The organism is Photorhabdus africana, assembly GCF_035181445.1.
Classification (GTDB): Bacteria; Pseudomonadota; Gammaproteobacteria; order Enterobacterales; family Enterobacteriaceae; genus Photorhabdus; species Photorhabdus laumondii.
In genome coordinates this window covers 1-202,671 of the sequence record NZ_JAXBVE010000003.1, presented here as the reverse complement: position 1 = coordinate 202,671, position 202,671 = coordinate 1, and the positions used below count along the sequence as shown (strand labels likewise).

At 40.8% G+C, this 202,671-nt stretch carries 210 protein-coding genes and 9 pseudogenes; 109 read left to right on the top strand and 110 right to left on the bottom strand.

The genetic code is table 11. From position 1 onward, the window contains the following. On the bottom strand, window positions 1-457 hold a 457-nt coding region (locus SLS51_RS03110), incomplete at its 3' end, for an IS4/Tn5 family transposase DNA-binding protein (protein ID WP_323835405.1). A 301-nt stretch (window positions 458-758) separates the two neighbouring features. Between SLS51_RS03110 and SLS51_RS03105 the strand changes: the two genes are divergently transcribed. The 5 genes from SLS51_RS03105 (at window position 759) to SLS51_RS03085 (ending at window position 3,225) form a co-directional block, all read left to right on the top strand. Continuing rightward, window positions 759-1,001, top strand: a complete 243-nt coding sequence (locus tag SLS51_RS03105; RefSeq protein WP_112877769.1) for a type II toxin-antitoxin system ParD family antitoxin — start codon at window positions 759-761, stop codon at window positions 999-1,001. Further along, window positions 994-1,278: a type II toxin-antitoxin system RelE/ParE family toxin gene (locus SLS51_RS03100; protein WP_323835403.1), complete on the top strand. Its 285-nt coding sequence runs from the start codon at window positions 994-996 to the stop codon at window positions 1,276-1,278. Before SLS51_RS03105 ends, SLS51_RS03100 begins: the two co-directional genes overlap by 8 nt. 879 nt (window positions 1,279-2,157) lie before the next feature. Continuing rightward, window positions 2,158-2,436 (top strand): type II toxin-antitoxin system RelE/ParE family toxin, encoded by a 279-nt coding sequence (locus SLS51_RS03095; RefSeq protein ID WP_166287717.1) that lies wholly within the window; start codon window positions 2,158-2,160, stop codon window positions 2,434-2,436. Then, window positions 2,436-2,750 (top strand): HigA family addiction module antitoxin, encoded by a 315-nt coding sequence (locus tag SLS51_RS03090; protein WP_323835400.1) that lies wholly within the window; start codon window positions 2,436-2,438, stop codon window positions 2,748-2,750. Before SLS51_RS03095 ends, SLS51_RS03090 begins: the two co-directional genes overlap by 1 nt. A 199-nt stretch (window positions 2,751-2,949) precedes the next feature. After that, window positions 2,950-3,225, top strand: coding sequence for a helix-turn-helix domain-containing protein (locus tag SLS51_RS03085; RefSeq protein ID WP_323835398.1), 276 nt, complete (start codon window positions 2,950-2,952; stop codon window positions 3,223-3,225). On the opposite strand, the gene SLS51_RS03080 is transcribed toward SLS51_RS03085, so the two are convergent. From SLS51_RS03080 to SLS51_RS02995, 18 genes are all read right to left on the bottom strand, one after another. After that, on the bottom strand, window positions 3,179-4,384 hold the full coding sequence (locus tag SLS51_RS03080) for a phage tail sheath protein (protein ID WP_323835396.1): 1,206 nt from the start codon (window positions 4,382-4,384) through the stop codon (window positions 3,179-3,181). The genes SLS51_RS03085 and SLS51_RS03080 overlap by 47 nt on opposite strands. 313 nt (window positions 4,385-4,697) lie before the next feature. After that, window positions 4,698-5,144, bottom strand: coding sequence for a tail fiber assembly protein (locus SLS51_RS03075; RefSeq protein ID WP_323835394.1), 447 nt, complete (start codon window positions 5,142-5,144; stop codon window positions 4,698-4,700). Continuing rightward, window positions 5,145-6,668 carry a phage tail protein gene (locus SLS51_RS03070; protein WP_323835392.1) on the bottom strand — a complete coding sequence of 508 codons (1,524 nt, stop codon included), beginning with the start codon at window positions 6,666-6,668 and terminating at the stop codon, window positions 5,145-5,147. After that, window positions 6,665-7,273: a phage tail protein I gene (locus tag SLS51_RS03065; protein ID WP_323835390.1), complete on the bottom strand. Its 609-nt coding sequence runs from the start codon at window positions 7,271-7,273 to the stop codon at window positions 6,665-6,667. Before SLS51_RS03065 ends, SLS51_RS03070 begins: the two co-directional genes overlap by 4 nt. Next, a complete protein-coding gene (locus SLS51_RS03060; protein WP_323835388.1) occupies window positions 7,266-8,174 on the bottom strand; it encodes a baseplate assembly protein in 909 nt (302 codons plus the stop codon). Before SLS51_RS03060 ends, SLS51_RS03065 begins: the two co-directional genes overlap by 8 nt. Before the next feature lie 2 nt (window positions 8,175-8,176). Next, entirely contained in the window at window positions 8,177-8,518 is a 342-nt protein-coding gene (locus SLS51_RS03055; RefSeq protein WP_323835386.1) for a GPW/gp25 family protein, read from the bottom strand. After that, window positions 8,515-9,153: a phage baseplate assembly protein V gene (locus SLS51_RS03050; RefSeq protein WP_323835384.1), complete on the bottom strand. Its 639-nt coding sequence runs from the start codon at window positions 9,151-9,153 to the stop codon at window positions 8,515-8,517. Before SLS51_RS03050 ends, SLS51_RS03055 begins: the two co-directional genes overlap by 4 nt. A gap of 37 nt (window positions 9,154-9,190) precedes the next feature. Further along, a complete protein-coding gene (locus SLS51_RS03045; RefSeq protein WP_323835382.1) occupies window positions 9,191-9,856 on the bottom strand; it encodes a phage virion morphogenesis protein in 666 nt (221 codons plus the stop codon). A gap of 1 nt (window position 9,857) precedes the next feature. Beyond that, window positions 9,858-10,274, bottom strand: a complete 417-nt coding sequence (locus SLS51_RS03040) for a phage tail protein (protein ID WP_323835380.1) — start codon at window positions 10,272-10,274, stop codon at window positions 9,858-9,860. Further along, entirely contained in the window at window positions 10,267-10,443 is a 177-nt protein-coding gene (lysC, locus tag SLS51_RS03035; RefSeq protein ID WP_254361150.1) for an Rz1-like lysis system protein LysC, read from the bottom strand. Before lysC ends, SLS51_RS03040 begins: the two co-directional genes overlap by 8 nt. Further along, on the bottom strand, window positions 10,415-10,795 hold the full coding sequence (locus tag SLS51_RS03030; protein WP_323835377.1) for a hypothetical protein: 381 nt from the start codon (window positions 10,793-10,795) through the stop codon (window positions 10,415-10,417). The genes lysC and SLS51_RS03030 overlap by 29 nt, the downstream gene beginning before the upstream one ends. Then, the gene (locus SLS51_RS03025) at window positions 10,792-11,187 is read right to left on the bottom strand and encodes a structural protein (protein ID WP_323835375.1); all 396 of its coding nucleotides are present in this window, start codon (window positions 11,185-11,187) and stop codon (window positions 10,792-10,794) included. Before SLS51_RS03025 ends, SLS51_RS03030 begins: the two co-directional genes overlap by 4 nt. Beyond that, window positions 11,180-11,503, bottom strand: a complete 324-nt coding sequence (locus SLS51_RS03020; protein ID WP_113049722.1) for a phage holin, lambda family — start codon at window positions 11,501-11,503, stop codon at window positions 11,180-11,182. Before SLS51_RS03020 ends, SLS51_RS03025 begins: the two co-directional genes overlap by 8 nt. A gap of 3 nt (window positions 11,504-11,506) precedes the next feature. Next, on the bottom strand, window positions 11,507-11,710 hold the full coding sequence (locus SLS51_RS03015) for a tail protein X (protein ID WP_323835372.1): 204 nt from the start codon (window positions 11,708-11,710) through the stop codon (window positions 11,507-11,509). Beyond that, window positions 11,710-12,174, bottom strand: coding sequence for a head completion/stabilization protein (locus SLS51_RS03010; protein ID WP_110085761.1), 465 nt, complete (start codon window positions 12,172-12,174; stop codon window positions 11,710-11,712). The genes SLS51_RS03015 and SLS51_RS03010 overlap by 1 nt, the downstream gene beginning before the upstream one ends. 82 nt (window positions 12,175-12,256) lie before the next feature. Then, window positions 12,257-12,922, bottom strand: a complete 666-nt coding sequence (gpM, locus tag SLS51_RS03005) for a phage terminase small subunit (RefSeq protein WP_323835369.1) — start codon at window positions 12,920-12,922, stop codon at window positions 12,257-12,259. Beyond that, window positions 12,922-14,025 carry a phage major capsid protein, P2 family gene (locus SLS51_RS03000; protein WP_323835367.1) on the bottom strand — a complete coding sequence of 368 codons (1,104 nt, stop codon included), beginning with the start codon at window positions 14,023-14,025 and terminating at the stop codon, window positions 12,922-12,924. Before SLS51_RS03000 ends, gpM begins: the two co-directional genes overlap by 1 nt. A gap of 12 nt (window positions 14,026-14,037) precedes the next feature. Beyond that, window positions 14,038-14,874 (bottom strand): GPO family capsid scaffolding protein, encoded by an 837-nt coding sequence (locus SLS51_RS02995; RefSeq protein WP_323835366.1) that lies wholly within the window; start codon window positions 14,872-14,874, stop codon window positions 14,038-14,040. A gap of 142 nt (window positions 14,875-15,016) precedes the next feature. Between SLS51_RS02995 and SLS51_RS02990 the strand changes: the two genes are divergently transcribed. Both SLS51_RS02990 and SLS51_RS02985 read left to right on the top strand, forming a co-directional pair. Then, window positions 15,017-16,774 carry a terminase ATPase subunit family protein gene (locus SLS51_RS02990; protein WP_323835364.1) on the top strand — a complete coding sequence of 586 codons (1,758 nt, stop codon included), beginning with the start codon at window positions 15,017-15,019 and terminating at the stop codon, window positions 16,772-16,774. Then, window positions 16,774-17,808 carry a phage portal protein gene (locus SLS51_RS02985; protein ID WP_323835362.1) on the top strand — a complete coding sequence of 345 codons (1,035 nt, stop codon included), beginning with the start codon at window positions 16,774-16,776 and terminating at the stop codon, window positions 17,806-17,808. Before SLS51_RS02990 ends, SLS51_RS02985 begins: the two co-directional genes overlap by 1 nt. A 285-nt stretch (window positions 17,809-18,093) precedes the next feature. Here SLS51_RS02985 and SLS51_RS02980 read toward each other — a convergent pair whose 3' ends face one another. From SLS51_RS02980 to SLS51_RS02935, 10 genes are all read right to left on the bottom strand, one after another. Next, window positions 18,094-19,038, bottom strand: coding sequence for a reverse transcriptase family protein (locus SLS51_RS02980; RefSeq protein WP_323835360.1), 945 nt, complete (start codon window positions 19,036-19,038; stop codon window positions 18,094-18,096). Continuing rightward, complete coding sequence (locus SLS51_RS02975; RefSeq protein ID WP_214067430.1) at window positions 19,013-19,315, bottom strand: helix-turn-helix domain-containing protein; 303 nt, start codon at window positions 19,313-19,315, stop codon at window positions 19,013-19,015. The genes SLS51_RS02980 and SLS51_RS02975 overlap by 26 nt, the downstream gene beginning before the upstream one ends. A 34-nt stretch (window positions 19,316-19,349) precedes the next feature. Continuing rightward, a complete protein-coding gene (locus tag SLS51_RS02970) occupies window positions 19,350-19,592 on the bottom strand; it encodes a hypothetical protein (protein ID WP_172908274.1) in 243 nt (80 codons plus the stop codon). Window positions 19,593-19,979: 387 nt separating this feature from the next. After that, complete coding sequence (locus tag SLS51_RS02965; RefSeq protein WP_439126838.1) at window positions 19,980-22,109, bottom strand: replication endonuclease; 2,130 nt, start codon at window positions 22,107-22,109, stop codon at window positions 19,980-19,982. Continuing rightward, the gene (locus tag SLS51_RS02960; protein WP_323835355.1) at window positions 22,106-22,921 is read right to left on the bottom strand and encodes a DNA adenine methylase; all 816 of its coding nucleotides are present in this window, start codon (window positions 22,919-22,921) and stop codon (window positions 22,106-22,108) included. Before SLS51_RS02960 ends, SLS51_RS02965 begins: the two co-directional genes overlap by 4 nt. 4 nt (window positions 22,922-22,925) lie before the next feature. Beyond that, window positions 22,926-23,147, bottom strand: coding sequence for a TraR/DksA C4-type zinc finger protein (locus tag SLS51_RS02955; RefSeq protein ID WP_323835353.1), 222 nt, complete (start codon window positions 23,145-23,147; stop codon window positions 22,926-22,928). Beyond that, window positions 23,140-23,334, bottom strand: coding sequence for a DUF2732 family protein (locus tag SLS51_RS02950; protein WP_323835351.1), 195 nt, complete (start codon window positions 23,332-23,334; stop codon window positions 23,140-23,142). The genes SLS51_RS02955 and SLS51_RS02950 overlap by 8 nt, the downstream gene beginning before the upstream one ends. 73 nt (window positions 23,335-23,407) lie before the next feature. Continuing rightward, the gene (locus SLS51_RS02945) at window positions 23,408-23,767 is read right to left on the bottom strand and encodes a DUF5347 family protein (RefSeq protein ID WP_149616323.1); all 360 of its coding nucleotides are present in this window, start codon (window positions 23,765-23,767) and stop codon (window positions 23,408-23,410) included. Between the two features lie 122 nt (window positions 23,768-23,889). After that, complete coding sequence (locus tag SLS51_RS02940) at window positions 23,890-24,117, bottom strand: hypothetical protein (protein WP_036811332.1); 228 nt, start codon at window positions 24,115-24,117, stop codon at window positions 23,890-23,892. Window positions 24,118-24,127: 10 nt separating this feature from the next. Further along, window positions 24,128-24,418 (bottom strand): Cox family DNA-binding protein, encoded by a 291-nt coding sequence (locus SLS51_RS02935; RefSeq protein ID WP_036811329.1) that lies wholly within the window; start codon window positions 24,416-24,418, stop codon window positions 24,128-24,130. 196 nt (window positions 24,419-24,614) lie between these two features. Between SLS51_RS02935 and SLS51_RS02930 the strand changes: the two genes are divergently transcribed. After that, window positions 24,615-24,908 (top strand): helix-turn-helix domain-containing protein, encoded by a 294-nt coding sequence (locus SLS51_RS02930; protein ID WP_036773984.1) that lies wholly within the window; start codon window positions 24,615-24,617, stop codon window positions 24,906-24,908. A gap of 66 nt (window positions 24,909-24,974) precedes the next feature. Then, window positions 24,975-25,950, top strand: a pseudogene (locus tag SLS51_RS02925) (phage integrase). Window positions 25,951-26,180: 230 nt separating this feature from the next. Here the strand turns inward: SLS51_RS02925 and cpxP are convergent. Further along, entirely contained in the window at window positions 26,181-26,675 is a 495-nt protein-coding gene (gene cpxP / locus SLS51_RS02920) for a cell-envelope stress modulator CpxP (RefSeq protein ID WP_323835346.1), read from the bottom strand. Between the two features lie 157 nt (window positions 26,676-26,832). Between cpxP and cpxR the strand changes: the two genes are divergently transcribed. From cpxR to SLS51_RS02705, 44 genes and pseudogenes are all read left to right on the top strand, one after another. After that, a complete protein-coding gene (cpxR, locus tag SLS51_RS02915) occupies window positions 26,833-27,528 on the top strand; it encodes an envelope stress response regulator transcription factor CpxR (RefSeq protein WP_011148857.1) in 696 nt (231 codons plus the stop codon). Beyond that, window positions 27,525-28,895 carry an envelope stress sensor histidine kinase CpxA gene (gene cpxA / locus SLS51_RS02910; protein ID WP_323835344.1) on the top strand — a complete coding sequence of 457 codons (1,371 nt, stop codon included), beginning with the start codon at window positions 27,525-27,527 and terminating at the stop codon, window positions 28,893-28,895. Before cpxR ends, cpxA begins: the two co-directional genes overlap by 4 nt. Before the next feature lie 401 nt (window positions 28,896-29,296). After that, window positions 29,297-30,607, top strand: a complete 1,311-nt coding sequence (locus SLS51_RS02905) for a nucleotide sugar dehydrogenase (protein WP_323835342.1) — start codon at window positions 29,297-29,299, stop codon at window positions 30,605-30,607. A gap of 14 nt (window positions 30,608-30,621) precedes the next feature. Further along, entirely contained in the window at window positions 30,622-31,671 is a 1,050-nt protein-coding gene (locus tag SLS51_RS02900; RefSeq protein ID WP_323835339.1) for a Gfo/Idh/MocA family protein, read from the top strand. An 18-nt stretch (window positions 31,672-31,689) separates the two neighbouring features. Further along, window positions 31,690-32,277 (top strand): acyltransferase, encoded by a 588-nt coding sequence (locus SLS51_RS02895; RefSeq protein ID WP_323835337.1) that lies wholly within the window; start codon window positions 31,690-31,692, stop codon window positions 32,275-32,277. 14 nt (window positions 32,278-32,291) lie between these two features. Further along, window positions 32,292-33,362 carry a DegT/DnrJ/EryC1/StrS family aminotransferase gene (locus SLS51_RS02890; protein WP_323835335.1) on the top strand — a complete coding sequence of 357 codons (1,071 nt, stop codon included), beginning with the start codon at window positions 32,292-32,294 and terminating at the stop codon, window positions 33,360-33,362. 5 nt (window positions 33,363-33,367) lie between these two features. After that, entirely contained in the window at window positions 33,368-34,591 is a 1,224-nt protein-coding gene (locus SLS51_RS02885) for a lipopolysaccharide biosynthesis protein (RefSeq protein ID WP_323835333.1), read from the top strand. 1 nt (window position 34,592) lies between these two features. Further along, a complete protein-coding gene (locus SLS51_RS02880) occupies window positions 34,593-35,699 on the top strand; it encodes a D-glucuronyl C5-epimerase family protein (RefSeq protein ID WP_323835331.1) in 1,107 nt (368 codons plus the stop codon). Window positions 35,700-36,929: 1,230 nt separating this feature from the next. Next, a complete protein-coding gene (locus SLS51_RS02875; RefSeq protein ID WP_323835329.1) occupies window positions 36,930-38,018 on the top strand; it encodes a glycosyltransferase in 1,089 nt (362 codons plus the stop codon). A gap of 5 nt (window positions 38,019-38,023) precedes the next feature. Further along, the gene (gene wecB, locus SLS51_RS02870; protein WP_323835327.1) at window positions 38,024-39,094 is read left to right on the top strand and encodes a non-hydrolyzing UDP-N-acetylglucosamine 2-epimerase; all 1,071 of its coding nucleotides are present in this window, start codon (window positions 38,024-38,026) and stop codon (window positions 39,092-39,094) included. After that, window positions 39,091-40,329: a glycosyltransferase family 4 protein gene (locus SLS51_RS02865; RefSeq protein WP_323835325.1), complete on the top strand. Its 1,239-nt coding sequence runs from the start codon at window positions 39,091-39,093 to the stop codon at window positions 40,327-40,329. The genes wecB and SLS51_RS02865 overlap by 4 nt, the downstream gene beginning before the upstream one ends. Window positions 40,330-40,498: 169 nt before the next feature. Continuing rightward, window positions 40,499-41,509 carry a glycosyltransferase family 2 protein gene (locus SLS51_RS02860; protein ID WP_323835323.1) on the top strand — a complete coding sequence of 337 codons (1,011 nt, stop codon included), beginning with the start codon at window positions 40,499-40,501 and terminating at the stop codon, window positions 41,507-41,509. Window positions 41,510-41,519: 10 nt separating this feature from the next. Next, on the top strand, window positions 41,520-42,677 hold the full coding sequence (locus tag SLS51_RS02855) for a DegT/DnrJ/EryC1/StrS family aminotransferase (protein WP_323835320.1): 1,158 nt from the start codon (window positions 41,520-41,522) through the stop codon (window positions 42,675-42,677). Beyond that, window positions 42,678-43,289, top strand: coding sequence for a sugar transferase (locus SLS51_RS02850; RefSeq protein WP_323835318.1), 612 nt, complete (start codon window positions 42,678-42,680; stop codon window positions 43,287-43,289). It begins immediately after the preceding gene. Between the two features lie 9 nt (window positions 43,290-43,298). Then, on the top strand, window positions 43,299-45,173 hold the full coding sequence (locus SLS51_RS02845; RefSeq protein ID WP_323835316.1) for a polysaccharide biosynthesis protein: 1,875 nt from the start codon (window positions 43,299-43,301) through the stop codon (window positions 45,171-45,173). Between the two features lie 409 nt (window positions 45,174-45,582). Next, window positions 45,583-46,542, top strand: coding sequence for a DMT family transporter (locus SLS51_RS02840; RefSeq protein WP_165579209.1), 960 nt, complete (start codon window positions 45,583-45,585; stop codon window positions 46,540-46,542). A gap of 720 nt (window positions 46,543-47,262) precedes the next feature. Further along, a complete protein-coding gene (locus SLS51_RS02835) occupies window positions 47,263-48,417 on the top strand; it encodes a CDP-glycerol glycerophosphotransferase family protein (RefSeq protein WP_323835312.1) in 1,155 nt (384 codons plus the stop codon). 316 nt (window positions 48,418-48,733) lie between these two features. Continuing rightward, window positions 48,734-49,051, top strand: a complete 318-nt coding sequence (locus tag SLS51_RS02830; protein WP_323835310.1) for a hypothetical protein — start codon at window positions 48,734-48,736, stop codon at window positions 49,049-49,051. Between the two features lie 138 nt (window positions 49,052-49,189). After that, on the top strand, window positions 49,190-49,489 hold the full coding sequence (locus SLS51_RS02825) for a glycosyltransferase (protein WP_323835308.1): 300 nt from the start codon (window positions 49,190-49,192) through the stop codon (window positions 49,487-49,489). Between the two features lie 21 nt (window positions 49,490-49,510). Continuing rightward, complete coding sequence (pseB, locus tag SLS51_RS02820; RefSeq protein WP_323835306.1) at window positions 49,511-50,524, top strand: UDP-N-acetylglucosamine 4,6-dehydratase (inverting); 1,014 nt, start codon at window positions 49,511-49,513, stop codon at window positions 50,522-50,524. A gap of 8 nt (window positions 50,525-50,532) precedes the next feature. Then, complete coding sequence (pseC, locus tag SLS51_RS02815; protein ID WP_323835304.1) at window positions 50,533-51,696, top strand: UDP-4-amino-4,6-dideoxy-N-acetyl-beta-L-altrosamine transaminase; 1,164 nt, start codon at window positions 50,533-50,535, stop codon at window positions 51,694-51,696. Between the two features lie 10 nt (window positions 51,697-51,706). Next, on the top strand, window positions 51,707-52,861 hold the full coding sequence (locus SLS51_RS02810) for an N-acetyl sugar amidotransferase (protein WP_323835302.1): 1,155 nt from the start codon (window positions 51,707-51,709) through the stop codon (window positions 52,859-52,861). Window positions 52,862-52,867: 6 nt separating this feature from the next. Next, window positions 52,868-53,482: an imidazole glycerol phosphate synthase subunit HisH gene (hisH, locus tag SLS51_RS02805; RefSeq protein ID WP_323835300.1), complete on the top strand. Its 615-nt coding sequence runs from the start codon at window positions 52,868-52,870 to the stop codon at window positions 53,480-53,482. Window positions 53,483-53,484: 2 nt separating this feature from the next. After that, the gene (gene hisF, locus SLS51_RS02800) at window positions 53,485-54,240 is read left to right on the top strand and encodes an imidazole glycerol phosphate synthase subunit HisF (protein ID WP_323835298.1); all 756 of its coding nucleotides are present in this window, start codon (window positions 53,485-53,487) and stop codon (window positions 54,238-54,240) included. Between the two features lie 4 nt (window positions 54,241-54,244). Beyond that, complete coding sequence (gene pseF, locus SLS51_RS02795; protein ID WP_323835296.1) at window positions 54,245-54,931, top strand: pseudaminic acid cytidylyltransferase; 687 nt, start codon at window positions 54,245-54,247, stop codon at window positions 54,929-54,931. Between the two features lies 1 nt (window position 54,932). After that, window positions 54,933-56,435 carry a UDP-2,4-diacetamido-2,4,6-trideoxy-beta-L-altropyranose hydrolase gene (gene pseG / locus SLS51_RS02790; protein ID WP_323835294.1) on the top strand — a complete coding sequence of 501 codons (1,503 nt, stop codon included), beginning with the start codon at window positions 54,933-54,935 and terminating at the stop codon, window positions 56,433-56,435. A 5-nt stretch (window positions 56,436-56,440) separates the two neighbouring features. Beyond that, complete coding sequence (gene pseI, locus SLS51_RS02785) at window positions 56,441-57,490, top strand: pseudaminic acid synthase (RefSeq protein WP_323835292.1); 1,050 nt, start codon at window positions 56,441-56,443, stop codon at window positions 57,488-57,490. Window positions 57,491-57,525: 35 nt separating this feature from the next. Further along, window positions 57,526-58,272, top strand: a complete 747-nt coding sequence (locus SLS51_RS02780) for an acyltransferase (protein WP_323835290.1) — start codon at window positions 57,526-57,528, stop codon at window positions 58,270-58,272. Between the two features lie 13 nt (window positions 58,273-58,285). Next, window positions 58,286-59,434, top strand: a complete 1,149-nt coding sequence (locus SLS51_RS02775) for a hypothetical protein (RefSeq protein WP_323835288.1) — start codon at window positions 58,286-58,288, stop codon at window positions 59,432-59,434. Beyond that, the gene (locus tag SLS51_RS02770; RefSeq protein ID WP_323835286.1) at window positions 59,424-60,608 is read left to right on the top strand and encodes a hypothetical protein; all 1,185 of its coding nucleotides are present in this window, start codon (window positions 59,424-59,426) and stop codon (window positions 60,606-60,608) included. Before SLS51_RS02775 ends, SLS51_RS02770 begins: the two co-directional genes overlap by 11 nt. Continuing rightward, on the top strand, window positions 60,601-61,848 hold the full coding sequence (locus SLS51_RS02765) for an oligosaccharide flippase family protein (protein WP_323835284.1): 1,248 nt from the start codon (window positions 60,601-60,603) through the stop codon (window positions 61,846-61,848). Before SLS51_RS02770 ends, SLS51_RS02765 begins: the two co-directional genes overlap by 8 nt. A gap of 13 nt (window positions 61,849-61,861) precedes the next feature. Beyond that, complete coding sequence (locus SLS51_RS02760) at window positions 61,862-63,190, top strand: capsular polysaccharide export protein, LipB/KpsS family (protein ID WP_323835282.1); 1,329 nt, start codon at window positions 61,862-61,864, stop codon at window positions 63,188-63,190. Then, window positions 63,168-64,307, top strand: a complete 1,140-nt coding sequence (locus SLS51_RS02755) for a glycosyltransferase (protein WP_323835280.1) — start codon at window positions 63,168-63,170, stop codon at window positions 64,305-64,307. Before SLS51_RS02760 ends, SLS51_RS02755 begins: the two co-directional genes overlap by 23 nt. Window positions 64,308-64,324: 17 nt before the next feature. Then, window positions 64,325-65,737, top strand: coding sequence for a mannose-1-phosphate guanylyltransferase/mannose-6-phosphate isomerase (locus SLS51_RS02750; protein ID WP_323835278.1), 1,413 nt, complete (start codon window positions 64,325-64,327; stop codon window positions 65,735-65,737). A 5-nt stretch (window positions 65,738-65,742) separates the two neighbouring features. Continuing rightward, window positions 65,743-67,116, top strand: coding sequence for a phosphohexomutase domain-containing protein (locus SLS51_RS02745; protein WP_323835276.1), 1,374 nt, complete (start codon window positions 65,743-65,745; stop codon window positions 67,114-67,116). 104 nt (window positions 67,117-67,220) lie between these two features. Beyond that, window positions 67,221-67,964, top strand: a pseudogene (locus SLS51_RS02740) (IS1595 family transposase); the annotation flags it as partial. 37 nt (window positions 67,965-68,001) lie between these two features. Further along, window positions 68,002-68,124: a hypothetical protein gene (locus SLS51_RS24100; protein WP_369293933.1), complete on the top strand. Its 123-nt coding sequence runs from the start codon at window positions 68,002-68,004 to the stop codon at window positions 68,122-68,124. A 103-nt stretch (window positions 68,125-68,227) separates the two neighbouring features. After that, window positions 68,228-68,833, top strand: a complete 606-nt coding sequence (locus tag SLS51_RS24095) for a transposase (protein ID WP_369293932.1) — start codon at window positions 68,228-68,230, stop codon at window positions 68,831-68,833. A gap of 38 nt (window positions 68,834-68,871) precedes the next feature. Continuing rightward, entirely contained in the window at window positions 68,872-69,900 is a 1,029-nt protein-coding gene (gene galE / locus SLS51_RS02730; RefSeq protein ID WP_323835274.1) for a UDP-glucose 4-epimerase GalE, read from the top strand. Continuing rightward, the gene (locus SLS51_RS02725) at window positions 69,872-70,087 is read left to right on the top strand and encodes a hypothetical protein (RefSeq protein ID WP_323835272.1); all 216 of its coding nucleotides are present in this window, start codon (window positions 69,872-69,874) and stop codon (window positions 70,085-70,087) included. Before galE ends, SLS51_RS02725 begins: the two co-directional genes overlap by 29 nt. Before the next feature lie 418 nt (window positions 70,088-70,505). After that, window positions 70,506-71,204: a class I SAM-dependent methyltransferase gene (locus tag SLS51_RS02720; RefSeq protein WP_323835270.1), complete on the top strand. Its 699-nt coding sequence runs from the start codon at window positions 70,506-70,508 to the stop codon at window positions 71,202-71,204. 198 nt (window positions 71,205-71,402) lie between these two features. After that, window positions 71,403-71,891: a tRNA (uridine(34)/cytosine(34)/5-carboxymethylaminomethyluridine(34)-2'-O)-methyltransferase TrmL gene (trmL, locus tag SLS51_RS02715; RefSeq protein ID WP_323835268.1), complete on the top strand. Its 489-nt coding sequence runs from the start codon at window positions 71,403-71,405 to the stop codon at window positions 71,889-71,891. 38 nt (window positions 71,892-71,929) lie between these two features. Continuing rightward, on the top strand, window positions 71,930-72,157 hold the full coding sequence (locus tag SLS51_RS02710) for a hypothetical protein (RefSeq protein ID WP_323835266.1): 228 nt from the start codon (window positions 71,930-71,932) through the stop codon (window positions 72,155-72,157). Window positions 72,158-72,460: 303 nt separating this feature from the next. Next, window positions 72,461-73,159, top strand: coding sequence for a methyltransferase domain-containing protein (locus SLS51_RS02705; RefSeq protein ID WP_323835264.1), 699 nt, complete (start codon window positions 72,461-72,463; stop codon window positions 73,157-73,159). Between the two features lie 224 nt (window positions 73,160-73,383). Here the strand turns inward: SLS51_RS02705 and cysE are convergent, their stop codons facing one another. The 4 genes from cysE to SLS51_RS02685 form a co-directional block, all read right to left on the bottom strand. Continuing rightward, window positions 73,384-74,205 (bottom strand): serine O-acetyltransferase, encoded by an 822-nt coding sequence (gene cysE / locus SLS51_RS02700; protein ID WP_011148896.1) that lies wholly within the window; start codon window positions 74,203-74,205, stop codon window positions 73,384-73,386. Window positions 74,206-74,249: 44 nt separating this feature from the next. Next, window positions 74,250-75,272, bottom strand: coding sequence for an NAD(P)H-dependent glycerol-3-phosphate dehydrogenase (gpsA, locus tag SLS51_RS02695; protein WP_323835262.1), 1,023 nt, complete (start codon window positions 75,270-75,272; stop codon window positions 74,250-74,252). Further along, the gene (gene secB, locus SLS51_RS02690) at window positions 75,272-75,748 is read right to left on the bottom strand and encodes a protein-export chaperone SecB (protein ID WP_323835260.1); all 477 of its coding nucleotides are present in this window, start codon (window positions 75,746-75,748) and stop codon (window positions 75,272-75,274) included. Before secB ends, gpsA begins: the two co-directional genes overlap by 1 nt. Before the next feature lie 69 nt (window positions 75,749-75,817). Next, complete coding sequence (locus SLS51_RS02685) at window positions 75,818-76,255, bottom strand: rhodanese-like domain-containing protein (RefSeq protein ID WP_011148899.1); 438 nt, start codon at window positions 76,253-76,255, stop codon at window positions 75,818-75,820. A 394-nt stretch (window positions 76,256-76,649) separates the two neighbouring features. On the opposite strand from SLS51_RS02685, the gene envC reads away from it, so the two are divergent. The 3 genes from envC (at window position 76,650) to SLS51_RS02670 (ending at window position 80,687) form a co-directional block, all read left to right on the top strand. Then, window positions 76,650-77,939, top strand: a complete 1,290-nt coding sequence (envC, locus tag SLS51_RS02680) for a murein hydrolase activator EnvC (RefSeq protein WP_439126839.1) — start codon at window positions 76,650-76,652, stop codon at window positions 77,937-77,939. 31 nt (window positions 77,940-77,970) lie between these two features. After that, complete coding sequence (locus tag SLS51_RS02675) at window positions 77,971-78,855, top strand: divergent polysaccharide deacetylase family protein (protein ID WP_323835417.1); 885 nt, start codon at window positions 77,971-77,973, stop codon at window positions 78,853-78,855. A gap of 785 nt (window positions 78,856-79,640) precedes the next feature. Next, window positions 79,641-80,687, top strand: a complete 1,047-nt coding sequence (locus SLS51_RS02670) for a 3-oxoacyl-[acyl-carrier-protein] synthase III C-terminal domain-containing protein (protein ID WP_323835254.1) — start codon at window positions 79,641-79,643, stop codon at window positions 80,685-80,687. 774 nt (window positions 80,688-81,461) lie between these two features. Here the strand turns inward: SLS51_RS02670 and tdh are convergent. Further along, entirely contained in the window at window positions 81,462-82,487 is a 1,026-nt protein-coding gene (tdh, locus tag SLS51_RS02665) for an L-threonine 3-dehydrogenase (protein WP_323835252.1), read from the bottom strand. A gap of 9 nt (window positions 82,488-82,496) precedes the next feature. After that, the gene (gene kbl, locus SLS51_RS02660; RefSeq protein ID WP_323835250.1) at window positions 82,497-83,693 is read right to left on the bottom strand and encodes a glycine C-acetyltransferase; all 1,197 of its coding nucleotides are present in this window, start codon (window positions 83,691-83,693) and stop codon (window positions 82,497-82,499) included. 234 nt (window positions 83,694-83,927) lie between these two features. Here kbl and rfaD point away from each other — a divergent pair, with 234 nt between their 5' ends. From rfaD to rfaC, 3 genes are read left to right on the top strand one after another with little or no spacing between them, the layout of a single operon-like run. Continuing rightward, window positions 83,928-84,866: an ADP-glyceromanno-heptose 6-epimerase gene (gene rfaD, locus SLS51_RS02655; RefSeq protein WP_323835248.1), complete on the top strand. Its 939-nt coding sequence runs from the start codon at window positions 83,928-83,930 to the stop codon at window positions 84,864-84,866. Between the two features lie 10 nt (window positions 84,867-84,876). Next, a complete protein-coding gene (gene rfaF, locus SLS51_RS02650; RefSeq protein WP_323835246.1) occupies window positions 84,877-85,926 on the top strand; it encodes an ADP-heptose--LPS heptosyltransferase RfaF in 1,050 nt (349 codons plus the stop codon). Next, window positions 85,926-86,891: a lipopolysaccharide heptosyltransferase RfaC gene (gene rfaC, locus SLS51_RS02645; RefSeq protein ID WP_323835244.1), complete on the top strand. Its 966-nt coding sequence runs from the start codon at window positions 85,926-85,928 to the stop codon at window positions 86,889-86,891. Before rfaF ends, rfaC begins: the two co-directional genes overlap by 1 nt. A 113-nt stretch (window positions 86,892-87,004) precedes the next feature. Here rfaC and SLS51_RS02640 read toward each other — a convergent pair whose 3' ends face one another. The 4 genes from SLS51_RS02640 to rfaQ all read right to left on the bottom strand — a co-directional run bounded on the left by SLS51_RS02640 (window position 87,005) and on the right by rfaQ (window position 91,491). Then, window positions 87,005-87,964, bottom strand: coding sequence for a polysaccharide deacetylase family protein (locus SLS51_RS02640; RefSeq protein ID WP_323835242.1), 960 nt, complete (start codon window positions 87,962-87,964; stop codon window positions 87,005-87,007). A 235-nt stretch (window positions 87,965-88,199) separates the two neighbouring features. Further along, window positions 88,200-89,303, bottom strand: a complete 1,104-nt coding sequence (locus tag SLS51_RS02635; RefSeq protein ID WP_323835240.1) for a glycosyltransferase — start codon at window positions 89,301-89,303, stop codon at window positions 88,200-88,202. Beyond that, window positions 89,300-90,430 carry a glycosyltransferase family 4 protein gene (locus SLS51_RS02630; protein WP_323835238.1) on the bottom strand — a complete coding sequence of 377 codons (1,131 nt, stop codon included), beginning with the start codon at window positions 90,428-90,430 and terminating at the stop codon, window positions 89,300-89,302. Before SLS51_RS02630 ends, SLS51_RS02635 begins: the two co-directional genes overlap by 4 nt. After that, the gene (gene rfaQ / locus SLS51_RS02625) at window positions 90,427-91,491 is read right to left on the bottom strand and encodes a putative lipopolysaccharide heptosyltransferase III (RefSeq protein ID WP_323835236.1); all 1,065 of its coding nucleotides are present in this window, start codon (window positions 91,489-91,491) and stop codon (window positions 90,427-90,429) included. Before rfaQ ends, SLS51_RS02630 begins: the two co-directional genes overlap by 4 nt. A gap of 228 nt (window positions 91,492-91,719) precedes the next feature. On the opposite strand from rfaQ, the gene waaA reads away from it, so the two are divergent. Genes waaA through coaD form a run of 3 tightly spaced genes read left to right on the top strand, consistent with a single transcriptional unit; the run spans window position 91,720 to window position 94,253 of the window. After that, window positions 91,720-92,997, top strand: coding sequence for a lipid IV(A) 3-deoxy-D-manno-octulosonic acid transferase (gene waaA / locus SLS51_RS02620; protein ID WP_323835234.1), 1,278 nt, complete (start codon window positions 91,720-91,722; stop codon window positions 92,995-92,997). Then, window positions 92,998-93,771 (top strand): glycosyltransferase family 2 protein, encoded by a 774-nt coding sequence (locus SLS51_RS02615; RefSeq protein WP_323835232.1) that lies wholly within the window; start codon window positions 92,998-93,000, stop codon window positions 93,769-93,771. After that, window positions 93,771-94,253: a pantetheine-phosphate adenylyltransferase gene (gene coaD / locus SLS51_RS02610; RefSeq protein WP_323835230.1), complete on the top strand. Its 483-nt coding sequence runs from the start codon at window positions 93,771-93,773 to the stop codon at window positions 94,251-94,253. The genes SLS51_RS02615 and coaD overlap by 1 nt, the downstream gene beginning before the upstream one ends. A gap of 75 nt (window positions 94,254-94,328) precedes the next feature. Here coaD and mutM read toward each other — a convergent pair whose 3' ends face one another. Continuing rightward, window positions 94,329-95,138 carry a bifunctional DNA-formamidopyrimidine glycosylase/DNA-(apurinic or apyrimidinic site) lyase gene (gene mutM / locus SLS51_RS02605; RefSeq protein ID WP_323835228.1) on the bottom strand — a complete coding sequence of 270 codons (810 nt, stop codon included), beginning with the start codon at window positions 95,136-95,138 and terminating at the stop codon, window positions 94,329-94,331. A 119-nt stretch (window positions 95,139-95,257) separates the two neighbouring features. On the opposite strand from mutM, the gene rfaL reads away from it, so the two are divergent. Continuing rightward, window positions 95,258-96,475 carry an O-antigen ligase RfaL gene (gene rfaL, locus SLS51_RS02600; RefSeq protein WP_323835226.1) on the top strand — a complete coding sequence of 406 codons (1,218 nt, stop codon included), beginning with the start codon at window positions 95,258-95,260 and terminating at the stop codon, window positions 96,473-96,475. 33 nt (window positions 96,476-96,508) lie between these two features. On the opposite strand, the gene SLS51_RS02595 is transcribed toward rfaL, so the two are convergent. From SLS51_RS02595 to radC, 7 genes are all read right to left on the bottom strand, one after another. Then, a complete protein-coding gene (locus tag SLS51_RS02595) occupies window positions 96,509-97,684 on the bottom strand; it encodes a glycosyltransferase family 4 protein (protein ID WP_323835225.1) in 1,176 nt (391 codons plus the stop codon). After that, window positions 97,665-98,783, bottom strand: a complete 1,119-nt coding sequence (locus tag SLS51_RS02590; protein ID WP_323835223.1) for a glycosyltransferase family 4 protein — start codon at window positions 98,781-98,783, stop codon at window positions 97,665-97,667. Before SLS51_RS02590 ends, SLS51_RS02595 begins: the two co-directional genes overlap by 20 nt. After that, the gene (locus SLS51_RS02585; RefSeq protein WP_323835221.1) at window positions 98,764-99,786 is read right to left on the bottom strand and encodes a glycosyltransferase family 9 protein; all 1,023 of its coding nucleotides are present in this window, start codon (window positions 99,784-99,786) and stop codon (window positions 98,764-98,766) included. The genes SLS51_RS02590 and SLS51_RS02585 overlap by 20 nt, the downstream gene beginning before the upstream one ends. A gap of 186 nt (window positions 99,787-99,972) precedes the next feature. Beyond that, window positions 99,973-101,094: a glycosyltransferase family 4 protein gene (locus SLS51_RS02580; RefSeq protein ID WP_323835219.1), complete on the bottom strand. Its 1,122-nt coding sequence runs from the start codon at window positions 101,092-101,094 to the stop codon at window positions 99,973-99,975. A 172-nt stretch (window positions 101,095-101,266) separates the two neighbouring features. Next, window positions 101,267-101,434: a 50S ribosomal protein L33 gene (gene rpmG, locus SLS51_RS02575; protein ID WP_010847629.1), complete on the bottom strand. Its 168-nt coding sequence runs from the start codon at window positions 101,432-101,434 to the stop codon at window positions 101,267-101,269. An 11-nt stretch (window positions 101,435-101,445) separates the two neighbouring features. Next, window positions 101,446-101,682: a 50S ribosomal protein L28 gene (gene rpmB, locus SLS51_RS02570; protein WP_011148921.1), complete on the bottom strand. Its 237-nt coding sequence runs from the start codon at window positions 101,680-101,682 to the stop codon at window positions 101,446-101,448. A gap of 239 nt (window positions 101,683-101,921) precedes the next feature. Then, the gene (radC, locus tag SLS51_RS02565; RefSeq protein WP_323835209.1) at window positions 101,922-102,614 is read right to left on the bottom strand and encodes a RadC family protein; all 693 of its coding nucleotides are present in this window, start codon (window positions 102,612-102,614) and stop codon (window positions 101,922-101,924) included. Between the two features lie 198 nt (window positions 102,615-102,812). Between radC and coaBC the strand changes: the two genes are divergently transcribed. The 3 genes from coaBC (at window position 102,813) to slmA (ending at window position 105,181) form a co-directional block, all read left to right on the top strand. Further along, on the top strand, window positions 102,813-104,030 hold the full coding sequence (gene coaBC, locus SLS51_RS02560; protein WP_323835207.1) for a bifunctional phosphopantothenoylcysteine decarboxylase/phosphopantothenate--cysteine ligase CoaBC: 1,218 nt from the start codon (window positions 102,813-102,815) through the stop codon (window positions 104,028-104,030). Further along, window positions 104,008-104,466, top strand: a complete 459-nt coding sequence (dut, locus tag SLS51_RS02555) for a dUTP diphosphatase (protein WP_323835205.1) — start codon at window positions 104,008-104,010, stop codon at window positions 104,464-104,466. The genes coaBC and dut overlap by 23 nt, the downstream gene beginning before the upstream one ends. A 115-nt stretch (window positions 104,467-104,581) precedes the next feature. Further along, window positions 104,582-105,181 carry a nucleoid occlusion factor SlmA gene (gene slmA, locus SLS51_RS02550; RefSeq protein ID WP_323835204.1) on the top strand — a complete coding sequence of 200 codons (600 nt, stop codon included), beginning with the start codon at window positions 104,582-104,584 and terminating at the stop codon, window positions 105,179-105,181. Window positions 105,182-105,240: 59 nt separating this feature from the next. Here the strand turns inward: slmA and pyrE are convergent, their stop codons facing one another. Together pyrE and rph are read right to left on the bottom strand one after the other, a co-directional pair. Continuing rightward, the gene (pyrE, locus tag SLS51_RS02545; protein WP_323835202.1) at window positions 105,241-105,882 is read right to left on the bottom strand and encodes an orotate phosphoribosyltransferase; all 642 of its coding nucleotides are present in this window, start codon (window positions 105,880-105,882) and stop codon (window positions 105,241-105,243) included. Between the two features lie 85 nt (window positions 105,883-105,967). Beyond that, entirely contained in the window at window positions 105,968-106,696 is a 729-nt protein-coding gene (rph, locus tag SLS51_RS02540; RefSeq protein ID WP_323835200.1) for a ribonuclease PH, read from the bottom strand. Window positions 106,697-106,822: 126 nt separating this feature from the next. Here rph and SLS51_RS02535 point away from each other — a divergent pair, with 126 nt between their 5' ends. The 4 genes and pseudogenes from SLS51_RS02535 to dinD form a co-directional block, all read left to right on the top strand. Continuing rightward, complete coding sequence (locus SLS51_RS02535) at window positions 106,823-107,686, top strand: YicC/YloC family endoribonuclease (RefSeq protein WP_323835198.1); 864 nt, start codon at window positions 106,823-106,825, stop codon at window positions 107,684-107,686. A gap of 209 nt (window positions 107,687-107,895) precedes the next feature. Further along, the gene (locus tag SLS51_RS02530) at window positions 107,896-108,435 is read left to right on the top strand and encodes a BRO-N domain-containing protein (RefSeq protein WP_323835196.1); all 540 of its coding nucleotides are present in this window, start codon (window positions 107,896-107,898) and stop codon (window positions 108,433-108,435) included. Between the two features lie 65 nt (window positions 108,436-108,500). Continuing rightward, the gene (locus SLS51_RS02525) at window positions 108,501-108,671 is read left to right on the top strand and encodes a hypothetical protein (protein ID WP_323835194.1); all 171 of its coding nucleotides are present in this window, start codon (window positions 108,501-108,503) and stop codon (window positions 108,669-108,671) included. 416 nt (window positions 108,672-109,087) lie between these two features. Next, window positions 109,088-109,687, top strand: a pseudogene (gene dinD / locus SLS51_RS02520) (DNA damage-inducible protein D); the annotation flags it as partial. A 55-nt stretch (window positions 109,688-109,742) separates the two neighbouring features. Here the strand turns inward: dinD and SLS51_RS02515 are convergent. Then, a pseudogene (locus tag SLS51_RS02515) lies at window positions 109,743-109,901 on the bottom strand (IS3 family transposase); the annotation flags it as partial. 44 nt (window positions 109,902-109,945) lie between these two features. Between SLS51_RS02515 and SLS51_RS02510 the strand changes: the two are divergent. Both SLS51_RS02510 and SLS51_RS02505 read left to right on the top strand, forming a co-directional pair. Then, window positions 109,946-110,059, top strand: a pseudogene (locus tag SLS51_RS02510) (IS630 family transposase); the annotation flags it as partial. A gap of 177 nt (window positions 110,060-110,236) precedes the next feature. Further along, window positions 110,237-110,593 (top strand): annotated as a pseudogene (locus SLS51_RS02505) (transposase); the annotation flags it as partial. A gap of 57 nt (window positions 110,594-110,650) precedes the next feature. On the opposite strand, the pseudogene SLS51_RS02500 reads toward SLS51_RS02505, so the two are convergent. From SLS51_RS02500 to SLS51_RS02480, 5 genes and pseudogenes are all read right to left on the bottom strand, one after another. Then, a pseudogene (locus tag SLS51_RS02500) lies at window positions 110,651-110,999 on the bottom strand (IS3 family transposase); the annotation flags it as partial. Window positions 111,000-111,072: 73 nt separating this feature from the next. Continuing rightward, entirely contained in the window at window positions 111,073-112,182 is a 1,110-nt protein-coding gene (gene fic, locus SLS51_RS02495; RefSeq protein WP_323835192.1) for a protein adenylyltransferase Fic, read from the bottom strand. A 219-nt stretch (window positions 112,183-112,401) separates the two neighbouring features. Next, window positions 112,402-112,620, bottom strand: a pseudogene (locus tag SLS51_RS02490) (MFS transporter); the annotation flags it as partial. A gap of 44 nt (window positions 112,621-112,664) precedes the next feature. Beyond that, complete coding sequence (locus SLS51_RS02485; protein ID WP_323835189.1) at window positions 112,665-113,882, bottom strand: MFS transporter; 1,218 nt, start codon at window positions 113,880-113,882, stop codon at window positions 112,665-112,667. A gap of 47 nt (window positions 113,883-113,929) precedes the next feature. Continuing rightward, window positions 113,930-114,850 carry a carbohydrate kinase family protein gene (locus tag SLS51_RS02480; RefSeq protein ID WP_323835187.1) on the bottom strand — a complete coding sequence of 307 codons (921 nt, stop codon included), beginning with the start codon at window positions 114,848-114,850 and terminating at the stop codon, window positions 113,930-113,932. A 405-nt stretch (window positions 114,851-115,255) separates the two neighbouring features. Between SLS51_RS02480 and SLS51_RS02475 the strand changes: the two genes are divergently transcribed. Beyond that, a complete protein-coding gene (locus SLS51_RS02475) occupies window positions 115,256-116,020 on the top strand; it encodes a transferase (RefSeq protein ID WP_323835185.1) in 765 nt (254 codons plus the stop codon). A gap of 108 nt (window positions 116,021-116,128) precedes the next feature. On the opposite strand, the gene fdhD is transcribed toward SLS51_RS02475, so the two are convergent. After that, entirely contained in the window at window positions 116,129-116,959 is an 831-nt protein-coding gene (gene fdhD / locus SLS51_RS02470; RefSeq protein WP_323835183.1) for a formate dehydrogenase accessory sulfurtransferase FdhD, read from the bottom strand. A gap of 197 nt (window positions 116,960-117,156) precedes the next feature. Between fdhD and fdnG the strand changes: the two genes are divergently transcribed. Genes fdnG through fdoI form a run of 3 tightly spaced genes read left to right on the top strand, consistent with a single transcriptional unit; the run spans window position 117,157 to window position 121,782 of the window. Beyond that, window positions 117,157-120,204 (top strand): formate dehydrogenase-N subunit alpha, encoded by a 3,048-nt coding sequence (fdnG, locus tag SLS51_RS02465; protein ID WP_323835181.1) that lies wholly within the window; start codon window positions 117,157-117,159, stop codon window positions 120,202-120,204. A gap of 10 nt (window positions 120,205-120,214) precedes the next feature. Next, on the top strand, window positions 120,215-121,144 hold the full coding sequence (fdxH, locus tag SLS51_RS02460; RefSeq protein ID WP_323835179.1) for a formate dehydrogenase subunit beta: 930 nt from the start codon (window positions 120,215-120,217) through the stop codon (window positions 121,142-121,144). Further along, window positions 121,141-121,782 carry a formate dehydrogenase cytochrome b556 subunit gene (gene fdoI, locus SLS51_RS02455; protein WP_323835177.1) on the top strand — a complete coding sequence of 214 codons (642 nt, stop codon included), beginning with the start codon at window positions 121,141-121,143 and terminating at the stop codon, window positions 121,780-121,782. Before fdxH ends, fdoI begins: the two co-directional genes overlap by 4 nt. A gap of 82 nt (window positions 121,783-121,864) precedes the next feature. Here the strand turns inward: fdoI and SLS51_RS02450 are convergent, their stop codons facing one another. The 5 genes from SLS51_RS02450 to SLS51_RS02430 all read right to left on the bottom strand — a co-directional run bounded on the left by SLS51_RS02450 (window position 121,865) and on the right by SLS51_RS02430 (window position 128,788). Continuing rightward, complete coding sequence (locus SLS51_RS02450; RefSeq protein ID WP_323835175.1) at window positions 121,865-122,860, bottom strand: methyltransferase; 996 nt, start codon at window positions 122,858-122,860, stop codon at window positions 121,865-121,867. A gap of 701 nt (window positions 122,861-123,561) precedes the next feature. Then, window positions 123,562-124,515 carry a methyltransferase gene (locus SLS51_RS02445; RefSeq protein WP_323835173.1) on the bottom strand — a complete coding sequence of 318 codons (954 nt, stop codon included), beginning with the start codon at window positions 124,513-124,515 and terminating at the stop codon, window positions 123,562-123,564. A 143-nt stretch (window positions 124,516-124,658) separates the two neighbouring features. Next, window positions 124,659-125,612, bottom strand: a complete 954-nt coding sequence (locus SLS51_RS02440) for a methyltransferase (RefSeq protein ID WP_323835171.1) — start codon at window positions 125,610-125,612, stop codon at window positions 124,659-124,661. A gap of 672 nt (window positions 125,613-126,284) precedes the next feature. Further along, complete coding sequence (locus SLS51_RS02435; protein ID WP_323835169.1) at window positions 126,285-127,238, bottom strand: methyltransferase; 954 nt, start codon at window positions 127,236-127,238, stop codon at window positions 126,285-126,287. A 596-nt stretch (window positions 127,239-127,834) separates the two neighbouring features. Then, window positions 127,835-128,788 (bottom strand): methyltransferase, encoded by a 954-nt coding sequence (locus SLS51_RS02430; RefSeq protein ID WP_323835167.1) that lies wholly within the window; start codon window positions 128,786-128,788, stop codon window positions 127,835-127,837. 648 nt (window positions 128,789-129,436) lie between these two features. On the opposite strand from SLS51_RS02430, the gene fdhE reads away from it, so the two are divergent. From fdhE to SLS51_RS02410, 4 genes are all read left to right on the top strand, one after another. Further along, window positions 129,437-130,366, top strand: a complete 930-nt coding sequence (gene fdhE, locus SLS51_RS02425; protein WP_323835166.1) for a formate dehydrogenase accessory protein FdhE — start codon at window positions 129,437-129,439, stop codon at window positions 130,364-130,366. Window positions 130,367-130,387: 21 nt separating this feature from the next. Further along, window positions 130,388-131,779, top strand: a complete 1,392-nt coding sequence (gene selA / locus SLS51_RS02420; RefSeq protein ID WP_323835164.1) for an L-seryl-tRNA(Sec) selenium transferase — start codon at window positions 130,388-130,390, stop codon at window positions 131,777-131,779. Between the two features lie 51 nt (window positions 131,780-131,830). Then, the gene (selB, locus tag SLS51_RS02415) at window positions 131,831-133,690 is read left to right on the top strand and encodes a selenocysteine-specific translation elongation factor (protein WP_323835162.1); all 1,860 of its coding nucleotides are present in this window, start codon (window positions 131,831-131,833) and stop codon (window positions 133,688-133,690) included. A gap of 108 nt (window positions 133,691-133,798) precedes the next feature. Beyond that, a complete protein-coding gene (locus SLS51_RS02410) occupies window positions 133,799-135,448 on the top strand; it encodes an LTA synthase family protein (RefSeq protein ID WP_323835160.1) in 1,650 nt (549 codons plus the stop codon). Window positions 135,449-135,518: 70 nt separating this feature from the next. Here the strand turns inward: SLS51_RS02410 and SLS51_RS02405 are convergent, their stop codons facing one another. Next, on the bottom strand, window positions 135,519-135,674 hold the full coding sequence (locus SLS51_RS02405) for a hypothetical protein (RefSeq protein ID WP_323835158.1): 156 nt from the start codon (window positions 135,672-135,674) through the stop codon (window positions 135,519-135,521). Between the two features lie 138 nt (window positions 135,675-135,812). Next, complete coding sequence (locus SLS51_RS02400) at window positions 135,813-136,094, bottom strand: helix-turn-helix domain-containing protein (RefSeq protein ID WP_065388823.1); 282 nt, start codon at window positions 136,092-136,094, stop codon at window positions 135,813-135,815. Window positions 136,095-136,238: 144 nt separating this feature from the next. Between SLS51_RS02400 and SLS51_RS24090 the strand changes: the two genes are divergently transcribed. Together SLS51_RS24090 and SLS51_RS02395 are read left to right on the top strand one after the other, a co-directional pair. Next, window positions 136,239-136,406 carry a hypothetical protein gene (locus tag SLS51_RS24090; protein WP_369293931.1) on the top strand — a complete coding sequence of 56 codons (168 nt, stop codon included), beginning with the start codon at window positions 136,239-136,241 and terminating at the stop codon, window positions 136,404-136,406. 229 nt (window positions 136,407-136,635) lie between these two features. Next, the gene (locus SLS51_RS02395; RefSeq protein WP_036782360.1) at window positions 136,636-137,115 is read left to right on the top strand and encodes an Hcp family type VI secretion system effector; all 480 of its coding nucleotides are present in this window, start codon (window positions 136,636-136,638) and stop codon (window positions 137,113-137,115) included. A 37-nt stretch (window positions 137,116-137,152) separates the two neighbouring features. Here the strand turns inward: SLS51_RS02395 and SLS51_RS02390 are convergent, their stop codons facing one another. Both SLS51_RS02390 and SLS51_RS02385 read right to left on the bottom strand, forming a co-directional pair. After that, entirely contained in the window at window positions 137,153-137,557 is a 405-nt protein-coding gene (locus SLS51_RS02390) for a DUF1240 domain-containing protein (protein WP_323835154.1), read from the bottom strand. After that, window positions 137,550-138,422 carry a hypothetical protein gene (locus SLS51_RS02385; RefSeq protein ID WP_323835152.1) on the bottom strand — a complete coding sequence of 291 codons (873 nt, stop codon included), beginning with the start codon at window positions 138,420-138,422 and terminating at the stop codon, window positions 137,550-137,552. The genes SLS51_RS02390 and SLS51_RS02385 overlap by 8 nt, the downstream gene beginning before the upstream one ends. A 119-nt stretch (window positions 138,423-138,541) precedes the next feature. On the opposite strand from SLS51_RS02385, the gene SLS51_RS24580 reads away from it, so the two are divergent. From SLS51_RS24580 to darG, 4 genes are all read left to right on the top strand, one after another. After that, the gene (locus SLS51_RS24580) at window positions 138,542-138,733 is read left to right on the top strand and encodes a recombinase family protein (RefSeq protein WP_439126837.1); all 192 of its coding nucleotides are present in this window, start codon (window positions 138,542-138,544) and stop codon (window positions 138,731-138,733) included. A 175-nt stretch (window positions 138,734-138,908) separates the two neighbouring features. Beyond that, on the top strand, window positions 138,909-139,259 hold the full coding sequence (locus SLS51_RS02375) for a DarT ssDNA thymidine ADP-ribosyltransferase family protein (protein ID WP_323835150.1): 351 nt from the start codon (window positions 138,909-138,911) through the stop codon (window positions 139,257-139,259). Between the two features lie 198 nt (window positions 139,260-139,457). Further along, a complete protein-coding gene (gene darT / locus SLS51_RS02370; protein WP_323835148.1) occupies window positions 139,458-140,111 on the top strand; it encodes a type II toxin-antitoxin system toxin DNA ADP-ribosyl transferase DarT in 654 nt (217 codons plus the stop codon). Between the two features lie 2 nt (window positions 140,112-140,113). Beyond that, window positions 140,114-141,193: a type II toxin-antitoxin system antitoxin DNA ADP-ribosyl glycohydrolase DarG gene (gene darG, locus SLS51_RS02365; protein WP_323835146.1), complete on the top strand. Its 1,080-nt coding sequence runs from the start codon at window positions 140,114-140,116 to the stop codon at window positions 141,191-141,193. 142 nt (window positions 141,194-141,335) lie between these two features. Here the strand turns inward: darG and mnmE are convergent, their stop codons facing one another. From mnmE to rpmH, 5 genes are all read right to left on the bottom strand, one after another. Continuing rightward, entirely contained in the window at window positions 141,336-142,700 is a 1,365-nt protein-coding gene (gene mnmE / locus SLS51_RS02360; RefSeq protein ID WP_323835144.1) for a tRNA uridine-5-carboxymethylaminomethyl(34) synthesis GTPase MnmE, read from the bottom strand. Between the two features lie 121 nt (window positions 142,701-142,821). Further along, on the bottom strand, window positions 142,822-144,462 hold the full coding sequence (gene yidC, locus SLS51_RS02355; protein WP_323835142.1) for a membrane protein insertase YidC: 1,641 nt from the start codon (window positions 144,460-144,462) through the stop codon (window positions 142,822-142,824). A gap of 2 nt (window positions 144,463-144,464) precedes the next feature. Then, entirely contained in the window at window positions 144,465-144,725 is a 261-nt protein-coding gene (gene yidD, locus SLS51_RS02350; protein WP_112879275.1) for a membrane protein insertion efficiency factor YidD, read from the bottom strand. Continuing rightward, window positions 144,689-145,048: a ribonuclease P protein component gene (gene rnpA, locus SLS51_RS02345; protein ID WP_323835140.1), complete on the bottom strand. Its 360-nt coding sequence runs from the start codon at window positions 145,046-145,048 to the stop codon at window positions 144,689-144,691. Before rnpA ends, yidD begins: the two co-directional genes overlap by 37 nt. Before the next feature lie 16 nt (window positions 145,049-145,064). Continuing rightward, window positions 145,065-145,205, bottom strand: coding sequence for a 50S ribosomal protein L34 (gene rpmH / locus SLS51_RS02340; RefSeq protein ID WP_036769962.1), 141 nt, complete (start codon window positions 145,203-145,205; stop codon window positions 145,065-145,067). A gap of 689 nt (window positions 145,206-145,894) precedes the next feature. Here rpmH and dnaA point away from each other — a divergent pair. The 4 genes from dnaA to gyrB are packed head-to-tail and all read left to right on the top strand — an operon-like array spanning window position 145,895 to window position 151,935. Next, a complete protein-coding gene (gene dnaA / locus SLS51_RS02335) occupies window positions 145,895-147,283 on the top strand; it encodes a chromosomal replication initiator protein DnaA (RefSeq protein WP_323835138.1) in 1,389 nt (462 codons plus the stop codon). Window positions 147,284-147,287: 4 nt separating this feature from the next. Beyond that, window positions 147,288-148,388, top strand: coding sequence for a DNA polymerase III subunit beta (dnaN, locus tag SLS51_RS02330; RefSeq protein ID WP_323835136.1), 1,101 nt, complete (start codon window positions 147,288-147,290; stop codon window positions 148,386-148,388). A gap of 21 nt (window positions 148,389-148,409) precedes the next feature. Further along, window positions 148,410-149,501: a DNA replication/repair protein RecF gene (recF, locus tag SLS51_RS02325; protein WP_323835134.1), complete on the top strand. Its 1,092-nt coding sequence runs from the start codon at window positions 148,410-148,412 to the stop codon at window positions 149,499-149,501. Window positions 149,502-149,520: 19 nt separating this feature from the next. Next, the gene (gyrB, locus tag SLS51_RS02320) at window positions 149,521-151,935 is read left to right on the top strand and encodes a DNA topoisomerase (ATP-hydrolyzing) subunit B (RefSeq protein WP_323835132.1); all 2,415 of its coding nucleotides are present in this window, start codon (window positions 149,521-149,523) and stop codon (window positions 151,933-151,935) included. Window positions 151,936-152,304: 369 nt separating this feature from the next. Here gyrB and SLS51_RS02315 read toward each other — a convergent pair whose 3' ends face one another. The 12 genes from SLS51_RS02315 to SLS51_RS02260 all read right to left on the bottom strand — a co-directional run bounded on the left by SLS51_RS02315 (window position 152,305) and on the right by SLS51_RS02260 (window position 161,207). Then, a complete protein-coding gene (locus tag SLS51_RS02315) occupies window positions 152,305-152,580 on the bottom strand; it encodes a DUF4225 domain-containing protein (protein ID WP_323835130.1) in 276 nt (91 codons plus the stop codon). Beyond that, window positions 152,577-152,957 carry a DUF4225 domain-containing protein gene (locus SLS51_RS02310; protein ID WP_323835415.1) on the bottom strand — a complete coding sequence of 127 codons (381 nt, stop codon included), beginning with the start codon at window positions 152,955-152,957 and terminating at the stop codon, window positions 152,577-152,579. Before SLS51_RS02310 ends, SLS51_RS02315 begins: the two co-directional genes overlap by 4 nt. 42 nt (window positions 152,958-152,999) lie before the next feature. Continuing rightward, complete coding sequence (locus SLS51_RS02305; protein ID WP_323835128.1) at window positions 153,000-153,179, bottom strand: hypothetical protein; 180 nt, start codon at window positions 153,177-153,179, stop codon at window positions 153,000-153,002. 170 nt (window positions 153,180-153,349) lie between these two features. Beyond that, complete coding sequence (asd, locus tag SLS51_RS02300; RefSeq protein ID WP_323835413.1) at window positions 153,350-154,456, bottom strand: aspartate-semialdehyde dehydrogenase; 1,107 nt, start codon at window positions 154,454-154,456, stop codon at window positions 153,350-153,352. A gap of 308 nt (window positions 154,457-154,764) precedes the next feature. Continuing rightward, on the bottom strand, window positions 154,765-154,986 hold the full coding sequence (locus SLS51_RS02295) for an ogr/Delta-like zinc finger family protein (RefSeq protein WP_011144421.1): 222 nt from the start codon (window positions 154,984-154,986) through the stop codon (window positions 154,765-154,767). A 76-nt stretch (window positions 154,987-155,062) separates the two neighbouring features. Next, complete coding sequence (locus tag SLS51_RS02290; RefSeq protein WP_323835126.1) at window positions 155,063-156,148, bottom strand: phage late control D family protein; 1,086 nt, start codon at window positions 156,146-156,148, stop codon at window positions 155,063-155,065. After that, on the bottom strand, window positions 156,145-156,609 hold the full coding sequence (locus tag SLS51_RS02285; protein WP_323835124.1) for a phage tail protein: 465 nt from the start codon (window positions 156,607-156,609) through the stop codon (window positions 156,145-156,147). The genes SLS51_RS02290 and SLS51_RS02285 overlap by 4 nt, the downstream gene beginning before the upstream one ends. Window positions 156,610-156,611: 2 nt before the next feature. Further along, window positions 156,612-159,038 carry a phage tail tape measure protein gene (locus tag SLS51_RS02280; RefSeq protein ID WP_323835122.1) on the bottom strand — a complete coding sequence of 809 codons (2,427 nt, stop codon included), beginning with the start codon at window positions 159,036-159,038 and terminating at the stop codon, window positions 156,612-156,614. After that, entirely contained in the window at window positions 159,031-159,150 is a 120-nt protein-coding gene (locus SLS51_RS02275; protein ID WP_011144425.1) for a GpE family phage tail protein, read from the bottom strand. The genes SLS51_RS02280 and SLS51_RS02275 overlap by 8 nt, the downstream gene beginning before the upstream one ends. Before the next feature lie 14 nt (window positions 159,151-159,164). Then, window positions 159,165-159,482, bottom strand: coding sequence for a phage tail assembly protein (locus SLS51_RS02270; protein WP_011144426.1), 318 nt, complete (start codon window positions 159,480-159,482; stop codon window positions 159,165-159,167). 26 nt (window positions 159,483-159,508) lie between these two features. Further along, window positions 159,509-160,024 (bottom strand): phage major tail tube protein, encoded by a 516-nt coding sequence (locus SLS51_RS02265; RefSeq protein WP_323835119.1) that lies wholly within the window; start codon window positions 160,022-160,024, stop codon window positions 159,509-159,511. Between the two features lie 10 nt (window positions 160,025-160,034). Then, entirely contained in the window at window positions 160,035-161,207 is a 1,173-nt protein-coding gene (locus tag SLS51_RS02260) for a phage tail sheath protein (RefSeq protein WP_036782415.1), read from the bottom strand. Window positions 161,208-161,635: 428 nt separating this feature from the next. Between SLS51_RS02260 and SLS51_RS02255 the strand changes: the two genes are divergently transcribed. Both SLS51_RS02255 and SLS51_RS02250 read left to right on the top strand, forming a co-directional pair. Then, on the top strand, window positions 161,636-162,634 hold the full coding sequence (locus tag SLS51_RS02255; RefSeq protein WP_323835117.1) for a pyocin knob domain-containing protein: 999 nt from the start codon (window positions 161,636-161,638) through the stop codon (window positions 162,632-162,634). Window positions 162,635-162,643: 9 nt separating this feature from the next. Continuing rightward, a complete protein-coding gene (locus SLS51_RS02250) occupies window positions 162,644-162,985 on the top strand; it encodes a tail fiber assembly protein (protein WP_323835115.1) in 342 nt (113 codons plus the stop codon). Between the two features lie 316 nt (window positions 162,986-163,301). Here SLS51_RS02250 and SLS51_RS02245 read toward each other — a convergent pair whose 3' ends face one another. Both SLS51_RS02245 and SLS51_RS02240 read right to left on the bottom strand, forming a co-directional pair. Beyond that, a complete protein-coding gene (locus tag SLS51_RS02245; RefSeq protein ID WP_323835113.1) occupies window positions 163,302-163,934 on the bottom strand; it encodes a tail fiber assembly protein in 633 nt (210 codons plus the stop codon). After that, complete coding sequence (locus SLS51_RS02240) at window positions 163,934-164,977, bottom strand: phage tail protein (RefSeq protein ID WP_323835111.1); 1,044 nt, start codon at window positions 164,975-164,977, stop codon at window positions 163,934-163,936. Before SLS51_RS02240 ends, SLS51_RS02245 begins: the two co-directional genes overlap by 1 nt. A gap of 91 nt (window positions 164,978-165,068) precedes the next feature. Between SLS51_RS02240 and SLS51_RS02235 the strand changes: the two genes are divergently transcribed. Next, a complete protein-coding gene (locus SLS51_RS02235) occupies window positions 165,069-165,641 on the top strand; it encodes a recombinase family protein (RefSeq protein ID WP_323835109.1) in 573 nt (190 codons plus the stop codon). A 286-nt stretch (window positions 165,642-165,927) separates the two neighbouring features. Here the strand turns inward: SLS51_RS02235 and SLS51_RS02230 are convergent, their stop codons facing one another. Beyond that, entirely contained in the window at window positions 165,928-166,542 is a 615-nt protein-coding gene (locus SLS51_RS02230; protein WP_323835107.1) for a phage repressor protein CI, read from the bottom strand. 396 nt (window positions 166,543-166,938) lie between these two features. Between SLS51_RS02230 and SLS51_RS02225 the strand changes: the two genes are divergently transcribed. The 9 genes from SLS51_RS02225 to SLS51_RS02185 all read left to right on the top strand — a co-directional run bounded on the left by SLS51_RS02225 (window position 166,939) and on the right by SLS51_RS02185 (window position 172,886). Further along, entirely contained in the window at window positions 166,939-167,103 is a 165-nt protein-coding gene (locus SLS51_RS02225) for a hypothetical protein (RefSeq protein WP_164488458.1), read from the top strand. A 281-nt stretch (window positions 167,104-167,384) separates the two neighbouring features. Then, window positions 167,385-167,588, top strand: a complete 204-nt coding sequence (locus SLS51_RS02220) for a tail protein X (protein ID WP_011144439.1) — start codon at window positions 167,385-167,387, stop codon at window positions 167,586-167,588. Between the two features lie 350 nt (window positions 167,589-167,938). Continuing rightward, the gene (locus SLS51_RS02215) at window positions 167,939-168,715 is read left to right on the top strand and encodes a phage baseplate assembly protein V (protein ID WP_323835099.1); all 777 of its coding nucleotides are present in this window, start codon (window positions 167,939-167,941) and stop codon (window positions 168,713-168,715) included. Further along, on the top strand, window positions 168,715-169,056 hold the full coding sequence (locus SLS51_RS02210; protein ID WP_036783323.1) for a GPW/gp25 family protein: 342 nt from the start codon (window positions 168,715-168,717) through the stop codon (window positions 169,054-169,056). The genes SLS51_RS02215 and SLS51_RS02210 overlap by 1 nt, the downstream gene beginning before the upstream one ends. Before the next feature lie 4 nt (window positions 169,057-169,060). Next, window positions 169,061-170,059, top strand: a complete 999-nt coding sequence (locus SLS51_RS02205; protein ID WP_323835095.1) for a baseplate assembly protein — start codon at window positions 169,061-169,063, stop codon at window positions 170,057-170,059. Then, window positions 170,052-170,666, top strand: a complete 615-nt coding sequence (locus tag SLS51_RS02200) for a phage tail protein I (RefSeq protein WP_323835093.1) — start codon at window positions 170,052-170,054, stop codon at window positions 170,664-170,666. The genes SLS51_RS02205 and SLS51_RS02200 overlap by 8 nt, the downstream gene beginning before the upstream one ends. Beyond that, window positions 170,663-171,790 (top strand): phage tail protein, encoded by a 1,128-nt coding sequence (locus SLS51_RS02195; protein ID WP_011144434.1) that lies wholly within the window; start codon window positions 170,663-170,665, stop codon window positions 171,788-171,790. The genes SLS51_RS02200 and SLS51_RS02195 overlap by 4 nt, the downstream gene beginning before the upstream one ends. After that, the gene (locus SLS51_RS02190; RefSeq protein ID WP_439126836.1) at window positions 171,790-172,290 is read left to right on the top strand and encodes a phage tail protein; all 501 of its coding nucleotides are present in this window, start codon (window positions 171,790-171,792) and stop codon (window positions 172,288-172,290) included. The genes SLS51_RS02195 and SLS51_RS02190 overlap by 1 nt, the downstream gene beginning before the upstream one ends. Further along, window positions 172,290-172,886, top strand: coding sequence for a tail fiber assembly protein (locus SLS51_RS02185; protein ID WP_323835086.1), 597 nt, complete (start codon window positions 172,290-172,292; stop codon window positions 172,884-172,886). Before SLS51_RS02190 ends, SLS51_RS02185 begins: the two co-directional genes overlap by 1 nt. Before the next feature lie 57 nt (window positions 172,887-172,943). Here the strand turns inward: SLS51_RS02185 and SLS51_RS02180 are convergent, their stop codons facing one another. The 20 genes from SLS51_RS02180 to asnC all read right to left on the bottom strand — a co-directional run bounded on the left by SLS51_RS02180 (window position 172,944) and on the right by asnC (window position 190,074). After that, the gene (locus tag SLS51_RS02180) at window positions 172,944-173,051 is read right to left on the bottom strand and encodes a tail fiber assembly protein (protein ID WP_323835084.1); all 108 of its coding nucleotides are present in this window, start codon (window positions 173,049-173,051) and stop codon (window positions 172,944-172,946) included. Window positions 173,052-173,114: 63 nt separating this feature from the next. Further along, a complete protein-coding gene (locus tag SLS51_RS02175) occupies window positions 173,115-173,645 on the bottom strand; it encodes a tail fiber assembly protein (RefSeq protein WP_323835082.1) in 531 nt (176 codons plus the stop codon). A 15-nt stretch (window positions 173,646-173,660) separates the two neighbouring features. Next, window positions 173,661-174,227, bottom strand: coding sequence for a hypothetical protein (locus tag SLS51_RS02170; RefSeq protein ID WP_323835080.1), 567 nt, complete (start codon window positions 174,225-174,227; stop codon window positions 173,661-173,663). Window positions 174,228-174,624: 397 nt separating this feature from the next. Next, a complete protein-coding gene (gene ykgO / locus SLS51_RS02165; RefSeq protein WP_323835411.1) occupies window positions 174,625-174,765 on the bottom strand; it encodes a type B 50S ribosomal protein L36 in 141 nt (46 codons plus the stop codon). A gap of 19 nt (window positions 174,766-174,784) precedes the next feature. Further along, window positions 174,785-175,039 carry a type B 50S ribosomal protein L31 gene (locus SLS51_RS02160; protein ID WP_011144449.1) on the bottom strand — a complete coding sequence of 85 codons (255 nt, stop codon included), beginning with the start codon at window positions 175,037-175,039 and terminating at the stop codon, window positions 174,785-174,787. A gap of 147 nt (window positions 175,040-175,186) precedes the next feature. After that, a complete protein-coding gene (glmS, locus tag SLS51_RS02155) occupies window positions 175,187-177,016 on the bottom strand; it encodes a glutamine--fructose-6-phosphate transaminase (isomerizing) (RefSeq protein ID WP_323835077.1) in 1,830 nt (609 codons plus the stop codon). Between the two features lie 107 nt (window positions 177,017-177,123). Beyond that, entirely contained in the window at window positions 177,124-178,497 is a 1,374-nt protein-coding gene (glmU, locus tag SLS51_RS02150) for a bifunctional UDP-N-acetylglucosamine diphosphorylase/glucosamine-1-phosphate N-acetyltransferase GlmU (protein WP_323835075.1), read from the bottom strand. 128 nt (window positions 178,498-178,625) lie between these two features. Next, entirely contained in the window at window positions 178,626-179,048 is a 423-nt protein-coding gene (locus tag SLS51_RS02145; protein WP_011144452.1) for a F0F1 ATP synthase subunit epsilon, read from the bottom strand. 21 nt (window positions 179,049-179,069) lie between these two features. Continuing rightward, window positions 179,070-180,452, bottom strand: a complete 1,383-nt coding sequence (gene atpD, locus SLS51_RS02140) for a F0F1 ATP synthase subunit beta (protein ID WP_323835073.1) — start codon at window positions 180,450-180,452, stop codon at window positions 179,070-179,072. Between the two features lie 34 nt (window positions 180,453-180,486). Further along, window positions 180,487-181,350, bottom strand: coding sequence for a F0F1 ATP synthase subunit gamma (atpG, locus tag SLS51_RS02135; RefSeq protein ID WP_112878700.1), 864 nt, complete (start codon window positions 181,348-181,350; stop codon window positions 180,487-180,489). Window positions 181,351-181,408: 58 nt separating this feature from the next. Beyond that, on the bottom strand, window positions 181,409-182,950 hold the full coding sequence (gene atpA / locus SLS51_RS02130) for a F0F1 ATP synthase subunit alpha (RefSeq protein ID WP_323835070.1): 1,542 nt from the start codon (window positions 182,948-182,950) through the stop codon (window positions 181,409-181,411). 14 nt (window positions 182,951-182,964) lie between these two features. Further along, on the bottom strand, window positions 182,965-183,498 hold the full coding sequence (atpH, locus tag SLS51_RS02125; RefSeq protein WP_323835068.1) for a F0F1 ATP synthase subunit delta: 534 nt from the start codon (window positions 183,496-183,498) through the stop codon (window positions 182,965-182,967). Window positions 183,499-183,510: 12 nt separating this feature from the next. Then, window positions 183,511-183,981 carry a F0F1 ATP synthase subunit B gene (atpF, locus tag SLS51_RS02120; RefSeq protein WP_011144457.1) on the bottom strand — a complete coding sequence of 157 codons (471 nt, stop codon included), beginning with the start codon at window positions 183,979-183,981 and terminating at the stop codon, window positions 183,511-183,513. A 58-nt stretch (window positions 183,982-184,039) separates the two neighbouring features. Continuing rightward, complete coding sequence (gene atpE, locus SLS51_RS02115; protein ID WP_000429386.1) at window positions 184,040-184,279, bottom strand: F0F1 ATP synthase subunit C; 240 nt, start codon at window positions 184,277-184,279, stop codon at window positions 184,040-184,042. Between the two features lie 53 nt (window positions 184,280-184,332). Then, the gene (atpB, locus tag SLS51_RS02110; protein WP_105397418.1) at window positions 184,333-185,157 is read right to left on the bottom strand and encodes a F0F1 ATP synthase subunit A; all 825 of its coding nucleotides are present in this window, start codon (window positions 185,155-185,157) and stop codon (window positions 184,333-184,335) included. A gap of 30 nt (window positions 185,158-185,187) precedes the next feature. Beyond that, complete coding sequence (gene atpI, locus SLS51_RS02105; protein ID WP_323835063.1) at window positions 185,188-185,565, bottom strand: F0F1 ATP synthase subunit I; 378 nt, start codon at window positions 185,563-185,565, stop codon at window positions 185,188-185,190. Window positions 185,566-186,176: 611 nt separating this feature from the next. Then, a complete protein-coding gene (gene rsmG / locus SLS51_RS02100) occupies window positions 186,177-186,797 on the bottom strand; it encodes a 16S rRNA (guanine(527)-N(7))-methyltransferase RsmG (RefSeq protein ID WP_323835061.1) in 621 nt (206 codons plus the stop codon). A gap of 13 nt (window positions 186,798-186,810) precedes the next feature. Next, complete coding sequence (gene mnmG / locus SLS51_RS02095) at window positions 186,811-188,700, bottom strand: tRNA uridine-5-carboxymethylaminomethyl(34) synthesis enzyme MnmG (RefSeq protein WP_323835059.1); 1,890 nt, start codon at window positions 188,698-188,700, stop codon at window positions 186,811-186,813. A gap of 380 nt (window positions 188,701-189,080) precedes the next feature. Continuing rightward, the gene (mioC, locus tag SLS51_RS02090; protein ID WP_323835057.1) at window positions 189,081-189,521 is read right to left on the bottom strand and encodes an FMN-binding protein MioC; all 441 of its coding nucleotides are present in this window, start codon (window positions 189,519-189,521) and stop codon (window positions 189,081-189,083) included. 91 nt (window positions 189,522-189,612) lie between these two features. Next, complete coding sequence (gene asnC, locus SLS51_RS02085) at window positions 189,613-190,074, bottom strand: transcriptional regulator AsnC (RefSeq protein WP_323835055.1); 462 nt, start codon at window positions 190,072-190,074, stop codon at window positions 189,613-189,615. A gap of 166 nt (window positions 190,075-190,240) precedes the next feature. On the opposite strand from asnC, the gene asnA reads away from it, so the two are divergent. Then, entirely contained in the window at window positions 190,241-191,233 is a 993-nt protein-coding gene (gene asnA, locus SLS51_RS02080) for an aspartate--ammonia ligase (RefSeq protein ID WP_112872187.1), read from the top strand. 6 nt (window positions 191,234-191,239) lie between these two features. Here the strand turns inward: asnA and viaA are convergent, their stop codons facing one another. Further along, window positions 191,240-192,697 (bottom strand): ATPase RavA stimulator ViaA, encoded by a 1,458-nt coding sequence (gene viaA, locus SLS51_RS02075; protein ID WP_323835053.1) that lies wholly within the window; start codon window positions 192,695-192,697, stop codon window positions 191,240-191,242. 4 nt (window positions 192,698-192,701) lie between these two features. Beyond that, on the bottom strand, window positions 192,702-194,207 hold the full coding sequence (ravA, locus tag SLS51_RS02070) for an ATPase RavA (RefSeq protein WP_439126835.1): 1,506 nt from the start codon (window positions 194,205-194,207) through the stop codon (window positions 192,702-192,704). A 252-nt stretch (window positions 194,208-194,459) separates the two neighbouring features. Between ravA and rbsD the strand changes: the two genes are divergently transcribed. From rbsD to rbsR, 6 genes are all read left to right on the top strand, one after another. Further along, on the top strand, window positions 194,460-194,879 hold the full coding sequence (gene rbsD, locus SLS51_RS02065) for a D-ribose pyranase (RefSeq protein WP_323835049.1): 420 nt from the start codon (window positions 194,460-194,462) through the stop codon (window positions 194,877-194,879). A 7-nt stretch (window positions 194,880-194,886) separates the two neighbouring features. After that, window positions 194,887-196,392, top strand: a complete 1,506-nt coding sequence (gene rbsA / locus SLS51_RS02060) for a ribose ABC transporter ATP-binding protein RbsA (protein WP_323835409.1) — start codon at window positions 194,887-194,889, stop codon at window positions 196,390-196,392. A 6-nt stretch (window positions 196,393-196,398) separates the two neighbouring features. Continuing rightward, window positions 196,399-197,370 carry a ribose ABC transporter permease gene (gene rbsC, locus SLS51_RS02055; RefSeq protein ID WP_323835047.1) on the top strand — a complete coding sequence of 324 codons (972 nt, stop codon included), beginning with the start codon at window positions 196,399-196,401 and terminating at the stop codon, window positions 197,368-197,370. A 24-nt stretch (window positions 197,371-197,394) separates the two neighbouring features. Further along, window positions 197,395-198,285: a ribose ABC transporter substrate-binding protein RbsB gene (gene rbsB / locus SLS51_RS02050; protein ID WP_323835045.1), complete on the top strand. Its 891-nt coding sequence runs from the start codon at window positions 197,395-197,397 to the stop codon at window positions 198,283-198,285. A gap of 63 nt (window positions 198,286-198,348) precedes the next feature. After that, on the top strand, window positions 198,349-199,278 hold the full coding sequence (gene rbsK, locus SLS51_RS02045; RefSeq protein ID WP_323835043.1) for a ribokinase: 930 nt from the start codon (window positions 198,349-198,351) through the stop codon (window positions 199,276-199,278). A 2-nt stretch (window positions 199,279-199,280) separates the two neighbouring features. Beyond that, a complete protein-coding gene (gene rbsR, locus SLS51_RS02040) occupies window positions 199,281-200,282 on the top strand; it encodes a ribose operon transcriptional repressor RbsR (RefSeq protein WP_369293930.1) in 1,002 nt (333 codons plus the stop codon). On the opposite strand, the gene mdtD is transcribed toward rbsR, so the two are convergent. Both mdtD and SLS51_RS02030 read right to left on the bottom strand, forming a co-directional pair. Then, window positions 200,279-201,670: a multidrug transporter subunit MdtD gene (mdtD, locus tag SLS51_RS02035; protein ID WP_323835041.1), complete on the bottom strand. Its 1,392-nt coding sequence runs from the start codon at window positions 201,668-201,670 to the stop codon at window positions 200,279-200,281. The two genes, rbsR and mdtD, sit on opposite strands and share 4 nt — an antisense overlap. A gap of 93 nt (window positions 201,671-201,763) precedes the next feature. Beyond that, window positions 201,764-202,274: pseudogene (locus SLS51_RS02030) on the bottom strand (FadR/GntR family transcriptional regulator). Between the last annotated feature and the right edge of the window lie 397 nt (window positions 202,275-202,671).

The window sequence follows — 202,671 nt, the reverse complement described above, 5'->3', positions numbered from 1 at the left end:
GCCCGTAAGCCTGAAGGTCTCTGGTCCAACGTGCCTGTTCAATGAGCCCAACGACCTGTTGCTTATCAGGCGCAAAGAGCAGAACGGAATGAGCATGCATACCTCTGGAATACTTATTGGATGTGGTGTGCCCCATCTCATCTCGAACCGTAGGGTGGATAAATTCCAGCGAGGTCGTATCTTCAAGCGCGAGGAGGCAATCATAGTGCTTAACCTGCTCAGCGGTGGCGGCAAAGCCAGCTTCTGCGATAGCTTGAGGATTAATGGCTTGATTGCGAGTAAAACGATAAGCGGCTTCGATATCCGCAGGGGATTTTAAAGATTGCACGAGAGACTCTCCTAAATGATTTGCAAGAGAAGAAGTCAGCTTGATTAGGCGCTTAGTGCGGCGACTATCCCCTAAATCAGCATATTGAAAAGTTTCTTTTGCCCATTGTTCAGCATCTGTTGAAAACATCATACGTGACCTCAACGTAGTATTTCTTATTGAGATCAGCCAGGTAGAAAAAGGTTCAAAAAATCCCTCGATTTAATCGAGGGATTTGTGTAGAAGAGACAGCCATAAGGCGGGGGAAAAGACAGAGATGGCGTTTGTTTTTCAAACATAACACATGATAATAAAAGGATTTATGAAAATAAGTGTCCACACTTTGACCACATCGACATAAGCCCCGATTTTTTCGGGGCTTCAGAACGTTGATAATGCAGCCTGATTTGCTGCATACTTGATGTATTAACTATTAATACACTGGTGAGATATGAGAAAAATTACTACTGTCAGTATGGGCGAACAACTTGACGGGTTCGTACAGCATATGATTGAAAGTGGCCGTTATGGAAATGCCAGTGAAGTTATACGTTCGGCGCTGCGTTTGCTGGAGCAACAAGAAGCTTACGATGAGATTGTACGCAAGGCGGTTATTGCTGGCTTGGAAAGTGGGGAAAGCTCGCTGACCCTACGGGATATAGCGGAACAACGGAAACGCAGACATAATGTATAAGCTCACGGATCAGGCTGCTGAAGATTTTGCTGGGACTTATGATTATACACTTTTGCAGTTCGGTGAAGCTCAGGCTGACCATTATACGGAGGCACTGGAAGCATTTTTTGACACGCTAGCTGAGATGCCACATATAGGAAGGGAATACCCATCTGTCCCAGGTGTAATGCGGGTTGAGTTTCACCGTCACACGGTTTTCTATACTATCCGGGATACCGATATTCTGATTGCGCGTATCCTTCATCAACAGATGAATCACCCCCATCATCTTCTTTGAGCGGGCGGGTGCTACGTTGTGCTGTGGTCCTGCGAGCTGCCATTGCTGATCGCAATGCTTTGTTGTTTTTATTTCTGGAGAACAAGCATTTTATGGCAGGAGAAGTGAAAATAACGCCCTAACGGGGGATTAGACCGGATTAATGAGGAAAATGGAGGGCATTATGATTCATAATGAAAGAAAAAACCCCGTTATTTTCAACGAAGTTTGTCAGCAGTCTGAAGCCCCTCATACATGTATGAGGGGTTATAAGCCCTTTGCGGGAGAAATTTTTAACAAAGCCCTCATGGGGAATAATCATACTCTAGTTGATAGAATCCAAAAGTCAACTTTCAGATTTACCGATAAGATTTGATGCGCCGATGATTTTGATTGTTGCACGTTGTATCCTTTCAATATCTTCACACGTCAAATATTGCTGAAATCGTTCATAGCTAAAATAACGTGCTCAAGCACCAAAAATATTCGTTTTTAGTAACTGATATTCATGTCACTTCACCTTGCCAAAAAATTTATACACAAGCCATCTTTGTATAAATCAACCAGATCAAATAAAACATATAGCAACTAAATCTTTAATTATCATTAAAATAGGTAGTTTCCGGGTAGCTACGATAACTGCCAACTTTTCTCTACACCAACCATAAGAACAAAAACATTCGTTTGTACAATCCCATTCTTCTGACCGATAGATCAGTGGTTTATCCATTGCAAAAAGCTATTGCCAAATCTCCTCAAATGGCAATTAGTTAACGCAACCATTGTCTGCAAAATTTTTTGAGATTTGAGGCTATGGCCCTTGGTTATTTATTGTTGGCGTTGCATGGCGTGTAACAACGGCGTATGATGTTACGCATGGTGTAACAAGGACGGGAACAAATGATTAAGTCATTTAAACACAAAGGGCTGAAACAACTTTTTGAAAAAGGAGTTATTTCAGGCATCCCGGCGCAGGATGCTGTCCGAATCAATGACCGCTTACAGGCCATCGACACGGCTAGCATGATAGAAGATTTAAATATTCATGCCTACAAGTTACACCCCTTGAAAGGGGATCGGGCTGACATATGGTCAATTACTGTCAGAGCTAACTGGCGCATCACATTCGAATTTAAAAATGGTGATGCTTACATTTTAAACCTAGAGGATTATCACTAATGAGACAGGCTATTGTTTCTCATCCGGGCGTTATGGTATCCAACATGCTGGAGGATTTAGGGGTTGGCGTTCGCCAGTTTGCTAAAAACATCGGCGTAACTCCAGCGACGGTTTCCCGCTTTCTTTCGGGCAAAACAGCGTTAACCCCAGCACTTGCCATCCGACTGTCTGCTGCGCTGGGGAGTAATCCGGCGTTTTGGATGCGCTTACAGACGAACTACGACTTGCGCCAACTGGAAGATGAGATCGACACATCAGGGATCATTCTATACGGCGACAATGACAAAACGCCGCAGCTCACTTCAAAGCATTAAGCAATAGTAATAAAGCTAACAAATGTGGAGGCCAGTGTGTGTAGCCCACATTTGTTGGCGGTTATCGCAGCTACCCGGTCACTATCCCAAATAACAAATTAAACATTAAGAATATTATTAAGTAAATTTTGACAAAAAAAGCACTAATAAATGTTACATATATCGTCAGCGACATTTCTAATAACTGACGGTTAACTTTATGATTAACAAGCGTTTAAAAGCCGCTTGTTTGCGTGCCAATATCACGCAAGAAAAACTCGGAATTGCGGCTGGCATAGATGAAAAGTCAGCACGAGCGAGAGTGTCACAGTATGAAAATGGAACTCATCAGCCAACCTTTGAAACAATGTGTGCGTTCTCCAAGGTATTAAACATTCCTGAATGCTATTTTTATATTGTAGATGATGATTTTTCTAATGCTGTTTTGGCTATTCATCAGATTTTAGTGAACCACAGATACGTCCCTGAAAATTGAATATAGTTTGTTTCATCAGGTACTGGTCAGTGATGCGCTGGTGCAACAGCAGGTTTTCCAATGGCAGGATCGGCGTGTAGTTGTAATCGATGAACAGCTTGCCTGCTTTCAGGGTGTCCTTGGTGTTAGCGCTTTCGTCATACCAGCACTGGCCGTCTATCAGGTAACCATTGGCTTTTAGTTCGCGCAGCTTGGCATTGATGCCCTCGATAATATCGCGTACCAGTGAAGGCATCAGCGGCTTGTCAATTGCCCACATATGCGCATCAGCCATCGTGTCAGCCAGTACCTGCGCCGTGCGTGTGTCACTCTCGAACTGAAACAGCGGATCATCCGAACAGGTGCGAGAACCCCAAAAGCGAAAACCATTCTTCCGGATCAAGGTCGTAACGGCGTTCTGGTTAAGCAGGTTGGCATCGGTGGCAACATCCTGCAAATCCCAAAAGACATCGGCAGAAATCCCTGTCACACCATTGACACCAACGTTGGACAGGGTTTTGTGCCAGCCAGTTTCCTCGTCGATTTTGGCACGCAGGCCCAGCGCACGAGCCGTTGCGTATGCGATAGACTCGCTATTTTTGACCGTATCCCAACTGAGGAAATCCGGCCAAATCAACATCAGTTCGCGCTGATTAAAATTGTTGCGGTATTTGATAGCGTCGGCAATGGTCTTGCAGCCATAAGCATTGACATAAGCCATTGCCCGCAGCTTTTGAGCGATGTCGGCAAGGGCTGTTACGACGGGTTGGGTATCATGACCAGGCACCCCCAAAATACGCGGTTTGATGCCGAGCTGACCTTGTGCCGCAAGCAGTGCCTGCATTCCCGTTTTTTTGCCTTCGTCGGTAACGCCGCCAATGATATTCGACGTGGTTTCGACTTCGGTTTCCCCTTGAGCCACACGCACAACAACAGTCACGGGTTTGGACTGGTCGGCAATCGCTCGCAGAACATGGGACAGTGTGCCCGTTTTGCCGGCCTTACTACTGGCAGTCAGAACGTCGGTTAACAAGACAGGTGTGTTCAAGGGAAAAGTTTTGGTGTCAGCATCATCCGCTGTGCAGACTAGCCCGACAATAGCGGTGCTGACAGTGGTAATGGTGCGCGTGCCCTCGTTGATTTCCTGCACGCGGACGCCATGATGATAATCTTGTGCCATAGCGAAAGACTCCCGTAATGATGATTTCGCTATGGTGATCGCTGTGACAATAAAATTCAGTTGATTGGGTAAGTATCAGGGATAGCACAAAGTGGAGAATATCAAAAAAGTCACAAGGACATTTACCCCCTGAGCAATTAATAAGAAGTCATCGAATTAAAAGATTCAGTCGTTACATTACGCACTATGAAACTTAAAATAGAAGAAGTTGCATAAATAGAGATGAGAAATAGGGTAGATACCTCACAGACTCCCGATATCAAATAGTCAGAGCCGCTCCAATAAGAACTAAACTACTGCGGCTCTGATTCCATTATTCTGAGGGGTTTTCAGGCCAATGAATATCTGGTACTAAATTAACATCAACGCGGTTCAGTAATACCCGATATTTTTTCAAAGCGGCTAACAGCGATTTTTCCTCATCACTCGCCATCCCCAAATCTACCGCATCTTGTAACGGGGCTATCTGTTTACCTACCGTGAGCATAATTTGCTGTTTCTTATGTTCTGCTTGTTGCTGCTGTTCCTGTCTAAGCTTTATTTTATCACTTTCTGATATTATCCACTTTTCACCATCATATTTATGATAAACGGACGGAGCACGTTCAATGAGTACTGGATAACCCTCTTTATTACTGACAATTGATAAACCGCGCGATTGCCCCTCAAGTAATTCATTGTGTTTTTCTGCTGTTATTTCAACACATTCTTCATGAACTTCATTATAAAAAGCGCCTTCTTTTCTGGAGAAATAAACCATTTATACCCCCCAAAATAATATATGTACAACTCTGTCTGGATTCTCATTACTGTTAGGAGTGCCAGCTTGATATTCAAATGTCGATAGTGTTGCATTACGTACTAATGTGTGACCCGTTGATGTATTGATACTCGACATACTGGCAATATAGCCAAAAAACTTATTTTTAAAAGAAATTGGATAATTGACTTTTACCCATGATTGTTGACTGGATGCAACTTTAACCCATTGAATCATTATTCCCGTATCCCCGCATTGCCACCAACCATTTTCAGATTTTATCGCTGCATTTTGTAGCGCAAGAGTACCGCTTCGCTCAGGTATTAGTATATTGTAACGCCGCCGATTGCTCGGATCGTTAGAATAGATATGCAACAATTTTCCTTCTGAGCCGTTAATTCCTACCACATACCCATCTTTCGATTTGAAACGCAATTCAGGAAAGGGCGTTTTGCTATCAATCAGTAAACTACCAACGGTGGCGCTTTTATCGCTAGAAATACGCAAGAAAGTATTATCATTCTCTGCTCGCGTATATGCTCCCACATCTCCAGCACTCAAACTTAGATCCCCTGTCAACGCCTTACCGTTGATTTTCCGGTTGCTCGGTACTGCTCCTTTAGCCAACACCACCGTTTCCAACAAATTGAGATTTTTCACAAAAACATTTTTGTCAGGAATGTCAGCGCCATTCTCTTTCCTGGACAATCGACTATTTGCATTATCATTAGCATCGGTCGCATTCTGGTTTGCCGTGTTTGCCAGTATGTTGACTTCATTCACACGAGAATCAATTTCCCCTTTGGTATACGCCCCAATATCCCCCGCATTCAGTGAAATATCAGAAGAAAGCGCCTTCCCGTTCACCTTACGATTAGTAGGCACACGGCCATTAGCGTTATTGTCCGCGACATTTGCCAAGTCATACGCCGCCTTAACCGCCTTCGGGGTTGCCGCGTGGATTTCACTACTACTATCTACTGCGCTGCTCAAAACAACGAAACCCTTATCTTTTAGCGTAGCGTCAGGGTGGTTAGGGTTCTTCACATGAGTTTGAATCGACTCGTCCACATATTCCCGCGTTGCCAGCACCACGGAGGGATCAACTTTCAATGTTACTGTGTCGGTACTGCTGACAATCAATACCATACGAATAGTCTGTGTACGCCCTGAGCCTTCCTGTAACTGCGGTTTGTAAGTCTCCGCGCAATTTCCGACTGCAATCAGCACGCCGTCTTTATCAAACAGGCCAATTTCCCGTATCCACCAACCACCCTCGTTTTCGGGGATTACCTGCTCAGCAATAATCTGGTTAGTATTCTTGGGATCAACATTTAGCTCATCAATCGCCGCACGACGGCGTTCGTTAACCAGTTTAGTCTGTGCAGTATCTGGTGTCGGCAAGCTTCCGCCACCATCACCAACAGCCATATGGGTGATTTCAATCTTGGTACCCAACGCGGCGGCATTTGCCAGCTTATCCGCGCCCAATTGAGTTAACAGGGCAAAATATTTGGTCCTCATGACTCAATCCTCACATCATCAATAATATGCACTCCAACCCCTACTACATCAGAGCCAATGGCGGTAATTAATTCCGAGATATAGGGGTAAACGGTTAATACATCACCGCTGTAACTGGCGACAGGGCAATAATTTTCGCCACTGGTCTCCAACTGAATAGACATACCGACCAAATGCCGTGAAGCGGGTTTGGCATCAAAAATCAACCGTTCTAGTTCTTGATAGGTGGTCTCGGTGATACCCGTTTCCATGACGCCAATATCCAACCGGAAAGTACCGGGGACATCATTGGTTTGCCACCATTCGATAACACGGATGAGATAACCGAATGGTTCCACTATTCGCCGGATTGCGCCAATGGTTCCCTTATGTTTATGAACAAACATCGACGCCTTAATTGACTCGCGTTTAGTATTCTCCGGCCAGTCCATATCCCAGCGGTCAACCGACCACGCCCACGCCAGATAGGGGAGCAACTTCACTGGACACCGCTCAGGACTCCACAAGTCACGCAGGGGAACCGGCACATTTGACAGACTGGCGAGGGCTTCAGCGGCGGCCACTTCCAGCAGTGATGATCCAACAGGTAACAAACGGTTATTCATCCGCTCCCCCAATCACTACCTGCGCACGTGTGCAAAAACTCGCTTGAGTTTTATCCAGAATCACATCCTGCGCCGGAGCTTTCAGGTTAACACGCTGAACACCGGGCATATGCAAGACAGCAAAAATGGCACTGCACACGATATCGCGGCCAATCCGGTGTTGCTCGGCAGTGTAACGCGCCAGTCGTTCACGCACAGCCTGCAATATCGGCTCATATTCCGGGGTTGGGTACAGGTACAGCACGGCATCAATTTGATAATCGACAATCTCCGCAGACTGTACAGTCAGGCGATCGGCCACGGGGCGAACGTTTTCATCATTCAGAGCAGTATTCACGACCGCAATCAATTCATCACTGGCCGCGCCGTTCCCCTCACGTGACAAAATACTGACTGTGACACAGGCAGGCGCTGGGCTGATCACCGACGCATCGGCAACCCGTCCGTCAGCACTGCGCGCATGGTATTCATAGGATGCCACAGGGCCGGCGACGCTTAACCCCTCGAACGCTTGAGGAATGCGTACCCGAAAATCAGCGTCAGATTCCAGCACCACAGAGATCGGCGGTATGGAGAGATTGTCAGCGGGCTGTAATACCAAACGCTGTACATTGTTATTCGCCCCCAGTTGGTCTAAGTCGCTGCCTGTGGCATACGCTACCATCGCCGCCCGCGCTGCCTCATTAACGCGCTGACGCAAGAGCAATTCCCGATAGGCGTTTTCCTGCAACAGTTTGGTGATGGGTTCGGATTCCAGCGCCAACGTGCGGGTGATAGCATCGCGATGCTCTGGCGGATACAGTGAAATCAGTTTTTCTTTTCGCTCGGCCAGCAGGGTTTCGAAATCCAGCAGTTCGACAACCTCCGGCGTCGGTAACTGGCTAAGGTCGATGGTCGGCATGGTCACCCCACAGGCACAGAAAAAGCAACCGGGGCATTGGATAGCTGATACTGGCCGCTGATATCAACAGTCATGTGTCCGGCTTCACCTTGATTGATAGTGATAGCGGTCAGGGTAATGCGGGGTTCCCATCGCTGGATGGCGGTATAGCACGCAGCCATAATTTGCAGACGTAAAGCAGGATTTTGGGGCGCATCAATCAGTTCGGATAACAACGAACCATATTGGCGGCGAGTAATACGGCTACCCATCGGCGTTAGCAAGATATCGCTGACTGACTGGCGAACATGGGCAATATCGCTGATAGCCTCACCCGTCTGTCGATTCATACCAAGGTACATCATGATATGGGAACTCCCGATGTACTGTCACCGGAGCGCACACCGTGGTGTCGGTGCGAATCCACCACAACCCCGTTAGAACTGAATTCACCCCCTACATGAACGATATTGCCACGCATAGTGCCGCCTTTTTGCACTTCCAGACTGCCCGTAGTCAGATGGTGAGTGCAAATGACGGTGGGTGTATCCAATGTGATCTGATTGTCGGCCATACAAGTGATTTCTGGTGCAGTAACATGCACGGAAGCCGACGCGGTAATCGTGGCGGTCTTAATACCTGTGACAGTTAAGGCGCTGATCTGTGGTTCGTATTCCATCACAGCACCATCAGGAAAAGCGATACACACCGCTTCTGGTGATGCCGAAGGGGCTGGAAACTCATCAGAAAAAATCGCAGGCAGTATAAAGGCCGTGGTCAAGTCACCACCAAGGGATAACAATAAAACCTGCTCATCAACACTGGGTACCCACCATGTTCGGGAACTTCCCGCTCTGGATGTCAACCAATGCAACCAGTCAGTTTCAAGATTGCCTGTCATAACCCGGCACATTCCCCGTGTAGTATCTACCTGGGTAATAACACCGATTCGGATCAGGTTGCGCAATCGGCGCAACAGTTCAGTTAATTGTGTGTTCATGCAGACAACAATGTCACCCCAAACCCTCACCTGCACGTCATAGGGTTTGTGTACTGACTGGCACACATCCGTGGGTGAGATGGGAAAGTATCTGGTCTTCGATATGTTGAATATCACTCTGTGTCAGTCCCAAAAGTCGCCGCGATGGATATTTGACTTCAATGTTTTTCCCTTTCATGCGCTCCTTTAACCCGAACTGATGCACACGAGCAACCGCAGTGACTTTCGATGCGAAAAAGATAACGGCTTCCCGATCACTGGCGGACAAACGTAAGTAACGCGCGGTAGCCAGTTTCTTAAACATGCGGGTCTTTTTATTGGATTTTCGGGTACTGATCCGGTCGGTTTTGACGTCCAGAAAACGTTGGATATCGCGTTTGTAAAAAGTACGCTGACTTTTACGCTCAGCATCATAGCCAGTAATCATTTCACCCTTCTTGCCCTTGCGGATTTGCCAATTTTTCAAGGTGCGAGGTTCACCACGCCAGATGAATTTTATACCATGCTGTACAGTGCGGGTTTGTGCCTTGCGTTGGGTAAAGCGGCTGCCGTCAGGGTTACGCTGGGATCGGATACGTTGCATTTGGCTCTGTCGCAAGTCCCGCGCAATATCACGGGCCAGTTGCTTTCGACTGGCGGGAGAAAGTTGATTCAACAGGGCGGTTAGTGCGGTATCCAAAGGCTGCAATGCGTCACTGTTCATCTCACCACCTGTCAAACGGGTTTTCAGGCTCAGAAATGGCGCTCACTGTGCTGACCGGCCCTTGCTGGGTGACCAGTATACGCTCGGTCAGTTTCAGGTCGATACTGATATCAGCGGTGTCATCATTGAGAATATTCACGTCAAAGGTAAAGCCGCTGCGGCGATTGTCAGGATGAGCGAAAATATCTGGCTGGTGCTCGCGTATCCAGTGCCCGATAACCGCCATGAGCACATTCTGATCATCGGGATAGGCTTCAATAATCAGGTTTAGCGTGTATTCATATTCGTAAGACAAGGAGAGCACCATTGTCGCCAGCACAGTGCCATCTTCAACAAACAAATGCAGGTATTCAGGGTTGTCGCGCAAGTAGGGGAGCTTTTCTGTCAGGACTTTTCGCAAGGCGTTAGGCTTATTCATGTGTCACCTGTCTAATCTGTTCTATTTGTCGAATGGCCTGTTTATCCAGATTGCACTGTTCAATAACCGCCAATAACTGTGCATTCAGCAACAAGCTATCACCCCATGTCATTGGGTCGGCTATGACCGGGGGCAGACAGTCAGCGAGCAGATGCATCGGAATCGGCATCAACGGTACCTGAACGTATTCGGTTCGCGTGCTGCTGCAACCGGACAACAGCCCTATCAGGAGCAACACGACGGGCGCAATCATTCCCGACAACAGCGGTATTGATCGCCGCCTGAATTTGTGCGGCATCCACGGCTGATCGCTCCCGATTTTCGTTATTAACCCGTGAGATATCATTGATTATTCTGATGGTTTGGAATGCGTTATCGGTAATGGTTTGCTGTTGCTTATACCACTGGTTCAGCGTTTGGTATTCATCGCTTTTTTGCTGATACTCACCGTAATAGAACCAGAGCAGGCCGGACACTGCCACCAGCATACTCAAGGTGAATATGTGCAGATTAAACCTCATAACAGCGCAAACGCCCGTTTAATGATCGTATCGGCATACGGTTGCTGTCCGTTCTCCATTTGAATGATGGCGCGAACCAATCGGGTCATGATCACCGGATTATCAACATCAATCACCGCATTACAGGGAATACCAACCGCCCGGCTCATATATGCAATGTAATTTTCGGTATCATTTTCATTCGGGGGTGCCCAACGAGAAATTATCTGCCGGATACTGTTCAATCCGTATTTTCGTTCATAATTGCGGATAATCTTGATAATGGCCCGTATGCCGTATTCTGGTGATACAAATTGACAAAATGACGGGTCTGTTTGTGTGTCGTGTAATCCCAGCCATTTATCGCCGTGGCGGATATTGCCCGGATTATGGTTGCGAGCACCTCTAGTCATGTGATTTGTCTCCCAAACGTTTATTGATTGCGCGAAGGGCAAATTCACGCAGTTTTTCAACACCAATAAAACCAATGGTGCCTCCCAAAGCCGGTGAAACACTGCCGGGAATGCCAAACAGTTCCAGCCCGCTGGAAACACCCCACGACAACGCGCCACATAGCAACGGTTCAACCCAGCGTTTTTTTCGCGCTACACCGTCATAAATCAGGCGACCATAACAGATCAGTACAGCCAGTAAGGAGCCGGATATCTGCGGCCATGAATTTCTCAGGCCATTCAATAAATCGGCCCATAAATCCGGTTGTTTGTCCATTTTCTAATCCCATAATTGAATGATAGGCGTTACAGCAGCAGGCATTATTTCAGGCAGTTCAATCTCGGTACCCTGCGGCAAGATGGCCCCAACATCGGCCAAACCGGGATTGGCTGCTAATACCCGTTCGGTGACTCCCTGTGTTCGTCCATAGTGGCGCCAGCATAAGGAATCCACGGTGTCATACTGTTGTGCCCTTACCCGCATTAGATCAGCGCCACAATGACATGATCCCGCCCCTGTATCCGGCGCATCGCCCATTGCGCATCCCGCCACAGGTCGTCAATGGTGATTTCCATTGCCTCAGCCTTTTTACTGCCGGTCTGAGTCGTGTCGATATCGCGGTAACGCTCGATCAGATTCGCCTTAGTCAGGCAAAACACCGCTCGACGATAGAGATAAACCAACTCACTCTCGCCATTGAGAGTGCCGGCGGGAATATCGGCCAGTGATGAGTATCCCTCATCGATATGGCTCAGCCGCCAATGGTTCAGCTCGCGATTAACCTCAACAATGGCGTTGGAAATTGCTTGATGTAATCTCGGCGCGGTGACCGTACCATCTGTGCGCATCTCGTCACGGTAACGACTGATCTCAATAGCAGGAAAAAACGGGGCACTGGTCATGGTGGCCTGTTTATCCGTTGCGGGTGCGGTTGAAATAAAATCCATATTGCCCCCTAAATAGGTGGGCGGTGAACAGGGCGTTGAGACTTCGCCACCCCGTGCCGCCCCGGCGCGTTGGCACGTTCGGTTATGTGTTGTCGTGTTTCTGACTGCGGAGCGCTCTGGCAAGTTGCTCTAAGTCTTTTTTCACGCCAACATGATTGTTCAGTTCTAAAGCCCTGCTCAGCGAACAATAGGCAGGCTGCGGCTGATTGTTATCCCGCTGGCTGTAACCGAGCCATTTATATAACTCCGCCCTCACCTTATCGGGCATATCCTGATCGTGGGTGAGATTGGCCGCCCGTTCCAGCGTGGCAAGAGGCACCGGAGATTTAGCGGTATAGCAACGCTGGGCTGCTTCGGCGATCTCTTCTGTAACGGCACAGCCCGTTGTCCGCTCATGATTTTCAGGCATAGCAAGTCGGTGCTGTAACGCATACTCGGCGATATCCAGCGCACCATCATAATCACCGGCATCAATGCGCCACAGCAGGACATACATCAGTACATCATCTTGATGACCTATGCCCCCCTGTAATACCCCAGTAATCCACGGCGCATATTTAGGCAAGATCTGCCTTTTGTGCTGCGCTTTGCGCTCCATAGACTGGATTTTTTTAAGGTGACGGCGGTCTTGCTCCAGCATCAGCAGCATCTGGTTATAACCGCCGTGATTTTGCAGCGCGGGGCGACTCAGTTGAGCGGCCTCGATCGCCTGTAATCGCATTCGGTGACGCTGCCACGGGCTAGCCATTATGGTTCCTCAGTGTCGGCATTGTGCTCAGGTACGGCATTATCTGGCTGCAATGACGCTGCTTTTTTGCTGGCTGCCAACATCTCGATATTTTCAATCAGGGCCACACTGCGATAGTCTTCAACGACATACGCCTCATTGACTGATTCGTAGTTTTCAATGCGATCACGTTTGGGGTTATCCAGCACAGAACGTCGGCGGGTGCCTTCCTGATAATAGATAGACAGATTATCCAGACGGCTAATTAGCAAGGCTTTGGGCGGGAAATACGGTACACGCACTGCGGGCAAATTACCGATACGTTTCTGGCTGATAATCACATCTGCCGCCATTTTTTCGGTGTTGGGCTGCGACTGATTGACCAACGGGAAATATTTATCAGCCAGCAGTTCACGGCCACAAATGACCACCAGTTCCGTATCATCCTGATATTCTGGGTCGATAGCATTGTTGACGGTATCTATCACTAATGCGTCAAGATTATTAAAATCTCCCCCATCTCCTACACGGATGGTTTCAGATATAACCTTACCGGCTTCGTCAGTGATATTGCTCATGACATGATCCGGTGCATCCTGTCGGATTTTTTCCAACCAGCCGATATTTACATCTTGCAATAGTGGATATTGAACGCGGTTTGAAGTTTTGGCGCGTTTAACCCCATTCCAGCCGATCATAATGCGGTCCAATGCCTGACGACGGATAATGACGTTACGGATACGTAACTGGAAATCTTGAAATTTCGCCCACAAGTCTAGTTTTTTGTAAGGAATGCTAGTATCAAAGTTGGTTTGTTCGCATTTGTATTCAATAGCGTTGAATCGGGTCGGATCGGAAGTTTCTCGCTCCTTACTGTCGGTGTCTGTCGTCCCTGCAATAGTCGAACCGACACCTAGCCCAATCGCTTCGCCCGACTGCTCGCTGACGGGAACCATGTTAATTTTTTGCAGAAAATCGGCACTTTGCTGGATTTCATCTTCCAACGTCTGGGCAACGGATGGATTGACTTCTACCTTGCCTGTAAATGCCGTGGCGTCCACACCGTAAATTTCACCCAGACGCATCAGAAAAGCGTTAAATTTAAATCGAGTTTCGTTCTTCATGGGGTTGTTCCATTAACAGTTGGTCAGATGTTTACTGACTGGAGTGTCGGCGTTCGGCGATCCCAGCGAAACAGGTCGGTGTGTTTTCTGGCTGTCTTGCTGACTCAACTGAGTTTTTAAGTCACTAAGCTGGGTTTCAAGTTCGGTCTGCTTCTGTTTGATAGCAGCTATTTTGCCTATTTGTTGAGAAAGTGTGTTTACGGTTTCCACCGTGGCCTGCTGCTCTTGGGCACACAGTTCGACGGCCCGATGGATATCGGTAAAACGAGTATCATCACTCTGCTGCTTTTTCTGGAAGAACGTCTGTACACAGGAAAAGAGAGAAATTTTTTCGTTTTCCTCTGACAAATCAATAAATTCGAGCAAAATTTCTTCCGCGGCAGTAAAAACATTGTTCGGGTGCTGCTTGCGCGAATTCAGCGGGTTATTGGTCGCATTAGCGCTAAACTGCAACATTTCAGTGCCAAGGCTCGCCGGACTGTCAGTAACGGCCAATCCCACCAGATACGCCCCGCCGAAGTCAGCAAAATCCAGGTTGATTTCGGCGGAGGTGTAAACCTTTTGACGCTTACGGTTCATTTCCACCAGATCATCGGTGGGTAAAAGTATTCCATACAACCCCAGCTTGCCCGCCAGCGCACCGTCCTTGATTTCTTCGGTAAAAACCGATTCCACATCACCAAAGCGCGGACTCCACGAAAAATTGTAATGTTCCATGTTGATACGCGCACCGTAGGTCTGCGGGTCATAGTTGGCGGCAATCTGTGTCAGCCATTCGCGCTGAACCTTGCGCCCGTCTGTGGTTGCACCTTCCACACAGATTCGAAAAGGTTTGGATTTCTTCGGCATTGTAAGCCCCGATTATCAATGAATCAGTCATGGCCTACTAGTTTGTATCGTCATGTCGAGGAAACAATAAAATGCGGTTGTGTCTGGGCTGGCACACAGGGCAGACACAGAGAAATGACGGACGGGTCTGTAGTCTGGTGGCATGAAAACAACGCCCGATTTTGATCCCCGTAAGCACGCAATGCACCTGTATTTTAACGGGTACCGGATCGCACGGATTGCGGAAATGCTCAACGAGAAAGCATCAACTATCCATAGCTGGAAACGTCGCGACAAATGGGATGAGGTGACCTCGTTTGAACGAGTCGAGTTATCTCTTGAAGCACGGTTATGTCAGCTTATCGCCAAGGAGCAAAAAGAAGGCAAGGACTTTAAGGAAATTGACCTGCTGCACCGTCAGTTAGAACGACAGGCGCGGATCAGGAAATACAACCGCGGCGGTAATGAAGCCGATCTGAACCCCAAAATTGCTAACCGCAACAAAGGTGAGCGCCGGCCACCGGAAAAGAACGTGTTCAGCGAAGAACAAGTCAAAAAGCTGGAAGACATTTTCCGCTCGACCCTATTCGATTATCAACATGATTGGTATCACGCCGGATTAGCGCATCGTATCCGCAATATCCTGAAATCCCGTCAAATTGGTGCGACATTCTTTTTTGCCCGTGAAGCCCTGATCGATGCGTTGACTACCGGACGCAATCAGATATTTCTCTCTGCCAGTAAAGCGCAGGCCCACGTATTCAAGCAGTATATCCTGGAAATGGCGCGGGAAGTGGACGCCGAACTAAAAGGCGATCCGATCACCCTGAATAATGGTGCCACCCTGTATTTTCTCGGTACCAATGCCCGCACCGCGCAAAGCTATCACGGCAATCTCTATCTGGATGAATATTTCTGGATTCCGAAGTTTCAGGAACTGCGTAAGGTAGCATCCGGTATGGCGATGCACAAAAAATGGCACCAGACTTACTTTTCTACACCGTCCAGCTTAACCCACAGCGCGTACCCGTATTGGTCAGGTAAACTGTTTAACCGTGGCCGCGCCAAGGCCAATCGCATTGACATTGATATTAGCCATCAAGCATTAGCCAGCGGCCTACGATGTGCCGATGGTCAGTGGCGGCAGATTGTCACGGTTGAAGATGCAGTCAGAGGCGGCTGTAACCTGTTTGATATTGACCAGTTACGGCTGGAATACAGCCCGGACGAGTACCAGAACCTGCTGATGTGTGAATTTATGGACGATATCGAATCCATTTTCTCACTGCAACTGATGCAGGGTTGCATGGTCGATAGCTGGGAAATCTGGGACGATGTGCAACCCCTGATGCTACGCCCCTATGGTTATTACCCTGTCTGGATCGGTTATGACCCCGCCAAAGGGGGCGAAAATGGCGACAGTGCCGGCTGTGTCGTAGTCGCTCCACCGCGGGTACCGGGTGGCAAATTCCGCATCCTCGAACGTCATCAGTGGCGTGGCATGAACTTTCGCGCTCAATCTGACGCCATCAAACGACTGACGGAACAGTACAACGTCGAATATATCGGCATTGACTCGACCGGCGTCGGACATGGAGTTTACCAAAACGTCAAAGAATTTTTCCCGTCCGTGCGGGAATTTGTCTATAACCCCGCCGTTAAAAACGCGCTGGTACTTAAGGCATGGGACATTATCAACCATCGTCGGCTGGAGTTTGACGCCGGCCAGACCGACATTGCACAAAGTTTTATGGCGATCCGCCGTTCTACCACCGCCAGCGGCAACCGCCCGACCTATCAAGCCAGCCGCAGCGAGGAAGCCAGTCACGCAGATCTGGCATGGGCCACCATGCACGCCCTGTTTAATGAACCGATTACCGGTGACACTCCCCACCATAGAAATATTGTTGAGGTTTACTGATGAGCCGTAAAAACAGAAAACGCAGCCCGGCGGTGAAAACCACGGCCAGCCCATCGATTGAGGCATTCACCTTTGGCGATCCAATCCCCGTCCTTGACCGGCGCGAGGTGTTTGATTATTTGGAATGTGTGCTAGTCGATAATTGGTATGAACCCCCAATCAGTTTTAACGGGCTGGCGCTGTCGTTTCGCTCGGCACCGCACCACAGCAGCGCGGTTTATGTCAAACGCAACATCCTGACCAGTACCTTTATCCCACATCGGCTACTTAGCCGACAGGCATTCGATTCATGGGCGCTGGACTTTATGCTGTTTGGCAATGCTTATCTTGAACAACGCAAGAATCGCCTCGGCCAGCCTTTGAAGCTGCATCATTGCCCAGCCAAGTTCACCCGACGCGGTGAAGACCTGGAAACCTACTGGTTTGTGAAATATGGCTACAACAGCCAGCCATACCCATTCCCGACGGGGCAAGTGTTTCATCTGATTGAACCCGATATTAATCAGGAACTGTACGGATTGCCGGAGTATTTAGCTGCGCTACCGTCGGCATTGCTAAATGAATCGGCTACGCTGTTTCGCCGCAAGTATTACCTGAACGGTTCCCATGCGGGTTACATCCTGTATATCAGCGATGCGTCACAAAACCTGTCCGATATCGATAATATTCGCGACGCGCTGAAAAACGCCAAAGGGCCGGGTAATTTCCGCAACCTGTTTTTATATGCACCGGGCGGTAAAAAAGACGGTATCCAGACCATTCCACTGTCTGAAGCCGCAGCTAAAGACGAATTTTTAAATATCAAGAATGCCAGCCGTGACGACATATTGGCCGCACACCGCGTACCACCGCAGATGATGGGGATTATTCCACAGAATACCGGCGGTTTTGGTGATGTGGAGAAGGCGGCTAAGGTGTTTGTACGTAATGAACTGATGCCGCTGCAAAGCAAGATGAAACAGTTAAATGACTGGATTGGTGAGGAAGTGATCCGGTTTGAACGGTATTCGTTGGATATGGACGAGGACGAATAGTCCGCGTTATTGATCGAGAGGCCGCCTACTGAGCGGTCTTTTTTTGTCTGGAAGAAATATAGTTTCAATACAGAATAATTACATTATGAAATTTGAGACCAGCACAGTTACCAAACGCTGCCGCGCGCAGTCGTGACCCCGCCGCGCCTGCTCACTAAATACAGTGCTTTTTATGCAGTTGCAAGAGACCGTAGGAAGGGTACCAATGCTGGCGCTTCGTGGAGTATGAGATCCTTTGTTGGTCTTGCAGATTTGTGCATGTATGTGCTATTTTTATTGAAAGAATTAAATATTTTCAGGTCTTATTTTTCTTAAACGTTGTATCAATTTATGAGCCTCTTTCTCGTGAAGCCTTTTCATCATATTTATCTGCCCTAAAACACGAAAATAAAGCTTCCTATATTTTTCAGTATGTTTTTCTATATCATATAATTTCTCACAATTATAAACACCTAAACGAATCTTATTTCTTTTTTGTTTAGGGAAAGAAGGTGTTGTTTTATCAACATTGACGTTATGTACAGTCTGTACATTACTTTTTGGCATTATACTATGTTTTTCCCTATTAGGTCTTACTCCAACACTGTACATTAATTTATAAATGTTATTGATTATATATCTCTTATTTTCTTTATTTATAATATTACAAGAAGAAACATGAATATCATCTACGTATCTTGTATAAATAAATCCTCTTTTTTTAAACTCATTTACTAATTTTCCCTCACGATTCCATAATATTAGATTGCAAATGTAACTACTTGTTTTACAACCTTGAACAACGAAGCCTTTATAAGTTATTAGTTCTGACAACATTTCAGAAACTTCATGTGTGAAATTAAAGAAAATGGCCCAAATTTGATAAACAATTTTCTTAGATATACTTGGGAAAAAATTACTTACATCTTCTTTTATAATTATTTTTTTGTTAGTATGCTTGTTCGCATCACTTAAAAAATCTCTTTCTTTTAAACTACCTTGTAAATAATCTGGGTATTTTACGCGTTTTAATATATTAGTATTTATTTTTTCATGAATTTTTTTTAATCTTGTTTTTACATCATATGTTTTCCTAAAAGAACCATCTGGCTTTGGTTTAATTTTCGCCACATAATAAAACTTATCTGAATTATTGTATAAATAAAATAATTCATCAACGGATATTGATAGGGCTTTTGCTAATGAATCAACACTAGATATTGGTTTATTTTGGTAACTGAATTTCATCATCTTCCTCTAGCAGCTCTTGAAGAATACCATCCATTTTATCCTTTAAAGATTGACTTATATTTTCCATCTCTGAATTATCTGATGATAAAAATATAAATATACTAAGGGGAACATTCAAAGCATGACAAATTTTTTCAAGAGTCTCCAGGTTAGGAACTCTTTCATTGTTTGTTAACCGAGTAAGGTAGGATTTCGATAGTGTGCTTAGTCTGGCTAATTCAGACTTCGACATTCTTCTTCTTTCTAAACAAATGTCTAATGCTCTACCTATGTTCATGATAATCTCCAGATTTTAGTGACCTGCTGCAAACTTAATCTAACTTTGACAACACATCAAGTAATGCAGCCACAGCAGGGATCAATCTAAGTGCATCACCAACCAGCTTTAAAATTTCACTGACAGATACACTTTTAGCATCCCTGTATGACTCCAGCTTTTCAATGGTTTCTTGAAGTCTTTCATTAATTTTGCTGTTACCCATTTCATCATGCATTTCCAAAGAAAGTAACTTTAGACTCTCAATGGATTCCTTTAAAAGTTTTTCATTTTTCATAAAAATGCCTTTTTGTTTCTTCAGTGCAACATTGCACCAGTCGTCAAAACAATATTGAACCGAAAGAAAATGAAATGGATAACACAGGCCACTTTATCTGGGGAAATATGTAATATTTCCCCTCCAGTCGATAAATAATCCAAGAGAAATGACCATAGAAACTTTCGCGCTGGATAAATAGATCGTCCTTTTGACGATCGACTCAAAAGAGCCACTTACTAGTTCAATACAGGCAAACTTTTAAAGAGCACCAAGGTGATACACCTTGTCCGATGGTTAGTATGGTGTTAGTTAGGCATTAGGTCAATAAAAAAGTTGACCACATGGCAACTTTTTTATTATTTTATCTTCATTCAATTGATTTAATTACCTTTTATTATTTCACCATCACCGTCTAATTTCACCAATATTCTTAATCCGTTGCCACAGCAAATCGCGACGTTCTTCTTTCTGACATTCCGTTTCTATCGGAATAAAACTGCCATCCGTCCATAACTTGAACGACTGTTCACCTATGTTGATTTTTCCTCCGATGATTAATGACTTCGCCATAGCCCGGCTAAAATCCATGCCAATTGAATCCGCATAATCAATAACTTTTTCCACTAACAGATCACCGCCTCTGGCCGTACTGTCACACCCCGTACAGTTATTGACAGAACTCCAAGAGGCGGCAGAGCCGCCAGAAAACCCCAAACCCACGCCTTTAACATCAGCGTTAAATTTAGGAACAATGTTCCATTTAACAGTACGGGTAATAAAAGAAGAGGAATCGCCCAAGCGGGGCGAGTAGACACCGGAAATACGCAACACATTTTCGCCGTAAGCATTGCCTTGTTCGGTGATTTCATAGGACAACCGCACGGTTAAATCTTTTCGTGCAACCAGAGGCCCACCTTGGAACTCGGTATAGGCGAACCAGTCCCCCACATCCGCAGCAAATCGAACATTATCCATATCTACATCAGACAAGATTTGCTCATCACCACTCAAACGACGCAATTCGCGCCAGACGGAAACGGGCGCACCACCGATCTGCTGAAACTGCCGGATACGCCAACGACTGGCCCAGGCAGAAACAGACCGTGACATATCCTTAAGAAGTTGGCCTGTTTCCCCATCCTTTTCGCCATCTAGCGCGTAACCGTCGATATTCTTGGAAATGTACTTAGCGATATAGCCCGTAGCCGAACCTTTCGCCTTATCAATGGGCTTCACATGGAATCGTGCTTTTAGTGCCTTCTGTCCCTGTAATTCTTCTGAATCTTCCAACCGGGCGTAATAACACATGATGTCACGCATTTCATCGACATGTTCAGGACGCATAAACAGCAACATATGCCAATGCGGCGTACCATCATGGTGGGGTTCAACTACACGAAAACCGAAAGCGCTGATCCCCGCACGGGAATAAGCCGCCCTGATTTTCGCCCAGACGTTGCACAGATATTTTTGTGTATCACGGGGACTGGCCCCGTTCCAATTTGAAACAAAGCCACCGACACTGTGGACAGCGTGATATTTTGATGGCGCGGTGATGGTATAAAACTCACCGACATAGCCGAGTTCGTCAGCCAGATTTTCAAAACCGCGCATTCTCACCATCAATTCACTACGGCGGATAGCAGGATTAGCCACACTACCGAGTACCATATCTTCCAGCGGCACCCTGTCGCCCTGTTCATTCTCAACATCAAACTGTTTGATAAAATCCCAATTACGGCGCTTCTGCTCTAACCATTCACGCAGCGTACTACGGGAAACATAGGGAGAGGCTGATTTCTGCACTTGACCTACCGCAATAGCCATATGCTCAGCGCGAATATCACGCATTCTTTTCAAGCGGGCATACCACCATTTATCCGACATCATGCGCAGGAGGCCGGCACACAATTGATCGACTGTGGCACCTTCCCTGCCTTTGGTGAACTGCTGCCAGTAAGGAGCTGTTGTGCCGGCTTGTTGAGTCAGTGTTGCCAGTAACTCATAGATACGGATCAAACGTTCTCTGGCGTCTTGTTCGCTCACAGGTTGTTGGTTGACATACTGAGCCGATGTATTTTCGTAGTTCTCGGCCATAAAATGGGAAATTCCCCAGGCAAGCTGTTTGATATCCTTACGCTCCAACGTAACCAATCGCTCTAACTGCTCAATAAAGGGGAACGGGGTAACGCCGGATACCTGATGCTTGAATTGATAGCGTTCAGTGACTTTATTCAGCCGTGGTAATACGTTCTCGCCAAACTGACGCAAAAACGTATTAGCACGGCGGCGATTACCCCCCGATTGGGTAAATATTTTTTTGTACCGGGTAGCAAAATAGAGCGCCAAAAAATCGGGCATATCACCGATAATTTTATGACGCCAGTCATAATCATCAGGGTTTACCTGCCACATGATCTGTTCAGCTAACGTTGACTCGCCGGGCAAACCGGGCTTGAACATCTCATATTGCAGGCGTTTTGACTGCTGGTAATCGCTGTTGTGCTCCTGCAACAAGTCGATTAACTCACTCATGCACTCGCCTCTAGCGTCGCAATAATTTCTATTACTGGCTGACGATTGCCATTAGCGGCAATGGTGCGTGGTGCTTCGATTTCATGGATAGTGAACCCCAGATCGGCATAAAGTTCTTTGGCTTCAATGGAGTTGGACACTGTGACAGGAACGCCCAATAACTCATTAAGCTGTTTCAGAGAAGTCGCCAGCTCCTGATGATCATGATGAAGAAAGCCAGTTTTACAATACTGCGTGAAATTAACGCCGTTGGTGAAATAAGGCGGATCGCAATAAACCACATCCCCAAAATCAACCATTTTCAGTATTTCGCGCCAATCGGCACAATGAATAGAGGCAATCTTAGATTTCGCAGCAAACGCCAATATCTCCGTTTCGGGAAAGTAAGGTTTTTTACCGTTCCCAAAAGGCACATTGAATTCACCTTTTGAGTTATAACGACACAAGCCATTAAAGCAATGCCGGTTTAGAAATAAAAATACCGATGCGTGCCATATCTGTGATTTATATTTTTCATCATCAGAATTAAATAAAGCTCTCAGACAATAAAACCCATGCTCGCTATTAAAATACGAAAACCAGTCTTGCGCAGAATTTATAAATCCATCACAATTTTCTTTGACGCACTGATACATATCAATTAAATCGCTGTTAGCATCCGCAATTAAATACGCATCATATTGCGTATTCATCATTACAGAACATGAACCTGCGAACGGTTCAACCAACCGTTGACCTGCTGGCAGATGGGGCAGCAATTTATCCATAATGCGAATTTTAGAGCCTGCCCATTTCAAGATAGTTTTATTCACCAATTCATATACTCCGATAATGCTTCTGTTTCAGTTCAAAAACTTCCTGACATGCGACGCAGCGGATGACTCCGGCGATACTCATCCGGCGTTCCACGGGGATAAGTTGGTCGCACTCTTCACATTCAAACGCAGAGACACCAACGGAGCGGTTTACATGCTCTGATCTTCTGCGCTCTAGCGTTTTCTCAGCATGTTGGCAAGCATGGTCGATTTCCCTAAACACTCTCCAGCTCCCGTGCTTCGAGTTCTATTTTCTCGGCTTCACTGTTCAACAATGCAGATGACGCTGCGTAATCCAATTTCTTTGCCACAATATGCGACGCGATTTTTAACAGACGTGAAGAAGAACGCTCGGCTAATATCTTGCGTTCGTCTTCTCTATTTCTTTTAATTAATTGCTCTATATTCATTTTTTATTTCCTATTTTTAGGCAATAAAAACCCCTGCGAATTTACGCATTAATTTCTTAGATTATGCTTTAAATTAATATTGGGTTGATTTTGGCAATGCCAATTTATCTGGCAATATAGATGCCACAGCCCGAAGTTGATTAATTGCCAATATTAATGAGCGCCGCTCCTCTATTGTTAATTCCTTAAACTTGACGTGATAACGCTCTTTATCAAAACCTGCCAAGTGAAAAATCAAATGCAAAACCCGTTCATTATTTCTAACGCGATTATTTGTGCGATCGCGCATAGTTTCAATGAAATCGTCCAATTTGTTATTATTTTCTTTATCATCGAAAAAATACCGATTACGCGCCTCAGAGGCTTTATTGAGACCATCGATTTTTTCATCCAGTGTTAAGACAACAGCACGGCACGGCTCTGTATTTGCCATTTTGTCACCTGTAAATAAAAACTAATAACGGGGTTAATATCACAGTTGCCAAACCAATTACCGAAACTACAAAATATCTGTAATGATCCATCTTTTTGAAATCATCACCCGTTAATTTATATTTATGCCGAATTTTCGTTAACTCGTTCATTTATTTTTCTCCCGTAAAGCTGCCTTGCAAAACTGATAGCCTGCTTTTTTGAATCGAATCGGCCATAAGAATATTCACCATCACTGACCTGATATTGGGTAATCTGAACTATGGCGTTCTTGCGTAAAGGTCGAATAAGTAATTTTCCAAATTTTACCCGTCCCTTTCTATATTCCTCTAGTGCCGGTATTTGAGTCATTGCACTCACCTTACAATCCAACCCACAATAACCACGCATCACGTAATTCTTTAGGACGGTTCAAATATGCGTCACGCATTCCTCTATTAAACTCAGGTAAATAAACCCAGTTTTCTCCACGAGTTTTTACTCCCTCTGGCGCCTCTGGTATCTGCCACGGAATAATTGGTAATTTACTCTTGTCAATCATTCCCTTAACAGCACTCGGAGTTTTTCCTATCAGTTCAGCAAACTTCTGATAGGGCACTGCATCAACTGGATAATAAACCTGCATGTACCCATCTGAATTTTTTTCCATCACTCATCAATTTCCTTTCTATAACACTCAGTAGTGGTCAATTAAGAACCTCGTAATTTCCCAACTCGTTTGCTAATCTGGCTAGCTCAAACGCCTATAGTTGCTTCTAAGGGCATCTTTAGGGGTTTTTACGCTTTAAAAGGTCTTAAATATGGAACCTTTTGAGGGAGTTTAGTCTTAGAAATGGAACCTGTCAACTATGGACATGTCACAAAAAATTCGGGCTATACGTAAGGCCGAAGGACTTACACAGATGAAGTTTAGTGAATTAACAGGCATTGCCTTAAGCACTCTAAAAAACTACGAAGGTGAGCACACCGCGCCTGGATTAAGTACCGTCCTACAAATTACCAATCACCCCAAATTTGAAAAATACACACTCTGGCTAATGACGGGAAAGATTGCCCCAGAATCTGGGCAAATTAGCCCAACTCTCTCCCCTGATGGTGTAGACATCAAAACGTCACACCACTCAGACCGGAAAACTGGCTAACACTACATGAGGAATTAATCGACTGGATCGACAGTCAATCAATTTGTTGCATCGGAGGGCTTCACTATGCCAATTAAGAAGCTCGATGATGGTCGTTATATGGTGGACATTAGACCTCTTGGGCGACAAGGAAATCGCATCAGGAGAACATTCAACAAGAAGACAGAAGCTATTGCCTTCGAACGTCATTCAATGGCAAATGCTCAAAAACTCAGTGCAAGGACTAATAGACGAGACCTTAGCGATTTACTGAACTTATGGTGGCTATATCACGGACAAACCGCAGAGAACGGCACTATAGAAAAACGACAACTGATGAAGACAATCAGGCAGTTAAATGATCCATCGATAAACCGTCTTAACAAACATGTTTTACTGGAACACCGCAGTAATCGCCTAGCTGATGGGATCAAAGCGTCAACGATAAATCGGGATATGTATCGTCTATCAGGAATGATAACGACATTGCAAAAACTTGAAGTTTTTAGCGGTAGCAACCCACTGAATGGATTACCCCCGTTAAAGGAAAAACAGCCAGAAATGACCTTTTTAACAAAAGAAGAGGTCAAAACTCTGTTATCAGTACTATCAGGGGATGAAAGAAAAATTGCGCTGCTATGTCTCAGCACGGGTGCTAGATGGGGAGAAGCATCAACCTTAAAAAGCGCCCAAGTAAAGAGTTGCCGAGTGACATTTTTAAAAACCAAAAATGGCAAGCAAAGAGCTATTCCGATATCAAAAGAGTTAGAAAAGGAAATCAAACAGAAGTCAGGGGAATTATTTGACGTTGATTACGAAAGCTTTCGTACAAAGTTAAAATCAATAAAACCTGATTTACCAGAAGGACAAGCAACGCACGTTCTACGCCACACATTCGCGAGTCATTTTGTGATGAAAGGTGGAAACATTGTTGCACTGCAACAAATACTCGGTCATGCCAATATACAACAAACTATGGCGTATGCTCATCTGGCACCCGACTATTTGCAATTTGCAATTTGCAATCACGTTAAACCCACTGAATGGCGGCATGGAAATTTAGCAATCATAAGCAACCGTAGCACTCAAAAGTGTCCACACTAGTGTCCACACTTGAAAATTTCCACGCTACTTACAGTTGCTTGTAAAAATTTTATCTGGTTGATTTTAAAGTGAATTAATCTTAGCCAGATAAAAAAATCCCGCCATAAGGCGGGGGAAAAGACAGGGATGGTGTCTATGGCAAGGAAAAATTCTCGTTTACTACTACTTTGCTGCTATGGGTATTACAAATCAGTTCGGTAACTGAGACATACGCTGCCGATAATGTTGTTCCAATTGTGCTTGTTGCTCAGGCGTCAACAGTTGGTACATCTGGTGATGGATACGCGCCATTTCTACCTGATGCTCCACATTACATCTGATCATCCTTTCAATCAGAGCCTTTACTGCCACGCCATCAAAATCCTTCGCAGTGACCAGCTTACGCATCTCTTCTCGCTCTGCGGGGCTCATTGACATCGATGAACGCGGTTGATGCTTCTGCCCTACCAAATCACGCATCTGTTGACGCTGCTGCTCAGTTAAAGTGATACCGTTAAACATATGGTCGTTATCACCAATATCGTTATTATTACGATAATGATAACTTCCTACATTTTTATATTCACAAGGTGCACAATTACCAGGTACCGTAGCAGCGTGCATTGTACTTGCTGTTCCAGCTAAAGATGCCGTCGAGCTAAGAACAAACATTGACGCTAAAACTAACGCTGCTATGTTACGCATTAAACAACTCCTCGTTTCCCCGAACGATGCTATTAGGTTCAATGTGGACAACTATACCTACTCGGCTGCAAACTAGCGTCAGAGGCTTGTAAAAGAACGTAAAGTCGTGGAATAGCAAAGTTTGTTATCGTATTTTTGCTCTTGGAGGAAGTAATCAATGCATAAAATCCTATTAGTTGATGATGACCGTGAACTGACATCACTATTAAAAGAATTACTTGAAATGGAAGGATTTAACGTTGTTATCGCTCATGATGGAGAGCAGGCATTAAAATTCCTTGACGATTCGATCGACTTATTACTACTCGATATTATGATGCCGCGTAAAAATGGCATTACGACATTAAAGGAGCTTCGTCTACACCATCAAACGCCAGTCATTATGTTGACAGCGCGAGGAAGTGATTTGGATCGTGTTCTGGGACTAGAATTAGGGGCAGATGACTATCTTGCCAAACCCTTTAATGATCGTGAGCTAGTGGCACGTATACGTGCTATTCTTCGCCGCTCAAACTGGAGTGAACAACAGCAAACAGACAATGGCCCACCCACGCTTCAGGTCGATAACCTACAATTGAACCCTGGCCGACAGGAAGCCAACTTTGCTAATCAAATTCTCGATTTAACCGGTACCGAATTTACATTGCTCTATCTATTAGCTCAACATTTAGGTCAAGTTGTCTCCCGTGAACATTTGAGCCAAGAAGTATTAGGTAAGCGACTCACGCCATTTGACCGCGCAATTGATATGCATATTTCTAACCTACGCCGTAAATTACCTGAGCGGGAAGATGGGCTCCCTTGGTTTAAGACCTTACGTGGCCGAGGATATTTAATGGTTTCTGCGACATGATAAACAGTTTGACGGCACGCATCTTCGCAATTTTCTGGTTTACTCTGGCGTTAGTCCTAATGTTGGTATTAATGGTGCCGAAACTGGATTCCAGACAACTGACCTCTCTGCTGGAAAATGAATACCGGCAGGGAGTCATGCTGGAACAACATATCGAAGCTGAATTAGCTCAAGATCCCGCTAACGATTTACTTTGGTGGCGTCGTTTATTTCGCGCGGTTGAAAAATGGGCCCCTCCAGGTCAGCGCCTAATACTGGTCACCAGCGAAGGGCGCGTTATTGGCGCACAAAGAAGTGAAATGCAAGTTGTCCGTAACTTTATTGGACAATCAGATAACGCAGATCATCCTAAAAAGAAAAAATATGGCCGCTCTGAAATGCTGGGGCCCTTTTCCATTCGAGATGGAGAAGATCATTATCAACTTTATTTAGTTCGTCCCGCGAATAGCCCACAATCGGATTTTATTAATCTGATGTTTGACCGGCCACTATTATTATTAACTGCCACCATGTTAATCAGTGCGCCACTCCTATTATGGCTGGCATGGAGTTTGGCTAAACCTGCCCGCAAATTAAAAAATGCCGCAGATGATGTTGCTAAAGGTAATTTACGCCAACATCCAGAACTGGAAGCCGGCCCACAAGAATTTTTGGCCGCCGGTAACAGCTTCAACCAGATGATCAGTGTATTGGAAAGAATGGTTACCGCACAACAACGGTTAATTTCCGATATCTCCCATGAACTACGCACGCCTCTCACCCGCTTACAGCTTGCAACAGCATTACTTCGCCGCCGTCATGGTGAAAATAAAGAGCTAGAAAGAATAGAGACAGAAGCCCAACGGCTAGACAGCATGATTAACGATCTGTTAGTACTCTCCCGCAGTCAGCATAAAAATGAACTGTTGAGAGAAAACATTAAAATGACAGATTTATGGAACGATATTCTTGACAATGCTCGCTTCGAAGCTGAACAGATGGATAAAACCCTTGAAGCAACCTTACCACCGAGTTCTTGGGCAATTTACTGCAACCCATTAGCACTTGGCAGTGCTTTTGAAAATATCGTGCGTAATGCCTTACGTTACTCCCACCACCATATTGCGGTCGCATTTCACGCCGATAATCAAGGGATCACCATTACCGTTGATGATGACGGCCCGGGCGTCAACCCGGAAGACCGTGAACACATATTCCGCCCTTTCTACCGTACAGACGAAGCCCGCGATCGGAAATCCGGCGGCACTGGCCTTGGCTTAGCCATTGTTGAAACCGCGATTAACCAACACCGCGGTTGGGTTCGTGCTGAAGACAGCCCACTCGGCGGCTTACGCTTGGTTATTTGGCTACCACTTCATGGCCGGTAATACAGATTTCAACTAACCTTATTGTGTAAATTAATTAAATAAATAAACTTTATTTATACTTGACCCGGCGAGTCTGACAGTTTAACCTCCCCTGTTATTCATTAAAAAACATTATATCTCATTGCTTTTCCATTACAGCAGACGAAAGCATTGAAAATCAAAATAGTAGATAAAATTATAACGTTCTATGGAGTTCTGGGAGCCAATAACCTAGTGCGGTAGCTTTATTATTACCTTATTTATTATTTCAGTAATATATCTTACACAATCTATTTAAAATATCCTGTTAAATTTTCACCTGCCAAATAAAACTTATGGAAATAGATAGCACCCTATTAAAAACCAAATGTAATTTATTTTCATAAGTTTTATTTTTAAGTCATCATCTTAAAAGGCAAAATATGTCCTCACTCAACATTCTCACCGAGAAATTTGATAATAAAACCGCCACCATTGCCATTGTTGGCCTGGGTTATGTTGGCTTACCGCTCATGCTCAGGTATAACGATATTGGTTTTAAAGTGATGGGTTTCGATATCGATAAAGAAAAAACAGATAAACTCAATCAAGGCCAAAGTTACATTGAACATATTCCCTCCGCCAAAATCAGTCACGCGATAAAGACCGGTTTTGAAGCCACGACGGATTTCACCAACATCGCGCAATGCGATGCCATTATTCTTTGCGTCCCAACGCCGTTAAATAAATACCGTGAACCTGATATCAGTTTCGTGATTAACACCACCGACAGGGTAAAACCGTATTTAAGAGCCGGGCAAGTCCTCTCCTTAGAAAGTACGACTTATCCCGGCACCACCGAAGAAGAGTTACTACCCAGAGTTGAAGAAAGCGGGTTAACCGTCGGTGAAGACATCTTTCTGGTCTATTCACCCGAACGAGAAGACCCGGGTAACCCTGATTTCGAAACCCGCACCATTCCTAAAGTCATAGGCGGCCACACGGAAAACTGCTTAAAAGCGGGTATCGCCGTTTATCAACACGCGATTGACCAAGTTGTTCCCGTCAGTTCAACTAAAGCGGCAGAGATGACAAAACTGCTGGAGAATATCCATCGGGCGGTCAATATCGGCTTAGTCAACGAAATGAAACTGGTTGCCGATAAAATGGGCATTGATATTCACGAAGTGATTAGAGCCGCGGCAACCAAACCTTTCGGCTTTGTTCCCTATTATCCCGGCCCCGGATTAGGCGGGCACTGTATTCCCATTGATCCTTTCTATTTAACCTGGAAAGCCCGAGAATATGGTATCAATACCCGCTTTATTGAACTCTCCGGTGAAGTCAATTCCTCCATGCCCGATTATGTGGTCACTAAAACCGTATTAGCCCTGAACAAAGCGAATAAAGCCATTAATGGCAGCCACATATTAATCCTCGGCATCGCCTATAAAAAGAATGTGGATGATATGCGAGAAAGCCCCTCAGTACATATTATGGAAAAATTAAGCGAATTAGGGGCCAATATTGAATATGCCGATCCGCATGTCCCGGTCTTTCCGAAGATGCGGGAACATCATTTTAATTTAATCAGCCAGCCCATCACGGAAAATAGTCTCAAAACCTTCGATTGCGTTATTTTAGCCACCGATCACGATAAATTTGATTATGAATTAATTATCAATCACGCCAAATTAGTCGTCGATACTCGTGGCAAATACTCGCCCAATCACAAAAACATTATCAAAGCTTAACTTAGGATAAGATTATGCTGAGCACTATCAACGACAGAAAGATAAGATTTGCTTTAGTCGGTTGTGGACGGATCGCTAAAAATCATTTCAATTCTCTGGAAATACATCAAGAAGCGGCCGAATTAGTCGCCGTCTGTGATAACGATCAAGACGCATTAAACGCAGCAGTAGAAAAAACCGGCGTCCCGGGTTTCAGCGACTTAAATACGATGCTGGATAACATCACCGCGGATATCATTATCCTGACCACTCCCTCTGGCCTTCATCCAGCACAGGCGATGACCTGCTTTGATAAAGGCTTTCACGTCGTCACCGAAAAGCCAATGGCAACCCGGCTGGCTGAGGGGGAAAACATGGTCAAAGCGGCAGATAAAGCCGGAAAACACCTGTTTGTCGTCAAACAAAACCGCTTAAATGCCACCTTACAATTGCTGAAACGGGCGGTCAGTGAAAAACGGTTTGGCAAAATCCACCTGGTCCACCTGAATGTTTTCTGGACCCGTCCCCAGTCCTATTATGACCAGGCTGCCTGGCGGGGCACCTGGGAATTTGATGGCGGCGCCTTCATGAATCAGGCGAGCCACTATGTTGATTTAATTGAATGGCTAATCGGCCCGGTCAAAGATGTTCAGGCCATGACCTCGACCCACTTAGATATCGAAACAGAAGATACCGGGGTACTCAATATCCGCTGGCGGGATGGCACATTAGGGTCGATGGCCGTTACCATGTGTACTTACCCGCAGAATCTCGAAGGCTCCATCACCATCTTGGGGGAAAAAGGCACGGTCAGAGTGGGGGGTTTAGCCGTCAATGAAATCCAGGAATGGCATTTCGCTGACGAAAAAGAGTATGACCAACAAGTCAAAGCCGCCAATTACGAAACCACTTCCGTTTATGGCTTTGGCCATCCGCTTTATTACAAAAATGTCATTGATGTGATGAAAGGCGAAGCCCAACCCATCACTGATGGCCGGGAAGGCTTAAAATCCTTAGAGCTGCTTATCGCCGCCTACCTGTCAGCCAGAGATAACAAAACCATTTCTTTGCCTTTAACCTATTAAATCAATGGAACCGGTCTCATGTCAGCAGAACACATAATGATACATCCCAGTGCCATCGTTGATGAAGGGGCTCAAATCGGCAAAAACAGCCGTATCTGGCATTTCACCCACGTCTGCTCGGGTGCTCAAATTGGCGAAGGCTGTTCTCTGGGCCAAAATGTCTTTATTGGCAATCAAGTCACTATCGGCAATCACTGCAAAATACAAAATAATGTTTCTGTTTATGACAATGTTCATCTGGAAGATGGGGTATTTTGTGGCCCAAGCATGGTGTTCACCAATGTTTATAATCCGCGTTCATTGATTGAAAGAAAAAGTGAATATCAAAACACCTGGGTAAAAAAAGGTGCCACCTTAGGTGCCAACTGTACCATTGTTTGTGGTACCACCATTGGCGCTTATGCTTTTATTGGGGCCGGCGCGGTGGTGAATAAAGATGTTCCTGATTATGCCCTGATGGTGGGTGTGCCGGCCAAACAGATTGGCTGGATGAGTGAATTTGGTGAACAATTAGATTTACCGCTACACGGACAAGCCACCGCCACCTGTCCTCACACTCAGCATATTTATCAACTCAATAACCATATTGTCGTGCGAATTAAATAATCAAGGATAAAGGCATGCAATTTACCGATCTGGCAGCACAGCAACTTAAAATTAAAGATAAAATTGACGCGAATATCCAGAAAGTCCTCGCACATGGACAATATATTTTAGGGCCCGAAGTGGCCGAATTAGAAGAAAGGCTGATTGCCTACACCGGCGCGCCATATTGCATTACCTGCGCCAATGGCACCGACGCCTTACAAATTGCCTTAATGGCGATTGGCATTAAACCCGGCGACGAAGTGATTACCCCCGGCTTTACCTACATTGCCACCGCTGAAACCATTGCGCTACTGGGTGGGGTTCCGGTTTATGTTGACGTTAAGCCCACCACGTATAACTTAGATCCAACACAACTCGAAGCGGCGATTACCCCAAAAACTAAAGCCATCATTCCGGTTTCCTTATTCGGCCAATGTGCCGATTTTGACGAAATTAATGCCATCGCAGCAAAACATAACCTGATCGTAATAGAAGACGCGGCCCAAAGTTTTGGCGCGACTTATAAAGGCAAACGTTCCTGTAACTTAACGACCATCTCATGTACCAGTTTCTTCCCCAGCAAACCGTTGGGATGTTACGGCGATGGCGGCGCTATTTTCACTCGTGATGAAGAACTGGCGAAAATTATTCGTCAAATTGCCCGTCATGGACAAGACAGACGATATCACCATATCCGAATCGGGGTGAACAGCCGTTTAGATACGCTGCAAGCGGCTATTCTGTTGCCCAAACTGGAGATATTCGATGAAGAAATGGCATTACGTCAGCAGGTGGCAGAAAACTACAATAACGCGTTGAACGACATCGGTATCATGACCACGCCCTATATTGAGCCACACAATCTCTCGGCCTATGCGCAATATACTCTCCGGATTAAAAACCGTGATGAATTACAACGCAGATTAAAAGAACAAGGTATTCCCACCGCCATTCATTACCCAATCCCTCTAAATAAACAACCCGCGGTGGCCAGCAATATTACTCTGCCTATAGGAGACGAAATCGCACAAGAAGTCATTAGCTTGCCGATGCATCCTTATTTATCCATAGATATAATTAATAAAATTGCCAGTTCAATTTAAAATCCATGAATCATAAATTATTGAGGAATATATCTGGCTTATTACTCTCATCATTATTCAGCCAGATATTATTATTACTATCAACACCCGTATTAACAAGACTATTTTCACCGGAAGAATTAGGTATTTACGCTTCATTTTCATCGCTTTTAAGTGTTTTTGCCGTAGGCGCTTGTCTTCGATATGAATTTTCAATAAGTTCATCAGGGAAAAGTCGTGAAATTAACTCATTAGTCACATTATCTTGCATTATTCCAATAACCATTAGCCTAATCGTTATCACTGTTTTTGCCATATCTAACACACCAGAAAAAATAATTATAGGAAACTATATATACTATATCCCGCTAGGTATTATCACTTATGGATTTTATCGTGCAGTGAGTTTCAATAGTATAAGAGAAAAACAATACCATGCACTCTCTATCACTAAAATAACGCAAACAGTTGCCATGATTAGCACCCAAATCATTGGCGGTATTGCCCATTTAGGCGCAAGCAGTCTCATCTTAGGCCAAATATTAGGTCAATCATTAGGTGTTCTATTTTTAAGTAAAAGATCCAAATATCGTTTAATTATCAGCAAACATGAACTTAGAAAAATAAGACTACTGGCTAAAAAATATTATCGATTTCCCGTTTATGATTTTCCTGCGGCTTCAATTAACACATTGAGTAATGAGCTGCCCCAATTATTTATCATGTCCACCTATGGGCTAAAATCGGCAGGATTTTATTTAATTGCATCCAGAATATCAGGCGCCCCAATTACACTATTATCTCAAACCGTTTCATCTATATTACAAGGATATTTAAAAGACACGCTTATAACACCTTTCTTAAAGATAAAAAAAACATTTTATTGCCTAACACTCATTGCTATTTTATTTGCTATAGTGACATACTTCACGGGCATACCCATCATAACCTTTATCTTCGGTGAAGAGTGGCGAGAATCAGGTAAATATCTATTATGCTTAATACCACACTTATGCGGGCAAATAATATACTCATCGTTATCGGTATATTTATCCATTTATGAACATCAGAAAAGCAATTTATTTATTCAAACAACATCGATTATATTAAGATTAATCGCCCTCCTTACTGGATATCTATTAGGCGATATTTACCTTACCCTGTTATTATTTTCACTCACAAGTTTTGTTCTCTATATGACAAGTACGGCTTATATTTTAAAATTATCTTTCATGCGTAAAGAAGGTTAACATGAAAAAAATCATAATAAAAATAATTCCCTATATCATTATCGTGATGATTGTCAGCTATACATTCAATAAATATGCTTATGAGCTAGATGAATTCAATGGCAATGTGAGAAACTTAGTCATGAAAGGGAAATTCACGCAACGCGAATTTAATAGCAATGGCTTTCCTTTATCTCACTCACCTCATATTCCAGAGCCATTCTTATCCCCATTTTATGTTGTTCACTATGGCCTGATATACTCTTCTTTAGGCTTAAATCAAGATAACGCCAATATATTATGGCGAACCGATTCATCCTTACCCGGATGGAATGTACCGCCACCTCAATTCAATCAAAACGAATTGATTGCTAATTTTAAATTTTCAGCCGATTGGTTATTAAATAATATAAAATCATTTCATGGTGAAAGTCATTACTTATATGATTTTGATTGGTCATATAAAGGCTACAAAAATAATAAACTCTCTGCCCCCTGGTGGTCTGGACTAACCGATGCCTATGCCATTATTCTCTTATTAAGAGCTTATGACCATTTTGACGATGATAAATATCTACTCACATCGAAACGACTATACCAATCATCACTCGCATCTATCCATAAAGGCGGCAGTTTAACAACATTAGATAATATGCCCTGGATTGAAGAGTACGTTGATCCTCAAGCCAATTCAGACCAATTGGCTTTTGTATTAAACGGCATGATCTATTCTACTTATGGTATTGAGTCATTTGAAAATTATTTAAATACAGATGAAAACACCAGAATATCCGATAAATTATATCAATCAATCAGCCATAATATATTTAAGTTCGACATAAAAAATGAATGGTCCAGCTATGATTTAATTGGCAACCCAAGCAATATTAAATATCACAAAATACATACTCTTCTTTTAAAAGATCTGATAGCTAGAAATCAAAATTTTAAAAATAAAGAAATAATAGATTTATATAATAATTGGAATAAATCCGCCGCTAATAGCGGATATTATTACATAAAACATGGCCCTACGAGTTGGGCATACTATCAATTTATCACTATGTATTTCCTGTCTATCTTAGTATTATCATTCATTTACTTCTTTATCAGCAAAAATGCAAAATAATATTAAAATAATCCTGAAAATATTTATCTATCAGGTTATTATCTACCTGAATTCAGTGCTTATATTAGAAACATTCCATGAGGTAAGAGGCTATAATATTACCCCACAAGGTTACTTAAGTATTTTTTTCTGTTGGATATCATTTTTACCGCTCATTTTACTCAACAACCAAAAAAACGCCGTGATGGTTTTTTTATGGTTAATCTATATCACTTACATTATACCGGTATCAATTATATTCCCACTGATTAATTCAACTTCTGTCTATTCAATCATTTTCGTCTGCACAATAAACATCTTATTTTTCTCATCTATATTATTCTTTCGGATAATAGATAGAATAACAATACCAAAACTAAAAGTCCCGTGGGATTTATATAAAATACTGATAATAGGATGTGGTCTTATTGTCCTCTTATTCGTCATTAATAATCCTGGATTAAGTTTAATACCCCCTAATATATTTAAAGTTTATTCCGTGAGACAGCACTTTAAAGACAACACACCGCTACTCACGATGTACATCATCACCAATGGGGGATATGTTATCTCGCCATTGCTATTATTAGCCTCACTCTATGTCAGAGGTCCGATAAAATATCTCTTCATTACAATAAGCATTATGATTTCCTATTTAATCTACAGCTCCTCAGGATTAAAAAGCATCGCATTTATGAATCTCGCGGTTATCATTCTATTCTTCTATATAAAAGGAACAAAATCGATAAGTAACTCAGTAATAAATATCATCCTTTATCTATTCCTGACCGCCGGGATATTATATTTAATTTTCGATTTTTATGACCCACTGATCCATTGGCTACGCAGAGTATTCTTCACACCGACATTAAATACCTATTACTTTTATGATTATATCTACAACAACAATAGTGAGTTTACGACAGAAGCGCCGCAAATAGTTTCTCAAATTTATTATGGCACCTCAGGATCGGCTAATACCGGTTTTATTGGAGACGGTATCGCCAGATATGGCACACTGGGTTTAATAATAAACTTTTTTATATTCAATATATTAATCTTTGCAATGAACCTGAGTTCAAAAAAGGTTCCATTTGAATTTTCAACGACACTCTATTTACCCTTCGTATACACGATAGCAAACTCAGCGATTACAGCACTATTACTGACCTATGGGCTGCTGGCATTAAGCATATTATTATTTTTATTCCCTACAAAAACCAACAAAATACCCTTATGAAAATCACACACATGACCTCGGTACATCCACGTTTCGATACCCGTATTTTTCTAAAAGAATGTTCTGCCTTACAAAAAGAACATGAGGTCTCGCTTATTGTTGCAGATGGTAAAGGTAATGAAGCCAAGAATAACATTGCTATCATGGATGTCGGTATATTACCCGGTCGATTGAATAGAATCTTTAAAACAACCGATAAAGTTTATAAAAAAGCATTAGAATTAGACGCTGACTTATATCATTTCCATGATCCAGAGCTCATCCCTATCGGACTAAAACTGAAAAAGAAAGGTAAAATAGTCATTTTTGATTCCCATGAAGACGTCCCAAAACAAATTTTTAGCAAACCTTATTTAAATAAATTTACCCAAATTATTATCTCTAAACTATTCTCCCTCTACGAGAACTATTCTACACCTAAATTTGATGGCATTATTACAGCCACACCCTCAATAAGAGACAAATTCTTAAAACTCAATAACAACACCATAGACATTAATAACTATCCTATATTAGGTGAGTTACATAATAAGCATGCCAACTGGCACAAAAAAGAAAAACAAGTCTGCTATGTCGGTGGCATTTCCGACATTAGAGGTATCGCCGAGATGGTTGAATCCCTCTCTCACCTCACGACAAATACAAAAATGAAATTAGCGGGCAATTTTTCTGACACCGATTTAGAGAACAAAATAAAAAGCATGAAAAATTGGCACAAAATAGATGCACTGGGATTTTTAAATCGCATAGAAACCAAGGAGCTTCTATCTAAATCTATTGCGGGTATCGTTCTATATCACCCACTCCCCAATCATATTGATGCCCAACCCAATAAAATATTCGAATATATGAGTGCGGGTATCCCGGTCATCGCTTCAAATTTCACATTATGGAAAGATATTGTTGTAAAGAACCATTGTGGCATTTGTGTTGACCCATTAAACCCTAAGCAAATAGCTGATGCGATAGATTACTTATCAAATAACCCGGATATAGCAGAAGAAATGGGTAACAATGGGCTTCTGGCAGTCAATGAAAAATACAATTGGGATATTGAACAAAATAAACTAACCAAATTTTACCAACACATTGGACGTTAATCGATATGAAAAAAATCATTACCGTATTAGGCGCCAGACCACAATTCATTAAAGCAAGCCCAGTCTCTCGCGCTTTAAAAAATCATAACAAATTTAAAGAGATTATCATTCATACAGGTCAACATTTTGATACTAATATGTCTGATATATTTTTTAATGAATTAGCCATTCCCAAACCGGATTACACACTCAATATTCACGGTGGTTCACACGGTGAAATGACCGGAAAGATGCTAATCGAAGTTGAAAAAGTACTTATCACAGAAAAACCGGATGCCGTCATGGTATATGGTGATACAAACTCGACTTTAGCTGGTGCATTAGCCGCATCTAAATTACATATTCCGATTATCCATGTTGAAGCCGGTCTACGCAGTTTTAATATGGAAATGCCAGAAGAGATAAACAGAATATTAACCGATAATGTGAGTTCCATTCTCTTCTGTCCAACAGACACCGCCGTCAATAATCTACAAAAAGAAGGCTTCGGTTCAAAGCCCGTTCATATCAGAAAAGTCGGTGATGTAATGGAAGATGCGGCTTTATATTTTAGCCAAATGGCGAAAAAACCTGATGGGCTGGATGCGATACCAAACTTTATATTAACCACGCTCCATCGTGCTGAAAATACCGATAATCAGGAACGTCTAACTGAAATAGTAAACGCCTTAAATAATATACATAAAAGAACTGCTACTGTTGTTATGCCAATTCACCCAAGAACTAAAAAAATGTTAGCACAATACGACTTACATTTAGATGTTCATTTAATTGAGCCAGTAGGATATTTAGAGATGATCTGGCTACTCAAAAACACCGCCCTGATTATTACCGATAGCGGTGGACTGCAAAAAGAGGCATTTTTCTTCAAGAAACCTTGTGTGACTGTGAGGGATCAAACTGAATGGGTAGAATTAATTGCCGCGGGCGTAAACAAACTCTCGGAGGCTGACAGTAACAAAATAACCCAAACCGTTCATGACATGATTGGAATTGACATGGACTCGATTCAATCCATGTATGGTGGTGGTATCGCTGCGACAAGAATTGCTGACGAACTAGAAAAATTACTATGAATATCGTCTATATAAACCATTATGCGGGTTCGCCGGATCTTGGGATGGAATTTCGTCCATATCATTTAGGACAAGAATGGATTAAATCGGGACATAATATTACCCTACTTGCAGCCTCTTATTCTCATGTGCGGACCAAACAACCTAAACTGATAGACAATAAAAAAACCACCGAAAATATTAACGGATTAGAATATATCTGGTATCCAACCCCGAGTTATAATGGAAATGGATTACCCAGAGTCAAAAATATTTTCTCTTTTTTACGACAAATTTGGCTTGATAGCCATAACTTAGTCAAAAAATATCGACCTGATGTTGTCATTGCTTCAAGTACATATCCAATGGATATCTGGATTGCCAAACGTCTTGCCAAAAAAGCCAATGCCAAACTGGTTTTTGAACTGCATGATTTATGGCCGCTTTCACCGATAGAATTAGGTGGAATGTCACCTAAACATCCATTTATTCAATTATGCCAACTTGCTGAAAACGCAGCTTATAAACATGCTGATGTGGTTATTTCCATGCTTCCTAAAGTACAAGAACATACGAAAGCACATGGATTAGACCTCAGCAAATTACATATTATCCCTAATGGCGTGGTTATAGAAGATTGGATAAATCAACTTACCCCGTTAAACCGTTCACTAGAAAAACTTATTGTAACTGAAAAAAATAAAGGACATAAAATTGTATGCTATAGCGGCGCCCACGGCCGCCCAAATGCGCTAGAAAAACTCCTCAAAACGGCTTCACTGCTTCATGATAAACCGATAACCTTCTTATTAGTCGGCACAGGCCTTGAAAAGGATAACTTAATAAAGGAATCTCAATCACTGGGAACAAATAACGTTATATTCTTTGATCCGATCCCCAAAACTCAAATCCCAACACTACTCAATAAAATTGACATTGCCTATATAGGGTTACAAAAGCAATCATTATTCAGATTTGGCATCAGCCCCAATAAACTTATTGATTACATGATGGCGGGAAAACCTATTGTATGTGCAATTGATGCCGGTAATGATCCTGTTTCTGACGTGAATTGCGGTATCACCATTAAATCAGGAAAACCAGAAGAGATTGCTCAAGCCTTATTAAAACTCAGTGAGTTATCAACTGACGAATTAAACCAAATGGGGCAAAAAGGTAAAATTTACGCTTTAGAAAATCACGCTTATTCCATATTAGCAGACAATTTCATCAAGGCCATCATCAATCATGAATAATAAATTCCTTCCTTTTGCATTACCTGAAATTGGACAATCTGAAATTGATGAAGTCATTGACTCACTTAAAACAATGGTGGATACCCACCCAACTTAAAACCGAAATATTTGAACAAAACATAGGAATTAATAACTATCATTACACTCTAAATAAAGTGACTATTCAACCATGATAAATATATCAGTTATTTGCCCTATATTAAATGAAGAAAAATATATAAAAGGGTGTATTGAATCACTGCTAAAACAAGATTACCCTACCGGGCAATTAGAGATTATTTTTATAGATGGTTGTAGTTCAGATAATACTTTAAAGGTAATTCAGAGTTATACTGAAAAATATGAGTTCATAAAATTACTATATAACCCTGCAAAACATGTTCCTGCTGCTCTGAATATTGGTATAAAAAACTCATTAGGGGAATATATAGCCAGAATCGATGCTCACTCCAGCTATCCCAGTAGCTACTTATCCAAACTATATAACTTATCAAAAAAACTTGATGCTGATAATATAGGTGGGATTATTAATACAAAACCATGTAATTCTACAACCATCGCCCATAATATTGCATATGCCTTAAGTAGTCGCTTTGGAATAGGTAATTCCTATTTTCGAATTGGCATTAATAATATAAAAAAAGTTGATACAGTGCCTTTCGGCTTTTTCAAAAGAACACTATTCGATAAAATAGGGCTATTTGATGAAGATTTAATTAGAAACCAAGATGATGAGTTTAACAACAGAATTATAAAGCATGGAGGTAATATATACCTTTCCCCAGATATTATTATTGATTATTACCCCAGAGATTCAATTAAAAAAATCTGTTCTATGTTCTACCAATACGGTTTATTCAAACCACTAGTCAATGTCAAATTGAAAAAAATAACATCATTACGGCAATTAATACCACCAATTTTTGTCTTAGGGTTAATCCTAGGATTAATCCTCTCATTCACTAGCTCAATATTTTTATATCTATATATAGGTTGTATTTTTATCTATTTCTTCCTAACTTTACTGGTATCAATAAGAGCCCATTTAAAAAACAAAAAAAACTATATTTTCTTACCATTAATATTTCTGTGCATACATTTATCTTATGGATCAGGGTATCTCATTGGAATAATGAAAATTATATTCAATAAGAAATTCCACGTAAAAAACAAAAGATAAGGATTATATCATGAACTCTTCTTTTCTCCCTTTCGCCCTCCCAGAAATCAGCCAAGAAGAAATTGATGAAGTCATTGACTCACTTAAAACCGGTTGGATAACCACCGGGCCTAAAGCCAAAAGATTTGAACAAGATTTTGCCCAATATTTGGGTTCTGATGTTGAAGCAATTTCTGTAAATTCAGCCACTGCGGGATTACATTTAGCGTTGGAAGCCATTGGTATTCAGCCGGGTGATGAAGTCATTGTCCCTACCTATACCTTCACGGCAACAGCAGAAGTTGTCCGTTATTTGGGGGCTCACCCTATTTTTGTTGATTCTTTACCTGACAGCCTGAATATTGACCCAATAGCAATAGAAAAAGCCATAACCGCCAAAACTAAAGCAATTATGCCGGTACACTTTGCAGGCTTATCCTGTGATATGGATACCATTATTGCAATAGCTAAAAAATTCAATCTACGAATCATTGAAGATGCCGCCCATTCATTTCCGACTTTATACAAAGGAAAGAAAATTGGCACGCTAGACACCGATGTCACGGTATTCAGCTTTTACGCGAATAAAACCATGACGACAGCGGAAGGTGGCATGCTAGTCTCCAGACATCCAGATATCATAAAAAGAGCAAAAATAATGCGTCTCCACGGCATTAGCAAAGACGCCTTTGATCGATATCAATCTAAAATACCTGCCTGGTATTATGAAGTGATTGAACCAGGCTATAAATATAACATGCCCGATATTTGTGCATCTATCGGCATCCATCAATTACAGAAAATAGATGCTTTTCAAAAGAAAAGAGAGGAAATGGCTAAACTCTATGATAACGAATTAAAAGATCTGCCGATTACCTTACCGACTAAACCTAAAGAGCCTAATAGCCAACACGCCTGGCATCTATATACCATTAGATTAAATGATCAAGTCAAAATATCCAGAGATGACTTCATTATAAAAATGGCAGAAAAAAACATCGGCTGCTCTGTCCATTTTATTCCACTGCATAAACAACCCATCTGGAAAAATACCTATTCTCTTAACGAAAACAACTTCCCAGTTGCCGAAGAAAACTTTAAAAGAATTGTATCCATCCCTTTATATACAAAAATGACCAAAGAAGACCAAATCTACGTTATCAAAACAATTAAAGAGATCTTGGCATAAATGATGACATATTATTTAGCTATAAAAAGGCTTTTTGATTTTACTTCGTCTCTCATTGGACTCATCCTACTACTCCCTATTTTAATCACGATTGCTATCTGGATAAAAATGGATTCGAAAGGACCCATTTTTTTCCGACAAAAACGGGTAGGCCAATATAATCAAGATTTCTATATTCACAAATTTAGGAGCATGACGACAGAATCAGAGCAAAAAGGACAACTCACTATCGGTAATGACCTCCGTATTACCCATTCTGGAAAATTCATCCGCAAATATAAAATTGACGAATTAGCTCAACTAATTGATGTTGTTCGAGGCAAAATGAGCTTAGTCGGGCCAAGACCTGAAGTACCACAATTTATGGACAAATATCCAGATGATGTCAGAAACAAAATATTATCGGTAAAACCCGGCATAACAGATTTGGCTTCTATAGAAATGATCGATGAAAACCAGATATTAAGCCAATATCAAGATCCTCATCAAGCTTATATCGATATTATTATGCCAATAAAAGCCAAGTACTACTTAGAATATATTGATAAAAAGTCATTTTTCTATGACCTGAAGATTATTTTCAAAACAATTTACAAAGTAGTTTTTAGGTAATCAACCATTATGAACAAGAGAATATTTTTCAACCAAGACAGATTAATTAAAACCATCGTCCTTCTGATTGTAGATATATTTATCATTATTATCTCATACTGGCTGAGCATGTGGCTACGCCTTGATAGAGAAGTGCCCATTTACAGTTTACAACATTGGTTAACGATTATATTCACCATACCTTTCACGCTATTTATTTTCTTAAGAATTGGCTTTTATAGATCGATATTAAAATATGTCAACATGAGTATATTGAAATGGGCCATTATTGGTTCATTTCTATCTACTCTACTATTGACTGCAATTTCCTTATACCAACAAGCCTTTTTACCCAGAACTGTACCGATTATCTACTTCTCTTTTCTGGTTATCTCACTCTGCGGTACAAGATTTATCTATAGAACGCTACGTAATTTACTAAAATACAAAGGTGCTCCTGTTATCATATACGGAGCAGGAGAATCTGGCCGACAACTGTTACCCATATTAAGAGAACATAGAGAATTCAACCCGATTGCTTTTGTTGATGACAATGCTAAATTACACAACTTATCTATTCATGGAGTTTATGTCTTCTCTCCAGAGAAGATAACCATCTTAGTCGAAAAATATAATATAAAGAAAATATTATTAGCCATACCCAGTGCATCAATATCTAATAGAAAAAAAATACTAGAAAGACTCCAAAAAGAACATTGTGAAATCCTCACCATTCCAAGTTTCAATGATCTGGTTGAAGGAAAAGCACAAATAAACTCACTGAAACGCGTTTCCATTAACGATCTGTTAGGAAGAGAACAAGTTGATCCACTACAAAGTTTACTCAGTAAGAACATAAAAAACAAAAATGTGCTTATTACCGGTGCCGGTGGTTCAATCGGATCAGAATTATGCAGGCAAATCATCACTCAATCGCCCTCTCAGATAGTCCTATTTGAATTAACCGAGTATTGTCTCTATTCAATAGAAAAAGAGTTACAAAAGATAAACTCAGATAGAGATTTGAATATCACGATTACTGCAATTTTAGGTGATATAAAAGATTCAGAAAAGATAGCTAGAATAATCAATAAATTTAACATTAACACTATATACCACGCGGCGGCATATAAACATGTTCCACTGGTAGAAATGAATACCATCGAGGGCATTAATAACAATATTTTTGGTACCCTCTCACTGGCTCAAGCAGCAATTAATCAAAAAGTTGAAAAATTTGTATTAATCTCTACCGACAAAGCCGTCCGCCCGACGAATACCATGGGAGCAACAAAAAGATTTGCCGAACTGATACTACAAGCTTTTGCTAAACAGCACAGTTATACCAAATTCTCAATGGTTCGCTTTGGCAACGTCCTTGGTTCATCCGGTTCCGTTGTCCCCCTATTCGAGAAACAGATAAAAAGTGGTGGACCGATAACCCTCACTCACAAAGACATTACCCGTTACTTCATGACAATCCCAGAAGCCGCCCAATTAGTCATCCAGGCAGGAGCTCTGGGCAATAATGGCGACGTTTTTGTTCTGGATATGGGAGAATCAGTAAAAATTTATGATCTCGCCCGGAAAATGATCCATCTTTCCGGCCTGACCGTGAAAGATGAAACCAATCCTCATGGTGATATCGAAATCAAAATTACCGGATTAAGACCCGGTGAAAAACTTTATGAAGAACTTTTAATTGGTGATAACGTCTCTGGCACTAATCACCCAAGAATCATGACAGCCAATGAAGTTTTTCTGACCTGGGATAAATTAAACCCATTATTAAATGACTTAAAAACATCTTGTGAAAATTACGATTTTGAAAATATTAGGCAGATCCTGATCAATGCTCCTATTGATTTTCATCCTAAAGATTATATTTACGATCTTTTAAAATAATATCTATAAATACATTCATGTCATGAAACTGGCTGAAAACCATATTGCTGATATTAGCCTTCTAGACAAATAATAATCCTATGAAATTTTTAACACACGAGAAATTAAAAATCAAATAATTCGAAAATTAAAATAACAAGCTAACAAAAACCTCATTATTAGATATACCCTATGGATTTCAAGATGGATCGCGGCGGCAAGGGAGAGAATCCCCGGGAGCATAGGTAACTATGTGACCGGGGTGAGCGAGTGCAGCCAACAAAGAGGCAACTTGAAAGATGACGGGTATATATCATATGCATTATACTTCCTTCATTTCCTCCTTAAACAAAGGAGAATGATTAAACATCTGGAAATTATAAAGCTAGCCTCTTAGCACGAGTCTATAAATTTATGAAACAGTACCCAAATGGCTATATTCATCAACCGTAAAGTAACAGCCAATGCCTACGGACTCTCCTCTGGTGTCTTCTGGGGGCTAAGTGGCGTACTTTTCGCATTATTACTAAAAAACACCGCACTTTCCTGTTGTTTCTTCATTCCCATCATACTCGCATTCCTAAATGATACGATTTCATGCGGATATATGTTTATATATCTTGTAGTTAAAGGAAAATACCGAGCGATACGCCTTATCCCCAAAAACAAGAAAAATGGCATAATTGTATTGGCGGCTATATTTGGTGGCCCAATGGGCATGTCTTGTTATATCTTAGCTATTCAATACATTGGCATTAGCTACACAGCAACTATTTCAGCAACCTACCCGGCTATTGGCGCGCTCATTTCCTTTTTTCTACTTAAAGATCGCATTCACCTTATCGGCATATTGGGATTAATACTGGCCGTTGTATGCACGATGATACTCGGTTACTCCGCATCAACTCAGACAACATCTGGCTGGATAGGCTTTTTCTTCGCTTTTATATGCGCACTAGGCTGGAGTTCCGAAGTTGTTATCAGCTCTTACGGCATGAACAAAGATATCCCTGCTGATATTGCTTATTTCATCAGGCAATTATCATCCTCTGTGGGCTATTTAATCATGATCATATTATTCATTCACTCCTTTCCTGGAGTTACACATATTTTTTCAAATATAGAATTATACTCCTTATTATTTTTCACCTCTCTGGTCGCCACACTATCGTACCTCTTCTACTACAAAGCAATCTGCATGCTTCAACCCATCCGTGCGATGAGTTTAAACATCACCTATGCTATCTGGGCAGTCATCTTTGCTTATTTGCTGGTAGATGAACCCATTTCTATAAATCTACTGCTTCTATGCGTAGGCGTCTCTGCTGGTTCATTCCTAACTGCCGTAAATCCACTTAATATCAAAAAATTGATTCTGACACTTAAATGAATGTGATTCTATTCACAACAAGTTTAAATTCGTTTTACGGCTATAGTTAAAGAAAACTACTAAAACTCTACTGAGCATCAATAATATATTACCAAATATCCCCGAACCTACACCAACCACTCTCCCCCTCTTCTCTGACCTTTTAGATAACCATCACTACTGAATTTACCTATACCTCTAAAGATTACAGATTGCAGAATTAGGAATATCGTTACCTCACCAATCACAATGCTAAATAAACATAAAGTCACAATTAAGCTTTACTGCCGAATGGATATCACGGAAATACTGCCACATCCTGAGGCGAATGGAACACAAGGAAACCTGTTGAAAAACAAAGCACATAGTACGTTGTTGGTAAGATCTAACCGCCATTCCATGAGTAGTAATACAGATTTCAGCTAACTCTATTCTACCAATTAGTTAAACAAGTGGTTTGTTAAACTTGACCCAGAAGAGTTTACAGTCTAATCTCCCCCCAACTAGTTACAAAATCTTATCCCCCATTACTTTTTGTTAAGACAGACAAAAGTATTGAGAAATCAGTGCAATAGATAAGATTTCCGAATATCACAGGCACTCTGGGAGCCAAAAACCTAGTGCGGTAGCTTTATCTATCTATAAAAAACTGCTTCTACTTTTAATAAGTAGTAGGCTTATCCACCGTAAAAAATACCTACTAGTAATACATTTATCTAACAGTATACATTCGTACTTACAATGAAACATTTATTTAATTACCTTTTTTGCTTCTTTTTACCTTTATTATATCGTCCAAAAAAAGAATTAATAATTTTTACATTTGATAAAAACAATATTAAATTCAACTCTAAAGCACTATTTGAATATTCACTTAAAGAGAACACTATTGATGTCAAATATATTATAAATAATGATAAATTGAGGAAAGAACTCATCCAAAAATACGGGGATAAATTTATAACAACTAAAAAAATAAAAGATATAATTATAATATCAAATGCAAAGGTTTGGGTTACGGATGGTGGCTTCCCTCTCAAAACACCATTTGGACATAAAACCAGAATTTTAATTAATTTATGGCATGGTATCCCGCTGAAAAAAATAGGTATTATGGGGTATTCAGGTTTATCAAAATTAAGAATGTTTTTAACTCTTAAAATGTTCTCAAGACACTATAATTTATTTTCTTCAACAAGCTCAAATTTGTCATCAGTGTATTCAAAAAGTTTCTTAATCACCAAAGAAAGAATAAAACCATTAGGACAACCAAGAAATGATGCATTATTTGAAAATCATCATTTAATCAGTGATTATATAGCTGACTTACCCAAATATAAGAAAGCCATTTTATATGCACCAACATGGAGAGCAGGAATTTACGGTGATGATTGGATCGGTGAAGATACAAAATTTTTCCCATTTTCAGATTTTAATCAAGATGAACTTGAAGAATACCTAGAAAAAAATAGGATCTTACTTTGTTTAAGACCTCATCACTTACAAAGTATAGAGATAAAAAACTCAAATTGGGTTAGAGACTTTTCATCTGATGTTTGTAATGAAGTTATGGATGTTATAGCAGACTTTGATCTGCTAATAACAGATTATTCAAGTATTTATTTTGATTTTCTAATATTAAATAAGCCTATTTTATTCTTACCTTATGATTTAGAATTGTATGAGAATAATGTAGGCTTAAATTTTGATTATCAAACTGTTACACCTAGACCAAAACCAACAAATCAAAATGAATTTATTTCTGAAATATCTAAATTGCTATATACTGAAACTTATTACAAAACTGAAAGACATAAAGTCAATAGTTATTTCAACGAAGTTAAATATGGAAGTTGCCAAAGAATACACAATTTTATTATTGAACATTTAGATTAAACAAAAAAATTATGACTAAAAAGTTGGTGTTTTTGACTGAAAGTATGGTCAGTGCCGGTGGTGTAGTTAGAGTAATTAGTTCATGGGCCAATTATTTTTCTAGAATTAGGATTTGACTGTAAAATACTATCAGTGATTCCTGGTAAGACATATTTTGAATTAGATAAAAATATTAAAAGATATATCTTTAAGAATAAAATTTTAGCTTTACCTATAAACTTGTTCCTAATTCTTCCTATTTTAAAAGAAGAAAAAGACTCACACCTAGTTGTCAATAAATCAGCATATTATAGAACCTATCTATTTTTGGAGAAAATTGGGTTTATTTAAAGATATTAAGCTTGTTTATTTCTCTCATGGTGGAAATAATGAGTTTGAGAATTTTTATATTTCCCGCCGTGTCACCAAGCATCGAGTAGATATGATTTTTGATGTATTTGATGATGTAGTCTGTTTGTTTAAAAATACCGATACTACTCCAGACATTGTAAAAGATGAAAAAATAACATTCATCTCTAATCCATTCCCAATCCCAACTTATATAAAAAAAATTGATGAGTACACTAAAGTTGTAACTTTTATTGGGCGTGTAACCAAAGAGAAAGGGGTTGATGATTTAAATAGCTTTCCATAATACTGATACACCTATGCCTTTTGTTTTCTTTTTGAACAACATTGGTTCTGTAGCCTATCTCATTGATTCTACAGACCACTTGGATGAAAAGGCTGTATATCTTGGTACACAAGGGCTGGTTAGAAGTAGAGCATAATTATGAAAACTTATTTAATAAGAGCTTGGAAAATAATTGAGCATAAACATAATGACTGGAAATTAGAGATTGTTGGTGATGGATCAGATAAAGAAAGATTTATATCGCTAGCTCAAAAACTGGAATTAAAAAATATTTTATTTTATAAATCAACAAATAATATAACAAAGTATCTTCGAAGAGCAACAATAAGTATATTACCTTCTCTATTTAAAGGAATGCCATTAAGTATAATTGAAGCCAAATCTCAAGGATGTGCCGTTATTTCAACAAAAACAACTGGTAGAAAAATTTTAGATTAAAGAAATTAATAGGGATTCAATATGTTAAATAATAAAACAGTACTTATTACTGGCGGAACAGGTTCGTTCGGAAAACAATTCGTAAAAACAATTCTAGATAGATTCCCCCAAGTTAAAAAAATTATTATATTTTCTCGAGATGAGTTAAAGCAATTTGAGCTCAAACAACAATACCCTACCCCCCTTTATCCTCAATTACGTTTTTTTATTGGGGATGTTCGTGACCGTAACCGCATGATTCAAGCCTGTGAAGGCGTTAATGTTATTATACACGCTGCCGCAATCAAGCAAGTTGATACTGCTGAATATAATCCTACTGAGTGCATACGTACTAATATTGATGGTGCAGAAAATGTTATTCAAGCAGCTCTTCAGTGTGGCGTAAATGATGTAGTTGCCTTATCTACAGATAAGGCCTGTGCACCTATAAATTTGTACGGCGCTACTAAGTTAGCATCCGACAAACTATTCACAGCCGCAAATAACATTAAAGGCTCAAAAAACAGTAAATTCAGTGTCGTGCGTTATGGTAATGTAATGGGCTCTCGAGGCTCTGTAATTCCTTTCTTTTTAAATAAACGAGCAGATAACATATTACCCATTACTCATGAAGAAATGACCCGATTCAATATTTCTCTCCAAGATGGAGTAAATATGGTTATGTATGCTTTAGAAAACCATTTAGGTGGTGAAATTTTTGTTCCTAAGATCCCATCATATAGAATTCTTGATATCGCTAAAGCCATTGCTCCAAATAGCAAAATTGAAATTGTAGGAATACGCCCTGGCGAAAAATTACATGAAGAAATGATAACAGATACTGACGCATTAAATACTATAGACTTTGGTAAGTATTATGCCATTTTACCATCAGTTTCATTCACCTATACTGAAGAGGATTACTTAAAGCACCATAATGCCCAAAAAGTGCCATTTGGATTTAAATACAATTCTGGAACTAATACAGAATGGGAATCAATAGAGAGTTTACGTGCGCTAATTAAAACTCATGTTGACCCTAACTTCACTGTGTGAGAAATAAAATGATCCCATATGGAAAGCAAGAAATAAGTCAGCAAGATATAGATGCCGTCATTGATGTATTAAAATCAGATTTTCTTACTCAAGGCCCTAAAGTTCCTGCGTTTGAACAAAAATTAATTGAGCATACAGGTGCTAATTACGCATTAGCAGTTAATAGCGCCACCTCCGCTTTACATATTGCATGTCTAGCATTAGGCCTAGGCCCAAATGATTGGCTATGGACGTCGCCAATTACTTTTGTTGCGTCTGCTAACTGTGGCTTATACTGCGGGGCTCAAGTAGACTTTGTAGATATAGATCCCAAAACATATAACATTTGTCCGAAAAAATTAGCCGAAAAACTTGCGCAAGCTAAATCTGAAAACCGCCTCCCTAAAATTATTATTCCTGTTCATTTATGCGGTCAACCATGTGACATGGAAACTATATATGAACTATCTAAAGAATACGGTTTCAAAATAATAGAAGATGCATCTCATGCTATAGGTGGGAAGTATCATAATAGCCCTATTGGGAATTGTGAGTTTTCTGATATTACAATTTTTAGCTTTCATCCTGTAAAAATAATCACCACAGCAGAAGGCGGAGCAACACTGACAAATGATCCAAAACTCGCAGAAAGAATGGCATTATTTCGCAGCCATGGAATTACAAGAAACCCATCTGAAATGGAAGGCGAGACACATGGAGATTGGTACTACCAACAAATTGAGCTTGGTTTTAATTATAGAATGACTGAACTCCAAGCTGCATTAGGTATTTCTCAAATCCAGCGACTAAATGAGTTTGTAGAGTCGAGACATAAGTTATCTTTTCAATACAATACATTATTAGCTGATTTACCTATCACTTTACCATACCAGCTCGAAAATACTTATTCTGGATTACATTTATATGTCATCAAGCTACAATTAGATAAAATATCTCTATCTCACAAAGAGGTTTTTGACCAGTTAAGAGAACAAGGAATTGGTGTAAACTTACATTACATACCTGTGCATACTCATCCTTACTATAAAAAACTAGGGTTTAAACTTGGTGACTTTCCTAATTCAGAAAATTACTATAAAGAAGCAATATCCTTACCAATTTTTCATTCAATGAGCAATGAGCAGCAACTTAAAATTGTTAACTGCTTGAAACAAATCATTAAAAGTAATTAATAGGCATAACATGAAGAAAATCAAATACTGTAACACCTGTATGTATCCAGAAACTAAACCAGATATCTGGTTTAATGATGAAGGTAAATGTAGTGCATGTATTAATTACGAATCTCGTAGTGAGATTAATTGGGAAGAACGTAAGAAAGAATTTATAGAAATAACCAATAGATATAAATCTACTGATGGTTCAAATTATGACTGTATTATACCTGTAAGTGGTGGCAAAGATAGTACTTATCAAGTAATACGAGTGCTACAAACTGGACTTAACCCTCTTTGTGTAACAGCCGAAACAGATTCTTTATCTGAAATTGGTCAGCGCAATTTAGAAAATTTGAAGCTCTTAGGTGTTGATCATATTAATGTTACACCAAATCCAAAAATTCGCCGCAAACTATCCCGTTTAACACTCCGAGAAGTGGGTGACATTCAATGGGCCGAACATGTAACTATTTTTACTATCCCAATTCAAGTCGCTGTAGAAAAGAATATTCCACTAATTATTTGGGGGGAAAACTCTCAACATGAGTATGGAGGACCAGCTTCAGCAGCTGAAAATAACATACTAGACCGTAGATGGTTGGAAGAATTTGGTGGGATGTTAGGCATGCGAGTCGCAGACCTTATAGGCCAAGATGGAATCACAAGAAATGACTTAATTCCATATTTTTATCCTTCAGATGATGAGCTAAAACGAGTTAAAGTGACAGGTATTTTCCTTGGTTACTACTTTCCTTGGGATGGATACAATAATACTTTACTTGCGCAGGCTTATGGATTTGAAACTTATCCAACTCCAACTGAAGGCAGTCTCGTAAACTATGAGAACTTAGATAACTATTATCATCGCATACATGACTACTTCAAATATTTAAAATATGGATTTGGAAGATCAACAGATCAAGCTAATAATCATATTAGGCGAGGCCGTTTGGAGAGAAGTGATATTGTTGAGTTTTTAAAAGAAAACGATGGAAACTATCCATCTGTTTATTTAAAACGCCCACTAGAAAGCATATTGAACGAAATAGATATAACTAAAGAGGAATTTGACCAAATTTGTGATAGGTTTACAAATAAAAAATTATTTAAAACTGATCGCCAAGAAAATTTGATTCGAGATGCGAAAGGTAACCTAATAAAAATCAACTATGATAATTAATTGATTATGATGGTATATATTGTAGATTATGGAATGGGGAATATTGGCTCGATAAAAAGAGCCATTTCTGCTTGCGGTTTTGATTCAAAAATCGCATCAACTGCGCAAGATATCATGGTTGCAGATAAAATTATCTTGCCTGGTGTTGGTTCTTTCAATAAAGCAATGACTGAAATAAGAAGCCGTGGCCTTGAAGCCGCAATTATTCAATCGGCTTTAGAGGATAAAATTCCAACTCTAGGAATTTGTCTTGGAATGCAAATTTTAGCTACGGAAGGCCAAGAGCATGGAAAAACTGAGGGATTGAACCTAATTCCAGGAACGGTATCTCACTTGCAATCACAAAAAAAAGATATACGAGTTCCACATGTTGGCTGGAACTCAGTTAGTTACAGCCTAGAGTCTCCCATATTTACCAACATTCCTTCTAATTCTGATTTTTATTTTGTCCATAGCTATTATTTTAAAACACAATGCGAGCTGCATACTATCGCACAGACTCAACATGGTGAAACATTTACATGCGCTGTTCATAAGGATAATATTTATGGAACACAATTCCATCCTGAAAAAAGCCAACAATATGGCCTCAAGCTATTAAAAAATTTCTTGGAGCTATAAGCATGCTAAAACGAAGAATCATTCCAACTATGCTTTATTCTGACTTTGGCCTAGTCAAAGGTGAAGGATTTAACTCTTGGCGTCGTACTGGCTCAGTTATGCAAACAGTCAAAGTGTATAATATGAGAAATGTTGACGAGCTAGTTTTTCTCGATATTAAAGCCACTTTAGAAGGTAGAGAGCCTGACTATCAATTAATTTGTGATATAGCAAATGAATGTTTTATGCCATTCTCTGTCGGTGGAGGCATATCTACTGTAGAACAGATCCGAAAAATTCTCTTATTAGGTGCCGATAAAGTTGTTTTAAATACATCTGCAATTACCAACCCTAGCCTAATAAAAGAAGCAGCTGAAATATTTGGTAGTCAGTGCCTCATTGTTTCCCTTGATGTGAAATTGATTAACAATGAATACAAAGTTTTTACTCATTCGGGTAAGAACGAGACTAGCTATACACTAGTTGATGCTGCAAAAATGGTTGAGCAATTTGGTGCTGGTGAATTATTAGTCACCAGAATAGAATTTGATGGTACGTTACAAGGGTGTGACCTTCAATTGCTAAAATTAGCAGCAGATACTGTAAATATTCCTGTCATTGGAGCCGGGGGAATAAAAGACTATCAAGATATGTATGAGGCATTTGATAAAACAGGTATTGATGCAATAGCTGCTTCTGCCATCTACCATTTTACAGAGCAGACACCAAATTTAGCTAGGCAGTTTTTACTAAGTAAAGGCATCAGCGTAAGGAACTAATTGCATGAGACTAGCTATTATCCCTGCTCGAGGTGGCAGTAAACGAATTCCAAGAAAAAACATTAAAAATTTTCATGGAAAACCCATCATTGCTTACTCAATACATTCAGCTATAAATTCAGGATGTTTTGATAAAGTAATTGTATCTACTGATGATAATGAAATTGCCTATGTGGCAAAACAGTATGGTGCTGATGTACCATTCATTCGCCCTGTAAATATTTCTGATGATCATGCAACAACACTTGATGTCATCCAGCATGCACTAATTTGGTGTGAGCAGCAAAAATGGGAAGTATCCGATGCTTGCTGTATATATGCTACAGCCCCTTTTCTTGATGCTAAAGATTTAGCCCGTGGGTTAGATTTACTTCAACTCCAGAATGTCATGTATGCATTCAGCGCAACTAGCTTTGCATTTCCAATACAACGTGCGCTGAAAGTTGATCACGAGTTTAATGTTAGTATGTTTATGCCTGAGAATGAACAAGTACGCTCTCAAGATTTAGAAGATGCATATCATGACGCCGGGCAATTTTATTGGGGGAAAGCAGATGCGTTCAAGAAGAAATTACCTATCTTTTTACCTCACTCAAAAGCTGTTTTGATTCCTAGACACCGCGCTCAAGATATAGATACGAATGATGATTGGGAATACGCAAAGCTTCTTTTTAGCATTGTAAATAAATAATATGAAAATTGTTATACGCGCAGATGCATCAACTTGGATTGGTAGTGGTCACATTATGCGCTGCCTTGCATTATCAGATAGCCTGAAATTCTTTGGCCATCAAGTCTCTTTTTCTTCTATACCTCAACCAGGAGATATGATAGATCTTATAAAAGAAAGAGGGTACTCTGTTCTCCCGCTATCATCACCAAAAAGCATAAATCCGCCAAAGCATGATGCTGATTACTTAGGCTGGCTCCTACGTTCTGTTCATCAAGATGCTGATGACTTCCTGCAACATGTTACCCAAGCTGATATTATCATCGTTGACCACTATGGTATTGATTACCAATGGCACGAAAAAGTACGAGCTCAACTTAATTGCAAAATAGTAGCTATTGATGATTTAGTTCGGAAGCATTCAGCTGACCTAATAATAGATTCAACAATATCTAGGTGTAGCAATGAGTATCAACCACATTTTAAAATTATAACTGGTAGCGCCTATGCATTACTTAATAAGCAATTCTCACAAGCTAGAGAACTTGCTCTCAATCGAAAGCCACCAAAGCAAATAATTAATGTTTTAGTTTCTATGGGCGGTATAGATAAAGAAAATGTTACGCTAAAAATACTAAAGGCGATGATCGGTAACATTCATGCTAGCGTAAAAATTACAGTTCTATTAAGTCCAAGAGCACCACATTACCACACAGTTGCTGACTTTTGCGCCCTATATACATCGATAACACACATTGACTTTTCCCCAAATATAGCAGACCTCATGTTAAGTCATGATGTGGCTATTGGAGCACCAGGAACAAGTGCGGCAGAAAGAGCATGTCTTGGCCTACCGAGCATAATAATTCCTCAAGCTGAAAATCAACAAGAAAATAGCAAGCAGCTACAATTAAACAAAGCTGCTATCTGTATAGAAATAGACCAAATACAGTCTAAATTTTTAGCTGCCTTTGATGAGTTAATATTGAACTGGTTATCATTTTATGATGCAAATATAAAGCTTTGTGATGGATTAGGAATATATAGAGCAACAAGGGAAATACAGAAGCTGTATTCAGCAAGCTTACTTGAATTAAAAAATGCAACACTATCAGATATATCATTAATTTATGAATGGCAGCAACATCCCAATACTCGAAAATATGCACTAAATACTAGCATACCAACTTGGGAAGAGCATAAATTATGGATGACGAATAAGCTCAAAAGCCTTACGGATAAATTCTATTTAATCAAAGATGTAAAGAATAATATACCTGTTGGTGCCATTCGATTAGACAGAGAAAAACCATCAAATTATGTAATATCTATATTTATAGCTCCAAAATATTATGGCAATAGTTATGCCAATGAAGCACTGAGAATATTAGACACAGTTCATCCTAATATTTTTATTCATGCTGTAGTGAAGCCTGAGAACATAGCCTCGCAGAAGCTGTTTGAAAAATCCAATTATTTAAGAATTTCGGAAAACAAATTTTTAAGACCCCCTATTATTAAGTGAAAATTATGAAATCTTATATTACTATTAATGGACGTAAAATCGGACCTAACGAGCCACCATATATTATCGCTGAACTTTCCGCTAATCACAATGGGGATATAAATAGAGCCATTAAAATAATGACTTTAGCTAAAGAGGCTGGAGCCGATGCAATTAAATTACAAACATATACTCCAGATACAATCACCATGAATTGTGATTCAGATGAGTTTCAAATTAATGGAGGTTTATGGGATGGACAAACACTCTATCAATTATATAAAAGCGCATATATGCCTTGGGAATGGCATATTCCACTATTCAAAAAAGCAGAAGAACTAGGTATTACTATCTTTAGTTCTCCCTTTGACTTTACTGCAATTGATTTTTTAGAGGAATTGAATGCGCCAGCATATAAAGTTGCATCTTTTGAAATTGTAGATCTACCTTTAATTAAAAGAATTGCTCAAACCAAAAAACCCATGATCATATCAACAGGTATGGCGAATGAAGATGAAATTTTAGAAGCAATAAACACAGCAAGAGAGAATGGGTGCGAAGAATTAATTGTTTTACATTGTGTAAGTGGTTATCCAGCGCCTGCAGATCAGTATAATTTAAGAACAATTAGTGATATATCAAGAAAATTCAATGTATTATCAGGTTTATCAGACCATACAATTGATAATGCAACAGCTGTCGCTTCCGTTGCATTAGGTGCATGCTTGATCGAAAAGCACGTTACTTTAGATCGAAATGGTGGTGGAGCTGATGATAGTTTCTCGCTTGAACCTAAAGAACTGGAATTACTATGTAAAGACACAAAAACAGCATGGTTATCATTAGGTAATGTTAACTATGAAAAAACTGAAGCTGAAAAAGGCAATGTTAAATTTAGACGCTCTTTATACGCAGTAAGAGACATTGCAAAAGGTGAAAAATTAACACCAGAAAACATAAAGAGCATTCGTCCTGGTTTCGGTTTACCACCAAAATATTATGAAGATGTCTTAGGTAAACATGCAAATATCGATATAAAGGCAGGAACAGCACTTAAGTTTGATATTATTAATTAATATTAACGTTGCTTAATAACCAGAAGAAAATAATTATGATTTTACTTAATGCATTCATTTTTTTATTATTCCCTCCTATAAGGTTAAAAAATAAAATTTTATCCATCTTTGGATGCAATATACATAGAACTGCAAAAGTTGGTTTTTCTTTTATTTTAAGCAAACATATAGACATAGAAGAGAATTCTTTTATTGGAAGTTTTAATTTTATTTCAGTAAAAGGCCTTAAACTCAAAAAGAAAGCCTCTATATTGAAACTAAATTATATTAAGGGCCCTTTTTATGTCTATATGAACGAGAAAGCTTGTATCGGAAATATAAACAAGATTAGAAGGGCTCCAGATCCAATCTCGTGGGGTCACTCGATTTTAAGAATCGGAAAAAACTCTAAAGTAACATCAAGACATTTGTTGGATTGTACAAGGCCAATTATTATTGGTGATAATACAGTAATAGGGGGAGAAGCATCTCAATTGTGGACTCATGGTTATGTACACCATCCATATAATTCGGACAGAGCAAGGGTAGATGGCTCTATCCGAATTGGTAACAACGTATATATTGGTTCTGCAAGTGTCATAATGCCTAGCGTAGAAATTCATAATTCCATTAATGTTGGAGCTCATTCAACTGTTCCAACATCCTTAAAAAATTCTGGTTTGTATGTTTGCCAACCACTGCGATTTATACCTTCTTCGTATGAGCAAGTATGCAATAAATACTCTAAGATAAAAAGAGAAAAAAACCCAGAATTAATATTAAATAAAAAACATAAAAGATAAATTGGTATATCAGATGCTCAAAAAGAAACTTATTGAAAAAATATTTAAAGAATACTTAGATATTATATTTAAAGAAGCAAATAAAAATGAAGATATAACTATTTATTTTTCACGTGGAACATTTAAGCACGATATTCGCTATTTTATAAAAACAGACCAAGGCCAATCAGTCATAATTAACTCTAATATTTTGCGTATTTTATTTAAACAGTTAGTTTCTGATTTATGTCTAGAACAAATTATTTGTTTAGAGCATCGAAAATATGTAAATAATACTCTAAGCAAAATAATTTATATTTGGGAGAAAAAATTAGCCCAGTATAATAAGAAAATAAATGTAATTTTTGGAGGAGTAGATTACTTTGAGGTTTGCATGTTTCATTCAACAGCTAGCCCTAGTAGTAATATCAGCTATAGTGCATACTTTCATGAAAATTATACAATTGAATATGTGAAATCTGTTAGTGAAAAGATTTATCGTAGTATCAAAAATCCTATTTTGTTTGATCATTTATTCGTTTACGGCCCCCCCGCCTATGATATTTTAAAGGAGTTTACCTCTCCCCCTACATTGCCAACGCCTACAGTAATGCCTCGTTTAAGGAATATCTCTAACCGTTTCAAGCAGCAATTGATAAAAACGACAGGGAAGACGAAGGTACTATATCTTGCTTTTCCTGATTATGATTATTTAGCCCCATTAACTTTCAGTAGTATTTTAATAAGTTTATCAGCGATTAGTTATGAGTATGATATTACTGTAAAGTACAAAAATCTAACCGTTGCAAAAAAATACAAGAAAAGAATGGGGGAATTATCTAAAAATTTAAATTTTGTTGATGGTGATGTTGTTGACTATTTAGTAAATAATGACATTGTCGTAGCTTTCAACTCTCTTTCATTCTATGAGTCATTACTATCAAGATCTTTAATTATAATTCCTATTTTTTCTGATACCGAACATGATAATAATATTCTTCAAGAATCTCCATCCAGTATCAAAGAAATATTCGATTTTCAATCTATAAAATTTGCAAAAAGTGAGTCTGAAATAATCAATATCATTCAAAAATTTAAAAGAGATGAATATCTCGCAGCCTATGAAAAAGAAAAAGAAATGCGGGTGAAACTATTATCGAGAAAGTTTTATTATGATGAATAACGGAAAAATCATTGTAAATAGAATGTATTATTTTGCTATTTTGCTATTTTTAATTCAAATAATACACTTAATATTATTTACTACAGCACCAACATCTAGTGTAATGTTAACCTCTTTACTACTTTATAGTTTTATATTTTTATATTTTTTCATTATTAAAAAATCATCAATGACTTTGTCATTATTTAATATAAACGCTAATAAATTACTCTTCTTTTTAGTTCTTGGCACGTTAGGAAAACTAATAAGCAGGTACGATTATATTCAAGAATGGCTACAAGGTGGGCTCACATTATCAAGAAACTCTGAAATTGCGGGGAAAGGTGGTTGGTACAGTTATTTAAGCATCCTATTCTACCCAGCTACAATTTTATATTTCTTTGCTAATAAGGAAGTCTTACAGAAAAAAATTTACTTACTATGCAATGTTACTATTATCGCATTTTTGCTTATAGACTTTATCTTTGTAGGTACTAGAAATGTCCCTATATTTATAATATTAATATACTTACTAACAAGAAAAAAACAATATAAGTTTAATGGAAAAACTTTTCTTACGTTACTTCTCTTGATAATAGGATTTTTAATAATTTTTGATTATACAACCACAACTAGGTTAAATGGCATTTTTTCTTGGCAAATCCATCTTCAAAATACTATATCAACGCAAGTTGTAGGGATAAATGAAACGACCCTAAAATTTTTGAACCATTATGCTAGTTTTTTATACCCCTTAATATTTCTGACTCATTATCTAGCACACTCCATTGGTGAACTAGTATACCTTTTATCACATGAATATTCCTTTGGTTCAAATGGCCCTATATATTTAATCTCAGAGTTTTGTACTGCAGGACTTTGTGATAAAGACTATTACAATGATTTGATCCTATCCGAGAATATTCGAGCTGGTGTATATCAAACAATTTTTGGTTCACTATTTTATGATTTTGGTATTAGTATTGGAATTCTTATTTTTATTCTTATTTTTTCATTTAACTCATTATCTATCATCTTATCAAAAAAAATAGGAGTTATTAATTTTATGCTCCTAATAATACTTATACTTTCACCAATTGAAAATTATCTATATGGAGGTATGGGGCTAATTCAAATAGTGATGACCTATATCATATATTTAATATCTATAACTAAAATAAAATCCAATGGATAAATTAATTATCTTACTCTTACGAGCAGCATCTATTGGTTGCAAATTTATATTACTATTTGTTATTGCGAGACTCTTGTCTACTAGTGATGTTGGTATATATGGCCTTGCTACTTCGTTTATAAATATCGCAATATTATTTGTAGGCCTAGATTACTATACATTTGTTCAAAGGCAATTAAGTCAAGGAAAAAACACTAGTCTTATAATTACAAATCAAATGGCATTATACCTAGTACTTTATTTAGTATCCTTTATTTTTATTGCTGTTTTTTGTGGTCTAGAATATCTTCCTATAAGATATTTGATATTATTATTTTTGATACTAGTAATTGAACATATAAATCAAGAAGTATCTCGCCATTTGATTTATAATGAAAAACAGAAAGTTGTTAGCGTATTACTTTTCATTAGGTCAGGTTTTTGGGCTATTTTATACGCTGCATTTTTGTATTTAACAGATTATAAAGATGTCATATTGCTATTTTATTTTTGGTTATTTGGAAGTGTCTTGTCATTATTAATATCGATAAGTCATTTAAATAATGAAATTAAATTTAAACCTAGCCTAGTAATGAAATCACATATAATCAAAGGTGTTACCTCTGCTTTACCAATTTTTTTTGCTGGCATATCCTTCAAGCTAATATTTTTTCTTGATCGATTTTTACTCAAATCCATCTCTGATGATGAAACTGTTGGGATATATGTTTTTTATATAACACTAACAATGAGCATACTTGGCTTTTTGGAACCTTTGCTATTCTCATTTTATTATCAGCGGTTGCTAAAATTTTTCAATCAAAATAAATTTCAACAATTTGGTTTAACGTTGAAAAAATTAATTTTTAGCACTCTAGCTATGAGTTTAGTTATCAACATAGGTATATTCTTTATCAGTGAGTATGTAGTATCAATAACTGGTAACGAAATTTTTATAGAAAATTATTCACTAGTGAATTATATATACTTTATAGTTATTCTTTATACTATATCCCTAATGGCTCATTATGTCCTATACTCTATAAATCTAGATAAAATTATTTTCAAATCACATATCACTGCATTGCTTGCTTATACTCTCAGTTTCTATTTTCTAGAGCTAATGCATTCATCGTTCGCACTAGAATTAAAGCCAATTGATATAGTTTTTATATCAATGATATTATCCCTATGTTGGATGATGCTAACTAGCATTCTTCCTATATTTCTTTACAGAAAATTATTTTGTAGAAAAGATTAATTGAGGTGGAATTTTGAATATAGTTTTTATCGAGAACCGTTATAAAACATTCTTATGGTCTAAAATAGCAAATAGACTTAAATCCGATTTCCCTAATGCTAAAATATCTTGGATTATACAAAATAAACTATTCAAAAGACCCAAAGGTATTGATTTATACATTCCTTTCCCCAAAAAAAACAATCTATCTAGCGATAGGAAAGTTATCTTAGAAGACATTTATAAAATGGATAGAGGGAACTATTTATATAATAACGGAGGTTTACATTATAATTATTACTATGAGAAAATAAAAGAGCATCTAATTAAATTAAGGCCATCTATAATTTTCTCTGAGTGCACATTATTTCATGAATTAATTACAGCCAAGATATGTAATGAATTGAATATTCTATTTATTACGCCGTCATCTTCGCGTTATCCTGTTGGTCATTTTTCTTTTTATGAAAATGGAACTTTAATTCCATATAATAACAAAAAATTTGATGTTCAAGAATATGATATAAAACTAACTGAATCAATTTCTGAAAGAAAGCATGTCCCTGATTATATGAAAAAACCAACGGGGTTAAATTACCTATCTTTTAAATTAAAATTGTTATTAAATAACCTTACATCTTTACTATCATGGAGTTATGGTGAGAGATACAACACTCCATCACCCATAAAAAAAATAAAACTAAACAAGCTATTAAGGAAAAACATCGAGATTTGGGAATCGAATTACGCAGTCGATAAGAATAAAATTGAAGATTGGAGTAATGTTGTTTTATACCCGTTACAAATGCAACCTGAATCCAATATTGATGTATGGGGATATCCGTTCAATGATCAAGCCGAAAATTTGAAACGACTATCTGACGCCATCCCTAAAGACCACATTATTGTCATAAAACCAAACCCAAAATCAAAATATGAAATAAATAACAAGCTATTAGAAACCATTGATCAATTAAATAATGTGGTTTGTTTATCCCATTCAGTTAACATGGATGAAATATTTAACCAAATAAATACAGTATATACTGTTACAGGTACTGTTGGTATAGAGTCTATACTTGCAGACAAAAAAATAATTACCGAGAGAAACACTGTATTACTTGGTTACCCTAATGTTTCTATTTTAGAAAAAAGTAACATTTTACATATCCCTGCTACTTATTCAAAATATCAACTAATAGCTAATATTAGAGGAAATTCTTTTTTGGGTTTAATATCCGACCCTATATATAGTAATTACTGTATATCTCAAGAAAACATCCTTAATATAACAAACGCAATAAAAAACAAATTCTTTAATAAAAGTAAACTTCAGCCCCATGAAAATAATACAGCTCAGTAAGTACTACAAACCCTATTCAGGGGGAATTGAATCCGTTGTATCTGATATTTCGGAAAATATTGAAGGTGATAATAATGAAGTAATAGTAATTGCTACTGACTCACAAAAACTACCTAAGCATGAAGTGATAAATGGAATAAAAATAATACGTTCCAAAGAAATTTTCTCTTTATGCTCTACATCCATCTCACCTGGATATATTTATAATATGTTTAAGCATAGGTGCTGTGATATAATACATATACATCTACCTAATCCATTAGCTAATTTAGCTGTTTTTGTTTCATTTTTATTCGCGCGTAAAATTAAGATGCCAAAATTAATTATACATTGGCACAGTGACATTATTAAACAAAAAAAATCCTTATTGCTTTACACGCCTCTACTTAATTGGCTACTATCTAGAGCAGATAAAATAATAGTAACATCCGAGTCTTATTTAAAATCTTCTGAGCAATTAAACGGCTTTAAGGATAAATGCGACATCATTCCTATTGGCATAAACTCTTTAGAAGATAAAGTTAATGATGATTTAGTTCTTGCCATCAAGGAAAAATATAGAAATAAAAAAATAATTTTTACACTAGGCAGACATGTTTATTATAAAGGCTTCGAGTTTTTATTGCATGCGGCACCTAAAATATCAGATGAAACAGTCATATTAATTGGTGGTATAGGTCCTGATACCCCTAAATATAATAATCTTATATCTGACCTCAATTTAGAAAATAAAGTTTTCCTTATTGGTCGTGTTTCTGATGATGACTTGGCCAGTTACTATTATGCTGCTGATATATTTTGCTTTCCTTCCATTGAGAAGTCAGAGGCCTTCGGTGTTGCCCAGCTAGAAGCAATGTCACTTGGTATCCCTGTTGTATCTACTAACATTATCGGCAGCGGGGTACCATGGGTAAATTTAAACATGCATAGTGGTTTAGTTTGTCCTCCTCAAGACTCTTCTGCCTTAGTAGAAACGATTAATACAATTTTACATGATGATAATTTATTAATCTCTTTAGGCAAGGGAGCTAAAGAACGATATGTCAAATTATTCTCACTTCCTATTATGACAAAATCAATTAATTCACTTTATCACAGTATAGTGAATAAAAATTAATCAGCCGTAGGATTTGTATGAAAAATATTATTCCTGTTATATTAGCTGGTGGCTCCGGTAGTAGATTATGGCCTCTATCCCGCGAGTTGTATCCTAAGCAATTCATTAATTTAACTAGTAAAAATACTATGTTACAAGAGACTGTGGCTAGACTTAGTCAATTAACTTGTCGAAATCCCCTCTTTATATGTAATGAAGCTCACCGTTTTATAGTTGCTGAACAATTGAGACAATGCAATAGTTCTCACAATGGTATTATATTAGAGCCTCAAGGGCGGAATACTGCCCCAGCCATCACATTAGCCGCTCTAAAAGCTATTCAAGAATATGATGACCCTTTTTTACTTATATTAGCGGCTGACCATGTTATTACAAATGAACAAGCTTTTATTAATGCTATCGAAAATGCGATTGTTGCTGCCAGCGAAGAAAAATTAGTAACTTTTGGTATTGTTCCAACCAGCCCTGAAATAGGTTATGGGTACATAAAAAAAGGAGAAGCTCTTTCCGAAAATATTTTCACTGTGGATGCCTTTGTCGAAAAGCCTAATATTGATAAGGCCAAAGAATACTTGGCCACTAATAATTATTATTGGAATAGCGGCATATTTTTATTTAAAGCTGAAAGTTATTTGAAAGAATTAAAAAATTATCAGCCGGATATATATAAACACTGCGATGATGCCTTAGCTAATTCAATACTTGATTTAGACTTTATTAGAATAAACCCAGAGTCATTCAGTAAATGTCCTGAAAGTTCAATTGACTATTCAGTCATGGAAAAAACTAAGCATACCGTTGTCGTACCTATGGATGCAGGTTGGAATGATGTTGGCTCTTTTGAAGCACTATGGGACGTATCAACTAAGAATAAAGATGGTAATGTTATTTTTGGAGATGTTCTTGCCGAATCAACAATTGATAGCTATATATATTCGCAAAACAAACTTATTGCTACAGTTGGTGTAAATAACCTTGTTATTGTAGAAACAAAAGATGCTGTTCTTGTAGCTCAAAAAAACAAGGTACAGGATATAAAAAAAATTGTTCATCAATTAAAAAAACTAAATAGAGATGAGTATCTACAACATAGGGAAGTTTTACGACCATGGGGTTCACATGATGAGATTGCTCGAGGCGATAGGTTCCTTGTAAAACATATCATCGTCAAACCAAATAAACATATTACAACACAAATACATTATCATAGGGCAGAACATTGGATCGTCGTCAAAGGTACCGCGAAAGTATTCAATGGTAGCGAAAGTTATTTATTGACTGAGAACGAGTCCACATACATTCCAATTGGTGTACCACACTCCATCGAAAACCCTGGAAAAATTCCATTAGAGTTAATCGAAGTACATTCGGGAGCTTACTTGTCTGAAGATGATGTGATTCGTATAGAAAATAAACTCAAGGATAAATGATAACGATGGAACGCCTCACATGTTTTAAAGCTTATGATGTTCGTGGCCAGTTAGGTAATGAGTTAAATATTGACATTGCGTATCGAATTGGTCGAGCCTATTGCGAATATTTTAGTCCAAAATCAATTGTTGTAGGTGCAGATGTTCGTTTAACTTCAGAAGAATTAAAATCTGCTTTAACTAATGGGTTGCTAGATAGTGGTTGTGATGTTATTGACCTTGGTATGACTGGAACAGAAGAGGTCTATTTCGCTACTCAATATCTAGATGTTGACGGAGGAATAGAGGTCACAGCTAGCCATAATCCAATTAATTACAATGGAATGAAACTTGTACGGCAAAATGCTAAACCAATTAGTGGTGACACTGGATTACGCGAAATACAAAAAATCGCCGAGAGCAATTCATTTTCTCCTATATTTAATCGCGGCTCATACAAGAAATTATCGACACTAAATGCATATGTCGATCATTTAATGTCTTATATTACGCTCAGAAACATCAAACCAATGCGGCTAGTTGTTAATTCAGGTAATGGAGCTGCTGGGCATGTTATTGATGAAATAGAGAAACGCTTTCGTGAGTTTAGTATTCCTGTTGAGTTTATTAAAATTCAGCATATTCCTGATGGAAATTTTCCAAATGGTATTCCCAATCCTTTGTTAGTAGAAAATCGTAAAGTTACATCAGATGCTGTTCTAAAGTACAATGCAGACATAGGTATCGCTTGGGATGGAGATTTTGATCGGTGTTTTCTTTTTGATGAACAAGGCCAATTTATTGAAGGTTACTATATTGTAGGCATGCTTGCAGAGGCTTTTTTACAAAAAGAGCAAGGTGCTAAAATAATTCATGACCCCCGTTTATTTTGGAATACAATAGATATAGTAACACAGGCATCAGGCATACCAGTTATGTCCAAAACAGGTCATGCCTTTATTAAAGAACGAATGAGAGAAGAAAACGCTATTTATGGCGGTGAAATGAGTGCTCATCACTATTTTCGTGATTTTGCCTACTGTGATTCAGGGATGATACCTTGGTTATTGATCATTGAACTTTTGAGTACTAAAAATATAAAACTATTTGAAGCAGTTAAAAAAAATATTTATGCCTACCCATCTTCAGGTGAAATAAATTTAACCTTAGATGATCCTCAAAAATTCATTCAACACATATACGAATATTTTAAAAATAAAGCTTTGTGTATTAATTATACTGATGGTATAAGTATGGAATTTGAATTCTGGCGCTTTAATTTACGTAGCTCCAATACAGAGTCTGTCGTGAGACTAAACGTTGAATCAAAAAATAATACTAAATTAATGGAAGAAAAAACTACTGAAATTCTTAATCTTATACATATATTTCAAAATTAATATTTATACACATGATTTATTATTCATAATGAAACCTGATTATCACTTAAATTCAGCTCCCATAGGCGTATACTTAAAATAAGTCTGTATGGAGGTAAATGAAAATGGCTAAAAATCAGATTCAATTCCAAAAAGGCATTTCTATTCATGAGGTTATTTCATTATATGGTCATGAAGAACAATACCAGAAACAAGTGTTCGATATGCGCTGGCCTACGGGGTATCACTGCCCTCATTGTGGGCATGATAAGTATTGCCAGTTAAAATCTCGTCTCCTTTATCAGTGCAATCAATGCCATCATCAGACATCTTTGACGGCCGGCACATTGTTTTCTGCGTCAAAATTACCTTTAACTGTGTGGTTTTTGGCGATTTATCTCATGACTCAGGAGAAAAATGGGATTTCTGCACTTGAATTGTCACGTCAACTGGGCATTTCCTACAACGCGGCATGGCGTATGAAACACAAGCTAATGAAAGCAATGAAAGAACGGGATGACGAAAAGCCTCTCGGCGGGTTTATTCAGCTTGACGACGCATACTGGGGAGGGGCTCAGCATGGCCCCCGAGGGCGAGGGGCAAAAGGGAAATGCCCTTTCGTTGCGGAGGTTTCAATGAATGAAAAGGGCCACCCTATGTTCATGCGTTTCAGCGTTGTGAAAGGGTTTAAGACCGAGGAACTGACCCGTTGGGCTAAAGTGTATCTTAAACCAAAATCCCTTGTTATTTCAAATGGATTAGCTTGCTTTCGGGGGATTAAGCAAGCCGGGACTTTCCATTTGCCCCGCGTCACCGGCGGTGAAGCGCAGAGTGTTAAGCTTCCTTATTTTCAGTGGGTTAACACAATGGGCTGAATATGAAACCGGACTTAAGCAACGAGGGAGCATGACGCACTGGATAACCCCAGAGGCGATTCAACACTGGGCTGCCACAGCGCGTACCATGCTAGGCAGAAGGTCTGATGGCTTCGGTTTTCTCGCTGATGTCACTGGCACTAGTCATTCCTGATCACATTATCGTCAGCCGGCAGGCGATGTCGTTACCCCATAGCCAATGTTTATGCCTGAAGGGCCGTTAGATATCCTCATTGACAACACAGGGTTTCAGGTCAGTGGCTGCAGACAAGCACAGCGCAAAGTCCCGACGCGGCTGGCATAAGCTGTATCTGTCGGTCGATACCACGACGTTTTCCGTAGTGGCACATACGCTGACAGAGCAGAATGTGGATGACCCGTCACAAGTTGCGCTCCTGTCCGACCAGATTGAGGCACCAATAGCCCAGGTGACGGCGGATGGTGCCTATGATGGGGCACCCGTAGGCGGAAATCGCACAACGCGACAGCCAGATACGGGTAGTTATCCCTCCGCGGTCAACGGCAGTCTCCGACAGCACAGACCCATCCAGAGAAACCGGCACCTGGCATATATCCGGGAACAGGAGCGGCTGGTATGGCAGAAAGCCGTGAGGTATGGCAAGCGGGCACTGGTCGAGACCATAATAGCGCGCTACAAGACGCTGATTGGCCCGCGCCTGCGTGCGCGGAGTTTCGCGATGCAAAAGACGGAAGCGGCCATCAGAGTGGCCATGCTCAATCGGCTGTTAGCCGTTGCACGGCCGCAAGGTGGAGGGAGAAAGCCGCCTGACCCGTTGGGGAAAAGGAGACTTCTAACCACCACCTATCCATGCACCAACGCCCAGAAGGACGTCTTGCACTAACAGGATAAATACAACTGTAACAAGTAAGTAGAAATAATATGACCATATTAATCACCGGAGGAACCGGCTATATCGGTTCACACACAGTATTAGCGCTTCTGGAAAAAGGAGCTGATGTTGTTGTTATCGATAACCTTTGCAATTCATCACCAGAATCTCTTCGTAGAGTTGAAAAGCTTACTGGCAAATCAGTGAAATTCTACCAAGGTGATGTGCTTGATCTGGATTTATTAAATAAAATTTTCCAAGAAAACAAAATAGAATCTGTAATTCATTTTGCTGGATTAAAAGCGGTTGGTGAATCTACCAGAAAACCCCTTGAATATTATCAGAACAATGTTACTGGCACCCTAGTTCTGTTGCAGGCTATGCGTGCCAACGGTGTACATCAACTGATTTTCAGCTCATCGGCAACGGTTTATGGTGATCCTGAATTTGTACCACTTACTGAAAATGCTAAAGTTGGTGGTACAACTAACCCCTACGGCACCTCCAAGCTGATGGTTGAGCAAATTCTAAAAGATTTTGCCGCTGCCGAGCCAAGTTTCAAAATCACCAGCCTGAGATATTTCAATCCTGTTGGTGCACACTCATCAGGTATGATTGGCGAAGATCCTAATGGTATTCCCAATAACCTGTTACCTTATATCACTCAGGTTGCTATTGGTCGTCTGGAATGTTTATCAGTGTATGGCAATGATTATCCAACTAAAGACGGTACCGGTGTTCGTGACTATATCCATGTGATGGATTTGGCTGAAGGCCATATTGCTGCGATTGACTATCTGGATAAACAACAATCCTATGAAGTTTTTAATTTAGGCACTGGTGCTGGTTATTCTGTACTTGAACTACTTCATGCTTTTGAAAAGGCATCAGGTAAAGATATTCCATATAAAATTACAGATAGACGTCCTGGGGATATTGCTGAGTGTTGGTCTGATCCATCCAGAGCTCGGAATATCCTTGGCTGGCAAGCAACGCGCAATATTGACGATATGATGCGTGATAGCTGGAATTGGCAAAAGAATAACCCTCATGGTTTTCGCTCAGGGAAAGAACGCTAAAAGCCTTTTTACGATTGACTTAGCCACTACTCGATTACTCACAATCCTAGCCAGAATAGCAAATAACTATGAGCTGGCAGATATTCTGCCGTTAACAATCAGTGCCGTAATTGCTGGTGCCAAAGGCTGGGAAGAAATTGAAGGTTTTGGTGTTGAGCAGTCGAGGATTGTTAAAGCAATACGGTAAATTTGAACAGGGTATTGTAACTCATGACACCATAGTCCATATGGTTATCTGTATCAGCACCAAGCTGTTTCAAAAGTGTTTCATTAAATGGATAAATATTTGCCATGAACTGATGAAAAGCTCAGGGAGTGCCGCAGATGGAAAAACCGTCAGGCGCTCCTAATTCAGCGCGGCGACTTAGCAGAATTACTATCTCGGATAAAACATATTGCAGTGAATATACTGAATAACACAAAAATATTTAAGATAGGATAGACACGAAAACAACGATGAATACAGCCTATCTATCTGAAATTCTTGCTAAGCAGGCCCTTCCGTAATCTTTTTCATAATACCATCATTAAAAAATAATGTATCACTAGATCTTAGTAATTTACTATAAAAGTATTATCAAAATAATTAATCTATTGGTCATTTTATGAAAACAGAAAACTCAAGAGAGTTACTCAATGATGTAATAGAGTGGGATATAGGTAATTGGAGTCATGCGTTAAAATATTGGCAGGACCATTCTAATCTAGAATTAAAGTCAGCTAATATTCTAGAACTAGGCAGCCGAAATGGTGGATTATCACTGTGGGCAGCATTAAATGGAGGTAATGTTTTATGTACGGATCTAAATGGCCCTACTCCAAAGGCTCAGGAGAAACATAAGCGTTATAATATAGAAAACAGAATTCGATATGGTAAATTAAGTGCATTAGATATTAAATATAAGAACCATTTTGATATCGTTATGTTTAAATCAGTATTAGGTGGTATCGGCTATAATTCAAATAAATCTGCACAAAAAAAGGCGATTAATCAGATTTTCCATTCATTAAAAGAAGGGGGTGAGTTTTGGTTTGCAGAAAATTTGGTTGCATCACCATTGCATAAGTTTCTCAGAAAAAATTATGTTAATTGGGGAAATGCCTGGGGCTATGTTACTGTCAACGAAATGGTCGAGTATCTGTCAGCATTTTCAAATGTTAATTATACAACTTTAGGTTTCCTTGCTACGTTTGGCAGGAATGAATCTCAAAGAAAATTTTTAGGAATGTTAGATAATAAAGTTCTAAATAAGGTCGTTCCTAAACATTGGCACTATATTATCATCGGTGTGGCAAAAAAGTAATCCAGAGAGTCTCTAAAAAATTTAGTCTGTTAGGTTATATCCAGTGATGTTTTTTCATTTTTAAGTTTACTGACAATACAAGCGAGTCCCCCCAACAAGGAAAGATCTTCTAATAGATAAATAAGAATATCGATGAAGATCCCCCTGCATCCCCTCCTGATTTCTGCTAATCTGTGCCCCTTGTTTCTGGGGGGCTTTATGCTAAACATCGTCTTATTTGAACCTGAAATCCCACCTAATACCGGTAATATTATTCGCCTTTGTGCTAACACCGGATTTCAATTGCATCTGATTCAGCCTCTGGGTTTTACCTGGGATGATAAAAGGCTACGTCGAGCCGGGCTGGATTATCATGAGTTTGCCAATGTTAAGCAACATCATGATTATTTTGCTTTTTTAGAGAATGAAGGATTAACAGGAGCGTCTTCTGCTCGTTTGTTTGCTCTCACCACAAAAGGAACTCCGGCACATAGTGCTGTAAGTTATCAAGCAGGCGATTATTTGATGTTTGGGCCGGAAACCAGAGGGTTACCACCTTATGTATTGGATAATATGCCACCACAACAAAAAATTCGTATCCCAATGCTAGCAAACAGTCGCAGTATGAATCTTTCCAATTCAGTGGCTGTTGTTGTTTTTGAAGCCTGGCGGCAATTAGATTATCAGGGCGCTATCATCAGAGAATAGTGTGCCAATAATGCCTAATATCGCTACACATTCCTGCAATGGTTCAATGTGTTATTGACCATATCACGGTAATTTTTTCTTCTTTACGTGGGTCACAGCAATGCAGTTTAGGAACCGCTCTGCACCAGACCCACGATGAGAATCAGATAACCATTTTCGTCATGTTCTCGGATGAAGCATGGTACGGCCGCGATGGTTATCAGCTCTGTACTCCCATATCGCATCCAACCAAAGATGGGCAAAAGCAACAGGTTTTGGCAATGTAAGTGACCGAATGTCCATGATGTGTCGTTAGGAAAACAGTAAGACATCAAGGGCATAGTTTTTTCCTGGATTTTCTGTACAAGTTTTTGCGCCAAATCATCATTCATCACAGGACGTAGGTGCTATGATTAGTATAACTTAACCCTATTGGGGAATTTTTTCTCTTTGAAAATTGATTCATATAACTTATATCGGGGTTGATTCCCTTAAATGATCTACTATTTGATAAAACTATTTAGATCATAATAATTTAACAAAGTTATCATTAAAACAACTTATTTTCATTGATATATATTGGTTACACTATGAAAGCAAAAATTTCAAAAGAATTTCTCCATGATGTCATAGAATGGGACATATATAATTGGAGTCATTCGTTAAAATATTGGCAAGATCATTCTGGATTAGAATTAAAGTCAGCTAATATTCTAGAGCTAGGTAGTCGAAATGGTGGGTTATCATTATGGGCAGCATTGAATGGAGCAAATGTCTTATGTACTGATTTAGATGGCCCTACGCCAAAAGCACTGGAGAAACATAAGCGTTATAATATAGAAAAGAGCATTCAGTATGATAAATTAAACGCATCGGATATTAAATATAAGAACCATTTTAATATTGTTATGTTTAAATCAATATTAGGTGCTGTCGGTTATAATTTCAATAAAACAGCACAAAAAGAGGCTATTAATCAGATTTTTCATTCATTAAAGGAAGGGGGTGAACTTTGGTTTGCAGAAAATCTGCTTGCATCACCATTGCATGAATTTCTCAGAAAAAATTATGTTAATTGGGGAAATACTTGGGGCTATGTTACCGCAAAAGAAATGACAGATTATTTATCAGCATTTTCAAAGGTTAATTATACAACATTAGGCTTCCTTGCTACGCTTGGTAGGAATGAATTTCAAAGAAAATTTTTAGGGGTGTTAGATAATAAAGTTCTAAATAAAGTCATTCCTAAGCATTGGCACTATATTATAATAGGTGTAGCAAAAAAATAATTTATATACCCGTCATCTTTCAAGTTGCCTCCTTGTTGGCTGCACTCACTCACCCCGGTCACATAGTTATCTATGCTCCCAGGGATTCGCTCCCTTGCCGCCGCGATGCATCTTGAAATCCATAGGGTATAGAAGATTTCACACGTTAAGCATGCCAGATCATATTTCCACATTCAGCATGTGAAAATATGATAGCGTTCACTAATTATCCAGATTTCAATAAATCAAATCCCATCCCCATACTCAAAGCCATGGTTGATACCATTAAAATGCTGGTTCATATCCAATGATGGCTTTTCGCTTTCAGGTTTACCGACAATACGGGCAGGCACTCCAGCGGCTGTTGTGTGCGGCGGAACAGAGCGAAGGACAACTGAACCTGCGCCAATTTTAGCCCCACGACCAATTTCAATATTACCCAATATTTTCGAACCTGCGCCAATCATCACCCCTTCCCTGACTTTCGGATGACGATCACCCCCGGTTTTACCCGTACCACCAAGGGTGACGGATTGCAGGATAGAAACGTCATTTTCCACTACCGCCGTTTCGCCAATCACAATGCCAGTGGCGTGGTCAAGCATAATGCCACAACCAATCTTTGCTGCCGGGTGAATATCAACGCCAAAAGACATCGAGATTTGGTTTTGCAGATAAATAGCCAATGCTTTACGGTCTTCTCCCCAGATCCAATGGGCAATACGATAGGCTTGTAGAGCATGAAACCCTTTGAGGTACAGCAGAGGTGTTGAGTATTTATCTACGGCGGGATCACGTAGACGTACCGCTATGATGTCGCGGGCAGCAGAGACAATCATCTTTTGATCCGAGCCATAAGCCTCTTCTACGATCTCTCTAACAGCAATAGCCGGCATAATCGGCGTAGCCAGCTTATTCGCCAGCATGTAACTTAAGGCACTACCAAGATTTTCATGCTTGAGTAATGTTGCATGAAAAAAACTGGCCAACATCGGTTCACATTCAGCCAGTGCTCTCGCTTCTGTTTTTATGTTCTTCCAAACTTCGTCCAATTCTTCTAGCGACATATTTTTTACTCTCACATTTAGAACCTATCTCATTAGATTTTTATTTAAGAGCGCACATTATCGCTCTCATCCTTTCTGGCTCTTCCTAATAATGCCTGAGCAGCTTCTATCACATTTTTATTGCAATAGAGTATCTGGTAGATTTGTTCTGCAATCGGCATTTCTACATTGGCACGATTAGCCAATGCACGTACTTCTTTGGTATTGCGATAACCTTCAACAACCTGCCCAATCTGATACTGCGCTTCTTCAACACTAATTCCCTGCCCCAGCATCATGCCAAAACGACGGTTACGTGATTGATTATCAGTACAAGTTAAGACCAAATCGCCCAATCCCGCCATGCCCATAAAGGTAGAAGGATCAGCACCAAGCGCTGCACCAAGGCGACTCATTTCCGCCAATCCACGAGTAATCAATGCGGTACGAGCATTAGCACCAAAACCCATACCATCAGATATTCCCGCGCCAATGGCGATCACGTTTTTTACGGCACCACCGAGTTGAACACCAATAAAATCAGGATTTTTATAAACCCGGAAACTTTTGCCACAGTGGAATAATTGTTGAAGTCCATCGCCAAAAGCAGATTCCGTCGCGGAAATAGCAATCGCGGTAGGCAAACCAGCCGCTAACTCTTTAGCAAATGTTGGCCCAGAGAGCACCGCTAGCGGTATTTCATTGCCTAATATCTCACGGGCCACATCCTGCAATAACCGACCAGTATCAGCTTCCAAGCCTTTAGTTGCCCATACGATACGTGAATCAGGCCGTAGATGTGGTTTTACCTGCTTTAACACTTCACCAAACACATGGCTAGGTACCACAATAAGAATATCGCGGCTCGCGGTTAGTGCTTTTATTAGGTCCGTTTCAAGCAATAAACTATCAGGAAAGGAAACATCCGGCAGAAATTTCTGATTACAACGCGCCTGTTGCAATGCCCCAACATGCTCTGGATTATGCCCCCAAAGTACAACATTATGACCATTACGAGCCAGCGTAATGGCTAATGAGGTGCCGTATGAGCCGGCACCAATCACTGTCATAGAAACAGTACTATTCATTAAGCTTCCTGTTCAGTTTGTTCACCACCCTGAGACTGTTCTGCCTGCTGTTGCAGGTAGTTCATGAATAGGGCGTCAAAGTTTACTGGAGCCAGATTCAGCTGTGGGAAGGTACCACGGCTGACCAAGCTAGTGATGCACTCACGAGCATATGGGAACAGGATATTCGGACAATATGCCCCCAAGCAGTGAGCTAACTGAGTTCCTTCAATACCGTCAATAGAGAAAATACCCCCTTGCTGTACTTCACACAGGAATGCCGTCTCTTCTCCCAAAACTGCGGTCACAGTCACACGCAGAACAACTTCATAAACCCCTTGAGCCAACTCACTGGAAGCGGTATCCAGATCCAGTTTTACTTCCGGCTGCCATTCCTGCTGAAACACTTGCGGTGCGTTCGGTGCTTCAAAAGAGATATCTTTGGTGTAGATACGTTGGATCTGGAAAGCCATTTCTGTATTGCTTTGTTCTGACATAATAATTGTTACCTTTAGATGTCCTTATTAAATTTTTCATGTGAATGTCGCCATTCACGCCCAAAATGATTACTTTTTACCACGTGCCAATGGCAAGTTTTCGCCTGTCCAACCAACCAAACCTTCTTTCAAGGAACATACGCGTTCAAAACCAGCACGAAGAAGATTCTCTGCCGGAGTACGAGATTCAGTGCCATTCGCAGAAACAACAATTACAGGCTGCTTTTTATGTTTTTCCAACTCAGCAAAATTGTTGTCTTTAATTTCAGAGGGAGTCAGGTTTACTGCACCAATAATATGCCCTTTGCGGAAATCTTCACGGGAACGTAAATCCACGACGATGGCTTCTTCTTTATTGATCAGATTAATAGCTTGAGCACGAGTTATCTCTTTAGTTTTAGAGAAGAAACCTCTCGTTGTCGTCACAATAACGGCAACCAGCAGCGCAATCCAGATGAGGCTTAAGGTCATATGCTGGTTAATAAATTGCATGATTTCTTGCAGCATGGGGGCAACAACTCCCGTTGGTTAATAACAAATATCTAAGATTCCAGAGTATACCTTTGTGTTGCGTCAATTACAGCCAAATAGCATAAGCTCAATGCAAATTTTGCGGAGAGTTTCGAGAAAAAATAAAAATATCCTGAAAATGAAGCACCTTAAGTACATTACCAGCATATGTTCTGTCACACTGGATGCATGCAGGAGTTTCAACGGTAAGTAGGCTAATATGTTTATATTTATACCCTATGGATTTCAAGAATTCGATTTCGATGTCAAGACAGCATTATCTGAAAGTGTAAAAAATCAGCGTAACATCTGGTAACTCTTTGTTCATCATGAAATAATCTAACGCACATAGTAGCAAGGTATATTTACAGAAATGGCTGACGACAAGGAAATGCATAGCCGTAATTATCGGCGCAATCAGAACTCACGGCGGAATGATATCTTTGCCTTATTGTTCTATGCTTTCCTGTTGGTTATTTTCAGCTTTAATGCCTTTGCGAATCAAATTATCGCCAATAAAAATCAGCTGAAAGATCTCCAACAAAACATCGCGGAGAAAGAGAAAAGTGTGCAACAACAACAGCAAAAACGTAGTTCTTTGCTAAATCAGCTGAAAGATCAGGAAAATACCATTTCCAAAATTGGTCAATCTCTACACAACACCCAAACTCAACTCAGTAAGCTGAATAAAGAGATTACCGCTCTAGTCTCCAACATTAACAAACTGGAAAAACAACAAAAAGCGCAACGAGATATGCTGGCACATCAATTGGATGCTGCATTTCGTCAAGGGCAACATCAAGGGCTTGAACTCATGTTCAGAGGAGAGGAGGGTAAGAGAGGAGAGCGTATACTCGCTTACTATAGCTACCTTAATCAAGCCCGCCAGGACACCATTGTTAAACTTGAGCAAACAGCGGTTGATTTAACTGAACAGAAAAAGCTTGAGCAGCAGAAACAGGAAGAGCAGAAACAAGTGCTGACTGAACAGCAGCAGCAGAAACAGCAGATGGAAGTGGCCCGCAACGCTCGGCAAAAAACGTTGTCTGAACTGGAATCTTCCTTAAAGAAAGATCAGAAAAATCTCGCTGAACTAAAACAAAATGAAACCCGTCTGCGAGATAAAATTGCCAAGGCAGAACGGGAAGCGAAAGCACGTGCTGAACGAGAAGCCAAAGAAGCTGCCCGCGTCCGTGCCCAGATTGCAGCAAAACAGAAGCAAGCACAGCAAAAAGGTTCCAGCTACAAGCCAACTGAGGATGAGCGCGCATTGATGGCGCGTACCGGTGGCCTCGGCCGTCCGGCTGGTCAGGCAATCTGGCCGGTCCACGGTAAGGTGATACATCAGTTTGGTGAAGCGCTGCAAGGCGAATTACGCTGGAAAGGCATGGTGATTTCAGCCACAGAAGGTACGGAAGTCAAAGCGATATCCGATGGTCGGGTTTTACTGGCTGACTGGTTGCAAGGCTATGGGCTGGTTGTCGTTATCGAGCACGGTAAAGGTGATATGAGTCTCTACGGCTATAATCAGAGTGCTCTGGTCAGTGTCGGCCAGCAAGTTCGTGCCGGACAACCTATTGCATTGGTCGGTAACAGTGGCGGTCAGCAACAACCCGCACTCTATTTTGAAATCCGCCGTCAGGGAAGAGCAGTAAACCCACAACCGTGGCTTGGGAGATAATCAGGTGAGACAACGCAAACTCGCAAAACTCATTGGTACTACCGCCCTGTTACTTTTGAGCCTACAAACCAGTGCTGCCCGTTTGGCTATTGTTATCGATGATTTTGGCTACCGTCCTCATAATGAAAACAAAATATTGCAGATGCCTGTTGCAATCTCTATCGCCATTCTGCCGGATTCACCGCATGGCAGGGAGATGGCTGAAAAAGCCTATAAACAAGGACGGGAGATCTTAATCCACCTGCCAATGGCACCTTTAAGTAAGCAATTGCTAGAGCCGGATACGCTCCAGCCAACCATGAGCAGTGAAGATATTGACCGCATCATCCAGCGTGCAATACAAAAAGTTCCTTATGCTGTAGGAATCAATAACCATATGGGCAGCGCTATGACTTCGAGCTTGCCGGGAATGCAGAAAGTGATGCGTTCACTGTCTGGTTATAACCTCTATTTTCTCGACAGCGTGACGATTGGCAATACTCAAGCAACAAAGGCAGCACAAGGCACACCTGTTCGCGTTATCCGCCGTAATGTTTTCCTTGATGATGTGCAATCAGAAGCGGAAACTCGCCATCAGTTAAACCGTGCGATTGCCATTGCCCGTAAGAATGGTTCCGCTATTGCTATCGGTCATCCTCATTCAACAACCATTCGTGCATTACAGCAGATGCTGCCAACACTTCCCGCTGATATTGAGTTAGTCAGCCCAAGTAGGTTGTTAAGTGGTAAACCTGTTGGTGATAATCAGCGTAAATGGGGCAAGCTGTGTGAAATAAAAGAGGCACCCGCTACAGTTACCAGCCAAGATTATTTGACAGTTATTGGCGATACTCTGGTTGATAATCCTATTGTGAACACGGTGAGCCAATATATCCAGAAACTGGCCAGCGATAAGTCTCAGGATAAAACAGAATAGAAATTCATTTTAAAAGGTGGGTTAATACACGTTATTTCTATTTATTTGTGTCGACAGCGTCAAGTCTGTTTTTTCTTAATAATTATTCAGAAAAATAAATTTTATTTATACTTCAGGTATTTTAGTTCCATTCTTAAGAGATGATTTGGTTATATGAATATTTCATCATTGATAGTAATATTAAATACACGAAATGAATTATACACTATTTATTTCTCCCGGATGCATTGTAACAAAAAAAATTGTAACTAATTTAAACAACTTCATGTCATTAATAATTAAGAATGTGATCAGTTGTATGTTTTTACATTTCCACCATACCTAAAAATATTCAATTTTAACTATCTCACTTTGGTTTGAATTGATTTTTACCCAGATAAATGGTTAATTTAATAGTGTACACTTTTCACAATCAATATTTTTACTTAGAATAAATCAACACATATTGTAATTAATGTATCATTAAGTGTATTTAATATTTCAACATTAAATAATTAATCTAAATTTTTCCCATGGTGATGTTTAACTTTCACCTCATTAATGTCGTCAAGAAATACATTATATATTTTCATGAGCAATATATACCTCATGGATTTCAAGATGTATCGCGACGGCAAGGGAGTGAATCCCCGGGAGCATAGCAAACTATGTGACCGGGGTGAGTGAGTGCAGCCAACAAAGAGGCAACTTGAAAGATAACGGGTATAAATGGTCAATTAAGTTCAGAGTTTATAATGCCTCTAAGTAGGCTTTAAAAATATTATATTCATTTGAGAGAGCATTTTATGAAAATAACAGGCATAGCCGGATTACTTCCTTCCCGCTTCGTCTCTAATCAAGAGGTTCTTGATTTAGTTGAATACTATTCAAAAGAAATTTTCCATGGTGATTTTCCCAAGACATTGAAACTAATCGGAAAAATGCTTAATAAAACAGGTATAAATTCCCGGTATTGGTTGGCAGATAACGAGAAACCTATGGAATTCATTGAGGCTGCATTTAATCATGCCTTAGCACAAGCCAACATCATTAAGGAAGATATCGATTTACTGATCTATTCCAGTGTTGCCCGCGGCTTCATAGAACCAGCTAACAGTACTTTTGTCTCAAAGGCACTAGGGCTAACTTGTAGGAACTACGATGTTATAGACGCCTGTAACGGTTGGGTGGCAGCTATGGATATTATCAATAGCAAAATGAAAGCTGGTGAAATACGCCATGCCGCTATTGTTAATATGGAGTTTATTATGTCCCAAAATGGACCAATTTTTCCAAAGACTTTTTCCCTAAACTCCTTGTCAGAAGTAGCTTATAAATTCATAGGTTGCACAGTCGGAGAGGCAGCAACCGTCACTATTATTAGTAATGAATCGCCTGAAAACTTCAAATTTAATTATATCAATCGCCCAGACTTAAGCGACTTATCAACAATTTCACTGCCAGACTGGAGGCTATTCTGCAATGATACAGACGTTGAACGTATTGAGCCTACAGGCGGGAAATATCAAGTGAACTCCCACTCGGCACTACTGCACGATCATGGAGAAAAAGAGACTATTAATCTATTTAATCAGCACAAAATATCTGACGATATCGAACATATTTTTATTCATACTGGTTCACCAAAAACGTGGGCACTCCTTGGTCAGAAGATGGGTATTGACGACAAGATACATCATGTTGGCCAACGGGTAGGTAATATTGCTACAGCATCTATCCCGTTCGGAATATTCGATGCCATTGATCAAGGTATATTGAAAAAAAATCAACTTTGTATGGGATGGGCTGGTAGTGGTGGAATGGTTTTTACTGCAATGACGTTTAAATTTTAATTTCTTCAAGTTGGTTAAAGGGAAATAAAATTTGCTTATAATCTACCATCCACTCAAAGTCAGATTAGTGAATACTTATTTACACAAGATATATACCCTATGGATTTCAAGATGCATCGCGGCGGCAAAGGAGTGAATCCCCGGGAGCATAGATAACTATGTGACCGGGGTGAGCGAGTGCAGCCAACAAAGAGGCAACTTGAAAGATGACGGGTATAGAGAAAAAACAAAGGGCCGCCAGTACAAATATCATACTAGTGGCTCAGCTTAATTAAGCTCAGTTCTATTTAAGAGCAGCCAATTCAAAGGTACTTAGATTAAAACTTGTTTTTTTGGGGCTGTAAGGCGTAGGCAATCAATCCGACTACCGCTTCCAGTAGAAAACTTATTTATGTGATGAAAGAAGGCAATCATCTTTTTTAAATGTTGGCACATGCGATTAATTAACCAGAGAGGAGAAAGCATCGGCAATGTGCAGTTTAAGATAAAATGTTTTGAAATCATGATAGTGACTCATATGAAATAAGGATAAAGCTCGTCATGATTTCGTTCATTAAAGAAAAATCTAGCGGCTACAGTGCCAGAATCCATTTTTCCGTTTTACCATACCTCGTTGCCTATGGTGTTATTAGCGCCGATCTGTTTCAAATAAACAGCAGGAATAACAATTCCGCTACTGTTACCCTATTTCTGGATTGTCATAGAATTATCTTAAAAAGACAGACGCTCAAGAAAACTGAAAACGCCTGTCAATCTTAGTAGTAACTTTACTGATTAATCCCAGTTCAGAATAACTTTACCAGACTGCCCTGAACGCATGATGTCAAAGCCTTTCTGGAAATCATCAATAGAGAACCGGTGGGTGATAATGGGTGTCAGATCCAAACCAGATTGAATTAATGTAGCCATTTTGTACCAGGTTTCAAACATCTCACGGCCATAAATCCCTTTGATAAACAACCCTTTAAAAATCACCTGATTCCAATCAATTGCCATATCTGATGGAGGAATGCCCAACAGTGCAACACGGCCGCCGTGATTCATGGTATTTAATAAGGTACGAAACGCCGCCGGGGCACCGGACATTTCCAAACCAACATCAAAACCTTCCGTCATGCCCAATTCCGCCATGACATCAGTCAGATTTTCCTGACTGACGTTCACCGCACGGGTGACGCCCATTTTACGTGCCAGCTCAAGGCGATATTCGTTAACGTCGGTGATAACAACATAACGTGCGCCAACATGTTTACATACTGCCGCCGCCATAATACCAATTGGGCCAGCACCAGAAACCAGCACATCTTCACCAACCAGATCAAACGAAAGCGCGGTATGAACAGCATTGCCAAATGGGTCAAAAATAGAGGCCAGTTCATCAGAGATGTTATCTGGGATTTTGAACGCATTAAATGCAGGAATAACCAGATATTGAGCAAAACAACCCGCGCGGTTTACCCCTACGCCAATGGTATTACGGCATAAGTGAGTACGGCCACCACGGCAGTTACGGCAGTAACCACAAGTAATATGCCCTTCGCCAGACACTCGGTCACCAATTTTAAAACCTTTTACTTCCTGACCAATCGCAACAACTTCACCAACATATTCATGACCGACAACCATCGGTACAGGAATGGTTTTTTGTGACCAATCATCCCAGTTATAGATGTGCACATCCGTACCACAAATCGCCGTTTTACGGATTTTGATCATCACATCATTGTGCCCCAGTTCTGGCTCAGGCACATCAACCATCCAAATGCCTTCTTCTGCTTTTAACTTTGACAATGCTTTCATAGAGATGCCTTATGCAATTACATTTAATTGCTTACCAATTCGCGTGAACGCTGCAACTGCACGTTCAATTTGCTCTTCCGTATGCGCTGCTGACATTTGCGTGCGGATACGGGCCTGATTTTTAGGGACTACCGGATAGAAGAAACCAGTAACATAAATGCCTTCTTTCAGTAATTCTGCGGCAAACGCCTGTGCCAATTTCGCATCACCTAACATGACCGGAATAATCGCATGGTCAGCCCCCGCCAAAGTGAAACCTGCGGCTGTCATTTTTTCACGGAACAGGTTAGCGTTCTTCCACAGACGATCACGCAATGCATCTCCCTCTTTCAGCATATCCAGCACCTTAATGGATGCCGCGACAATCGCCGGAGCCAGTGAGTTAGAGAACAGATATGGGCGTGAGCGCTGGCGCAGCCATTCAACAACTTCTTTACGTGCCGCGGTATAACCACCGGAAGCACCACCCAATGCTTTACCTAATGTGCCGGTAATAATGTCAATGCGATCCATTACGTCACAATATTCGTGAGTACCACGGCCATGAGCACCAACAAAACCAACCGCATGGGAGTCATCCACCATGACCATTGCATCAAATTCATCAGCCAGATCACAGATAGATTTCAAATCAGCAATCACACCATCCATCGAGAACACACCATCGGTTGCAATCACAATATGGCGTGCATTGTCTGCTTTCGCTTTCTCTAATTGTGCTCTCAGTTCCTGCATATCATTATTAGCATAGCGATAACGCTTCGCTTTGCATAAACGGACACCATCAATAATAGAAGCATGATTCAACGCATCAGAGATAATGGCATCTTCCGGCCCAAATAGCGTTTCAAATAAACCACCGTTTGCATCAAAACAAGAAGAATAAAGAATAGCATCTTCCATACCCAAAAATTCTGCCAGTTTTCTCTCCAGCGCTTTATGAGTATCCTGAGTTCCACAAATAAAACGAACAGATGCCATACCAAAACCGTGGCTATCCATTCCCGCTTTAGCCGCGGCAATAAGTTCAGGGTGATTAGCCAAACCTAAGTAGTTATTTGCGCAGAAGTTAATAACGTGGCTGCCATCGGCTACAGCAATGTCAGCATTTTGTGCAGAAGTGATGATACGTTCATTTTTGAACAATCCTCCAGAATGGGCTTGTTCTAATTGTTCGTTAATTTGCTGGTAAAATGATGCTGACATTTATTTTTCTCCTGATTTATAAATGAAGAGTTGTGAGATATTTTACTCATTGATCAGGCTACTGACGACACTATCAGGCAGATAATATTAACTTTGCTGTATCCGTCACGTCATGCGACCTGAATTACCATAATATTTCAGTATATTCCCCTGCTTAAGCTGCTGTCGTCATGGATGTTAGATGTTATTATAGAAGCAATTTGCTTCATTAACCCGATTGTAGAGGTGAGTCGGATGATTATTGTCACTGGCGGTGCTGGATTTATTGGTAGCAATATTGTCAAAGCACTAAATGACGAAGGATATAAAGATATTCTGGTCGTAGATAATCTAAAAGAGGGTACTAAGTTCATCAATCTGGCTGACTTGGATATTGCTGATTACATGGACAAGGAAGAGTTTATTGCCAGTATTCTGGCCGGTGATGACTTCGGTGATATTGACGCTATTTTCCATGAAGGCGCTTGCTCATCCACAACCGAGTGGGATGGCAAATATATGATGGATAATAACTATCAATATTCCAAAGAATTACTGCATTATTGCCTTGAACGCGGTACTCCTTTCCTGTACGCCTCCTCAGCAGCAACCTATGGCGGCCGCACTGATAATTTTATCGAAGAGCGTCAATATGAGAAACCGCTCAATGTTTATGGTTACTCTAAATTTCTATTCGACCAATATGTCCGGGAGATCCTGCCTCAAGCTGATTCACCAATTTGTGGTTTCCGTTATTTTAATGTGTATGGACCACGTGAAGGGCACAAAGGGAGTATGGCTAGCGTTGCCTTTCATTTGAATAATCAAATCAATCAGGGACAAAACCCAAAACTATTCGCCGGCAGTGAAAGCTTTCAACGTGATTTTATCTATGTTGGTGATGCCGCTGCGGTTAATCTTTGGTTCTGGAAAAACGGCGTTTCCGGTATTTATAACTGTGGAACGGGTCGTGCTGAATCTTTCCAGGCGGTTGCAGATACGGTTGTTGAATGCCATAAAGATAAATCACTCACTGTTGAACATATTGATTTCCCTGAACATCTGAAAGGTCGTTATCAGCGCTTCACGCAAGCAGATCTGACCAAACTTCGCGCGGCCGGTTATGATAAACCATTCAAAACCGTTGCCGAAGGGGTAACGGAATATATGCATTGGCTCAATCAGGATAAGTAATCTACTCACTATGAAAATATTGGTGATCGGCCCCTCGTGGGTGGGTGACATGATGATGTCGCAAAGCCTTTACCGGACATTAAAGGCTTTGCATCCTAATGCAGAAATTGATGTGATGGCTCCCGCCTGGTGCCGTCCACTGCTGGACAAAATGCCGGAGGTCAATCAAGCATTGGCTATGCCATTAGGGCATGGCGCACTGGCATTGGGCGAACGCCGCCGTTTGGGGGTCGCCCTGCGTGAACGTAAATATCATCGCGCTTATGTGCTGCCAAATTCTTTCAAATCTGCCTTGGTGCCTTTCTTCGCCAATATTCCTCTGCGCACTGGCTGGCGTGGTGAAATGAGATATGGATTGCTTAATGATATTCGTACATTGAATAAAGAAGCCTTCCCATTAATGGTTCAACGCTATGCCGCATTGGCTTACGATGCAAAACCCAGTAGTGCGGCAGATCTGCCTCAACCATTACTTTGGCCTCAACTGGATATCAGTGATGAAGATATTGCTGAATCCACCGCGGCCTTCAATATTTCTGATCATCGGCCTATCATCGGGTTCTGCCCCGGCGCAGAATTTGGCCCGGCAAAACGCTGGCCGCATTATCACTACGCCGCATTAGCTCAACAGCTTATTACTCAAAAGGGATATCAAATTCTGCTATTTGGCTCTGCCAAAGATCACGAAGGTGGAGAGGATATCCGCAACTCACTGACGGGAGAAGCTCGTGAACACTGTATCAATCTTGCCGGACAAACTTCTCTTGAACAGGCAGTCAATATTATCGCGGCCTGTGATGCTATTGTGACCAACGATTCCGGTTTGATGCACGTTGCCGCAGCACTTAATCGCCCTCTGGTTGCACTTTACGGCCCAAGTAGCCCAGATTTTACCCCACCATTATCCGATAAAGCGGAAGTTATCCGTCTTATTACTGGCTATCACAAAGTCAGAAAAGGTGACAGTGCACATGGCTATCACCAAAGCCTGATTGATATTCAACCAGAGCAAGTTATCACTTCTCTAGAAAAATTATTACAAGCGGAGAACCAGAGTTAATGCGGGTTTTATTGGTCAAAACTTCTTCTATGGGCGATGTCCTCCACTCGCTCCCTGCACTGACTGATGCAGAAAGAAACTTACCTGACGTCCGTTTTGATTGGGTAGTAGAGGAAGGTTTTGCTCAAATCCCCGGCTGGCACAGTGCGGTTGATCAAATTATTCCTGTTGCTATTCGCCGCTGGCGTAAAAACTGGTTTAGCCCAGAAATTCGGGCAGAACGTCGTTTATTCAAAGAAAAATTAAAATTACATCAATATGATGCCATCATCGATGCTCAAGGGTTATTAAAAAGCGCATTTCTGGTAACCCGACTCGCTGATGGTCCTAAACATGGTTACGACCGCAAAAGTATCCGTGAGCCATTAGCGAGTTTTTTTTATGATTGCCGTCATACGGTCAGCAAGCAACAGCACGCCGTAGAGCGCATCCGAGAACTGTTTGCTGTCAGCCTGGGTTATACCAAACCGGCAGCACAGGGTGATTATGGGATTGCCCGTCACTTTTTAAAGCAGAAACGAGAAAATCAGGGCGATTATCTGGTTTTTCTCCATGCCACCACTCGCGATGAAAAACATTGGCCGGAAAGCCATTGGCGACAACTTATTGCTGAAATTCAGCCAACGGGTGTACGAATTAAGCTCCCTTGGGGCGCAGAACATGAATACCAACGTGCGCTGAGATTGGCGGAAAACTTCCCTCATGTGGAAGTATTACCAAAGCTGACTTTGGCACAAGTCGCCCAAGAGCTGGCCGGAGCAAAAACCGTTGTTTCTGTTGATACTGGCCTAAGCCATCTCACTGCCGCACTGGATCGCCCTAATATCACGTTGTTTGGTCCGACAGATCCAGGACTCATTGGCGGCTATGGCAAAGAACAAATATCGTTAAAAGCGGTGGATGGGAATATCAAAAGTATTACACCATCGAAAGTATTAGCTCATCTTCAAGAAAATATTGGCTGATTAATTATTAAATCTGAGGCGTTTCTGGTAAGCGCCTATTAGGCAGTATTATCTGCCCAAAATTAAGTGAATCTCTATTAATGTCCTTGATCATGTTAACTTTATTTTCTTAACTATGATAATCGCTTCCATTGATAATATTCAGCCAATGTCATTCCTCGAACCTGTGGCTGTAAGTCGTTAAAGAGTGCCTCCAGATCCTGATAAAGTAATTCAATCTGTTCTTCATTTTTAAATGTCGGACTACCACCAGGCATAAATTCAGACGAATGCAGCATAAATTCAATATAATCACTGCCTTCTGCTAATGTCTGTTGGACAACTTTTTTCATTTGTTCCAAATTGCCCCCTTTTGGTCTTAACCAGTTAACAGATGGAGAACGCGGTTTCCCACGTAAGCTGTCATATTTCTGTTTAAGGAAATTCATCAATGGAGGGTGTTTATATTGAATACTCATCGGAACTTCCAGCAAAGGAGAGTCACCTTCTTTAGCAATATTCTGCAAATCCATAAAATAGGCATAAGATGGAAAGTGACGATAATCAGTTCCACCGTTGCCATTAGGATCGCCTTTGGTAAAACGCCAATTAACCCGTGGTGTTACTGAACAATCGACTTGATAACCATATTCCACCAGCAATTCAGCATAATATTCATTAAATGCCCAACGACCTGCCCGATGGCTTAACATTTTAATCTGTAGTTTGTCTTCCAATAACTTAGTCATCAGATCAATTTTGGCTCTAACTTGTTCTTTTGGAAATTCAATCAGATAAGGTTTATAACGCATGTCATCGTCGGTAAGAGGAACAAGTGGTGGGTTATTCCAGGCATGTAAATGCATACCAATTTCCCCCTGTCCTCTGGCAATAACATCTTTAGCAAATTCAATGTATAAATCATCCATTGCCATTTCATAGTTCGTCAACCAAACTGGCTTAAAACCAAAACGTTCACATAGACGCTGAAATCTCGGTAAATAATGAGTATTTTTTGTCGAGATCTGACCGTGATTTTGCCACAGGTCATCACCCTCAGTATCAATAGTGATAATAAATGCAGGTCGAGTCATCAGAATATGCCCACAATAGAATAAAATAGTGCAATTATCTTATCATATATATAGCAGTTCTATATCTCATTAAATCCTATATTTCGTATCTAATCTTATCAATAAAAAACACTATGAAATGTTAGATCTTTCGGAAAGTTGTTTTTTCTTCTATTTAGTTCTCTTAATTTTTGGGGCTTTTTTTATTCATTAATTTATCTCAACAACCAAACTTAAAAAGCACATATCACCATTCTTACTTCTTCATTAAGGATAGATATTTTGCCAAAATAATATCTAAATCAAATTTCTTATACATATCCTCTGTAACCACAGGCGGTTCATGGTAGATAAACTTCATTTTTTCTGCCAGTGAATCAGTTGTCAGCTCTGATTTATATTTTTCCAGCTCACCAACCATAATTTCATTAACACCACCGGGACACATCGTGCTGACAATGGGAGTATCACAAATCAACGATTCAATTAACACATTCCCTAATCCCTCACTGTCAGAACTCAAAACAACCGCTTTAGCTCCACGGATAACAGGTAATGGATTTTCAAGGAATCCCGTTAAAACAACTTTAGACTGTAAGTTTAAATCCACAATCTTCTGTTTTATTTGTTGAGTGATAGCTTCATCTCCGTGACCTACAATCAATAACTTACATGGAATATCTGCTTTCGCAAACGCTTCTAATAAACGATCATGCCGTTTAACCCGGTGAAATCTGCCTATATGCAATAAATAAGTCTCATCCGAATAGGGGTTATTTCGCAGAGATTTTTCTTTAATATCTGGGATGTTGAAAGGATTATAAATCGTCACCATTTCATTAGGCGTAAGTAACAAATTATTCTTTAAATCTTTCCCTACAGCATCAGATACACAAATTAAATTCCGGTTATTATATGTCCACTTGATTTTTTGTTTCTTGATCCAGCGAGATAATCCCGTCTTATTACCAAGATATGAGTTTGAAAATACGCCATGAATACAAAACCATACATTTAACCCGGCTAACACTTTTGATTGCACGACAATGCGATCAGTTTTATGCAAGTTTGAGACAATCAACGTAGGGATTCCCTTGCGAAGAAAAACTTTTTCTAAAACCTTATCCATAGATTTGGCCCTACGGCAAATTTCAGTCTGTCTTCTAAAAGGCCCGCTGTATCCATCAACATCAATGATCAGTTCGATACCACCTGGTACTGAATATTCACATTTCTCTGCCAAAGAGAGCAGCGTAACATCATATCCTCTCTGTTGCAGACCATCACAAAGCCGGATAGTGACATTTTCCGCACCACCACCAGGTAATCCATCAATGATAAATAATACATGTCCCTTCATGATGAGAGCACCCTTTCGTATAATCCAATGAGCTGTTGTGATAAATGTTCCGGTGTATAACCGAGTATTCCTGTTCTCGCTAATTCTGACATTTTATTATTCAAATGATCCGAAGGCGTATTCTGAATAGCTTCCGTAATATCTGAAACAGCCAAAGCATCACATACAAACCCGTTATTCCCAGAGGTAATAAATTCAGCGCCACCACATGTCGTACTGGTTATTACCGGAAGCCCGCAAGCCATTGCCTCCAGTATCACATTTGGAAACGGATCATATAAGGTCGGTAGCAACAAGCCATCTGCAAGCTGATAAAAAGGCAATGTCCTTTTCTGGACGCCCATAAACCTGATGCGCTCATGACATCCCAGTGAATTAGCTAACTGCTTATATTTCTTCTCTTCTTTATCCTGCCCCACAACGATTAAATAGGCATCCGTCGCACTCACTGCCTGAATCGCAGCTTTTAATCCCTTTCGCTCAAACCCCGAACCAACATAAACTAAACATTTAGCCTGCAAGGGAAGGTTATGCTCTTTCCTTAATTGTATTCTCTGAGATTCCGTTGCCAGAAAAAATTGTTTATTGTCTATCGAATTATAAATAACCGATATTTTTTCCTCAGAAAGCCCAAAATCCGTCATAACCTCCCTTTTTACCATTTCCGAGTTACAAATAACCATTTTTAATTCCGGTGCCGAATACATCTTTTGCTCAGCATCCATCACATAACGATGGTAACGACTCGTAAAAAGTAATTTGCTCCGCCAAGGAGATAAAACACGCGCACGTTGCTGTAGCCAGCGCTGATGAACGCCGTCACCTGCACGATAAATATCACAACCGGCAATACGTTCATGACTTTGAACAAGATCAAATTGCTCTTGTTGCCATATTGTTTTGGCAGCTTTGGCAAATCCTCTTTCACGGCTGATGCGCCCCCATTTATGAGGATTTGTTAAATGAACATGCCAATCAGGATTAACGTCTCCCTGCCAAGAACGCGTAATAACGTTAAGCTCCAAATTTTCATTCCCTAAAGCCTCTAAGGCGCGGGAGACAAAACGTTCTGCACCACCATCCGGGCGATATTTCTGCCGAACAATCGCAAGACGTACTAATTTCATAATAAATTTCTCCGGGCGGCAGCAATAACCATCTCACTGGGAATGACATTCAGATAACGTATATCCGTTTTAGTATCAACATCATCAGGATCAGGTAAATCACCATAATCACCAGCCCAAATAACTTCACCTTTCGCTTCCCACGGACGCCAGAATACTAATTTTGATGGCCCAAATAAAGCGATACAAGGTGTTTTTAACGCAGCGGCCATATGCATAGCAACGGAATCCATCCCGATGAATAAGTTGGCCCCATCAATCAGCGCTGCAAGTTGAGGTAAAGTTAATTGGCCGGCAAAAGAAATCACTCTCTCTTTTGGGCAATTTGATAAAATCTTCACCACCATCTGCTCCTCCTTACGATCTGGCCCGGAGGTAATAACGATTGTCCAGCCATCAGACTGTAATGCACTAATCGTTTCACTCATCTTTTTTTCATCCCAACATTTAAAAAACCAACGGGATGTCGGTTGCACAACAATATATTTTTGATCTACACCATGCTTATCAAGAAGCATCAAAACAGCCTCTTTATCCTGCTGGCGGTAACTCATCGTCACTGTAGTGTTGATTAACGGAAGATTTAACAGCGAAAGAGCTGACAAATTCTGCTCAACAATATGCAAAAACTGACTATGCTCTGTCGGCACAAATTTTGTGAAACATTTTTTCCAAAATAGGCTGCGTCGTTTTGCTAAATCAAACCCAATACGCACTTTTGCGCCAGTAAATCGTGTCACAAATGCACTATACCATTGATCAGTAAGATTAATAACCAGGTCGTATTGACGATGCCTTAATCGTTTAAGCAATCTCCATTCATGACCAAAATGTGTTTTAATTCCCTGTTTCTTCCATTGTCTATCGATAGAAAATAGATTAGCCACAGCAGAAAAATCAGCCAATATTGGTTCAGTTTCTTTATAGAGTAAAACATCAATTTCCACCGCCGGATAATTATCCTTAAGGGTATTAATAACCGGTGTAATTAATAATACATCACCATGATGTCGTAACTTTATTATCAGAATACGGTCAAATTGAGCTTGTAATTTACTCATTGCATTCCCAGTATAAAGATACAGATAAAAGAAAAAACTGCCGCAACATGTGCAGAAGCTACAGAAAATCCGCTTTACCTTCATATATAATAGAAGCACGATCTTGCGCAAAAACCCTAATTTACCTTTCTAATTCTGTTCAGATCCTAGAAGCCATACGCATTTTCATACTTTCTTTGCCGCAATGTGATACTATTGACGCTAATTTATATAAGTGAATTTGATAGAATGTTACTGCGTTTATATCAGGTACTTCTCTACCTTATCCAACCTCTGATTTGGTTGCGTTTATTGCTCCGCAGCCGCCAAGCCCCTGCTTACCGTCAGCGCTGGGGTGAACGCTACGGCTTCTGTGCCGGTAAAGTTGCCGCTGGAGGCATCCTGCTCCATTCCGTTTCCGTTGGTGAAACGTTGGCCGCCATTCCTTTAGTCAGAGCCTTGCGCCATCACTATCCTTTTTTACCGATTACCGTGACAACGATGACGCCAACAGGCTCAGAAAGAGTGCTTTCTGCTCTGGGAAATGATGTTAATCACGTCTATTTGCCATACGATCTCCCCGGTTCCATGGAGCGCTTTCTCAATCAAGTTAATCCAAAGTTAGTCATTATTATGGAAACAGAACTTTGGCCTAATCTGATTTTCCAACTTCACCAACGTAATATTCCTCTGGTCATTGCTAATGCCCGTTTGTCCGCACGTTCCGCTGAGGGATATCAAAAAGTAGGGAATTTCATAAAAACAATTTTGCGCAGCATTACCTTAATTGCTGCCCAGAATCCGGAAGATGGTGAACGTTTTGTTGAACTGGGTCTAAAACGTTCTCAACTGACTATCACTGGTAGTTTGAAATTCGATATCTCAGTAACACCTGAATTGGCAGCCAAAGCAGTGACATTACGGCGCCAATGGGCTGCTCGCCGTCCTGTCTGGATCGCCACCAGCACCCATGATGGAGAAGAGAGTATTATTCTAGATGCTCATTGCAAGTTACTGAAACAATGTCCAAGTCTGCTGCTGATCCTGGTACCACGCCACCCTGAACGTTTTATTAAAGCTGAAGAATTAACCAAGAAAGCCGGACTCAGCTATATTCTTCGCAGTTCTGATAAAATCCCTGACGCCAATATTCAGGTCGTTATCGGCGATACAATGGGGGAATTGATGCTGCTCTATGGTATTGCCGATCTGGCTTTTGTTGGTGGCAGCTTGGTTGAACGTGGCGGCCACAACCCGCTAGAAGCGGCAGCCCATGCTATTCCGGTGCTGATGGGCCCTCATACCTTTAACTTTAAGGATATCTGCACCAAGCTGAATCAGGCTAATGGCCTGATTACCGTTACGGACAGCCACTCTTTATTCACCGAGATCAACAGTTTACTGACTGACGAAGATTATCGTCTGTATTATGGTCGCCACGCAGCAGAAGTACTGCATGAAAATCAGGGGGCTCTTCAACGCCTACTTAAACTGCTGGAACCCTATCTCCCACCTCGGAGCCACTGAATGAGTGACAAAAAACGTCTTTCCGTTGTCATGATCGCTAAGAATTCAGCGGATCTGATAGCAGATTGTCTGACCTCAGTCCGTTGGGCTGACGAAATCATCGTGCTCGACTCGGGTAGTTCAGACGATACCTGCCAGATAGCACAGGCAATGGGTGCAAAAGTATTCTCCAATACTCGCTGGCCGGGATTTGGTCGTCAGCGTCAGCTAGCTCAGCAATACGCTTCTGGCGATTATATTTTTATGATCGATACTGATGAACGCGTAACATCAGAACTCAGAGCGTCCATAGAACAGACTCTGGCACATATAGATGACAATAAAGTCTACAGTTGTGCCCGCCGGAATTTGTTCCTTGGCCGCTTTATGAAACACAGCGGCTGGTACCCAGATAGGGTCATTCGTCTCTACGCCCGTGATCGTTATCAATACAATGATAATCAAGTTCATGAATCCCTTGAAACTCATGGCGCTCCCGTCGTTATTTTGCAAGGGGATTTACTTCATCTGACTTGCCGTGATTTGATGGAATTTCAGAGAAAACAGCTAAATTATGCTAAAGCCTGGGCAGAACAGCGCCATGAACAAGGTAAACAGTGCGGTTATTTCTCAATTTTCAGTCACACTTTTGGGGCTTTCTTTAAAACCTGGCTGTTGCGAGCTGGCTTTCTTGATGGTAAACAAGGGTTAGTATTGGCTATTGTCAATGCTCAATATACGTTTAATAAGTACGTCGCATTGTGGGAAAAGAGACAACAAAAGGGTAAAAATTGATGAAAACCAAAGCCATTTATCCCGGAACATTTGATCCTGTTACTTACGGTCATATCGATATCATCACCCGCGCCGCAGATATGTTTGACCATGTTCTATTTGCTATCGCCAACAGTGCCAGAAAGAATCCTATGTTTACTCTGGATGAGCGCATTACCTTGGCAAAAGAGGTAACGTCACATCTGGATAATGTGGAAGTGGTCGGTTTCTGTGAATTAATGGCTAATTTTGCAAAAAAACAACAAGCAAATATTCTTATCCGTGGCCTTCGTTCAGTATCTGATTTTGAGTATGAATGGCAGCTTGCCAATATGAACCGCCACTTTATGTCCGAATTAGAGAGCGTTTTTCTGCTGCCATCACAAAATCTCTCGTTTGTATCTTCATCCTTGATTAAAGATGTCGCTCTCCACGATGGCGATATCTCATCATTCTTGCCAGAACCTATCGCCCAAGCCATGCTAAAAAAACTGGGCAAGTAATTTACTCCGTTCACTGGAGGCGGCACAAAGTAGAATATTCCCTATGCAACGCCTCCCCGAACTATCCGATATCAACTAATACTGACAATGACGGCAAAAGAAAGTACTGCGCTGTCCAAGCTTAATACTCTCTATTTGTTCACCACAAATTCGGCATGGCTCTCCTGCTCTGCCATAGACAAACAATTCCTGAGCAAAATAGCCCGGTTTACCATCAGATTGCAGGAAATCTCGGAGTGTCGTACCACCCCGCTCAATAGAACGTTGTAGAACCTTCTTAATCGTTTCCGCCAGTAAATTGGCTTCACGCTCAGTTAAAGTCTGCGCGGGACGATCCGGCTGAATATGGGCGGTAAACAACGCTTCATTCGCATAGATATTACCAACGCCAACAACCAGTTTGTTATCCATTAGCCAGGGCTTAATCAAGGTTTTTTTATTACTTGATCGGGTGTAGAGATAAGAACCATTAAAATCATCAGAAAGTGGCTCAGGCCCTAAATGAGCCAATACCGAGCACCGTTCAAGATCATCACTCCATAACCACGCACCAAATCGTCTGGGATCGGTATAACGCAAAACCTTACCATCTGCCATCACTAAATCCACATGATCGTGTTTCTCCGCAGGGCGCTCTTCTGGCAAGATACGCACGCTGCCCGACATCCCCAAATGGACAATAATCCAACCATTTGCCAGTTCAATCAGCAAATATTTGGCCCGACGTTGAACGCTAAGCACAAGCTGGTCACTCAACTTCATAATTTCTTCCGCCACCGGCCAACGTAACCGACTATTCCTGACTACCGCATACTGGATCACATTCCCTACCAGATGTGGCTCTATTCCCCTCCGGCTGGTTTCTACTTCTGGTAGTTCTGGCATGGTAATAACTCCTAATTATAGATACTGTTTCAACTCTATTGCATCCGAGCAGATTAAGATAATCTTTTCATGTATTATTTCCAACCAAACTCAACAGAAATGAAAGCAGATTGATGAATATGTTTAACATTAAAAGTCGTGATAAAAGATCATTATGGAATTTATCCATCATTGGGATTTATATAGCCCTTGTTTATCTGCCTGATATAACGAGATATAAAAATCTGGTTATCGTGCTTATTGGTATTACCGCACTAACCTATCTAGTGACAGATTTTCGCCAAGTGATGCGCTCCATGCGTAATTCACTGTTTCTATCCATTATGTTATTCATCGTAGCAATGTTCTATTCAGTAGCGATTTCCGTCGATCCCGCATTGAGTTTTCAAGAGATGAATAAACCCATCTTAAATGGGCTATTATTATTCAGTTTTACTTTTCCTGTGGTACTGTACAAAGAAAATAAAGAAAGTATTGCCAAGATGATTTTGTACTCATTTGCCATTGGTATGCTGGCAATATGCCTAACTGATATTGGTAAATACATTATTAACTACAATCAAGGTGCAATGCCTTTTACCAACTTCAACCATCGAGAATTTTCTTACGGTTTTATTTTCTATTTTCCGGTCTTACTTTGTACTTGGGCATTGTGGAAGAAACAGACCTTAGTGAGTTGGCTGATACTGGCTGTTGCTTCCGCTATCAGTCTGTTTTTGTTATTAGGTACCTTAGCGCGTGGCGCTTGGGTCGCCATTGCCGTCATCACTGCTTTTATCATCATCATTAATCGGCAATGGAAGCTGACCATAATAGCGAGTTTAATCCTTAGTTTTTCAGTGGTGCTTTCTCACACTACAATAATCGCTAATGAAAATACTAAGTTATTATTTTGGAAACTGACTCAAACTGATAGCAGCCATCGTTATAAAAATGGTACACAAGGGGCTGCTTTTGAGTTGATTCTAGAGAACCCCATTAAAGGCTACGGTTTTGGCAATAAAGTCTATCATAAGGTCTACAACGAACGAGTTGCTGACTATCCAGACTGGATATATCGCACATCCATCGGCCCCCATAATATCTTTCTGGCACTCTGGTTTGCTGGTGGAATCATTGGTTTGATTACCACTTTGCTGATGACCTTCTCCGCGCTGTACACAAGTAGTCATATTATTAGCCGTAACAATGGCGTAATAAAGCAGGCCAGTATTATTCTACTGACGGGATTTATCGGATTGTTTATTGTTCGAGGCGCCTTTGAAAATACCTATATCAATGAAATAGGTATTCTATTCGGCCTGATGATTGCTCTATACCAGCAGAAAAACGATTAACCAGATATCTCGGCTATATTATCAAGCCGATTATTATGCAGAAATATCCTTTGATATTGTCTGCATAATAAGCTTCGCTCGCTGCTCCCAATTAAAACGCTCTGTCACCAACATTTTTGCATAACTGACTTGTGATTTAGCTTTTTCTGGATTATCCCTCAGTAACTGAATCTGTTGAGCAAAACTTTCTGCATCCTCACTGTCAGCAAAACTGACCGCATTTTCATTAGCCACATCGCGAATAGAAAGAAAATCAGAGATAACCACAGGCTTCTCCATCGCCATATATTCAAATAATTTCAGTGGCGAAGTATAGCGACTGCCAATACTGGTTTTAGTTAATGGCAACAGACAAATATCATTATCTGCAATTATCTGAAAACGTAATTTAGGTTGAATAAACCCAAGAAAATTGATTTTATCGCCAACCCCCATTTGCTGAGCAATCTGCCGCAATTGCTGAATTTGCCCTGGTTCACCACCAGCAATATTCAATACTGCATTCTCAAGGTAAGCCATCGCTTTGATCGCCGTAGGAACACCTTTCCAACGATGCAAGCTGCCCAAATAAAGGATCTGGGTTGGTAATTCACCGTCGTCTGATACACGTTTATCTAACGACATCGACTCGACTGCCAACATATCCACACCATCTGGCGCAACAACTATTGGCGTGCTGACATTATATTCACTAATAATATCATCACTGAGTAACGACGTCAGAACGAAAACAATCCTGGACTGACGATAAACAAAGTGTTCAATTTCTCTCAGCTTCTGATATTTACGCTGATTTTTATTTTTACTTAAATCATGCGATTCTTTAAATGACTGGGCAAAAATCTCATGACTTTCAAAAAATAGCGGAATTTCTGGATGTTCACATAATAAATACTTTGCCATTTTCAGATTACGGGTAAAAACGGCATCTACCTCATTTCTCTTCAACCAATGGGAAACTTGGAAATAGAACATTTTTTGGGTATTGAACGGAAAATACCATTTACGCCGAATATTGCGTAAAGATATCAGCTTAGCTGATGGTGATAATGAACGCCCCAGTATCTCTTCTGCGGTATTTTTACCTTCCGGTGTAACCAGATATACGCAAGTTCCCTGGCGAGCAAACGCATCAACATTCTGCAAAATTTGCAATGATGCTACCCGATAATCAGGAACCGGATAGGGATCAATATAGGCAATCTTCATTATTTATCGCTTTCAGTAAACGATTTGCCGAATGCTCCCAGGTATACATTGTTTCAATACGTTGACGAGCTGCTTTTCCCATTTTTTGCCCCCTGTCTGGTTGAGACAATAAAAAATTAACCGCATCGGCAATTGCTGAGGCATCACCTGGCGTGACTAAAATACCCGAATTATTTTCGTTGCCGACAACTTCAGGTATGCCTCCAATATAACTCGCAATCACCGGTCGGCCACACGCCATCGCTTCCGCAATTGTAATCCCAAACGCTTCATCACCAATACTTGGGAAAATCCCGGCATCACCAGCAGCATAATATTCAGGCAACTGATCATGTCCTACCGGCGGATGAAAAATTATCTGTTTTTCCAGCCGTAATACCGCAACCCGCTTTTCTAAGCGTTTCAGATCTTCACCTGACCCGATGATCAGCAATTTAACATCTTTATCCTGTAGCTGAGCCATTGCATCAATAGCAACATGCATGCCTTTCCAGCCAACCAACCTGCCGGCAAAGGTCAGCAAAAATGTTTTGTCACTGATCCCAAGACGAGTTCTGACAGAAGAGTCTATCGACCTGAATTTATTAATATCAACACCATTGTAAATCACCTTCGGGAATTGTTTAAAATGGTGCTGAATCTGCCAGGCATTAAAATGGCTGCATGCCACCCAAGCTGAAATTCGCTTACTCAGCTTTCTGTCACCCTTGAAAAAACTGGTGCCACCGCTCATATAGCAAAATTTAGTGCGGCTCTCTTTTGGCATCATTCGAGGCCAGAAAAAATCAAATGGCTTAGTCAGAATAACCCAGTCAAAATCCTCAGTAACAACTGTATCGCGAGCATGGCGAGCAAATGAGTAACGTTCAATAATACGTTGAAAACGTCGGCCAATGTTGATGACTTTCTCTCTGGGAATAAATGGAAAAGTGTGAACCTGGATTGCTCTCCCATTGAGCTCTGGTTGAACATCACCCTTTCCACCCAAAATATGGATCTCATGACCGGCATCAGTCAACGCTTTCGCCAGTTCCCAGACTGCCGTCTGAATACCACCGTAAGACATAGTTACCGTGACATCAACCAACCCTATTTTCATCTTTTTTTCCTGACGACTTAGTTTCTAGTAACTTTTGCGTTGCCTGCCAGACTTGTTCAACCGATATTGCAGACATCGGGTCTTCGCGTGTGGCTTGCATATAGTGAACCGGATGTTCAATAACCGACAAATGTGAATGCTGTTGAGGTGCTAAAAAACAGCCTGGGTGAAAACTATGATACATAGCAACCATCGGGATACCCAATGCACCGGCTAAGTGTGTCGGCCCTGTATCAACACCAACATACAAATCAAGTCTACTCATTATTGCTGCATTCTGCCGCATTGTTAGTCTACCAACCAATGAAGTACACTTTTCAGCCCCTAATCTTTTTGCCAGTGACTGTGCGGCAATTTTACCGTCAGCACTGCCTAATAACATAATATGCGACTGAGGATAACGGCTACAAATGTGTTGCGCTAATTGGTAAAAATGTTCAACCGGCCAATCACGATAAGCTTTTGCCGGGAAACTTTGTAACTGAAAACCAATCAGGAGCTTGTTCTCTAAATGATACTGCCGCATAAAACTATCGGCAAAATGTAACTCCTTTTCACTCACACAATAATTCAACCGCCAGTCATTAACCTCAACATCTACCGCACTAGCAAGCATGGCCCGTTCCTGCTGAGCGGGTATCAACGCCTTTGGCTTTTCCACAGCCAGCCAATCAGATTGCAACGCGGACTTATCTGAAAATGAAACCGTTAAGTGTGATTGACGTTTCGCATACTGCAATAAAGGTTTATCGTCACTGTATACTAAAGCCAGATCATAATGTTTACGGGTAAACCAACCACACCATTTTGCCTTACCTTTCGAAAAAGCAGTCAATTTATTGATATCACTTATATTTTCAAGGATCTGTTTCGTCCTTTTATGAGCCATAACATCAATATTTGCACCAGGCCATTTCTGTTTTAAAGCACGGATCACCGGCGTTACCAATAAGGTATCACCGAAACGTGCTATAACAATGACCAGAATATTCTTGATCTGCATAAGACAATTATCTAATTAATCTGCCATAAAATTCAACAAAATATACAAAAAACCATTTTGTATACGATTGACCACAACAGGGTGATTTAACTAACAATCAACTTTAAAGTAATTTAATATCAATAAGTTGAACATTACCCAAAAGCATAAACCAAAGAATAAGACCAGAATAAATCCTAAATAATGTTAACGTTTTTTACCTTTAATGCTGTGAAAAAAGATATTTTCCATTTTATCCAACATATTATCCATGCCAAATAAAGCCATTGCCCGCTTTAATGAAGAATGACTGAATTGCAAACGCAGTTCATTATTATGAATCAACAACTCTAAACTTTTCGTCAACAACTCTGTATTTCTGGGTTCCACGATATAACCCGTTTCACCATCAACTACCGCTTCGGTAATTGCACCAACGGAGGTTGATACAACAGGTATCCCACACGCCATTGCTTGCATAATGCCTTGTGGCACGCCTTCATTACCAAAAGAAGGTAATGCAAATAAATCCATCGCATTCAAACAATCAGGAACATCCTGACGGTTACCTAAAAAAATGACGCTGTTTGACAAACCTTCTCGCTTTACTAAAGGTTCCAATGACTTACGTTGTGGACCATCACCAACAAACAAAAGTTGCCAATCAGGATATTTCTGGTGCAGAACTTTCCAGCTTTCCAACAGATAGCGATGCCCTTTCCAGGTTCTCATGGTCGCAACAACACCTAATGTCGGTTTATCTTGAATCCCAATCCGTTGACGGCAAACTTTCTTATCTTCCGGTCGGAAACGATCTAAATCGATGCCGGTAGGCACTGATGTCATATGCTGTAATGGATAACGATTATTGGCATGCAGATATTGGCGTAGTTTTTCACCTGTAGTCGCAATATGCCGACACGCTTTTAGATACAACCAACGAGTTGATATTGAATTAGAAACATGAGTAGAAACATGCCTGGTCCTAACCATTGGCGGCATATGCCTTAACGTTGCACAAGCCACAGCAACCAACCATGCATCCGTCGAACTATGTGTATTAATAACGTCAAATTGGCGGCCTTCTTTTTTCAACCAACGACGCATAGCAAGCAAGCAGGACAGCCGCTTTTTTTCAATAGGCAGAGCTACGACCGGCACACCATAAGATTTTGCTTCACGGTAGATATTAGAACTGGGACAACAGACAATAACCACCTTGTGTCCACGTTTTATCATTCCTTGGGATTCCGTCAGGATACGGATTTCCTGACCACCCCAACCACAAGATGATTCTGTATGTAAAATATTTAGTTTTTCTTTAGCCATTTTGTTTCTATATTCCGCCTACCGGAAGGCATTAGTATAGCTAAACAGCATCTTACGTCTACGAATAACAAGATTTCTATGAAATAGAAAGAAGAATCAGTGAATATTGGTTAAAACTCTTCAGACAACAAAAAACCCAGCCTAGGCCGGGTTTTTATCAAATCAACCAAAATTATTTAATCTTGGCTTCTTTATACATAACATGCTGACGAACAACTGGATCAAATTTTTTCATTTCCAGTTTCTCAGGCATAGTACGTTTGTTCTTCGTAGTGGTATAGAAGTGACCAGTACCAGCCGAAGAAACTAGCTTAATTTTATCGCGAATACCTTTAGCCATTTTTCAGCTCCTTAGTACTTCTCACCGCGGGTACGAAGCTCAGCCAAAACTGCATCAATACCCTTCTTATCAATCACACGCATACCTTTAACAGATACACGCAGAGTCACAAAACGCTTCTCGGACTCAACCCAGAAACGGTGGGAATGCAGGTTAGGCAGAAAACGACGCTTAGTCGCATTCAATGCATGAGAGCGGTTGTTACCACTCATCGGGCGTTTGCCAGTAACTTGGCAGACTCGGGACATGTCTATTCTCCAAAAATCAAATCAGCTCGAGCTTTGTATTGGGTATGGCCGCCTCGTCAGGCTTAGGAGCCCATCTCAGCAAATTCCACTGAAAAGACTCACATTTACTCAGAAAATGTGCTGAGATAGGCTCTTCTCGCCAAACCAAAGATCCTCAAAGGTGGCGTAGTATACGCCCTCAATCGCTGACGCTCAAGTCCCGCACAACCAAAGATCCATAAGGATCTTGAAAAAGTTAGCTAAATCCATCCTCGCTCAGCAAATGACACACAGCATTGCCGGCCAATAACCAGATGATCCAGCACTTTTACACCAACCAAATTACAGGCATCAATCACTTTATCTGTAACAATCTTATCTGCCAAACTTGGTTCTGCATGACCTGATGGATGATTATGAGCCAAAATAACGGATGAAGCATTCACCTTTATCGCCGATCGGACAATTTCACGAGGATGGACTTCAACTTTATTAATGGTGCCTTTAAACATCTCCTCATGACAGATGACTCTATTTTGATTATTGAGAAACAACACAACAAATATTTCCCTATCGCGCCCTGATAATAGGTTTTGCAAATACTCTTGAGTCACACTTGGACTACTCATAATATCCTCATGCATGAATTGGCTGGAAAAAAAACGCTTTGCCAGTTCTGCAATAGCTTGTAATTGTGCATACTTAGCCAATCCCATCCCTTTATGAGAACAAAAAGTGTCATAATCAGCAGAGAGTAAATGGTACAAAGATCCAAATTCTTTCAGTAGAAATTCAGCCATTCGTAAAACAGGAAGTCCTCTGGTCCCGGTACGTAAAAAAATAGCCAGTAACTCAGCATCTGTCAGAGAAACCGAACCATAAGCCAACAATTTTTCCCTGGGAGCTAAATTTGAATATATTTCTCCTGTATTTTCAGTGACATCAACTCCCATATATTCATCTCCCTGCTCTGTTTCACCTGATACAAACAGTATTCCATGCCTTAAATATAAGGGCGAATATCATATTCAGGAGCTGCGTAGCCGCTCGCAAACTTATTCTTTTTTACAATCAAAGCTCAGACTCTGCTCAACTCTGTAATCTCTTGTGATAAAATCTTGGCCCCTTGCAACTTATATATTCGGACAATCATGATGGCAGGACTTTCCGGCAAACAGATTGTGCTCGGTATCAGCGGAGGAATAGCCGCTTACAAAACTCCCGAGCTAGTACGTCGCCTGCGTGATCGCGGCGCACAAGTACGTGTAGTGATGACACCAGCAGCAGAAGCGTTTATTACACCAATGACGTTGCAAGCGGTTTCTGGTTATCCCGTTTCCGATGACTTGTTAGATCCGGCAGCAGAAGCTGCCATGGGGCATATTGAACTTGGCAAATGGGCTGATCTGATTATTCTCGCCCCGGCTACTGCTGATTTACTGGCACGCCTGGTCGTCGGTATGGCAAATGATCTCGTAACAACTCTCTGTTTGGCCTCCCCTGCCCCAATTGCCGCCGTACCCGCAATGAATCAACAAATGTTTCGAGCTCAAGCAACGCAACATAATCTCAAGCGCCTTGAAGAACGAGGCGTTCTCCTGTGGGGACCAGACAACGGCAGCCAAGCTTGTGGTGACGTTGGTCCCGGCAGGATGCTAAATCCCATGACGATTGTCGAACTCGCTGAACAACATTTTCAAGCAAGCCAAGATTTAGCTCACCTAAAACTTGCTATTACCGCCGGACCAACCCGTGAAGCGCTGGACCCAGTCCGCTTTATCAGCAATCACAGCTCCGGCAAAATGGGGTTTGCTATCGCCCAAGCTGCGGCAACACGTGGTGCAGAAGTCACCCTGATCACTGGCCCCGTTAATTTACCGACACCCCCGAGAGTCAAACGAATCGATGTTACCAGCGCTCTGGAAATGAATGAACAAGTACAGGCAGTCGCGAGTTCACAAAATATCTTCATTGGTTGTGCCGCGGTTGCAGACTATCGCGCTAAACAGATTGCCGAAGAAAAAATTAAAAAACAGGGTGATGAGATCACTTTTACCCTGATTAAAAACCCAGATATTGTTGCCAATGTAGCAGCAATGCAAAAAAACCGCCCTTTTGTGGTTGGATTTGCGGCTGAAACCCAGAATGTGGAAGAATACGCACGAAAAAAACTGAACCAAAAACATTTGGATCTGATTTGTGCAAATGATGTATCCCTTACTGGCCACGGCTTTAACAGTGATACTAATGCATTACATTTGTTCTGGCATGAGGGAGAAATCCGCTTACCTCATAGTAATAAGTTATTACTCAGCCACCATTTATTAGACGAGATAGTCAGACGCTATGATGAAAAAAATCGACGTTAAAATCCTTAACCCACGTATCGGGAAGGAATTTCCTTTACCAACTTACGCCACACCGGGTTCCGCAGGTTTAGATTTACGCGCTTGCCTGGACAATGCGGTAGAACTGGCTCCAGGCCAAACAGAACTGCTTCCAACTGGGCTTGCTATTCATATTGGCGATGAACAACTGGCAGCCGTTATTCTGCCCCGTTCAGGCCTTGGACATAAACATGGCGTCGTTCTGGGCAATCTGGTGGGTTTGATCGATTCTGATTACCAAGGTCAGCTAATGGTTTCAGTCTGGAATCGTGGTGATAAAGCTTTCACTATCCAACCAGGCGAACGTATCGCTCAGATGGTTTTTGTACCTGTCGTCCAGGCTGAATTCAATCTGGTAGAAGATTTTGAAACCAGCGAAAGAGGCAGCGGTGGTTTCGGTCATTCTGGTCGCCAATAAATCTCTGTAAGACCATACCGTTTAACCCATTATCATATTCTTTGCTCAATGGCATTTTGAGCAAAGAATTACTGATTTGTTTGTTTTGCTGTTCTTAACAAAGGTCTTGTCAGACATGGCAGAAAACGAAAATACAAAGAAAAGAAACAGACGCGAGGAGATCTTGCAAGCGCTGGCGCATATGTTGCAATCCAGTGACGGTAGCCATCGCATCACTACTGCTAAACTGGCCGCCAACGTGGGTGTTTCCGAAGCTGCCCTATATCGGCATTTTCCTAGTAAAACCAGGATGTTTGACAGCTTGATTGAGTTTATTGAAGACTCATTAATTTCACGGATTAACCTGATTCTGCAAGACGAGAAAGATACCACGACTCGTATTCGCCTGATATTGCTCCTGATTCTGGGTTTTTCAGAAAAAAACCCCGGCCTGACCCGCATCATGACAGGTCATGCCCTGATGTTTGAACAAAACCGGCTGCAAGGGCGCATAAATCAGTTATTTGAACGAATTGAAGTACAAATCCGTCAAGTTTTAAAAGAGAAAAAATTACGTGATGGACAAGGTTTCAGTTATGATGAGTCGTTATTAGCATCTCAGTTACTCGCATTTTGTGAAGGGATGCTTTCACGTTTTGTACGCTCTGAGTTCCACTATCGTCCAACACAGGAATTTGAAGCACGCTGGCCATTATTACTGGCTCAGTTACAATAAGTTATTCTACTACTCACCCCGCCCGTTATTGGGCGAGGGCTTTTTTTGAAGCTTATCTATCAGATACCGTACTGCACACGATAGGCTTTTACTGCATCCAGATGATCTTTCATCTCCGGCTGACCACTCAAATAATTAATCAAGTCATTCAAAGTAATGATAGAAAACACTTTGCAACCATAATCCCTTTCCACTTCCTGAATTGCCGAGATTTCACCGTTCCCACGTTCCTGACGATCAAGACAAATCATCACGCCGGCAAGCGTCGCATTATGCTGCTTGATAATCTCCATCGATTCACGGATAGCTGTACCTGCGGTAATAACATCATCAACCAGAACAACATTGCCTTTAAGTGGGCTACCAACCAAAGTACCACCTTCGCCATGATCCTTAGCTTCCTTACGGTTAAAACAATATGGCATATCAATATCATGATGCTCTGCCAGTGCCACTGCCGTTGTCGCTGCAATTGGAATACCCTTGTAAGCGGGTCCGAATAACAAATCGCACTGAATACCGCTATCCAACAATGCTGCTGCATAAAAACGCCCAATTAACGCCAAATCACGCCCAGTATTAAACAGCCCGGCATTAAAAAAATACGGGCTTTTACGTCCTGATTTCAGGGTAAATTCCCCAAATTTCAGTACCTGTTTTTTTAGCGCAAGCTCAATAAATTCGCGCTGATAGGCTTTCATTGGTGTCTCTCCTCTCTCTTGGTCATCGTTATCCGTCATACAACAGGCATAAAAAAGGCGACTATCATGTCGCCTGATCAACTTATTATTTTAATGCATTTTGTTTTAACGCATTTCTCTGCGCATCAAAAATATCCTCTAATCCTCCCTTGGCAAGAGCCAATAAGGATAACAACTCATCATGACTAAATGGTTCACCTTCCGCAGTGCCCTGCACTTCAATCATCCGGCCATCTTCCATCATCACGACGTTCATATCAGTTTCAGCGGCGGAATCTTCCACATATTCCAGATCACAACGACCTTCACCATCCACAATGCCAACAGAGACCGCAGCAACCATTGATTTCAGAGGACTCTCTTTCAGCTTGCCTGCTTCAACTATTTTATTCAACGCATCAACTAGCGCGACACAAGCACCAGTAATAGAAGCTGTACGGGTACCGCCATCAGCCTGAATAACATCACAATCCAGTGTAATGGTGTATTCACCCAGTTTTTTCAGATCAACAGCGGCGCGTAGCGAACGGGCAATTAAACGCTGGATTTCCATCGTACGCCCGCCCTGTTTGCCTCTAGCTGCTTCACGAGCATTTCGGGTATGAGTAGACCGCGGTAACATGCCATATTCCGCCGTCACCCAGCCCTGCCCCTGACCTTTCAAGAAACGAGGAACCCCTTCTTCAACGGAGGCATTACATAACACTTTAGTATCCCCAAACTCTACTAGAACCGAACCTTCCGCGTGCTTAGTATAATGACGGGTTATCGTGATAGGACGCACTTGTTCTGCCGCTCTTCCTGCTGGGCGCATAGTGTTATCTCCGTTGTTAAATCATTATTGGGGGCGCATTATACGGCCTAACAGGGCTAATTCCTATCCTGCATCTACAACGAGCGTTATAATCTCTTAATCTTTTGTTTAAATTGGGAACGAATCATGATCCGTAGTATGACGGCTTTTGCACGGCGAGATATCAAAAGTGAATGGGGAAATGCGGCTTGGGAACTGCGCTCCGTTAATCAGCGTTATTTAGAAACTTATATCCGCCTACCAGAACAATTCAGAAGCTTGGAACCGGTGATCCGTGAACGAATCCGTTCCCGTCTGACTCGCGGAAAAGTTGAATGCAACTTACGTTTTGAACTGGACTCACGCTCTCAAGGCGAACTTATCCTGAATGAAACTTTAGCAAAACAGCTAGTCAATGCGGCGAACTGGGTCAAACAACAGAGCAACGAAGGTGAAATCGATCCTGTTGATATTCTGCGGTGGCCTGGTGTTATGGCAGCAGAAGAGCAAGACCTTGATGCTATCAGCACTCAATTGTTGCAAGAACTGGATACAACACTGGATGCCTTTATACAAAGCCGTGAAGCCGAAGGCAATGCACTTAAGATTATGATTGAACAACGTTTGGACGCGGTGACCGAAGAAGTCAGTAAAGTTCGCCAACAAATGCCTGAAATCATGCAATGGCAGCGGGAACGCCTGCAAACCAAATTGGAAGAAGCACAAGTACAGCTCGAAAATAACCGCCTTGAGCAAGAGTTAGTTTTACTGGCTCAACGTCTTGATGTGGCAGAAGAATTAGATCGCCTCGATGCCCATGTCAAAGAAACCCGTAATATTCTGAAGAAAAAAGAAGCCGTCGGCCGCCGACTGGATTTTATGATGCAGGAATTCAATCGCGAATCTAATACGCTTGCCTCCAAATCTATCAACGCCGATATCACTAACTCCGCTATTGAATTGAAGGTGCTAATCGAACAGATGAGGGAGCAGATTCAGAATATTGAGTGACGTTTCTTAGCATATCAGAAAAAATCATAAAGCCAGTATATACTTTGTTATATCTGACTTTTTTACTATCATAGCATTGCAGAGCGAATCACAGTAGCACATGATTAGCGTGTACCCAAAGCGCATTCAAAAAACCATTTTGGGTACACCCCCTATTTCATACTGGAAATTGCACAAATGCCTAAATTCACAGATAAAGAAATCAGGGCATGGATAAAGTCAGGCGAAAGGTTCGAATTTTCAAAAATAACAATGAGCCGTGGTTTATTGCTGCGGACGTGTGTAAGGCTTTGGGGATCACGAACCCAAGTAAAGCTCTAAAGGCTTTATATTTGGATGAAAAAAATACTGTAACTTTAAGTTATGGTATTCAGGGAAATCCAAAACGAGCTGGCATTTCAGAGTCTGGTTTTTACAAACTAATCACTCGTAGCCGCAAGGCCACCAAGCAAGGAACGTTTGCCCATAGATTCGCTAATTGGGTATTCCGTGAGGTTATCCCGTCTATCCGCAAAATGGGTTCTTATGGTGTGCCATTTGCTGCGCTGAACGACTTCACCCGGCGACAGAACGAATACAAAGCAATTGCGTCTCAACGTGGGCGCGATCTTCAATCATGCAAAGGAGAACTAGCCAGCTTAAATAAAGAAGGACGGGAACTGTGGAGAACATACCAGCCTGACCTTATTGAGTGGAGCACAAAAAGAAAAGGATGGCACGAAGAAAGCAAAAGAACGCATCATCGATAATCGCCACGGTCACAAGGAAGGTAACCGTTGCGCCTAGGCGTATTAAGTGCCAAACAGATAAAGTGATGGCAGTCGCACAGAGTGAAAAGCGCAGTGATTACCCGCTGCGTGTAGTGGGCTTTGATGAAATGGCGCTGTCGGTGATACTATTGCGGAAAGGTCAGGTGATCACTGTTATGGGGGGATCTTCTTATTGGCAGGGATATCAGTTAGCTGTCTCCTCAATCACTCAATAGGTTACGACGCAATACGTCGCGACTTCTATAGCTCAGAACGTTAAACGTACCAACCTACTCACTGAATTTGCAGGGCTTAATTTTAAGCTTTGCCATGAAAACAATGAGTAACAGAATGGTGAGCCCAGTTCTTCTATTCACTTCCGACGATATTCGTTGTCAGTCATTAGCTCAGTGCGTTTAGTGTACTGACTTCACTTCATTGATTGTGGGGATATCAGATAACGACAAAGGAAATTGAAAGGTAACAAAATAATGCGGAGGTTCAACTACCGAGGATTTTCCGGTAGTTCGATAGCCACGGTGAGATTACGGAGAGGGTTATTCTTGGATGGCATAACAGTATTTGAATTACACTAAAGGTAAGCTATCCGTATTATCAATCTATACCACTACAAATATGAGAGGTTCGATACATGGAGCAACACCACCAGCCATTTGAAGAAATAAGAAGAATTGATGAATCTGGTATCGAATTCTGGTCGGCTAGAGAGCTTTCTAAGCTTCTTGAATATTCAGAGTACCGTCACTTCACGCCTGTTTTAGAACGAGCTAAAGAAGCCTGCTCCCATAGCGGACACAATATTGAAGACCATTTCGAGGATGTCCTCGATATGGTCAATATTGGCTCAGGTGCACAAAGAAAATTAAAGGATGTAATACTGTCTCGCTATGCCTGCTATCTCGTTGTACAAAATGGCGATCCTAGCAAGCCAGTGATAGCGGCAGGGCAGACATATTTTGCGATTCAAACTAGGCGGCAAGAGCTAGCAGATGATGCGGCATTTAAAAGACTACGAGAAGATGAAAAGCGGCTATTCCTACGTAATGAGCTAAAAGAGCATAACAAGCAGTTAGTTGAAACAGCCCAGCGAGCAGGCGTAGAAACAAATATTGATTTTGCCATTTTCCAAAATCACGGCTACCAAGGTTTATATGGTGGACTAGACCAGAAAGCAATCCACCAACGAAAAGGCTTAAAAAAATCACAACGAATATTAGATCACATTGTCTCAGCCTAACTAACCACTCCCCTAATAGCCGTAACCCCATAAAGTTGAACAGGTTACATTACGCGGCTAACAAGGTCTGAGTTCGGAACTCTACCGGACTCAGGCCATTTAACTTCAGACTAATATGCTCGTTATTGTAGTAATGGATGTATTCATCGATAGCCTTTCGCAACTCGCTAATACTCATGAGCTGGCGAAGGTAAAAACACTCTGATTTGAATGCGAGGCGGTGGGTACCGTGGTGCCTGCAATTAACGCGGGAAAGTCGATATCGAGCTAAACCCAAAAATCGGCGCTGACGGGTATTTAAAAAGGCAGCAGAAACGTATCGTGACGCCAAGAAAAAATCAAAAACATTACTTTGCGGGTTGCCTAAGAGCCTATCTCAATAGGCGTAATTGTTGCAGGCCATTCTTATCAATGAACAGTGAACACGGACAGCGCGGAAAAACCGGAGCGTACACGTAGTACGTGAGGATTTTGAGCACTGCCCAGGTTCGCTCTTTATGGCAAAGAAGGGCAAATAAAATAGCCCTATTGGGATAGGCAGTAAATGTTCAATCGGGGAAAATCACTTATGTTGACGGGTTAAATAAGAATTATCGATTATTTATCAATGCATTGGAAGAACTTGATCGCCAATATTATCATTCTGAAACCCTCACATTGATTTTGGATAATTACAGTATCTATAAAAGCTGGCTGGTCATTGATTGGCTGGCCTGTCACCCTAAATTTAACCTATTGTTTTTACCTGTTTATTCTCCCTGGCTGAATAAAATTGAACTCCTGTGGTAATCCTTGTATGAAACGGTGACTCGAAATCATTGCTGTCAGTATATGTGGCAATTGCTTGAGAAAGTGAAAACGTTTTTAAATTCATATCTCTACAGGAATAGCAGAGAATAAAAAGAGTGGGTGTATCATAATTATGAAATAATGAAATGGACACCTCCCTAAAACGGCTTCAATGACCCATTTTTCGTTAACTTTCTGTACGCTAAAGTCTCGTTTTAGGATATTTGGTGCTGTTTTACCGACTCCCCTTTCCATGAGCGATATTTCTTCACCCTGATTAATGCCTGAAAGACTGTTCTGCCATAAGTCTCTGTATCGTCTTATGGTTTACGTGGTATCCCTGTTTTCTCAGTGAGACCGTGATTCTGCGATAACCGTAACAGCCTTTATTATGGTGATATACCTCGCTAATTTTACTTTTTATCTCAGCGTATTTGTCCTTTCGGTTCAGAGCATTAACATTGTAATACCATGTGCTATGGGACATTTTTGTCGCCCTCAAACAGAGACGCAAGCTGGTCCATCATGTTCGGCTTCAATTTTTACCAGTTATTCACAAATATTTTTAATAAATTTGATGTAGATACTTTTCAAACTGTGTAATAACTCAATGTATTACTATCCTTAGTCATTAACTGTACCAGTTTAGGGTGAACAAATAGCTTTTCTTTCCCAGCCTGAATTTCTCGTAATACTCCAATATCACACAACTGCTTTAAATAAACCGAAGCAGTTTGACGTTTAGCAATATCACACTCAACCAAATTACTAATACGACAATAAGGTTGTTCAAATATCACCTGTACCAGCTCATGGCTATAAATTTTAGGCAGGCTTTGCTTTATATACTCACTGGTATGTTCAATCAATTCTCTTACCGCAGCAATTTTATCCGTAGTCCATTTAGCAGTTTGCTCTACGGCGGTTAACATATAGATAATCCACTCTTCCCATTTGCCAGCAACGGTAACCTGGGAAAGCAGCCGATAATAATCACTCTTATGTTGTACAATGTAGCGACTTAAATAAAGAATTGGTAATGTCAAAAGCTGCTGTTCAATAAGATAGAGAATATTAATGATACGGCCGGTACGTCCATTGCCATCAGTAAATGGATGAATAGCCTCAAACTGGTAGTGAGCAATAGCCATTTTGATTAATGGGTCGATTCCATCTTCTGCATGAAGAAATTGCTCCCAATTGCTGAGTAAATCACGTATCTGAGATTCTCCCTCTGGCGGCGTATAAATAATCTCACCCGTTGCCTGATTACTCAGCGTTGTACCAGGAACTTTGCGAATATTCATATCAACAGCTTTTAGTCGGCTACAAACTTCAATCGCTGTATTCGTGCATAGTGGCCGCCGAGTTAATTGTATGAACCCTTCATAAAGTGCCGTGCGGTAGCGTAGTGCTTCTTTTGTTGCAGGATCAGCCAGACTGTCTTCTTGTGCATATTGGAACAGTTTGTCTGAAGTAGTAACAATATTTTCGATTTCTGAGCTGTCTTTTGCTTCCAGCAGTGGCAACAAGTTAATGAGTAACCCCTGATTAGGCGACAATTCACCAGCTTGCTTAAGCTCAGCCAGTGCAGCTCTGGCAGGTATACAGGCTTTTAATACCGCAATGGACTCCATCACCTTTATGGCTGGTGGCAATAAGGGAATAGCATTAAAAGGCGCATCGGGCTGCCATATCATGTTTATATTTCCTATTTCTTTCGACACGTTGCGAGTATATGTTGACGGCATCGACACGTAAAGACTTCATGTCGATAAAACAGAAAAATTTCGACACGTGTTAGCGATATGTCGATGGAATCGACATACGGAAACCGTGCGTCGAAAAAACAGGAAAATATCGACGTGTCATCAACAAACGTCGATATCATAATCCATCCCTCGCACCATAAAACAGAACTACTCAGCCACTAACCTAATCTTCGCTGCTCTCCATGCGGTAAACAGCGCCAGCAATGGTGCGATAGCAAATAACAAGAATAACCAGTATGCGGCAGAAGCTGTCCCCGTTACACCACCCGGTTCATTAAATCCTGAAAGGTTCACCACCATCCCCGCCAATGCGGCTCCAAAGGCAGTAGCGAAGAGCTGCACGGTTGTAATTGAAGCACCAGCAATTCACGGCGCTGCGCTTATCGCATAACTGGCAACATTAAGTCCGATTAAACTGCGCTGCTACTTTCTCTGCTGCCTTCTCCGTTAAACATAAAAAACAGTGCGCCAGTCAGTAATATCAATCCACCAGATACCATTAAAAGAGATTGAATACTAATATAGTCAGCAATGGGGCCAAACAGCACCATACCTAATGGCAGAGAGCAGGACAGAGCAATCTGAACTAAACTAAATACCCTGCCCATCATTTCAGGTTCGACTCTTTCCTGAAAAACCGCGGTTATCGGTGCGTTAAAACAAGGTGTTACCACACCTAAAAAGACATTGAGTACTAGATAAAGTGGGAACCAATAGGCATTACCAAGAGCGATCATAAATATGCCAAAAAAGGCGCAAGCTATCGCCGTTATACGCATTTTATTTTTATATTCACTCCAGAAAGAAATCAGCAATCCACCTAAAACCGCGCCAGCACTGAATGTCATTTCATTAATAGCTAAACGCCACGGCTCTTCCCCAAATGTCCGATTAACTAATAAAGGTGTCAGAAATGCAGCCGGACTAATCAGAAAGCAGACACAAATCAGAAAAATCAAAAGATTTCTGATTAGTTTATTCTCTTGCAGATAACGGAAACCCGCTAAGATTGCCTGAAATTTATTATCCGGCATGGAATCAGAGACAACTTTGGGAATAGGAATAAATGCAACAATACTAATGCCGATAATGGCCGTCGTTACGTCCACTAAAAAAATATTTTCCATTGAAGTCTGAGAATACAAAAAGCCACTGATAGCTGGAGATGCCAGCATCATCAGGGAAGTCAAAGAAGCATTAATACCATTAACCCGCAGTAATTTCTCTTTCGGCACGAGCTGCGGAATAATAGCACTAACTGCCGGCATCTGGATGCCCGTCCCGAACGAGCGGACAATCAGTGCGACAAATAACAACTCAATGCTCTTAAATCCGAGCATAAAAGAGATTGCTAAACCAAGAGTGACTAATGCAATTAACGCATCAGAGGCAATACTGAGCAGCTTACGGTTATAAGTATCCGCCCAAACACCTGCAAATAAAGAGATCAATACCTGTGGAAGAAATGCACAGAGTACCGAAATAGCCAGCATTTCTCCCGATGAAGTATTTAAGGTGATATACCAGACGATAGAGAACTGGACAATGGAAGAACCTAGCAAAGAAATTGTTTGAGCTGATAAAAATAAAGCCGTTTTGCGTTTCCAACCTGGAAGTAATGCACTCATTTTAACTACGCCCCTTAAAATCTAAGAGGCGTAGTGCCTGAAAATAATTATTCAAACACAAACTCCTCTAGTTCTCTTATTGTCGGTGCACCAGCAGCACCAGAACGGTTGACGACAATAGCAGCAACCCGATTGCCAAGCTCAACAGCATCTCTCAGCGACATTCCCTGCGATAACCCCGCCAGCATGCCACCACTATGAGCGTCACCAGCACCGATGGTATCCACCACTTTCACTTTATAAGCAGCAACATATTCTGGCTCACGATCAGGTAGACATATCCATGTACCCTGTGAACCTAACCGGCAGATAATAGTGATTTTTCTTTCGCTGGAATAACGGCTAGCTTGGACGACAGAATCACCTTCTCCGCACAATATAGCAACTTCATCACGGTTCAGTGTCAGAATGGTCCGGTCAGCAGGTAATGCATCAAGGAAAGTGGGAGCTATCTCTGGTAAACGAGGGCCAAAATCCAGCAATAACGTCTGCCCGGATGGTGAAGCCAGTAACCAGTCACATAAAATCGCCGTTGATTTACTCGCCATGACATAACCACTGGAGTAGATATACCCCCTTTCCGGCAAAGCAATAGAAGAGAGCATTGCCGTACTCCAATCAACTTCACAACCACTCACGGAGACAAAACTTCTTTCACCGTCCGGTTCAACCATTGCCAAGCACCAACCATTATCAAGATAGGAATGGGTCAATGTGACCTCAAGCCCAAGGTCCTGCATCTCTTTAGTTATCTGCTCCCCCCAGCATCCGTTACCAACCGGGATACCATTAATCACAGGGATTTGCAGGCGAACCAAGGCCCGAGCAACATTGAAACCAGAACCACCAATCTGCCGAGCAATTTCTTTAGCTTCCTGATCTGCTCCACGACGGGGAAGCCTCGGCAAACTAAGAACAATATCTCCCGCCGCCGCACCAATTACAGTAATCGGTAGTAAACCCGCCATCAGGCTCTCCTCTTACTAGCTTAAATATCAGCCATAGTCACATCAAATTGGAAAAGAAATAGATAAATAGTTCATCAGCAATTATTACCGAATCCATATTATCATGCGCAAAAATCACCTTAATCCAAGATAATGACATTGCTCTACTTTTTATGATCAAGAACGGTAAATAAAATAGCCCTATTGGAATAAACAGTCAGTCGATTTTATTATATTTTTATTGATGTGCGATCAGTGTAAGATAAATTTTTATAACTTCCTGTTCTTGACAAATAAATTAAGATTATCATACTAAATAAAAGTTTAAACAATTCATCATAAATATGAAATTTATTTAATTGTTTTGAGTAATTATTACTTAATTATTTATAAACCCTGCAAATTAATTTTACCGGAAATCCTATTTTGAAAACACACATTATTATTCAATCCGCAAAACAACGACCTGATTTTAAAAGTGCCGCCGATGATATTTTCTACAAAAATTGGCCTTTGTTCATGCAGAATTCTGCAATAGAGAATCAATGGAATAAATTATTTGAGCCAGATTTCAGCCATTTTCAGAAATTTGCTATTTTGCAGCAAGGGGAAGAGCAGAAATTAATTGGCGCTGCTAATTCGGTACCTTTCCCTTGGGAAGGCGATTCATTGGAGCAACTGCCGGATAATGGTTGGGATGAAGTTTTTCGCAGAGGTATGCTTGCTCGTGGAAAAACAGTAACAAAAATGTTGTCAGCACTGTCAGTAACAGTATCTCCTGAATTTCGCGGCAAGAATTTACCGGCATTGCTTATTAATAGCTTAAAGCAAACGGCTATTGAGGAGGGGATGAAAGCGTTAGTTGTTCCTGTGAGACCAACGTTGAAGAAAAACTATCCATTGCAGGATTTTGTACAATACTGTAGATGGAAAAATGACAACAATGAACCTTTTGATCCTTGGATTCGGACACATTGGCGCCTAGGAGCGAAGATTATTCAACCGGCTATGCACTCAATGTATATAAATGCCACGCTTGATAAATGGCAGGAATGGACAGGAATGAAATTTCTGCAAAGTGGGCAGTATATTATTCCTGGTGGTTTAGTGCCGCTAGTGGTGGATGTACAACAACAAATGGCTTATTACATTGAACCCAACCTATGGATGTTTCACAACTTGCATGCGTGATTTAGCATTATTAAGACAATCTCTGTTGATTTAAGATAAAAATAAACTTTTCACCTTAATCACAGCGGGGAATATAGGCACTCTTGATATTGCATATTTTTGGCTGATTTAACTTATTAACCTCTCAGCATGAGTATAAATAGTCGCTTTACCGGGTTTACAAAAACCAACCAAGGTCAAATGACATCGGTCAGCGATTTCTACCGCCAATGAAGTTGCGGCTGAAACAGCCAATAAAATTTCAACGCCACAGATGGCTGACTTTTGTACCATCTCATAACTGGCACGGCTGGATACCAGAACAGCGCCTTGCTGCCAGCCTGTTTTTGCCTTCATGCCTAGCATCTTGTCCAGTGCAACGTGACGACCTACATCTTCACATCCTCCCAATAATTTACCTTCTGGATTGATCCAACTTGCAGCATGGGTGCAACCAGTCAATGCACCAACATCTTGGACGCTAGTCAGTTGAGAGAGAGCATGGTCAAGGTGGTTTAATGAAAAAGTTTGAGTGAAAGGCAACGGGGAAATAGGGCGAAAAATATCAGAAAGTTGTTCTGCTCCACAGATGCCACAACCTGTTCGTCCCGCTAGATTACGTCTGCGCTCTTTAAAACCCGCAAAACGGCGGCTAGAAAGTTCTATTTGCAACTCAATGCCGCCGTTACAATTAGGGATAATATCAATGCCACGAATCTCGTGTTGAGATTCAATGATGCCTTCGGAAAGTGAAAACCCAATAGCAAAATATTCGAGATCTTTCGGACTTGCCATCATTACGACATGCGAAATACCGTTGTAAACTAAAGCAACAGGAACTTCTTCTGCGACCCAATCAGCTTTTAATATGTCAGAATGGTGTTTTTGTTGCACATTCGTTCGTGTTACCCCCTCAATCACACCAAATGGTAACAACTTCCCTGATTTTACGTTATACATTAGATGAGTTCCTAATAGTGTTACGACACAATAATTGTGTGGAAAAAAGAGTCTATACTATTTGTCAGGCAATAAATCTGATCCCGCTACGGAAAGTGGTTTTAATAAGAAAGAACACATTTGAAATTTTTCCCATGATGGAATGGATACCGTTTTAAGACAATGTATTTTAAGACAATGTGAGCGAGGAGATTCCCATGCAAGTCAGCAGAAGGCAGTTCTTTAAGATCTGCGCTGGCGGTATGGCAGGTACAACGGTAGCAGCGTTGGGCTTTGCGCCAACCACAGCCCTTGCACAAACACGTAACTATAAACTGTTGCGTGCACGTGAAACCCGGAATACCTGTACATACTGCTCTGTCGGTTGTGGGCTGTTGATGTACAGCCTTGGCGATGGTGCAAAAAATGCGAAAGCAACTATTTTCCATATTGAAGGTGATCCTGATCATCCGGTAAACCGCGGTGCACTTTGTCCTAAAGGGGCGGGCTTGGTTGATTTTATTCATAGCGAAAGCCGCCTGAAATATCCAGAATATCGCGCAGCAGGTTCTGACAAATGGCAACGTATTACTTGGGATGAGGCATTTGATCGCATTGCTAAGTTAATGAAAGCAGACCGTGATGCTAATTTCATTAAAACCAATCAAGAAGGTGTGACAGTCAATCGCTGGCTGACGACCGGCATGCTGTGTGCATCTGCTTCCAGTAACGAAACAGGGTATCTGTCGCAAAAATTTAGTCGCGCTCTCGGCATGCTCGCCGTAGACAACCAAGCACGTGTCTGACACGGACCAACGGTAGCAAGTCTTGCTCCAACATTTGGTCGCGGTGCGATGACCAACCACTGGGTTGATATTAAGAACGCGAATCTGATCGTCGTTATGGGTGGTAACGCTGCCGAAGCACATCCGGTGGGATTCCGTTGGGCAATGGAAGCCAAAATCCATAATAACGCTAAGTTAATCGTGATTGATCCGCGTTTTACCCGTACAGCATCTGTGGCGGATTTCTATACTCCAATCCGTTCTGGTACTGATATTGCTTTCTTGTCAGGTGTCATTTTATACCTACTGACCAACGATAAGATTAATCACGAATATGTCGAGGCGTATACCAACGCCAGTCTGATCGTGCGTGAAGATTACTCGTTCGATGATGGTTTGTTCAGTGGTTACGATGCAGAAAAACGTCAATACGATAAAACCAGTTGGAACTATGCACTGGATGAAAACGGCTTTGCTCAACGTGATATCACACTTAAGCACCCACGTTGTGTATGGAATCTGCTAAAAGAGCACGTTAGTCGTTACACGCCAGATGTCGTCAGTAATATTTGCGGTACGCCAAAAGAGGACTTCCTGAAAGTCTGTGAATATATTGCAGAAACTTGTGTTAAGGATAAGACCGCTTCTTTTCTGTACGCGCTGGGTTGGACTCAACACTCAGTGGGTGCACAGAACATCCGAACTATGGCAATGATCCAGCTACTGTTGGGCAATATGGGGATGGCAGGTGGCGGTGTTAATGCATTGCGTGGTCACTCGAATATTCAGGGATTGACTGATTTGGGGCTGTTGTCGCAAAGCTTGCCGGGATACCTGACACTCCCCTCAGAGAAACAGGCTGATTTGCAAACTTACCTCCAGGCAAATACGCCAAAACCAATGCGGCCGGGTCAAGTTAACTATTGGGGTAACTACCCAAAATTCTTTATCAGTCTGATGAAGAGTTTCTACGGAGAGAATGCCCGTAAAGATAACGACTGGGGTTTTGACTGGCTGCCGAAATGGGACAAAGGTTATGATGTTCTGCAATTTTTTGACATGATGTCGAAAGGTGAAGTGAATGGCTATATTTGTCAGGGCTTTAACCCGGTAGCTTCTTTCCCGCATAAAAATAAAGTCGTTGATGCCCTGTCGAAACTGAAATTCCTGATCACTATCGATCCGCTTAATACTGAAACTTCAACTTTCTGGCAGAACCACGGTGAATTTAATGAAGTCGATTCATCCAAAATTCAGACAGAAGTTTTCCGCCTGCCATGCTGCTGTTTTGCAGAGGAAAATGGCTCAATTGTTAACTCTGGTCGCTGGTTGCAATGGCACTGGAAAGGGGCGGATGCGCCGGGAGAAGCCATCGGTGATGGCGAGATCCTTTCCGGAATCTTCAAACGCCTGCGGGATATGTATCGTGCTGAAGGTGGTGCATCACCAGAGCCGGTGCTGAGCATGACTTGGGATTACTTCAACCCGGACAGCCCCACATCAGAAGAGGTGGCTCAAGAGAGTAATGGCCGGGCACTGGTTGATCTGATTGATGCTGATGGCAACGTCATCGTGAAACAAGGTCAGCAATTAACCTCTTTTGCGCAGCTACGTGATGATGGCACTACCGCCAGTGGTTGTTGGATCTTTGCTGGAAGCTGGACGCCGGAAGGTAACCAAATGGCCCGTCGTGATAACGCTGATCCGTCAGGATTGGGTAATACGCTAGGTTGGGCATGGGCATGGCCGTTAAACCGTCGTATTTTGTACAATCGCGCCTCGGCTGATCCGCAGGGTAAACCGTGGGACCCGAAACGTCAGTTACTAACGTGGGATGGTATTAAGTGGGGTGGTGTCGATACTGCTGATTACAGCGTGGCTGCACCGGAAACGGATGTTGGTCCATTTATCATGCAACCGGAAGGTGTGGCGCGTCTGTTTGCTATTGATAAGATGGCTGAAGGACCGTTCCCTGAACACTATGAACCTTTTGAAACACCATTGGGGACCAATCCATTGCATCCGAATGTGGTATCCAATCCGGCAGCCCGAGTGTTCAAAAGCGACTTTGAAGCAATGGGTAAGCCAGATAAATTCCCTTATGTGGGAACGACTTACCGCTTGACAGAACATTTCCACTATTGGACAAAACATGCATTGTTGAACTCGATTATCCAACCTGAACAGTTTGTGGAAATCGGTGAAAAACTGGCGGAAAAGAAAGGCATCAAACACGGTGATACTGTCAAGGTTAGCTCTAATCGTGGTTACATCAAAGCGAAAGCGGTTGTCACCAAACGTATTCGTACCCTGAATGTACACGGTCGTGAAGTCGATACTATCGGTATTCCCATTCATTGGGGCTTTGAAGGGGCTGCGAAGAAAGGCTTTATTGCCAATACGTTGACACCATTTGTTGGTGATGCGAACACACAAACGCCTGAGTTCAAAGCGTTCCTGGTTAATATAGAAAAGGTGTAAGGGAGAAATCATGTCATTGCAAACTCAAGACATCATTCGTCGCTCTGCCACAAATTCTTTTACTCCTGCACCACGGGTGCGGGATGACCAAGAGGGCGTTGCAAAACTGATTGATGTGACAACATGTATCGGTTGTAAAGCTTGTCAGGTGGCCTGTTCTGAGTGGAACGATATCCGTGACGAGATCGGTCATAACGTTGGTGTTTATGATAACCCGGCGGACTTAACCGCTAAATCATGGACCGTGATGCGCTTCTCAGAAGTTGAAGAGAACGGCAAACTGGAATGGCTGATTCGTAAAGATGGTTGTATGCACTGCGCTGATCCTGGTTGCTTGAAAGCTTGTCCAGCCGAAGGGGCGATTATCCAGTATGCAAATGGGATTGTTGATTTTCAGTCTGAACACTGTATCGGCTGTGGCTACTGTATCGCGGGTTGCCCGTTCAATGTGCCACGGATCAACAAAGAAGATAACCGGGTATATAAGTGCACTCTGTGTGTTGACCGCGTTAACGTCGGTCAGGAACCTGCCTGTGTGAAAACCTGTCCGACCGGTGCAATCCATTTTGGCAGTAAAAAAGCCATGAAAGATTTGGCGGCTGAACGGGTAAGTGAGTTGAAAGGCCGAGGTTATGAGAACGCGGGCCTGTACGATCCTGATGGGGTTGGTGGGACTCATGTGATGTATGTGCTACACCATGCTAACAAACCACAGCTATATCATGGCTTACCAGACAATCCCACTATCAGCCCGACCGTCACCTTCTGGAAAGGTATCTGGAAACCGCTGGCCGCAGTGGGATTTGCAGCCACATTCGCTGCCAGCCTCTTCCATTATGTGGGAATTGGACCAAACCGGGTAACGGAAGAAGACGAGGAAAATGCGCGTCGTGATACGGAATCATCACAAAAATCAGCTAATGGGGAGGAACAGCGATGAAAAGCAGGAAAGATATTATTATCCGTCACTCACCTGTTGAGCGAATAAACCATTGGGCGGTAGTGCTCTGTTTTTTCTTTACCGCCATTAGTGGATTAGGATTCTTTTTCCCCTCTTTTAACTGGCTGATGAATATCTTCGGTACACCTCAATTGTCACGGATTTTGCATCCATTTGTTGGCTCAGTGATGTTTGTTTTATTTATCTTTATGTTCTTCAGATATTTTAAACATAACTTTATCGACAAAGATGACATTATATGGCTAAAAAATATCCGTAAGATTGTAAAAAATGAGGAAGCGGGTGATATTGGTCAGTATAACTTAGGTCAAAAAGGGGTTTACTGGTCTATTACTATTTTCCTGATATTACTCGCTGTCAGTGGTGTTATTATTTGGCGCCCCTATTTTGCTGATCTCTTCTCTATTCCAATAATTCGAATTGCGCTTCTAATCCATTCAATGTCAGCTATTGGTTTCATCTTGACGATTATGGTTCACGCTTATGCGGCATTCTGGGTGAAAGGCACTATTCGAGCAATGGTTGAAGGTTGGGTAACCCGTGGATGGGCGAAGAAACATCACCCACGTTGGTATCGTGAAATAATGAAACAGGAGCAACAAGAAGAGAAACGTTAATACGTTTCGAATATAATCATCGAAGCAGGATAGGTATATCCTGCTTATTACTCATTTGAGAATAATCTGTAGTTCCTACAATCTATTTTATCCGTAGTTTGATAAATGAATACGGTGAATATGATTGATCTATAACTTTAGTCTCTTGAACGACAAGTCCAGCTTGGTTAACCAGATATTCGAATTCAGCAAAACTACGTTCTTTCCCTAAAAATAACACATCCATTAATATATCGAAAGATCTAGAAAATTCTGGCTCTTTCACCATATTTATCAATAATAGAGATGAATTTTTATCCATTGCTTTGCGGAAATTCTCCAAAATAAGTATTGAGTCACTATCGGACCAATTATGGAGAACATTTTTTAAAATATACAAATCATAACCCGATGGAATTGAATTTAGAAAATTTCCATTGATAAAATCTATATTGTCAGAAACGGGAAGTTTATTATATCTATCCAATACAGCATAATGTTTTCCTTTTACCTTTTCACTGATTCTTACTAAAAGCTCCCCTTCGCCCCCTCCAACATCTAATATTCTATTGTGCTGATTAAAATCATAAATACCAAGTAACTTCTCAACGATTAAATTTGAGATCCTTGTCATTAAAGCATCAAAATTTGATTTGAGAAACTTGTTACCATCCAAATATTCAAAGAATGGCTTGCCATGTGCCATTTCAAATGCCGATCTGCCATCATCTTCAAATAGGGATTTTCCATACATTAACCAAGCATTACTGTAATGTGAGCAAATTTCAAGCTTTATCATGAATGACTCAAAACTTTCAGGATCGGCAAAAACATGACACTCATCAGAAAGCCTGAATTTATTATCGTTACTAACCAATACTCCCATTTCAACTAAGAAATCACATAATCGACTAAACCGAGCATAATTAACACCAGATTTATGGGAAAGCTCGCTTATATCGACATAAACTCCATCTTTAAAGTGAGTAGATAATCCGGTATCAACAAAAGCATGAATTGCAGCTGATCTTCTATTTGATGCAATCAGTTCAGTTAGCATTGAGCCATCCTTTATATCTGTATACCCGTCATCTTTCAAGTTGCCTCTTTGTTGGCTGCACTCGCTCACCCCGCTCACATCGTTATCTATGCTCCCGGGGATTCGTTCCCTTGCCGTCTCGATGCATCTTGAAATCCATAGGGTATATATTATGAAAAAATTAAGTATTTTATCCAAAATCCAAGAAATAGCATGATGATAGATTGGATATCGCAACAACCTATTTAAAACAAAATGTAATTATTAACTTTGTTACCTTTTTATGTAAAGATACAATTCACTTTGCTTCCACATTGTTAAAAGTAGGCCACCAGATTATATTAAATTTGATAAAAAGAAAGGACAAAGATCACAATTAGCTTTTCTCAGAATTCTTGATAATTAAATATAAAAAAATAACGCAGTATATATATTACTACTTACATTCATTTATAGAAGAAATAAATAATTATAAAACCTGAAAAACTATAAGGTATTTTTTAAACGTACTATTTCAACAACAGAAAAAAAACATCAATGAGTTCCTCTTCAAAGATCATCAATGAAAGGTAGTCATATCCTACCCATTGTTAATTAACTGCCTATTCCAATATAGCTATTGGGACAGGCTCTAAGTTTAATTCAATAACATAAAATAGAAATATGGCATCAGATATTTTGATGCCATACTTGTTATACCTATTTTCAGAGAAACAATATCCATATAACTATTTTTGTGGAGTTCCATAATTATCTGTAATTTATTTTACACCTAGCTCTATAATTGAATATTTTTCATTTATATCTTTGATATCTTTAACGACAAATCCTGCTTGGTGAGCCAAATATTCTAATTCATTCAAATAACGCTCTTTTCCTAATAATAGTACATCCATTAATATATCCGTAGAGTAAATTATTTCTAATTTTAATTTTTTCACCGTACCTATCAACAAAACAGTTGCATTATCATCCATAGCTTTTCGGCAATTCTCTAAAATGAGTATTGCATTACTATCAGACCAATTATGGATAACATTCTTTAAAATATATAAATCATAACCAGATGGAACTGATTTAAAAAAATCTCCGTTTATAAATTCAATATCTTCTAAAACAGGGGTTTCATTATATCTGTCCAATACAGCGTAATGTTTTCCTTTTATTTTTTCATTTATTCTTATCAAAAGATTTCCTTCTCCTCCGCCAACATCTAATATTCTGTTATGTTGACTAAAATCATAAATATCAAGTATTTTCTCTATTATTTTGTCCGAGTTTTTTGACATAAAAGAATCAAAATTTGATCTGAACAATTCATGATTATCCAAATATTCAAAGAAGGGTTTTCCATGTGCTATTTCAAATGCCGTTTTGCTATTATTCTCATATAAGGATTTTGAATACATTGACCAAGCATTCCAGTATTCTGGGCTAACTTCGCATCTTATCATCAATGATTCCATACTTTCAGGATCGGCAAGTGCACTGCATTCCTCAGAAAGTGCAACGCCCTCATTGCGGTTAACCAATACCCCTATTTTGACTAAATATTCACATAACCGGCTAAAGCGAGAATGATCAAGGCCATATTGAGAGGAAAGTTCGCTGATATTTACGCAGGCCCCATCTTTAAAGTGAACAGATAAACCCATATCAACAAAAGCATAAATTGCGGTTGATTTTCTACATGATGTAATAAGATCGATTAGCATAGCGTTATCCTTTATACCCGTTATCTTTCAAGTTGCCTCTTTGTTGGCTGCATTCTCTCACCCCGGTCACATCGTTATCTATGCTCCCGGGGATTCGCTCCCTTGCCGTCGCGAAGCATCTTGAAATCCATAGGGTATATAATTTATTTTACACTCAGTTCGATAATTGAATATGATTCATCGACATCTTTAACATCTTGAATGACCAGTCCTGCTTGGTTAGTCAAATATTCGAATTCCGTTAAATCACGCTCTTTCCCTAAAGATGATACATCCATTAATATATCAAAATATTTAATTATTTTAGACTGTGGTTTTTTCATTAAGGTTATTAATAAGATAGTTGCACTATCACCCATTGCCTTTCGGCAATTTTCTAAAATGAGTACTGCGTCATTATCAGGCCAATCATGAATAACATTCTTTAGAATATATAAATCGTAACCTGCCGGAATTGATTTAAAAAAATCTCCATCTATAAAGTTTATATTTTCGTGATCAGGAAGTGCATTATATCTGTCCAATACAGCGTAATGTTTTTCTTTTACCTTTTCACTCATTCTTATCAGAAGATTCCCTTCGCCTCCGCCAACATCTAATATTTTATCGTGTTGACTAAAATCATAAACATCAAATAACTTTTCAATCATTTTATCTGAATCTTTTGACATTAAGGAATCAAATTTTGATTTGAGTAATTTATTACTATCCAAATGTTCAAAGAAGGGTTTTCCATTCGCTATTTCAAATGCCGATTTACCATTATTTTCAAGTAAGGATTTTGGGTACATTAACCAAGCGTTCCAGAGATCTGAGTTAAATTCCCACTTTGCTATTAATGATTCCATACTCTCAGGATCGGCAAGCACACGACATTCCTCAGAAAGTGCAACTCGATCATTGCTGCTAACCAATACCCCGATTTCAATTAAGAAATCACATAATCGATTAAGTCGCGAATAATCAATACCATATTGGCTGGCAAGTTCTTGAATATCTATATAGGTGCCATTTTTAAAGTGAACAGACAAACCTGTGTCAACAAAAGTATAGATGGCAATCGATTTTCTATATGATGTAATAAGTTCGACTAGCATTAGTTCTCCTTTATATCTTTATCTTATATACCCGTCATCTTTCAAGTTGCCTCTTTGTTGGATTCACTCCCTTGCCGTCGCGATGCATCTTGAAATCCATTAGGTATAAAAAAATGAATTTTTTATCTAAAAATCAGAAAATACCGTGATAATTTATTAGGAATTCTGATAACCAGAATAAAATCATTAACTTTGCTATCTTTTCTTGGTAATATAATTAAAATATCATTCTCCTTATTTTCCAATTAGTTAACTGACTTTAGTTATGTATTTTTAGGGTTAAAATTGTTAATTATCAGGCTATATTAAACATGATAAAAAGAAATGATGAAGATTACAATTAACTCTTTTAAGGGGTTTTAAAAATCAAATAAAATTATTTAATATAGTTATTTATGATATCTAAATTATTTTGATTCCCAACGAATGAATTTTCTTTCCACTTTAATATCCATATATTTTATTGATATTAAGCGCCAATCCCAATAGGTGTAATTATTGCAATCCATTCTTATCAATGAACAGTTCCGGAGCGTACACGTAGTACGTGAGGAATAGTACGTGATGAAGGGAAAATAAAATAGTCCTATTGGATAGGCAGTAAGTATGTCATCAAATATTTTAATGACATACTTATTATATATTTAATGAAAATACATGATTATCTTTAAGTTATTTTATTCCTAGCTGGATAATTGAAGATGATTCATCGATATCTTTAACATCTTGAATAACCAATCCTGCCTGGTTAACCAAACGCTCTAATTCCGTCAAATAACGTTCTTTCCCTGAAAATAGCACATCCATTAATATGTCCAAATATATCACCATTTTAGATTGTGGTTTTTTCATATAACTTATCAATAAAACAACTGAACCATTATCCATTGCCTTGCGACAATTTTCTAAAATGAGTATTGCGTTATTATCGGACCAATCGTGAATAATATTCTTTAAAATATATAAATCATAACCTGATGGAATTGATTTTAGAAAATCTCCATTTATAAAATCTATATTTTCCAAAACAGGAATTTCATCATATCTATCTAATACAGCGTAATGTTTTCCTTTTACCGTCTCACTCATTCTTACCAGCAGATTTCCTTCACCTCCTCCAATATCTAATATTCTGTTGTATTGACCAAAATCATAAATATCAAGTAGCTTTTCAATTATTTTATCTGAACATTTTGACATTGAAGAATCAAAATTTGATTTGAGTAATTTATTACTCGCTAAATGTTCAAAGAATGATTTTCCATGCGTTATTTCAAATGCCGGTTTTCCATCATTTTCAAGTAAAGATCTTGGATACATTGACCAAGCGTTCCAGCAATCTGGACTCAGTTCCCATTTTACCATTAATGACTCCATACTTTCAGGATCGGCAAGTGCACTGCATTCATCAGAAAGGGTGACTTTATGGCCGTGGTTAACCAATACCCCAATTTCAATTAAGAAATCACATAATCGATCAAGTCGAGAATAATCAATACCACATTGACGGGAAAGTTCGTCTATATCTACATAAGCTCCATTTTTAAAGTGAATAGATAAACCGGTATCAACAAAAGCGTAGATTGCGGCTGATTTTCTATACGATGTAATAAGTTCGGCTAGCATTGAGTTATCCTTTATACCCGTTATCCTTCAAGTTGCCTCTTTGTTGGCTGCGCTCACTCACCCCGGTCACATAGTTCGCTATGCTCCCGGGGATTCGCTCCCTTGCCGTCGCGACGCATCTTGAAATCCATTGGGTATATGTCTTTGTCTAAAGTATATGAAATACCATAATGAATAATTGGATATTTCGATAACTAACATGTGATTATTAGCTTTGTTACCTTTTCATAGTGAGATAATAAAAATTCCACTCTCCTTATTTGTCCATTGTTCAACTTACTTTAATAACGCATTTTTAGGAACAGAATTGTTAACTATCAGACTATATTAAATTCGACAAAAATAAATGACAAAGATCACAATTAACTCTTCCCATAAATTTATAAAATAAAATAAAATAGAATTGGTTAATATAGTTATTAATCGTTTTTATTGTCAGAGAGTAAATTTGCTTTCTAATTTAATACTTATACATTTAATTATTAACATAAAATAAAAATGTGGCATCAAATATCTTGATGCCACATTTTGTATATTTCCCGACGATAGAATATGAACATAATCATCTTTGGAAATAATCCTAAACCCCTAATGATTTATTTTACCTTTAATTCGATAAGTGAAAACATTTCATCTAAATCTTTATAATGTTGAATAACAAGTCCCGCTTGGTTAGCTATATCTTCGAATTCAGACAAATAACGTTGTTTCCCTGAAAATAGCATATCCATTAATATATCCAAAGATTTAATTACCAAGGATTGTGGTTTTTTCATTAAGGTTATTATCAAGAGGGTTGTGTTATTATCCATCGCGGCTCGGCAGTTCTTCAAAATGGATATAGCATCATTATCAGGCCAGTTATGGAGAACATTCTTTAAAATATATAAATCATAACCTGTCGGAATTGGCTTAAAAAAATCTCCTTTTATGAAATTTATACCTTCTGAAATAGGCACTTCATTATATCTGTCCAATACAGCGTAATCTTTTCCTTTTATTTTTTCATTTATTCTAATCAAAAGCTCTCCGTCTCCACCACCCAGATCTAATATTCTGTTATGTTTATTAAGATCATAAATAACAAGCAATTCTTTAATTATTTTATTTGTGTATTTTGACATTAAAGCATCAAAATCTGATTTTAATCCCTTATTACTATCCAAATGCTCAAAGAATGATTTTCCATACACCATTTCAAATGCCGATTTGCCATTGTTTTCCAGTAAGGATTTTGGATACATTAACCAAGAATCCCAATGTTCTGAATTGATTTCATATTTTATTGTTAAGAATTCTATGCTATTAGGATCAGCAAGTGCACTGCATTCCTCAGAAAGTGCAACCCCGTGGTTGCTACTAACCAATACGCCTATTTCAATTAAGAAATCACATAGTCGATTAAGTCTCGAATAATCAATACCATATTGACTAGCAAGTTGGTTAATATCTACATAGTCTCCATTTTTAAAGTGAATAGATAAACCAGCATCAACAAAAGTATAGATTGCAGCGGTTTTTCTATATGACGTAATGAGATCGATTAGCATTGAATTACCCTTTCTGTATTTTTAAATGAGGTTATTATATAGGACATATACCCTATGGATTTCAAGATGCATCGCGACGGCAAAGGCGCGAATCCCCGGGAGCATAGCGAACTATGTGACCGGGGTGAGCGAGTGCAGCCAACAAAGAGGCAACTTGAAAGATAACCGGTATAGATAGTACCACTATAACTAACCATATATAGTTGAAACACTTTTAGCTCCAAATGTAATTATTAACTTTGCTATCTTTTCCTTATGAGGTAATGAAAATTTGATTCATCTTTGACAATTGATTACTCACTTTAATTATATGTTTTTAGCCGTGAGTTAATTAACTATCAGATTATATAAAATATGATAGAAAGAAAGGTTAAAAATCACAATTAACTCTTTTTAGGGATTTTTAAAATTAAGTTAAAAGATATGCCTTGACAATATTTTTCTTTCAAAAAATTCACATAAAGAATAAATGGTTATAAAAAATTTACAACCATTTCATAAATATATTGATTATTACCGACCACATAATTTCAAGTATTATCTCTGTAGCCCAGCAACCACTTTTGATCTATGCTGAACGCTAAAAACAAGCTTAAGATTATTATTAATCTGAAAGCCTCAAAGCAGATAGCAGGAAGATAGAACTTAATGAGTATCCACATCGTTCCTAAAGAGCAACTGAGCAAAGATCGCACCAATGAAAAAACAGCAGATTATATCCCGCCATTGCTTTTTGCTAATCTGAGAAATCTTTATCAGCGTCGAGCAGAACGCTTGCAACAATTGGCAAAAGAGAGCTCATTCGTTGATTATCTTAACTTTTCAGCACAAGTTGCCCAAGCTCAGCAAAAAGCGTTGCATGATAATCCATTGAAAATGGAGATAGCAGATATCTTAGAAAAATCGGTCATTGAAGGTAAACCGCCTCTGGATTGCAAAACCTTCCAACGTACTGAACACTGGCAAAAATTACTTCACTCTCTGATAGCAGAATTACTGCCAGATGCGTCGGAACATGTTAATGCCGCTCTGAATAATCTCGAAAAAGCGTCAGAACAGGAGCTGGAACAGATGGCCGATGCTCTGCTGAAAAATGAATTCAGTAAAGTCAGCCCTAAAAAAGCACTTTTTATCTGGGCGGCACTTTCCCTCTATTGGGCACAAATGGCAAATCAAATCCCAGGAAAAGCGAGGGCAGAATATGGTGAACATCGTCAATTTTGTCCGGTTTGCAACAGTATGCCGGTCTCTAGTGTCGTTCAGATTGGCACAACCAACGGGTTGCGTTATCTGCATTGTAGTTTGTGTGAAAGTGAATGGCATATGGTACGGGTAAAATGCAGTAATTGCGAACAGACCCGCGATCTTAATTATTGGTCACTGGATAGTGAGCAAGCCGCCGTGAAAGCGGAAAGTTGCGGTGATTGCGGTAGTTATTTGAAAATTCTCTATCAGGAGAAAGATCCAAAAGTTGAAGCTGTTGCTGATGATTTAGCTTCACTGATCCTCGATGCCAAAATGGAAGAGGAAGGTTTTGCCCGCAGTAGCATCAACCCGTTTTTGTTCCCAAATGAGTAATAGTGAGTTGACGGAATTGCCATGACACATAAACCGTACCCGTTGTACAGCCAGCTCCCCGCCATTGATCGTCTACTGCGTGATCCACAAATAACCCCATTCGTGGAACAATATGGACAGACGTTGGTCACTGCAACATTAAGAGGAATGCAGGAGCAGGCCAGAATCAATATCAAGCAGTATCAGGCACTGCCTGATTGGTGTGATAACTGGGCTTTGGCACTTGGTCAGCAACTGGAACAGAAACAAGTTTTGGCTTTAAAGCCGGTGTTTAATCTTAGTGGTACGGTGATTCATACCAATCTTGGCCGAGCATTAATGGCAGAATCAGCGATTGAAGCAGTAACACAAGTGATGCGTTCACCTGTAACGTTGGAATATTCCCTCAATAACGCCGGACGTGGACACCGTGACCATGCTTTGGCGGATTTACTGTGTGAATTAACCGGGGCGGAAGATGCCTGTATTGTTAATAACAATGCAGCGGCGGTGTTGTTATTGTTGGCAACCGTAGCATCCGGTAAGCAAGTTGTGGTTTCTCGTGGCGAACTAGTGGAAATTGGTGGCGCATTCCGTATTCCTGACGTGATGGTTCAGGCAGGATGCCGGTTAGTTGAAGTCGGTACAACGAACCGCACTCACCTGAAAGATTATCAGCAAGCGATTAATGAAGAGACCGCTCTCCTTATGAAAGTGCATGCCAGTAACTACAATATTGAAGGTTTTACCGCGGAAGTGTCTGGCCGTGAATTGTCCACTCTGGGAATAGCTTCGCAAATTCCTACTGCAATTGATCTGGGCAGTGGTTCCATGATCAATATGGCGCAATATGGATTGCCAGCCGAACCTATGCCTCAAGATTATCTGAATCAGGGCATCGATTTGGTCACTTTCTCTGGTGATAAATTGCTGGGGGGACCACAAGCTGGCATTATTCTTGGCAAGAAACACTGGATAGAAGCAATCCAGCGTCATCCTCTAAAACGCGCTTTGCGGGCAGATAAGATGACGCTGGCCGCTTTGGAAGCCACATTGCGGTTATATCAGCGCCCCGAACAGCTTTGCCAACAGTTGCCAACGTTACGTTTGTTAACCCGTTCACAACAACAAATGCATGATATGGCACAACAGCTATTACCTCCGCTTCAAGCACATTATGGTGACCAATTTATTGTTCGTGATGAACCCTGTTATTCACAGATTGGCAGTGGTTCACTGCCGGTTGATCGTCTGCCAAGTTGGGCTTTGACTTTCGCTGCCGTTGATGGTCAGGGGAGCTCGTTGGAACGGTTAGCCCGGCGTTGGCGTAAATTAGCCAAACCCGTTATTGGCCGTATCTCCGACGGACGTTTATGGCTGGATTTACGCTGTCTTGAAAATGAAAAAGCGCTATTGCAGGCACTGTTGCTGTAATTTTCTGAAATACAATAATTTACCGAAATACAATAATTTCCTGAAACTATTATGATTTTTGCCACCGCGGGCCATGTTGATCATGGTAAAACCACACTTATTCAAGCGATTACCGGTGTTAATACAGCCCATTTGCCGGAAGAGAAAAAGCGCGGGATGACCATCGATTTAGGTTATGCCTATTGGCCGCAACCAGATGGCTCTTCGGTCGGTTTTATCGATGTGCCCGGACATGAGAAATTCCTCGCTAATATGTTGGCAGGGATCGGAGGTATTGATCATGTTTTATTAGTGGTTGCCTGTGACGATGGGGTAATGGCTCAAACGAGAGAACATTTAGCTATTCTACGTTTGATTGGCCGCCCGACCATGACAGTTGCACTCACTAAAGCAGATCGAGTGGAATCGCAACGAATAGTTAAAGTCCGCCAACAAATTGAACATGAACTGGCAATGCAGGGTTGGAGCAAGTTCCCTCTGTTTGTAACGGCTGCGACGGATAGAGAAAGTATTGTCCCTTTGAGGCAGCACCTGTTGCAGTTGCATCAGCAAAATAAGCAGCATAAAAAATTACATCAGCGTTTTCGTCTGGCGATAGATCGCGCTTTCAGTGTAAAAGGCGCGGGTCTGGTAGTCACGGGAACAGCATTGGCCGGCCGGGTCAGGGTGGGAGATACCCTCTGGCTAACCGGCCGGGATCAGCAAATTAGAGTACGTGGCTTGCATGCTCAGAATCAACAGGCCGATACGGCTCAGGCCGGGCAACGTATTGCACTGAATATTACTGGTGATGTGAGTAAAGAACAGGTTTCCCGTGGTGATTGGCTACTTTCCCGCCAGCCCTTTGAGCACGTAGAGAAAGTATTGGTGGAGGTAGAAACTGATGAACCTTTGCGAAACTGGCAACCACTTCATATTCACCATGCTGCCAGCCATATAACGGGGCGGATTTCATTACTAAATCAGCTTTCTGATAAGCCTCTGCTGGCTGAATTGGTGCTTGATAGTCCATTGTGGTTGGTTGAGGATGATCGACTGATATTGCGAGATATCAGTGCCAGAAAAACATTGGCTGGTGCGCGGGTAATAAACCTAAATTCCCCCCGCCGCGGTAAGCGCCAGCCAGAATTTTTGCATTGGCTCACTCAGCTTGCCAGAACATCAGATCATGCAGCTAATTTAGCGCTCCATTTGCCACGAGGCGCACTTTCTCTCGACCACTTTTCTTGGGCGCGTCAGTTAACGGAAGCAACTCTCCACCCGCTAATCGTTGATGAGGATGTGATTATTGCCGCTGGTATGGTGTTATCACAGAACAATGCCAAGTTAGCAAAGCAGAAGTTACTACACGTTTTGGCTGAATATCACCAGCAACATGTCGATCAACTGGGTTTAGGCAGGGCACGTCTGAAACGGATGGCGCTGCCAACGCTGGATGAAGCACTGGTTTATACTCTGATAGATGCCTTGCTCAGTGATGGACAGCTAAAGCAATTACGCGGTTGGTTATATCTTCCTGAACACGGTTTGTCTTTTAGTGATGAACAGACAAAATTGTGGCAACGAATAGCGCCCTATTTCACAGATGATCCCTGGTGGGTACGTGACCTGGCTGCTAATTTAAAAGAAGAAGAGACAACAGTTCGCAGTTTATTGAAAAGATCCGCACAATTGGGGCATATTATCGCGATTGTTCCTGATCGTTATTATTGCAGCCAACGAATTCAACAATTCGCGGAACTGATTCGCCAATTTAATCAAGATTATGGTGCAATTACCGCTGCTGATTTTCGTGATCAACTCGGTATCGGTCGTAAACTGGCTATTCAGATATTGGAATTTTTTGATCGTAGTGGTTTTACTCGTCGTCAGGCTGAGTCACATATTCTCAGAGATAATGGGCTGTTCTGATGATTTCTTTATTTAAAATATAGATGATTTCAGCAAAATCACCGTCTTGAACTGATCTGTGTTATTTTTGCCAACCGTGAACCATCTATCAATTGGATTCAATACGATATGAAAAAGAAGATAATATCGGGTGTTTATCTGGGATTATTGTTCATTGCAACTTTAATACTGGTTTTTGAAAAAAGTGAAGATATTTACCCGGCACTGATCACTGTCGGCGTGTTTGGTGTGATATTTGGCCTTGTGTTTTTTGTGTCAGCCCGGTTACTGTTTTCTACAGCCTTTACCGGAACACTGTTTATTATCTTTAAGTTCCTCAATCAGATAAAAGTTCATTACTACAAAGAGCAGTTGATGTTCTCCGATCTAAACTTGATGTTTGATCCTGCCAATCAGGAAACACTACGCCACTATTGGCTGGCCGGTTTAGGCGTTGTCGCGATGTTTATCTGGTTGATTTTCAACATGACGCTGAGCTGGAAAAAATCATCTTCCCTCCGTGGTTTCAAATGGCGTACCGTCGGCTTGGTTCTGGCGGCGTTCTGTACATGGGAAGTGAGCGCTACCGCCGATGCGTTCAGGGAACAGTGGGAATCTTCACTACCAAAAGGACGTGGTACAGTCACCAATATGGTGATGTCGGCCAAAGATGCCAAATATCATGCGCCTCAGTTTGGGCAATCATCCGATTATTTTCTGCAACAGGCTAAGAATGTTGTGCTGCCTATGCCGCAGGCAGCGATTAAACCTGACGTGGTGATGTTATTACAGGAATCCACCGTAACTCCGCATATCTATCAACTGCCTGATGATACCCGCTTACCTCATCTTTATATGTTCCAGCGGGATTCGGGTGTCAGCGCACAAAGCCCAATGCGGGTGCAAACTTTCGGTGGTGGTACCTGGTTATCTGAATTCTCCGCCCTGACTGGCTTAAATACGGATGATTTTGGCTCACGTAAGAATGCGGTTTTTTATTTTATTGTTGATCACCTGAAATACAGCTTGTTCCGTGAAATGAAACAAAATGGTTATTATACTGTTGTTTTGACACCATTTAATAAATCTTCTTATCATTCGGGTCATGCTTATCAGACTCTCGGCGTTGATCGCATTATTCAGCCACAGGAATTGGGATATCCCGCCAGTCTCGATAAAAATCTGTGGACTATTTCTACCCAAGAGATGTTGAGTTATGTGAAAGAAATTTTGGCACAGGAAACGGATAAGCCGCTCTTTATTTTCTCACTAACTATGTATGAACACGGCCCATATGATGAAGATCATGCTGATGATTACGGGCTTACCGGACATGTTAAAAATTCACAAGCAGTAGGTAAGTTCAGTCACTATATGGAGAAAATTAAAGCTTCTGATCCGGCAATTAAAAATTTCAGTGAGTTTGTTGCTAAACGGGAAAAACCAACCATGTTCCTCTATTTCGGTGATCATCAACCCAATATCAGCCTAAATCAGTACAATGGCGTATTTTCAAATCCGGGTCATATCACCCAGTTTACTATGCGGGATAACTTGCAACAGGGAGAATCTATTCAGGCTGATGAACTGACGGATATTTCATTCCTTGGGGGCATGATTATGGAGAGAGCTAAACTGGATGCTTCACCTTTTTATCGAGCAAATATGACAATGCGTCATCTTTGCCGAGGAGCACTGGATGATTGTCAGGATAAAGCGCTAGTGGAAAGTTATAAACACTATATTTATCAGCAACTAGGTGTTGCAGGTAAAAAGTAAGTTATAAAATCTAATCTGAGTGGGTGCCATATTTATATGGCACTTGCTGTAGATAATGTTGATGAGAATGTTAATCCCATCCAATTTTCAGACGCCTTGCTCTGGCTTGTAACCCCCCCAATATCGAGTTACTGATATGAACAGGGAAATCTATAGGCAACTGGCCTCTGACATTCATGACAACTGTATCAACCGTCTCAGCATATTCAGTAAGAATTCTTGCCATCGAATCCTTATCAAATCCAGCGGCCTTGGCCGTTTGAAAAAAGTGTCTTGGGAATATCTGCTCTATATTGTACTTCCTACCTCTCGTCCCAGTTAGCCCCATTGCCAATTTGGCATCTCGGGGATGAAGCCCTCTGCCTTACCACTCCTCTTTCCACACCGGGTCCGACGTTGTGCAATCATCTTCCACTGACGAATTTATCTTAGTAACGTTTCTTGGCCGGATATCGAGTTCTAAATTCAACGCCGACATAATCTTAAAGAAGGTCTCCAGCTTGGTAGAATCTGGGTGCAGCTCAAAGCTTGATACCGTATCCTGCCGAATACCTACTTTACTTGCCACTTTGCCCTGAGAAAGTTTTTGAGTAAGCCTGATATCTTTTAAATATACGCTAAGTTGTTTCGAGTTAGTTACTTTCATATTGAGGTCAGCCAATTTGAACAGTTAACCTCATTGTTACACGCTGTGACAGGTAAATCAATTTTTACACGCCATAGCCGGTAAATGTAATTTTACCTGTTATAACCGGTAAAAAAGTTCCACTTCTGCCTTTTACCCACTTACTTGCCAATACAAAAACTCGAAATAGGGGACGGACTTGTTAGCCTTAGTGACTTTAGAACCATGTTCGGAATTGAAGAGAAATATTTACAATTTAGAGATTCGAATAAGTTTATTTTAAAACCAGCCACTAAAGAATTAAACCAAAAAAGTAACCTTAGATGGTCGTAATGTTATCTCGTTGTCTCTTTACATTTCAAATTGAAAGAAGACAGCCAAATAAAAAAGGTGATTTAAATCACCTTTTTTACGTTCAAATTTAATAAAATTAACAAACAACATTTTATATTTCTATTTCTTGATTTATATTACTATTGTAATTTTTACTTATATGTTAGGGTATATACTTAACTTATTATATTTATTAGGTTGAATTGTAAAAAATTAGGATGGTAATTTTATGTCATACATGATTTATTTGTCTTTGAATGGCAAAAAACAAGGGCTGATCTCTGCTGGGTGTTCAACCCTAGACTCAATAGGAAACAGGTATCAAAATGGCCACGAAAACCAAATACAAGTACTGAGTTTAAACCACACAATAACGCGCCAGCAGAATGTCAGTCACCAGCCAATACAATTCATTAAACCAGTAGATAAATCATCACCATTATTAGCTATGGCAATAGATTCAAACGAATCTCTAAATGGTGCTTTTGTTTTTTACAGAACAAGTCAAGCTGGACAACTGGAATTATTCTATGAAGTAAAAATCACTGAAGCCACTATCACAGATATTTCTTGTATATACCCGCATTCTATAAATGATTTTGATGCCATGCCATATGAAAGAGTTTCACTCAACTATAAATCCATCTCATGGAATCATATAACAGCCGGCACATCTGCCTATAGCATATGGGAAGATAGAAATTATTAAATAAAAAATAAAACACTAAGCATATAAAAATATATGCTTAGTGACAAAAAGAAATATCCTTAACATACTTATTTGGTGCCATCCATGATGATTTACTACATGTTACATACCCTTCCAATTTTAACTCATCATCAACATAAAAAGATACAAATAAAGTAAGAATAAATCCTATTATTGATACACATGAAATATAATTCCCAATTTTACTATTAAGACGTTTCACCTTACCCAATGATATTCTATACAAAATAAAAGAAATATAAATCAACACAGGACTAAACCAAATAGCTCCTGCGCTTTTCCATGAGAATATAATAACACTATCATGCTTAAAAAAATCGATATAATCATTCAATGAAAAAAATATAGATAACACTGCCATAAAAAGAAGCAATAAAATTCCAGAATATAATTTTGCTTTATTTTCATTTATATTATCCACGGCTATATCTACCCCACATATTAAAAAACTGATCCGGATGGTATGGTGTCGGATTTGTTTTTTTATTTTTTATGTTTTTAATTATCGTTTCACTAATTTTAAAGTGGTCATCTAACCAATATAAAGCAAGAGAAGTTAAAAACCCAATCGCAAAAACGCCAAGAGCTACAAGCATAAGACTTCCCCCTAAAGCTAAAATTGGAGAAACGATTAGAGTATTAGCAGCCGTAGCAATACCTATTGAGATAGCTAATTTTGCACCATCAATTGTTAAATTAACAAATAAATCAACCAATCCATATTCATCTTTAAATATTAACTCAACTAGTCTATATGCGGCTGAGAATACTATACCGAATCTAGCGCCTTGGGCAATTCCAGCTTCAATACCTAGCGTACCTACCCCAAAAGACACTATACGTGGATTATTAGCCAGATATCTTGTAGCGTTTAAATAGTTTCTTACACTAGGGTAACCTGATAACTTTATATATCTTCTTCCATCCTTACCAAAATACTCTGTTGCTTCCACACCGAAACTTCTTAAATCATTTACTATTCTTGCCACCCCAAAAGAATCATGGATATTACCAGCAAATGATGAAGCTGGATCAACATATGAATAAAAGGTTTTAATATTATTTTTCCATGAATTATAGAAATTATGATCTAGTGTTTTCATATAATCTATAGCTTCATCTTTTGTCAATAAAGCAATAACTTCTTGGTTTAGTTTAAATTGATGTTCCAATTCCAATAGCATACGGTTATATTTTTGCTCTTCTATTTGCTTCTTAAAATCAAGATGATCTTCTAATCTGTAATCATTATCAACAAATGTTTTTAACCGTGGATCATACTTCATTTTATAACTCCATCTATATTATATAGTTTATTGAAGTTTTATTTCATATTTTATCGGACTGAGCTATTTTTTCTTTAATTTTTCTGAATTATTGGGAGCTGGATCAAGTTTCCCTGTTAATGGTGGGAGCCAGTATTGGCTTTGGCGAACACTCCAACCTGACAACCGTTCAGCAACGTTCCTTGGCCGGATATCGAGTTCTAATATTCTCTGCGTTAGCAGAATTTGAACGCAACCTTATTAAAGAGCGGACACAGTCTGGATTAGCCGCGGCCCGTGATCGCAAAGGGGCGGAAACCTGCCTTGAATAAAAAGCAAGTAAAGGAAATCAGGCGCTTCTGCTTGACCCTGATATATTTACTGATGTTGCGAAGCGCTATGGTATGTCTCGAGCAATCATTTATAAGTACACAGGTGCCGTTCGTCCAGAACTTGTACCAGCGAAGCGAGTGAAGTCAACACAATAATTGAAGGTGAAGCAAAAACATGGTTAATATAAAAGCTAAGAAGTTACTTTATCACCTCACAAGTTTAAAGAATGTCAGCTCCATATTGGACAGTGGATTAAAACCAAGATCAATGCTAAAAAAATTCCATGATGTCGCAGACCAGGAAATAATCGATAATCGCAAGGAGCACAAACTCGAGCATTATGTACCTTTTCACTGGTTTTCACGAAACCCTTTTGCTGGACGTGTCCAGAAAGATCGACCAGATGAAGACTTTGTTTTGATTACAGTCAGACGGAGCATTGCTAAAACGGGAAACTGGAAGATAATCCCCAGACATCCGTTGGCTAATACAACTGTCGAGCTGTATGATTATGATAAGGGCTAATGAATAAGCGTAATTACCATGTGATCCTGACTGTAAGAACATATGTATGGCGGAATGCTTGTCTCCGGGTATTGTCAATGTTTCAGAATTCTATAAGATCTATGTTCCCACAACGGATATTGAGAGGAATATGGAGAAAATACTGAAGCAGAGTAACCAATCAGTTGATGTTGTGATCAACGGAGAAATGTTCAATTAATGGTGTACAAGAAACTTAATCCGCAAAAAGCATTGATCTGGAGAATCACTCATCGCCAAAATCTTCCTTGGATTCTAGCCAATGGCTTGCATGCGGGGAACAACGCAGTACGCTCTTCGAACTGGGTGACGATTGGTAATGAAGATCTTATTAATCGTCGCAACCATCGTACTGTCCCCCTTTTACCGAGAGGTATGCTTAACGATTATATCCCTTTTTACTTCACACCCTTTTCTCCCATGATGTACAACATTTATACGGGGCGTGGTGGAGTACGGAAAGTGTCCAATACTGATATTGTCATTCTGGTTTCCAGTATGTATAGAGTGGCAGAACTAGGGTTACTTTTTGTCTTTACTGACCGCCATGCGTATCCAGTAACGACAAATTATTACAATGAGTTGGCGGACTTAACTGCTATTGATTGGGCACTGTTGCAACAACGCAATTTTCAGCGTGATCCGGATGACCCGGAAAAGGTGGAACGTTATCAAGCAGAAGCACTGGTTCATGGGCATATGCCCATCCATGCTTTACTGGGTGCAATATGCTATACACAGAATGTGCAGAGAGAATTAAAAGCACAAGCCAATGAGCTAAGAGTTAAACTGGATATACATTATAAACCCAGTTGGTACTTTCAAGGAGGCTAACAATGATAATACCCGCACAAGGCAACCTGCTGGAGGCTAATGTGGAAGCGCTGGTTAATACAGTTAATACTGTTGGTGTTATGGGCAAAGGAATTGCATTGATGTTCAAAGAACGTTTTCCTGCCAATATGGCGGCTTATGTCAAGGCGTGTAAAGCAAAAGAAGTTCAGACTGGCAAAATGTTTGTCACAGAGACTAGCGAACCGATGGGGCCGCGCTGGATTGTAAACTTCCCGACAAAACAACATTGGCGGGCTAAATCGCAAATGCAGTGGATTCTTGACGGCTTGGTTGATCTCCGCTATTTCATTGAAAAAAACCAGGTACATTCCATTGCCATTCCCCCATTGGGTGCGGGCAATGGCGGCCTCAACTGGGATGAAGTTAAACCGCATATCAACCAAATATTGGGCGACCTTAAAAATGTAGACATTGTTGTTTATGAACCTACAACCAAATATCAGAATGTGGCTAAACCAAAAGGTGTAGAAAAACTCACCCCAGCTCGTGCTTTGATTGCAGAGCTGGTGCGCCTTTACTGGGTTCTGGGAATGGAATGCAGTCTGTTGGAAATCCAGAAACTGGCATGGTTCCTAGAGCGTACGATCAAGGCCGAGGGGCTGAAAAATCCCTTAAACCTTAAGTTCGTAGCCAACAACTACGGCCCCTACGCAGATAAGCTACGTCACTTGTTAGATGGGCTGGACGGAAGCTATCTAAAAAGTGAAAAGCGTATCAGTGATTGTAGCCCACTGGATGTGATTTGGTTTAACGACGCCAAGCGAGACAAGGTAGCACTGTACTTAAAATCTGAAGCGAAAGCCTACCTGCCTGCGCTGAAAAAAATTGCTGAGTTGATTGACGGTTTCGAGTCTCCTTACGGGATAGAACTACTATCCACTGTGGACTGGCTGTTATTCCAAGAACAAGTGGCTCCCAACATAGAATCCTTAATTGATGGTATACGCCATTGGCCTGCCGGAGATAGATCGGCTCAACGCAAGCTCAAACTGTTTGATCGAACCAAGCTGGAATTGGCGCTAACCCGTCTGAAACAAGTACCTTTGCAAGCAGCAGGTTAATTATTTTGGGACTGAATCATGTAACGTCATGAAGTCCCTTAACCTGCACTTATTGCTACAAGGATGTGAGTATTGTTCATTCCGGTAATAGCAAGCTTCTTTCCTGGTTATCAACGTGCTGATTAAAGAGTAACTTAAAGCTTCACTTCCCAATACAAAAGCTCGAAAAAATCCTTCCTAGCAGATCATCGGAGGTAAATTCACCCGTGATCTCACTCAATGCCTGCTGTGCCAAACGCAGCTCTTCTGCCAGCAATTCACCTGAACGGGCAACCACTAATTGTTCATGGCCCTGTTGTAAATGTTCCGCTGCGATATTTAATGCTTGTAAATGACGACGACGAGCCAAGAAACCACCTTCGGTATTACTGCTAAAACCCATCGTCTCTTTTAGATGATCGCGCAATAAATCGATACCTTCACCGCTACGGGCAGATAGTCTAACCAGCGAGTAACCACTTACTTCGGTAATACTTGTCTCTTCATCGGTCATATCTGTCTTATTACGAACGACTGTGATAGGGAGCGATTTAGGCAGACGAGCCATAAATTCAGGCCAGATTTCCACAGGTTCAACCGCGTTCGTTGTCGTGCTATCTACCATAAACAGTACCCGATCAGCCTGCTCAATTTCCTGCCAAGCACGCTCAATACCAATACGTTCAACTTCATCACTGGCTTCACGCAAACCCGCGGTATCAATGATATGCAACGGCATACCGTCAATATGGATATGTTCACGCAGCACATCACGGGTTGTACCTGCAATATCCGTCACAATAGCCGCTTCACGACCTGCTAATGCATTAAGTAGACTGGACTTTCCTGCATTTGGGCGACCGGCGATAACAACTTTCATCCCTTCACGTAAAAGGCTGCCCTGACGAGCCTGAGCACGTACACGCCCAAGCTCAACCATCACTTCATCCAACTCAGCTTCGATTTTCCCATCAGAAAGGAAATCAATCTCTTCATCTGGAAAATCAATAGCCGCTTCTACATAGATTCGTAAGTGAGTAAGTGCTTCCACCATCTGGTGAACTTGAGTCGAAAAAGCGCCCTGTAAGGAGTTCATCGCTGAACGGGCTGCTTGCTCCGAACTGGCATCGATCAGGTCAGCAATGGCTTCCGCCTGAGCTAAATCTAGTTTGTCATTAAGAAAAGCGCGTTCAGAAAATTCACCAGGGTTAGCAATTCGCACACCAGACAACGTTAGAATGCGTTTAAGCAGCAAATCGAGAATAACCGGCCCACCATGCCCTTGAAGCTCCAGTACATCTTCTCCGGTAAATGAATTGGGTCCCGGAAAGTAAATAGCAATCCCCTGATCAAGTATCTGACCATCTACATCACGAAATGACAGATAATCTGCATAGCGGGGTTTGGGTAATTTACCTAATACCACCTCAGCGACCTGAGCAGCTTTCGGGCCAGAAACACGTAAAATGCCAACCCCTCCTCGTCCTGGTGGGGTAGCCTGAGCAACAATCGTATCCGTGGTATTCATGGTTATCTCTCTATTGACTTTTTCGCCCAAATTATTTTTCACTCAAAATAGTTAAGGCGGTCAATGACCGCCTTTCCCGTTACAATGGCCAGCATATATTCATTCTGGCTGAAGCTATGTTTTATTTCGCTGGCTTTTTCTCACGACTATGCAAGCCGCGCTTTTCCAACCCACGATAAATCAATTGCTGCTGGATAATTGTCACCAAGTTACTGACGATATAGTACAGAACCAGACCTGATGGGAACCACAGGAAGAATATGGTAAATATGACCGGCATATAAGTCATAATCTTCTGTTGCATCGGATCAGTAATTGTCGTCGGAGACATTTTCTGGATGATGAACATTGTCACACCCATCAGCAATGGCAAGATGTAATAAGGATCTTGCGCAGACAAGTCATTAATCCAGCCAGCAAATGGCGCATGGCGCAATTCAACAGAACCCATCAACATGTAATATAAAGCAAGGAAGATTGGCATCTGGATCAACAGAGGCAAACAACCACCCAGTGGGTTCACTTTCTCTGCTTTGTACAATGCCATCATTTCCTGGCTCATACGCTGTTTATCATCACCAATACGCTCGCGCATAGCCGCCAATTTAGGCTGTAACAGACGCATTTTCGCCATTGAAGTGTATTGTGCTTTGGTCAGCGGGTACATGATACCACGCACAATAAAGGTGATAACAATGATGGAGAAGCCCCAGTTACCAATAAAACCATGCAGGAACTTCAACAGCTTAAATAATGGCTGAGAGATAAACCACAACCAACCATAGTCTACGGACAGATCCAGATGAGGTGCTACAGCGGCCATTTCATCTTGAATTTCTGGACCAATCCACAGTGTAGAAGAGACCGTTTTTTCACTGTTAGCCGCAACAGAGATTGGCGCACTCTTATAGCCAATCGCAGCCATCTCTTTACCTAATGCGGCAGTGTAAAAAGTGCTGGTTTCATTAGCCACAGGAACCCAAGCGGTAGCAAAATATTGTTGCAACATGGCAATCCAGCCACCTTTGGTGGTCACGGATAAAGATTCACCTTCAATATCGCTAAAGCTGTATTTTTTGTATTTGGTATCATCTGAAGAATAGGCTGCACCACGGTAAGTATGCAGGGCAAAGTTACTGCTGCCTGTATCACGATGCTTAGGTAGTTCAACACTCTGTTTCAACTGACCAAAGAAGGTCATCTGTAACGGTTTTTCTGTCGTGTTATGAATGCGGTAATCCACACTAATCGCGTATTCACCACGTTTCAGGACAAATGTTTTGACGTAAACAATGCCATTTTTAGTGACAAAATTCATCGGGATACGCAATTCATCCTGTCCATCAGCCAATACATAGCTATCCTGTGCTGCGGTATACAGCGGGCGCTCACTATTCATCGGGTTATCTGGACCATCCTTCCCCGTCAATCCGCTTTGCGCTTGATAAGTGAAAGCAGGTGTTGTTTCCAACAACTTGAAGGGCTGGCTTGAACCTAGGGTGTCAGGATAGGCTAACAGGTCAGCCTCTTCGATATCACCGCCACGAGTATTGATGGTCAAAGAGAGCACATCAGTTTTAACCGTGATAAGTTTACCTTTTCCACTGCCTGGTACAGCTTGATTCTCACTGCTCGGCATATCCGTTTGTTGCGTGGCCTGTACTGTCGTTGGCTGCGGATTTTTATCTGCTTCCCATGCTTGCCAGACCAAGAAAGAAACGAACAGCAAAGCGATGAGAAGAAGATTACGTTGCGAATCCATCGTTAGTGTTCTCTGTTATCGTTGTTTTTTACAGGTGGGACAGGATCATCACCACCTTCATGTAAAGGGTGGCATTTTAATACGCGTTTCACCGTTAACCAACAGCCTTTTATCACACCAAACCTGCATAACGCCTCAATGCCATATTGAGAGCAGGTAGGATTGAAGCGACAACGAGGCCCCAACAGCGGGCTTATTACCAACTGATATCCCCGGATTAATGCGATCAGGAAGCGCGAGCCAAACGACAGTGACGACGCCATAATTTACCCAACGCCTCCGTTAACTCACGGTTATCAAGCTCAGCAACGCCTTTCCTAACCAATACCACAAAATCCATAGGAGGCAACTTATGTTGGTTTAAACGGAAGCTTTCACGCGCTAACCGCTTAATCCGGTTACGCTCATGAGCACGTTTAACATTTTTCTTGGCTATAGTAAGACCGATACGGGGATGCCCCAGCTCGTTCGGGCGACCAAGGAGAGTAATCTCTGGCGAACTTGCCCGTTGGGGTTGCTGGAAAACATAAGTAAAATGCTTGGGAGTTAACAAGCGTAACTCCCTCGGAAAAGCGAGCTTAACCACTAGATGGTTAGCTTTATTACTTAGAAACGGTCAGACGAGTACGGCCTTTTGCACGACGGCGAGCCAGAACCTGACGACCATTTTTGGTAGCCATACGAGAGCGGAAACCATGAGAACGGTTACGCTTCAGTACGGATGGTTGGAAAGTGCGTTTCATAGCGATTTCTACCTAACTTAAGATTATTACTGATTCAGTAAATGCGTTGGCAGCCAGTGAGAAATAGACACCGATGCCTTAATCGCAACATCAATATAAAAGAAGCGGGATTGTAATAAAATGTACAGCCCTGAGTCAATTTACATAACACAAAGTCGGCCGGCTTTTCTACTGAGTTGGATGTTTACCAACACTCTGCCCATGCGTACACCAGACCCGTCACCAAACATCATCGGTAAAAACTCTGGTATCGCACATAGGGTGCAATATTATACGGACTACTGAACAAAGCGCAACGATCACTGGCAGATCTTCGTTTTTTGTTATGATCCTTGGCCCGATTTTATTTTGAATATCGGCTTATTCTCGATCTGCATTTAGCATCCTCCATAATTCCACTACAACCCCTTTACAGCCCTTTATTTCACAGACAATTTTATCCTGTGGATAAAAAGCGCTTAAACTGTGTAAAAGAATGAAGATCTATATCGTCTTTTGCGCTATGATCCCAAGCCATGATTTGGATCTTATCCTCGGATCATGGGGGAGCGATGACATTAAAAATCGCCATACACATGACAATTGATCCTTCCTCACCTTAGAGGAGTCGTTGTTTTGTACCCAATATAATGAGCTAACCACTCCGATTTCTTTAATTGTTAATTGGCCTTGTTTTAGGGGAGTCCACCGTGTCACTTTCGCTTTGGCAGCAATGTCTTGCCCGATTGCAGGATGAATTACCTGCCACAGAATTCAGTATGTGGATACGCCCCCTTCAGGCAGAGCTAAGTGGTAACACTCTGGCGCTTTATGCCCCAAATCGGTTCGTTCTGGACTGGGTAAGAGAGAAATATATCAACAATATCAATGGATTGTTGAATGACTTCTGTGGAGCAGAAGTCCCATTATTACGTTTTGAAGTTGGCAATAAACCCGTTTCCCAAAACGATAGCCCACCACAAAAGGTTGTTGCTCATACACCGGTTGCTCCTGCACCACAAAACACATCGGTACGCCCCAGTTGGGATAACACTGCGGTACAACCCGAGCTCTCTTATCGTTCCAATGTTAACCCAAAACATACTTTTGATAACTTCGTTGAGGGTAAATCCAACCAACTTGCTCGTGCTGCTGCAAGACAGGTAGCTGATAATCCCGGCGGTGCTTATAACCCACTATTTCTTTATGGTGGTACAGGTTTGGGTAAAACCCATCTATTACATGCCGTAGGTAACAGTATTATGGCACGTAAGGCAAATGCCAAGGTGGTCTATATGCATTCTGAACGTTTTGTTCAGGATATGGTCAAGGCATTACAAAATAATGCAATAGAAGAGTTCAAACGCTATTACCGCTCTGTCGACGCATTACTGATCGATGATATTCAGTTTTTTGCCAATAAAGAACGCTCTCAAGAAGAGTTCTTCCACACATTCAATGCATTACTGGAAGGTAATCAACAGATTATTCTGACATCAGATCGCTACCCAAAAGAGATCAATGGGGTAGAAGATCGGTTAAAATCCCGTTTTGGCTGGGGGCTAACCGTTGCAATTGAACCACCGGAACTCGAAACCCGTGTCGCTATTTTGATGAAAAAAGCAGACGAAAACGAAATCCAGTTACCAGGAGAAGTCGCTTTCTTTATAGCCAAACGTCTGCGTTCTAATGTCCGTGAGCTTGAAGGGGCATTGAACAGGGTAATAGCAAATGCCAATTTTACTGGCCGAGCGATTACTATTGATTTTGTACGTGAAGCATTACGTGATCTGTTAGCACTGCAAGAAAAACTGGTTACCATTGATAATATTCAGAAAACAGTCGCTGAGTATTATAAAATCAAGGTGGCCGACTTACTTTCCAAACGGCGCTCCCGTTCCGTTGCCCGTCCAAGGCAAATGGCAATGGCGCTGGCAAAAGAGTTAACCAACCACAGCTTGCCTGAAATCGGGGATGCCTTTGGTGGACGTGACCACACAACTGTGCTGCATGCTTGTCGTAAAATCGAGCAACTGCGTGAAGAAAGTCACGACATCAAAGAGGATTTTTCTAACTTAATCAGAACATTGTCTTCCTAGTGCTATGAAATTTATCATTGAACGCGAGCAATTGTTAAAACCACTGCAACAGGTCAGTAGCCCGCTGAGTGGGCGCCCTACTCTGCCTATTCTTGGTAATTTATTACTACAGGTGACAGAAGGTTCCCTGTTGCTGACTGGCACAGATTTAGAAATGGAAATGATGGCAAGAGTCACGCTTTCATTGCCACACGAAGAAGGTGCAACCACGGTACCGGCACGTAAATTCTTTGATATCTGGCGAGGTTTGCCAGACGGAGCCGAGATCAGTGTAGAACTGGATGGCGACCGCCTATTGGTGCGTTCTGGTCGCAGCCGTTTCTCACTTTCCACATTGCCCGCTGCTGATTTTCCAAATCTTGATGACTGGCAAAGTGAGGTGGAGTTTTCACTGCCACAAGCCACACTGAAGCGCCTTATTGAATCAACTCAGTTCTCAATGGCTCACCAAGATGTCCGCTATTACCTCAACGGTATGTTGTTTGAAACCGAAGGAGAAGAGCTGCGTACAGTTGCAACGGATGGTCACCGTCTGGCCGTCTGTTCTATGGGAATTGGTCAAAAACTGCCTTCCCATTCGGTCATCGTGCCACGCAAAGGCGTTATTGAACTCATGAGATTGCTGGATGGTGGCGATACTCCGCTACAATTACAAATCGGCAGTAACAATATTCGTGCCCACGTTGGCGACTTTATTTTCACCTCTAAATTGGTGGATGGACGTTTCCCTGATTATCGTCGCGTATTACCAAAGAACCCGGATAAAACCCTGGAAGCCAATTGCGATATGCTGAAACAGGCTTTTTCACGTGCTGCAATTCTCTCTAATGAGAAATTTCGCGGAGTTCGCCTTTATTTCAGTGAAAACCAGCTAAAAATCACGGCAAATAACCCTGAACAGGAAGAAGCCGAAGAGATTGTAGATGTCAGCTACCAAGGTGCTGAAATGGAAATAGGCTTTAATGTCAGTTACGTGCTAGATGTTCTCAATACACTAAGATGTGAAGAGGTCCGTTTACTACTGACTGATGCTATTTCCAGTGTTCAGATAGAAGACTGTGCAAACCACAATGCGGCTTATGTCGTGATGCCAATGCGCCTGTAACCGGATTTTTATTTCAGGTATATGACTCTCACGCGTTTACTTATCCGCGATTTTCGTAATATCGCCGCCGCTGATTTGCCTCTAGCTACCGGATTTAACTTTCTGGTTGGATCTAATGGCAGCGGCAAAACCAGCATACTGGAAGCGATTTATACGCTGGGTCACGGGCGCTCTTTTCGTAGCATTCAGGCAGGACGGGTAATCCGTCATGACTGCGATGAGTTCGTTCTGCATGGGCGGCTTGGGCAACAGGAGAATGAGCGGGAACGGTCTATCGGCCTGAGTAAAAACCGTCATGGCGACAGTAAAGTCAGAATTGATGGTAGTGATGGCTGTAAAATTGCAGAACTGGCTAAGATGTTACCTATGCAGCTTATTACTCCAGAAGGGTTTACCCTGTTAAATGGCGGGCCAAAGTATCGACGGGCTTTTATTGACTGGGGGTGCTTTCACAATGAGCCACGCTTTTTTTCTGCATGGGTAAACCTAAAACGGCTACTCAAACAACGCAATGCAGCACTACGACAAGTTACTCGTTACCGCCAGATACGGCCTTGGGATCAGGAACTGATACCACTCGCTAACCAAATAAATCAGTGGCGTGGTGAATATATTACAAACATCGCTCAGGATATCACGAATACCTGTAAGCAGTTCTTACCCGAATTTACATTAAGTTTCTCTTTTCAACAAGGATGGGACAAAGAGAGTGATTATGCTGAATTACTGGAGCGCCAATTTGAGCGTGACAGAACGTTAACTTATACAGCTTCCGGCCCACATAAGGCAGATCTGCGCATTCGTGCAGAAGGAACGCCAGTAGAAGATATGCTATCCCGCGGTCAATTAAAGTTGCTGATGTGCGCACTGCGGCTAGCACAGGGTGAATATTTCACCCGACAGAGCGGACAACAATGTCTGTATCTGCTTGATGATTTTGCCTCCGAACTGGATACCGGCCGCCGTCAGTTGCTGGCCGCTCGTCTAAAATCCACGCAAGCTCAGGTATTTGTCAGTGCGATAAATCCTGACCAAATAACAGACATGCTTGATGGAAATAGCAAGATGTTTCGCGTGGAAAATGGCAAAATAGAGGTTCAACCACAGGATTAAAAATGAGCGAGAAACGTTGATGTCGAATACATATGACTCCTCAAGTATCAAGGTATTAAAAGGGCTGGATGCGGTTCGTAAACGTCCGGGCATGTATATCGGTGATACAGACGATGGTACCGGCTTACACCACATGGTCTTCGAGGTTGTCGACAACGCTATCGACGAAGCCCTCGCAGGCCACTGTAGTGAAGTTATCGTCACTATCCATGCTGATAATTCAGTCTCCGTACAGGATGATGGCCGCGGTATTCCTACCGGTATACACGAAGAAGAAGGTGTTTCAGCAGCCGAAGTTATTATGACCGTGCTGCATGCGGGGGGTAAATTCGATGATAACTCTTATAAGGTCTCCGGCGGTTTGCACGGCGTAGGGGTTTCTGTTGTTAACGCCTTGTCTGAAAAGCTGGAGTTGGTTATCCGTCGTGACGGCAAAGTTCATGAACAGACTTATCATCATGGCGTGCCACAAAGCCCACTGAAAGTCGTTGGAGAAACTGAACAGACAGGTACCCGTGTCCGTTTCTGGCCGAGCATGGATACTTTCAGTAATAACACAGAGTTCCAACACGACATTCTGGCTAAACGCCTGCGTGAACTATCCTTCTTGAATTCCGGTGTATCCATCCGTCTTATTGATAAGTGCACTAATATAGAAGACCACTTCCATTATGAAGGTGGAATTAAAGCGTTTGTTGAGTTCCTAAATAAAAATAAAACCCCCATTCATCCAAATGTTTTCTATTTTTCTACAGAAAAAGATGGCATCGGCGTTGAAATTTCAATGCAATGGAACGATGGTTTCCAGGAAAATATTTACTGCTTTACCAATAATATCCCACAACGCGATGGGGGAACTCACTTAGTTGGCTTCCGTACTGCGATGACACGTACCCTTAATAGTTACATGGATAAAGAAGGGTACAACAAGAAATCCAAAGTCAGCGCGACTGGTGATGATGCCCGGGAAGGTTTAGTTGCCGTTATTTCCGTTAAAGTGCCTGATCCAAAATTCTCTTCTCAGACTAAAGACAAGCTGGTCTCCTCCGAAGTGAAAACAGCGGTTGAAACGCTGATGAATGAGAAGCTGGTGGAATATCTACTGGAAAATCCAAACGACGCTAAAACTGTCGTCAGTAAAATTATTGATGCTGCTCGCGCTCGTGAAGCAGCCCGTAAAGCGCGTGAAATGACACGTCGTAAAGGCGCTCTTGATCTGGCTGGGCTGCCAGGCAAACTGGCGGATTGTCAGGAACGTGATCCGGCACTCTCTGAACTCTACTTAGTGGAAGGGGATTCTGCGGGTGGCTCGGCAAAACAAGGTCGTAACCGCAAAAATCAGGCAATTTTGCCGCTAAAAGGCAAAATCCTGAATGTCGAAAAAGCGCGTTTCGATAAAATGCTCTCTTCCCAGGAAGTGGCAACCCTGATCACCGCATTGGGCTGCGGTATTGGCCGTGACGAATATAACCCAGATAAGCTGCGTTATCACAGCATTATTATCATGACGGATGCGGACGTCGATGGTTCTCATATTCGTACCCTATTGCTGACTTTCTTCTATCGTCAAATGCCAGAAATCATTGAACGTGGTCATGTGTTTATTGCTCAACCACCGTTGTATAAAGTCAAAAAAGGCAAACAAGAACAATATATTAAAGATGATGAAGCAATGGATGAGTACCAGCTATCCATTGCACTAGACGGCGCTTCACTTTACACCAATGAGCACGCGCCAGCCCTGAGAGGTGAACCGCTGGAAAAATTGGTGACTGAATTTAATGGTGTTCAAAAAATCATTAAACGCATGGAACGTCTGTATCCGCTAAGTTTATTGAATAGCCTAATTTATCATCCGAATCTGACCGAAGAAGCATTGTCTGATAAGGCGAAAGTTGAAGAATGGATTGAAATGCTGGTCACCCGTTTGAATGACAGTGAACAAAACGGCAGCAGCTACAGTTATCGCCTCCATGAAAATCGTGAGCGCCAAATGTACGAACCGGTTCTGTGTGTTCGTACACACGGTGTTGATACTGATTATCTATTGGACTTCGATTTTGTCCACGGCGGTGAATATCACCGCATCACTCTACTAGGTGATAAACTTCGCAATTTGATCGAAGAAGACGCGTACATCGAACGTGGTGAACGCCGCCAACCGGTTAGCAGTTTTGAACAAGCACTAAACTGGTTGACTAAAGAGTCACGCCGTGGCTTGTCTATACAGCGTTATAAAGGTTTGGGAGAAATGAACCCTGAACAATTATGGGAAACGACCATGAACCCGGAAACTCGCCGCATGATGCGTGTGACAGTAAAAGATGCCATTGCAACTGACCAACTGTTTACAACTCTGATGGGTGATGCTGTTGAACCTCGTCGAGCATTTATTGAAGAGAATGCCCTGAAAGCAGCTAATATTGATATCTAATTGATATTATTATCAATTTAAATAAGCGCTCATATTAATTCTCTATGGGCGCTTTTTTTATCTGTTATTTATAACCAATAAAGTGTAATTTATTTAATGTTTCTGTAAAACATCACTTAAATATAATCTTAGGGTATAAACATTGATATAATATCATGATAACCATCATATTTAACAATAAACAATTGAATTGAACAAAACATTACTATTATAAAGAACCCAAACACAGATAATACATAACTTCTTTTTTTTCCATGAAAATTTTCATAAAAAAAAGAAAAAATAAAATAATCAATGATAAAGAATAATACAAAAAAACATCCTGCCAAGTAGACTGAGTGGAAATTGTAACATCTATATAGTCCATCATTATTTCTCCCTTTCTAGCTGATAAATACTCAAAAATGTAGAACCATCAACAATACCTTCTGTAGTTAAGCTCACAACTCCCATTTCTCTCCACCCTCTGATAAAATCACTATTTATATTTCTGAATAGCTTCCAAGATTTCTCTCTTGGCTTCAAAACTTTTCTAGAAATGCCATAACCTGAAAGCGCTAAATAAACCGTTGCATAAGTAATATCTGCATCTTTATCACTTAAACCAATTTTATTAGCAACATACCTATACCCAATGGATTTCAAGATGCATCGCGGCGGCAAGGGAGCGAATCCCCGGGAGCATAGATAACTATGTGACCGGGGTGAGTGAGTGCAGCCAACAAAGAAGCAACTTGAAAGATGACGGGTATATATCCTTCTCTGACACCACCATTAATATTTTCTCTGTACAGTAGATAATATCCATTTTCAACAACATTATTATACCCATGAGCCATTAATGGCGCACCGAATGAGGCACATGCTAACCCTAAAGAAGCTTTACAGACTGTATAACCTGCAAGAATTTGAGTACCACCACCAACAAACCCGATCTGTTTTAATATAAGATTAGTATAACTTGATTTCTCTTTTTCCCTTTCAATTATTGCATATTGCTTTATTTTTTTACTGTTAAATATAAATCCTGCTCTTTCAGATGATTTATCTCAAACTGAATAAATTCAATTGCACCACAGGAAGATAAACAATGAATCCGAACCTGCCCCATCTTCTATGAAAAGATTTACATCTGAATTAAAATCCATTTTAATTTTACTATGGCTCATATAACGAGAAGATAACGTCCTTGCCAACTCCCTTAATTCTCGAACCTTTAAAGCTAGTAGTTTATCTTGTTCCATTCCTACCATCTCCATAAAAACGATTTACTGTATATTTAGACAGAAAATTATAAATATAATTTATGGAATGTAACAAAAATAAACCAACAAAGAAACAATGAACAGAGCTATATAGATAAATCCACTCGAATAACGAGTGGATTTTCACATAAATAGATAGATTAAAATTATTAAATCAAGATACGTAGCATACGACGCAGAGGCTCTGCTGCTCCCCACAGCAATTGGTCACCGACAGTAAAAGCAGATAAATACTCTGAGCCCATATTCAGCTTACGTAAACGCCCCACAGGAGTATTCAACGTTCCCGTTACGGCTGCCGGGGTTAATTCGCGCATACTTAATTCGCGATCATTTGGAATAACACGAACCCAGTCATTATGCTTAGCCAGTAATTGCTCAATATCAGGAATCGAAATATCTTTTTTCAATTTCAGAGTAAATGCCTGACTATGGCAACGCAGCGCCCCAATACGTACACACAAACCATCCACAGTAATGATGTTATTACCGGTATTCAGAATCTTGTTAGTTTCTGCCTGACCTTTCCACTCTTCACGGCTTTGGCCATTATCAAGTTGTTTATCAATCCACGGAATCAAACTACCTGCCAACGGCACGCCAAATTGCTCAGTTGACATAGCACCGCTACGGGTGAAATCCGTTACTTTTCTTTCAATATCCAGAATAGCCGATGCCGGATCTTGCAGCTCTGTTGCTACCTGAGTATGCAAAGATCCCATCTGAACCAGCAATTCCCGCATATGACGAGCACCCGCACCAGAAGCTGCCTGATAAGTTGCAACAGAAGCCCATTCAACTAAATCATTAGCAAATAGGCCCCCCAAAGACATCAACATTAGGCTAACGGTACAATTACCACCAACAAAAGTTTTTATGCCTTTATTAAGACCTTGCTGGATATGCGTATGGTTAACTGGATCTAAAATAATGATGGAATCATCATTCATACGCAGCGCTGACGCCGCATCAATCCAATATCCCTGCCAACCTGTTGCTCTTAACTTTGGATAAATCTCATTAGTATAATCTCCCCCCTGACAGCTAATAATAATATCCAAAGCACTAAGAGCTTCGATATCGAAAGCATTCTGTAACGTACCTTGCTGACCAGTAAAATCGGGTGCTGGCTGTCCGTGTTGTGATGTCGTGAAGAATACCGGACGAATAACATCAAAATCCTGCTCTTCGAGCATACGCTGCATTAATACTGAGCCGACCATCCCGCGCCAGCCGATAAAGCCCACATTTTTCATCATTATTGTCCTACTTTGGTGAGTGTTGATCTGTGATTCTGATTACACCAAAGCTGACAAAATATGACCAGGGACGCAAGTGAATTTATTAACTAATTCACAAGATATTTAGCAACGTAGCTAAATAGCTTTTCATAATTCTGCTACACATGGCCTTCTTCAACCCATTGTTATATATGGAGTTATGAGTGGTATAAGAGGTAGCGCTATTTTAGAATCTTATTTAGCAGAAAGATATATAAAAAATCGAGCATCCGAGTAAAAAGCCACCTGTTTGGTGGCAAATATTTACCATTAACTTTTAATTTTCAAGTCACATTCAATTGAGTTTTAGTTTTTTCTTTGGGATGCGGCTTAACACTTATTACTTCACCAGGTTTGGAAATAAAGCGGACAAACGTTTCATGGCTGACGAAAGTTGCACCACAATTGATATTTTGACATTGATTATAACGTTCTTTTGTATGGCAGGAATGCTCAAAGCTACTGCGTGCATGAGCCGCTTTACCACAAAGAGGACACTTGATCATATTTTCTTACCCTTAACTAAAACATGAACTCTCATAATGTGAACAATATAGCAATGAGATCTCACCTAAAGAACAATTATTTCATATCGAGATCATCAATTTTTAATTCCAGAGTCAGTGCTGTTGTAAAACCACCACCAGCTCCATTCACCGTGTGAGTAACGGTCGTTAATGTCCATTCGGCAGCATCTATTTCTGGTTTAAAGCCGGTAACCTTGATTGGTATTTCAGGGTAAAGATCTGCACGCCCTTGAGCCAGTTGAATCGAAAACGTCGCTGCCCCACGTTGCATTTTTTCCCAAGCAACCTTGGCTGCACGTTTAGCACTAGCCTCATCAGCATAAGTACGAGAAAGCTCCAATACGTTATCTTTGCTACCGATCAAATAAGATTTTAATTTATCAGCATTTTTCTGACTTTTTCGCTCAACGGTTAAGGTATGTTTTTTCTCCGGTTTACGGACATCCAACCAATTTGCCACCACACCGGTATAAGCCTCACGATCAGACAGAGTAAAATTGTGGTTATCACCTGACCGACGTGTAATCACTAATGCAGGGATAACCGCACCACTGGCTGTTTTATTCTGTCCTTGCCGAATAAATATCAACTTACCATTTTTTACTGAAGCAATTGCTCCTTCCTGCCTTGCCAAACGCGTAAGAAAACTACCATCTGACTCATTCGTCTGATCAATATGGTTAATAAATATCTTCGCAATATCCTGATGCAAATCGGCAGTAAGGTTATTTCTCGCCGCGATAGTATGGACAATATCACCTATCGTTTTCTTATGATAAGACTCTTCACGTCTCATATTGAGAGATTCACGGAAATCAGCACTACGGGCACGAATTGTCAATTTATCCGGCGCTCCACTGTGACCAATTTCATCCACAGTAAAACGCCCTTTACTAATCAGTGGCTGATCACGCCATCCCAACGCCAATGAAATTACATTACCTCTGGAAGGTAGCACCAAACTTCCATCTGCATCATCCAGTTCAATATCAAGCTGGTCGGCTTCAAAACCACGATTATCTGTCATTGTTAGTGACATCAGGCGCGATTGAATGCGCCCGCTGATATCTTTATTGTCAATTTCCAAAAGAAATGCCGGTGCACTGCCTTTTTCGGAACCGCTGCCAAATTCAGACGTCATGACAATACCTCTCTGACTCTATCTGACAAATTGTCTGTAAGCATAGAGAATTGTTCCTGAAGATCACCGAACATTTCACCTAGAGAACTATCCACTCGCCGTAATGTCAATGTGAAATCAATTTTGCGGGCAGAACCATTCGACATAAATTCAGTTTTCGTCTGGTCGATACTCTCAATGACAAACATACCGTAAACCGTGCCACTGCCATCTATAAAGGACCAAGCTTTACCGCTATCAGCCATCACTTGTAGTAGCGTCAATGATAAACGACCACCGGTAATTTCTGGATATAACGAACCGGAAAGTGTCATTGTGTCGTTACCCGGCCCCAGAAATTGCCAAGCAGGCCGCATCCCAATACGGCTGTTAAAAGCATGCCGCCATGACTGCTGATGTTGCATACTCTGGTATGGTGTGGTCTTCAACATAAAAACAAATAAACCCAGTGCAGCCATCATAATTAGAATTCTCCTCTATCAGAGAATGAACTGCGTAAACGCGCCTGCTGTTTACGTTCCCGATCATCCAATTCGCGCCTAACCGCTGCTGCAATATCCTGCGCAGATTGCCCCGGTGCACCATAGATATTGATATGATAGACCGGTGATTCACTGCGATACTCTACCATCTGCCGTTTGTCTGCTTTCTTTTCCTGAATCTGAGGATAAGCATGAACCGGTAAGCTCTGAACATGCAATGGTGCGGTTCTGGCTGCGGCAGAAGGCGCCATTACGCTCAAAGAAAATGCCGCAGCAGCAGCAAGTTTAGCAGTCTGTCGTCGGCTAATAACATTAACAGGGCCAGTGACAATCTCTGGTCCATATTCACCAACAATACCCAATCGGCCAGCCGGAATAATGCCCCCTTTGTCATGTTTGGGCAGAACCGAACTAACATTAGGACTCACATTATTACTGGCGTCTTTTGAAATATCCTCCTTTGACCGCATCCAATCAGGGAGATACTCAGACAATGAAGTCAGTTTCTGTTTCAGGGCTTCCCATTTTTCATTAATCCCCTCCAATAAACTGTTAATTATTGCTGTGCCAACTTCTTTAAATTTACTGGGTAGATTCATTACGTCAGTAATAATTTCATTCCATTTATCCGAGATCGATATTTTAATATTCTCCCAGATATCCAATGTATTCTGTTTAACTAATTCCCAGGCATTACTGATATTAGTTTTAATACTTTCCCAAGTTTGCAGAACACTCTGTTTAATGGATTCCCATTTCTCACTGAGGCTAATTTTAATATTTTCCCAAAGCTGAGAAATTTTCGGCCCCAATGTTTCCCAGTTTTGCCAAATATAAACAGCAGCCATAGCAATGACACCAATAATGGCGAGGATTGGGTTAGCCATCATCAAACGACCGACGATCATCATGGTGCTACCCAACATTTTCAGAGCATTCCCGACTAATCCGAGCGCTCTCACACCAGTACTACCAAAGAAAGTAAGACTATATTTCGCTACAGCTAATGGAAGCAATATCGAAGCGATTGCCTGTGCCAATGCGCCAAACACAGTTAACATGCCTCCAACCACCACCGTAATAGTCGCAAGTGTTGCAGCCAAGCGTGGGTTGGCGTCCATCCATTCACTGACTTTATTGACTACATTTGTTACTTGCTGAGTGACTTCTCTTGCAGGACCTTCTACGCCAGAAAACATCTGAATGCCCAGATTACTCCAAGCGGCATTGAGTTTTTGGATATCACCGGTGAGATTATTCGTCACTACCGATGCCACTTTTTGGGATTCACCTTGAACACGTTTTAGTTCAGCGATAAAAGTTTGCAATCCTCCCTGCCCTGCCTGATTTACCAATACATCCAAAGCAGGAGCAGCATTTTCACCACCAATTGCGGTGAAATAACTCGTACGTTGTTTACCGCCCATTGAACGGGTTTTATCATCTAGCTCAACGAGAATATCAGGTAATTGCCGTAAATTACCTTTAGCATCACGAGTTTTAATATCCAGTTGTTTCAATGCGGCAGCAGCAGCTTTAGGCGGTTCAGCCAACCGACTTAGTACATTGCTCAAAGCCTCTCCAGCTTCACTTCCCTTAATATTGGCATCACTTAGCTTTCTTGTAGCAGCCGCAACGGTTTCAATATCAATCCCCAAAGAAGTGGCCGCTGGAGCGACAGATTTCATGGTGTCACCCAATCCCGCCAACGTTGTTTTTGAACCACTAAACGTTGCCGTCAAAACATCACTAACATGCCCCATCTCTTCGGATTGTAATTTAAACCCTTCAAGTACATTAGTACTAATATCAACCACATTGGCGAAATCCGTACCGCTTGCCTGCGACATTAATACCGCACCAGGCATCACATTCTTTATCTGGTCAGGAGAATACCCCTTGGAGGCATACAGGCCCTGTCCCTGTGCAATCTGACTGGCCGGAATCCCTGTACTTTTGCTCAACTCACGACTTTGGTTGAGCAACATGGCGTATTCAGGAGAATTTTTTTCAATATTGGTTTGTGCCTGAATTTTAGACATTTGAACATTAAGATCATAACCGGGCATCAGAAAGTTTTTACTGGTTGTCAGTATTTTACTGCCGTCTGATTTTGCACTAGCACCATATTGGCTAACGCGGTCACGAAACTCTTTAATTTTGCTATAACGACCTTCGCCGCGATTTTCTTCCTTTTTGTCACTGGTATGCGCAGTTTCCTGCGCATATTCAGGGGCAGAATAAGGTTTAATTGCTTCATAAGTCTGATTTAATCGCTTGAATTCATCACGATTTTGCCGGAGAGAATCCGCCAACCTTTTATTGTTTCGCTGGGCAGATTTCAAGGCGCTGGTCAGCTTATTAACGGACTGTATTACCAATTTAAGCTGTGACTGTGTATTACTCATTTTCTGCACCACTTCGTAAGATGGCCCGATGTCGCCAGTCCAGTAATTCCGGTAGTGACATTTCATCTGTCACTGCCGGAGACCAGTGGAAAACGGTGGCAATATCTGCCACCAATTCATCTACGGTTAGTCGGTCTGGAAACCGGACTTCGCCGACTTCGGTAACAAAAAATTGACCACCTCAACACTGAGATTAATCAGATCGCCGGGTGTCATTGACAACAGGTCGCTTTTAGTGAGCGCTGGTGTGGTAACACGTGGCAAAACCAATATCATTGAATCCACATCCATCTCCAGCAAAGCCTGTAGCCGAGCACCACGCAGCGCGCCACTGTTCGGTTTGCGCACCACCACTTCAGTGATGTTGCTACTACCACGTGCAAGCGGTTCTTCTAATACGATTGTGCGCTGCTCGTCGTTTTGAGTAATTAGTGTTTCTGTCATGGTTCAACCTTGTTTATCCGATTAGATTAAAGACCCATAGCGCGACGGTGATCTGCCAAGCGATCCTCACCATTAACGACTTCAACCATGTTAACGGTATCCACTTCGATCAGAACTTCACCATCCCATGTCAATTTGAAATAGGTGTTTTTAGCGCTGATTTTGGTCTGAGTATTATCTCCTTGCTTATAAGTACCGTGGTCAAACTCATGGAAACGGCCACGCATCACGATTTCAACAGCAATCACATCGCTGGTATCATCGCGCTGGCAGGAGCCCGCAAAGCGCAACATTACGCCATCAGCTTTGGTCAGACCCCATTGCCGATAATGTTGAGCTTCCATACCTCCCAGAGTAAATTCAACGTCCAATGCACCTTCATCCAAGCCTAAGTCCACGGTTGCGCTACCGTTCATACCACCGCCACGATAGGTTTCCAGTTTACGACTCAGCTTAGGCAGAGTAATTTCTTCCACGATTCCCTGATAACTATTGCCATCATTAAACAAGTTCAGGAATTTAAGTTTGCGAGGTAATGCCATCTGTGTCCCCTTAGCCGTTTATGCTTTTCGCGAAATCCATCAGGTAACGATCTGTAATACGCTGGCGTAACATCATGTTTTCCAGTGGTGGTACAGGTGTATAGTCGTAATCGAGGGTCAATTTGCCCGCTTTCAAGGTGTCTTTATCATTGGCGTTTTCGTCATACCAACACTGACCGTCAATAATGTAACCCCCAGATTTCAGTTCGCGGAACTTAGCATTGATACCTTCGATAATGTCTCGTACTAGTGAAGGTGTCAGTGGTTTATCGATTGCCCACATATGTGCTTCCGCCATAGTGTCAGCTAATACTTGGGCAGTACGAGTGTAACTTTCGAACTGGAACAATGGATCATCAGCACAGGTACGGGAACCCCAGAAACGGAAGCCGTTCTTACGGATAAGTGTCGTGATACCATTTTGGTTTAGCAGGCCTGAATCTGTTGCTGGATCTTGAAGATCCCAGAAGACGTCTGCTGAAAGACCGGTCACACCATTGACACCGATGTTGGACAGTGTTTTGTGCCAACCTGTTTCTTCATCAATTTTTGCACGCAAACCCAATGCACGAGCAGTCGCGTAGGCGATAGTTTCTTTATTAGAAACCGTATCCCAACTCAGGAAATCAGGCCAAATCAACATCAGTTCTCGTTGACTGAAGTTTTTGCGATATTCGATAACTTCTGAGATAGTCTTACTGCCATAGGCACTGATATAAGCCATTGCTCTCAGTTTCTGCGCAATACTCGCCAACTCAACAGCAACAGCTTTTGTATCCAGCCCAGGGACTCCCAGAATACGAGGCTTCACACCTAATTGGCTTTGTGCTGCCAACAATGCCTGTATACCGGTTTTCTTACCTTCATTAGTTGTAGTACCAATGATGTTGCTGGTAGTTTGCTCTTCCGTTTCACCTTGTGCTACACGGACAACAACAGTAACGGGTTTAGACTGGTCTGAAATAGCTTTAAGTGCCTGAGGCAATGTACCGGTTTTACCAGCTTTGCCAATGGCGAGTGAAACATCAGTAATCAAGACCGGAGTGTTTAGTGGAAAAGTTTTTTCGTCTGCTTCAGGACCAGTACACACCATACCAACAATAGCGGTGCTAACTGTGGTGATGGTACGCGTGCCTTCGTTAATTTCCTGTACACGGACGCCGTGATGATAATCTTGTGCCATATTAGCGGTTCTCCTGTTAAGGTGTCCCGCTATGTTGAAGTATCCGAATTATTAAATCATTCGATGGGAAATGTGTGGGAGATGGTACAAATCAGGTTGCTTAATTTATTATTTTTTCTAATTATTCAACTACTCGTACTTTATAGAGAGTGGAAAAGGAAACCTCTATAAATCAATATCTGTTTCTTCTGTCGTGAACTTTTAGCTCTGTTCATTGATTATTTCTTCACAGATTTTCCCTACAAAAACAGATGATAATTTATACATATCAACGCATTTCTCTGTAAACCACAGTACTGGTCATTTATTGACACCCGAATATAGCCAATCTTCGCCATATGTAACCCTGCCTAATACCAATACGAGACTATTCTTTCGGAAATTTCACAGATTAGTGAGTTTTGAAAAATCTTGGTTTGGTGGAAACTGTGAATTTGGCTAAGGGAGCAGTGCCGAATAGCCGGAAAGTGAATGGCAAAGTTCTGACTGAGGATATCAATATTACGTCTCAGGATATCTTTAATGGACAAGCGGTTTATTTGGGTGATAAGGCAAATTTGGATAACTACAAAATACCAGGGGTTTATTATCAAGATTACAATGTTTATGCTCAAAATGGTGCTAACTATCCTGAACCACTTGCAGGTTCACTTGTCGTTCTGAAAAATAATGCTGTGACTCAACGTTATTTTGTTTATAACAGCAGCAGGATATATACGCGCAGCCAATATCATAATTTACCGTGGACACCTTGGGCCCAAGAATATAACACGCTCAATAAACCCACGGCGTCGGATATTCAGAGTGAACCGCGCTATACCACCACGATTGATCTTACGGGCCTAAATACTGAACGCTATTATCCGGTTTGGTGGAGCCTCCCACCTAATGTCGGAGCAAATTCTTGGTTAACTCTTCATAGGCCCTATCCATATGATGCAGAAAAAAAACCATTCGGTGAAGGTGTGACACATGTTGCTGGCCTGCTTGTACAAATAGAAGGGGGAGATGTACCGTGGGGAGGGGATGCCCGTTATCTTAATATTAAACGCATAAATCAAACCTATCGTAAAACAGTAAAAGCGATCCGTCACGCCATGATAAGTATTGCCAGACCCGTTGACGGTAAATATCCCCTTTATGGTGATGTGAAATCCGGTGATATTGTAGATTGTTACGTTTATAGTGGTTGTTACTTACGTGGTGGTTTAACCTATTTTGTGACCGGCAATTTCCAACCCATTCATTATTCACGTGAAGAAGGAGAGGCAGAAATATATAGATGGTCAAGTGCAGATCTTAAGCGTGAAATGAAGTGGATGGTGAAATCGTTAGCCATAAATGATCCATTATTAGGCGAAGAATATACTGATAATACAATACCTTATTCTCTGGAATATGACATACGTTATCAAAAGAAACCATAATGAGGACATATGATAATATTAAATAAACTAATAGATAAAAATGGCTATGAATATGTTAATGTGCCGGCTGAGCCCCATCAATTAATCTCAATGGGTTTCAGTGCTCAAGAGGCTCAAAAATTATATCAGCAAGCCATTATCGAACAGAAAAATAAATTCTATCATCGCCAAAAATATTATTTATTAGAACAAGCAACAATTAAAATGGCACCATTACAAGATGCCATTGATTTAAGCATTGCTACTGATAACGAAATAACAATGTTGATGGAGTGGAAAAAATATCGTGTCGCGTTAAATCGAATGGATACCACGGTAGAAGATATTGAATGGCCAGAGCAACCAGAATAAAACGAATCATTTTTATGGTGAAAATATTTCAATTTAATTAAATTTTAAATTGCCATATATAAATGGCCAGCCATGTTGAGTTGGCTATTTATATAATTTTAATTTCTATATTCTATATTCTATATTCTATATTCTATATTCTATATTCTATATTCTATATTCTATGTAATTATGAGTTTTTATTTCAAGAATTAAAAACTTTTTCTGAAAAAACTGTTAATGAATTTAATATAAAAAATTGTTTCAGAAATTATAAATACTTACAATTTAGTTTATAAGTTTTAAATCTACGGCCTTAAAAACAGGCCGTTATTATTTATTCTGGTTTTTCAGGCCAGTTAATATCTGGCACTAATGAAATGTCAATACGACTCAGTAATACTAAATACTTTTTCCAATCTAACAATAATAACTTTTCTTTTTCTGAGGCCAATTTAATATCTACAGCATGTTGTAATAATGTAACTGTTTCATTCGCTCGTCTTAATAGTGCTACCCGCTGCTGCTCTGCCTGTTTAATCTGGCTATCCTTTATAGCATATTTGTCAGTTACCCACTGTTTACCATCCCATTTATCAAAATAAGTGACAGGTTGTTTGAATGTCAGATATTCTGTTATTTCACCTATAGCAGTAATTTCATATTGTTCTAGGGTTTTCGTATTATAAGCTATTTTTCCTCGGTAATCAGGTACAATTTTCCAATAACTTTTATCTTCGCTGCGGCAAACAGCCATGTTATCAGAATCTGGAAGTTGTGGTGCATCTGGATAAGAATTGGCAGGAAGTCCCATTCCTTCCATTAAATATTCTGGTCTGGCACCAATAAATTCTCTGGAATAAGGCGCTGCATGGTAAATTGTCAACCAACCAGCCTTGGTTGCTAATCCATTATTTCCCAATATTGCGGTTTCTGGTTCTAGGGAATATTTTTGTTTCTGTGATGTCATTACGCTGCTCTCACTATGTAGTTAAATGCGATATTACGAGGACGTACTCTAAATGTAGATAATGAAACTGCACCAGTAGGATTTAATGGGGTCGAAAAATATTGGCCGCTCCCGAGTTCTGCTTCCTCAAAATCACTAGCCATAATTTCCGATGGATAATTACTTGAAAAACGATTAATAGGAGGAGATACCAGTAGTCCTATATTTTCAGAGGCTGCATGGGTGTAAAGATTCGGTAACTTTGTTGAATTCTGATGGGATAATATCTCCCTTCCTGAATCAATACTTCTCCCATTATCCCAACCTCGAATAAATTCACCACGTAGATCAGGGAGTGTGCCTGAGGGATACGCTTCCCCTAATTTAGGGTACATAGATTTATCAAACTGCTGACCACTACAAATAAGATAACCTGCTGGTGCAGTTGGCTTAGACCACGGTAATGGAATACCAACAAGAATATCATCCTCTGTTAATATCTTACGCTTCCCCCTGAAATTACCATTTTCATCGAAAGCATAAGTAGAAATGCTGAATGCTTCTGAATAACCTCCATACCCAAAAGAAAGCCCGCGAGCATGCTGAGGGCTATCAACGTTAGGATGAGCTATATGAATTGCTAATGCTCCTAGATTATCAATTCCATTAGGCCTTAAAAATCCCGAACGGCCCAAATGACGTGAATTAGGATCATCATAATAGTTTGCGGTTTTAGCTAATATATAACCTGATGTTTTTGTATCGGTATTTAACTGAATAAATCGACTGTCAGACTCTGATTTAGAATAATGTTCATTAGCTATTGCAACGTAGCCACTCTTTCGAGGGAGGTGAACAACATTTATATTTGAGGAGTCAGATTCACGATATCCTATTGCACAAAAAGAGCCTTCTTCATGAGAAGTAGTTTCTATGCAAACATATCGGCCATCTCCCTTTGTTAGTGACAAACTGGAATAATTTCCACCTGTTTTAATATTGTGATTGCCTGACGTGAATGATTCAGTTGAGTCCTTATGAAGAGCATTTTTCGCCAAATTCACAGTTTCCACCAAACCAAGGTTTTTAAAAACTCGCCAATCCGTGATAATTTCGACAATAATAGTCTCATATTGGTATTAGGCAGGGTTACATATGGCGAAGATTGGCTATATTCGGGTGTCAACAAATGACCAAAACAGTGATTTACAGCGAAACGCATTGATAAGTATAAATTGTGAGCAAATTTTTGAGGATAAAATTAGTGGAAAAACATCCAACAGACCAGGTTTAAAACGCGCTTTAAAACAACTTAAAAAAGATGACACTCTAGTTGTTTGGAAACTGGATCGATTGGGGCGTAGCGTAAAAAATATGGTAACTTTAATTTCTGATTTAAGTGAACGCGGTATTCATTTTCAAAGCTTGACTGATAGCATTGATACCAGCACTTCTATGGGGCGATTTTTCTTTCATGTTATGAGTGCACTGGCTGAAATGGAGAGAGAATTGATCGTTGAAAGAACAAATGCAGGATTAATAGCAGCTCGTGCCCAAGGAAGAATTGGTGGTAGACCAGTATCACTTTCATTCGTTGAACAACAACAAGCAGCAAGATTGCTGGCGAAAGGCCACACACGGAAACAGTTATCATTAATTTACAACATATCGTTATCTACAATATATAAATATTTTCCAGTAAATAAAACAAATTGTCGATCAAATTAGTATTTGCAGTGCGGCTAGTTAAATGTTTAATTTTGTATTCGTAATATCCAAGGCTAATTGGTTATTAATTTATGCAAAATATATCACGTTTCTTTTCTATACAAAAAACTTACGCCGCACTATACGATAAAGAAACAACGGAATAAGTTGACAATCAGCTATTGCTAGCAAAAGAATCTATTGTGTATGAAATCCACTGCATCTAGACGTTTTTGGGTAACGAATTGCCATCAGCATAGGATTTATACATCTAAGTAAATTAATTTATTTACAATTGAAAAATGTGTCAGTACCTGGAAATCATTAGGTAAACGCGACCAATAAAGTTGATTTCATTAATTGCACAGTCAAAAGTTACGTCGTTATCACAAACTCGGATCTTACTGACTGGGATTTTTGTAATTTTTTTAATGCTGTGCATGCCTTCAATATCAATTAACCATAAACCATCCTGAACATCAGGTTCTTCTATATCTAGCAAATACCAAGCGTTATTGTTATCTACAATAAGAGGCTTTTTTATTTCTCTGACAATAAGTTGATTATCTAAAATCACTGAGTCGTCATCGCTCAGCTTTCCACCAACCAATTTAACGCGTTGTATTTTCGGGGTAATAATGTTTTTTAAAGATTCCTTTTTCTTTTCTCCATCAGGGAACATTTCTCCTTGTCCTGTGCTTAGCCATAACAATGAAGCATTGGTTTCAAGGTTGCATTGAATAACCCAATCGGCTGGAAAGCTGTCCCTTAAATAACGGTTCGCCATTGTGCTTTTAGACACACCTAAATGGTCGCTCAATGCTTGACGTGATTTAAACCCATATGCACTAACAAGGCGTTCGATAGCTTGTTTTCCTCCACTATCTGCACCCATTTTTATCTCAGTTATGTTTTTTTTCATTGAAAGTACAGTTTGGTGAGTTTGCCGTCTCCACAAAGCCCTCTGATTAAGAGCTATAGTGATCCCAAATAAATTTATTAGATCCGATAGGGGATATTGCATCATGGGCATATAAATTTCAATCTATATACTTTGTGAAACTATGTCATCTAAATAAAGAGAAAAAATCTTCTAATCCATAAAATAAGAAAAACTTATTAATTACAATGGATTGTGATCGGAAAGAAACCTTTTTAACCATTAATTATTTCAATAAAAACAATAATTAATATATTAACACTATCAAATATAGTTCTCAAAAAAGATGAAAAACCACTTTAAATTTTTCTAATCAACGTGTACTGTTCTTATATACAGTTATGTTATGCGGAGGTAAGTTTGTCAGTGGACTTTCTTATGGAATCAGTAATAGCGCAACGTATTAATTTTATAGCCAGAATGGCAACGAGCTGTGAATGTAATCATGCTGAAGATAAAGAACTTGCTTTAGTTTGGATTGCTGAGTTGTCGACACCACTTGCAGAACAACTTATTAACCACCACGAAACGCTTGAAGAATAAATGCGGCAGATAAATGTGGGAATTCTGTATGATAAATAATCTAAAGTTTCTAAGTTGATAATGATTGCATTGGAAAATGAGCTGAGAAATAGACTTTGCCTATGAACTCAGCAAATTTTGGAAGATATGATTAATTATAAATTAGCCACTGAAAAGTGGCTTCTTGCTTCTCATTTGTACTGTTTCCTTAACAATATTGTTTCATTGGTTCTCTCCCACTATTCAGCGCACCATAACACTTTAACTTAACAATATTGACTAAATTAGAGGGGGTATACCTAATGAAAATAATTGCACAGCAGAATGATACTGTTGATGCTTTATGCTGGCGTCATTATGGTCGGACTCAAGGCATGACAGAACAGGTACTATTAGTTAACCCAGGCTTGGCCGAATATGGTGTAATTCTGCCACATGGTACAGAAGTTGAGATGCCGGAAATTATGACAGCTACAACGAAACCTATTTTGCAACTATGGGATTAAAGATATCCATACTAATTTGATGGTTTTAAACAGAATTATCACTCTATGTCAGGAAATTAAACTTATCTATTCTGGCTAGATAAATAAACAGTTGAACTGGAACGTTATACTTAATATATAGTCAAGCAGCGCAAAATTGAATTTTTTGAACTATTAGAGGCAAAATAGCACAGATTACATAAAGGCCTTTCTCGATTACGGGAAGGGCTTTTTAATTTATGTTGTTATATTTTCCCTTTTCAAGAAACTTGTTTTGTCTTTCTTACAATTCCTCTTTGATGTTGGTAGCTGTCTTTACTGGCATTCTTTCATTCATAAATCCACAACCACCAAATGGCATTTTTCCAAACATGGATACACAACTAACAGAACTTCTACGCTTATTGCGTAATCTGATCAGAACTGGTGTTGTTACCGAGGTAGATACCACCCGGGGAGTGTGCCGGATTGCAACAGGCAATCTCGAAACTGACTGGCGGCCTTGGTTGACAATGCGAGCAGGTAATTCCCGAACTTGGTGGGCTCCCAGCCGTGGTGAGCAAGTTTTGCTGTTATCTGTTGGCGGTGAATTGACCACCTCCTTTGTATTGCCAGCTATTTATTCTAATCAATTTCCGGAGCCATTGGCTGTTGCTGGCGAGACTGTTAATACTGCTTTTGCTGATCAATTTCCATCAGCGTTGCCTGCTTCTGCGGACGCTGTTCATATTGTCTTCCCTGATGGAGCGGTAATGGAGTATGAGCCAGCATTCAGTGCCTTAAAGGTAACAGGTATTAAGACAGCTGTAGTGCAGGCATCAAATTCCATAGCGCTTGAAGCAACAAATATCTCACTCAAGGCTCTCAACTCAATCAAACTGGAGGCAATCAACTCTATCGAACTGACTTCAGTCAACAAAATCGAGATGAAAACACTACAAGTTGAGATGCAAGCACTGGAGGTAAAAGCTAATGCAGCCAAAGGCATCACACTGCAAACACCAGAGTTTGCTGTAAAAGGAAAAACTAAGCTGGAAGGTGATGTTGAAAACACAGGCGGAAAACTCAGTTCTAACGGCGTAACCCTAAATTCGCATAAACACACTGGTGTTATGGCAGGCGGTGCGACAACAGGAGATCCAGTATAATGATGTACCTTGGAATGAATCGACAAACCGGTCGTAGCCTGACGGATCTGGATCATGTACGCCAGTCTGTCAGCGACATCTTACTAACCCCCGTTGGTAGCCGTTTGGAACGTCGTACTTATGGCTCTCTGCTACCCGAATTAATTGACTGGCCACAGAACGCGGCTCTACGCCTGCAAATTATGGCAGCCACCTATACAGCTATCAGCCGCTGGGAACCGAGGATTAATCTGACAGCTATCACCATAAATACCCAACAAGACGGCAAAATGACAGTAGATATATCTGGTCATTATCAGCTGTCCCCTGGGGGGTTTTCTCTATCTATCCCTGTGAGGTAAAACAATGCCGACCATTGATCTAAGCCAGTTGCCGCCACCTGATGTAGTTGAGCCACTGGATTATGAAAGCCTGTTGGCTGAACGTAAAGCCAAATTAATCTCTCTTTATCCTGAAGAGCAACGGGATGCTATTACTCGAACATTGGAATTGGAATCCGAACCTCTGGTTAAGTTACTTGAGGAAAACGCTTACCGGGAGTTGATATTGCGCCAGCGGGTTAATGAAGCCGCTCGTGCAGTAATGTTGGCCTATGCAACCAATAGAGATTTAGACCAGTTAGGAGCGAACTATAACGTTACCCGGGCAGTTATGGAGCCGGATAGTACCTTCCGTGATCGTATCCAAAGAGCCTTCGAAGGGCTGAGTGTTGCAGGGCCAATAGGCGCGTATGAATATCATGCTCTTAAGGTTAATGAAAGTATTCATGCTAATAAAAGCGAATACAAAGGTGAATATCAAACTGTTACAGATGTTTCCGTCGTCAGCCCATCACCAGCCAATGTGACGGTGACTGTTTTGTCGCGGAAATGGAAATGGGAGAAAGATAAAGAAGACGAAGAGGATAAAGAGCATAGCGGTGTAGCTTCACAAGAGTTACTGGATAAAGTGATTGCGGCACTTAATGACGAAAACGTCAGACCGGTTGCTGATCGGGTAAAAGTGCAGTCAGCCAACATAGTGGAATATCAAATTGATGCTGTGCTTTATCTCTATCCGACACCTGAATCTGAACCTATCCGTAAACTGGCTCAACAAAATATGGATAAGTACGTGCTAGATCAACATAAGTTGGGGAGAGATATTCGGTTATCTGCCATTTACGCTGCGCTGCATGTTGCAGGTGTGCAGCAGGTAGAACTGAGAACCCCGACGAAGGACATAATTCTGTGTAAAGATCAAGCTCCTTATTGTACTGGTGCAAAACTGGAAATAGGTAAAACACAAACTGCTGATTGTTCCAAACCAAATCCAAGTTTGATAGTGGGAGGTTCTGATGAATGACCGCCTGTTACCAACAGGTTCTACGGTTTTGGAGTTGGCTGCTGCTAAGGCATGTTCACAATTGCAAAATATTCCAGTACCGCTTCGCCAACTCTGGAATCCGGATACTTGCCCTGAAGAGTTATTACCCTATTTGGCGTGGGCGTGGTCGGTTGATCGCTGGGACGAAAAGTGGTCGGTAAGCACTAAGCGAGACGTGATAAAAAACTCTCTGTTTCTGCACAAACATAAGGGAACCATTGGTGCCGTCCGTCGCGCGGTAGAACCGCTTGGTTATCTCATTCAAATAAAGGAATGGTGGCTGAACAACGAAACACCGGGCACATTCCGGTTGGCGATAGGGGTACAGGAAAATGGGATCACCGAAGAAACTTTTTTAGAGCTGGAACGGCTAATTTCTGATGCCAAGCCTGTAAGTCGTCATCTGATAGGTTTATCAATCAACCTAGATGTTAAGGGCGAATTTTATTGCGCTGCAACGAGCTATAGTGGAGATGACCTCACCGTTTACCAATATCTCCCTGACGTCATCACAACTAGCGACAATGCTCCTTTAGGAGCTGCAATTCATTTGATCGAGACAGATACATTGAGGGTTTCACCATGAAATACTTTGCAATTTTAACCAACCTAGGCGCGGCGAAACTGGCGAACGCTGCTGCTTTGGGGACAAAAGTCGATATTACTCACATGGCTGTTGGTGACGGTGGCGGTAAATTACCAGATCCTGACGTCAATCAGACAAAATTAATTAATGAAAAGCGTCGTGCTGCAATTAATACATTAAGTGTCGACCCGGTAAACACAAACCAAATTATTGCCGAACAAATTATCCCTGAGGGTGAGGGTGGTTGGTGGATGCGTGAAATTGGTTTGTTTGACGGTGAAGGTAACTTGATTGCAGTAGCAAACTGCCCGGAAACCTATAAACCACAATTACAGGAAGGTTCGGGTAGAACACAAACTATCAGAATGATCTTGATTGTCAGCAATACGGATTCGGTAACGCTGAAAATCGATCCCTCTGTTGTTCTGGCGACTCGTGATTATGTAGATAGCTCTATCCAGAAACATGAAAAAAGCCGTAATCACCCAGATGCCACATTGACAGAGAAAGGTTTTACAAAACTTAATAGTGCCATTAACAGTAATGATGAAACTACAGCAGCAACACCCAAAGCGGTAAAAGCAGCTTATGATAATGCTAATAGTAAATTGGCAAAAAACCAAAATGGCGCGGATATCCTAGATAAAAATGCTTTTGTGAAAAACCTTGGTTTATTGGAAAAGCTAATTCCGATAGGTGTACCACTTCCTTGGCCGACGGCAACACTGCCGGATGGGTGGTTACAATGCAATGGTGCGGCCTTTGATAAAGCGAAATTTCCAGAATTAGCCAAGGCTTATCCTGGTGGTAATTTGCCCGATTTGCGTGGGGAATTTATTCGCGGTTGGGATGACAAACGTGGCGTTGATCCAGACCGTACATTATTGGTATGGCAAGAAGGGTCTTATTTACTACAGGAAACTCAACAAGCTGCTGATAATGTTGTTAACTTCTCAGTTAATGAGCGTACGAAATTACAATGGGATACTCCCCAAAATAAAGATATTCCATTAAGAGCTAGAGCTTCTGGAGGTTCAGCAACAACCTGGACTACCAATGCAGCTTATATAGGGGTATCAAGGCCACGTAACGTAGCCTTTAACTATATTGTAAGGGCAGCATAATGCTCATGTCTGTACTTGAAGAGATCCCGGTAGGAATACCACTGCCTTGGCCGACTGACATACCACCAAATGGGTGGGTGAAATGTAATGGGGCAATCTTTGATAAGTCTTTATATCCCAAATTAGCGGAAACTTATCCCAGTGGTAGATTACCTGATTTACGTGGTGAATTTATCCGGGGCTGGGATGATGGACGTGGGGTGGATGTCGGTCGATATCTCCTATCCTTTCAATTGGCAGATATTGCTCCACATAGTCACAGGATTGGACGGATGTGGTCCAACTCAAATGGTGGAACCGATAAGGTGGGTACACCAAGCTATATTCTCAATAGTGTCTATCAAAACGTTAACTATGGTATTGATCCTCGCGGACTAGGCATCGCTATAGGAATGGGAGCTGGTGGTTTCGGTTATATGGATAATGCGATTGCTGCTTCAACAGGAATAGAAACACGTCCACGAAACGTGGCATTTAATTACATTGTGAGGATTGCCTGATGAATAAGGCTGTACTGGATAAGAATAATATTGCTATCAGTACCGGAAGTATCGTTGTGTTTAATTACGATGCGATTACGCTGGAATATTTAAACAGTTCTGATGAGTATCTTCCCGTTGGTGTCGGTCTTCCTGCTAATTCCTGCACAGACTCACCACCTGAAACCCAAGAGGGATATACCGCCTGCCGTTCATCTGATTTAACCAGTTGGCAAATTGTACCAGATTATCGAGGAAAAATAGCTTACGACACTCAAACTGGGGAACAGAAGGAAATCATTAAACAGGGCGAATTACCAGAAACACTGACGTGCAAACAACCAAGCACTGATTTTGATAAGTGGGATGGTGAAAAATGGGTAACGGACATTGAAGCTCAAAAAGCCAATCAGATTAAACAGGCAGAACAACAACGAGTCACTCTTCGCCAACAGGCTGATGAAGCCATGACTTTATTACAATATGCTATTGAGACTGAGATGGCCTCAGACACAGAGAAAGCATTATTGCTTGCCTGGAAGAAGTATGTGGTATTACTGAGCCGTGTTGATACTTCAATGGCTTCAGATATTGAGTGGCCACAAATACCAGAATAATACAATTATCAAGACCGGGTGTTATTCTGTCCCCGGTCTTTTTTCAGTTATGATAGGCTATGTTGACCAGTCGATTTCCGATGCCTTTGAAGTATCAACCCGGTTAAGTATGGCTAGGTATTTTTTCCATTCCAGCAAGGTCTGATACATCAGGTAAGCACTCATTGATAGCCCTAAAAATCAGGATGGAAAAAGGCCTGCGGTTTGTAAACTGCGGGCCTATATTATTTATACCGGTTGTGCGGGCCACTCAATATCTGGTGCTATGGTGGGATTAATACGGTTTGCTTGCATTCGGTATTTTTTCCAAGCTTTGAGCCGTTCTATCTCTTCCAGAGTTACTTCATCTAGATCAACGGCATCCTGTAAGGGAGCAATAGTATTGCTGGCAAGGGCTAGCAATTCTTCTTTACGTCTCTCTGCTTGAGCAACTAACTCGCCCTTTGTGTAGTTACGCGGAACAATAGCGCCATTTATATATTGCCATTTGCCAGAAGTATCACAAGAATCAGGCAGATTACTTACCTCAGCCACACTCATTCCATCTGGGTTAAAAGCTGATACATCTCCTGATATAGAACGGATTATATTATTAAAATCATACATTACTTTAATTGTGTCAGGGTTAAAGCTTTTCTGGCATTCATACCAGTCTTGACCATCTTCTGACTTCAAATAAATGGCATTAAAATCTTCAATGATTTTTCTGGCTTGTTTTGAGTCAGGTGTATATTGGGAAAAATTTTTAATGTTTTGCATATATTCATCACCCTACTAAATATTGGATATATTCATCCATATGCCGTTAATCTTCTTCTGTATTGGTCTGCGGTTTACGGTGTCAACTAGCTCATTTCTGTTTCCATTTATTACAGCAGTAATGGCATACCCACTTGCGTTTGTATCTCCAGAACTTTCCTGTATTTGCGCGCTCTCTTTGGCCCCAAAACGAATATCTTGAATATAACGCGTGTCTGATTCTGATTTTGTATAAGCGCCAATAATCGTAGCGGTTGGTCTATATCCTTCATGATAAACTTGATATCCCCTAACTCGAAGATTATCGTGTCTAAGGCTCATCCATTCATTAGTTGGCCCTCCAGAGAGGACGTGCTGCCATTTGAAATATTCGTTACCATTATCTCCCGTTTTAAACCACATATAGGAGTCTGCATCACCATCTCCGGTGTTTTTAAAACCGATAGAGGCAAAGTCGGTGTTTCTGTTCCAACTCAGCATAGAATCAGTAGTAATAGTTATGTCGCCTGTTACATTGCCCCCGCTACGTTGCAACGCATCTGAGGCTTTAGTAACAGTTTCCACCAAACCAAGATTTTTCAAAACTCACTAATCTGTGAAATTTCCGAAAGGATAGTCTCGTATTGGTACTAAGCAGGGGATATATGGCGAAGATTGGCTATATTCGGGTGTCAATAAATGACCAGTACTGTGGTTTATGAAAAAATGTGTTTATAAGAGTAAATTATGAACTATTTGGGAGGATAAATTTGTAGTAAAAATAACTAATTGAAAGTTTAATTTTATACTATACAACAAGCATTTATGAGATTTCATTTTGCATTAAATATAAATTTTCTTTATCTCAGATTTAATTATACTAACTCCCTTCCCAAACAAAGTTTAGGTCAGTTATTTTCAAGATAATAAGAAATAAAATTAAATACAGATAGAAAACCCGCAGTTATAAGCTGCGAGTTCTGTCATTAGCCATTGGGCATCAACATTTCTTTTTCTTTCCTTGAACTGCCTTAAAACGCGGATTAGATTTACAAATAACATATAATCGACCACGACGGCTGACGATTTTACAATCCGGATGACGAGTTTTTGCTGTTTTAAGTGAACTTAACACCTGCATTTTTCCATGATCTCTCAATTTATTTATTACCAATAAAACGCCCGAATTTTTTCTGGAATCGCGCAGTGCTGCCTTCCTGAGATAAAGTTTTCTGCTTACCCGTATAGAAAGGGTGTGATTCCGATGACACATCAACAGTGACATATGGATACTCTTCCCCATTCAGGGTAATTGTTCGTTCCGTGCGAATCGTGGAGCCAATTGTAAAATAGGCATTAGCACTGGTATCGTGAAATACAACTACCCGATAGTTTGGATGGATATCTGGTTTCATAATTTCGCCAAATTGTAATAATATAACATTACAATAGCGTGATTTATTTTTATCGGCAAGAAAATAATGAGAAATTTTCTCAGTGCAAAAAAAAACCTCTGTATTTTTAATGTACAGAGGCTTTTTCAATTTCTTATTATAAAACGATTATTCTACAGTCACTGACTTAGCCAAGTTACGAGGCTGATCAACATCAGTTCCTTTGATCAGAGCAACATGATAGGAAAGCAGTTGCAGTGGTACTGTATAAAATATTGGTGCAATCAGCTCTTCAACATGCGGCAATGGAATAATCTTCATTCCTTCACTATCGGTAAAACCCGCGTCCTGATCAGCAAACACATATAGCAATCCACCACGGGCACGTACTTCTTCGATATTAGATTTCAGTTTTTCTAGCAGTTCATTGTTCGGAGCTACAATGATAACCGGCATATCCGCATCAATCAGTGCCAATGGGCCATGTTTTAATTCACCGGCAGCATAAGCCTCAGCATGGATATAAGAAATCTCTTTTAATTTCAGAGCACCTTCAACCGCAATCGGATATTGATCACCACGGCCAAGGAACAAAGCGTGGTGTTTGTCAGAAAAGTCTTCCGCCAGCACTTCAATAATTTTATCTTTCGATAACATGCCTTCGATACGGCTTGGCAGTGCATGTAACGCATGAACAATTTCTTGCTCCTGTTCTGCATCAACACCTTTCAAGCGTCCAAGGTAAGCCACCAGCATCAGTAATACTGTCAGCTGAGTTGTAAATGCCTTAGTTGAAGCAACACCAATTTCTGCACCAGCTTTGGTCATCAGAGCAAAATCAGATTCACGTACTAATGAAGAACCCGCTACGTTACAAACAGTTAACGATGTGAGATAGCCAAGTTCTTTAGATAAACGCAGTGCTGCTAATGTATCCGCAGTTTCACCCGATTGAGACAATGTGATCAGTAAGCTTCCTGAACGGCGTGCTGATTTGCGGTAACGGAATTCAGAAGCAATTTCCACATCACAAGGAATACCAGCCAATGCTTCAAACCAATAACGGGAAACCATACCTGCGTTATAGGATGTACCACAGGCAACAATCTGAATATGCTCTACTTGAGATAATAATTTAGCTGCATTAGGACCAAGTTCAGACAGATCTACTTGTCCATGACTCAAGCGCCTTTCCAAAGTGCTTTTAATTGCCATTGGCTGTTCATAGATCTCTTTTTGCATGTAATGACGGTAGACACCTTTGTCACCAGCATCGTACTGAATATTGGATTCAATCTGTTCCCGTTCAACCGGTTTGCCCTGAGCATTAAAAATACGCACAGTACGACGAGTTATTTCAGCAATATCCCCCTCCTCAAGGAAGATAAAACGACGAGTAACAGGCAGTAGCGCCAACTGATCAGACGCCAGAAAGTTTTCTCCAACGCCCAAGCCTATAACCAAAGGACTACCCGATCTTGCAGCAATTATTGTTCCAGGATCACGGCTATCCATGATGACTGCACCATAAGCACCACGCAACCGAGGAATAACTCGTTGAATAGCTTCCAACAAAGTACCACCTTGTTTTTGCTCCCAATGAACAAGGTGGGCAATAACTTCTGTATCAGTATCCGAGATAAATTGATAACCGAGTGCAATTAATTGAACGCGTAATTCTTCATAGTTTTCAATAATACCGTTGTGAACAACAGCAATATAATCAGATATATGCGGGTGAGCATTTTTCTCGTTTGGTTCGCCGTGTGTAGCCCAACGGGTATGGGCAATACCTGTCCCACCAAGGACTGGCTGCTTATCAACCTCATCAGCAAGTACTTGTACCTTACCGACTTCACGCAGGCGAAACATATTTTTTTCGTTATCAACAACCGCCAAACCAGCGGAGTCATAACCTCGGTATTCCAAACGACGAAGTCCTTCAATCAGGATTTCTGCAATATCTCGTTGTGCTACTGCACCAACAATTCCACACATCAGTTTTATTCCTAAAAATAGGGCTGATGAAAGCCCTTTATATGTCAAGAGCCTGATTGTTTTCCGGTTTTTCCGGTCCCCGAGCCTGTAGAGTGGGGATTATTATTTTATTTTTTTTCCTTCACAGGGCGTTTCCACCCTTGAATATGTGTTTGTTTAGTTCTGCTTACTACCAGTTCATTTTCAGCGATGTTTTTTGTCACTGTTGTCCCCGCTCCGATTGTAGCACCTTTAGCAACAGTCACTGGAGCAACAAGCTGAGTATCAGAACCAACAAAAACATTGTCACCAATAATGGTCTTAAATTTATTTGCGCCGTCGTAGTTACAGGTAATAGTACCTGCACCAATATTTACATCACGACCAATGTCTGCGTCACCAAGATAAGTCAAATGTCCAGCTTTAGAACCTTTACCCAAATAAGATTTCTTCATCTCAACGAAATTCCCTACATGGGCTTTTTCAGCGAGTTTAGAACCAGGACGCAAACGAGCAAAAGGCCCAACAGTACAACCCGTTTCCATTTCAGAATCTTCAACAATTGTATAAGGGCTAATAATAGAATCATTACCAATAATGCAATTCTTCAACACACAACCGGTACCAATCTGTACGTTATTACCAAGGGTTACATTACCCTCAATAATGACATTAGTATCAATAACCACATCACGGCCATGAATTAGTGTGCCACGTAAATCAAAACGGGCAGGATCCAACAACATAACACCCGATAGTAATAATTGTTCCGCTTGCTCAGATTGATAAATGCGTTCAAGAGCGGACAGTTGAAGGCGGTTATTTACACCTTCCATTTCACTCAAGCGAGTTGGGTGCACCGCTTCAATTTTTCTACCTTCTTTATAAGCTAACGCAATCACATCAGTAAGGTAATATTCACCCTGAACATTGTTGTTATCCAATTGGGACAACCAACGTTTTAAATCACTACCATTAGCAACCAGAATACCTGTATTTATTTCATTGATTTTACGTTGTTCTTCAGTCGCGTCTTTTTGCTCAATGATGCCCGTTACTTCTCCATTTTCACGAACAATACGACCATAACCTGTTGGATTATCCAAAATTGCCGTTAATAAACCTATACCACCGTCAGGTTTAACCGCTAGCAGGCGTTCAAGGGTATCTGTACCAATAAGAGGCACGTCACCATACAGTATCAAAATATCTTCATCATCAGCGAAATGTGGTGCTGCCTGCTGCATTGCATGGCCAGTCCCTAACTGCTCTGCTTGTAATACCCAATTTAGTGTTTGATCAGAAAGGGTTTGTTTCATCAGGTCACCACCATGTCCATAAACCAGATGAACATTTTTAGCCCCTAATGCCATTGCAGTATCAATCACATGCTGAACCATAGGTTTACCGGCCAGCAAATGCAGAACTTTAGGGAGATCAGAGTACATGCGGGTTCCTTTACCCGCGGCAAGGATCACAACACTTTTTGCACTGTTAGACATAAGAAACCCGATAACTCCAATTTAAGAGAGAAAAGTAAACCTGCTTATAAGATAAATTACTACATATTTCGCAATACAAAAAAGCCAGTTAGCTCGCACCAACTGGCTTTTTTATTTAACTACCTGTATTACATCGCTTTTTTTGTTAACTCGATTACACGAAGTTTCGCAATCGCTTTAGACAATTCAGCTGATGCCTGAGCATAGTCAACATCACCGTGAGAATTACGGATGTGTTCTTCAGCTTTACGTTTAGATTCCAACGCTTTAGCTTCATCCAAATCTTTACCACGGATAGCAGTGTCAGCCAGTACGATAACGCCGCTCGGTTGTACCTCAAGGATACCCCCAGAAAGGTAAATGACCTCTTCTTCACCGAACTGCTTAACAATACGTACCATGCCAGGTTTTATGGCAGTCAGTAGCGGAGCATGTCCTGGGTAAATGCCCAGTTCACCTTCACTACCTGTCACCTGAATTTTCTGTACCAAACCTTCAAACATCCGGCTTTCAGCACTGACAACATTCAGATGGTAAGTCATTGCAGCCATGTCAACCTCCGGTCAGCCGTATTAAAGTTTCTTCGCTTTTTCCACAGCTTCTTCGATGGTACCTACCATGTAGAATGCCTGTTCTGGTAGGTGGTCATAGTCGCCGTCTAAGATACCTTTAAAGCCACGGATAGTATCTTTCAGGGAAACGAACTTACCTGGTGAACCAGTAAAAACTTCTGCAACGAAGAACGGCTGAGACAGGAAGCGCTGGATCTTACGAGCACGCGCAACTACCAGCTTATCGCCTTCTGACAGTTCATCCATACCCAGAATAGCGATAATATCTTTCAGCTCCTGATAACGTTGCAGGATAGACTGAACGCCACGAGCAACATTATAGTGTTCTTGACCAACAACCAATGGATCAAGCTGACGGCTGGTAGAATCCAACGGATCAACCGCAGGGTAAATACCCAAAGAAGCGATCTGACGGCTCAGAACTACAGTTGCGTCTAAGTGCGCGAAAGTCGTCGCCGGAGATGGGTCAGTTAAGTCATCCGCTGGTACATAAACAGCCTGTACGGAAGTAATAGAGCCGGTTTTGGTAGAAGTAATACGTTCTTGCAGAACACCCATTTCTTCCGCCAGAGTTGGCTGATAACCTACCGCAGATGGCATACGACCAAGCAGTGCGGATACTTCAGTACCTGCCAAGGTATAACGATAGATGTTATCAACAAATAGCAGAACATCGCGGCCTTCATCACGGAACTTCTCAGCCATTGTCAGACCAGTCAACGCAACACGTAGACGGTTTCCTGGTGGCTCGTTCATCTGACCATATACCAGAGATACTTTATCCAGTACGTTAGAGTCTGTCATTTCGTGGTAGAAGTCGTTACCTTCACGAGTACGTTCACCTACACCGGCGAATACAGAGTAACCCGAATGCTCAATCGCAATGTTACGGATCAACTCCATCATGTTTACGGTTTTACCTACGCCCGCACCACCAAACAGACCAACTTTACCCCCCTTCGCGAATGGGCAAATCAGGTCCATTACCTTAATACCGGTTTCCAATAATTCTTGAGAGTTAGATAACTCTTCATAGCTTGGAGCCGGACGATGAATAGCCCAACGCTCTTCTTCACCGATATCGCCTTTCATGTCGATTGGTTCACCCAATACGTTCATGATACGGCCCAATGTCGCTTTACCAACCGGAACTTCAATTGGGTGGCCTAAATCAGTGATACTTAAACCACGGCTTAAACCATCAGAAGTACCCATTGCAATACAACGAACAACGCCGCCGCCCAACTGCTGCTGAACTTCCAGCACCAGCTTAGCTTCGCCGTTTTGAACCTCAAGAGCATCGTATACTTTTGGTACGGTATCTTGAGGGAATTCGACGTCCACCACGGCGCCGATTACCTGGATAATCTTTCCAGTAGCCATCTTGAATCCTCTACGTAATTCATAAACCTAGCTGTTAAACCGCGGAAGCACCCGAGACAATCTCGGTCAGCTCCTGAGTTATGCTGGCCTGACGAGCTTTGTTATAAACCAACTGCAACTCTTTGATCAGGCTACCACCATTATCAGTTGCGGCTTTCATCGCCACCATTCGTGCGGCCTGTTCACTAGCCAGGTTTTCAACGACGCCCTGATAAACCTGCGATTCTACATAACGACGCAGCAGTATATCTAGCAACGCCTTAGGATCAGGTTCGTATAAATAATCCCAGGATTTCTTCTTCAGTGTTTCATCATCTCCGGCAGGCAGAGGTAATAACTGAGTAATAGTCGGTTCCTGGGACATTGTATTGATGAACTTGTTTGTCACCACATACAATTTATCCAGACGTCCCTCATCGTATGCCCGCAGCATGATATTCACTGGCCCGATCAATTCAGACAGTGAAGGGTTATCTCCCATGCCTGTTACCTGAGCAACAACGTTGCCCCCAACAGAAGCAAAGAAAGAGGTAGCCTTAGAGCCAATAAGCGCCAGATCACACTGGACACCTTTATCAGACCAGTCTTTCATTTCTGAAAGCAGTTTTTTGAACAGATTAGTATTCAAACCACCGCACAAGCCACGATCGGTAGAAACAACCAGATACCCGACACGTTTGGTTTCACGCTCTTCAAGGTATGGATGTTTATATTCCAGATTACCTAACGCAAGGTGACCAATCACGCTGCGTATGGTTTCTGCATAAGGACGACTGGCCGCCATGCGATCCTGCGTTTTACGCATTTTGGACGCAGCAACCATCTCCATCGCTTTAGTGATTTTTTGCGTGTTTTGCACGCTGGCGATCTTGGTACGTATCTCTTTTGCGCCGGCCATTCCTGATTCTCCTCATTAACCAGACGGCCCATGTTTAATTAAACCGGGCCGAATAGTGTTACCAGGACTGAGTTGCCTTGAAGGAATCCAGCAGAGCTTTCAGCTTTGCTTCGATCTCTTCGTTGTAACCACCAGACTGGTCAATCTCTTTTAGAAGATCAACATGTTCACGGTTGGCATATGCAAGCAACGCAGATTCGAAATCAATAACCTTAGCAATTTCGATATCTTCCAGATAACCACGTTCCGCAGAAAACAGAGACAATGACTGCTGTGCAACAGACATTGGCGCATACTGTTTCTGTTTCAGCAATTCAGTTACTTTTTGACCATGATCCAACTGTTTACGGGTTGCATCATCAAGGTCAGAAGCAAACTGAGAAAACGCTGCCAGTTCGCGATATTGAGCCAGAGCAGTACGAATGCCCCCAGACAATTTCTTAACGATTTTAGTCTGAGCAGCGCCACCTACACGGGATACGGAAATCCCTGGGTTAACTGCTGGACGAATCCCCGCATTGAACAAACTAGATTCCAAGAAAATCTGACCATCAGTAATTGAAATAACGTTTGTTGGTACGAATGCTGATACATCACCTGCCTGAGTTTCAATGATAGGCAGGGCCGTCAGAGAACCGGTTTTACCTTTCACTTCACCATTGGTGAATTTTTCCACATATTCAGCGTTAACACGTGCAGCACGTTCCAGCAAACGAGAGTGCAGATAGAAAACGTCACCTGGGAATGCTTCACGTCCTGGCGGACGACGGAGCAACAGAGAAATTTGACGATAAGCTACAGCCTGCTTAGACAAATCATCGTAAACAATCAGCGCATCTTCACCGCGGTCACGGAAGTATTCGCCCATTGCACAACCCGAATATGGTGCCAGGTATTGTAATGCCGCAGATTCTGAAGCAGTCGCAACAACCACAATAGTATTAGCAAGAGCACCATGCTCCTCTAATTTACGAACAACGTTCGCAATAGTAGAAGCTTTCTGACCAACTGCGACATAGACACATTTTATGCCTGAGTCACGTTGGTTAATGATTGCGTCAATAGCCAGTGCTGTTTTACCCGTCTGACGGTCACCGATAACCAGTTCACGTTGACCACGACCGATAGGGATCATAGCGTCAACGGATTTATAACCAGTTTGTACCGGCTGATCAACAGATTGACGGTCGATAACACCTGGAGCAATCATTTCAACAGCAGAGAAACCATCATGCTCAACAGGGCCTTTACCATCAATGGGCTCACCCAGCGTGTTTACTACACGACCAAGCAGACCACGACCAACAGGTACTTCAAGAATACGACCAGTACATTTGACCTTCATACCTTCTGCTAAGTCAGCATACGGGCCCATTACAACCGCACCTACGGAGTCACGCTCCAAGTTCAATGCGATTGCATAACGATTGCCAGGCAGTGCGATCATCTCACCCTGCATAACTTCGGCTAAACCGTGAATACGAATGATACCGTCGTTAACGGATACAATCGTACCTTCATTGTGAGCTTCACTCACTACATTGAACTGAGCAATGCGCTGCTTGATCAGTTCGCTGATTTCGGTGGAATTCAGTTGCATATGCTCCAGTCCCCTTAAGACTGCAAGACGTCTGTTAAGCGATCTAAACGGCCACGAATACTGCCATCGATCACCAAATCACCTGCGCGGACAACCACACCAGCAATAACAGACTTATCAATTTTGCAATTCAGCTTAACTTTGCGTGACAGACGTTTTTCCATCGCTACAGAAATTTTAGCCAGCTGTTGTTCTCTCAGTTCGGTGGCAGAAATCACTTCAACATCAACGGTTGATTCAAGTGATGCACGCAATTGAATAAATTGCTGCAAAACTTCCGGCAACGCCAGTAAGCGACCGTTTTCTGCCATAACACGAATAAAGTTCTGAGCATGTTCATCGACCTGTTCACCGCAAATTGCGATAAAGGTATTAGCTAATGTTTCCGATGCCAATGAACCGGAAAGCAGCTCACCAACTTGCTCATTACGAGTCACTTCAGCTATGAACGCTAGCATATTCTGCCATTGTTCAAGCGATTGTTTTTCCACAGCAAAGTCAAAAGCTGCTTTGGCGTAGGGGCGAGCTACAGTAGCGAATTCAGACATGCCCCTCCCTCCTTACAGTTCAGCGACCAGTTTATCAACGATGTCGCTATTAGCAGCTTCATCCACGGAACGTTCGATGATTTTCTCGGCACCTGCGATAGCCAACATAGCGACCTGCTTACGCAACTCTTCCCGAGCACGCTTACGCTCGGCATCAATTTCTGCCTGAGCTTGCGTTACGATTCTGTTACGTTCCTGCTCAGCTTCCGCTTTTGCATCATCAAGGATCTGGGCTTTTTGTTTATTAGCCTGTTCAATGATGACCTGAGCTTCCACTTTCGCTTTCTTCATTTGGTCGGTCGCATTGGCTTGCGCTAAGTCCAGGTCCTTTTTGGCACGTTCCGCAGAAGATAAACCGTCAGCAATTTCTTTTTGACGTTTTTCTATGGCCGCCATGATCGGTGGCCATACGAACTTCATACAGAACATAACAAACAAGACAAACGCAATGGCCTGGCCGAGGATTGTTGCATTAATATTCACAGCACAATACCTCTTTTAAAATTAATGAGTTGACGTAGTTTCAGATTATTTCTACAAACTACGCGACAGCAAACATTACGTACAAGCCAAGGCCCACAGCAATCATAGGGATGGCGTCAACCAGACCCATAACGATAAAGAACTGTGTACGCAGCAGAGGGATTAAATCCGGCTGACGAGCAGCGCCTTCCAAAAATTTACCTCCGAGGATGCCGATACCGATCGCAGCACCGATTGCCGCTAGGCCCATCATTACAGCGGCAGCCATGTACAGCAGATCCATATTCAGGTTTTCCATGACAGTCTCCAGTTTGTTTCAGTTAAAACACAGTTAGTTATTGTGGTAAAAAATTAATGTTCTTCAGATGCCATCGACAGATAAACAATCGTCAGAACCATGAAAATAAAGGCTTGTAACGTAATAATCAGTATGTGGAAAATAGCCCAAGGCAGGCTGAGTAACCACTGCGACCACCACGGTAACAGACCAGCTATAAGAATAAAGATCAATTCACCCGCATACATGTTACCAAACAGTCGCAGACCGAGTGATACCGGTTTTGAAAGCAGGCTAACGCCTTCCAGAATTAAGTTAATTGGAATAAACAGTGGATGATTAAAAGGCTGTAAAGTCAGCTCTTTTGTAAAACCACCAATCCCTTTCATCTTAATGCTGTAGTAGAGGATGAGGACAAAGACACCAATAGCCATCGATAAGGTAATACTGACATCTGCTGTTGGCACGACACGCAGAGCAGGTAAACCAAAGAAATGTTCACCGATATAAGGAAGAAAATCGATTGGCAATAAGTCCATCACGTTCATTAATAACACCCAAACGAACACTGTTAGCGCCAAAGGGGCAATAACTTTGCTCTTGCCGTGATACATATCACGAACGCTGTTATCAACAAAACCCATGATCAATTCTATAGCAGTCTGAAGTTTGCCCGGTACGCCACTGGTGGCATTAACCGCAACCTTTCTGAATACATACAGAAATAAAATCCCTAATACGACTGAGAAAAAAAGCGAGTCAATGTTCAACGTCCAGAACGTTGCAGAACCACCAGAGTTGGGATCGACCAACTCAAAGGTACGTAGGTCCAACTGAAGGTTATTCAGGTGGTGGCCTATGTAGTCCCTTGCAGTTGAAACTTCTCCTGATGCAGACATGATGCCTCTTACCCTTTTATTGTTGAAAACCTAACCGTTTATCACAGCAGGTGCGATGATTTGCACAATCAGCACCGCTAAATAAACTAAACCTAGTGGTGCAAACGCCGCTTTAAACACGCCTAAAGCAACAACCAGCACAGCTATTGTAATAATAACTTTCAACCCTTCGCCAACAGCGAAAGACCATGCAATACGTACCGGAACCTCTTCTTCTTTTGCTTTTTGAAAACTGGCAAACAGCATGAATATGGCATTAGGTAACCAACATGCTAACCCACCAACAAAAGCAGAAGCGCCCCATTCTATACTTTTGGTACAAAAAGCCACACTGAGAATAACAAAAGTCATTAACTGCAAAAAAAGCAGCTTCAGTGCAATTTTACCGCTGTAAAGGGATACAGACATGACTTTTGTTTTCTCCCCTTGCACGCCTTGCATATCAGGTTTTGCTAAATGTTGTATAAAACTGCCTTTGCTTAAGAGTGTCAAGTGACAAAAACGTGCAAATTATACGGGCCACCAAAATGAATTCAATCCATAAGTAGCGAAAAGGTGAACAATTATTTAAATTTTTTTATTTTAGCGCCAGATTGCAAGCTAATGATTGTACTGATTTCTTGTTTTTAATAATTTCATACATTTCGGACTTAAATGTGATTTAAATCACATAATTTTTTCATTTGTTAATTATATTTAACATTCATAGTAAATGAAAATAAAATACATTAATAATAAAATCAATTGGTTAATTTAATTCCATACAAAAGAGTGATTATATTATTGACTTAAATTCCCAAGCTAATTTTTAGCTAGTTTAAAAAAGTGGATCTGATGAAAAAATGCTTTATCTGATTTTTAAAGGTTCAACTATCTTAATATCAAGATAACGTTATTTTTATGTAATAACTCGGTAAATTAAAGCTGAAACGATGCAAACCATAATTAACGATGCTGACTACAGTATAATTGTGCTCAACATCACTAATTATTTATAACTTTATTGACAAATAACAAAATTAGTTTGATTTAAGGATAACCAAATGACGTTGCCCTTCCAGTTCAGGAACATTTAATTTAATAACCGAATCGACAGAAATTCCAAAAGGCAAGATAGTCAGTTCCTCTTCTGGAAGCACACCTTTAAGTGCATAGAAACGCCCATGAATAGGCTCAGGCAAATGACTGCACCAAGAGACCATATCTTGTAACGAAGCAAAAGCACGGCTTATTACGCCATCAAAAAGTGGTTCAGAAGAATACGCTTCAACCCTACTTTGTACTGGTTCGATATTTACCAAATCAAGTTCATGCTGAACCTGACGCAAAAATCTCACTCTTTTGCCTAAACTATCCAGCAATGTGAAATGAGAATCTGGGCGAACAATAGCTAACGGAATACCTGGCAACCCCGGACCCGTGCCCACATCAATAAAACGATGACCTTGCAGATAAGGGCTGACAACAATGCTGTCCATGATATGACGCACCAGCATTTGTTCTGGCTCACGTACTGATGTGAGATTGTAAGCCTTATTCCACTTATTGAGCATATCAACATAGGCTACAAGCTGCTGTTTTTGCTGTAGTGACAGTTCTATTCCTGCTTTGGTCAGCAACAATTCTAGTTTGTTAAGCATAATCAAGATCCTCTCAGGCACTGCGGCGCAATAATCCTTGTTTTTTCAACCACACAAGTAAAATTGAAATTGCCGCAGGTGTTACCCCTGAAATACGTGAAGCCTGACCAATTGAACTCGGTTTATGATCATTGAGTTTAGCGACAACTTCATTGGAAAGACCACTGATTTGGCGGTAGTCGAGATCGACCGGTAATGATGTGTTTTCATTACGTAGCTGCTTTTCGATTTCTTCCTGCTGACGGGCAATATATCCCTCGTATTTGACCTGAATTTCAACTTGATCAGCGGCTTGTGACTCTTTAAGGCTTGGAGAAAACAGGGGCAATGAGGTCAAAAGTTCATAATTCATTTCAGGACGACGTAGTAGATCTTCACCATTAGCCTCTTTCGATAATGGCATTTTCAATATATTGTTAATGTCATCAAGATTATTTGAATTAGGGTGAATCCAAATATTACGTAAACGCTGACGTTCTTGTTCAACCATTTCCACTTTACGGCAATAATGTTCCCAACGTGAATCATCTACCAATCCTAATTCACGGCCTTTTTCTGTTAAACGCAGGTCTGCATTATCTTCACGTAGCATCAAGCGATATTCGGCTCGAGAAGTAAACATGCGGTATGGTTCTTTAGTCCCTAGAGTACATAAATCGTCAACTAAAACGCCAATATAAGCTTGATCACGGCGAGGGAACCAATTTTCTTCTTCTGAAGCGTAGCGAGCTGCATTAAGGCCTGCCAAGAGTCCTTGAGCAGCCGCTTCTTCATAACCCGTCGTGCCGTTGATTTGTCCAGCGAAGAATAAACCGTGGATAAATTTACTTTCTAATGTTTGTTTTAGATCTCGTGGATCGAAGAAATCGTATTCTATTGCATAACCAGGACGAATAATTCGAGCATTTTCCATTCCTTTCATGGAGTGAACAATTTGCATCTGTACGTCAAATGGTAAGCTGGTAGAAATACCATTTGGATAGATTTCATTACTAGTCAATCCTTCAGGTTCAAGGAAGATCTGGTGAGCATCACGATCCGCAAAACGCATGACCTTATCTTCGATTGAAGGGCAGTAGCGAGGACCGATCCCTTCAATGATCCCCGTATACATTGGGCTACGATCCAAATTATTGCGGATCACATCGTGGGTTTTTTCATTCGTATGGGTGATGTAACACGGTATTTGTTGTGGATGTTGTTTCACATTTCCAAGGAAAGAGAATACTGGCGTTGGATTATCACCTAGCTGTTGTGTTAACTGACTAAAATCGATAGTTCTGGCATCAATACGTGGTGGTGTTCCTGTTTTTAATCTGTTTACACGTAAAGGCAACTCACGTAAGCGCTGTGCCAACGAAATGGCTGGGGGATCACCAGCTCTTCCACCACTATAATTTTCCAAACCAATGTGGATCTTACCGTCAAGAAATGTTCCTACAGTCAAAACAACAGCTTTAGCTCTGAACTTAAGGCCCATGCGTGTTACTGCGCCAGTAACGGTGTCATTTTCAACAATGAGATCTTCTACAGGTTGTTGGAAGATCATTAGATTAGGTTGGTTTTCCAATGCCATGCGTACAGCTTGACGATAGAGAACCCTATCTGCTTGGGCACGTGTTGCACGAACTGCGGGCCCTTTGCTGGCATTTAAAGTTCTAAATTGGATACCAGCTTGATCAGTCGCTTTAGCCATTAAGCCACCAAGCGCATCAATTTCTTTAACCAGATGCCCTTTACCGATTCCACCAATGGCTGGGTTACATGACATTTGGCCCAAAGTGTCAATATTGTGGGTCAGCAATAGGGTTTGACGACCCATACGAGCGGCTGCCATAGCCGCTTCGGTACCGGCGTGACCACCACCGATAATGATGACGTCAAATTGTTCTGGATAAAACATGGTGATGAACCTTCAGTTATAAAAATGCTCAGTGTTGCATTAATGGAGGAGAATTCTACTCAAGTTTCGGTGATAGACCAAGTGGGTGAGATCACCGGTAATTAAAAGAAGATCTTTTTTATTTAAAGATCTATTTATTAGATCTTTTATTAGGATCATGATCTTTTGTGGATAAGTTATTTTTCCTTAGAAAGATCATAAAGCTGTAAAGGATCATTTGTTGTGAATGATCCGTGATCCCACAAGGTATAAACTGGGATCTAAATCGGTAGTTATTCACAAGGTGATCATTGTCATAGAGTTATACTATGGATAACTACGGGTTAACCCCGGCTTTTTAGATAAGTTATCCACAATCGTTTGCTGTTTTTTTGTTCTTATTAGAGTGCGTTTGCCCAATTTTTAACCCACTCTCCTGCTGGATCTTCGGGGATCTCATGTTGTTGAATATCAATTTCCAGACGATCACCGAGACGTTTAGCACCATTTTCTATCAATAGTTGGTCAAATGATTTTATTGCACCGCAAAAAGTGTCGTATTCGGAACTACCAAGGCCAACAGCGCCAAACGTTACCTTGCTGAGATCAGGTTTTTGGTCAGAAATTTCTGCGGCTAATGGTTGTATATTTTCTGGCAATTCTCCTGCGCCATGTGTGGATGTGACGATTAGCCAGATTCCTTCCTGAGGAAGCTCATTTAAGGAGGGGCCATGTAGAATTTCAGTGGAGAAACCAACATCTTCTAGAATTTCAGCCATATGTTCAGCTACGTATTCAGCATTGCCCATCGTGCTGCCGCTGATTAAGGTAATCGTGGCCATAGTGATCCCAACAGATTTCAAGAGCCGCTATTGTACGCTGTGAATCTGTTGGGATCTACCTGTGGATAATGTGGTTATAACAAATTTTATTTTATGGCTTGATTGTTCGCATGATCGGGTTTTGTAAGGAGATTAGGGTTTCTGTTGATTGAATTTCATCGATAGTCTGTATTTTGTTGATAAGTACATCTTGAAGGGATTCAATTGAACGGCACATAACTTTAATAAAGATACTGTAGTGGCCTGTTGTGTAGTAAACCTCAACCACTTCATCCAGGTTGTCTAGTTTTTTCAGAGCTGATGGGTAATCTTTAGCACTCTTAAGAATAATGCCAATAAAGCAACACACATCATAACCAAGTTGTTTCGTGCTGATATCGACTCTGGTACCGGTAATGATTCCTGCTTGCTTCATTTTTTCCACGCGAACGTGAATTGTTCCCGGACTGACAGAAAATTTCTTTGCTAGTTCAGCATAAGGTGTACGTGCGTTGTCCATTAAAGCGTGAAGTATGTCACGGTCTAGATTGTCGATCTGATAAATTTCTGCCATTTTCAGCCCCTTTTTTTAAGGAATTTTCATTTTTTTAATCTTAAAAATGCATTTTATGAATCATAAAGTCTATTTTTATTAAAGTATATTGAATTTATACCTCATTTTATTGCTTAATGTTTCCAACAGGACATCAGGGCCACCTAAAAAATTAGAGAATAACATTATGAAAAAGTCGTTTATTGAAAAGCAGCAACAAATCAGTTTCGTGAAATCCTTCTTTTCCCGTCTGCTGGAAAGCAAACTGGGTCTGATTGAAGTACAGGGGCCAATCCTAAGTTGTTTGGGAGATGGTATTCAGGACAACTTGTCCGGCCATGAAAAAGCTGTTCAGGTGAAAGTAAAAACTTTACCGGATTCAACTTTCGAAGTAGTGCATTCGTTGGCTAAATGGAAACGTAAGACACTGGGTCGTTTTGGCTTTCAGCCTGAACAAGGGCTTTACACTCACATGAAAGCATTGCGTCCAGATGAGGATCGCTTAACACCAATTCACTCTGTTTATGTTGATCAATGGGATTGGGAAAAAGTGATGGGAGATGGGCAACGCTCACTTGCTTATCTTAAACAGACAGTAGGTAAAATTTACGAAGCAATAAAAGAAACAGAAAAAGCTGTCAGCAAAGAGTTTGGTCTGGCACCGTTCCTGCCAGATCAAATTCACTTTGTTCATAGCGAAACGCTTCTGAGCCGTTATCCGGATCTGGATGCAAAAGGCCGTGAACGTGCTATTGCTAAAGAATTGGGTGCTGTTTTCCTCATTGGTATTGGTGCGAAATTATCTGATGGTCAATCTCATGATGTGCGTGCGCCTGATTATGATGACTGGACGACACCAAACAGCGATGGTTTTGTTGGTCTAAATGGCGACATCATTGTTTGGAACCCTGTTTTGGAGGATGCGTTTGAGATCTCTTCTATGGGTATCCGTGTTGATGCAGAAGCGTTGGAACGTCAGTTAGCACTGACGAGTGATGAAGAGCGTTTACAATATGATTGGCATCAGGCGTTACTCAAAGGCGACATGCCGCAGTCAATTGGTGGCGGTATTGGTCAATCCCGTTTAGTGATGTTACTGCTGCAAATGAAGCACATTGGTCAAGTTCAGTGCAGTATCTGGTCACCTGAAGTACGCGAAACTGTAGAAGATATGCTTTGATTCAAGTTAGTGACGCCATTTTCGCAGTAAACGACTCTTAAGTCCGGTATCAAAGTGCCAGATATGATCGAATATCCGCATAATATCGGGCTTACCATATTGGGACATGGAGACCGCATGGAAGCGGTATTGCTGATGCAGTTGCAGATTTTTTATCTGATGGATTAGTGAGTTCGGCAGACGCTGGGCAATGAAATCTGAGATAACAACAGCATCAGCATTTTTCCAACATTTTTCTTTCATTTTTTCTATTGTGCTTGTCAGACAAAAAGCGAGATCTGTCCCTCCTTTGAAAGTTTGGCTGAGAAAACGAATAGCTTGCTCCAGACCATCTGGTGAAGATAGTTCATAGTGCACAATTCCTGTCGTAAATAGCATGATATGACAGTTGCGATTATCAGCTAGAGCAATGCGTAACAGTGCCAGACAAAAGGCTTTGGCGCATTTTTCATTGAATTTCCCCATAGAACCGGAAGTATCCACACAAATAATAAATGGTCCTCGTGGTTTTTCTTCCTGGCTATAATGAGTGACTGGCCGTAATGTTGTTTTTTCTCGCCAGTTATCACCTTGTAAGCGATAGGTCAGGAGTTTTTTTTCCACTAATTTGCGATAAAACTCGTATTCCAGATCTTCAATTCCTAATATCGCTAATTCTATTGGCAATAGGCGCAGAATATCATCACTTTGTCCGATACCATTTACCTGTTCAGGAACGGTATCGGGTGTTCGTTCGATTGTCGTAACTGGTTCGAAAGAATGGTTTTCTTGTGGTTTTGATTTTGCAGATTGGCTGCGTCCAAGTAATTGAGCTAATTTTTTCAGTTCCGGCTGTTGGTGAAGAAATTCACTATAGCGGATCAATAACTGCTTATCATTTTGGGAATGATTTAACTGACTTTTGCTCATATCCCATAATCGCCCTGCTGCCCTATCATTTTCACTAAAAACAGGATCAAGATTACCGCTTAGTGTCAGCCTTTGTTGCAGTTCTGCCAGTAATTGCTCTTTTTCTTGCTCTAGCAATTGCTTATGGAAGGTTGTAGTTTGCAGGATCAAACTGATCCTCCATCGTTGAATAAATAGAATTTGTAGTGTATTTGAATCAGCAATGGTGTTGGTTGAGAGTTTCTGTGCTTCTTCACTAAAAGGGGATTCAATTCGGTTCAGCGTTTCTAAAATATCGGGGAGTTTAAGGTAAAAATGATTTGTATTGGCAGAGAGTAATTGTTGATATAATTGAAATTCTTCGGCCAGAGTTGCAGGAATGAGCGCTTCTTTAATCCTTTGTTGTAAATCGTGTTTCCAGCCAGGGATATCTTTTAATAGCGCACGTTTCAAGCGAGGATGTTTTTCAAAAAAGATAGCTAACTGAGGTGAAGCTAAAAGCGTTAATATGATCTCTTCTATCATCTCTCCTTCGTTTATTGACAGTAAAAGATCAAGGGTTGTCAGACTAATCATTTATTTAGCTGCCTATTTTTAATTTCAACTGCTTAATTTTATCTGATAACTGAATAAAGCTTTGCTCTATCGTAGCAAGCCAATGACTTTCAATAAATAGACATGGCTGATGCTGATTAAACAGTTGGTGTTGGTGATGGATTTCTTGATTAACTTTTTCCAATCTTTCCAGCCACTCGCTGTTTTCTTCATTTTGCTGATGAACTGGTAAATATAGCGTGGATGAACGGCGGCTGATATCAAAAATCTCTGGCTGATGCGCTGAATTAACTTTGGCTGCTATATTTTGTGGAAAACCAATGCCGTTCAGACGGGCTGATAATTCTCTGCCTTTGTTTATCCAGATATTCAACGCTTTTTTTTCCAATTCAATGAAATTAACTTTAATATCATGGAGATGAAGAGGTGTATGCAGGAATAGAATCAATTTTTCTTCATTGATATGAGCGGGTAGCGAATATTGTATTTTACGCCCAAACAGACTGGTTTGTTTTTCCAGTTTTAACGCCTGCTGATCATTTTTATCCTGACGGGCTTGAGTCCATTGGTGATAAAGCAAATCAATTTGTTGAGATAATATTCTTTGCCGATATGCCTGTTCGGTCATGAGAATATTCAAGTATTGGGGTAATAATTTAAAAGAGTGAAGATCATACCACAGGCAATCTTTCAGTAATATTAAATCAAGAGGTGATATTTCTTTTCTGCCATTGAAGAAAGCACTGGCTTGTAATAAATGAATGGCTTTTTTCCAGCGCCTGTCTGAAACGTAAGGTGAATGTTCTGTTGCATCAAGTTGCTGGCGTAGATGATAGATAATATCAAAACAACTCTCTGGTAGAACTATTTTATCAATCTCTTTTTGCCATTGATGGAATTCTTCACTTGTTATTTGAATGTCTGCCGGAACAGGGTTATCATTTTCATTTTTGTGGCTAGTGAGTAACGCTCGGAAATTCTTCTTTTCTTGAATTTTATCCAACCAGATACGAATTAGCATTCTGTCATAAAGTGCCTCCAGACTGTTATCTGCTTCGGGCAGCTCATTGGATGCTGTTATAAGTAATCGCATTGGAATTTTCTCTTCTGTATCCCCATTTCTGAATTTTCTTTCATTAATTGCAGTCAGTAGGGTATTAAGAATTGCCGGACCGGCTTTCCATATTTCGTCAAGGAAGACAATTTCAGTTTCAGGTAAATATCCGTTGGTTAGGCGTTGGTAACGTCCTTCTTCTTTTAGTGCTTGAATAGAAAGAGGGCCGAAAATTTCTTCAGGGGTTGAAAAGCGAGTCATCAGATATTCAAATGCTCTGGCATCACGAAACGCAAATTTCAATCGGCGGGCTATCAAACTTTTTGCAATACCTGGAGGGCCGAGTAGAAAAACACTTTCTCCACACAATGCAGCTAGCAAACATAAACGAATAGTCTGTTGTCTTTCATACAGACCACTTTCCAGATAGTGACTTAAGCAAACTATTTTTTCTGCTAATAGCATAATTTGTACCAATATTATCTGTTGGATTAGATAGAACCTAATTCGCCTTCTCCAGAGATTTTAATCATTATTTGTTGATGTAGACAATATTTACCTTAAAAATCGATTCAGCGTCAAATATTCAATAAGTTAACGTTTTTTTTCGTTTCTTTTATTAACGAAACGTTTCGATAGTGATCACATTTTTGCATCACTAATGTTGCATTTTAAATATTACTTTCTATATTACTCAATAGCGAAACGTTTCGCTAATGGAATAAAAAAATGAAAAAAGGTGTATTACTTAATTCTGAAATTTCAGCCGTAATTTCTCAGCTAGGGCATACTGACCAGATTACAATTGGTGATGCTGGATTACCAATTCCTCCTTTAGCCCAGCGGATTGATTTAGCGCTAACCCAGGGAATTCCCAGTTTTATATCCGTTCTTAATGTCGTTACACAAGAAATGCAGATTGAAGCGGCATTTTTAGCTGAGGAGATTATTGACTATAATCCTTTGATACATCAATTAATATTAACTCAAATTAAAGAGCTTGAGAAACAGCAAGGGAATTCAATTACTGTAGACTATATTAATCATAATATGTTGAAAGAAAAAACAAAACATAGCCGAGCGGTGATTCGCACAGGAGAGCATTCTCCTTATGCCAATATTATCCTTTGTGCTGGTGTGACTTTCTGAGGTGATGATGCAGCCTGTACTGGAACTAAAAGGAATTAGTAAATCTTTTCCTGGTGTCAAAGCATTATCTGGCGCGGCACTACGTGTTTACCCGGGTAAAGTGATGGCTCTGGTAGGGGAAAATGGTGCAGGTAAATCCACGATGATAAAAGTGTTGACTGGAATATATACCAGAGATACAGGCACGGTTCATTACCTAGGAAAAGAAGTGATTTTTTCTGGCACTAGATCCTCTCAGGAAGCGGGGATCGGGATTATCCATCAGGAATTAAATCTTATTCCCCAACTGACCATTGCTGAAAATATTTTCCTGGGACGCGAATTTGTTAATAAATTCGGTGCGATTGACTGGGAAAAAATGCATCAGGAAGCCGATCGCCTGTTAAAAAAATTGAATCTAAGTTACAGCAGTCACCGTTTAGTCGCTGAACTTTCTATCGGTGATCAACAAATGGTTGAAATTGCTAAAGTGCTGAGTTTTAAATCCAAAGTGATCATTATGGATGAGCCAACTGATGCGCTGACCGATACAGAAACTGAATCATTATTTCGCGTAATACATGAACTAAAATCTCAGGGATGCGGTATTGTTTATATTTCCCATCGTTTGAGAGAAATTTTTGAAATTTGCGATGATGTGACGGTATTCCGTGATGGGCAATTTATTGGTGAAAAGTCGGTAAAAGAGCTAAAAGAAGAGACTCTGATTGAAATGATGGTTGGGCGAAAACTGGAAGATCAGTATCCTCGCCTGAATTTACCTCGGGGTAAGAAACGACTTGAGGTTAAGCAGATTTCTGGTTCCGGTGTGACAAATGCCAGTTTTTCTCTTTATAGCGGGGAAATTTTGGGTATATCAGGGCTAATGGGGGCTGGCCGCACTGAATTGATGAAAATTATTTATGGTGCGTTGCCAAAAGCTCAGGGGCAAATCACATTGGATGGAACCCCCATTGTAATTCGTAACCCTCAGGACGGGTTAGCGTGTGGGATTGTTTATATTTCAGAAGATCGTAAACGTGATGGCTTAGTTTTAGGAATGTCAATCAAAGATAATATGTCTCTTACTGCCTTACGTTATTTCAGTAACCGGTTAGGTGGTCTTAATCATAAAGAAGAACAGAATGCAGTGAGTGACTTTATTAAATTGTTTAGTATCAAGACACCTTCAATGGGACAGGCTATTGGTTTACTTTCTGGTGGTAATCAGCAAAAAGTAGCTATTGCCCGTGGATTAATGACCAGACCAAAAGTTCTTATTTTGGATGAACCTACGCGTGGTGTAGATGTTGGCGCAAAAAAAGAAATTTATCAGTTAATTAATCAATTCAAGAAAGAGGGATTAAGCATTATTCTCGTTTCTTCTGAAATGCCAGAAGTGATAGGAATGAGTGATCGTATTTTGGTTATGTGTGAAGGCCAGATCAGCGGAGAATTTTTTGCTGAACAGGCAACTCAAGAAGTTTTGATGGCAGCGGCTGTAGGCAAACAATATGGAGCGATTCAGGAGTAATTCAGTATGAATTCTAATATATCACCGACATTTAAACGTTGGTTTACTAAAGAGTGGTTACTGAAACAAAAGTCACTGATTGCGTTGCTAGTGCTGATAGCAGTAGTTTCTTCTCTTAGCCAAAATTTTTTCACTTTAAATAACTTGTTTAATATTCTGCAACAAACATCAGTCAATGCCATTATGGCTGTTGGGATGACATTGGTTATCCTGACATCGGGTATTGACCTGTCTGTTGGTTCATTGCTTGCGTTAACAGGTGCAATAGCAGCTTCATTGGTTGGTACGGAAATTAATGCTCTGGTGGCTATTGTGAGTGCTTTGGCTTTAGGTGCTGCAATTGGTGCTTGTACAGGAATAATAATTGCTAAAGGTAAAGTACAGGCCTTTATTGCCACTCTAGTCATGATGTTGTTACTTCGTGGAATAACCCGTGTCTATACTGATGGTAGCCCAATAAATACAGGATTCAGTGATAATGCGGATCTGTTTGGCTGGTTTGGTATTGGTCGTCCACTGGGAATTCCTACTCCAGTATGGCTGATGTTGATAGTTTTTGTTATCGCATGGTATATCCTGCATCACACCCGTTTAGGTCGTTATATTTATGCCTTGGGGGGGAATGAATCGGCTACCCGTTTATCTGGTATCAATATCGATAAAATTAAAATTATCGTTTACTCCTTATGTGGTTTACTGACGGCATTGGCAAGTATTATTGAAGTTGCTCGTCTTTCTTCTGCTCAACCTATGGCAGGGGGAGGTTATGAATTAGATGCTATTGCTGCCGTAGTACTGGGAGGAACTCGCCTGGCTGGTGGTAAGGGATTAATTATTGGTACTTTGATTGGTGCACTAATCCTCGGTTTTTTAAACAATGGCTTAAACTTATTAGGTATTTCTTCTAACTATCAGATGATTGTTAAAGCAATTGTAATATTGTTGGCAGTTCTGGTTGATAACAAAAGTGGTCAATAACCTCACCCTACAGGAAATAACACGATGAAAGTGAAGAAATTAGTAACAATTTTATCTGCTGTTGCGTTAAGTATGACTGTAAGTGTAAATGCATTGGCGAAAGACACTATCGCGTTAGTCATTTCTACACTGAATAATCCATTCTTTGTCACAATGAAAGATAGCGCTCAAAAAGAGGCGGATAAGTTGGGCTATAACCTAATTGTATTGGATTCTCAGGACAATCCAGCGAAAGAATTAGCTAATGTTCAGGATTTGACAGTACGTGGTACTAAACTCATGCTAATTAACCCGACTGACTCCGATGCTGTTAGTAATGCCATTATTATGGCTAACAATGCCAAAATTCCGGTCATTACTCTAGATAGAATAGCGAATAAAGGTACTGTTGTCAGTCATATTGCTTCTGATAACCGCTTGGGGGGTAAAATAGCGGGTGATTTTATCGCCGAAAAATTAGGGAATGAAGCTAAAATTATTCAGCTAGAAGGTATTGCCGGCACTTCTGCTGCCCGTGAACGTGGTGAAGGATTTAATAAGGTAGCACAGGAACATAAATTTAACGTGCTAGCTAGTCAGCCTGCTGATTTCGATCGTACCAAGGGATTGAACGTTATGCAGAACTTACTGACGGCTCATCCGGCTGTACAAGCTGTATTTGCTCAGAATGATGAGATGGCGTTAGGTGCTTTGCGCGCTTTACAGACAGCAGGTAAAAGCGATGTATTAGTTGTTGGTTTTGATGGTACTGGAGATGGTATCAAAGCTGTTCAACGTGGAAAACTAGGAGCGACAATCGCTCAGCGTCCTGATCAAATTGGTATCGTTGGTGTTCAGACTGCAAATAAAGTGCTGAGAGGCGAAAAAGTTGAAGCCGTCATTCCTGTGGAATTGGAGTTAGTTATTAAAAAATAAACCGGTATTTGTGCCGTTACTCATTGATGGTGGTGACGGTATAATTGAAAAGGAATAAATGTAATGAGTACAGCAAAACTTGCGGTGCTTGGTAGTATTAATGCTGACCATATTTTGAATCTTAAGTCATTTCCTCGTCCGGGGGAAACGGTGATCGGGGAACAATATCAAGTTGCTTTTGGGGGTAAAGGTGCTAATCAGGCGGTAGCAGCAGGCCGCAGCGGTGCTGACATTACATTTATTGCTTGTGTTGGTGAGGATGATATTGGTTTTCGTATCTGTCAGCAGTTAGCAAAGGATAATATTAAAACTTCTGGCATTGAAGTGGTTAAAGGAGAAACAACGGGTGTAGCGTTGATTTTCGTTAATCAGCAAGGTGAAAACGTTATTGGTATCAATGCAGGCGCTAATGCAGCGTTGACACAGGAATATTTCTATCGCTACCAAAATATTATTGAGGAAGCAGATGCATTATTGATGCAACTTGAGTCTCCATTGGAAACAGTGCAACTTGCTGCAACAATAGCTAAACAAAATAATACAAAAGTAATACTCAATCCGGCGCCGGCCCGAAAATTATCTGATCAATTGCTCTCATTGGTGGATATCATTACACCGAATGAAACTGAAGCGGAATATCTCACTGGAATTAAAGTAGAAAATGATTCAGATGCGGAAAATGCGGCTCAAATACTGCATGGTAAAGGTATTGAAACAGTAATTATCACATTGGGTAGCCGTGGGGTATGGTTGAGTGAAAGTGGTCAGAAAGGAAAAATTGTTCCGGGATTTAAAGTTAACGTTGTAGATACTGTTGCGGCAGGAGATACTTTCAACGGTGCGCTGGTGACAGCATTATTAGAAAGAAAATCCATGTCATCTGCCATACGATTTGCTCATTCTGCTGCTGCGATAGCGGTAACCCGTCAGGGAGCTCAGCCTTCCGTCCCGTGGCGAAATGAAATTGATGTATTTTTAACTGAACAGGATTAACTGTGGCTACAATGAAAGATGTTGCTCGTTTTGCAGGCGTTTCTACATCAACTGTATCTCATGTTATTAATAATAATCGTTATGTCAGTGATGGTGTAAAAAAGAAAGTTAATGATGCGATTGAGCAATTGAATTATGCGCCATCAGCGCTTGCACGAAGTCTTAAAATCAAGCAAACAAAAACCATTGGTATGTTGGTCACGACCAGTAATAATCCTTTTTATGCTGAAATTGTAAGAGGGGTTGAACGAAGCTGCTATGAGCGTGGTTACAGCCTTATCTTATGTAATACAGAAGGTGATGCCAAACGAATGGATTACAGCATGGAAACGTTGCTGCAAAAGCGAGTAGATGGGGTGCTGATTATGTGTACTGAAAATCAACACAACTCCTGTGATGTTTTGCGCCGTTATCCTCCTTTACCTATGGTTATGATGGATTGGTCTCCATTTGATATTGTCGGTGATGTTATTCAGGACAACTCCTTGTTGGGAGGAGAGATGGCCACTAATCACCTTATTAGCTGTGGTTTTAAAAAAATAGCTTGTATTGCAGGTCCACAAGATAAAACACCTGCTAATCATCGATTGAAGGGATATAGAAAGGCAATGGCAAATGCTGGCCTTATTATTCCTGACGGATATGAAATTTACAGTGATTTTGAATTTGCTGGTGGTTTTAAATCAATGCAGAAATTACTACAACATCCAGAACCGCCAGAAGCTGTTTTTGCAGGAAATGATGCAATGGCTGTTGGCGCTTATCAGGCTCTGTACCAAGCGGGACTTTCTGTGCCGGATGATATTTCCATCATAGGTTATGATGATATCGACCTTGCCCCTTATATGATCCCACCATTGACAACCATTCATCAGCCAAAAGATAAGTTAGGAAAGCTGGCTGTTGATACTTTGCTTTATCGGATGGATAACCCAGAAAGCAATCCTAAATTGTTAGTATTAACTCCGACACTGATTGAGCGTAGCTCAGTTTCTCGTTCTTAAATGTTCTTTCTCTTGATCATGTTATCGCCATCTTCCTTATGTAATAACAGGAAGGTGGAAGAAGAAAGTAAAGTGATTATTCCTACGGTAATAAAAGTACTGTGGAAGTTATCAACTGTTGTTCCATAAGGCATAGATTCATAGAAACGAAGAATAGCCGCACTTACTGCAACACCGAAGCTAATAGATAACTGCTGAGTTACAGCTAATAAACTATTTCCTGAACTGGCATTATTATCGGTTAGATCAGCGAGAGTAATGGTATTCATCGAAGTAAATTGAATGGATACAGCCATACCCAGTAAAAATAGTGGAATAGATAAAAGAACAGCGGGCATTCCAGGTGATTGCAGTGAAAATTGAGAAATCATTAATCCAATAATAATGGTTATGCTAACCAGCGTTTTACGATACCTAAAGCGAGTTAATACATGAGTAACGAAAGATTTGGCTATAACAGAACCAATAGCGGTTGGTGCCATCATCATTCCGGCAATGAGTGCTGAATAACCAAATCCAACTTGTAGCATCAAAGGCATCAGGAAGGGAATGCAACCAGTTCCCAAGCGTGTAACAATATTACCTATAATACCGATAGAGAATGTGCGAATACGGAATAATTTCAGGCTGATAAGGGGTTGGGGTTGTTTTCTAGCATGCATCAGATAACCAAATAATATCATAAAACCACCAACCATCATTGTCAGAGGTATATAGCCGGGTAACGAACTCTCTCCTAGTAAATCCAAACTGACAGAAACCATTATTAAACTCAGCCCAAAAAGTATGAAACCGAAAAAATCGAATGAACGTTTTGGCATTGTAAAATTAGGCATATGCTTTTTAGCGTAAATAATCCCCAATAAACCGATTGGAATGTTGATAATAAATATCCAGTGCCAGGTAGCATAAGTGACTAATAGCCCACCGAGCATGGGACCAAGAATTGGCCCTACTAACCCTGGCATGGTGACAAAATTCATAACAGGTAGAAGTTCGCTGCGTGGGTACGCACGTAATAAAGCAAGACGGGCAACTGGCATCATCATTGCGCCACCAATGCCTTGAATTACACGTGAAACAACGAGAAAAGCTAAATTACCTGACAAAGCACAGGCAAGGGAGCCTAAAGAAAATAAGGATACAGCAAACATAAATATCCGACGGGTACCGAAACGATCTGCTAACCAGCCACTGACTGGAATTAGCAAAGCGACAGTCAGAGTATAGCTGACAACAGCAGATTGCATTGCCAGAGGTGAATGTTTGAGGCTTTCAGCAATAGCGGGCAATGCTGTGTTGAGAATTGTTGCATCTAAAGCTTGCATAAAGAAAGCTATTGCAGCAATCCAGGGTAGCCCCGCCATATTACGAGCGGTTTTTACCATTAATAATCCTGCTTATTTTATCTAGCTAATGTTTGGTTAGATATTAATCTAATGCACTACTATATAAGATCATTCGCGTTCTGTTAATAACTTTTAGCAAGCGAGAAGTGCGCTGTGACTGTCACCTTGGATGATTGAATTGACAATTGTTTTATGAGTTTCCAGTTGTACAACTTTATCGGAAATAACAGCTTCGAAGTAGTTCTGGTATACCAAATAAAATAAGTTGGTAAAAGAGCATAGGAATGGATTTCCACAAGATTTATAAATGGTGTAGTGAAACTGGTAATCAATCTCTATCCATTTTTCCCGGTTAAAATTTTCTTTTAGTAGATACATTTCATCTATCTGTAAGAGCTGCTTCTTTTGTTTTTGTGTGGCATTTTTGTGCAGCAAGAAAGCAAGCTAATAAATCCTGATCGAGGAAATTCCAATGAATCGTTGGCATGATTCGAGTACCAATACGTGGGCGAGGTAATAGCATACCTTTGGATGCAAGTATTTTTATTGCTTCACGAACAGAAGTTCTGTTGACGTCAAATTGTTCAGCTAAAAGGTAAGAAAGGTTTTTCTGGGAAGCTTTTCTTTGTTCTTTAAATTGCATTTGTTCTTTAAATTGCATATAGATTTGGACCCTTTCCCGCATTTATCTACTCAATAGTACTTTAGTTTGGGAATAATTATTGTCGATGTCATCAAATTCGTATGAAAAAAACACAAAAGCACGGATTTTGTTGGAAAAATCCGCAAATAAAACTTTTTTTCAAATAAATGCTTGCCAGCGTCAAAGAACGCCCTATAATGCGCCACCACTGACCGACACAACGCTGATAAATATTGTGAGGTCGGGCAGAGAAAAAGCCAACAGGCCCTTGACTCTGCGGGCGAACAGCGTAATATACGCAGCCCGGCTGAACGAGAATATTATTTTTTATTTCAGCCTGCTCTTTAACAATTAATCAGACAATCTGTGTGGGCACTCACAAGACCGTATCACAAAA

Excerpts from the sequence above, each read along its gene's own strand:
- atpD (WP_323835073.1), bottom strand. The coding sequence starts at position 180,452 with ATGGCTACTGGAAAGATTATCCAGGTAATCGGCGCCGTGGTGGACGTC.
- darG (WP_323835146.1), top strand. The coding sequence starts at position 140,114 with ATGATAATACCCGCACAAGGCAACCTGCTGGAGGCTAATGTGGAAGCG.
- SLS51_RS02200 (WP_323835093.1), top strand. The coding sequence starts at position 170,052 with ATGAATGACCGCCTGTTACCAACAGGTTCTACGGTTTTGGAGTTGGCT.
- gpM (WP_323835369.1), bottom strand. The coding sequence starts at position 12,922 with ATGGCTAGCCCGTGGCAGCGTCACCGAATGCGATTACAGGCGATCGAG.
- SLS51_RS02670 (WP_323835254.1), top strand. The coding sequence starts at position 79,641 with ATGAAAATAACAGGCATAGCCGGATTACTTCCTTCCCGCTTCGTCTCT.
- SLS51_RS02950 (WP_323835351.1), bottom strand. The coding sequence starts at position 23,334 with ATGAATATAGAGCAATTAATTAAAAGAAATAGAGAAGACGAACGCAAG.
- SLS51_RS03105 (WP_112877769.1), top strand. The coding sequence starts at position 759 with ATGAGAAAAATTACTACTGTCAGTATGGGCGAACAACTTGACGGGTTC.
- SLS51_RS02250 (WP_323835115.1), top strand. The coding sequence starts at position 162,644 with ATGATAATATTAAATAAACTAATAGATAAAAATGGCTATGAATATGTT.
- SLS51_RS03025 (WP_323835375.1), bottom strand. The coding sequence starts at position 11,187 with ATGACTAGAGGTGCTCGCAACCATAATCCGGGCAATATCCGCCACGGC.
- SLS51_RS03080 (WP_323835396.1), bottom strand. The coding sequence starts at position 4,384 with ATGGCACAAGATTATCATCATGGCGTCCGCGTGCAGGAAATCAACGAG.
- SLS51_RS02685 (WP_011148899.1), bottom strand. The coding sequence starts at position 76,255 with ATGCTGCAAGAAATCATGCAATTTATTAACCAGCATATGACCTTAAGC.
- SLS51_RS02965 (WP_439126838.1), bottom strand. The coding sequence starts at position 22,109 with ATGAGTGAGTTAATCGACTTGTTGCAGGAGCACAACAGCGATTACCAG.
- SLS51_RS02160 (WP_011144449.1), bottom strand. The coding sequence starts at position 175,039 with ATGAAACCAGATATCCATCCAAACTATCGGGTAGTTGTATTTCACGAT.
- dnaN (WP_323835136.1), top strand. The coding sequence starts at position 147,288 with ATGAAATTTATCATTGAACGCGAGCAATTGTTAAAACCACTGCAACAG.
- SLS51_RS02880 (WP_323835331.1), top strand. The coding sequence starts at position 34,593 with ATGAAAAAAATCATAATAAAAATAATTCCCTATATCATTATCGTGATG.
- SLS51_RS02755 (WP_323835280.1), top strand. The coding sequence starts at position 63,168 with ATGAAAATAATACAGCTCAGTAAGTACTACAAACCCTATTCAGGGGGA.
- galE (WP_323835274.1), top strand. The coding sequence starts at position 68,872 with ATGACCATATTAATCACCGGAGGAACCGGCTATATCGGTTCACACACA.
- SLS51_RS02980 (WP_323835360.1), bottom strand. The coding sequence starts at position 19,038 with ATGATGAAATTCAGTTACCAAAATAAACCAATATCTAGTGTTGATTCA.
- asnA (WP_112872187.1), top strand. The coding sequence starts at position 190,241 with ATGAAAAAGTCGTTTATTGAAAAGCAGCAACAAATCAGTTTCGTGAAA.
- pseI (WP_323835292.1), top strand. The coding sequence starts at position 56,441 with ATGAAATCTTATATTACTATTAATGGACGTAAAATCGGACCTAACGAG.
- SLS51_RS02440 (WP_323835171.1), bottom strand. The coding sequence starts at position 125,612 with ATGCTAGTCGAACTTATTACATCATATAGAAAATCGATTGCCATCTAT.
- SLS51_RS03100 (WP_323835403.1), top strand. The coding sequence starts at position 994 with ATGTATAAGCTCACGGATCAGGCTGCTGAAGATTTTGCTGGGACTTAT.
- SLS51_RS02985 (WP_323835362.1), top strand. The coding sequence starts at position 16,774 with ATGAGCCGTAAAAACAGAAAACGCAGCCCGGCGGTGAAAACCACGGCC.
- mdtD (WP_323835041.1), bottom strand. The coding sequence starts at position 201,670 with ATGGTAAAAACCGCTCGTAATATGGCGGGGCTACCCTGGATTGCTGCA.
- fdhE (WP_323835166.1), top strand. The coding sequence starts at position 129,437 with ATGAGTATCCACATCGTTCCTAAAGAGCAACTGAGCAAAGATCGCACC.
- SLS51_RS02770 (WP_323835286.1), top strand. The coding sequence starts at position 59,424 with ATGATGAATAACGGAAAAATCATTGTAAATAGAATGTATTATTTTGCT.
- atpI (WP_323835063.1), bottom strand. The coding sequence starts at position 185,565 with ATGTCTGTATCCCTTTACAGCGGTAAAATTGCACTGAAGCTGCTTTTT.
- pseF (WP_323835296.1), top strand. The coding sequence starts at position 54,245 with ATGAGACTAGCTATTATCCCTGCTCGAGGTGGCAGTAAACGAATTCCA.
- cysE (WP_011148896.1), bottom strand. The coding sequence starts at position 74,205 with ATGTCGCTAGAAGAATTGGACGAAGTTTGGAAGAACATAAAAACAGAA.
- lysC (WP_254361150.1), bottom strand. The coding sequence starts at position 10,443 with ATGCCGATTCCGATGCATCTGCTCGCTGACTGTCTGCCCCCGGTCATA.
- rbsK (WP_323835043.1), top strand. The coding sequence starts at position 198,349 with ATGAGTACAGCAAAACTTGCGGTGCTTGGTAGTATTAATGCTGACCAT.
- mioC (WP_323835057.1), bottom strand. The coding sequence starts at position 189,521 with ATGGCCACGATTACCTTAATCAGCGGCAGCACGATGGGCAATGCTGAA.
- kbl (WP_323835250.1), bottom strand. The coding sequence starts at position 83,693 with ATGTCAGCATCATTTTACCAGCAAATTAACGAACAATTAGAACAAGCC.
- SLS51_RS02990 (WP_323835364.1), top strand. The coding sequence starts at position 15,017 with ATGAAAACAACGCCCGATTTTGATCCCCGTAAGCACGCAATGCACCTG.
- SLS51_RS02975 (WP_214067430.1), bottom strand. The coding sequence starts at position 19,315 with ATGAACATAGGTAGAGCATTAGACATTTGTTTAGAAAGAAGAAGAATG.
- SLS51_RS02720 (WP_323835270.1), top strand. The coding sequence starts at position 70,506 with ATGAAAACAGAAAACTCAAGAGAGTTACTCAATGATGTAATAGAGTGG.
- SLS51_RS03030 (WP_323835377.1), bottom strand. The coding sequence starts at position 10,795 with ATGAGGTTTAATCTGCACATATTCACCTTGAGTATGCTGGTGGCAGTG.
- SLS51_RS02580 (WP_323835219.1), bottom strand. The coding sequence starts at position 101,094 with ATGGCTAAAGAAAAACTAAATATTTTACATACAGAATCATCTTGTGGT.
- atpH (WP_323835068.1), bottom strand. The coding sequence starts at position 183,498 with ATGTCTGAATTCGCTACTGTAGCTCGCCCCTACGCCAAAGCAGCTTTT.
- rfaL (WP_323835226.1), top strand. The coding sequence starts at position 95,258 with ATGTTTAACATTAAAAGTCGTGATAAAAGATCATTATGGAATTTATCC.
- pyrE (WP_323835202.1), bottom strand. The coding sequence starts at position 105,882 with ATGAAAGCCTATCAGCGCGAATTTATTGAGCTTGCGCTAAAAAAACAG.
- SLS51_RS02375 (WP_323835150.1), top strand. The coding sequence starts at position 138,909 with ATGGTTAATATAAAAGCTAAGAAGTTACTTTATCACCTCACAAGTTTA.
- SLS51_RS02265 (WP_323835119.1), bottom strand. The coding sequence starts at position 160,024 with ATGGCATTACCTCGCAAACTTAAATTCCTGAACTTGTTTAATGATGGC.
- SLS51_RS02945 (WP_149616323.1), bottom strand. The coding sequence starts at position 23,767 with ATGGCAAATACAGAGCCGTGCCGTGCTGTTGTCTTAACACTGGATGAA.
- SLS51_RS24580 (WP_439126837.1), top strand. The coding sequence starts at position 138,542 with ATGGTGGGAGCCAGTATTGGCTTTGGCGAACACTCCAACCTGACAACC.
- SLS51_RS02940 (WP_036811332.1), bottom strand. The coding sequence starts at position 24,117 with ATGACTCAAATACCGGCACTAGAGGAATATAGAAAGGGACGGGTAAAA.
- waaA (WP_323835234.1), top strand. The coding sequence starts at position 91,720 with ATGTTACTGCGTTTATATCAGGTACTTCTCTACCTTATCCAACCTCTG.
- hisF (WP_323835298.1), top strand. The coding sequence starts at position 53,485 with ATGCTAAAACGAAGAATCATTCCAACTATGCTTTATTCTGACTTTGGC.
- SLS51_RS02810 (WP_323835302.1), top strand. The coding sequence starts at position 51,707 with ATGAAGAAAATCAAATACTGTAACACCTGTATGTATCCAGAAACTAAA.
- SLS51_RS02400 (WP_065388823.1), bottom strand. The coding sequence starts at position 136,094 with ATGAAAGTAACTAACTCGAAACAACTTAGCGTATATTTAAAAGATATC.
- SLS51_RS02185 (WP_323835086.1), top strand. The coding sequence starts at position 172,290 with ATGAATAAGGCTGTACTGGATAAGAATAATATTGCTATCAGTACCGGA.
- SLS51_RS02710 (WP_323835266.1), top strand. The coding sequence starts at position 71,930 with ATGGTTCAATGTGTTATTGACCATATCACGGTAATTTTTTCTTCTTTA.
- SLS51_RS02855 (WP_323835320.1), top strand. The coding sequence starts at position 41,520 with ATGAACTCTTCTTTTCTCCCTTTCGCCCTCCCAGAAATCAGCCAAGAA.
- SLS51_RS02745 (WP_323835276.1), top strand. The coding sequence starts at position 65,743 with ATGGAACGCCTCACATGTTTTAAAGCTTATGATGTTCGTGGCCAGTTA.
- SLS51_RS02180 (WP_323835084.1), bottom strand. The coding sequence starts at position 173,051 with ATGAGTGCTTACCTGATGTATCAGACCTTGCTGGAATGGAAAAAATAC.
- SLS51_RS02395 (WP_036782360.1), top strand. The coding sequence starts at position 136,636 with ATGTCATACATGATTTATTTGTCTTTGAATGGCAAAAAACAAGGGCTG.
- SLS51_RS02175 (WP_323835082.1), bottom strand. The coding sequence starts at position 173,645 with ATGCAAAACATTAAAAATTTTTCCCAATATACACCTGACTCAAAACAA.
- SLS51_RS02780 (WP_323835290.1), top strand. The coding sequence starts at position 57,526 with ATGATTTTACTTAATGCATTCATTTTTTTATTATTCCCTCCTATAAGG.
- SLS51_RS02585 (WP_323835221.1), bottom strand. The coding sequence starts at position 99,786 with ATGCAGATCAAGAATATTCTGGTCATTGTTATAGCACGTTTCGGTGAT.
- SLS51_RS02885 (WP_323835333.1), top strand. The coding sequence starts at position 33,368 with ATGAATCATAAATTATTGAGGAATATATCTGGCTTATTACTCTCATCA.
- rph (WP_323835200.1), bottom strand. The coding sequence starts at position 106,696 with ATGCGCCCAGCAGGAAGAGCGGCAGAACAAGTGCGTCCTATCACGATA.
- SLS51_RS02410 (WP_323835160.1), top strand. The coding sequence starts at position 133,799 with ATGAAAAAGAAGATAATATCGGGTGTTTATCTGGGATTATTGTTCATT.
- SLS51_RS02995 (WP_323835366.1), bottom strand. The coding sequence starts at position 14,874 with ATGCCGAAGAAATCCAAACCTTTTCGAATCTGTGTGGAAGGTGCAACC.
- viaA (WP_323835053.1), bottom strand. The coding sequence starts at position 192,697 with ATGATTAGTCTGACAACCCTTGATCTTTTACTGTCAATAAACGAAGGA.
- SLS51_RS02635 (WP_323835240.1), bottom strand. The coding sequence starts at position 89,303 with ATGAAGGGACATGTATTATTTATCATTGATGGATTACCTGGTGGTGGT.
- recF (WP_323835134.1), top strand. The coding sequence starts at position 148,410 with ATGACTCTCACGCGTTTACTTATCCGCGATTTTCGTAATATCGCCGCC.
- cpxR (WP_011148857.1), top strand. The coding sequence starts at position 26,833 with ATGCATAAAATCCTATTAGTTGATGATGACCGTGAACTGACATCACTA.
- selB (WP_323835162.1), top strand. The coding sequence starts at position 131,831 with ATGATTTTTGCCACCGCGGGCCATGTTGATCATGGTAAAACCACACTT.
- SLS51_RS03040 (WP_323835380.1), bottom strand. The coding sequence starts at position 10,274 with ATGAATAAGCCTAACGCCTTGCGAAAAGTCCTGACAGAAAAGCTCCCC.
- SLS51_RS02220 (WP_011144439.1), top strand. The coding sequence starts at position 167,385 with ATGAAAATAATTGCACAGCAGAATGATACTGTTGATGCTTTATGCTGG.
- asd (WP_323835413.1), bottom strand. The coding sequence starts at position 154,456 with ATGAAAAATGTGGGCTTTATCGGCTGGCGCGGGATGGTCGGCTCAGTA.
- mnmG (WP_323835059.1), bottom strand. The coding sequence starts at position 188,700 with ATGTTTTATCCAGAACAATTTGACGTCATCATTATCGGTGGTGGTCAC.
- SLS51_RS02205 (WP_323835095.1), top strand. The coding sequence starts at position 169,061 with ATGCCGACCATTGATCTAAGCCAGTTGCCGCCACCTGATGTAGTTGAG.
- hisH (WP_323835300.1), top strand. The coding sequence starts at position 52,868 with ATGATGGTATATATTGTAGATTATGGAATGGGGAATATTGGCTCGATA.
- rfaC (WP_323835244.1), top strand. The coding sequence starts at position 85,926 with ATGCGGGTTTTATTGGTCAAAACTTCTTCTATGGGCGATGTCCTCCAC.
- rfaF (WP_323835246.1), top strand. The coding sequence starts at position 84,877 with ATGAAAATATTGGTGATCGGCCCCTCGTGGGTGGGTGACATGATGATG.
- yidD (WP_112879275.1), bottom strand. The coding sequence starts at position 144,725 with ATGGCGTCGTCACTGTCGTTTGGCTCGCGCTTCCTGATCGCATTAATC.
- SLS51_RS02530 (WP_323835196.1), top strand. The coding sequence starts at position 107,896 with ATGGATAAAGTCAGGCGAAAGGTTCGAATTTTCAAAAATAACAATGAG.
- SLS51_RS02260 (WP_036782415.1), bottom strand. The coding sequence starts at position 161,207 with ATGGCACAAGATTATCATCACGGCGTCCGTGTACAGGAAATTAACGAA.
- yidC (WP_323835142.1), bottom strand. The coding sequence starts at position 144,462 with ATGGATTCGCAACGTAATCTTCTTCTCATCGCTTTGCTGTTCGTTTCT.
- SLS51_RS02705 (WP_323835264.1), top strand. The coding sequence starts at position 72,461 with ATGAAAGCAAAAATTTCAAAAGAATTTCTCCATGATGTCATAGAATGG.
- rpmG (WP_010847629.1), bottom strand. The coding sequence starts at position 101,434 with ATGGCTAAAGGTATTCGCGATAAAATTAAGCTAGTTTCTTCGGCTGGT.
- secB (WP_323835260.1), bottom strand. The coding sequence starts at position 75,748 with ATGTCAGAACAAAGCAATACAGAAATGGCTTTCCAGATCCAACGTATC.
- rsmG (WP_323835061.1), bottom strand. The coding sequence starts at position 186,797 with ATGCTTAACAAACTAGAATTGTTGCTGACCAAAGCAGGAATAGAACTG.
- rbsC (WP_323835047.1), top strand. The coding sequence starts at position 196,399 with ATGAATTCTAATATATCACCGACATTTAAACGTTGGTTTACTAAAGAG.
- rbsB (WP_323835045.1), top strand. The coding sequence starts at position 197,395 with ATGAAAGTGAAGAAATTAGTAACAATTTTATCTGCTGTTGCGTTAAGT.
- SLS51_RS02850 (WP_323835318.1), top strand. The coding sequence starts at position 42,678 with ATGATGACATATTATTTAGCTATAAAAAGGCTTTTTGATTTTACTTCG.
- rpmB (WP_011148921.1), bottom strand. The coding sequence starts at position 101,682 with ATGTCCCGAGTCTGCCAAGTTACTGGCAAACGCCCGATGAGTGGTAAC.
- pseC (WP_323835304.1), top strand. The coding sequence starts at position 50,533 with ATGATCCCATATGGAAAGCAAGAAATAAGTCAGCAAGATATAGATGCC.
- gpsA (WP_323835262.1), bottom strand. The coding sequence starts at position 75,272 with ATGAATAGTACTGTTTCTATGACAGTGATTGGTGCCGGCTCATACGGC.
- coaD (WP_323835230.1), top strand. The coding sequence starts at position 93,771 with ATGAAAACCAAAGCCATTTATCCCGGAACATTTGATCCTGTTACTTAC.
- SLS51_RS03075 (WP_323835394.1), bottom strand. The coding sequence starts at position 5,144 with ATGGTTTATTTCTCCAGAAAAGAAGGCGCTTTTTATAATGAAGTTCAT.
- rfaD (WP_323835248.1), top strand. The coding sequence starts at position 83,928 with ATGATTATTGTCACTGGCGGTGCTGGATTTATTGGTAGCAATATTGTC.
- SLS51_RS02230 (WP_323835107.1), bottom strand. The coding sequence starts at position 166,542 with ATGAAAAAAAACATAACTGAGATAAAAATGGGTGCAGATAGTGGAGGA.
- SLS51_RS02485 (WP_323835189.1), bottom strand. The coding sequence starts at position 113,882 with ATGAGTGCATTACTTCCAGGTTGGAAACGCAAAACGGCTTTATTTTTA.
- SLS51_RS02725 (WP_323835272.1), top strand. The coding sequence starts at position 69,872 with ATGGTTTTCGCTCAGGGAAAGAACGCTAAAAGCCTTTTTACGATTGAC.
- SLS51_RS02480 (WP_323835187.1), bottom strand. The coding sequence starts at position 114,850 with ATGGCGGGTTTACTACCGATTACTGTAATTGGTGCGGCGGCGGGAGAT.
- SLS51_RS02190 (WP_439126836.1), top strand. The coding sequence starts at position 171,790 with ATGCTCATGTCTGTACTTGAAGAGATCCCGGTAGGAATACCACTGCCT.
- SLS51_RS02435 (WP_323835169.1), bottom strand. The coding sequence starts at position 127,238 with ATGCTAGCCGAACTTATTACATCGTATAGAAAATCAGCCGCAATCTAC.
- SLS51_RS02195 (WP_011144434.1), top strand. The coding sequence starts at position 170,663 with ATGAAATACTTTGCAATTTTAACCAACCTAGGCGCGGCGAAACTGGCG.
- SLS51_RS02210 (WP_036783323.1), top strand. The coding sequence starts at position 168,715 with ATGATGTACCTTGGAATGAATCGACAAACCGGTCGTAGCCTGACGGAT.
- SLS51_RS03090 (WP_323835400.1), top strand. The coding sequence starts at position 2,436 with ATGAGACAGGCTATTGTTTCTCATCCGGGCGTTATGGTATCCAACATG.
- fic (WP_323835192.1), bottom strand. The coding sequence starts at position 112,182 with ATGATATGGCAGCCCGATGCGCCTTTTAATGCTATTCCCTTATTGCCA.
- coaBC (WP_323835207.1), top strand. The coding sequence starts at position 102,813 with ATGATGGCAGGACTTTCCGGCAAACAGATTGTGCTCGGTATCAGCGGA.
- cpxP (WP_323835346.1), bottom strand. The coding sequence starts at position 26,675 with ATGCGTAACATAGCAGCGTTAGTTTTAGCGTCAATGTTTGTTCTTAGC.
- SLS51_RS03010 (WP_110085761.1), bottom strand. The coding sequence starts at position 12,174 with ATGGATTTTATTTCAACCGCACCCGCAACGGATAAACAGGCCACCATG.
- SLS51_RS02835 (WP_323835312.1), top strand. The coding sequence starts at position 47,263 with ATGAAACATTTATTTAATTACCTTTTTTGCTTCTTTTTACCTTTATTA.
- rfaQ (WP_323835236.1), bottom strand. The coding sequence starts at position 91,491 with ATGAGTAAATTACAAGCTCAATTTGACCGTATTCTGATAATAAAGTTA.
- SLS51_RS03060 (WP_323835388.1), bottom strand. The coding sequence starts at position 8,174 with ATGCCGACCATCGACCTTAGCCAGTTACCGACGCCGGAGGTTGTCGAA.
- atpG (WP_112878700.1), bottom strand. The coding sequence starts at position 181,350 with ATGGCCGGCGCAAAAGAGATACGTACCAAGATCGCCAGCGTGCAAAAC.
- glmU (WP_323835075.1), bottom strand. The coding sequence starts at position 178,497 with ATGTCTAACAGTGCAAAAAGTGTTGTGATCCTTGCCGCGGGTAAAGGA.
- atpE (WP_000429386.1), bottom strand. The coding sequence starts at position 184,279 with ATGGAAAACCTGAATATGGATCTGCTGTACATGGCTGCCGCTGTAATG.
- SLS51_RS02215 (WP_323835099.1), top strand. The coding sequence starts at position 167,939 with ATGGATACACAACTAACAGAACTTCTACGCTTATTGCGTAATCTGATC.
- SLS51_RS02430 (WP_323835167.1), bottom strand. The coding sequence starts at position 128,788 with ATGCTAATCGATCTCATTACGTCATATAGAAAAACCGCTGCAATCTAT.
- SLS51_RS03000 (WP_323835367.1), bottom strand. The coding sequence starts at position 14,025 with ATGAAGAACGAAACTCGATTTAAATTTAACGCTTTTCTGATGCGTCTG.
- SLS51_RS02280 (WP_323835122.1), bottom strand. The coding sequence starts at position 159,038 with ATGAGTAATACACAGTCACAGCTTAAATTGGTAATACAGTCCGTTAAT.
- atpB (WP_105397418.1), bottom strand. The coding sequence starts at position 185,157 with ATGTCTGCATCAGGAGAAGTTTCAACTGCAAGGGACTACATAGGCCAC.
- SLS51_RS02295 (WP_011144421.1), bottom strand. The coding sequence starts at position 154,986 with ATGATCAAGTGTCCTCTTTGTGGTAAAGCGGCTCATGCACGCAGTAGC.
- SLS51_RS03020 (WP_113049722.1), bottom strand. The coding sequence starts at position 11,503 with ATGGACAAACAACCGGATTTATGGGCCGATTTATTGAATGGCCTGAGA.
- SLS51_RS02775 (WP_323835288.1), top strand. The coding sequence starts at position 58,286 with ATGCTCAAAAAGAAACTTATTGAAAAAATATTTAAAGAATACTTAGAT.
- gyrB (WP_323835132.1), top strand. The coding sequence starts at position 149,521 with ATGTCGAATACATATGACTCCTCAAGTATCAAGGTATTAAAAGGGCTG.
- SLS51_RS02305 (WP_323835128.1), bottom strand. The coding sequence starts at position 153,179 with ATGGAACAAGATAAACTACTAGCTTTAAAGGTTCGAGAATTAAGGGAG.
- SLS51_RS02840 (WP_165579209.1), top strand. The coding sequence starts at position 45,583 with ATGGCTATATTCATCAACCGTAAAGTAACAGCCAATGCCTACGGACTC.
- fdhD (WP_323835183.1), bottom strand. The coding sequence starts at position 116,959 with ATGTATAACGTAAAATCAGGGAAGTTGTTACCATTTGGTGTGATTGAG.
- tdh (WP_323835252.1), bottom strand. The coding sequence starts at position 82,487 with ATGAAAGCATTGTCAAAGTTAAAAGCAGAAGAAGGCATTTGGATGGTT.
- SLS51_RS02895 (WP_323835337.1), top strand. The coding sequence starts at position 31,690 with ATGTCAGCAGAACACATAATGATACATCCCAGTGCCATCGTTGATGAA.
- trmL (WP_323835268.1), top strand. The coding sequence starts at position 71,403 with ATGCTAAACATCGTCTTATTTGAACCTGAAATCCCACCTAATACCGGT.
- wecB (WP_323835327.1), top strand. The coding sequence starts at position 38,024 with ATGAAAAAAATCATTACCGTATTAGGCGCCAGACCACAATTCATTAAA.
- SLS51_RS02900 (WP_323835339.1), top strand. The coding sequence starts at position 30,622 with ATGCTGAGCACTATCAACGACAGAAAGATAAGATTTGCTTTAGTCGGT.
- fdoI (WP_323835177.1), top strand. The coding sequence starts at position 121,141 with ATGAAAAGCAGGAAAGATATTATTATCCGTCACTCACCTGTTGAGCGA.
- SLS51_RS02405 (WP_323835158.1), bottom strand. The coding sequence starts at position 135,674 with ATGGCAAGAATTCTTACTGAATATGCTGAGACGGTTGATACAGTTGTC.
- SLS51_RS02290 (WP_323835126.1), bottom strand. The coding sequence starts at position 156,148 with ATGACGTCTGAATTTGGCAGCGGTTCCGAAAAAGGCAGTGCACCGGCA.
- SLS51_RS02765 (WP_323835284.1), top strand. The coding sequence starts at position 60,601 with ATGGATAAATTAATTATCTTACTCTTACGAGCAGCATCTATTGGTTGC.
- SLS51_RS03085 (WP_323835398.1), top strand. The coding sequence starts at position 2,950 with ATGATTAACAAGCGTTTAAAAGCCGCTTGTTTGCGTGCCAATATCACG.
- darT (WP_323835148.1), top strand. The coding sequence starts at position 139,458 with ATGGTGTACAAGAAACTTAATCCGCAAAAAGCATTGATCTGGAGAATC.
- rbsD (WP_323835049.1), top strand. The coding sequence starts at position 194,460 with ATGAAAAAAGGTGTATTACTTAATTCTGAAATTTCAGCCGTAATTTCT.
- SLS51_RS02595 (WP_323835225.1), bottom strand. The coding sequence starts at position 97,684 with ATGAAGATTGCCTATATTGATCCCTATCCGGTTCCTGATTATCGGGTA.
- SLS51_RS02905 (WP_323835342.1), top strand. The coding sequence starts at position 29,297 with ATGTCCTCACTCAACATTCTCACCGAGAAATTTGATAATAAAACCGCC.
- SLS51_RS03095 (WP_166287717.1), top strand. The coding sequence starts at position 2,158 with ATGATTAAGTCATTTAAACACAAAGGGCTGAAACAACTTTTTGAAAAA.
- fdxH (WP_323835179.1), top strand. The coding sequence starts at position 120,215 with ATGTCATTGCAAACTCAAGACATCATTCGTCGCTCTGCCACAAATTCT.
- SLS51_RS02930 (WP_036773984.1), top strand. The coding sequence starts at position 24,615 with ATGGACATGTCACAAAAAATTCGGGCTATACGTAAGGCCGAAGGACTT.
- pseG (WP_323835294.1), top strand. The coding sequence starts at position 54,933 with ATGAAAATTGTTATACGCGCAGATGCATCAACTTGGATTGGTAGTGGT.
- pseB (WP_323835306.1), top strand. The coding sequence starts at position 49,511 with ATGTTAAATAATAAAACAGTACTTATTACTGGCGGAACAGGTTCGTTC.
- SLS51_RS02445 (WP_323835173.1), bottom strand. The coding sequence starts at position 124,515 with ATGCTAATCGATCTTATTACATCATGTAGAAAATCAACCGCAATTTAT.
- SLS51_RS02590 (WP_323835223.1), bottom strand. The coding sequence starts at position 98,783 with ATGAAAATAGGGTTGGTTGATGTCACGGTAACTATGTCTTACGGTGGT.
- SLS51_RS02825 (WP_323835308.1), top strand. The coding sequence starts at position 49,190 with ATGAAAACTTATTTAATAAGAGCTTGGAAAATAATTGAGCATAAACAT.
- rbsA (WP_323835409.1), top strand. The coding sequence starts at position 194,887 with ATGCAGCCTGTACTGGAACTAAAAGGAATTAGTAAATCTTTTCCTGGT.
- slmA (WP_323835204.1), top strand. The coding sequence starts at position 104,582 with ATGGCAGAAAACGAAAATACAAAGAAAAGAAACAGACGCGAGGAGATC.
- rpmH (WP_036769962.1), bottom strand. The coding sequence starts at position 145,205 with ATGAAACGCACTTTCCAACCATCCGTACTGAAGCGTAACCGTTCTCAT.
- SLS51_RS02270 (WP_011144426.1), bottom strand. The coding sequence starts at position 159,482 with ATGACAGAAACACTAATTACTCAAAACGACGAGCAGCGCACAATCGTA.
- radC (WP_323835209.1), bottom strand. The coding sequence starts at position 102,614 with ATGGGAGTTGATGTCACTGAAAATACAGGAGAAATATATTCAAATTTA.
- mutM (WP_323835228.1), bottom strand. The coding sequence starts at position 95,138 with ATGCCAGAACTACCAGAAGTAGAAACCAGCCGGAGGGGAATAGAGCCA.
- SLS51_RS02970 (WP_172908274.1), bottom strand. The coding sequence starts at position 19,592 with ATGAAAAATGAAAAACTTTTAAAGGAATCCATTGAGAGTCTAAAGTTA.
- SLS51_RS02640 (WP_323835242.1), bottom strand. The coding sequence starts at position 87,964 with ATGACTCGACCTGCATTTATTATCACTATTGATACTGAGGGTGATGAC.
- dut (WP_323835205.1), top strand. The coding sequence starts at position 104,008 with ATGATGAAAAAAATCGACGTTAAAATCCTTAACCCACGTATCGGGAAG.
- atpA (WP_323835070.1), bottom strand. The coding sequence starts at position 182,950 with ATGCAACTGAATTCCACCGAAATCAGCGAACTGATCAAGCAGCGCATT.
- SLS51_RS03045 (WP_323835382.1), bottom strand. The coding sequence starts at position 9,856 with ATGAACAGTGACGCATTGCAGCCTTTGGATACCGCACTAACCGCCCTG.
- SLS51_RS02225 (WP_164488458.1), top strand. The coding sequence starts at position 166,939 with ATGGAATCAGTAATAGCGCAACGTATTAATTTTATAGCCAGAATGGCA.
- cpxA (WP_323835344.1), top strand. The coding sequence starts at position 27,525 with ATGATAAACAGTTTGACGGCACGCATCTTCGCAATTTTCTGGTTTACT.
- asnC (WP_323835055.1), bottom strand. The coding sequence starts at position 190,074 with ATGGCAGAAATTTATCAGATCGACAATCTAGACCGTGACATACTTCAC.
- SLS51_RS02750 (WP_323835278.1), top strand. The coding sequence starts at position 64,325 with ATGAAAAATATTATTCCTGTTATATTAGCTGGTGGCTCCGGTAGTAGA.
- SLS51_RS02630 (WP_323835238.1), bottom strand. The coding sequence starts at position 90,430 with ATGAAATTAGTACGTCTTGCGATTGTTCGGCAGAAATATCGCCCGGAT.
- SLS51_RS02865 (WP_323835325.1), top strand. The coding sequence starts at position 39,091 with ATGAATATCGTCTATATAAACCATTATGCGGGTTCGCCGGATCTTGGG.
- SLS51_RS02615 (WP_323835232.1), top strand. The coding sequence starts at position 92,998 with ATGAGTGACAAAAAACGTCTTTCCGTTGTCATGATCGCTAAGAATTCA.
- SLS51_RS24100 (WP_369293933.1), top strand. The coding sequence starts at position 68,002 with ATGACGCACTGGATAACCCCAGAGGCGATTCAACACTGGGCTGCCACA.
- SLS51_RS02385 (WP_323835152.1), bottom strand. The coding sequence starts at position 138,422 with ATGAAGTATGATCCACGGTTAAAAACATTTGTTGATAATGATTACAGA.
- SLS51_RS02890 (WP_323835335.1), top strand. The coding sequence starts at position 32,292 with ATGCAATTTACCGATCTGGCAGCACAGCAACTTAAAATTAAAGATAAA.
- SLS51_RS02145 (WP_011144452.1), bottom strand. The coding sequence starts at position 179,048 with ATGGCTGCAATGACTTACCATCTGAATGTTGTCAGTGCTGAAAGCCGG.
- SLS51_RS02245 (WP_323835113.1), bottom strand. The coding sequence starts at position 163,934 with ATGACATCACAGAAACAAAAATATTCCCTAGAACCAGAAACCGCAATA.
- SLS51_RS02235 (WP_323835109.1), top strand. The coding sequence starts at position 165,069 with ATGGCGAAGATTGGCTATATTCGGGTGTCAACAAATGACCAAAACAGT.
- envC (WP_439126839.1), top strand. The coding sequence starts at position 76,650 with ATGCATAGCCGTAATTATCGGCGCAATCAGAACTCACGGCGGAATGAT.
- SLS51_RS03070 (WP_323835392.1), bottom strand. The coding sequence starts at position 6,668 with ATGAGGACCAAATATTTTGCCCTGTTAACTCAATTGGGCGCGGATAAG.
- SLS51_RS02845 (WP_323835316.1), top strand. The coding sequence starts at position 43,299 with ATGAACAAGAGAATATTTTTCAACCAAGACAGATTAATTAAAACCATC.
- SLS51_RS02875 (WP_323835329.1), top strand. The coding sequence starts at position 36,930 with ATGACCTCGGTACATCCACGTTTCGATACCCGTATTTTTCTAAAAGAA.
- SLS51_RS02535 (WP_323835198.1), top strand. The coding sequence starts at position 106,823 with ATGATCCGTAGTATGACGGCTTTTGCACGGCGAGATATCAAAAGTGAA.
- SLS51_RS03065 (WP_323835390.1), bottom strand. The coding sequence starts at position 7,273 with ATGAATAACCGTTTGTTACCTGTTGGATCATCACTGCTGGAAGTGGCC.
- glmS (WP_323835077.1), bottom strand. The coding sequence starts at position 177,016 with ATGTGTGGAATTGTTGGTGCAGTAGCACAACGAGATATTGCAGAAATC.
- mnmE (WP_323835144.1), bottom strand. The coding sequence starts at position 142,700 with ATGAATACCACGGATACGATTGTTGCTCAGGCTACCCCACCAGGACGA.
- SLS51_RS02525 (WP_323835194.1), top strand. The coding sequence starts at position 108,501 with ATGGCAGTCGCACAGAGTGAAAAGCGCAGTGATTACCCGCTGCGTGTA.
- ykgO (WP_323835411.1), bottom strand. The coding sequence starts at position 174,765 with ATGCAGGTGTTAAGTTCACTTAAAACAGCAAAAACTCGTCATCCGGAT.
- selA (WP_323835164.1), top strand. The coding sequence starts at position 130,388 with ATGACACATAAACCGTACCCGTTGTACAGCCAGCTCCCCGCCATTGAT.
- SLS51_RS03015 (WP_323835372.1), bottom strand. The coding sequence starts at position 11,710 with ATGCGGGTAAGGGCACAACAGTATGACACCGTGGATTCCTTATGCTGG.
- SLS51_RS02860 (WP_323835323.1), top strand. The coding sequence starts at position 40,499 with ATGATAAATATATCAGTTATTTGCCCTATATTAAATGAAGAAAAATAT.
- SLS51_RS03055 (WP_323835386.1), bottom strand. The coding sequence starts at position 8,518 with ATGATGTACCTTGGTATGAATCGACAGACGGGTGAGGCTATCAGCGAT.
- SLS51_RS02285 (WP_323835124.1), bottom strand. The coding sequence starts at position 156,609 with ATGATGGCTGCACTGGGTTTATTTGTTTTTATGTTGAAGACCACACCA.
- SLS51_RS03050 (WP_323835384.1), bottom strand. The coding sequence starts at position 9,153 with ATGAACACACAATTAACTGAACTGTTGCGCCGATTGCGCAACCTGATC.